The following is a 165,476-nucleotide window of genomic DNA, read 5'->3' as shown; positions in this document are numbered from 1 at the left end:
CAGCGGCGGTGCGACGGGCGGCAGCGGCGGACAGATCAACGCGCCGCCAATGTGTCAGGACGGGACCGAGAACGGCGACGAGACCGGCGTGGACTGCGGCGGCTCTTGCCCGAACCAGGACTGCTGCACGAACGGCTATGCCGACGTGGACGCTGGAGAGACCGGCGTGGACTGCGGCGGCGGGAGCTGCGGAGCGTGCAGCGGTGCGAAGACCTATTTCGTCGCGAGTGACGGTAACGACAGCGCCACGGGCACACTGCCGACGACGCCGTGGAAGACGATCGGGAAGGTGAACGGCGCGGCTCTGAAGCCGGGGGACCACGTGCTGTTCCGCCGCGGCGATACCTGGCGCGAAGAGCTTTCGATCACCTGGTCCGGCAGCGACGGCTCGCCCATCACCTTTGGCAGCTACGGCCAGGGAGCGAAGCCCCGTATCCTCGGCTCTGCCCAAGCAACGGACTTCACCGCCGTGAGCGGCGCGGCCAACGTGTGGCAATCCGGCAGCGTCGTGAACGAGCCCAACGTGGGCAAGGCCAGCAGCATCTTCTTCGGTGAGAAGAGCGGCGGCACCACCTGGGGGCGTGTGCAGCAGACGGACGCGGTGCCGACCTGCGGCTCGAGCTACTCCCAGCTCACACAGGAGTACGACTGGTGCTGGCAGAACGACCACGTGTACGTGTACGCCCCCGAAGATCCGGACGACCGCTACGCGTTCGTGGAGGTGCCGCAGCGGCGCGCGGCGGTGAGCATGGAGAGCAACCAGCCCCAGCAGTACGTCACGCTGGACGGCCTTCAGCTGATGTACACCACCATGTACGGCTACGACGACGGCTGGCCCATGGACTACGAGGTCCGCGGCCTCACCATCCAGAACTGCCACGTGGGCTACGTCGGCATCCAGGGTGGTAGCGCCGCCATGGGGCTACAGGTGTGGCACTCCGACATGCTGGTGCGGAACAACGAGATCCACGACAGCGGTCGTCGCAACATTTCCTACAACGTCTATCTCGACAATGGCCGTTCTCATCCGAACCTCACGTTCGAGAACGTCACCATCGAGAACAACGTGCTCTACCACGGCTTCCACACCACGGGACTGGACATCTCCTGCGAGCCGGGCTCCGCCGGCAGCACGCTGAACGACACGCTGAAGAACTTCACCATCCGGAACAACTTCATCTGGGACGACCCGGCGGACGACCCGCAAGCCGCGCCCAACGACTTCACCAGCATGGGCATCTACCTGTGGGGCGAAGCCGCGACGTTCACGGATTTTCGCGTCTACAACAACGTGGTGAAGCACATCAAACAGAAGCTCTTGATCTTGCACAACGTGCAGAACACCGCCGTCTTCAACAACACCTTCTACGGCATGAACGAGAAGGCCGGCCAGCTGGGCACCAGCTCCGGCTACCGCGGCATGGTGAACGTGTCCGGCTCGCCCACGAACCTGTCCTTCGACAACAACATCGTGTACGGCAACGTCGCCTCGAGTCAGTTTCATCTGCAGTGCGTCACCTTCTCGGGCAACTCCGAGAGCGGCATCAGCAGCATGAACCACAACCTGTACTACCAGGAGCACCCGGACCAGACGCTGGTGAGCGCGTCTCCCGGAAGTTGGGACATGACGGAGTGGAGCGCGTACCAGGGGAGCGGGCTCGGCTTCGATCAACAGAGCCCCGCGCCGGCGGACCCGGCCTTCGTCAACGCGCTGCAGAACGACTTCCACCTCACGGCGACGAGCCCGGCGGTGGACCAGGGCATGGACGTGACGGGACGCACAACGGACTTCTACGGCAACCCGATCTCGGGAACGCCGGACATCGGCGCCGTCGAGTATTCGCCGTAACGCGCCGGGGCTCGCGGCGGACCAACAATCAAACGATCACACGGTCTCGAAGGGATCTCGATCTCGGGACGAGAGGATCACTTTCAAGGCGCCTCCGGACGCTTCCACGATGCGCTGCGCGTAGAGCGGCAAGTAGCCGCGTTCCGTGTTGGTGTGCTCGCACAGGATCACGGTGTGCCCGGCGGCTACGCGGGCGCGCACGTCGTGGTGACGCATCTCGCCGGTGAGGTACAGGTCTGCCGGCGGCGCCTTCTCGAACAGCGAGCCACCGGCGCCGGCGCACACGGCGGCGGTGCGGAGCGGCAGGCCTTCGCGGTGGCGGCGACTGGCGGCCACGCGCACGTGAGCGAGACCCAGGCCGCGCTTCACGCGATCGACCAGCGCGGAGAGCGGCGCGGGCTCGTCCAAGGTGAGCAGACGGCCCATGCCGAAGCCGGGAGGCGCCGTGGGTTCGAGGGGATACGCCTCCCACGCCGGCTCTTCATAGGGGTGCACGCGGTGGATGACCTCCGCCACACGCGGTAGCGCCTTGCGATCGCAGACCATTTCCATGCGCAGCTCGTCCACGCTTTCCAGGTGACCACGCTGACCCACCTGCGGATTGGCCTGGTCGTTTCCCCAGAAGGTGCCACGGCCGAGCAGGTTGAAGCTGCAGTGGGAGTAGTTGCCGATGACGCCGGCGCCGGCTTCCTCACTGAGGGCATTTCGGAGCGCGTCGGCGCGATCCGCCGGCACGAACACCACGAGCTTGAGCTCTGCAGCCCCGACGGCGGAGCGCAGCAGCGGCTCTACGCGCCCACGACCCAAGACGGACGCCAGCCAGTCGTTCACGCCCCCCGGCGCGGCGTCCAGCGCGGTGTGCGGCGAATACACCGGGAGCTCCGCGCGAATCGCTTGCAGCACCACGCGCTCTTCCGGGTTTCGCTGACGCAGGCGCTTGAGCCCCGAGAAGATGGGCGGGTGATAGGCGATGATCAGCTCCGCGCGGCGCTCCACGGCTTCCCCCAGCACGTCGTCCGACAGCTCGATGGTGAGGAACGCACGCGACACGCCCAGCGTGCTGCTGGAGGTCGGGTCCACCAGCAAGCCGACGTTGTCCCAGGGCTCGGCGAAGCGGAGGGGTGCGATGCGATCCAAGAGCGTGAGGACGTCGGCGAGGCGTACGGCCATGGCGCGCTACCATAGCGCCGGAGCGCTCCGTTGGGGGGATGGGCAAGCGGGTCCTCGGACCGTATGCTCCCGCCGCCATGCCCTTCTTTTCGCGCATCGTGTTCGCCTTCGGCTGCTTCTTTCGGGTGCTCTTCGACGGCGCCTTCGCGGAGCGGGCCCACGCCGTGCGAGACGGCATGCCGGAGCTGCCACCACCGGTGGAGGAGAAGAAGAAGGCACCCGAGGTCACGCCCGCGTTGCAGCTGCTCTCGCTCCTGCAACGAGAAGGACGCTTGGTGGACTTCCTGCAGCAGGACGTGGCCGGCTTCTCCGATGCGGACATCGGAGCCGCAGCGCGGGTGGTGCACGAAGGCTGTCGCAAGGCCTTGGCCAAGCACGCGAAGATTGCCGCCATCCGCAGCGAGGACGAGGGCGACAAGGTAACTGTTCCGGAGGGGTACGATCCCGCGAGCGTGAAGCTGGTGGGCAACGTCTCCGGCTCGGGGCCGTTCACCGGCGTGCTGCGGCACAAGGGCTGGCGCTTGGAGAAGCTCGAGCTGCCGTCCCTGGTGGGTGACGGCAGCGCCGAGGTGCTGGCGCCGGCGGAGGTCGAGCTGTGAAGCAGGTCGTCGGTATCGATCTGGGAACCACGCACACGGCGGCGGCCACACTGGACGGTGAAGAGCCCGTCGTCTTGAAGGTGCCTCAGCTGGTGGCCCGCGGTCAGCTGGACGCGCGAGCGCTGTTGCCGTCGTTCTTGTACTTCGCTCACGAGAGCGAGGGCGCGCTGCCCTTGCCGTGGGACGAGCGGCGGCGGTTCGCCGTGGGAGAGCTGGCCCGCGAGCGCGCGCTGGAAGCTCCGGCGCGCGTGGTGTCGAGCGCGAAGAGCTGGCTGTGTCACGACGGCGTAGATCGCCGCGGCGCGATCCTCCCGCCGGGAGCGCCGGAGGACGTGGAGAAGATCTCGCCGGTGGAGGCGTCGTTCCGCTACCTCGACCACCTGGGCGAGGCGTGGCAGGCGGAGCACGGCGCGCCCCTCGGAGAGCAGGAAGTGATCCTCACCGTGCCTGCGTCCTTCGACGCGGCGGCGCGGGACCTCACGGTGGAAGCCGCTTACGCCGCGGGCCTCGACGACGTGGCGTTGCTCGAGGAGCCGCAGGCGGCGCTGTACGCTTGGATCGCGAGCGTTGGGGACGGATGGCGGCAGCACCTCTCCCCCGGGGACGTGGTGTTGGTGATCGACATCGGCGGCGGCACCACGGATTTTTCCGCGATCGCCGTGGAGGAGAGTGACGGCGTGCTGTCGCTACGCCGCATTGCCGTCGGAGATCACATCTTGCTCGGCGGCGACAACATGGATCTCACGCTCTCGCACGTGCTCGCCCAGAAGCTCGGCAAGCTGGACCGCTGGCAGATGGCAGCGCTTTCCCACGCCTGTCGCGGCGCGAAGGAGCGATTGCTCTCGGACGACAGCGTCCACACCGTGCCCATCGCGATCGCCGGCAAGGGCTCGAGCCTGCTCGGCTCCACCCTTTCCACGGAGCTCACCCGGGGCGAGGTGGAAACCGTGCTGGTAAAGGGCTTCTTCCCGGAGAGCGCGGTCACGGAGCTGCCGGCGAAGCGCGCTCGCGCGGGGCTCACGCAGCTGGGTCTGCCGTACGCGGCGGATCCCGCGATCACGAAGCACCTGGCGGCGTTCCTCACGCGGCAGGCGCGCGCGGTGGAGGGCGGCGGTGCGCTCTTGCGACCCACGGCGGTGCTGTTCAACGGCGGCGTGGTGAAGTCGAAGACGCTACGACAGCGGCTGCTCGGCGTGTTGAACGGGTGGCTCGCCGCCGACGGCGCGCCCGCCGCGCGAGTACTGCCGGGGGACGATCCGGAGCTCGCCGTGGCTCGCGGCGCCGCCTACTTCGGCATGGTGAAGAAGGGCCGCGGGCTCCGCATCCGCGGCGGTACCGCGCGCGCCTACTACGTCGGCATCGAGAGCCCGGCGCCCGCCATCCCTGGTTTCGAGCCGCCGGTGGTCGCGCTGTGCGTGGCGCCCTTCGGCATGGAAGAGGGCACCCATGCGGAGCTTCCGCCCCACGAGCTGGGGCTCATCGTGGGCGAGCCAGTGCGCTTCCGCTTCTTCGGCTCCAGCGTGCGACGCGACGACGCGGCGGGCGCGGAGCTCGACGACCCCTCCGAGCTCGACGAGCTGTCCCCCATCGAGGTGACGCTCCCCGCGGAAGGGCGAACCGAGGGCGACGTGGTGCCCGTGCGGCTCTCGGCACAGGTCACCGCCGTGGGCACGCTGTTGCTGGAAGCCGTGCCCTTCGAGCCACTGAACGCCGACGAGCGCTGGAAGATCGAGCTCAGCGTGCGGGGCTGATCCCTGTTGGTCCGGCGCGGAAACGGAGGTCTCAGTTCAACCTCGCGTTTTCCGCTCCTCGAGCACCCCGACGAAGCCCACTGGGATGAGCTCTTCGCTGCAGCCACGGCGACCTATCCGTTCGGCCCCGGCGACGGGTGTCACGCCGTCGCGGCCCTCGGCGGCCACGGGGCGCCCGGCTCGGGGTGCACCTCCGGGATAGGCTTCCTAGATTCTCTCGCCGGAGCGGCAAAGGTGCTCGAAGCGCTTCGTCGCGAGCTCACCAGCGACGACTCATTTCGCTTTCGCTGAGCTCTGGCATCGCGGCGCGCAAACGCGACGCCTCCCGCGAGCGCATCGGGGGAACGCGACGCCGTTCTGAAGCATTGACGCCCCGCGCTCTCAGTCGGAAAGCTGGGGCATGGAGTATCGCTTCTTGGGGCGCACCGGCGTGCGCGTCTCCAAGCTCGCCTTCGGCACCATGTCTTTCGGCGGGGACGCCGACGAGGCCACGAGCAAGGCGCTGTTCTGGCGCTGTAGGGACGCGGGCATCAACGTGTTCGACTGCGCCGACGTCTACGTGCACGGTCGTTCCGAAGAGATCCTCGGCCAGCTCGTTTCCGCCTGTCGCGACGAAGTCGTGCTCACCACCAAGGCGTACTTCCCCACCTCCGGGGACGTGAACGCTCGCGGTGCCACGCGCTATCACCTGGTGCGCGCCGTGGAAGCGAGCCTCAAGCGCTTGGGCACGGATCGCATCGACGTCTTCTTCCTGCATCGCTTCGACGACGTCACGCCGCTGGAAGACACCCTGCGCTCGGTGGAGCTCTTGGTGCAGCAGGGCAAGATCTTGTACCCGGCGGTGAGCAACTTCTCCGCGTGGCAAGCGGCCCGCGCCGTGGGCGTTGCCGAACGCCATGGCTTCGCGCCCATCGTGGCGATGCAGCCGATGTACAACCTGCTCAAGCGCCAGGCGGAGGTGGAGATCTTGCCACTGGCCCAGGCGGAAGGGCTGGGCGTGTTCAGCTACAGCCCGCTCGCGGGGGGACTGCTCAGCGGCAAGTACGGTGTGGCGGTGCGCCCGTCCGAGGGCCGCATCATCGACAACGCGATGTACCAGACACGCTACGGCGATGCGTCCAACTTCGAGATCGCCGAGCGCTTCCGCAGCATCGCCCAGCGCCACGGCCACCACCCGGCCAGCCTCGCCATCGCTTGGGTGGCCGCCAACCCCGCCATCACCGCACCGCTGCTGGGCGCTCGCAATCTCGACCAGCTCGAGCCCTGCCTCCGTGCGGCGGACATCGTGCTTTCCGAGGAGCTGATGCGGGAGATCTCGCGACTGTCGCCCACCCCGCCACCCGCCACGGATCGCAACGAAGAGACCAGCAGCCACAACTACGGCGCCCGCTGAGGACCCTCTTCCGCTCACCTTTCATTTTTATTGTTGGCTCGTCGCGGTGTCCTCGCGGCCCACGATGCCGTAATCTCCCGGCCGGAGGTTTTGGGATGCGGAAGCTTGGGCGCTTGGTGACGTTGACGGCAGTGTTCGCGGTGACGCCGATTCTGGCGATCGCTTGTGGTGGCAGCTCGGATTCCGGCGGCAGCGGTGGCTCGAGCGCCACCGGTGGCGCGGACTCGGGCCTGGGCGGCACGGCCGCGGGCGGCGGTGGCGGCATTGCCGCGGGCGGCAGCGGTGGAACGGCCGCAACCGGCGGCGCAGGAACCGGCGGTACCGGCGCGACCGGCGGCGGTGGCACCGGCGGCGTCGCGAATGAATGCTCGCCCGCACCTTCCGATCCCGGCGGTGCCGGCGGACAGGCGCAAGATGGCGGCGCCTCGGACGCGGGCACTCCCGACAGCGGTCCTGCCACGGAAGCCGGCGCGGGTTCCATCGCCTGTGGCAGCGCGACCTGCAACAGCCTCAGCATTCAGGGCGTGATCACGCTTCAGCCCTGCTGCGCAGTCACTGGCTGCGGCTTGGTGGTGGACTCCACGGTGTCCGGCTTCATCGGTGTCGACCCGGGCTGCTACGGCTTGGATCAGCCGGGTAGCGCGGACAGCACCTGTCCTCAGTTCTCCATCGCGAATCCGCTGGGCGGCGGCAACATCGACTTCCCCGGCTGCTGCCATCCCGACGGCACCTGCGGCTTCGCCATGGACCTGACCAGCTTCGGGCAGGGCGCGCCGAACCTCGGTTGCGTCCAGCAGACGTGCACCGGCGGCGCCGCGAAGACCTGCACGCCGTGACGTGACGATGCGGGCGCGTCAGTGTGACGCGCCCGCGCTCCGCGACGGGGCTCGCGCCGGACCGACATAATCCCGGAAAGCTCGGCTCGGGAGGCGTGTTAGATCCCCAGCGTGGCCCTCGTCGTCGGCATCGATCTGGGAACCACCCATACGGTGGTGGCCTCTGCGCCGCTGCGCGCGGGGGCCGAGGCGGAGGTCTTCGCGATCCCGCAGCTGGTGAGCAGCGGAGAGCTCGCGGCGCGACCGCTTTTGTCGTCCTTCTTGTTTGCCCCGGTGGCGGGGGAAGCCGCGGCGGATCCGTGGGGCGATGCGCCCTGGGTGATCGGCGAGCTCGCGCGCCGGCGCGGACAGGAAGTGCCGGGGCGGTTGGTGTCGAGCGCCAAGAGCTGGCTGTGTCACTCGCGGGTGGATCGCACGGCGGCGATCTTGCCTTGGGGCAGCGAGGACGAAGACCTGCCGCGGCTGTCTCCGGTGGAGGCGAGCGCGCGCATCCTCGCGCACGTGCGGAGCGCTTGGGATGCCGCCCATCCCGACGCGCCCCTCGCGGAGCAGCAGGTCGTGCTCACGGTGCCCGCGTCCTTCGACGAGGTCGCGCGGGAGCTCACGCTGCGAGCGGCGCGGGCGGCAGGGCTCACGGTGCGCCTGCTCGAAGAGCCGCAGGCGGCGTTCTACGATGCGCTGGCGCGACTGGGGACCGACGCCCTGACGCCACTGCTCGAGGAGCGGGACCACGCGCTGGCCCTGGTGGTGGACGTCGGGGGCGGCACCACGGACCTGACGTTGATCCGCATCGAGCGGAGCGACGGCGGCTTCGCTCTCACGCGCGTGGCGGTGGGTCGCCATCTGCTCTTGGGCGGCGACAACATGGACCTCGCGCTCGCCCACTTGGCGGAATCGCGCCTGGGCGACAAAAAGCTCGATCCCCAGCGCTTCGGCCAGCTGGTACTGGCGTGTCGCGGGGCCAAGGAGGCACTGCTCGGCGCTGCGCCCCCGCACGACGCACCGGTGACGGTGCTCGGCCACGGCTCCGCCCTGGTCGGCGGCACTTTGAGCACGCGCCTCACTCGCGCGGAAGTGGAGCGCGTCGTGCTCGACGGCTTCTTGCCGACGGTGGCACAGGGCGCCGCAGCGGGGCGCGGCCGCGCGGGCCTGGTCGCCTTCGGTCTGCCCTACGAGCACGATCCGGCGATCACGCGGCACATTGCGCAGTTCTTTCAGCGGCACGCAGAAGGCGAGAACGGTCCCCACGCGGTGCTGCTCAACGGCGGTCTGTTCCGCGCGGAACGCATCGCTCATCGCGTCACGAGCATGCTCGCGTCGTGGAGCAGCAGCGGCCTGACACGGCTGCCGGAGTCGGATCCGGATCTCGCCGTCGCCCGCGGCGCGGTGGCCTACGGCCTCGCCCTCGGCGGCCATGGCATCGTCATCGGTGGCGGCAGCGCGCACGGGTACTACCTGGGCATCGAGGGAGGCCGCGCGGTGTGCGTCGTTCCGCGTGGCGCGAAGGAAGGCGAGCGGCACGTCGCCTCGGGGCGGCGCCTCGCGCTGCGCATCGGTCGCCCGGTGCGCTTCGAGCTGTACGCCTCGGACGATGCCCGGGTGGACGCGGCCGGCGAGGTGGTGACCCTCGACGAAGAGCGACACCAACGCCTACCGCCGCTCGCCACCAGCTTCAGCGCGGAGCAGACCAGCGGCGCGGAAGTCACCGTGGCGCTGGAGGGCGAGCTGTCGCCGGTGGGCACGCTCGAGCTTTCCTGCGTGGAGCTCGATGCGAAGGAGCCGCGCCACTTCGCGCTGGCGTTCGAGCTCCGAGGGGACACTCCCAGCGAAGCTCCGGAAGACGTCGCCAAGAAGTCGCTGCGCCCTGGGCGCGTGAGCGTACGACCCGAGGGCCCACGCTTCGACGAAGCGCAGGAGCTCGTGCTCCGGGTGTTCGGCAAGAGCAAGAGCGACGTGAAGGAACGCGCCGTGAAGGATCTGTGGCGCGACCTGGAAAAGACGCTGGGCGAGCGCGGCTCTTGGAGCGGCGAGCTCGCGCGGGCCTTGTTCGACGTCCTGGGGCCGCTGCACGCCGCGCGGCGCCGGAGCGCGGATCACGAGCGCGTGTGGTGGATGCTCGCGGGCTACACCTCCCGGCCGGGCTACGGACACCCGCTGGACCCACAGCGCATCCGCACCCTGTCGCCCTTGTTCGAGCAGGGGCTCTCGTTTCCAAACGAGGCGCGCGGCTGGCAGCAGTTCTGGATCGCTTGGCGCCGCGTCGCGGGCGGCCTGGCCGAAGACCTCCAGGTGCGCATTCGCGATCGCATCGATCCGTTCCTGGCGCCGCCCGGAGAGGGCGGCAAGAAGCCGAAGGGCTTCAAGCCCCAGGCCCACGACGAGATGCTGGAGCTGTCCGCGGCGCTGGAGCAGGTGCCCGCACGGCGGCGCGCCCAGCTCGGCAATTGGCTCATCGAGCGGACCTGGAACGATCGCAACCCGCGGCTGTGGTCCGCCATCGGCCGCCTGGGTGCCCGCGTGCCCATCTACGGCAGCGCCCACAACGTGGTGCCCGCCAAGGAAGCCGAGCGGTGGGTCGACCACCTCCTGCGCGAGAAGTGGGACGAGGTGCGCGCGGCGCCCCGGGCGGCGCGGGACCTGGCCCGCGTGAGCGGGGATCGCGCGCGGGATCTCTCGGCCCCGGTGCGGGAGCGCGTGGCCGCGGAGCTCGAGCGCCAGGGCGCGGACCCCGAGTGGGTGCGCATGGTGCGGGAGCTGGTCGCCATCGCCGACAGCGATCGCGCGGAGTTCTTCGGGGACGAGCTACCCGTCGGGCTTCGTCTGGTGGAATGACGAAATCCATTTCGGCGGCTGGGCACGCAGCTTACCGTCCGCTGTCATGACCCGATCTGTCGCCCTCGTGCTGGTCTTCCTCGCGCTCATCGCCTGCAAACAAGGCTCCGCGGACACCGCGCCTTCCACAACGCCTCCGGCGCCCACGCCCAGCGCCACCGAGCCCGCGCCCGCACCCAGCGCCGCCACGCTGGACCCGGAGATCGAAAAGATCGCCAAGGAGATCGTGCCGCAGGGCATCCCGACGGAGCGCAGCAAGCCGCCCACCGTCGCGGAGTGGAACGCCGCTTCCGAGATCACCGTTCGGCACTCCGGTCCGCTTGGCTGCGAGACGAAGCGCGTGCGGGAGTGGCTGCGCGTCAGCTGCCGAACGTCGGGGAGCAGCGGACCGCAGATCCAAACCGTGAGCATCCGCGAGCCCACCAAGAAGGATCCGGAGTACTTCACCTACGAGAACAAGGGCGTGGCCTCCATCGTGCTGCCCTTGCGGCAAGGCATGAACGCCAAGATCGCGTTCACCTGGACTCAGCGGGGCAGCCGCATGCTCACCGCCACCTGGCCCAAGGGCGCGCCGGCTCCCGGCATCTACTTCGATCAATCGGCGAACGACGGAACCGCGGCCAAGGACGGCAAGCCCAAGTGCCGGGACGTGTGCGGCGGCGATCGCGGATTCCCGATGGCGTGCGAAACCTCCGGGCCGTGCCCGAAGAACTTCAAGTGCCTCGACAATCACATCTGCATCTGCACCATCCCGTGTGACGATTGATGTTGGCTCGCCGCGGAATCAGCCCTGACGCTGGCACTCGCGCTCCGTCGCTTCGTCCAGCGGGAAGTAGCTCTCGATACGGAGCTCGTCCAAGGTCACGTTCTGCGGCGCGCTGAACACCGTCAACGTCGTCAGAAAGCCCATGGCCAGGTCGCCGCGCCGGACGCGAAACGCCAGGGTTGCCTCGCTGGGCCGGGAAAAGTCCGGGTGGCGCAGGCTCTCCGGCACGTCCGGGTGACGAAACGCTGACTCCAACAGGGCGGACAAGTCCGCGTCCGCCGGGTTGGCCAAGGACTCGCGATGCAGGCGACCCAGCACGTCCCGCGCCACGTGCTCCCAGTCTTGGATGAAGGGTCGACACAGCCGCGGATCGAGCACCATGTCGAGCACGTTGACCGGGGGCGCCAGTGCAGCGGGTTCGGCCACGAAGCGCGCGAGCAGCTTCTCCGCGGCCCCGTTCAAGCGCAGCACCCGGTACAGCCGATTCATCACCACCATGGGATACGGCTCTTGCTGCGCGAGCATGCGCGAGAGGGCGCGCTCGATGGCGGGGGGCAGGCCCTCGGCTTCGGAGAACTCCTCGGCGAAACCCGCCGCCACGAGCATGGCGTTCTGCTCACGGAGAGGAACACCGAGGGTGGCGCCCAGGCGCAGGACCATTTCGCGGCTGGGCGACGCGCGCCCCGTCTCCAGGAAGCTCACGTGGCGCGAAGAGACGTCCGCGCTCAGCGCCAGATCGAGCTGACTCATTCCGCGTGAGGAGCGCCAGTGCTTGAGCAGAGCCGGGAACAATTTGGACTTGGTCACGCCGTCACCGTAACCCCAGCGCCGCGGGGTGTCGCTTACCCGGTCGGGTAATTGATGACCGAGCGGACGGGCTGCAGGTTGTCGTCATGAACGAAACACGCTTCATCGACGTCGGTCACAGCCAACTCGCCTATCGCCGCGTGGGGAGCGGCCCGGACGTGGTCTTCATCCACGGCTGGCCGCTGCACTCCGCCACGTTTCGCCACATCGTGCCGGAGCTCTCGGCGGACTTCACCTGCCACCTGTTCGATCTACCGGGCACCGGCGAGAGCACCTGGACCGAACCGCGGCGCATCTGCATGCGAGAGCACGCAAAGACGGTGCGCTCCGCCATCGACGCCATCGGCCTCGAACGCTACGCGATGATCGCCCACGACAGCGGCGGGCTGATCGCCCGGCTCGTCGCCGCCGGTGATCCCGACCGTGTCAGTGCGTTGGTGCTGGGCAACACCGAGGTTCCGGCCCACGTTCCCTGGCAGGTGAAGGTGTACGTGGCGCTGGCGAACGTGCCCCTTGGCAGCGCCGCGCTGCTGTCCATGTTGCGGATCGGCGCCGTGCGCCGTTCCGCGCTCGGCTTCGGCGGCTGCTTTCGCGATCCCCACTTCGTGGACGGCGAGTTCTTCGACTTGTTCGTGCGTCCGCTGCTCGAGTCCAAGCGTGTGGCACAGGGCCAGATGCTGCTCGCCAAGAACATCGAGCTCGACATGGCCGAGGCCATGCCGGCGTTGCACGCGAAGATCCCTGCACCCGTGCGTTTGATCTGGGGTCCGGAAGATCCCTTCTTTCCCATCGACAACGCACGGCAGATGTTGAAGCAGCTCGCGGGACCCGCGGACCTGGTCGAGATCGAAGGGGCCAAGCTGTTCGCCCACGAGGAGTTCCCCAAGCGCTTCGCGCAGGAGTGCCGACAGTTCCTCTGCGACAATTTGCCCAATCGCAGGAGCTGCACCGAAGCGGGAACACCCTCGCAAGCCTTGCGGGAATCCGACGCCGTCGAGTGAGGATTTCCCGGTACGATCATTGCTCCGCTCGGAGGCATGACGTCGTTCCTCCGCCCCAGTGCTTTGTTCTCCGTCGCCTTGTTCGCTTTCGGCTGTGCCGCTCAGGAACAACCGAAGACCACGGCCAACGACCCGGCGCCCGCAGCTCCCCAAGCGGCTGCGCCGTGTCCCTGCCAACAGCAGAATGCGACGGCCAATTGCGGCAACTGTCCTGGCCGCGGAATGGGCCTGAGACAGGGCATGGGTCCGCGGGGCGGCGGCCGAGGCATGGGTCGCGGTCTCGGCGGCGGCATGGGTGCCGGCGCTTGTGGCATGGGACAAGGCATGGGGCCCCAGGGCGGCATGGGCATGGGTCCCCAAGGCGGCATGGGCATGGGGCCCGGGATGGGCATGGGTCGCGGGCCGGGCGGCGGTGGCGGCATCGGCCCGGGCATCGCCGCGTGCAACGTGGGCAGCACGCCGCTGGACGCGGCGACGGAGAAGGCCGTCGTCCGCGCCTTGCAAGACGAATGGCAAGCGCAGGCCACCTACCAAGCGGCAAGGACTCAATTGATGTCGGTGCGTCTCGCGAACGTGGTGCGCATGGAAGAGCGCCACGCCCAAGCGCTGACCTACGTGCTCGAGACCCACGGCAACGCGGTGCCCGCGCGGCCGAGCTTCACGCCGCCCAAGCTCGGGGACGCCAAGGCCGTGTGCAAGCTGGGCGTGGACGCCGAGAAGAAGAACATCGCCCTGTACGACGAGCTCATGAAGCAGTCGCTACCGGACGACGTGAAGTGCGTCTTCTTGCACCTGCAGCAGGTGTCGAAAGAACGCCACCTGCCGGCCTTCGAGCAGTGCTCGAGCTGAAGCCTCAGGTCTTGCCGTAGTGATCCGGAACGAACGTCTGGTCCGAGATGGGCGGGCGTACGTAGCCGAGCTCCGGAGAAATGGTGTCGCGGACGTGCAACCGAGGCTTCAGCTTGGGTAGCTCCGGCGTCAAATCCTCGTACGGGATCATGGAGAGCAGGTGGCTGATGCAGTTCAGCCGAGCCCGCTTCTTGTCGTCCGCATCCACCACGTACCAGGGCGCTTGCTTGATGTCCGTGTAGGCGAACATCTCGTCCTTGGCCTTGGAGTACTCCACCCACCGCTCGCGGGACGCGAGGTCCATGGGCGACAGCTTCCAGCGTTTGGTGGTGTCCTTGAGACGACTCTGGAAGCGGCGCTCCTGTTCCTCGGGGTTCACCGAGAACCAGTACTTGATGAGGGTGATACCGGAGCGGATCAACATGCGCTCGAACTCCGGGCACGAGCGCAAGAACTCCCGGTACTCGTCGTCGCTGCAGAAGCCCATCACGCGTTCGACGCCCGAGCGGTTGTACCAGCTGCGATCCAAGATCACCATTTCGCCCGCCGCGGGCAGGTGTGCCACGTAGCGCTGGAAGTACCATTGGGTCTTCTCGCGTTCCGTCGGCGCCGGCAGCGCAACCACGTGACACACGCGCGGGTTCAAGCACTCCGTGATGCGCTTGATGGCGCCGCCCTTACCGGCGGCATCACGCCCTTCGAAAATCACGACGACCTTCAGGCCTTCGTGCTTGATCCACTCCTGGAGCTTGACCAGCTCGATCTGCAAGCGGCGAAGCTCTTTCTCGTAGCGCTTGGTTTTGAGCTTCTTGGAGCCGTCGCCCTGTTCGCCATCCTGCTTCTCGACGTCCGCTTCCTTGTCTCGGTTCTTCTTCCCCATCGGCTCCTCCAAAAGCCATGATGCCCGAAGGATCGGCTCGAATCACCGACCCCTGAGGGCGCAGGATGACGACGGACAGCCGAGCCGAAGAATCCGGGGTCCCGTCGCACATTCCTGAGCGACCTTTCTGGCTCTCCTCACACATTCGTGGGTGCTCGAATGCGAGCCTCTCCGGCGGCGCCGGGCGCTTCGACCACGTGATGATCGATCCAAAAAACGTGTTCGTGCTGATGGGGGAGTGAGCCCGACGGTTGCGGCCGGGGATTTCGGCCATACATGTTGGAGTATGCCGGGTTCCGCCTTTGGTAGTCGCGCCGCGGGCCTGCGCCTCGAGCGCATGAGCGCCAGCGCCCAGTGGCACGAGACCGGCTTTCGCAACACCGCCGCCGTGTCCCCGGGGCTCCGCCCCGGCACCACCTGGTCGACCATCGGCGAGTATCTCACCGGTGGGCAGCGGCGCTCTCCGCCCGCGCCGCTCCCCAGTGTGGATCCCCGCGGCGTGTGGGCGCGCCCCGCGGAGACGGGCCTGCGCGCAACTTGGCTCGGCCACTCCACCGTGCTGCTCGAGATCGACGGCGTCCGCGTGCTCACCGATCCGGTGTGGGGCCCCCGCGCGTCGCCGTTCTCCTTCTCCGGACCCAAGCGCTTTCAACCCGCGCCCGTGCCCGTCTCCGCACTGCCGCCGTTGGACGCCGTCGTGATCTCCCACGACCACTACGATCACCTCGACTACCCCAGCATCTGTCAGCTGGCGGAGCTCGGCGTGCCCTTCTACACGTCCCTCGGTGTGGGCGCACACCTGGAAGCCTGGGGCGTCCCTGCGGAACGCATCGTTGAGCTGGACTGGTGGGAGCAGGTCCGACTACCGCAGGCGGAGCTCTGGATCACCGCCACTCCATCGCAGCACTTCTCGGGACGTGGCCTGCGCGATCGCAACCTCACGCTGTGGTCCGGAATGGCGCTCCGCACGGCGCGCCATTCGGTGTTCTTCAGCGGAGACACCGGGCTCACCGAGGAATACGCCCTCATTCGCCGCCGTCTCGGCCCCTTCGATCTGGTGCTGCTCGAGATCGGCGCCTTTCACGAGGCCTGGGGGCAGATCCACCTGGGGCCCGACAACGCCCTCGCCGCGCACGCGTTGCTCGGCGGCGGCACCCTGATGCCCGTGCACTGGGGGACGTTCAATCTCGCGCTCCACGCCTGGGACGAGCCGGTCGAAACGCTCCTTGCCCGCGCCGAGCCAACAAACACTTCTCTATTCATCCCCCGGCTCGGGGCAGCCCTCGAGCCCGCCCGAAGCCACGGCGTCGAGCCCTGGTGGCGCGGCGTGGGTGCTCGCGAGCCGGTCATCTTGCCCGCCGCCGCTGGATAGCGATTTTCCCGCCGCTTCCGCCCTGATCTACACTTCGCGACTTGGACGACGCCAAGCGCGGAGCACGTGTGGGTGGCAGGACCATCGAAGCGCTGCTGACTGCGGGCACGCTCACGACCACCTACGCCGCCGTGAACGATGCCGGCGACAAGCAGGTGCTTCGCGTGCTGCACCCGGAGCTTTCGGAGAGCATGGCAGAGCGCTTTGCCGAGCTCTTGGCGCAGGCACCGGACGTGGCGCCGGAGGACACCGCGCCGCCACTGGAAGTCGGCAGCGAGGGCGACCGCCACTTCGCCGTCGGCCCGCTGTTGTCCGGTGAGAGCGTGGCCGCACTGGTGGCGCGCCGGCCGGGCAAGCTCGCGCCCCGGGAGTGCCTTCGCATTTGCCACGCCATCGCGGAGGTGCTGGCTCGCGCCCACGCTCAGGGCACGCTGCACGGTGCGCTGCATCCGGGTCACGTCTTTTTGATGGACGACGGGAGCGTCAAGCTCCTGGATTTTGGTTTTGTCGGTCTCCGCGCGGAAGCAGCGCGCGTGCGACGCCTCGGCTGGCCGCGGTGGGTTGCCTTCGCGGCGCCGGAAACCGAGCTGGGTACGGCCCTGGTGGACGCCGCGGCGGACGTCTGGTCGCTCGGCGCCCTGGCCTTCTTTCTGCTCACCGGGCTGCCCCCATACGACGGACGAACGGAGCTCGAGCTGGCAGCCAGTGCCCGCGCGCGGCGCCCGATCTCTCTCGCGGAGATCGCACCGCGCGCGCCGCTGGTGCTCACCGAGCTCGTCGATCGCTTCTTGCTCGTCGCGTCCCACGAGCGCTACTCCGACGCGCGCACGGCGCTGGCGGCGCTGTCCAGCGTGGCGGAGCACGCCGAGGTAGCTACTCTTTTGCCGCTGGCGGCGGAGCTGTCCACCATCAGCCGTGCGAGCCCGCTGGCAGCGACGGTGCCGGCGGCGGCCGCCTCGGAAGCGCCGCCGCTGATCCGACTCCCGAACAGCGTGAAGCCCCCCTCGGAACGCGGACTGTTCAGCGCGGAGGGCGCGCCCCCGGTCAGCGCGCGGCCGTCGAAGTGGTGGGATGCGGCGGCGCCGGAGCTGAGCGCGCTGATCCGCGAGGAGCTTTCGCGGGTGAGCGCCTTGGCGCGGTTCGACACCAGCTTTCAGCTGGAGGACTGCTGGGCGGCGGCCCAGGGCGCGGAGACGGATCCCCTCGGCACCGCGGCCGACGTGCTGGATCCGAACGTCCCGATGCTCTCGCTCCTGGGCCGCGAGCTGGCTCAACCGGTGGAGCCGGCGCGGCTTTCGTGTGTGGCGGCGGCCGCGCTCTCGGACGAGACCACGCGCGGCGACCTCGAGCTCACGGCTGCTCCCATGCGTCGTACGGTGGGTGAGCTGAGCGGGACGGATCCGGAGCGGGCGTTGGACGTGACGGCGTTGCTCCTGCGCTCGCTGGTGGGCACGGACGAAGAGCTGCCCGAGCTCGAGCGCATCGCGGCCAACGCGGTGGTGTCGGCCCGGGCCCTGAGCTCTCTGCTCGCCGCGAGCATCCGCAGTCGGTGGAGCGAGGCAGCTCTGGAGCAGCTCACGCGATTGGTGGAGCTGCTCGACGCCGAGCACGCCGCGGCGCTGGCCACCGCGCTGCCGGAGCTCACGGATCCGGCGCTGCAAGCCCGGGTAGTTCACCAGCTGGAGTTCGGCATGTCGGGCCACGAGGCAGCACTCGGCGCCTTGGTGGCGCAGAACGAGCCTCGCTCCGCGCTGGTCATGCTGCGACTCTTGTCCCGCATCGATACTCTGGCGGCGCAAGAAGCGGTCGCGCGCGGTTTCGAGAACCCACACGTGGTGGTTCGCATCGAAGCCTTGGGACAGCTCGAAGGGCTCTCGGGCGAGCGCTTGCGCAAGGAGCTCGCGGCCGTGCTCGACGGCGAGCCCAGCAGCGTCGCGCGGATCCGCACGCTGCGCGAGATCCAAGGGCACGAGGTTCGCGCGGCCGGGCCCTTCATCGCGCTGCGCATCAAGTCTGCAGGGTTCTCGAACTTGAGCTTCGAGGAGCGGCGGCAGTCGCTGAACACCCTGGGCACCCTCATGCCCGCCCGAGCCGAAACCCTGGCCCTCGAGATCCTGCGCAAAGACAAGCTCATCACCCTCGGCTCCCACCAGGAGACGCGCATGCTGGCTGCGGATCTCCTCGGGCGCATCGCCACGTCGGACGAAGCCCTCGAGGTCCTGGAACAGCTCAGTCGCAAGCGCTGGGGCTCGAATCAAGAGCTGCGCGACGCCGCTCGTCGCGCCGTCGAGCAGTTCCATCGCCGTCGGGAGAGCGAATGACTCCCGAGGAGCAGCTCGAGATCTACGCCTGCGCGTTGGTGCTGCTGCGTTCTTCGCATCACGCCCTCGACGAGGTGGCGCAACGCATCGCGGAGCACTCCGGAGAGCTCCTACCGCTCCTCACGCTGGCGGGCACCCAGGACGACGACGCCGCGCGCAGCGTGCTCACCGCCATCGTGGCGGCGGCCACGGCGCGCGCGGCGGGTGCCGACGAGGCAGCGCAGGGAACGATCACGCGGGCTGCGTTGGGTCTGGACGCGGGGCGGGCTCGCCTGGCGAGGGCAGCGGGCATCGATTTGAGTGCCTTCCACCAGCTGCCGGATGCCCTCGACGCGTTGGTCCCGGCGGCCAACGCCGCGGCGGGCTTCGCCGCGCCGCGAGTGGACGGCTCGGTGCTCGCGACCCTGAGCTACGAGGCAGCGTGGCTGGAGCGGGCCGCACGCCTCGGCGATCTGCATCAGGGCGCGTTGATGCCGCTGGTCGCCTCCCAGCTGCTGTTCCTCGCTCACACCTTCGTCGACCGCATCGCGCCCCGCACTGGTGAGCGGCGCTCTCCCGCCGAAGCGTTGGGGGAGCTGTTGATGCTACCGGACACCGACGAGGCACTGCTGGTGGCGATGGTGCGCGCTCTAGGCCCCCTGCCGGTGGGGACCGTGGTGGAGCTGGAAGACGGCAGCTGGGCGGTGGTGAGCCAGCCGGCGAGCTGGGAGCGGGCGCTGTCGCCGGAAGTGCGGGTGGTGGCGAGCCCCGACGGCCACGCGCTCCCGACCCCGGAGCTCCGCACCGGGGTCACAGTGCGCCGAGCGCTGGCTCCCGCCCAAGCGCGGTTCAACCCAGCCCGAGCATTTTTCGCCGTGGTTTCCGACACTTGAGATCCGTGAAATAAGACCCTCACGGCCATCGAAAGGTGGGGTGAGGATGCTTTCGCTCGGAATGGCCCTGCCTCCCGCTCCAGCGCCGCTCGCGGCGCCAGCGCCCCCCCACGAGCTCGAGGAGCTGACGGGGGCGGTGCGTGCCGCCGTCGCCGCAGTGCTGCGACGGGGTCGCTTCGACCCCGACGTGGACGACTGCACCAGCGAGACGCTGCGACGCGCGATGGAAGGCCGTCACCGGCTGCGCTCCGGAGAACCGCTCCGGCCTTGGGTCGTGGGCATCGCGCGCCACGTGGCGCTCGACGCTCTGCGCGCGCGACGCCGCGCCGTCACTCGTCACCACGACGACGACTCGGCGATGGACCGCGTGCCGGACTCCGCGCCGGGAGCCGACGTGAAGCTCGAGCGCGCCGAGCGCGCTCGTCGCGTGCGGCGCGCCCTGGACACCTTGCCCGACGATCAGCGCCGCGTCCTCGAGATGTTTCACCTCGAGGGGTTGGCCTACAAGGAAATCGCACAACGCCTCGACGTGCCCATCGGCACGGTATGCACTTGGGTGTCGCGGGGACGTCGCGCCATGGCGGCGGCCCTCGACGATGGAGTCAGCTCATGACGTATTTGGAACCCGAGCTCGTCTGGCAAGACGACGGGCATCTCGCCGAGACGGCGCTCACGGCCATCGCCGACGGCGAGACGTCCATCATTCCGCCGGACGCGCTTTCGCACCTCGACGCCTGTGACCCATGCCACTCGCGGCTGGGGGACTGCTTGCTGCTCGCGGCCGCGACGCAGCAGGCCTTCGCCGAGGTGCGGGCCGAGCTGCGCTTGCCGTGGGCGGCCATGGCCGGCGCGCTGGTGCTTGCCGCGCTCGGCGCGCTGCCGCTGCTTCTCGAGCTGCCGCTGTGGCTCAGGACCTTGCCGTCCTTCGCGTTGCGCGCCGTGCCCATGGCAGTGCACGGCGTCGCTTCCGCGTTCGGCAGTGATTCCATGGTCATTGCGGCGGGATGGTGCGGCGCAGCGGTGGTGCTGATGGTCGTCGGACTGGCGGTCGCCAAGCTGGCCCCGCGAGAGCTTGCCTGGGAAGGAGGACAGCGATGATGCGCATTGTGATCGCCGGGCTCTTGGCGTTGGCCTGCGCTTGGCCTGCGTCGGCGCTGGCTGAAGTGGAGCGCACGGGAGACTGGAAGGGTGACGTTCCCAAGGTCAGCCTCTCCTTCGACGGAGTACCTCGCAGCGATGCCCTGAAGAAGCTGGCCGACGAAGCCGGCTGGAGCATCGTGGTAGAGGGCGCGAGCAAGGAGCCGGTGGAGGTCCACGTGAAGGATCAGCCCGCCGACAAGGTGCTCGAGCTGCTGCTGTCGGATCGCCGCTACGTGGTGCACCGTGACGGCACGCTGCTGTCCATCAAGCCGGCGCCGGACGAGCCCGCAGCGCCGGTGGCCTCCGCGGCGAAGCCCGCCGAGGAGGCGGGCGGCGTGCTGAAGAAGCAAGGCGAAGATCGCACCGTCACCGGAGGCAACATCCGAGTGGAGAAGAACGAGGTGGTGCGCGACCTCACCGTGATGGGTGGCAACGCGGACGTGCTGGGCACCGTCACCGGCGACCTCAGCGTGATGGGCGGCAGCGCGGTGGTGCGCAACGGTGCCCGCGTGAAGGGCGACGCCACCGTGTTGGGCGGGGCGCTGGAAGTGGAGGACGGCGCTCGCGTGGACGGCGACGTGGGCGTTCTCGGTGGTCGACTACGGCGTGGCAAGTCCGCGAAGATCGGCGGCGACGTGAGCTCCCGCGAGGACGGCGGCTTCTCGCTCACCCGCACCCTGCGCGACGTCGGCAGCGCCATCACTCGCACCGCGCTCTTGTTCGTGTTCGGCGCGGTGCTCCTGGCGCTGGCCACGCGGCGCATGGAATCGATGCAGAAGGAGATCGCCGCACGCCCGATGCGGACCTTCGCGCTCGGAGTCGTCGGCGTCATCGTCTTCGGCGTGCTCGTCGTCGTGCTGTGCGTGACCATCATCGGCATCCCGCTGGCGGTCATCGCAGCGCTGTTGGGCGCCTTCGGAACGTATGCAGGTATCGCAGCGGTGCTGGCCACGGCCGGCGGCGCCCTGGCACACCACAAAACACCCAACGCCTACGTGCACCTCGCCATCGGCTGTTTCGGCTATCTGGTGCTCTCTTCGCTGCCCTGGATCGGTGGGCTGGTCACCGCGGTGGTGGTGCTGATCGGCATTGGCGCCTTGGTCGCGACGCGCGCGGCGGGTTTTGTCCCGTCGCGGCGCCGTCGTGACGACGGCCCCTATCGCACGGCGGAGGCTTGAGGCAGTCTCCCCGCCATGAGACCCGTGGTTCTCGTCGGCGTCGGTGAGCTGGGCGGCTATTTCGCCCAGGGGTTCTTGCGCACCGGCTACCGCGTCATCCCGGTACGCCGCCAGGATTCCATGGCCACGGTGGCCAAGAACAACCCCGAGCCCGAGGTCGTGATCGTCGCCGTGGGCGAGGCGGATCTGGACGACGTGCTGGCGGAGGTGCCGCCGGTGTGGAGCGCGCGCGTGGTGCTGATGCAGAACGAGCTCGTGCCCGGCAGCTGGCAACGCCACGAGATCCAATCGCCCACCGTGGCGGTGGTGTGGTTCGAAAAGAAGCCGAAGCAGCCCGTGAAGGAGCTCTTACCCACCGCCGTGTTCGGCCCCCACGCCATCCCCGTGGAGGCGGCGCTAGGAGCCATGGGCATCGTGACCACGCGCATCTTGAACTACGAGTCCTTGGTGCACGCGCTGGTGGAGAAGAACCTCTACATCTTGACCACCAACATCGCCGGGCTGGAGGTGGGCGGCACCACGAGCAACCTGTGGTCGCGCCATCGGCGCTTGGCGCTGACGGTGGCGCGAGAGGTACTGCGGATCCAAGGCCACCTGGTGGGAGAAGCGCTGCCGGAAGAGAAGCTCCTCGCCAGCTTGGAGCGCGCGCTGCTGGCGGATCCGGAGCACCAGTGCACCGGACGCAGCGCCCCCGGGCGCCTGGCCCGCGCCCTCGGAATCGCCCAAACCGCGGAGATCGACGTGCCCGAGCTCACTCGAATTTCGGAGCTTCCGCGGTGAGCGTTCGCGCGTGGTTGGTCGATCTCGACGGCACTCTGTACCACGCACGCTGGGTGAAGCTGGCGATGGCCGCCGAGCTCGGTCTCTCGGGTTGGACCTCCGTGGCCACGCTGCGTCGCTTCCGGCACGAGCACGAAGTGCTGCGAGCCGAGATGCAATCCGACGTGCCGGATCCATTTCGTTTGCAGGTCGAGCGCACGGCGCAGGCCCTCGGCCGCGATCCCGAGGACGTGGAACGCCGCGTGCGCGAGTGGATGGTGCGACGCCCGTGCAAGTGGATCCGCCGCTTCAAGAACGAAGTCCTGCTCGGAGAGATCCGCGAGTTTCGCGAGGGTGGCGGCCACGTGGCGCTGGTCAGCGACTATCCCGCCCGAGACAAGCTCGCGGCCCTGGGTGACGCTTCCTTGTTCGAGGTCGTCGTCGCCAGCGGCGAGCCGGAAGGTCCCCCGCGCCTCAAGCCGCACCCCGGTGGCTACCTTGCGGCCGCAAAGCGCCTGGGCGTCCCGCCGGAAGAGTGCCTGGTGATCGGAGATCGCGACGACGCCGACGGCGCCGCGGCCCGCGCCGCGGGAATGAGCTTCCGCCTCGTATGACCTAGACTAGGCGCCCGGCGCTTGCCGCCCGCGCGGGACTCTGCGACCACTGCCCCGTGACGTCGCGAGGCGCGCTCGCGCTGCTGCTCTTGGTGTCGGGGTGCTACGCCCATGGCTTCCCCTTCGACGACAAGGTCATGTGCGGCAAGGCGTATCCCATATCGCGCGCCGAATGCGCCGCACTCCAAGCCCGAACCGGCGCCTCGGTGATGGACGCCGGCGTGGTCGACGCAGCGCCGTCCGTCGTCGACGCAGCACCTTCCGCGGACGCAGAGCTCGGCGACACCGGCGCCGCGGCGAGCGTCGTTCCTTGCAAGCGCAAGGGCGGCCGTTCGCCGGACGCGCCCGACGACATCGAGATCGGCTGCACCACGGCCGAGGTCATCGCCGCGGAAGGGCAGCCGAGCAAGCGCGAGAGCGACGCCGTGTGGCTGTACCTCTTTCCGCGCCGCTGCTCCGACTTCCGCGTGCACGTGACGGTTCAGTTCGCCCAAGGACGCGTCGTCAAGGTGACGCGCAAGCGCAAGTACACCGGCGAGCTGTGCGAGCCCGTGGAGTGACGCTCCACGACGGGGCTCGCGCCGCACCGACAAAACCCAGGGACTGCTGGGTGCATTTGGGTGTTGGTGCGGCGCGGAACCTCACGCTCCGCCAAAGCCGCATGTCGCGGAAATCATTCGCAACGCTTTGCGGAGGCTGGCTTTGGGCCGGCCAGCGCGTACACTGCCGCGCCATGCGCTTCGCCCAGCTGTTCAGCCTCGCTTCCGCTTTCGCTTTGTTGGCCTGCAGCTCCAGTGGCGGCGGCGGCGGTGCCGCGTCCTGCGCGGATGGCGGCACGTGCCCGTCCGGCCAGGTGTGCGGGAGCAACGGCGTCTGCGTGTCGCAGGGCACCGGGGGCGGCGGCGGCTTCGGCAACAGCGGCGGCACGGGTGGCGGCTCCGGGGGCTCCGGCGGTGGCAGCAGCGCCATCTGCGGCCAGTCCTGCGACAGCCTGGCGGCGGCGAACTGCCCGGCGGACCCGGGCCACGCCGCGTGCGTCTCGCAGTGCGAGGCGCAGCGTCAAGGAGCACCGCAGTGCATCGCTCAGTACGACGCGTTCCTCGGCTGTCTGCTCGGCGGGCAGGCCACGTGTGACACCAACGGCACTCCCACGGTGAACGTCACGCCGGGGCTCTGCGACGCGCAGAACCAAGCGTACAACACCTGTGTCAGCGGCAGTGGTGGCAGTGGCGGCATCGGTGGCGGCAGCGGTGGCATCGGCGGTGGCTCGGGTGGCATCGGTGGTTCCACCGGCGGGTTTGGCGGCACGGGAGCCACGGGCGGTAGCGGCGGCACCACCAACGGCTGCCAGAACGACTACTTTGGCAAGAACTGCTTCGATCTCACGACCGGCAACGCCACCTGCGACAGCTGCGCGCAGGAGAGCTGCTGCACGGACTTGAACACGTGCCTGCAGGACACCGTGTGCGCGCAGGCCGTGTACTGCTTCATGAACTTCTGCGTGGGCTCGTCGGATCCCATTGGCTGTCTGACCACGACCTGTGCGGCGTGCTCGGGCTCGGCCCAGGGCATCACCACGCTCTCCTGCCTGCAGTCGAGCTGCACCAGCGTGTGCCCGTTCTGATCAGGCGGCACAGCCGGACAGGCGCGGGGCCCACACGGTCACGCGATTGCGGCCACCCCGCTTGGAGGCGTACAGCGCCTCGTCCGTGGCCTTGAACAGGGAATCCCAGTCCGTGCCGGCTTGGGGCGCCGTGGCCACGCCCACGGAGCAGGTGACGCGCAGCGCCCCCGCATCGGAGTGGAACGTGGTGCTCTCGATCTCGCTGCGGATGCGCTCGGCGAGCAGCGCGGCGCCGTCGGAGTCCGTCTCCTCGCACACGATCACGAACTCTTCTCCGCCGAAGCGACCGACCACGTCGGTGTCGCGCTTGGTTCGCTTGAGCACCTCGCCGAAGCCGCGGATCACGACGTCTCCCACGTCGTGGCCGTAGGTGTCGTTCACCTTCTTGAAGTGATCGATGTCGCACACCAAGACGCTGAGGGCCTTCTTGAAGCGCGCGGCGCTCTTCAGCTTCTGCGTCGCGGCTTCGAGCAGCGCGCGCTTGTTGAAGAGGCCCGTGAGGCCGTCCGTGGTGGCCATCTCTTCCAGCCGCTTGACCATGCGGGCGTTGGCCAAAGACACCGCCACGTGGCTGGCCAGCACCTCCAGGGTCGGGCGCACGGCGTCACCAAAGGCCGAACGGCGGCGTGAGCCGAGCACCAGCGTGCCCAGGGCGCGGTCGTGAACCGTGAGGGGCAAAACCAAGAGCGACGGCATGGCCGGGGGCTTCAGCCGGCGCGTGAACACCAACTGCCGCGCGGGATCGTAGTCGCCGCGGTAGGGCAGCGGATGGCGGTTGGCGACCACCATGCTCACGAGGCCCGAGTTGTGGCGGAAGCGCTGACCCAGGAGCTCGTCGCCACCGTCGCCGCTCACGGCGCAGATCTCGTGCTCGCCGGTCTGGCGATCGAAGAGCGTGACCACCGCAAAGTCGAAGCTGGCGAACTCCCGCGCGCTGCTGACGCAGGCTTCCACCACCGCCGCCTCGGTGCTGGCAGCGGCCAGAGCGTCCACGGCGCGGTACAACTTGCCCTGTTCGATCTTGGCGCGCTCGAGCTGGGCGAACACGCGCTCGTTCTCGATGGCGCGCAGGGCAAAGTGCGTGGCCGCGGTGAGCAGCTCCTCCTCGACGCTGGTGAAGGGGTCGCGCTCCTGGCGGTCGACGACCAGCACGCCACGCGCGTGGCCGTTCTCCAAGATCGGCGCCGCGCTGACGGCGCCGATCGCGGGAGGCGCGCCGTAATAGGGCGTGTGGTGCGCGAGCTTGTGGCCGTGCACGCTCACCGTCTCACCCTGGGAGAGCGCGGCAGCGATGATGCCATCCCGCGCGGAGAACGGCCCCGGCATGATGGTGTCGTCAGAGGTGGACAGCTCCCGGATGTGGAGCTTTTCCTTGCTGCCGTCGAGCCACAAGAGCACGGCGCTGCTCAGACCCAAGGAGCGACGCAGGAGATCGAGCGCGAAGGACAGTGCTTGGTGGATCTCCTCCACGCTGGAGCGAAGCAGGCGTTCTTCGTCGTCCGGTGGCGGCAGGGAGGTGCGGTCCAACGCCGAGCTGGGAGCGCCGAGCAGCCGGTAGGAGCGCGCGGCCTCCTTCATGCGCTCGATCTCGCTGGCGATGCGTACCTTCGAGAGGCGACGCACGCGGGCGATCTCCGCGCGGAAGACGACCATGTTCATGAACGCGAACAGACCGATGAGCGCGGCATGAGGCCAGCCCCGTTCCAGCTCGTGGCCGAGGGCCAGCATCTGGATGGCGGCTTCCAGCAATACGGTGAAGGCCACCGTGGCCACCGCTGCGGCGGGTCGCGCGAAGGCCGCGGCCAGCATCATCAGCGCATACACCATGGGATAGAACGGACCCTCGAGCTTTCCCGGCGACGCCAAGATCGCGGCAAAGGCCAGCACGACGAGATGACTGAACACCTCGAAGTCGAGGCGGGCCGTGGAAGCCGGGTTCAGCTTGCCGAGACGGCGCGCCACCCTGAGGCCGAGCGAGGCGATGAGCACGCCCCCCGCGGCAACGCCCATCCATTCCGCCCGCGGCTCCATGGTCCACCAGACCAGGAACGCACCCGCGCCCACACTGACCACCGCGCCGGACGCCCGGGCGCCGGTTCTCTGGAGTGCGATGGAAGCACGAACGAGGGGATCCATTCGTGCTCGCGGTAGCAGCTCCCCGCGCTTTGGGCCCACTTTCCAGCGGGTCCGGCGGGAACTTTCCCGGCGGCTCGCGGGCGCGAAATGATCGCGCCCATGCACGAGCGACGACGCCACCGAAGCGAGATCAAGGGCCAGGCCGCGGAGCTGTATCTGCAGCACGCACAGCGGAGCTTTCGCCTCCAGCAGTTCGTGCTGGCCAACGAGGACGGGCTGGTCATCGCGGCCTCCGAGCCGGGAGAAGACGCCGAGCTATTGGCGGGCACTGCGGAGATTGCGACAGCGAGCCCGGCGATCCACGTCCAGGGCGTGGAGCTCCTCGGCCAGCGCTGCGTGCTCGCTGCGCGCGGTCAGCGTGCGCCGGACATGGGTGCAGCCGCCGCGGCCATGGGACGTATCTTTTCGTCCTGACCGCGCGGTTTCCGCGGCGGACCAACAAATGAGATATCGTCGGTTGGTCCCGTGAAGCCCGGCCTCAGGTTGCAGATCCTGCTCTTGCTGGGCGGGCTGATGCTGCTGGCGTTCGTGCCGCTGTTCTTCGCCGTCGCGACCTACACCAGCCTCACCCTGCAGCAGCTGCGCGACACGAGCGCGCGCTCCCTGGGGCGCGCGGTGGCCGGCCACGTGCTGGAAGCGCGGGCGCGACGCTCGCCGTCGGAGCTGATGGGGCTCTTGGACGCGGAGATCGGCGCCCACGGCGTGGACGCGGTGGGCGTGTACGGGCCGGACGGCAAGCCCGTGGCTCGCGTGGGGGATCCGAAGCTGTGCGACGCGCTGGCCGCGCCGGTGGAGCCGAACCGGGAGGCGACCTTCGAGCTTCAAGGTTCCCACGGTCGCGCCCTGGCGGTGGCGATCCCCGATGCGCGGGGCGTGGTGGTCGCCGTGGTGCGCACGGACGACGACTCGAACCGCGCGGCGCCCTTGGTGCGCTTGGTCGGGCTCTACACCGGCGTGGTGGCGCTGGCGCTTCTGGTGTTGGCCTACTTCGCGCTGACCCGGCTCATCGTGCGGCCGTTGGATCAACTGAGCCGCGCGGCGGAGCGGGTCGCCGGCGGTGCTCGGCGGCTGGAGGTGCCGAGCAGCGGCGCGCGCGAGCTTTCGGAGCTGGGCATCAGCCTCAAGACCATGACCGAAAAGCTCATGGCGGAGGAAGACGCGCTGCGAAACAAGGTCGCCGAAGTGGAGCGGGCGACCCAGCGGCTGGCGGAAGCGCAGGAACGTTTGGTGCGCTCGGAACGCCTCGCCTCCGTGGGGCGCTTGGCCGCGGGGCTCGCCCACGAGATCGGCAATCCGATCGCCGCGCTGATCGGCATGCAAGATCTGCTGCTGGAAGGCGGACTGGAAGACGCCGAGCAGAAGGACTTCTTGCAGCGCATGCAGAAGGAGACGGAGCGCATCAACCGCATCTTGAGGGATCTGCTGCAGTTCGCGCGGCCCGCGGCGGGCAGCAGCGCGGGCGCGGAGCCGAGCCCCGGTGACGTGGAGACGGCCGTGTACGACGTGGCGGCCCTGGTCGCGCCGCAGAAGGCGATGCGCGAAGTGGACCTCGCGGTGGACGTGTTTCCGGAGCTTCCGGAGGTGGCGCTGAGCCGCGAGCAGCTGACGCAAGTGTTGCTCAATCTGGTGCTCAACGCCGCTGACGCCTGCGGACCGGGAGGCCACGTGAGCCTCGCGGCGCGGCCCAAGGACAAGGGCGTGGAGCTCACGGTGTCGGACGACGGCCCGGGGGTGGCGGAGGCCATCCGGGACCGCTTGTTCGAGCCCTTCGTCACCACCAAGGACGTGGGCAAGGGCACCGGCCTGGGCCTGGCGGTGTGCCGCGGCCTGGTGGAAGCCGCGGGCGGTACCATCAATCTGGACACTACGGTGGAGCGCGGCGCGCGCTTCGTGATCGAGCTGCCGCCACCGACCCCCAAGTCCAGCCAGCGAGGACGATCATGAAAGACACCCGCCGATGTCCCAAGTGCGCGTCCCGCCGGATCTTGTTCGTGCGCGACGTGGCCGACGCCAGCCACGGCTACGAAACGCGCGTCGAGCTGTGGCAGCTGGTCCGGTCCGAGGACGCCGCCGGGAACGTCACCCGCTCGGGCTTCGTGCAGGCCTGCGTGTGCCAGGGTTGCGGCTTCACCGAGCTGTACGTGTGGAAGCCCGAGACCCTCGTGGCCAACGGCAAGGACGTGATCCTGCTCGGCGCCGCCGAGGACACACCGTACCGCTGATGCGCACCACCCACCGTTGCCCCAAGTGCGACTACCGTCAGGTGCTCCACATTCCTCGGCTGGTCGACCTGGTGGCGATGCCCCTGGGCAGCGAGCTACCCGCGGTGCGGGAGCTGGCCCGCGTCGAGAACCCAGGGAAGGGCAAGGCGCGGGTGATCCGCATGGGGGTGCTGGAGGCCTACGTGTGCGCCAGCTGCGGCTTTACCGAGCTGTACACCCAGAACCCGGAGCACATCGTGGTGGACGGGAACGTGGTGCGGCGCCTGTAGTCGTTGCGGCAAATGCAACGAGCCGATTCAATCATTCTAATGGCGGCGAGAGTTTTCCGTCGTCATGCTGAGACCATGAAGCTTTCTTGGAGATGGGGAGCCCTCGCCGTCGTGGCGCTGGGAGCTTCGGCCTGTGGCGGCAGCTCGACCTCCGACGGCTCCGCGGGGGCCGGCGGCTCGGCGGGGTTCAGCCAGGGTACGGGTGGCAGCGGCAACACGGGAGGCACCGCTGGGACGGGCGGCAGCGCGGGGATGGGTGGCACCGCGGGCGCAGCCGGGGCAGCCGGCAGCGCAGGCGCAGCGGGGGCCGGCGGCACGTGCGTGCCCAATCCGGATCCGCCGCCCTTCGCGCAGCCCACCTGCGCGGATCTCGATCACCTCACGGTGACGAACGCCTACGTGGAGAGCGACCTCGCCCCCGGAACCCAGGTGCTGCTTCACGTCACCCTGAACGAGGTCATCGGCGAGGCCTTCAACTACTACCCCGGTGTGGTGGTGGAATCCGACGACCCCGGCGTGACGGCGAGCGACGGCAACTGGCTGTTCGCGATCCTCGCCTGCCAGAGCACCGACGTGCCCATTCAGCTCACGGTCGCCAAGAGCCTGACGCCCGGCACCGTAGTGACCCTCACCGCCAAGGTCGCCATGCTGAACCAGGACTGCCCCGGCACGGATTCCACCAAGCTGACGCTCACGGTGAAGTGACGGTCGACAGGAAGTCGATGCGTTCGAGCCGATCTCGAATGGCGCCGAGACGCTGCTCGATCAGGTGCTCATCCACCACTGGCACGCTCCAGTAGTCGCGAACGCGCTTCCGCCCCTTCGACCACTGCGCGCGCGCGAATCGCCGCGCCGATCTTGGCGAGCTGCGGCGCAAGCTCGGTGTACGCCCGAATGGCGTCGACCTCGAGCTGCTGCATGGCGCCCGGAACACGCTCGAACAATGGTCGACCGAAGGCTGCCACTTCGCGCCTCAAGATGACAGAGGTGGACGGTGACTCCAGGCACGGGCTGCTTCGATGATGGTGTCTTCGACTACCGACACACGACTAGTCTAGCAGGCTCTCGCTGAGGGACGGTAGCAGGTCTCGCGAACGTTCGAGATGAGCGGACGCCAACAGCGCGGACGCTTTGTCGCTGAGCGGCGTCGGGATCCCGTGTCGCGCGCCGAGCCGCGCGATCACGCCGTTGCGCGCGTCCCACTCCAGCGGCTCACCACGCATGCGATCGCGGTAGATGGACGGCTCGCCGCCCCGGGTGACGTTCACGGTCCGCTCCGCGATCTCCGTCGCCGCGTCGTCGCTCAGGGCCACGCCCTCGGCGCGGGCCACGCGTGCACACTCCCGCGCGAGGCCGCGGGCGAGGTCGAGCTTCTGCGGGTGCGCGATCTGCGGCAGCGGCTTGCCGGCCAGGGCCGCCAGGGCGCCGCTCACCACGTTGAGACACAGCTTTTCCCAGGCGGCGCGGCCGAAGTCCGCCGTCACTTCGGCGCCCACGAGCTCGGCGAAGCTCCGCCCCTTGGCGTCGTCCGCCACCGTGAAGCGCGCCGGCCCGCGCTGCACGACGTGCCCCGGCGCCACGCGCTCCGCCGGGCAGCTCACGACCACGGCCACCACGCGCTCCGGCGGCACCCAGCGCGCGACGCGCTCCGCGTGCTCCACGCCGTTCTGCAACACCGCGACGCGGGTGTGCTGCGCGACCAACGCGCTGAGCCATGCCCCCGCGCCCTCTACTTGATGGGCCTTCGTGGCGAGCAGCACCCACGCTGCAGGCTCCACGTTGCGCGGGTCCGTCACCACCCCGAGCGCGAGGCGCCGCGATCCCTCCGGCGAGTCCCACTGAAGCTCGCGAAATCCTTGGCGCACGCATGCGACCACGTCATGTCCGCGCTCGATCGCGCGCCCCGCGGCCACGCCGCCGATCGCCCCCGCGCCCACCACGACGATGCCACTCACGCTTCCCCCTCGAGGTTCCGTCGCTTACCCTCCGCGCGCATGAACGTGATGTACCTGCTCCCCGTGGTCGTGATCGTCGGCATGCTCGTGTACGTCTTCTGGTACCGCTCGCAGCTCGCGAAAGCCGTGGCCGCCGGGCACGGCCCCATCATGTTCCACAACACCTTCGCCGGGTACTTCAAGGGCCTGGCTCCGGAAGAGTACATCGTGGCGCTGTGGCAAGGCCTGGCCTACACCGGCAACCAGAGCACCGCGGGGCAGGTGGCCGGCGCCGTGCTCAACGAGATCAGCTCCAAGGCCGTCGGCTTCTCCAAGTACACGCCGCAGGTGTTCGTGACCCTCACGTCCCATGGCCGCGTGCTGGTCGCCGAGGAGTACAGCGACATGGGGCAGCGCGGGAACTACAAGGACGTTTGCGTGTGGACGCCCGGAGCGCAGGCCGTCACCGGGCAGGCCGCCGTGCCCGAGCACCAAGGCCCGCCGCCCAAGAATCCGTTCAATCCGTCCGTGACCCTCGAGCTCGCCGCCGTCAGCGGTCCCGACGGCGCGCGCTACCCGTGTTGGCTCTCGCCCCAGAGCCTGGAAGTGACGGGCGCCCAGCGCTCCATCTCCGCGGTGCTGCCCGTGGCTCCGGAGATCGCCGCGCAGACTTGGGCGAACGCCGTGCAACAAGCGAAGCCGCAGGCGGCGTAGCTCACGGCGTGCAGCTCAAGTCGACTTCCTGATAGTAGTTGGCGTTCACGCTGACGTAGCTCGCCTCTACGTAGGTATTGTCCGTATCCAGGGAGATGACGTCGTTCGCCTTGTAGCTGATGCCGCCGTAGTCTCCGATCGTCGAGCCCGCGCCGAAGGTTCCGCTGCACACATCGACCTTGCCAACGCCTCCGCCGCCGAAGGAGGTGAACAGGATGTCGGAGCCGCCCGTCCAGCTGCAGCCATTGAACTGGACGTTCTCGGTGTCGAACACGATCACTCGGCCGTCGTACCCCGCCTGATTGAAGCTGCAGCCTTCGAAGATCTGGTTGTCCGCGCCCGTTGCGCCGCTGCCGGCGCCCACCACCACCATTCCGGACTTGTTGCTGGAGTAGAGATCCGGATCGCTGGGGTTCGGATCCGTGAAGCTACAGTTCTTGAAGGTGTTGTTGGCCGCGAAGCACTTGATCGAGCGGCGCTCCCAGTCCAAAAACTTCACGTTGGTCCACTGGGTTCCACTGTTCGTGGCACTGATGTCGTAGCCGGTCGAGAATATCGCGACGTTCTGCGCATCCTCTCCCCAGCAATCACGGATCGTCGCGTTCTTCACGTCCAAGGTGATGGTGCTGGTAGGAACGGCCTTCCAGTAGATCAAGTACCCGTTCGCAGCTCCCAAGGAGTCGGTGGTCACGCCGTTGGATGCCCCGATCACGTCGTCGGCGTCGCAGCCGTCGAAGGTCCAGGTCCCGTAGGCGTCGTCGTCATCGTAGAAGTTGATGTAGAAGGCCGCCGGGCTGTTCGAGTTGGGCTGACGAAAGCCAGTGGCGTCCACGTTGATGAAGCTCACCCGCGAGTCTGCCTCCACCCCGCGACCCGCAGTCTTCTTTCCATCGACCTTCAGATTGGACATCGCCGTGAGACCGCCGTTGCTGGCGCGCTTGTCCACCAAGATCATGGGCAAGAGCGCGGTCTGCGTCATGACGGTCGCCCCATTCCAGTAGATCGCATGGGCGAACGCCTGATCGAGCTTCAAGGTCTCGCTGATCAGGAACGTGGCACTGGAATCGGCCACCAACTCAGCCTCAGCATCCAGCGCGGCTTGCAGGGCCGCCGTGTCGTCCGTGACGCCATCCCCCACGGCTCCGTACTTGCTGAAATTGACGGCGGTGGCCGGGGGAGCATCGACGCTCGGTCCGTCGTCTGCCGCGGCGAGCGTGCTGCCGTCCGCCACACCGCCGTCCGTCGTCGCTCCATCGTCCGAGGGAGTGGCATCCGTCAGTGCGCCGTCCTTCGCCCCAGCATCGACCGCCGAGCCGGGGCCGGCCGATTCGTCCCCCGAGCAAGCGCCCGCAGCCAAGAGCAACGCCCCAATCAATGCCCCGAAAGAAACCCGCCTCCACATGCGTTCCAGATTAACGGTGGTTCCGCGGCGCACCAACAAACTCTTGCATCTGGATGTTGGCTCGGCGCGGTACCGTTGCGGACGGCATCGTGGACGTCGGATCGTATGAAGTAACGGAACTGCTCGGCCGCGGCGGGATGGGCGAGGTGTACCGCGGCGTGCACCGGCCCTCCGGCGCGCCCGTCGCTCTCAAGACACTGCGCGCGTCGCGCACGGGGGCGGACGCGCATCGGCTGTTGATCCGCGAGGCGGCGGCGGCAGCGCAGCTCTCGCATCCGAACATCGTGTACCTCATCGACGTGGTGAGCGCGGCGTCGCAGCCGTTCTTGGTGCTGGAGCTGGTGGAGGGCGGGGACGTCGAGAGCTGGATCGACCAGTGGCCGGGGTGGCCGGCGGTGGCCGATGCGCTCGATCAGACGCTGAGCGGGCTTGCGGCCGCGCACGCCGCGGGCATCGTGCACCGCGATCTCAAGCCGGGCAACCTGCTGCGGACGTCGTCCGGGCAGATCAAGATCGCCGACTTCGGCATTGCGGAGGTGGTGGACCCGCTGCGCGAGGTGAAGGACCCGGTGTTCGGCGGCACGCCGCTGTACATGGCTCCGGAGCAGCTGGAGCCCGATGGCCAGCAGGGACCGTGGACGGATCTGTATGCCGTGGGCGTGATCTTGTTCGTGCTGCTCTCCGGTCAGGGTCCCATCGATCCCACGAGCTCGGGTTGGCGCGCCGCCAAGAAGCGGCCGAGTCAGCTGGTCCCACGCGAGGGACTGGTGTTGCCGACGGCGCTGACGGATCTCGTCGCGCGCTTGCTCGCCGTCGATCCCCGCGAGCGCCCGCGTTTCGCGGAGGAAGTGCGGCAGGCGCTGCGCGAGGTCTCCGTTCGGGATGAGGTGATCCGCACACCGGTGACCACCACGGATCGCGCAGCGGCAACGCTGCTCTCGGAGAGTCGCGCTGGGCGCACGGCGCTGTCGTCTGCGCCGACGGCCAAGGCCAGCTCGTCCCTGGAGAGCGCGCCCACCGCGGCGGTGACGGCAGTGTCGCTGGTTCCGCCGGAGCTTCGCACGCTGCCCTTCGAGCTGCCGGCGCCGTTGGATCCCTTCACCGCGTCGTCGGTGCTTCGGCTGCGCGCGCCCGCTCTGGTGGCGCGCAGCGCCGAGCGCGAGGAGCTGCTCGCCGCGATGCACGCTCCCGAGGGCCCGCGCACGTTGCTGTTCATCGGGGAAGCGGGCGTCGGCAAGAGCCGCATCGCCCGCTGGGGCCTTTCGGAAGCCGAGCGCAACGGCTGGATGGAAAGCGCGGCCGTGGGCTACGACGTGGCCGGCACCACGGACGGCTTGCGGCGCGTGCTGCGCCGGCTCTTGGGCAAGGACGGCGCGGCGTGGCGGCAGCTAGACGACGCCGACGCGCTGCGCGATTGGCTCGCGCCGGGAAGCGGCGTCGCGCTGCCCGAAGCCGCGGCCGTCGCGCTGGCCTGCGAAGCGCTCACGGCCCTGTCACGGGTTCGGCCCTTGTACCTGTGGCTCGACGACGTCGGCTGGGCGCGGGATGGAGCCCTCGCGTTGGTGGAGCGGCTGCAGCGGGAGCAACGAGCGCGGATGACGTGCGTGCTCACCGCTCGCAGCGGCACCACGGAGCACCCCTTGGTGCGCGAGCGCCTTGCCACGCTCGCACAGCTGCCCGGAGTCGTGCGCCGAGAGCTCGATCGCCTGGACGCGGAAGAACGCATGGCGCTGCTCACGGCCGTCGCGCCGCTCTCGCCCGACACCGCCCGAGAGCTCGCGCAGATCGACGAGACGTCCCTGGTACTCGCGCAGCTGGTGCACGACTGGATCGGCAACCAAGAGCTGATACCCACGGAGCAGGGGCTGGCCCCGGCTTCGGGTCGAAGCATCAGCACGCTGATGGCGGAGCGCCCGCTCGATCGTCTACTGGCCAGCCGCATCGCGGAGCTGATCCACGCCTTCACCGATCAGCAAGACGAAGCCGAAGGTCTCGTGATCCGCGCCGCGCTGCTCGGTGCGCGCTTCGAGGAAGACGACTTGGCTCGCTCGGCCGCAAACGTCCCGAGCGAGCTCCTGCGCGACTTCATCGGGCGCGCGCTGCTCCACGGCATTCTGCGCGCCGACACTCCCGGTAGCTATCGCTTCGAGCATGGTCTGTTGTGCGATGCCGCGCGCGCTCGCCTCGAGAGCCGGCCGGATCGCCGCGAGCTCCTGAGCCAGGTGGCGTGGGCGTTGGCGCCGAACCAGGGCACCCAGCGGCCCGAGGTGCGCATCCACGCCGCGCGCTTGCTACGAGAAGCCGGCGACTACGAGGGCGCCATTCGCCAGGTGTACGTGGCCACCAGCGAGCTCGGGTTGATGGGCTGGTTCGACGCGGCGGAGGAGCACTTGACCCGCGCCGTAGGTTGGCTCGAGGACGACGGCGTCGACACGCGCCAGCTCCAAGCGATGCTGGCGCTCACTCGCGGCGCCCTCGACTACTACGCCATGCGTTACGAATCCTCGCTGAAGCACGCCGCCGAAGGCATTGCGCTCGGCCGCGAGCTCGAAGACGAAGGCTTCGTGCAGCGCTGCCACTGCCTCGAGGCGAGCGTGCTCTTCTACCAACGCAAGATCGAAGCGGCGGAAGCCTTGTCCCGAGCGGCGCTGGCGGCGGATCTCGGCGGCAGCCCGCTGCGCCCGGAGGTGCAGCTACTGGCGCAACACCGTCTCTCCGAGGTCGCCGTGCTCCGCGGAGATTTCGACGAGGCTTCGGAGCTCTTGCGCAAGGTGCTGGCGCTCGCCGACGCGTCCTCTGCCCTGTCGCGCTCCTACGAGTTCTTGCCGCTGGAGCTCGCGGAGCTCGAAATGGCCCGCGGCAACCTGAGCGAGGCCGAGCGCTTGATCGAAGAAGTGGAAGCCATCGCGGCGGATCGGCGGCGCCAGAACTGGAGCACCTTGACCAACGACACGCGGATGCGTCTGGAAGTGACGCGTGGCGGTGGCACGCGAGATCGAATCGAGGCGCGGGCCGCGGAGCTCCGCGAGCGCGGCGACTTGTGGCGCTACACTGCCCTGTGCCTGCTCGCCGCCCTGGCCGAGCCCACGGACGCCGGCGCCGTGCAGCGTTTCTTCGAAGCCTTCGACGCGTGCCCCAACGAAAAGGCCTTCACCCTGTTCGCCCTCGCGCGCTTGGCGGAGCGCCTCGACGCCCTGGGGCAGCCGATTCTCGCCGCCGGCGTGCGCGAGCGCCGCGCGCGCGTCGTCGTGGAGTGAGTCAGTCGTCGACCACGCGGGGAAGCACGCCACCGGGTCGCCCGAAGTGGGGCCTCGCGTCGGGCACGGCCGCCGGATTGCCCACGAACGCTCCGCGCGACTTCGAGTAGTAGAGGCAACCCAGCTCGTCCGGCGGCCGGGAGCGAACGAACGCATCGGCTTCGTCCAACGCCGTGAGCCACTCCCGCTTCAGCTCTGCGAGGTCTGGCGCTCCCGTGAGGTGCAGGCGCTTCAGGTCCTCCGTACGTACGGTGCCTCGACGGCGTAGCAGGTCCAATAGCAGGGCTGGAGTGAAACCCGGATCCTTCCCGCTCGCGGCCCAGCACAGTGCGCCCAGCGGCAAAACGCGACGATGGACCTCCATGATGTCCAAGAAGTCGCGAGGCTCGTTCCTGCCGGCGAGCGCCAAGAGCTTGTTGATGGCGAGATCCATCGGATGCAGCTGGTATCCGGCCACTTCGTGTTGGATGGTTGGCAAGAATCTCCAGGCGCTATCTTGTGCCCAGTCCACTTTCGTGGCGTCTGGGTCCTGCTTCACGATGGCGCGGATGAAACCCGGCTGCTCGATCAGCACATCCAGCTCGAGGCCGGCGGCCTCCAAGGTCTCGCGATCTTGCGCAAAGGCGGAAGCGACACGCGCCTCGGAGTCTTGGAAGAAGTCCAGGTCGTTGCTGTAGCGCTTGGACTGCGGCTCCAAGTGCAGCGCCGCGCCGCCCGCCAGATAGCTGTCTGGCGGGCGATTCGCGCAGAGCAGCTTCAACACGAAAGCTTGAAACGACGTCAGCGGCATAACTTTGCCCCACGCTCCCAGCCCTCGTGACCTCCGTAGCGCATGAGCCGCTCCGCGACCCAGGGCACGTCTTCCAGCGTGATGCGGTAGTTGGGGTCCTCGGACCAGAAACACTGCGTGTACAGCTCGCGAAACGCCCTCCGAGCCTCTCGCACGCGCACCATGTCGCGCGCGGCCTCCGCGCTCAGACGCCGCCGGCTGGCGCGCCCGCCCCGCCGACCAATCTCCGCGAGGTAGCTCTTCACCTTGGGGTCCATCAACATAGTCAGCTTACGATATTACTTTTTCAATTTCAAGCTCCTAGCTCGACGCGGGATCGTGATGCGGGATGCCGCGCGAGCACCAGCTCGAGCGCCTCCCGCACCCCGCTACGCCCCAACTTCTGCAGCGCCTGGGCGCGCTCGTATCAGCCTACGGAGACGTACCTCAGTTGACACACGGGTCAGGCACCGGCGGCACCGGCGCGGCCACGCTGCCGACGTTGGCCGCGATGCTCTCGAAGCCGAACCCTACGCTGATGCCGTCGCAGGTCAGGCTCGGATCGCCGTTGCTGCCGTCCTTCATGATGTCGCTCGCCGCGCGGAACTGTTGCGCGATGCTGTCGAAGGTGGCGCCGTTGCACAGGTTCGGATCAAAGGCGCCGGCGACCTTCTTCAACGCCTGGATCAGCTCCTCCGTATCCAGCACGCCGGCGATGATGCCATTGGTCCCCACCATGGCCGTCCCGGACCCGGAGATGTCGGCGGTGATCAGGCCCTGATGGATGGTGAGCGGCCAGCTCGATCCGAACACTTGGAGATCCGCTGCAATGGGGCCGGACGCGTGGCCCACCCAAGTGCCGCCCGAGACGTAGGACGCGAGCGTGACCTTGGGCTGTGCCGCACTGCCGTTGACCGACTCTGCGGTGATGGGCCACGCGTCGCTGCCGTTCCAAGCCGGAGTGCCGGAGAACGGTGCCGCGTTCAAGAATCCCGCCGTGAGCGGGCTCTGATTCGGCCCCGTCGCGAGGCCGACGAAACGGAACAGCATCGTACCATTGCCGTCTTGGATGCTACTGATGATGTCCGCCGTGGGGCTGGAGGTGAACGACTTCAAGATGGGGACGATGTTGGCGCCGAAGGAGTTGTCGACGCCGCCGTTGCCGTCGGTCTTCACGGAAGCAGGGTTCGCCCCCTTCTGAGGCGTGCAGTGCGCCGTCGAATTCTTGTTGCTGAAGTGTCCGTCCAGGTCGTAGCCGTACGTCTTCCAGGCATTGGGATCGGACAAGAGCTGCCGGTCCGTGTCTCCCAAGAACAGCTTCTGGACCACCAGTGCCGACACCTGTGTGCCACCCGCCGGAGGACCACCGGGATCCGGCGGGGGATGTGCCGTGGGAGGCTGCTCCGTGCTGCCGCCAGTGCCACCCGCACCACCGACACCACCAGCGCCACCAGCGCCACCAAGCCCAGCGGTACCGCCAACCCCACCGAAGCCGCCCGTTGCCCCCGTGCCGCCGGTTGCCCCCGTGCCGCCCGTTGCCCCCACGCCACCGGTCGCCCCCGTGCCACCAAACGCACCGAATCCACCCGTTCCAGCTCCGCCATCGGGATTGCCGCCACTCCCCGTGGAGTTTCCGCCACACGCCATCGTCATCGCAGCGGCCGCCGCTACCGCACCCCAAGCTCTAAGCATGTTCATCCTCCCGCGCCGAGCGTAGCACGGCCGAACGTCGACGCCGCCGGAGCAGCAACAACGCGCCCAAGAGTGTCGCCGCCCCGAAGCCACCCGGATCACCCGCACGCCGCACGCTGCACCCCCCGTCGCTGGTCGTCATCACCGGCGGCCCGGCGTCCGGCACGCCTCCGTCGATGCACTCGCCGTCGTAGGCGTACTCGTCCTTGGTGCACTGCTCCAGCACCGCTTTGCACCAATAGCTCGTTCCGGACTTGCCGCACACCGGCACGTCGTCGCTGGCGCACAAGCCCTCGTTGCAATAGCCCGGCTGGATCCGCGTGCACTCCTGCACCGTAAGCCCGTTGTCCTTGGCCCACTCCGCCACCCCCAGCGTCTGGATGTCGGGCACCCGAGCGTTGTTCTCGCGTCGCGAGATCTGCTGCGCCAGCTCCTTGGCCCCCGATTCAATCATGAGCGCGCCCACCGCACAGGCCCGGCCGTCCTTGTCGATGAAGTACGGCACGCGCGCGTCCTTGAAGTCCGTGTTGTGGGGAAACACGCCGCGCGCGCGGTAGTCACGCAGGCGCTGGATGGCGAGCTGCCGCTTCGCCTTCTGCTCGGGCGTGAGCCCGGAGACATCCGCTGCAAGCAGCTCCTTCTCCACCTCCGCAAAGTGCGCCCGCAAGCGCACGCGATCGGCCTCCACCGGACCCAGAGGTTCCGCCCATGCCCACGAGCTCGCCGTGAGTCCCAGCCCCAAGCCCACCACCCAGCTCCATACTGACGCCATCTAGCGATCCCTTTCCATCGGTTGCCACTTCACTTGCCCGAGGTCCCGCAGGTTGGAGTACGGGCCGTGGAGGAGAATCGGCGCTTTGTTCGAAGCAAAGCCGAGATACAACGCCGCCCCCACCTCGAAGGAGTAGCGCTGGGGCGCCACCCACTGGAGCGCACCGATGCCGTTCTTGCTTTCGAACACCGTGTGACTCGACATGGACTCGAAGTCGACGCGCAGCAGACGCGAGCGTGTCTCGTTCGCCAGCGCGAGCAGCGCGCGGCGGCCGTCCGGAGACAGCGCCGACTCGTCCATCCGCTCCCCCGACGACCCGAAGTAGGACACCGGTCCGCCGTGGGTTGTCACGTGCCGCGCGTACTTGGGATGCTGCTGAGATATGACCAGCGCGTTCTGGCCAGCGATCAGGACTTCTGCCGCATCCCCGATCGGGGCAGTCGAAAGCATCGTGATTCGACCTGCCGAGAGAGATGCGAAGGTCAATCCCTTCGGCGTGGCGTACGCGAGCACGGAGCCATCGCGGGAAATCCAGAACCCGTACAGGGCGTCGGAGATCACCGTCGTCTCGATCGGGCTCCGACTCGCGTCGACTGCAGACAGGACCTTGCCGTGCCTCAAGATGAGCGACCCGCGGCCCCACGTCATCTGACCGTTGCTGGCACCCACGGGCTGTGGAGGCAGCGCGGGCTGGCGCGTGTCGACGACCCACGCGCTCTCACCATCGTCGTCCTTGCCTTCGAACGCCAACCAACGGCCATCCAAGGACCACTGAAAGCGCAGATACTTCAGCGCCGCCATCGGCACCGCGTGCTCTTCACCGTCTGACTCCAGGATGGAGAGCGTGGACAGTTGACTACCCTCGATGTCACGCACGAACGCCAGGCGGTCCTCGGCCGGCGACCACGCGTAGTCTCTGGGGTAGAGCCAACCGGCAACGGGGATGGCGGCAAGGGTGACACCGCTATTGGCGTCGAGCATCCGGAGTGCGTCATCTGCGCTGTCGATGCACGCGGCAAGCCGTATTGACACGGACCACACAGGTGCCGCGCTGCAGGAGCCACGCCACGCCTCGACGAAGTCGTTGTCCGCATCTGCGACTATGTATCCCTCGTCATTGCTGTACGCGAGCCACCGTCCATCGGGCGACCAGGCCAGGTCGACGTAGTCGTTCTTTTCCCCTGGTGCCCCCAACCGCCGCGGCGTCAGATCCGCTTCGTTCATCACGTCCACGACGTACGGCGCAAACTGCGTGAGCGCGTCGCGATCTGCCACGAAGGCCAGGTACCGCGACGGCACCGGCTCATCGAGCGGAGTGCGACCGCACCCCACCGAGAGCACGCCACACACAAGGAACCACCCCCGAAACCACGACATCAGCCGCGACAGCATAGCGCAAAGGCGCGCGAGCGCGAATCGCTGCGCGTGGTTCCGCGGCGTTCCGACAATATTTGGCATCTGCATGTCGGTCCGCCGCGAGGCCTCGCGTCGAGCCGATTTTCTCCGCCCCGGCGCGGCGAAGGTATGGCATGAAGCGCGGCGCGGGCAGACGGAGCACCACGGCGGTGTTCGGCCTGGAGGAGTATTCGATGACGAAGACGCTGTGTGGGGTGATCGCTCTCGGTGTGTGTGCGGCTTTGGCGACGACGATGAACGAGCCGCAGGCGTTCGCGGTTCCGCCCATCAAGAAGGCCATTTCCAAGACCACCAAGATCAAGCTCCAGTACAAGGGGTCGAAGGCGCTCAGCGTGGCGCAGAAGCTCGCGTTCTTGAAGGACTCCGCCAAGGACGAAGGCGTCGCGCCGCCCACCGGCTTGGACGCACCCGTCAAGCTCTCCGCGCGAAGCATGTTCGTCGCTGGCAAGGCGGACCTCAACGCACACTGCGCTCGCTCCGTGGATGCCCTCGCCGACGAGATCATCCCGATTCCATGGGTGAATCCCTACGCCGGCGGCACGAAGCCCTGCAACTGGGGCGGCAGTCAAGGGATCGACGTCCGATTCGGTGTGACTCAGGTGAACAAGCCCGTGCTGCTCGACGTCGTCCTGTCGGCGACGGTGATGAGCTCGGTCCTCATGTGGGACCCGACGGGAACGGGCACGCGGCTCAACCTGATCCTTGCTGGCGGGGAAACCGGCCACTTCATGTTCATGGCCGTGCCCAAGAAGACGGGTTGGTTCACGGCGCAGCTGCAGCTCGTGAATGGGGACGTCAAGATCAAGAGCGTGGAAATTTCTCAAACGCACTGATCGTAGAACGCCCGCGGCATCTCGTGGAAAGGGTGGCGGCGCCGGTCCCTCGAAATCGGCGTCGCGCGCCATTTTGCAGGACTTCTTGCCAATCTCGTGGCAAGAGCTGGTGCTGCGGCAGACGGCGTACCACGTGGGTGCGCGGCCTTGGAGGAGCGTAGTGATGAAGAAGAAGCTGTACGGGGTGATTGCTCTTGGTGCGTGCGCGGTAGCGGCAACGGTGATTGCCGTGCCCAAGGCGCAGGCCATTCCGCCGATCAAGAAGCCGGTCACCAAGACGGTGAACGTTCCCAGCCTCAACACCGATCGCCAGCTGAGCCCCGCCGAGACCCTCGCCCTCAAGCAAGCGCAGTTCCAGGCCGCCAATCTCCCCACGCCGCCCGGTTTGTGGGGCACCGTCCAGCTTTCCGCGCGCAACATGTACGCCGCCAATTCGGCGGACCTGACCCCGCACTGCCCCCAGAGCATCGATCCCGTCAAGAACGAGATCGTCCCCAGCCTGTGGCAGTTGAACACCACCGGCCAAGCGCCCTGCGCAGCCGCGCACAAGCAAGGCCTCACCCTGCGCCTCAACTTCACCCGCCCCAACGAGGGCGCCATCGTCGCCGTCGCCATCGACGCCAAGACCAGCGGCCACTTCGAGTGGGCGGCGCCGGCCCATCGCGGCCAGTCTCCCGCCAGGACCTTCGGCCCGGGCTTTCACGTCTACCACTCCATGTTCATTCCCAAGTCGCCCGGCTGGTTCACGGCGGAGCTCCACGTCCGTCAGGGCGACGCGGTGATCAAGGGCATTCAGATCAACTGACGCGAGGGCGCGTCGTTCATCTGCGCCTCCGTTTCCCGATCTCAGAGCTCGACGATCTCGCAGTCGAGGGCCTTGGCGCACCGTTCCACGAGCGGCCAGGCCTCGAGCTCGTCTTCGTCCCCCTGCCGCGAATGTAGGGCAACTATTTGCTCAGATCCGTGATCATTCGGAGCGCATGGTCGACCATGTCGCCAAAATGATCATCGTACTGAGCATTTTTCGGAGGCGGTGCGCGCCAGCGCTGCGCACTGAACGGCGACGCTTCCATGCCGTCGCAGCCGCATGCCTTGAGCTACCCTCGCCCCATGCGTATCAACACCATCGTGGGCTCGTTGGTCGGGGCATTTGCGGTGTACGGCGTGCTGGCCGCATGCAGCTCGGGGGCGGGCTCCGCCTTCCTGGCGGACGCCGGCCTGGACAGCGGCAGCGACGCACACTTCGACAGTCCCGTGCGCCGGGCCGAAGCGGCGCCCGCAGACTGCACGCAGTGGGAGTTCAAGGTCATCGAGGCGCCCGCCCTGAACACGCCCTTCAACACCGGCGACTGGGAGCCGGTGGGCGGCAATCTCACCAACAGCACGACGGGCAACACCGAGATCTACCTCCGCCGCTGCGTACCTTGATCTTCAGGCCTGCTCCCGGATCCGCAGGCTTGCTCCCGGATCCCCAGGCTTGCTCCTGGTCCCCAGGCTTGCTCCCGGATCCTCAGGCTTGCTCCCGGATCCTCAGGCCTGCTCCCGGATCCTCAGGCCTGCTCCCTGATCCCCAGGCTTGTCGATCCGGCGCGGAACCTCGCGGGCGTGTGGTTCCGCGCCGGACCGACATGCTTGCGGAGGAGAGCGGAACACTACGAGGAACCCTCCCGTGGCCACCACGGCCCGAACGCCCATTGGCGAACGTGTCGTCGGCTCAGTTGCAGACGGGGATCCCTGGGTCGACGCCGCCGCCTTGGATGCTCGAGCTACCGCAATAGCCCTTCTGCCCAAGCGTCGCTTCGAAGTTGGGATCGTTGAATGCTCGGCACACGAAGCTCGGGTTCTTGCAGTCGGCATTGCACGAGCACAACTGCGCACACGAGCCCTGATCGCCGATGCCGGGGGTGGAGATCAGCGTGGAGCTGAAGAGGCAGAACCCAGGCGCCTGAGAGGTTCCGTCCCAGCCGCACTGCGCCGGCGCTCCCAATGTGCAGCGCTCAGTGCAGGTGTACGTGAAGGGCACGCTGCTGCCCGGGTTCACGATGCCGGTACAGTTGCCCTTACACTCACCAGGACCGCCGTCCTGCTGCACGCACTCGGCACCGAGATCCTTGCCGGTGGCCGGGGTGGCCCGGCACAGACCGCTCTTCGGGTCGCAGTGCAGGGTGCCGCAATCGGCGTCGCTGTTGCATTGGGGCAAGCACGCCTGGCCCACCAGGGACACGCCGTCGCTCAGCGGGCTGCATGCCATTTCCGGGCGGCCGTGGCACTTGCTCGGGAGAAAGGTGTTGCCCGGATTGCCGAAGCTGCAGCCTTCGAAGCAGAACCCCACACCCGTCGAGTACTCGAGACACACGGCGTTCGAGCCGAGACCTTGACAGTCGAAGTCGGAGGCGCACGCCGCGGTGCACAGGCCCTTCGCCGGGCCGCCGCCGTCCAGCGCGCCTGAGCTCGGGGTCAAACACGTGAGACCACCGCATTGCACTGCGCTGGCGCAGGCGCTGCCGAACATCAGGCTGCTTCCGCCCCCCGTTCCGCCCGTTGCGCCGAAGCCCCCCGTTGCGCCAAAGCCCCCCGTTGCGCCCGTTGCGCCCGTTGCGCCGAAGCCGCCCACTGCGCCGGTTCCGCCCGTTGCGCCGAAGCCGCCCGTCCCGCCCAGCGCGCCACTATCTCCGCCGGTTGCTCCGAAGGCTCCAAACCCACCGGCGCCGCCACCGTCAAAGCCGCCACCGCCGCCGCCGCCTCCCGCAGACGAGCAAGCAACGAATCCTGCGCCCACCACCACCATCCCCAGGAGCTTCTTCAGCATCGGTCGATCCTCGTTCCTTCGCCGTTGCGTCGTCCAAGGCCTATCGACTAGCGCGTGCCACGCATTACATCGACTTACATCTCGTGAGACGCGGTGGTTCGCTGAGCGTTTGAAACGTACGCTGGTCTGCATGTGGAAGTTCGCTGCGTTGGGTGTGGTGTGCGCACTGACCGTGGTCACGACCGCGTGTAGCGGCGGGGATGACGACGCCAAGACGTCGTCGCAGCCCGATGGCGGCGCGGGTAGCGGCGTGGGCGGCAGTGGCGGCGCGGCGGGCAACGCGGGCGGCAGTGGCGGCGCGGCAGGGAGCGGCGGCGCAGCGGGCGGCGGCGCTGCAGGAGCGCGGGCGGCAGTGGCGGCGCGGGCGGCAGTGGCGGCGCGGCGGGGAGCGGCGGGCTCCAATTCGGCTACCCCGTGTACACGCAAGCGGAGATCGACGCTTGGTCCACGAGCTCCAAGGAGTACACGCGGCTCGCCAGCAGCTGGGCCGGCAACGTGAACAAGACCTATGCGCCGTACGGCACCGAGATCAGCAGCGTGGAGCGCGACGTGCTGCGCGACGAGTCCGTTTACATCAAGGTGCAGGCGGTGCTGTGGGCGGCGGACGGCAAGCCGGAGCGGCGCACCAAAGTCGTCGCTCTGCTCGACGAGCTGCGCGGCGTGACGTCCTGGCAGACCGACACCGCGATGCAGTACCGGCTGGTGGCGGGTTGGACGTGCACGAACCTGGCTCAGGCGGCGGCGATCGTGCACTACCAGGACAAGGACTTCACGAGCTTCTTGGTGAACGTGAGCTATCCGATCTTGGACTGGACCAACGGGCCCAATTGGCACGCGAGCTTCGCGGACTCCAAGCTGGCCATCGCGGCCTACGTTGGAGACATTGCGTTGTGGAGCGACGCGAAGCAGTACTTCTACCAGCGCATCGCGCAGTCCATCTATCACTCCAAGTACGACGGCAACGCGGTGGTACCGCTGCTCAACGACAAGAACCAGCCCCACGTCGCGCTCACCAAGCAACATTGGGGCGGCGGCGTGGGCGCGGCGCAGATCAACGACGACTTCACGCCGGTGAACCCCGGGCAGTTTCCGGATGGCGTGAACGCGGAGCGCATGCGCGATCTGGGCCACGTTTCGATGGGGCTCGGCGCCTTCATGCATGCGGCCCGCACGGTGCTCGCGCAGGGCGACTCGCTGGAGCCCCATGCCTACGACCGACTGCGCGATGCCTACGCGCACCATGGCTACCGCGTGCTCACTTACATGCAGACCGGCACGGTGCCGGATCCGAAGCCCATTCAAGGCATTGGTGGGGGCGCGATCAACCAGGCGTGGCTGGGGGCGAAGCGACTGTTCAAGAACGACACGCCCGCGGACGTCGTCACGCTGTGCAGCCGACCCGAGGTGACCAGTTTTCCCGCCGCGGGGGCCAATCACTTGAGCGCGGAGGCATTCACGGACGAGTAGGAACAAGGCCGCGCTGCGGGTGTCATAGCTCGCATGCCCGCGAATCGTCGGCTCATTGCGCTGGATTGGGGGGACTTCGCGGTTTGCCGCCGGGTGCTCGCGCCGGGGGAGCGAATGCGGGTGCCGGGCACGGCGCACGTGCTGGAGATGGACGCGGCCGGCGCGCTGCGATTGGACGGCAGTGCGGAGGTTCCGGAGCAGGTCGGCGCGCTCACGGTCACCACGTCGGACGTCGTGGTCGGGCGCTTCGGGAGCCGTCAGTGGCTTCGTGATCTGGCGGGCGCCAGCGCGCTGTTCGCGTACTTCGGCGTGTTGCTCTCCGTCGCACTGTCCGGGCCGTCGCTCGGCGTCGGGCCCGAGCTCACCGTGGATCGCGACGCGCGGACCCAGGCGGCGCTCCGCAAACAGGCGCACGCGCCGCGGCTCAGCTTCGAGGTCTCGCCGGACTTCCACGCGCGCCTCGCACCGGCCGCGCCGCCAGCGGACACCGGCGGGCACATGCTGTTGCCGGAACGACCCGCGCCAGAGCGCGGAGAGCGCGTCGTCGCAACGCGCACGTCGAAGCCGGATCGCCGCCGCGGCGGCACGGGTGCGCGCGCGCTCTTGGAACGCGGGCCCGCGGGCAGCCCCCGCGCACCGAAAGCCCTCGGCCATTGGGCGCAGCTATCGCTGCACATGCGCGGACGGGAACACCTCGCGAAAGAGTCGCGTCTCACGGACGCCGAGCTCCTGTTGTACGCCATCGGCATGGAGTCGAGGTCGTACGCCGACCGCTGGGGGATCGACGCGGAGCCGCCCACCGGGGACGTGATCGTGGCGTCCTTCGGAGAGCGCACGTACCAGGGCAACGACGAGTGGGACACCACGGGCAACATGTACGGGCCCGAGCCCGCGGATCCGCGCGGCACAGGGCTGGCCGTATCCGGGGTCGGACCGGGTGGCAGCGGCACCGCGCCGGGAGCCGGAATGGGCGCCGCGGGCCTACTGGGGCACGGCGCCGGTCATGGGCAGGACCAGGGGCGCGGCGCGGCGGATGCGTCGCCCTTCGCGCGGGCCGCCGCCCTTGGTTCCCACGCGCCGAGCGCGCCGTCCCTCACCTACGTCGCGACGTCCCCTGCCGCCGAGCGCACGCTCCAGCGCGAGGCGCGCCGCCTGCGCGCCTGCACCCGCGGCTCGCCGCTCATCGACTTCACCATCACGCCCGAGGGCCGCGCCGAGAACATCGCCGTCACCGACGCCACCGCGACCGCGACGGCGTGCCTGACCCGCGTCGTGTCCTCGCTGCACTTCGCCGCGAGCCCCCGCGCCGTCCACGTCGCACATCGCATCCGCTGACCGCCGCCGCGCGGCGCGCGAAGCGCACCGTCCGCGCCGCACATCGCATCTGCTGACCGCCGTCACGCGCCACGCCTGCGCGCCTGCACCCGCGGCTCGCCGCTCATCGACTTCACCATCACGCCCGAGGGCCGCGCCGAGGACATCGCCGTCACCGACGCCACCGCGACCGCGACGGCGTGCCTGACCCGCGTCGTGTCCTCGCCGCACTTCGCCGCGAGCCTCCGCGCCGTCCGCGTCGCACATCGCATCCGCCGAACAGCGGACGCTCTCACGGGGGTTGCTCGCGCCCGAACTACTTCGCATATCAACCGATTTCCGCGCACCACATCCCCCATGAATCCCCACAAATTCCGCCCCCGCAGCACTTCCCCATGCACGCCACGCCGGCTCTGACCGACTTCGACCCTCACGACCCCGAAACCAACAACTCCACCCCGCCCCAACTCGCCGCCGTGCCCGCCAACAGCTCTGACCGACTTCGCCCCAACTCGCCGCCGTGCCCGCCAACAGCTCTGACCGACTTCGCTCCCGCGCGCCGCCCAAACTACTTCGCATATCAACCGATTTCCGCGCACCACATCCCCCATGAATCCCCACAAATTCCGCCCCCGCAACACTTCCCACCGCGGCTGCGTCGCTGACCGCCGTCGCACGCCTGCGCGCTGCACCCGCGGCTCGCCGCTCATCGACTTCACCATCACGCCCGAGGGCCGCGCCGAGACATCGCCGTCACCGACGCCACCGCGACCGCGACGGCGTGCCTGACCCGCGTCGTGTCCTCGCCGCACTTCGCCGCGAGCCTCCGCGCCGTCCGCGTCGCACATCGCATCCGCTGACCGCCGCCGCGCGCGCGAAGCGCACCGTCCGCGCCGCACATCGCATCTGCTGACCGCCGTCACGCGCACGCCTGCGCGCTGCACCCGCGGCTCGCCGCTCATCGACTTCACCATCACGCCTGAGGGCCGCGCCGAGACATCGCCGTCACCGACGCCACCGCGACCGCGACGGCGTGCCTGACCCGCGTCGTGTCCTCGCCGCACTTCGCCGCGAGCCTCCGCGCCGTCCGCGTCGCACATCGCATCCGCCGAACAGCGGACGCTCACGGGGTTGCTCGCGCCCGAACTACTTCGCATATCAACCGATTTCCGCGCACCACATCCCCCATGAATCCCCACAAATTCCGCCCCGCAGCACTTCCCCATGCACGCCACGCCGGCTCTGACCGACTTCGACCTCACGACCCCGAAACCAACAACTCCACCCCGCCCCAACTCGCCGCCGTGCCCGCCAACAGCTCTGACCGACTTCGCCCCAACTCGCCGCCGTGCCCGCCAACAGCTCTGACCGACTTCGCTCCCGCGCGCCGCCCAAACTACTTCGCATATCAACCGATTTCCGCGCACCACATCCCCCATGAATCCCCACAAATTCCGCCCCCGCAACACTTCCCCATGCACGCCCGCCGGCTCTGACCGACTTCGACCCTCACGACCCCGAAAACCACTTCGCATATCAACCGATTTCCGCGCGACCCAACCCCCATGAATCCCGACAAATTCCGCCCCCGCAGCACTTCCCAATGCACGCCACACCCCCCTTTCACCTTCGCCCGCGCGCGGTTAGAACCACTTCGCATATCAACCGATTTCCGCGCGACCCACCCCCGTCGATCGCGCCGTGCCCCCGCGACCGGGCCCCCGGCGATCGCGGCACGCCGAACGCGGTGGATCGCCGCGCGGCCGAACGCGGTGGATCGTCACCCGCCCGCGGTGTCCGCTGAGTGCGGTTCCGCGGCGGCCCGACAACCAGATTTCAGGCTTCTTGTTTGCTGCGGCGCGGAACCTCGGGCTCCGCGGCGCCCAGGAGCTCGGACAGCGTCACGGCGCGCAGGCCCTTGGCGTCGATGTCAGCGAGGATGTCCGGCAGTGCCGCGATCGTCGCGGGAACGAAGTCGTCGTGCTCCGCCGCATCGTGCAGGAGCACGATGGCACCGTCGTCGATCTTCTTGGTCACGCGCTCGGCCACACGCTCCGGATCCGTTTCGCCGATGCCGTCCACGCCTCGGGCCGACCATGCCACGAGGCGCGCGCCCGCCCGCTTCGCGCCCGCGGCGGTGCGCGTGCTCACGTAGCCCACCGGCGGTCGGAACCACTCGGGGCGTTCGCCAATGGCACTCTCGATCACGCCACGCGTTCGCTCGATGTCCTCCGCCACGTAGCGCGGCGTCTTCAACGCGAATAGTCGGTCGTGCTGGTAACCGTGCAGCGCAATCTCGTGACCGGCTGCCCGCATGTCCTCGAGCAGCTTTGGATACAGCCGCGCTTTGCGCCCGACGACGAAGAACGTCGCTTTGTGCCCGCCGCGCTCCAGGATCTCGAGCACCTGGCGCGTGGTCTCCGGAAAGGGACCGTCGTCGAAGGTGAGCGCCACGGCGCGGCCCCCCGGCTCGGCCCGGGAAATCACGTCCCCGTACATCTCGAGCTGCGGCATCAGCACGCCGACGGTGCACAGCGTGGCGTAGGCAATGAACGCCGTCACGGCGAACCACATCGGCACGGGTCCCATCACCAAGGACCGCGCGAGCAGCGCCAGCCCGCCAATGCTCGTCACCCACAGGACGATGCGTGCCGGCGGCATCTAACGTCGAGCGGAGCGCCGCTCTTCCGCGGCCGGCTCTTCCAGCACTTCTTCCAGCCCACCCTCGGACAACTCTTCCACGCGCTTCTTCCCTTGCGCCTTGTCCGCGTCCCCACTCTTGGGCTCTTCACCGGTGTTGTCGATCTCGTACAGCATCGCGAGCCCCGTCGCGATCACCGGTAGGCTCGCGATGGGCAGCTCCCCGAGGACACCGTTGCCAAAGGCACCGAGATCCAGATGCACGGGTGCCCACTTGCGCAGCACGAACATCGCGCCGGCACCCACCAGGGCGCCCACGAAGGCCTTGAGCCCCGCTTCGATGCGCGCGCCCTCCGCCCAAATCGGCTTGCCCGCCACGAGCCCCGTCAAGACCCCCGTGACCACTGCAGCCAAGTACGCCAGCACTGCTCCAAACGCCGTCAGCCCCAGCGCCTTCACGAACAAAAGGCCCAGGATGCCTCCCACGAGGATCCCTTTGACCACGCCGAAGAGCAGCCGTTTGAGCATCGCCGCTAGCCTTTGCCTCCGAGGGCCCGCCGTCAACTGGAAGACTGCGGATCCCAGAGCGGATTTTTGGCAGATTGGGCGCTTCCTGCTCGACGCGGCCCCCAAGATTTCCTAACCCGGGTGGCCCGCCGTGCTGTTCAACACCCTCGCCTACGCGAAGTTCTTCGCGATCGTGTTCTTGGTCGCGTGGACGCTGGCCAATCGGCGCTGGGTGGCGTTGCTCCCGTGGTTCGCCGTGGGCGCCTTTACAGTGTTCGGCGAGCGCACGCCGTCAAGCCTCGGCATCGCGGCCATCGCGCTGCTCCTGAGCCTCACGCTGTGCCGAAAGACTCCAACGGACGCGCCCCCGCCCCCGCAGATCGCCCTGGCGAGCTTGCTCGTCAACGGCGCGGCCCTCGGCTTTCTTACGTTCACCACCGCGCATCGGGATCCGCTCACCCTCGGCCTCGTCGGCATCGGCTTGCCGCTCGGCAAGGGCGCCGCGTGGACCATCGCCGGCGGTGGGGTCGGGCTCGCCCTCGGCTACCTTCTGCTGCGCGCCCGCAAGGTGCGGCTGCTCTTCATCCTGGGCGCCAGCTACGTCTTCTACGCCCACTGGGACTGGCGCTTCCTGCCGCTGATCTGGGCGTCGTCCACCATCGATTGGCTGCTGGGTCACGCCATCTTCAAGGCCAAGAACGAGCGCAGCCGCAAGCTCTGGCTCGCCGGCACGGTGGTGGTGAACCTCACCATCCTCGGCATCTTCAAGTACTACAACTTCGGCGTGGACAGCGCCGTGGCCGCGCTCCACGGCCTGGGCATCGACGTGCCCCACCGCACGCTGAACGTCGCTCTGCCCGTCGGCATCAGCTTCTTCACGTTCGAGTCGATGAGCTACGTCATCGACGTGTATCGCGGCGACATCAAGCCGCAGAAGAGCTACTTCGAGTACCTCGCCTTCGTCGCGTTCTTCCCCCACCTGGTCGCCGGCCCCATCGTCCGCCCGCGGGATCTGCTCCCGCAGCTGGCCGGCCCTCCGCGCTGGAATTCCGCGGAAGGCAGCGAGGCCCTGTTCCTCATCGCCACCGGCCTGATGAAGAAGATCGCCATCGGCGACTACCTCGCCCTCAACCTGGTGGACCGCGTGTTCGACGCGCCCATCCAGTACTCCGCGCTCGAAAACTACGCCGCCGTCCTCGGCTACGCCGTGCAGATCTACTGCGACTTCTCCGGCTACACGGACATCGCCATCGGCTCCGCCCTGCTGCTCGGCGTGCGCTTCCCCTTGAACTTCGACTCTCCCTACAAGGCGCCCAACATCCAGGACTTCTGGCGCCGCTGGCACATCTCGCTGTCCACCTGGCTGCGCGATTACCTGTACATCCCGCTGGGCGGCAATCGCAAAGGGCCCGTACGCACGTACATCAACCTGATGCTCACGATGCTCCTCGGTGGCCTGTGGCACGGTGCCAACTGGACCTTCGTGGTGTGGGGCGGCATCCACGGCGCCGCCCTCGCCGTCACCCGCGCCTACCAACAGCGCAAACCGCGCAGACGTAAGCCCATCTCACCGCTCACCCACGCGGCCGCGGTCCTCTTCACGTTCCACCTGGTGTGCGCCGCGTGGATCTTTTTCCGCTCGGAGACGTTCCAGAAGGCGGCCATCGTCTTCGCGCAGCTCGGCACCCTCACCACGTATCACCCGAACCTGCCGTGGCAGGTCGTCGGCATGCTCGCCCTCGGCCTGCTGTCCCACTGGACGCCGGAACGCGTGTACCAGGGCATCCAGCGCGCCTTCATCCAAATGCCGGCCCCCGCGCAGGGTGCGTTCCTGTTCTGCGTCGCGCTCGTCCTCCGCGAGATGGCCACCGCCGACGCCGTCCCCTTCGTCTATTTCCAGTTCTGACCCCGCGCGCCGTCCGGAAATGGCCACGGCCGCTCATTTCCGGAGCGCCCCCCCGCTGTTCATTTCCATGTCGGTCCGCCGCGGAACCTCGCGCCCCGACGCCCTGCCCGTCACAGCTCCTCGCGCCCCCGACGCCCTGCCCGTCACAGCTCCTCGCGCCCCGACGCTCTCCCCGTCGCGCCGCCCCTGGTCGCCCTGCGTCAATTCCCGTCGCATGTCCGAAAAGCGGACATTTCACCCCGCTCACTCGGGAGCCCCCCCCTTCCACGTCCGCTTTTCGGACATCCCGCCGCGTCGATGCTACCTCCTCCAGAAGCGAGCCATGGATCCCCTAGTCAATCGAGCCCGTGATCTCCTGCGAGCGGAAGACGCCGGGGCGTACGCAGATGCCGTCGCCGAGCTTCACGAGCGACCGACGAAGACGGTGTTCGACGATTGCGTGGCTCTATCGTCCAGCCCGCGCCATGAAGACCGCCGCCTGTCGGCAGACGTGCTCGGGCAACTCGGCTACGCGGACGGATTTCCGTTCCGCGACGCGACGCTGCCGTTGCTCACCCAGCTGCTCTCGGATCCGGAAGCGGCTGTCGTGCAAGCGGCCGTGCTCGCCTTTGGACATCTGGACGCGGACGCCTCGGCCGTTGCATCACTTGCGGGACACCCAGACCCCAACGTCCGCGGCGCGGTCGCGTTCGCGCTGCTCGGCCTGGAATCGACGCTGGCAATCGACACGTTGATCGCTCTGTCCGACGACGACGCATCCGAGGTTCGCGATTGGGCGACCTTTGGCCTCGGCTCGCAGATCGACACCGACACCCCGGAGATCCGCGACGCGCTCCTCGCCCGCGTCGAGGATCCCGATCCCGACACGCGCGCGGAAGCCATCGCCGGCCTCGTCACCCGTCACGACTCGCGTGCCGTCGATGCGCTCATCGGAGCGCTCAGCAGCCACACGGTCGGCTCCCTCGAGGTCGAAGCGGCGCGCGACCTCGGCACGCCCGAGCTCGCACTTCCCTTGGAGCAGCTCCGAACGTGGTGGGACGTCGATCCGCTGTTGCTCGAGCTCGCCATCTCTCGCTGCAAGAAGCCCACGGACTTGAAGCCCTTTCGCTTGCTGGAGCCCGAAGTCGACGGTGGTCAGTGGACCTTGTACCTGAGGTCCGCGGACTCGCTCGACCTGCACCAGGTCTTCCAGAAGGCGAATCACCGCGCGGGTGGGTACGGATGGGAAGCCGTGGCCAGCTATCTACTCGAAGAACACCTGGAGGAAGCCGTCGCGCGACGGATCGGGCTCGACTGCGAGAACGACACGTTCGTGGCGCGCTCCGCTGACAAGAACGCGCTCCGGCAGCTCGCCGAGCTCATGGTGCCACTGGCCCGCGACAGCGCGTTGCTCGCGCAGCTTCTCCAACGGACTCTTGACCAAGAGTAGCCCCGTGACATCGAACCTCGAGGATTCCGCCTGGGCGCACATCGAAGCAGAACGCTTCGCGGAAGCAGAAGTGCTCCTGCGCCAGGCCATCGCGCAATCCGACGAAGCCCACGAGCTGTGGCATCTGTTCGCAATGCTTGCCGGCGTGCTCAACGAGCTGGGTCGACCCGCCGACGGCACCGCGGCGTACCGACAGGCTCTGGCAGAAGCCCGAAGCATCGGACCCGATCGGCTCGAGGTGGGCGCGTGCCGCTACATGCTCGCCAACCAATGCTTGATCTACGGCGACCCGGCCGAAGCGCTCGCGGAGGCGCTTCCCGTTTCGAAGGGCGGCGGTCATGTGCAGTGCTTGTTGCACGCGGTGGCGGCCCACGCCCTTTGGAAGCAGGGACAGCGCTCCGAAGCTCAGAGCGCAGCGCGCAGGGCCCTCGACGCCTGTCCCACCGAGGCGCGCACGACGGAGATCGGCGAGCAGCTGGCGTACGTCTTGGAAGCGCAGCACTAGTCGACGTCAGAGCCGCGCCTCTTGGGCGAAGAGCAAGGTGCGCAAGTCCACACCCACACGCTCCTCGATCGCGGCGTAGTCCGCGGCCGTCAGCGCCCGCTTGGGAATGACGAGTCGGTAGCGGCCATCTGCGCCCCAGAGCAGGAACGTGCTCCCCTGGTTCACGAACCCGCGCCACCACGCGTTCACTGGCTCGCCACCGTTGAAAGACACGAAGATTGCCCCATCCTCGCGCAGGGTGAGCTCGAAACGTTCACGACCGAGAGCGAGAAACGACACGATGCCTGCAGCCTTGCGACCGCCCACGAGCCACCACAACGGCAGCAACGCAAGCCACCAGAGAGAGCGCTGTATCGCAAGCGCGAGGGGCGCCAGCAGGGCGCCGGCCCAACCACACCAAAGAACGACGGCGGGCCATTCGGTGCGCAGCCACTCGCGACGACGCAGCGTCCACCGAATCCGGTGCTCCAACACGCGCGCAGCTTCCCACGGCACACCGCGCCACGCCACGCTGGCACGTCGCGACAACCCCTTGGCACCTCCAGACAAGCAGCAATTTTGCGGAGCGACGTATCTCGATCGGAGCTGACGGCTCCTTTCAATCTCAACAAAGAGGAGAGAGGTATGTCTCTACGTTTGTCATCCGCGGCGATGTTCGTCGCGGCCGGTGTGGCACTGTTTGGTTGTGGGTCGAGCGCGCCCGACGAAGTGAACGCCCAGCGGCGTTTCGAACAGCGCGTTCAAGCGTGCCAAAGCGGCGACGCAGAAGTCCACGACGCGGTGCTCGGAAGCGAACGCGGCATCGAGCACTGGAACGTGTACAGCGCCCCGAAGGGCAGCTGCACCACGGGCGTGGATGCCACCGGCGCCCCCCTCGTCGTGATCTGGAACGAAGGGGAGGCCAGCGAGTCCCAGCAGACGAGCTTCACCCGCGTCACCACGCCCACCGCCGAGGCGTACTGGGCGGAGCAAGCCGACGGTCTAGAGCAACACATCTACAAGGACGGCGCCCCGGACTTGATCCGCGGCGACCTGTACACCGCACAACGCATGGACGTCGGCGTTGGTGAGTACAGCAGCAGCTGTGCTGGTGCCGTAATGGGCTTCGTCCTCGACGTGTTGGACACCGCAATCAGCTGCACACCGGAGGGGGCGCCGTTGCACGCAATCCAGATAGCCGCAGAGATCACGAGTGCGGCAATCTCGGCGCAAGCCAGTGGCGCTCCCGAGAGCGCCATCGAAGGCCTGGTGCGCGACATGATCATCGGCGCACTGAGCTCGGCGGGAGTCGACTGCGTGTACAGCATGACCAAGTTGATGACCGTCGATCTCAGCGCTTGTGCACCAACGACGGGCCCCACCTGCTCCTACGTCAACCCCGCCGATCGCGCCGCCTGCTTGTCTTCTGGGCGCATGTGCTGTGACGAGTCTCGCCTCAACGCCGACGGCTCGCGCAACTGCATGTGCGGGCTCTTTGGCTGTTACCGGTACATGCCCGCCGGCGACTGGGTCGACTGTGGGGCTGGAAAGTACGATCCCAAAAAGACCTGCACGATAGCGGACGACCCCGGCAACGAAGGCTTCATCGACGAGGGGGACTACACCTGCTCGAAGGGGGGCGGCGGCACCCACAGCGGCGGCGGAGCCGGCACCGTCTGCACTCACTGCACCTGCGACAACGGCTTCACGAAGTTCTCCGGTGAGGTCTGCGGCGAGACCACGGGCGACCTCATCGACGCTTGCTTCAACTCATGCTGAACCCCCGCCCGCTGGCGCTGCTGCTGCTTCTCACGGCCTGCAGCGCGAACACCACCGGGGAGCGCGACGATCACGTCGCGCTCCCCCTCTACGACTCCGCCGCGGCCCACGTGCAGAACGGCGTGGCGCTCTTCTCTCGAGGCTCGCTCACCTGCTCCGGTAGCCTGGTCGCCCCGAACGTCGTGCTCACCGCGGCGCACTGCGTCGAGCCCGAGCTCTTCGCCTTCGTCGAGTCCGGCGCCTACCGCGAAGTGCGCCTCGGCACTGCGCACCCGGATTTCGATCCCGCGACGGGCGAGCACGACATCGCCGTGCTGCTGCTCTCCGAGCCAGTGTCGGAGGTCGCGCCGGTCAGCGTCGGCCCCGCCGAAAAGCTCCAGGTCGGAGATCCACTGTGGGTGCTGGGCTACGGCACCGGGGACGACTTCGGCAGCCAGCGGATCGGCCGCGTCGCCATCAGCGACCTCGCGCCTGCGCTCATCACCACGGTCCCCGATCCCTCCCGACCCTGCCGCGGTGACTCGGGCGGACCGGCGTTCGGCCCCAAGGGGCAGCTCGTCGCGGTGGTTTCCCGCGGCGACACGGCGTGTGAGAGCTACGCCAAGCTCGCCCGCCTCGACGACAGCGCCCTGAGCTTCATCCGCGGCTTCGTGGACGAGTACCGGGAACACACGCGCCAAGGAGGGGAGCCCTGCAAGCTCGACTCCCAGTGCGCGGCGGGCAGCTGCGTCGCGCCAGGTGACGCACCGTCCCACGCCTACTGCGCCACCCCGTGCACACACGCGACGGACTGCCCCTCCGACATGCGCTGCACCGCAGGCCAGTGTCTTTGGCCAACGCCGAGCCCCGGGGCGGAGGGCGCAGTTTGCGCCAGCAATGCGGAGTGCGAGAGCGGCGTGTGCGCCGGTTATCCGCGTGCGTGTCGCGCGCGCTGTCTGCCCGAGCAATCGGCATGCGGTCCCGCTCAGGAATGCCGGCGTCTCGACGACTCGGTCTGGGGCGCGTGCCTCGACACGGCCGACCTGACCGGCAGCTGCTCCCTCGGCCCGAGCTCCCCAACTCCTGGCGCCCTCTTCGTCCTTGCGTTCCTCGCCGTCGTCATTCGTCGTGGCGCTCCCAGATCAGCGTTTGGCACGCGCCGGAAAGCGAAGGCCCGCCTGCCCGACTAATCCCCCGGGCATGTTCGATCTGTTCATCGCGCTCGACGGATTCGGCCTCAACGGCTTCGAAGGACTGGCAGGCATCGCCCGCCTACGCTGCGCGCCCGAGCGAGATGATTACGAGATCGACGTCCGCTTCTACCCGGGCCTCTCGGGCGCCCACGCCACCCAGATCAACCCCAGTGGCACGTTGGGCTTTCTGGGAAACCTGGCCCAGTGCCTGTTCTTCTACGACCCGCGCACGCTGAAGGAAGTGCGCCGCGAGTCCACCTTGCGCTGGGCCGTACCGGACGTGCCGTACAGCAGTCAGACCCACGTGGTGTGGCTCGACGACGATCGCTTCGTCACTGTTCTGGGTCCCGACTTCCATCTGTTCCACATGTCCGATCTGAGCCACCCGGAACGCTTGGGCGCCCACGGGGTGACGCTCCCGCACGCCATCAAGCATTCCCCGTCGGGCCGATACTTGTTCTACGGCGCGATGGATCACGACCAGCATGGCTACGCCAACCAGGTCGGCATCTTCGATCTACAGACCCGCGAGCACCGGGTCGTCCGTCTCCCCGCCACGGTTTGGCACCTGGGCGTGCACCCCACACGAGACGTGTTCTACGCGCCCACTCAGCGCTGCACGCCGCAGAGCAACATGGAGTTCTCCGAGTACACCATCGCTCACTTCAAGAACTACCTGTTCGAGATCGACGGCCCCAGCGCCACCGTCCTGCGCCACCTCTCCATCCCGAAGGATCTGCCCGGCGCCCTCACCTCGGACGTGGTCGTCACCGAAGACACGGTGCTCTACAACTGTTGCGCCAGCAACGTGATCGCCGCGGTCGATCTGCAGACGCTGTCCCAAGTTCGCTACGTGGACGAGCGCGTCGGCCCCCTCGGCTCCGTGCTCCACATCCGCGCGGGCGTCTCCAACCTGGTGGAGGCCCTGAGCCGCGCGAACGTTCTTCGCGAAGCCCACTCCTTCGTCAAGGCCCTGCGCATCGCCCGCGGCTCCACGCTGGACGGCAGCTACGGCCTGCAGCTCAGCCCCTGCGGTCGCTACTTGCTGTCGGCGCACCGCGGACAGAACCAGGTCATCGTCTACAGCTACCCGGAGCTTCGCGTCCTCCGGCGGATCCCGTTCCCGCCGGTACGCCGTTTCTTCCCCGAGCACCTGGGTTGGCTCGATGACCCGCGCCTCGGCTTCCACCACAGCGCGCTGTCCACGGCCACGCTCTAGGTCGCTCGCTTGTGGCTCTCCCGCCATGCGCTCGGAGACTCACCCGTGTGTCGCCGAAACAGCGCGCTGAAGTGCTGCAGCGAAGCGCAGCCAACTTCCATCGCGATGGTGGTCAGCGGCTCTTCGCTGTCCAGCATCAAGCGCTGCGCCTCGGCCAGGCGCGCCAAGCCCAGCTGCTCCTGAAACGTCGTCTCCGCCTCGCTCAGCCGCCGCTGCAGCGTGCGCAGAGAGAGGTGCAATGCCCGCGCCGCATCCCCGACGTTCGCGTTCGTCAGGTGTGACGCGAAGTACGTCGCCAGCGCCGTCACGATGGGCGCGGCGTCCGCGCATTCCGCCACCACGTCGTCCAACACGCGCGCCAGCCCCTCGCAGGAAAGCTCCTCTTCGTGCTCGGAAAGCCAGCCGAGCGCGGGCGTGAGCGACGCGAACACGCGCACCGGATAGGGCTGCGGCATCACCGCGAACATGCCCGCCACCACGGCTCCGGGCAGCCCGTCCGGCCGAACCAACGCCAGCCGGGTGACCCCGCGCGCCAGCGCCTCCGCATTTTCCTCCACGTAGCTCCGCAGCTCCTCGAAGGCCGCCATGTCCACGCCGGTCATGCGGCTCGCGTCCACCACGGAAACGTGCGGCAAGGTATCCGCTGCGATCTCCTCCAAGAGCGATCGCCGCAGCGCCACCACGTCTTCATGACTCGGTCGACCCCACAGCACGATGCCCCACAGCTCGGGGCTCGCGCAGAAGTGAGCGAAGGTCGGCCCCGCAACGTAGCGGGCGCCAGGGCTCAGCTCCCCGGGGCTCGACCTCTGCATGGCGCCGAGCTTACGACGGCCCGCGCATTCGGACGAGGCTTCGGCGCGGAGAGATCACCAGTTGGCAGCTCCGTGAAAGTGATCCACCGCTCGCCGTCGTAGCGTCTCGCCCCACGATGCAGTTCTCCACCCTCCAGCCGCTCCCCACCTGGCGAAAGATCGCCCTCTCCAGCTGGCGCGCCAGCGACAGTCCCACCATCTACGGCTGGATGGACATCGACGTCACCGCGCTCCAAGCTCATCTCGCGCGGCTTCGCAAGACCACCGGCGCCCGGGTCACCCTCACCCACGCCGTCGGCAAGGCCGCCGCCACGGCCTTCGCGGCTCATCCCGAGTGCAACGCCATCGTCTCCCTCGGCCGTCTGCTCCAGCGCCGCTCCGTGGACGTCTTTTTCTCCGTCGCCGTGGGTGACGGCAAGAACCTGTCCGGCAGCAAGCTCTCGAACGTCGATCGCCTGACCCTCCCCGAGATCGCCACGGGCCTCGACGAGCAGGTCGCGCACATCCGGAAGCGCAAAGACACTCCGCTCCAGCGCTCGCAGAGCAAGCTCGAGCGCTTCCCCGGCTTCACCTTGGGCCCGATCATGCGCGCCACCGCCGCGCTCAGCTTCGATCTCGGCATGAACCTCGAGCCCATCGGCGTGCCACGCGATCCCTTTGGCACGGTCATCGTCACCAACGTCGGCGTGCTGGGCGTCGAGCAAGGCTTTGCGCCCCTCATCCCCGCCGGCCGCACTCCCGCGCTCCTCACCCTCGGCGCCGTGCGCGAAAAGGTCATCGCCGTCGACGGTCGCCCCCAGGTCCGCCCGGTGCTCACGCTCTGCGGCACCTTCGACCACCGCGTCGTCGACGGCGCCCATCTCGGAAAGATCAGCACCACCCTCCGCCGCCTCCTCGAAAATCCCGACGCCACCCCCAATCCCCAAGCCAACCTCGACCCCCAATCCACCCCCAACCCCCAAGCCACCCTCGACGCCCAAGCCACCCCCAACCCCCAAGCCACCCTCGACGCCCAAGCCACCCAGCACTCTAGCTAGCTCGCTCCCCGTCGAACCACGTCCCCTCCCAGCAACCTCCTCTTCTTCTCCCTCCAAGAGCTTGCCGGTCCGCCGCGGAACCACGCGCCCCCGACGCCCTGCCCGTGGCAAACCCTCGCGCCCCCGACGCTCTCCCCGTCGCGCCGCCCCTGGTCGCCCTGCGTCAATTCCCGTCGCATGTCCGAAAAGCGGACATTTCACCCCGCTCACTCGCGAGACCCCCCTTCCACGTCCGCTTTTCGGACATCCCGCCGCGTCGCGCGTCCGGCCATGGCACACAATGACGCAGCGCGGGTCGGCACACAAAATGCAGTCTCGAAACGCAATGGCACACTGGCCGTCCGCCACCTTGCCCGCCATCATGTTGGCGTATGGCTGCGGCCTCGCCTGCAGCTCCACCGACGACGCGATGGCTCCGGACGGCGCTGCGCCCGACGGCACCGCGAGCGCCGCGTGCGCCGTGTGCGGCCGGGCCTGGTTCACGTGTTCCACGCCGGGCTGGGAGTCGGTGGACTTCCAGGTGGAAGAGCAGACGGCCGTGGGCTGCAAGGGCCACATCATCCAGTTCAGCGGACCGACGACCGAGTACACGATCGACTGCCCGGCAAGTCAGATCTGCGACGCGACTGGCTGCAAGACTGCAACCCTGACGCCCACCAGTTTCAGCTGGGGCAACGCCACCTGTACGTCCAACGGCAAGTGACGCCCCTCTGCCCCCTCGCCGTGCTTCGAGCCCTCACGAGATGTACGCTTCGTCGTGCCAAGCCACAGGGATCCCCTGACGATTCACCCGGCCGAATCGATTCACGATCGCATCGTCGGCTGCATCGTCGGGGGCGCGATCGGCGATGCCTGGGGCAGCGAATACGAGGCACGTTCGGCCCCGCTCGACTTCACAGTCCCCAAGGCGTCACGCATCTCCGACGACACGCAGCTCACTCTCGCCACGTGTGAGGCGTACGTCTCGCACCGCGAGCTCCGCCCCGAGCATGTGGCCTCTCACCTCCTCGACTGGTTCACTTCAGGACGGGTCACCGGCCTTGGCTCGAGCACTCTCAAGGCCCTGCGCGATCTCGCTGCCGGCGCCCACTGGGCGCTATCGGGTGCGCGCGGCGAGTTTCCCGCCGGCAACGGCGTCGCGATGCGCGTCGCGCCGTTGGCCTTCCTCATCGATCCATCCCGCTCGAAGGATCGCATGGCCTTGCGGGACATTGCCCGCATCACGCACCACAGCGACGAGGCCTACGTCGGCGGCTTGCTCGTGATCGGTGCCGTTCGCTCCGCCGTCGCCGGCAACCGTTCACCCGCTGGCTTTCGCGCTGCGGCGGAGGACCTTCCCGAGTACTCACACGTGCGTGAGCGCTGCGACACCCTGATCGAGCGAGGCTTCTCCCTCGCGGAGGCCGCTACCGAGCTCGGCGTCTCCGGATGGGTCGTCGAGTCCGTTCCCTTCGCGGTGTACGCCGCGACCCACCTCAAAAGCCAGTCCCTCGAACACGTTCTGACGCATGTGATTTCCGTCGGCGGAGACACCGACACGACGGCCTCAATCGCCGGTCAGATCGTGGGAGCGAACGTCGGCCGCTCGAACATCCCGGACTCCTTGCTCGCAGGAATCGCAGATATCGATCGCGTGACCGAGCTCGCCACCAGATTCGCCGACGCCGTCATTGCGGCGGGCTAGCCATGCACGACGACCATTCGAAACGCACGAAACCGCCGAGTGAACGACTGCGTCCAGCCGCAGGCTCTGCGCGCAGTCTCGTGGAGCCAGCCTCGTTGGGTGACGACTCGCTGGATTGGACCGTGCAAGACTGGAAGGTCATTCGTGACCGAAGCGCGCCCATCGAATTCGACTGGTTCGCCGCGGATTTGCACGGCAACGTCGCCGTGTTGACATCGTATGGTGTCGGTCCCTCCCCCGCGCGGGTTCGAAGCTCACGCACGCGCTTCAACGCTCTGTTGAAGTTCGTCGTCCGCCTGCCACACACCACCAACGCATTCCTGGACCCGGCCGCCGCACGAGGCGACTACAGTGATTGGCGAGAGTACGCACGCCAAGGCTTGTTTGCGTATGACAATGGCGACGTGCACGCTCCACATCTCCAAAGCTATGAAAGGATCGCCCGCCCCGTCGTCCCAGTCTCGCTTGCGGCCCTGAACCTCCCTAAACATCTGCGGAGCCTCGTTCCTGTTCTTCCGATGCTGTTCCCGAGCACCCTTTCCCTGGCATTCGACCTCATCCCACCTTAGGCGGTCACACCCGAGCTGCGTTTGGCTATCCTGGACGCCCCATGGGCGTCTTGTTGGCAGACATCGTCCTCGCATCGAGAACGGACGGTGCTGCGCTCGCACGCACGGCAGTGCCCGCACACGCGTGGCCCTTCATCAATGCCAAGTGCACGAGCATCGCGACGTTCTCGAAGCCCACGCCGATCTCGAGCAAGACCGACTTCGAGCCGAGCTCGGTGAGCGATTGCGCGGTCCGCGAGGACAAGACGCTCTTCGTCTGGACGTCGCCATGAGTCGACGCTCCGATCCGTTCTGGCCCTGCAAGCTCGTGAAGCTCGACGGCGGGCGCCACAGCATCATCTTCACGGCCTTCGATCTGGTCGAGCATCACTTGAAGGGGCGCGAGCCAACCGGCTACGCCATCGAGGCGCTCGTGAAGCGCAAGCTCCGGGCGAGCGACCCCGCCGCACTTCGTGCAGTGCGCTTCGACCCAGAGAGCTCGATGTTCAGCGCCTACGGCAAAGACCGCGGTGCGCTCGAAGCGACGGCCCGCGTGCTGCGGGCGCTCTCCGACGTCAGCGAAGAATCAGCACGGGTCAAGGCAACGGCACGCGACCGCGCCACCGTCGAGGACCTACTGCTCCGCGGCTTCGTGACCGGCCTCGACGTCCGCGCCCAGAAGGCGTTCTACGCGTTGATGCCAAAGCCGCCCATCTCCAGCGCGCAGCGCGAGCGGCTCGCAGCATTGCGCAAAGGGAAGCGCAACGACCGCATCGCGGCGGCCCGCCGCATCAACTCCGAAGCCCGCCAACACACGCGCCACCTCGATCACTATCTTTCGGATCCGCGCACGACGGCCGCCATTGTCGACGCCATCGCCAACGAGCCCGACGACAAGGTTCGCGAAGAAGCGCTGTGGGCCCTCGCCTTCATCGTCCAACGCCACCTGCCGGATCTCCGAACCCGCCCGCTCTTCGAGCAAGCGCTCACTCACCCCCGCGCCAACGTGCGCTGGATCGGTGTGCTGGGCGCCTCCGAGCTCTTCGAGGTGAGCTGGGACAAGCTCCTCGTCCTCCGAAACGACCGCTCCAAGAAGGTCCGCGACGGCGTCGCCCTGGCCATCCGACGCTTCGGCCCGTTCCCATCGTGGATGTTCGAGGACGAAGTCCCCCGCGGCACCCCACCACCCTGAGATCGACACATGGGTTAGGGGTTAGATCAACACACGGATCGAGGGGATGTTGGTCCGCCGCGAGCCCCATCCCATTCCGTCTCTCCCGCGCCGCGCAGTTTCGTCGCGGGCCCGCGCTTCGCCACTGCGGCACCTCCAGCACCAGTACCAGCACACGGCGCGATCCCTCGCACAGTGTCAGTCGTACCCACGGCGCGCCTCGCGTCACTTCCACCCGCTCGCACCGCGCGCCTCGCGTCACTTCCCCCCGCTCGCACGGCGCGCCTCGCGTCACTTCCACCCGCTCGCACGGCGCGCCTCGCGTCACTTCCACCCGCTCGCACGGCGCCCCTCGCGCCACTTCCACCCGCTCGCACGGCGCGCCTCGCGTCACTTCCACCCGCTCGCACGGCGCGCCTCGCGTCACTTCCACCCGCTCGCACGGCGCGCCTCGCGTCAGTTCCAGCCGTAGGCGCGCGCCTTCGCCTCGCAGGTCTCACAGCGACACAGTGAGAGCGGGGCGTCGATGACGGTCCAACGCTCGTGGTCGTAATGTCCGGGGATCAGTCCCTGTTGCGGCACGGCGGGGACCACTTGCACGAACCCCATGTCGTCGATCTCGATGAGATCATTGACGAGGACCGGACGCTCCGGGTTCAGCATGTAGTCGGCCACGTCGTTCAAGAGCCGGCCGGCGAGCATGCCTAGAAATCGGGGCACGTCGCGGATCTCCAGCTCTGCCAGGCCGAAGTCCTGCAGGCCGTGGGTGTGCACCCACGCCGTGTCCGCCTGCACCACGTGGATCTCGATCAGGTCCCGCGCACGCAATATGTCTCCGGTGCCAGGGAAATCGATAACGTCCCGCGCGCGCGGTTTCGAGCCGACAGCGCGCTTGGGCATCCCGACGAGATCCCGCACAGGCGACGGCGCGCCGACGACGCGCTTGGGCGTCCCGACGAGATCCCGCACAGGCGACGGCGCGCCGACGACGCGCTTGGGCATCCCGACGAGCTGCTCGCGGGGTTTCGAACTGACGGAGCGATTGGGCTTCTTGATTCGTTTCATGCCCGACGCCGTTGCGATCCGCGTGCCAACCCTCCACGACCAAGATCCTCGACAATTCCAGCGAGCCGCCCCTGGCGAACTGGCGACTTCGCCAGGCGGTTCGCCACTTCGGGGCAACGCATCACCCACCGAGTGCGTTTCTAAAGTCCGATTGCGCGGCGGGAAAGGAGTGAGGCCCCGCACGACCCGGAACCCAAACGATAGGAGTCGAATGTCGCCACCTCCCGCAGTGGAGCTGACACCGTCCACTTGCCCTGGCCACCGTCCCAGTACACTTGGCGCGAAGCAGCGACGCAGTGCCCGCAGCCACGCAGTGCCGCAGCGACGCAGCGCCGCAGCGACGCACAATGCCCGCAGCCACGCAGTGCCCGCAGCGACGCAGTGCCCGCAGCCACGCAGTGCCCACAGCCACGCAGTGCCCACAGCCACGCAGTGCCCACAGCGACGCAGCGCCGCAGCGACGTACAATGCCCGCAGCCACGCAGTGCCCGCAGCCACGCAGTGCCCGCAGCCACGCAATGCCCACAGCCACGCAATGCCCGCAGCACGCAACGCCCGCAGCACGCAACGCCGGCAGCCGAGCTGCCGAACATCGATGGGTGTGATTAGCCCAGGTAGTTGCTATGTCAACCGCTTTTGGCGCGACCCAACCCCCATGATCAGCCCGAACCACAACGCGCCCTGTGCGAACCACAACGCGCCCTGTGCGAACCTCATCGCACTCAGCCCGAACCACAACGCGCCCTGTGCGAACCACGCCCACGCTCAGCGCTCCCCCCTCCGAGCACCGCGGGTAGTTGCTATGTCAACCGCTTTCGGCGCGACCCAACCCCCATGATCGGCCCGATCCCCCGCTCTGCGCGAACCGCAACGCGCCCTGGGCGACCCTCATCGCGCTCAGCCCGAACCACGCCCGTGCTCAGCGCTCCGCCATCCAAGCGCCGCGGGTAGTTGCTATGTCAACCGCTTTCGGCGCGACCTAACCCCAGTGCTCACCTGAGTCGGTCCTCTCTCACAAGCTGCGGCCCAGCGTCCGTTCGGCGCGGAATCAGCCCGCGCGCATCGCGCTTACCGCGGAACGAGCAATGCCAGTGCACGACGGAGCAGCTCTTCCAGCGAGAGGCTGCGGGCTTCGGCAGCGAGCTTTTCCGTCGCCTTCGTGGCTTCGGCCTTCTTGAAGCCTTGGCTCGTCAGCGCCAAGAGGAGCTTGTCTTGCTTCTCCCGCGCCTCCGCATCCGCAGCGTCCTCGGTGTCTGAACGCCTTCGCTGACGAAGGCGAATCTTCTCTTCGACGTACTCGCGGCCGAAGGTCTTCTTGGCCGCATTCAAATTGTGGCTCCTGCAGTACACCCGACCATTGGAGGCGCCATCGCTACCACCGATGCCGGTGGCTTCGATGTGGTCGTACTGGAGATACGCCTTCGCCGTGCAACGCACGCCGGACTCCGACACGAAGCAGCACTGGGCACCGTCGCGCTCGTACACCTCGCGCCGGGCTGCACGGCCGGGCTCGCCCGGCTTCGTTCCGCGGGAGTGGCGCGGCTTGTCCGTCTTGCCCCAGCGCTTCTTCTCCAGCTCGCGAATCAGCGCGTCGAGCGCCCGTTCGACCACGACCTCGAGCTCTCGGCTCACGTGGCTCATCAGATTCTGGGCGTGCTCGAGCTTCGCTTTCAGGCTCTCGCCAGCGCTGAAATGCACCTCGAAGCGCCCTTCCGAGAGCGGCTCCACGCCGGGCGCCGGACCTTTTCCGCCAGTGCGCAGCGGCTTCACCTGGTCCAGAACGTCCGGCTTGGGGAACCAGCGCGCGAGCACGACGCGAATCCCCGCGCTGGTCTTGCCGGCGGCTTCTTCCAGGAGCGCACTGTGATTTTCCTGCGTGAGCCGCGGAGCCAAGAGCGAAAGCCCGGAAAGGTGCAGATCTCCGCTCGCGAGCAGCGTGAGCACGACCGGAAACGAGCGCGCTGCCCGCGCCCCGGCGATGCTCCGATACGCCGTGCCCTCGCTCATCCCGAGGCCACGCACGCAGAAGTCGAACATGGACGAGTATCCCTCGTCGAACACGAGCTCGCGCCGGTCGATTTCGGCGAGGTGGGCGACCAAGTGCGCGGTGGCTTTGCGCCGACCGGCGTTGGCCACGACCGCGCTGGACCAGAGATCGCGATTGGAGAGGTCTTGAAGTGCGGAGAGCGCAGTGCGCTCGGTGGCAGACGGTTCTACGGAAATGGCTTTGGACGATGACATGACAAACCCCCGTGGTTTCCTCCGGCATACCATGGGAAATTTCGCCTTCTTCAGCGCCCTCTCGAGACGCTTTCGCAGACGGGGACAGCTCGAAGAGCGATTTGCTTTCGAACGCGCGCCCAGTGGGCGCACGTGTGCTGCGCAGGCACTGTGCGAACGAGAGCGACGAAATGAGAGCGCGGAGCGTCCGAAATCTCGTCAACTGAAATCGTCTTCGCGGCGTCGAATTCTGTCGTCCGCTTCGCACTCGTCTCGGATCGCCATCGTTGCAGACATTCCGGCCGCTTGGTCCGCCCTCGAACGACGCGCGGCAGCGGCGGCACCTGTCCGTCGCTCTCGCCGGAGTGGCACCGATGGTGGTCAACCCAGGTGAACAGTGGGCCTAACCCCCATGATCGGCCCGATCCACGCGCTCTGCGCGAACCACAACGCGCGCCAGCCGCCCTCCAAGCGCCGCGGGTAGTTGCTATGTCAACCGCTTTCGGCGCGACCCAACCCCCACCATCGGCCCGATCCGCGCGCTGGCGCGACGCACCCCCCGGATCACCGCGGTAATGCGCCGCGGCCCCGCGCCATCCTGACGGGACTGCCCCCGGCGACGCGCGACGAATCCGCCACAGGGGCGGCTTTTGGGGTACCTTTCGGCGCCCATGGCCGAGGACGAGACCACGACGCCCCGAGGTTCCCCTCCTCCGAGGGTTCCCAAGGGGCTCGCGCCGGCCCGACAAAAGAAAAAGAAGAAGAAGGCGAGCGCGCTCAGGCCGGACGGCGCGGAGCGACCGCGATTTCTCCTGAAGTTCCCGCGGCATCCAGAGCTGGATCGACTGGTGGCGGCGTTCGAAGCGGGGGATTACGCCACCGTGCGGCGGGACGCCCCCAAGCTCGTGGACAGCGACGAAGACGCCGCCGTGCGGAATGCGGCCCTCGAGCTCGAACGTCGCATCGAGCCCGATCCACTGATGAAGTATCTTCTGCTCGCATCGGTGGTGCTGCTCGTGTTCCTGATCCTCCAATCGTACTTCGGACATGCTCACTAAACTCGGCGCGTTGGCCCTGGCCCTGGCCCTGGCCACCGCCTGCGGCGGGGAGCCTCCACCACCCGCACAGACGGGCGGGACGCCGGGACCCGTGGTCAACGAGGTCGAGCCGTACATGCCGCTGGTGACGGACACGGTGCTCGCCTACGACACCAAGAACGAGAACAGCGGGGAACGCGGCGTGCTGATGATGCGTATCCGCCGGGCGCGGGCGGATCTCGCGGAGCTCACCGTGGGCGGCCGCGTGCAACGCCTGGAGCTCACGCCAGAGGGCATTCGTCAGACCGAAGGTGGCTGGCTGCTCAAAGCCCCGCTCACGGAAGGCGCGCACTTCAAGGGCTCCTTCGGCGACGTGACCGTCACCGCCGTGGGCAAGCCCATGAACGTGCCCGCCGGCAACTTCGGCGATTGCGTGGAAACGGTGGAAGAAGCGCCCACCAAGCAGAAGAAGGTGACCACCACCTTCTGCCGAGATGTGGGCATCGTGCGGCTGGACGTGGAGGGCGCCGTAGGAGACGACTACCAGCGCGAGAGCGCCGTGCTCCGCTCCCACGGCCCGGCAGTGGACATCGGTGCGGATCTGCCGCCGCCTCCGCCCAAGCACTGAGCTACATCGCGGAAACGCGCACTTCCACCGGCGCCGCTGCGCGGGCTTCGGAATGCGTGACCTCGCCGTAGGACAGCGCGCCGTGAACGATGGTGGGTGAAAGCCCCGGCGCAATGGGCGACGGCGTGACCTCGCTGGACGGAAACATCTGCACGAACCCCGGTGCGCGATTCACGCGATCCACCAGCGTGCGTTCGAGGATCATGGACGTGTACTGGGTAGCGCCGAGCTCCGGCGTGTTGGCGTTGAGCACCACGTCTAGGTCCTGCCGACGGCACAGGGCCGCCAGCCCCTTGATGCGGCTCTCGAGCGGGCTCCAGTTGTCCGCCGCGGTGCCGTTCTCGCTGCAGCCCCACACCCCGTCGCTGGTATTCACGAACAGCGTCTGATTGCCGGACGTGTGCCCCGGCGTCGATAGCAGAAGCACACCGTCTCCGAGCTGCAAGTCGCCATCCGTGAGCACCACGTTCTCGGTGCGCACCCGCCGCTTGCCGTCCGCCACGAACCACGCGCGCTGCATCGGGTGCAGGTCGTCCCAGTCGTCCCACTCCGCGCGCGGCGCCAGGAGCTTCGCGTTGGGAAAGCGCGCGGCGTACTCGCCGTCCGTGGTCCCGAGCAGCGATCGCAAGTCCTGGGTATGGAAATGGTCGAACGCCACGTAATCGATGCACTCCGGCGTGATGCCGAGCTGCGCCAGCTGGTGCTCGAGGCTATCGAACTTCTTCGCCAACAAGCTGAACGCGATGGTGTCCCCCACCTGGCGGATCATGCGCGCGAAGAATGGCGTCGCCCGCGATGCGACGTCGTCCGTCGGATTGAACAGCAAGGTCTTGATGGCGCCGCGCAGCAGGAACTGCACCAACAGCGCTCGGTGCGTCATCACCACATAGGGCGCCGGAGACAGCGGCGCCGCCCAGAACGCGTATTTCGTGGGGTACGCCAGCGTCGTGATCGGCAACGTGCGCACGCTCACCACGCGCCCACCCACGACGAACCCCTCCCGCAGCTCTTCCGCCGCTCGCCGCACGGCGCGCAGCTTCGGCCCGTGCCCCGACACCTGCCACGCCTCCGTCAGCCCGCCCACCGCGGACAGCTCGTCCGCGCGTCCGAACCCCTCGCGCGCGACCATCACGTCCCGTGTCCCTTGCGCCATCTCATTCCCTCCAGCCGCCCCCATACCGCCGCCACCCCTCGTCGTCGAATGCCCCCGTTTCGCGCTGTCCCCCTGCATGAATTCTGCCATGGCCGAGATCATGTTGGTCCGGCGCGATACCCGTCGCGCCGCGACCTCACTTCGCGTCCCTCCGCCCATCGCGTCCGTGGCGCGAGGTTCCGCGCCTCACCAACATCCCCTCGTCCCCTACCCTCACCCGAGATTGCGCAGCTCACCCCCTCCCTGGGCGGCGCGCGTCAGGGGCCGCCGTCGCCGGCGTCGAGGGTGAGCGTCACGTCCACGGTCTCGATGCAGCGGTTCTTGCCCTTCGCTTCCAGCGTCTTCTCGAGATCCGGATAACCCGACGCTTCCACGGAGATGTCCGCGGCGCCCTGGGTCCACAGCACGCAGGAAAGCTCGTTGACCGATGCGCCGGCTTCCACCGGACCACCGTCCACGTCGCGGTGCTGGCAGAAGACGTTCTCCTGTGAGTGCACTGCCTCGTCCAACCGGTACTCCTCGACCCCGCCCCCGTACTTCACCCGCAGCACGGTGTCGGAGGGGAGCGGCTTGGCTCCAGCGGTGACCAGCCGGAGCTGGAACGCCGGCCGCAGTGGACAGTCTTCTTCCTGCGGCGAAGAGCACCCCGCCAAGAGCAGCAAGAAAGGGAGGTGTTTGACGCTGATCATCGGCCCCGCGGCCCCTGTACTACCCAGATTTCGCGCACGGTGCCACTTGCGTGAACGCTGTCGGGAAGCCTCGCATCTAGTGTGCTGCATTCGGGCGGCTCGCGGGGCCGCCGAGGGAACAATCTAAGAGCGCGCCGGACGCGAGTCCGAGCCTGCGCACGGGTGCGTCATGCTGCAAAAGTTCGCGCGAGTCGTCGGGGTGTGTTTGTCGATCGGGATCGCCGGCTGTGGGGGCGGCGACGCAGAAGGCGGCCAGCACCCGGACGGCGGCGCGGGCAGCGGCGGCTTCGGCAATTCCGGTGGCTTTGGAAACGCGGGGGGCTTCGGCAACAGCGGAGGCACGGGTAACGTCGGCAACTCTGGCGGCACCGGCAACTCCGGCGGCACCGGCAACGCGGGGGGCAGCGCGGGACACGGCGCCGGCGGCAGCGGCGGCACCGGCAACGTCGGCAACTTCGGCGGCACCGGCAACTTCGGCGGCACCGGCGGCAGCACGGCGACCTGCGATCACGGCGTGTGCGATCTGGGCGGTCCGCTGAAGTCCAACTGCGACTCGTGCACGACCAGCGTGTGCGCCGCGGACAGCTACTGCTGCGCGAGCGCGTGGGACAGCTTGTGCATCCAAGAAGCCTCGCAGTACTGCGGCGGCGTCTGTGGCGGAACCGGCGGCAGCGGCGGCACCGGTGGCGGCGGCGGCGCGTGCAGCCAGGCAAACTGTTACCAAGGCTGTTGCGACGCGACCGGCAAATGCGTCAAGCCACCGACCAGCACCGCCTGCGGCTACCAGGGCGCGAAATGCGTGGACTGCACCACGAGCGGCAGCGTGTGCAACGGCTCCGCGTGTTCGGAGTGCAAGCCGAGCTGCGACGGCAAGGCCTGCGGCGACTCCGACGGCTGCGGCGGAGTGTGCAAGGGCGATTGCGCCGCCGGTGAGTTCTGCGCGGTGGGCTTCCCGAACCTGCCCGCCAAGTGCACCAAGTGCGGCCCCAGCACCTGCAGCGGCTGCTGCACGGCCACGGGGGAATGCCTGAGCGGCGGCAAGCGCGACGCCTGCGGCAGCGGCGGCCAAGCCTGCACCGACTGTGGCGCGCAAGCCTGCGTCAGCCAGGGCTTCGGCTATCCGCCGAAGTACGCCTGCGGCGCCTGCGGCTCCGGCTGCGACCCATTCCCTGATCCGCAGTACCCGGTGTGCCAGTCCGACGGCTGCGGCAAGCCCTGCCCGGGCTCCGGCTGTGACCAGACCTACGGCCCCGCCGAGTGCATGATCGGCAAGGACGGCTACGGCCAATGCAACCCGACGGACTTCTGCGATCCGTTCATGTGCGACAGCGGCTGCTGCGACTATTCATCCGGCTGGGGCGGCAAGTGCGTCACCGGCAACCTGCCCAGCGCCTGCGGCACCGGCGGCATCCAGTGCATCGACTGCGTGGCCAAGGGCGGCAGCTGCAACGTGAGCACGCAGACCTGCACCAACTGTACCCCGGATTGCTCCAACACCTACTCCTGTGGCCAGGGCGACGGCTGCGGCGGCATCTGCACCGGCACCAAGGGCGGCAAGTGCGGCTCCTACCCCGGTACCAGCTGCAACGACGAAGGCCAATGCAAGTGCCAGAACGACGGCGAGCTCACGTGCTACGACCAGACGACCAAGAAGTACGAGTGCCGCGACACGCTCTCCGACGCCAACAATTGCGGCGGGTGCGACATCACCTGCCCCACCGGCAAGGCCTGCGTGAACGGCACCTGTCAGTGTCCGGCGGGCTCCCTGTTCTGCAAGAGCGGCACCGCGGGTGACCCCGGCGTGTGCACCAACCTGGGCAACGATCAGAACAACTGCGGTCTGTGCAACAACAAGTGCCCCGGCACCACCTGTACCGACGGCAAGTGCGCCGCGTGCCCCTCCGGCACCCAGAAGTGCGGTTACCAAAATCCGGTGTGCGCCGATCTCCAGACCGACACCGACAACTGCGGCCAGTGCCTGAACAAGTGCCCGACGGGCATCGCCTGCGTCGCCGGCAAGTGCCAGTGCCCCACGGGGCAGACCTCCTGCAACGCCACCTGCACCGACACCAACACCGACACCAAGAACTGCGGCAGCTGCGGCGCAAAATGTCCGACGGGCGTCGCCTGCAGCGGCGGCAAGTGTCAGTGCCCGGCCGGCACCACGTACTGCGGCGGCGTGTGCACCAACACCGACGTGGATCCGAACAACTGCGGCGGCTGCAACGTCATCTGCCCGAGCTTCTTCTGCCAGAACGGTACGTGTCTCTGAAGACGACTCCTCCGCTCCTCTTTACATTTTGGTGTTGGTCCGGCGCGGCCACGTCACGACGACCGCCCGCAGCGTGCGTCGCGCCGGACCACACCGTCCTTGACGGCGGCGTCACTTCGGCGCGTCGCACAGCGCGGGACCCAGGTTGCGGATCTTCACGACGCTCTTGCCGCCAGTCTGCTCGATCCATACCGCCGCAATGGCCGTCGCGCTCGCGTCCATGTCGCCCACCAGCTCCGGCAAGGCGTTCGTCGAGTACGCAGAGCTCGTGAGCTTCACGGCCTGGATGCGCTTGCAGTCTTTCCCTGCCGTCGCGATCGAGAAGCTCAGCGCCCCCCCGGCCGGTCCCTCGGAGTACGCCACGGCGCTGCCCAGCGGCAAAGGCGCCACCGCCGCAGGGCCCAACGAGCTCGAGCCCGTCGCCACGGGTTCGCTGCAGTCTTTGGCGCCCGCCCCGGACAGCCGCGCCATCTTCATGTTACGTGCCGCGGGAGAGCCGCTCTGCCAGGCCCCCAGCCACACGCCGTCCGACGCCGCGGCAACTTGAACGAAACCATCTTGCGGAGCGACGGTGTCGCTCCAGGTGCCCGACGACGTGGACGCCAACTGCCCGTCCAGCAGACGATACTTCACGCTCCCGGTGGGCGAGCCCTCGGTCCACGCCACCACCGCTTGGTTTGGCCCCGCCGCAATCCGCGCGGCGCCGAAACCCGTGAAGCTCGGCACGAGCTCCACGGGAGTGCCGGTCGCCAGCGAGCCATCGGCCTCGAGCGCTTGTGCCTGCAGCGCGTACGTGGTCGGGCTCAACACCCGCTGCCAAGTGACGAGCCAGTATTTGCCGGCCGCGGCGACGGACGGGATGATCTCGTCGTCCGCGGTCTTGGCAACGGGGACGACCGCCGAGGGACTGTTCGTCGTGCCGTTGACCGCCACGAAGAAGACGTCCGAGCTTCCACTGCTGGTGTCTTCCCAAACGACGCCAAAGGACGAGCCATTCCAGGCGATGCGAGCCACGCCCGCCTTGGACGGCAGGGACCCAAGAACGATGTACGGCCCGATGCTGGTCCCTGTCGGCGACACCACCTGCAGGGCAACGAACTGGTTCGTACCGTCGTCCACCGTGAAGACCACGCCAAAGCTCTGGATCTCCGGCGCCCACACGATGGCCGGCCACGACACCGTCAACGTGCCCGTCGACGTGAGCAGCGTCTTGTTCTCGCCGTAGGCCGTCAGGCCGTCTTCCACGTCGGCCTTGCCGTTGCAGTCGTTGTCGATGCCGTCGCACACTTCCTGGGCACCCGGGTACGCCGTGTCGTGGGCGTCGTCGCAGTCGTCGCCCGGATCCTCCTTGCACAGCGCGTCCTTGTAGCCGTCGTCGTCGGCGTCGCGACCTTGCACGCCGCACACTGGCCCGCCGCTGCTCTCCTTGCAGGTGGCCTCGCAATGATTGGGGTCCGACACGCTGCAGGCCGGCGTCCCGGCCGCACACTTCTTGGCCGTGCACAGCTCCAGACCGTTGCAGGCACGGTGATCGTCGCACTCGGCGGCCGTCTCGCACGCCTTGCCGATGGTGCTGGCGCTGCTACCGCCCCCGCACGTGCGCGTGTCCGCGCAATCCGACGACGAGCACCCCACGTGGCTCAGCGTCACGCCGAGTGCAAGCAACCAAGCTATCTGTCTTTTCACTGAGAACCCCCGAAAGGCAAGTCAGAGGCCTCAATCATTGGCGCCAATCTTGGCGTCTGTCGAGCCTCAGCGCACTTTGGGGTGTTTCGCCATGGCGCAGCCCCACACGTCGCCGCCCTTGCACGACACCTCGAAGGTCTTCTTGGCCAGTGGCTTGTTGCCCAGTGCCAGCACTGCCACGCCCAGCTGAGCGCAGTCGCGCATGTCGCCGCTCTGGCAGCTCGCCTGCCACACCTTCACGGCCTGCTGCAGGAAGTTCATGTCCATGGGCTGCTTGTCGCCCAGCAGCGTGGTCACCAACCCGCAGGCGATGAGCTGCCCGGAAGAGGTCGCGCCCGCCGCCTTGGAGGCGTCGCAGGTGCGGCGCCACTCCGTGGCGGCGCGCTTCATGTCCACCTTGCCCACCAATCCGGTTTGATGCGCGACGCCCCACCACAGGCACTCCGCCGTGTTCTCGCGGCAAGCCTTCTCGTAGATGGCCGCCGCCAAGCGTGCGTCCTGCTTCACGCCCTTGCCCACCTCCACCAGGTAGCCCAAGTTGCTGCAGCCGATGGACGCGCCGCCATCGCACGCCATCTTGAACAGGCCCGCGGCGATGCGATCGTCTTGCTTCATGCCCTGTCCCGCGTGCGCCATCACGCCCAGCTCGCTGCAAGAGCTCTTGTCGCCACCCTTGCACGCCTGCAAGTACAGCTTGGCGGCATTGGTCAGATCTTCCGGCACGCCGTCGCCAAAGTGATACTGGCGCGCCGCCATGCCACACGCTTGCGCGTGGCCGTCCAGGCACGCCTTCCGCGCCAGCACGTGCGCCTTGTCCTTGGCGACCGGCAGCCCGCTGCCGTTGTAGAGCGCGATGGCCAGGTTGTAACAGCCGTTGGACTCGCCACCCTTGCACGCCTTCACGAACAGCTTGGCGGCCTCCACCGCGTTCGCACTGACGTTCTTGCCCTGTGCGAACATCACGCCCAGCGCATCACAGCTCCCGGTGTTGCCCTTGTCGCACTGGACGCTGCAGTCTTGAACGTCGCCGAACTTGCACACGTGAGACTCGGCCATCTCCGGCTTGGTGCACTTGCCCCCGGAGAACACGAAGCCCGGCGGGCACGCTTCCGACTCCTCGTTCTTCACCACCGTGGGTCCGTCCGCCTTGGGCTTCTGCTGCGTATCGCCATCGTCCAGCGCGACGAGCTCGAGACGGATCAGGGACCCGCACTGTTGCGGCGGCGTGTTCGAGTCCGGCATCGCCTTGCGGCACGCGTCGATGAGCCCGTCCTTGTTCGCCAAGTCGCTGGACTTGGACGCAGCCGCACTGGCACCCGCGCCGAAGATCTCCGCCACCGTGCTGGCCCTGCCCTTGGCGGCGCTGCGCATTGCAAAGGCTCCGATGGTCGCGCCCCGCACGAAGTGCGTCGCTCCCGCGCACTGCCCCTTCAAGTCCTTCTTGGAGGCCGTCGCCCAGGTCGTCTTCTTCTTGCCCACCATCACAATGGCGATCTCGAGCGCTTGGCTCTGCCCCAGCTCGCCGCCGATCTTGGCCAAGATGCCGAGCCCCGCCCCGGGCAGGTTCGCCTTCACCTCTTCCGCCGTGAGCAGCCGTACCACCTGCTCCTTGGTGTTCACTCCGATGAAGCCGTACTCGCCGTCGATGTGACAATCCTTCAGCAGCCGCAGGCCCTTCTCGCTGAAGCCCACCACGGCCACGCCTTCCTTCATGGCCACCTCGAGGTCGCCCCGCGCCTCGGGTTGCCAGTCCACGATCAGCGGCTGCCCCTTGGCCTCGATCACGTACACGCTCTCGGAGCCGCGCACGTCTGCAGCCTTGGGGTTTTCGGGAGCCACCTTGTCAGCCACCACCATCTTCTTGGGGCAGGCCGTGAGCAGGAGAGGAGCCAGCGCAAACGCGCACACTCGAGACGCAGAACGCAGCAAATCCATAACCTCACACCGTAGACCACCCGCGCATCCCCCGTCACTCCAAAATCCGCGCAACCCGTGCACAGCCAGGCCGAAGGGGAGGGCATGCACATTTCCGCACAGGCTCTCAGGGCTCTCATCGGTTCGACTTCTTTGGTTTTGCTCGGCGCCACGGCCGCCTGCTCCAGCGATAGCTTCGACGGCCACCCCGGCGGCTCGGGCGCAGCCTCTGCGTCGGGCACCGGCGGCGAGGGCAGCGGCGGCGCGAGCGGCATGGGCGGCGCGTCCACCGGCAGCGGCGGAAGCAGCACCGGCGGCGGAAGCAGCACGGGTGGCGGAAGCAACACCGGCGGCGCGGCGGGCAGCCCGCCGCAGTGCACGCCCACCGGCACGGAAGATCGCCCGGACGACGACTTCACCGACGAGAACTGCGACGGCATCGACGGCACGGCGGCACAGGCCGTCTTCGTGGCGCCCAGCGGCTCGGACAGCGCGGACGGCAGCATGGCCACTCCGGTCCACACGCTGAAGAAGGCCATCGCGCTCGCGAAGGCCAACGCCAAGGACGTCTACGTGTGCAACGGCACCTACACCGAGAACGTCGTCATCGACGCTGACGACGTCGCCCTGTTCGGCGGGTACGACTGCGACAACGGCTGGTCCCGCAGTCACGAGCGCGCGGTCGTCGCGCCGGCCCAGGGCGTCCCGCTGCGCATCGACAACGTCAACGGCGCCTTCGTCGATCACCTCGAGCTCGTCGCGCCGCCCGGCGTCGCCCCGGGGGAGAGCTCGATCGCCGGCGCCATCGTCGACTCCACGGACATCGTCTTGAACCGCTCGGCGTTCATCGCCGCCAACGGCGCCAACGGCAAGGCCGGCGCCGCCGCGGCCGCCGTGACCACCCCCGCAATGGCCGGCGCGCAAGGCACTTCAATCGGGGGTCCCTACTGCTCCATTGAGCCCTTCCAGGGCGAATGCACGTCAATGGCGATGGGTGGCCAGAACGCAGCTCTCACCTCCTGCGCTGGCGGCGCAAAGTACCGTGGCGGCTACGGCGGCACCGGCGCCAACTACTTCAAGAAGGCGCTGGCCAAGCCGGGTGTGCACGGCTACCCACTCGGCGGAAGTGGCGGTGCCCTGGGCAGTGTTGGCGGCGACGGCAGCGCTGGCAGCGTGGGAGCTCCTGGAGAACCCGGCGGCGCCTTCGGTAGCATCGTCAACGGCGCCTACATCTCCGACAACGACGGCACGGATGGCGGGCCGGGCACCAGCGGCCTGCCCGGCGGGGGTGGCGCTGGCGGCCTGAGCGACTGCACCAACGACATCTGCATGTTCTTCTACCTTGGTGGCGGCGGCGGCCAGGGTGGCTACCCCGGTTGCGGTGGCGATGGCGGCCTCGCGGGCGAAGGCGGCGGCGCATCGATCGCGCTCATCGTCGAGCACAGTCTGGTGTCCGCCAGCGAAACCCGCTTCGAGACCGCGTCCGGCGGCAACGGCGGCAACGGCAGCGCGGGCGCTGCGGGTCAGCCCGGCGGCAGCGGCGGCAAGGGCGGCAGTGGCCACGGCAGCTACCAGAGCGGCAAGAACGGCGGCAAGGGTGGCAACGGCGGCAACGGCGGCGCGGGTGGCCCCGGTGGCGGCGGTCCGTCGATCGCGGTGCTGACCGTCGCCAGCGCGCCCACGCTCACCGCCGTCACCTTCCAGGTCGGCACTCCCGGCACCGGCGGCAAGAGCGGCGTCATCACCGGCTCCACGGGCAAGTCCGGCACGGTGGTGGAGGCGCAGTAACGTTCAGCCCGGCGGGATGGTCAGCTCCTGGCCGGGCTGGAGCGGATCCTCCGGGGAGATCTTGCTGGCTTCGCAGATGTCGGACACCGAGACGCCGTACTTCTTCGCGATGCCCCACAAGGACTCCCCGGACTCCACCACGTGCGTGCGTGTCTTTCCGTTGGCCGGTTTCTTCTTGGGCGCTTGCTTCTTCACCTGTGCATCCCCCGCGCCGCCGGAGCAACAGCGAAAGCCGATCGAGTAGTCGTGGTACTTCGTGTTGTGGCCGGTCGTCAGGTAGCTGCAACCACGCCCGTGCAGCTCGTTGTCCAGGTAGTACCCACCGCGGAACACCCCGGTGGGGTTCGCCGTCCATTCGTGCAGGTTGCCCACCATGTCGTAGGCGCCAAAGCTGTTTCGACAACGACGAAACTGTCCGGTGCGCGCCAAGCTACCGGGCACCTTGTTGAGCCGCGGATCGTTCATCGCTTCGATGCCGAACACGTCCAGGCCATCCCCGGCGCCGTGCAGCTTGCGGAGCGGTGACACGCCCTTGTCGTTGCAGCGTCCGTCCTGGTGCTCGTCGCCATAGGGATACAGCGTGGGCGAGCGCCCTTTGCAGGCTTCCACCCACTCGTCGTCCGTGCACAAACGCTTGCCCGCCGCCTCGCACGCCGCCTCGGCTTGTTCCTGGCTGATGTACGCCTGCGGCACCACGCCCCGCCGGCTCCGCGCACGGATGCGCTCCCCCTCGTTCGGCATGTGATACGGCGACTGCCGCCGCCGCGTGCGACCGCGCGCATCCACCACGTCCACGCTCGCTTCGTACGCGTCGATACAGAACTTGCCGTGCACGCTCACCATGCCCGCCGGGCACCCGCGCCGCTTCGCTTCCGCCCGCGGCACGAGCCCGAGCGGCAGCGCGCACAGCACCAGCGCCGCGAGCAGCGCACCCCGCCCGCGTGCCCCAGCAGGCAGCTGGATCTCCGGCAGCGAACGCAGGGCGGCAAGCGTCAGAGCGCCGAGCAGTTTGACGGATCGAAGGGTTCGAGGCTTCGGGGTGCAGCAGAAGGCGCGACGACGAGGAATACTGGAGTATTGCGAGGAGGAGCAACGCCGCGATGCGCCCCGCAGCCGTGGAAGACCGACGGGAGTCAAACTGTTCGGCGCTCTAGCACGTTGATTCTGCCGGGCCAGATTTCTTGGGCGCGGCGACTCGAGGGGACCTGCAGATCTTGGGTTTTGTTGGTCCGCCGCGGAAACGGGAACACACCCGGCACGACGCTGTCGTACCCGCGATGCTACTCTCGTCGGCCGTGCGCTTTCGTCTGATCGCCGTCGCCCTCGCCGCCACTGGATGCAGCGGTCCCACGCGGCCCGCGCCGAAGCCGCCCGCGCCGCCGCAGAAGGTCGCGGCCACGCCGGCCGCGCCGGCGCCCAGCGCGGAGCCTGCGCCGGATCCCGCGGTCGCCGGCACGCCGTGCGGCGCCCTCGAGTGCCGCTCCTTCGACGACCCCGTGCAGGCGTTCCGCGCGGTGCTCGCGGCGGACCAACCCCAAGCTCTTGGAGTGGGTGAAGCCCACGCCCAAAAGGGAACGGAGGACATTCCGTCTTCCACCAAGCGCTTCACGGAGCAACTCTTGCCGGAGCTCCGGGGACAGGCCAGCGATCTGATCGTGGAGCTGCTGCTCCCGGACGGCACCTGCAAGAAGACCGCGCAGAAGGTCGAGAAACAACAGAAGCCGGTGACGGAGCCGCAGGCGAAGTCGAACCAGAACGAGTTCGTGACGCTGGGCAAGGCCGCGCGCGCGTTGGGCGTGATCCCGGACGTGCTGCGACCCACGTGCGACGAGCTTCAGCGCATCACGGAAGCGGGCGCCGGGGACATCGGCATCATGCTCCAGACCATCGCGCGGCTCACGCAAAAGAAGGTGAGCACGCTCCTGGCGCAGAACGCAAAGGACGGCAAGCCGGCGATGGTCGTGGCCTACGGCGGTGCGCTGCACAACGACCTGCACCCGAAGGAAGAGCGCGCGGCGTGGAGCTACGGACCGGCCCTCGCGGAAGCGACGCACGGGCGCTACACGGAGCTCGACGTGATCGTGCCGGAGTACATCAAGGACACGGAGGCTTGGACGTCCTTGCCCTGGGTCAAGTACTACGACCGCGCCAAGCTCGGAGATCGCGCGGTGCTGTTCCAGGTGAGCCCGCGCTCCTGGGTGCTCGTGTTCCCGGAGACGAAGCAGCCCTGATCCACGCGCGGTGCTAAGCTTTCGGCATGCTTAGACCGATCTACGCCGCGGCGGCGGCGTGCGCGTTGATTGTCGTTGGATGCGGGGGCAGTGAGTTCACGGCGGGCTCGGGCGGCGCGGCGGGCACAGGCACCGGCGGGCAAGACGGCGGCAGCACCGGCGGCAGCGGCAATGTCGGCGGCGGCGGCACGGGCAACGTCGGCGGCGGGGGCGCCGCGGGCGCGGCCGGCAGCGCTGGCACCGGCGGCGTCCCGGTGACCTGCGCGGGCGACACCACCTGCGTCGCGCCGGCTCCCAGCGGCTGGACGGGCCCCGTGACGTTGCGACAAGCCGACGCCTGCGCGGCACCCTTCGCCGTGGCGGCGTTCACCGGGGGGGACACTCCCGTCGGCGCGCCCCCCACCTGCGACTGCGCCTGCGATCCCACGCCGGTGCACTGCACGGCCACGCTTCGAGCGACGGGCGAGGTCTGCGTCGGCGCCGCCAACTGCGGCACCAAGGACCTCGCGAATGGGCAGTGCACCATTCTCGGCGGTTGGCTGGACAGCTGCATCGCGCCCGGCGCGGAGGTCACCGTCTCGGCATCGAGCAGCTGCGCCGCCATCGCCGTCAAGGCGACCGCCGCACCCGAACCCACCTGGAACAAAGCGTACACGGCCTGCGCGGCCCAGAACGCTCCCACTTGTGCTGGCGGCGGCACCTGCCTACCCACCACCGCCACGCTATGCATCGCCACGAATGGCGACCAGGACTGTCCCGGAGCGCCCTACGTGAACAAGACCCTGGTGTTCACCACCATCAACGACACGCGCGGCTGCCAGAAGGGCTCGTGCTCCTGCGGCACCCCGAGCTGCGCAGGGCAGGTGAACCTCTACGGCGCCAATAGCTGCAGCGGTGGCGGCTCCACGGTAGGCGTGCCTTCCAGCTGCGCCGCGGTTCAGGGCCTCACGGGCGCCAGCACCGCGGAGTACACGCAGACGGTATCCTGCACGAAGTCCGGCGCCCCCATGCTCACGGGCGAGCTCGGCCCCACGGATCCAAAGACGGTCTGCTGCATGTAGCGCTCAGAACGCGCCGCTGACCGACAAGAACGCGCCGCCGCCGGCCATGGGCGATGGCGCCACGCGCAGCGTACGAGCCACGGACTTCTCTTTCGGCTGCCACAGGATGAACGTCGCCGCCGTGGCCGCCGCACCCACCCCCGCGCCGATGAAGCCGATGGTGCTCAAGGTCTTGGAGCGATCCCGCTGGTCGCTCAAGCTCGAGAGCTGGTCGCAGTAGTCCTTCAGATCCGTGTCCGTCGGATTGCTGCAGGCCGCGTCCGTGTTGGTCGCCCCGGGGTTCAGGGTCTTGTATTGCTTGTCGACGGCCGCGCTGGCTTCGTCCACCTGGTCCTGCGCCTTGCCCTTGTCGATGGCGAAGTACACGCCCGTCCCCAGCGCCACCGCGGTGAACGCCCCTTCGCCGATCAGCACCCAGGTGCGCGTCGACCAGCCGCTGCTGCTCGTGCTCACGGTTCCCGTATCGCCCTCGGGACCCGGGCCGGCGCCCCCCTTGGGATCGTCCATACTGGTCTTGGCGAGCAACGGAAGAGTTAGCGGTATGCCTCGAGTCTCGCCTTCGGCGAAGGGTACGACCTGTTCATATGTTTGTCGGCCCGGCGCGGAAACGACGATCTTGTGCTTGCCCGGATTGACCGGCACGCGTTGATGCGTGAGCGCGGGCGCCACTTTCTCGCCGTCCACCTCGAGGGTCACGTCCTTCACGCCGTCGGGCAGCACCAGGTTGAAGCCCGGCACCCGCTTGCGCAGGGAATCCCGCGCGGGCCCTACCAGCTCCGCCACGTCCGCAGCGGCGGCGCCGTGCTGGATCATCTCGTCCGCGCGGTCGTAGTCCACCAGCGCTTCCACCAGCTTGCCCTGCTGCTCTTGGCAGTAAGCGACGTGATAGCGCAGCCCAGGGGTCTCTTTGATGGCGAGGGCCTCCCGGAGCTTGGCCTCCGCCTGGTCCCACTTCTTGTCGCCTTCCAGCTGCGTCGCCTCGCGGAACAGACGCCGCGCCACGGCGATCTCCGCCGGCGAGGGTTCCGCCGCGTGCGCGACGCTCGAGAAAGAGATCCCACCCAGGCTGACCATGGTGGCCAGAAGCAAGCACCGTACGAACTTCATCGGGCAGCGCATTGTGTCAGTCGCTGTCCGTCTTGCCAAAGGTCCCGTCACCCAAACGCCCACCGGTCCGTCCCCGCCCCAAGGGCCGCCCTTCCCTCGGCGCCTCCACCTCCAACACCCGGGCGATCTCGACCCCCGCCGCTCTCCCCGCTCTCCTCGTCATGGCGGGGGACTTCGGAGCGCGCTCGTTCCCAGTTGCGCACCCCAGCTGCGCACGGGTCCTCCGACTTTCCGGCCCGTTGCGCCCACGGACCTGCCCCGGACACCGATCTGCGACAGATCCGGTCGTAGGTTCGCCTCCCCGTTGGCCGTCACCGAGGGAAGTCTCCGATATCCCTGCGCTTTCCGAGGTAGAATGCCGCGTTGCGGCAAGCGCTCCCTCTCATCCCACCGGCTTCAGGGTCGGCTCACCTGTCCGGCCCCCGAACCAAAAAGCCGGTGTGGCCGCACAGTGCACGCAACCGCGGCCCGTCCCCGCCGAAGGGTGTAGGCTTCTCTCCGCGGCGGATCTGCCCGGCTCGGAGGGGAACTTGCCTGGAGCGCCCCGAATGAGCGAATCAACGGACCGGTTCCGCCACCCGGCACACAGGTCGAGGCCGCACCCCGCGTCAGTCATGAAGGAGCAGAAAACGCCCCCGATGCCCATGCTCGCGGATACCCCGCGGGAGGGCACTCCGTCCTTTGACGATCTGGACTCCGCCATGGCGGAAGACGCGCCCCCGGTTCCCGAGGTCGGCCCCACTCCGGACTACGCGAAGGAGTACGTCGGCCCACGTCCCCTCGCCAAGCGCACGGATCACAAGACGACGGAGCTCCAAGCCGTCAAGGTCGCGCCCGAGGCGGACCCCCGCCGCGCGCCCACGCAAAAGAACCTGCGCACGCTGCAAAGGGAAGGCGCCGGCGCCGCCCCTGTGGCGGCCACGGCCACCACGGACACTGCAGCGGCAACCGGCACCGCGGACGCAACCACCGCCGGCGCCTCCAACGCCGCCACGCCCAATACGACGCCAAGCGCCGACACGACGATTCCCGACGCGGGCCCGCTGCCCTCAACACCTGACGCGACGAGCACCGGCGGCGCCGTCGCCGCCGGCGCCGCCATTGCCGCCGCGGCACCCGCGCCCGAGTCGAGCCCTTCGCCCACGGTCGTGCCCAGCGGTCACGCGGACATCGAGCCCGGCCCTGAATCTCAACGCCCGTCCCGCGGCGCGATGCTCTTCGCGCTGTTCGGTCTCGGTGCGTTCATCATTGCGCTCATCGTCTGGGTCGCGACGCGGGGACCTTCCACGCCCTCCGAGCCCAGCGCGGCAACGGAGCCCACGGGAGCTTCCGCGCCCGCACCAACACCCACTCCCAACCCAACGGCTGCGGCCACCCCCGCCCCCGGCACCCCCGCCACTGCTGGCACGGCGGCAAGTGCGGAAGAGCCTTCGCCCTCCGCAACGGAAGCACCCGAGCCCAGCGCGGCCCCGGCGGAAACGGCCGCGGCCGAGCCCACGGCCCCCGAGCCCACGGCCAAGCCTGCTGCACCGAAAGCCACGGCCAAGCCCGTCACGACGTCCAGCAAGCCGATCACCAACACTCCGCCGAGCAAGCCCACGGCAAAGCCCAACTCCACGGGCCCCGAAACCCCCGGGCTCCCTCCGGCCAAACCCATCAACGAGTAGCGCAAACACCCGACTCCGAGACATCGACGAGTAGCGCAGACAATCGTCTCCGAGACATCGACGAGTCGCGCAGACATTCGACTTCGAGACATCGACCTCGCAAAGCCAAACGCTCGCAATGATCTTCCTTCGCACTGGCATTCGGACGCAGGCGCGCCTTCTCACGTCGGCGCTGTTGCTGGCCGCTTCCACAGCGGCCCCCACCACCTCCGCCCAGCCCGCCCCCCAAGCCCTCTCCCCCGCCGACTCCGACAAAGCCGATACCCTCTTCAAGAGGGGCAACGAGCTTTACAAGGAGAGGAAGTGGAAAGAGGCGTACGAAAAATACGTCGAAGCCTTCAAGCTGAAGCAGAGCTACGACATCGCGGGAAACCTCGGTGATGTCGAGCTGACGCTCGGCAAGCCGCGCGATGCAGCGGAGCACCTCGAGTACTCGTACCGCAACTGGCCCACGGGCAAACAAGAGGCGCGCCAGCGCACGCTCGAGCGCCTCAGCCAAGCGAAGAAGCTCGTCGGCGCTCTCGAGATCTCCGTCAATGTCGACGGCGCAGAGATCACCGTCAACGACGCCGCAGCCGGCCGCGCACCGCTCAACCACGACGTGTTCGTCGAAGCCGGCGCCGTCAGCATCTCCGTCACGGCTCCCGGCTACGCCACGGAAACCAAGACCGTCCCCGTCGCCAAGGGCGAGTCGCGCAAAGTCGCCATCGAGCTAACGGCCGACGGCAGTGCTGGCGCTGCCACTGGCGGCAACGGCGGCAACGGCGGCTCTGGCGGCGCGGGTAACAACGGTTCCGGCGGAGACAGCGGCGCCGCCGGTTCCGGCGGCACCTCCGTCTCCACCGACGGCATGTCCACGAAAACGGTGGTGATGATTGCAGAGGGCGGTCTTGCTGCGATCGGCCTCGGAGTTGGCGTTGGATTCGCTCTCGCGTCATCCTCTGCCAAGGATGATCGGGATTCGTTGAAGGACCAATCCGTCCAAGAGCTCGGAAAGAATGGGTGCGCGGCTCAACCCGACGCACAAGTCTGCGTCGACCTCATGGATGCGGCGAACCGTGCGAAGGACGATTCGACGATCAGCACAGTCGGCTTCATTGGAATGGGCGTTTCTGCCGTTGCTCTGGGCGCCACTTGGCTTCTTTGGGACGAGAAGAAGCCAAGTGAGAACCAGACTCGAGTGTACGTCGATCCTTGGACCAAGTCCGTTTCCGTTGCCGGCCGCTTCTAACTGGAACTGCTTGGAGACTTTGAAATGGGGATGAAGGGAAGCACGACCATGACGCATCGCGCACTTGTATCCATCTCGGCACTCTTGTTCGCGGCGTCTGTGAGTGCCTGCGGTTCGGATTTCACATGTGACGACACCAACAACTGCTCGGGCACGGGTGGTTCTGGCGCAACGGACGGGGGAGGAGCGACTTCGGGCACCGGAGGGTCAGGAAACACGAGCGGAACGTCCGGCACAGGTGGTGCCGCAGGTGATGGCGGGTCCTGTGACACCACGAAGTCACCCAGCGAAGAAGGCTGCTTGATTGACAGCCAGTACGGTGTCTTTGTGAGTCCAGACGGGGACGACACGTCCGGTGACGGCACCAAGGACAAGCCGTTCAAGACCCTGTCAAAGGCGTTGGACTCTGCCGCCTCTGGACAGAAGCGAGTCTTTGCATGCGCAACCGCGGGTTCCTATTCCGGCGCGGTCAACGTGAGTAGCGCTCACGATGGCGTGTCGCTCTACGGCGGCTTTGATTGCTCTACCTGGGCCTACAGTGCTTCGACTCATTCCGTCATCGACGGCGGAGAGACGAGTCTTTTGAAGATCGACGGTGCTACCGGTTTCGACATCGAGGACTTCGACGTAGTTGCGTCGGATGCGGCCGCGGGCTCCAGCATCGCTGTTTGGATCAATGCTTCAACCGGTGTGACCCTCCGTCGCGTGAAGGCAGAAGCAGGCAAGGGAGCGAAGGGGGCGGACGCCACGCCGTTTACCGTGGCTGCCAAGGCTGGCACACAGGGTAACAAGGGGAGCGACGCTTGTTCTGATCCCACGAACGGCGGCGCCGCGGCCACGACAAGTTGCTCACCTGGAACGAGCACTGGTGGAAAGGGCGGAACCGGCGCGAGCGGCGTGGATCCAGGAGGGAACGGGAGCTCGGGCCAAACCGGCACCGCCGGCGAGCCTGGGTTTGGCGAAACGCTTGCTGGCTGGTCATGTGCCGTCGGCGGTACCAACGGCGGCGGAAACGCAGGAGCTTCAGGCGGCGCAGGCGGCCCGGGCGACGGCGGCTCCGGTGCAGGGGCGCTTAGTAGTTCAGGGTTTGCGCCAGCCGATGGAAACGCTGGAACGGCGGGAGGCGCGGGACAAGGTGGTGGCGGAGGTGGTGGTGCGAAGGCGCCTGCTGTGTGCACCGGAGGACCGGTGGTTCCAACCGGCGCAAGCGGCGGTTCCGGAGGGGGCGGTGGTTGCGGCGGGGAAGGGGGGCCTGGCGGCAAGGGCGGAGGCGCGAGCATCGCACTGGTAAGTGTCAATTCGACCATCACGTTCGACTCCGTCGAACTGGTCGCAAAGGAAGGTGGCGGTGGGGGCAATGGCGCAAACGGGCAAGCCGGAGGCAATGGGGGCGGCGCAGGACCAGCCGGAACCAAGAACGGAACCACCGCGAAGAATGCGTGCCCTGGCGGGATTGGCGGAGAAGGCGGGGCCGGTGGACCCGGTGGCGGTGGCGCCGGCGGGCCGAGCATCGGGCTGGCCTATGTCGGAACGAAGCCCTCAGGCGCGCCAGCAGTGACCACGGCAACGACACCAACGACCGGTGGGCTTGATGGCCTTGGCCAGTCCACCCACGCAGGCAGCGACGGCTTGGTAGAGAACGAACACGCATTCTAGCCACATCGCGGAGCGGAGGGTCAGTCATGCAACGGCTCACATCAGCCACGCGCCCCCAACGCTTGGCGGATGCGAGCGACAGCTTCCGGCAGCCGATGCACGACGAGGCCTGCTTCCAACCGCAGCACGCGCCAGCCAAGCCGGGCCAGGTCCCGGTCTCGGCGCTTGTCGGCGGCCTTTCGCGCGACGTGATAGCCGCCATCCACTTCAACGACCAAGCGCATGCTGGGGGCAGCGAAATCTGCAATGTAGCGGCCGATGGCCACTTGCCGCCGGAAGGCCACGCCCAGCTTGGAGCCACGGAGCTCTTGCCACAGCTTCTGCTCGCTGAACGTGAGTTGTTGCCGCAGCGCATGGGCACGAGCGCGAGCAACTGGCTGAGCGGACTGACGATGGGGGCGACGCATGTTGACCTCCTGTCCCGGCTCGCGGCCGGGCTTCGCCCTTCCTGGCGCAGGCTCCATGACGCGCCCTCGGGCCGAGGCACGCATGCACACGCCTAGCCTCACCGTCACTGCACGACTCACGCCGGGGCGCGGCAGGGAGCGTGCGCCTCTCGGCGGAGCCCGGTCGCGAGCCGGGACAGAGCGGAAGGCGCGGCGCCCCCAGCGTCGGTCCCGAAGCCTCGCGAGCGCGAGCACCTTCCTGTGGCGAGCGCAGCCAACACCACAGGCGCACACAGCATTCATCGCGACCCTTCACGCGCCCACGACGAATCCCGTCGCCCCTGTCTCCCCGGAACCACCTCCCCCGTCACCTTCACCCATCAGCCCGGAACCACCTCACCGGCGCAGCCCCTCCCATGTGCGCGCAGGCCCCGAAGGGGCCGAGCACACATTTGGGAGGGGCAAGCCGCGCGCAGGGCCCGAAGGGCCCGAGCACGGCGGGGGTGGGCATCAAAAGCAAAGCTACGACATCGCCGGCAATCTCGGTGATGTCGAGCTCACGCTCGGCAAGCCGCGCGATGCAGCGGAGCACCTCGAGTACTCGTACCGCAATTGGCCCACGGGCAAACAAGAGGCGCGCCAGCGCACGCTCGAGCGCCTCAGCCAAGCGAAGAAGCTCGTCGGCGCTCTCGAGATCTCCGTCAATGTCGACGGCGCAGAGATCACCGTCAACGACGCCGCAGCCGGCCGCGCACCGCTCAACCACGACGTGTTCGTCGAAGCCGGCGCCGTCAGCATCTCCGTCACGGCTCCCGGCTACGCCACGGAAACCAAGACCGTCCCCGTCGCCAAGGGCGAGTCGCGCAAAGTCGCCATCGAGCTAACGGCCGACGGCAGTGCCGGCGCTGCCACTGGCGGCAACGGCGGCAACGGCGGCGCGGGCAACAACGGCTCCGGCGGAGACAGCGGCGCCGCCGGTTCCGGCGGCACCTCCGTCTCCACCGACGGCATGTCCGGCAAGACCGTCGCTCTCATCGCCGGCGGCGCTCTGACCGTCGCAAGCGCAGCGACGTGGATCGGGTTCTACTTCGCACAGAAGTCAACGAAGGACGACGCAAACGGATTGCTGGACCAGATCGGCGGGGAACTTGGGCCGAATGGTTGCAGCAGTCAGCCGGACCATTCGCTGTGCACCCAGCTGGCAGACAAGAATGATACCGGCAAGACACAAAAGACCCTCTCCACCATAGGAGGCATCGGGTTCGCGGCCTTTGGGGCAGCGACGGCCGCTGTCTGGTTCTTGTGGCCGGATGAGAAGCAGGATTCCGCGGTGACGCCCCAACTCGCGCCGACCATTGCGAAGGATGAGATTGGGGTCACGGTTAGAGGAAGCTTTTAGGCGAGGGATGGTCATGGTGCGCAACTGGATTGGTTTCTTTGCGGTTCTGTGCGGTTCGGTCGTTGTGACGACGGCGGGCTGCGCAAATGAAGACTTCTGTAGTGGTTCAGCGAATTTTCGCGGTTATTTCTGACTGATTTTCCGCGCGCAGGACACACGCCAGTAGTACTCGTTCAACGCGTTCCCGAGCTGCGGGTACACGTTCGCCTTCGGCAACGCGTACTCAGCTCCGCAGGGCGCGGGTCTCAAGCGGCTTTGCGCAACTCGATGACGGGGAGATGGGGGAGACCCGGCGCGTGGCCGAGCACGAGTCGCAGTTTCTCATCGCGTTGTCCCCGCGGCATTCGCGACGCTGCAGCTATTGAGGGGTCCGGAGATCGTGCACGCGGACGGTCACACGGCCTCTGGTGCGGCGGACGCCTGCCGTCGAAGACTTCACTCGGGGTTGCGCCATCAAGCCCTTGGTGCGGCCGAATGTCGTTGTACCAATCGACGTAGCGCGAGCAGAGCTCCGCCATGGCGCCAAGGTTGATCACCACGCCGCGCCGTTCGGGCCCGAACGCTTCCTCTTTCAAGCTGCGCCAGAATCGTTCCACGATGGCGATGGAGCCATGCTTGCCCACCGCTCCGTAGCGGGGCTTCACGCTCCACCGCTCACACCACCGACGGTACTTCTCCCGAAACTGCGCGCCTTGGTCCGTCACCGTGTACTTCGGCGCGCCGCCGGCACGGCGGCGCGCCCTGTCCAGCAACCGACACACCTGCTGCCCTGACGGCTCTCTCGTGTACACCCCGATGGCGAGTATCCGGCGCGAGAAGTGATCCATCACCACCGACAGCCAGAAGCAGAAGGGCCAGACCTGAAGCATCGCTCCCGGAAACCACGGCACCCAGAAGCCCACCGCCGTCGGCACTACGGTGTGGTCCAGCCCCCACACGTGGCTCTCGTACTTCGCGATCACCGTCCTTCCCGACGCGGGACTCGCGCTCTGGGGCTCCGGCGCGGGCGGCGGGGGACGCTTCGAATCCGGCTTCTCTTTCAGCTTCCTCGCGACGGTGCTTTCCGCGAGCCGCAGGCCTGCACGCGCAAGAATCTGCGCGATCCGCTTCTTACCCATCTGCGGACAGTGCTTGCCCACCTCTCGGACCATCTCCCCCACGAGGTCATCGAGTCGATTGACCGGGCGGCGCATCGCCAGCAGCGCCTTCTCCCCGCCTTCGTCCAACCGCGACAGCCACCGCTCGACCGTAGCCACGGTCACCAGGAAGCGCCTCGCCACTTCCTCCGTGCGGAGGCCTCGTCGCGTCTTCTCTTCCAAGATCTCCAGCCGCTCCTTCGGCTTGTAGTGCGGCCGCTGCGCAGCGGGCATCCGTGCGAAACGCGCCCGCAGTAGGCGCGCCTCGCGTTCGGAGCTCCCGCCGATGAGCGCGATCGCCTGCTCCCCACCTGTCGCCGCGGCGAGGGTCACGATCCCGCGATACGCCAGTCCAAGCGCGCACAGCCACCCGCGCTGCACGACCTCCGGCCAGCTTCCCGGCACGGGGATCTCCTCGGGCCTCATGTCGCAGTCCCAGCTCGTCCATTCGCTGTCGTCCTCGACGACCTCAACCTCGCCTTGCATGTTCGTGACTTTCCGTCGTCTTCTTCCAAAGCCACAACTTCCGGCAGAGGCCGAGTGCAGTAGTCCCGCGTTTCGGCGCGCTCTCAACGCGCCGACACCTCCAGCTACGGAAGGCGGTGCACTACCAACGCAGCATCCACGAGCGCCACCAACACAGCATCCTCGAGCGCCACCAACACAGCATCCTCGAGCGCTACCAACACAGCATCCTCGAACGCATCCCCGAGCGGTTCCGGGGCGCCCGCGAACAGCCCCGCGCAGTCCGGCGCGGTGTACGATGCGCCCATGGACAACCCGCACGATCGCTTCTTCCGTCACGTGTTCTCCGATCCCGAGAACGCCGCTGGCGAGCTCAAGACGATCCTTCCCGCCGAGCTGTCCGCTCACATCGCCTGGTCCTCGCTCCGGCTCGTACCCGGAAGCTATGTCGATGCTGAGCTCAGCGACTTGCGCTCCGACGTCTTGTTCGAGACCAGCCTCGACGGCCGGCCGCTCCTCATCTACTTCTTGCTCGAGCACCAGAGCAGCTTCGACCGATGGATGCCGCTCAAGATGCTCGGCTACATGCTCCGCATCTGGGAGGACTTCCACAAGAAGCACCCCGACGCTCAGTTGCTCCCTCCCATCGTTCCGGGCGTCGTCTACCACGGCGACCGCGCGTGGCCGCCTCGGATGCTCTTCATGGACCTGCTCGACGTCGACCAGGCCCTGCACAAGCTCCTCGCACCCCACGTCCCGGAGTTCGAATTTCACGTCGATGATCTCTCCGGCGCTCAAGCCGAGTCTCTTCGCGCCCGCGCCATGACCGCCATCGCCCAGCTGTCGCTCTTCTGCCTCAGCCGTGCCCGCAAGAGCGGCGACGTCGCCGCAGAGCTGGCTCAGTCCTGGCAAGATCGCATGCGGGAGGTGGCCGATGCTCCCAACGGCGTGGCGGCACTCGGCACCGTTTTGCGCTATCTTCTCGAGGCCAGCGAAACTCCCCCCGAGCGAGTCAGAAACCTCGTCCGGCAGCTGGGACCCAGAGCCGAGGAAGCTTTCATGACCGGTGCACAGATTCTCAGAGCTGAAGGCGAAGCCAAGGGCAAGGCCGAGGGCAAGGCCGAGGGCAAGGCCGAGGGCAAGGCCGATACTCTCCTGAAGCTGCTGGAGTTGAAGTTCGGAGAGCTGCCGGACGCCACCACTCACCGTGTGCGTGGCGCGACCCTGGAGCAGCTCGACTCCTGGGTCGAGCGCATCCTCTCGGCAACTTCGCTCGAGGACGTGTTCGCGAGCTGAGCGCGCTGCACACGACGAGCGCGCTCCTTCAGCTCACGCCAACGCCCGACGCACCAACTCCAACGCCTGCGGCAGATGATGCGCGACCAACGTGGCTTCCAACCGCAGCACGCGCCAGCCAAGCCGGGCCAGGTCCCGGTCCCGGCGCTTGTCGGCGGCCTTTCGCGCGACGTGATAGCCACCATCCACTTCAACGACCAAGCGCATGCTGGGGGCAGCGAAATCTGCAATGTGGCGGCCGATGGCCACTTGCCGCCGGAAGGCCACACCCAGCTTGGAGCCACGGAGCTCTTGCCACAGCTTCTGCTCACTGAACGTGAGTTGTTGCCGCAGCGCATGGGCACGAGCGCGAGCAACTGGCTGAGCGGACTGACGATGGGGGCGACGCATGTTGACCTCCTGTCCCGGCTCGCGGCCGGGCTTCGCCCTTCCTGGCGCAGGCTCCATGACGCGCCCTCGGGCCGAGGCACGCATGCACACGCCTAGCCTCACCGTCACTGCACGACTCACGCCGGGGCGCGGCAGGGAGCGTGCGCCTCTCGGCGGAGCCCGGTCGCGAGCCGGGACAGAGCGGAAGGCGCGGCGCCCCCAGCGTCGGTCCCGAAGCCTCGCGAGCGCGAGCACCTTCCTGTGGCGAGCGCAGCCAACACCACAGGCGCACACAGCATTCATCGCGACCCTTCACGCGCCCACGACGAATCCCGTCGCCCCTGTCTCCCCGGAACCACCTCCCCCGTCACCTTCACCCATCAGCCCGGAACCACCTCACCGGCGCAGCCCCTCCCATGTGCGCGCAGGCCCCGAAGGGGCCGAGCACACATTTGGGAGGGGCAAGCCGCGCGCAGGGCCCGAAGGGCCCGAGCACGGCGGGGGTGGGCATCAAAAGCAAAGCTACGACATCGCCGGCAATCTCGGTGATGTCGAGCTCACGCTCGGCAAGCCGCGCGATGCAGCGGAGCACCTCGAGTACTCGTACCGCAATTGGCCCACGGGCAAACAAGAGGCGCGCCAGCGCACGCTCGAGCGCCTCAGCCAAGCGAAGAAGCTCGTCGGCGCTCTCGAGATCTCCGTCAATGTCGACGGCGCAGAGATCACCGTCAACGACGCCGCAGCCGGCCGCGCACCGCTCAACCACGACGTGTTCGTCGAAGCCGGCGCCGTCAGCATCTCCGTCACGGCTCCCGGCTACGCCACGGAAACCAAGACCGTCCCCGTCGCCAAGGGCGAGTCGCGCAAAGTCGCCATCGAGCTAACGGCCGACGGCAGTGCCGGCGCTGCCACTGGCGGCAACGGCGGCAACGGCGGCGCGGGCAACAACGGCAACGGCGGAGACAGCGGCGCCGCCGGTTCCGGCGCTGCAAGTACTGATGGCGAGCGAAGCATGTTGCCCGTGTGGATCGCGGGTGGCATTGGCGTTGCAGGTGTTGCGACCGGCACCGTGTTCATGCTCACAGCACATGGGGCACGAAGCGACCGCGACGACAAACTGAACACGTTGCCGGGAACTCAGCCCTGTGCAGCGGGCACGCCGTTTGCGGACCAGTGCGCAGAGATTGACGACCTTGATTCTAAGGCAAGCCGAAACCAGACGATTGGTGTGGTCGGATTGGCGGTTGGTGGGGCGGCTCTCGCAGGCGCCGCCATCTACTATTTTTGGCCGAGCGAGAAGCCTCCGAACGCGACTTTGGTGCCTGAAGTTGCCGGGCACTCCGCAGCTATCAAACTGCAGGGAAGTTTCTAGCCTTTCCAGGGGAGACGAGCATGAGAAGTGTATCGCGTGACTTCGTGGCCTTGCTTGCCGTTGTCGGCTTGGGTGTCTTGCTGAGCGGGTGCGGCTCTGATGATTGCTCGAATACGGGCTCCTGCGGATCATACACAGGTGGCGCAGGAGGCAACGGCGGCGACTCAGGTAGTGGAGCGACTGGTGGGGGTGGCACTGGCAATACGAGCGGAACTAGCGGAACCGGCGGCACAGCCGGCGACAGCGGCACCTGTGACACCAGCAAGTCTCCTGGTGACGAGTCCTGTCTCATCGACGAGCAGTACGGTGTGTTCGTCGATGCCGGCAGCACGGCCGGTAGCCCTGACGGCACGCGCACCGCACCGTACAAAACCATCGCCGACGCCCTGACCAATGCGGGCGGCAAGAAGATCTACGTCTGCAACACCGACGGCGACTATGCCGAGGACGTTGCGCTGACCGCCTCCTTGGACGGCACTACGCTTCACGGCGGTTTCAATTGCGCAGATTGGACGTACGACACCGCAACCAAGGCTGTCGTCAAAGGCTCCGCCACACCATGGATCATCGACAACCTCGCGGTCGGCACCACCATCGAAGACTTCGACATTCAGGCCGCCAATGCCACCGGTGACGGCGCTTCCAGCATCGCGGTCGCCGTCACCAGCTCGGCAAACGTCGTGCTCCGCCGACTCAAGATCACCGCCGGGAACGGCGCCAAGGGCAAAGACGGAACGGACGGCGCGAAGGGTACGGATGGTGCGGATCCCGGAACCAGCCAAGACGGAAAGCCCGCCTGCACCGGATCGGGCGGGCAGCTAGCTGGCGGGGAATGGTCGGCTCCGAGCGGATGTGGGTCCAACGGCGGACTCGGTGGTCTGGCCAAAAAGGACGCGCTTGCGGATGGGGGCAGCGGCGACGACGGCACACCAAAGACTTCGGTCACGCCCCCCAACTTCAGCAACGGAGGCGCGGGCGCGACTCTCGCAGGGGCGAGCGGAAGCGCGGGCCAGTCTGGGGCGAACGGCGACGCTGGCAACCTCGGACAGGCAGCCTCTGCAATTGGGATGTTCGCGGTGGGCTCATACTCGACGGCTGACGGCGACCACGGACTTGACGGTCACACGGGACAGGGCGGTGGTGGAGGTGGAGCGAGCAAGGGCACGGGAACGTGCAATGGCGCGTCCGGCGCCGCGGGCGGCATGGGAGGCTGCGGCGGCAAGCCAGGCACGGGTGGTCAAGGCGGTGGTGCGAGCGTCGCGCTGCTGTCGTGGCAAAGCTCCATCACCCTCGATTCCTGTGACCTGAACGCTGCGACGGGTGGCGTTGGTGGAAAGGGCGGAAAGGGTGGCGACGGCGGTGCCGGCAAGTCTGGGGGTACTGGCGGGCCAGGTACAGGTGGAATCGGCGGCGGCGGAGATGGCGGGAAGGGCGGTACGGGTGGCCCTGGTGGTTCCGGCTCAGGCGGTTCCGGTGGCCCATCGTACGCGCTCGTGTGGAATGGCACCGCCCCACTCCAGAACGGCGCCGTGAATCTCAACAAGGGAGCCGGCGGCGCAAAGGGTGTTGGCGGCCAAGTCGTTGGCCTCCCCAAGGCACCGGACGGTTCGGACGGCGACTCCGCCGAGAGCTACGAGCAGAAGTAGGCGGAGGCTCAGTCATGCAACGGCTCGCATCAGCCACGCGCCCCCAACGCTTGGCGGATGCGAGCAACAGCTTCCGGCAGCCGATGCACGACGAGGCCTGCTTCCAACCGCAGCACGCGCCAGCCAAGCCGGGCCAGGTCCCGGTCTCGGCGCTTGTCGGCGGCCTTTCGCGCGACGTGATAGCCGCCATCCACTTCAACGACCAAGCGCATGCTGGGGGCAGCGAAATCTGCAATGTAGCGACCGATGGCCACTTGCCGCCGGAAGGCCACACCCAGCTTGGAGCCACGGAGCTCTTGCCACAGCTTCTGCTCACTGAACGTGAGCTGTTGCAGCAGCGCATGGGCACGAGCGCGAGCAACTGGCTGAGCGGACTGACGATGGGGGCGACGCATGTTGACCTCCTGTCCCGGCTCGCGGCCGGGCTTCGCCCTTCCTGGCGCAGGCTCCATGACGCGCCCTCGGGCCGAGGCACGCATGCACACGCCTAGCCTCACCGTCACTGCACGACTCACGCCGGGGCGCGGCAGGGAGCGTGCGCCTCTCGGCGGAGCCCGGTCGCGAGCCGGGACAGAGCGGAAGGCGCGGCGCCCCCAGCGTCGGTCCCGAAGCCTCGCGAGCGCGAGCACCTTCCTGTGGCGAGCGCAGCCAACACGACAGGCGCACACAGCATTCAGCGCGACCCTTCACGCGACCACGACGAATCCCGTCGCCCCTGTCTCCCCGGAACCACCTCCCCCGTCACCTTCACCCATCAGCCCGGAACCACCTCACCGGCGCAGCCCCTCCCATGTGCGCGCAGGCCCCGAAGGGGCCGAGCACATTTGGGAGGCAAGCCGCGCGCAGGGCCCGAAGGGCCCGAGCACGGCGAAGTGGGCATCAAAAGCAAAGCTACGACATCGCCGGCAATCTCGGTGATGTAGAGCTCACGCTCGGCAAGCCGCGCGATGCAGCGGAACACCTCGAGTACTCGTACCGCAATTGGCCCACGGGCAAACAAGAGGCGCGCCAGCGCACGCTCGAGCGCCTCAGCCAAGCGAAGAAGCTCGTCGGCGCTCTCGAGATCTCCGTCAATGTCGACGGCGCAGAGATCACCGTCAACGACACCTCCGCGGGCCGCGCACCGCTCAACCACGACGTGTTCGTCGAAGCCGGCGCCGTCAGCATCTCCGTCACGGCTCCCGGCTACGCCACGGAAACCAAGACCGTCCCCGTCGCCAAGGGCGAGTCGCGCAAAGTCGCCATCGAGCTAACGGCCGACGGCAGTGCCGGCGCTGCTGCCACTGGCGGCAACGGCGGCAACGGCGGCGCGGGCAACAACGGCAACGGCGGAGACAGCGGCGCCGCCGGTTCCGGCGGCACCACTGTCTCCACCGACGGCATGTCCGGCAAGACCGTCGCTCTCATCGCCGGCGGCGCTCTGACCGTCGCAAGCGCAGCGACGTGGATCGGGTTCTACTTCGCACAGAAGTCAACGAAGGACGACGCAAACGGATTGCTGGACCAGATCGGCGGGGAACTTGGGCCGAATGGTTGCAGCAGTCAGCCGGACCATTCGCTGTGCACCCAGCTGGCAGACAAGAATGATACCGGCAAGACACAAAAGACCCTCTCCACTATAGGAGGCATCGGGTTCGCGGCCTTTGGGGCAGCGACGGCCGCTGTCTGGTTCTTGTGGCCGGATGAGAAGCAGGATTCCGCGGTGACGCCCCAACTCGCGCCGACCATTGCGAAGGATGAGATTGGGGTCACGGTTAGAGGAAGCTTTTAGGCGAGGGATGGTCATGGTGCGCAACTGGATTGGTTTCTTTGCGGTTCTGTGCGGTTCGGTCGTTGTGACGACGGCGGGCTGTTCAAGTGAGGACTTCAGCTCGTGTGAAGCCAACGCGAACTGCGCGGGCGGAGGCGGGACTGACGGCGGCACGGGTGGTAGCTCTGGCACCGGCGCAACAGGCGGAGGCGGCACCGGCAACACCAGCGGCACTTCCGGCTCCGGTGGCGACGGTGGCGGTTGCGACACCTCTGCTGACCCCAGCACCGAGAGCTGTCTCGTCGCGGATGACTACGCCATCTTCGTCGACGGCACCGCCTCCACCACTGGCGACGGCTCCAAGGCCAGCCCCTTCAAGACCATCGGCGAAGGGCTCGCCGCAGCAAAGTCGGCAGGCAAGCTCGTCCTCGTTTGCGACACCAACTACGACGAGCAGCTCAACATCGACGCTGGTGTTCGTCTCTACGGCGGCTTCAAGTGCACCGATTGGACCTACGAGTCAGGACAGAAGGCCGTCGTCAAACCCGCCGCCAAGGGCTACGCCCTCGAGGTCTCGGCGGTCACCAATCCCGTCGTCATCCAAGACATGGAGTTCGACGCTCAAGACGGTACTGACCCGGGCGAGTCCAGCATCGCAGCGTTTGTTCACGACTCCACCGGCGTCGCCTTCGATCGCGTCGCTTTCGTCGCAGGCAAGGGCGTCAAGGGCAAGGACGGCGTGGTCGTGCCTGTAGCGTTCGAGACCGACCAAGCCAAGCTCAATGGGCTGGACGCCGACCAGGACAAGAGCGGCGGCGGGCAGACTTGTCCATGTCAAGCTGGTGGCCAATCGAAGGGCGGGGATGGGGGCGGACTTGCGCAGGGTGGAGGCAACGGCTTGCCAGCTCTCGGTGGGGGGCAAGGTAGCACTGCCACCGAGTGTACGAACAATGGTCTGAATGGCCAGAAGGGCACTGACTCCACACCCAAACCTGCCGCCGGCGGTGCGACCACTGTCGGAACGCTCGCGTCCGCCGGATTCACTGGCTCGGATGGCGGTACTGGTGCGAACGGCGACCCTGGCCAAGGCGGCGGTGGTGGCGGTGGCTCGGAGAGCACCTCGCCTGGTGGCGGTAGTGGTGGTGGCTGCGGTGGCTGTGGTGGCAGTGGTGGTCCGGGTGGGGGAGCAGGCGGTTCGAGTATCGCGCTCATGACATTCGCGTCGACAGTGCAGACGAACAACTGCTCGTTCACCGCAACTGCTGCTGGTGATGGCGGCAAGGGCGCGGCGGGACAAGCAGGCGCGACACAGGTTGGCGGGGGCGGCAATCCAGCTACGTTCGGCTGCAAGGGTGGCCAGGGCGGCAAAGGCGGCGCTGGCGGCGCTGGCGGCGGAGCGGCCGGCGGCATCTCAGCCGGCATCCTGTCCGACACCACCTCCGCCATCACTGACAACGGCGGCACGTTCACGCACGGCGCGGCCGGCCAAGCCGGTGCAGGCGGCGTTGCAACCAACGGCGGCGTGCCGGGCATAGCGGACGACAAGGTCCAGCTCTGACGCACAAGCAGCACTGAGGTTGCCAGTCATGCAACGGCTCGCATCAGCCACGCGCCCCCAACGCTTGGCGGATGCGAGCAACAGCTTCCGGCAGCCGATGCACGACGAGGCCTGCCTCCAACCGCAGCACGCGCCAGCCAAGCCGGGCCAGGTCCCGGTCTCGGCGCTTGTCGGCGGCCTTTCGCGCGACGTGATAGCCGCCATCCACTTCAACGACCAAGCGCATGCTGGGGGCAGCGAAATCTGCAATGTGGCGGCCGATGGCCACTTGCCGCCGGAAGGCCACGCCCAGCTTGGAGCCACGGAGCTCTTGCCACAGCTTCTGCTCGCTGAACGTGAGTTGTTGCCGCAGCGCATGGGCACGAGCGCGAGCAACTGGCTGAGCGGACTGACGATGGGGGCGACGCATGTTGACCTCCTGTCCTGGCTCGCGGCCGGGCTTCGCCCTTCCTGGCGCAGGCTCCATGACGCGCCCTCGGGCCGAGGCACGCATGCACACGCCTAGCCTCACCGTCACTGCACGACTCACGCCGGGGCGCGGCAGGGAGCGTGCGCCTCTCGGCGGAGCCCGGTCGCGAGCTGGGACAGAGCGGAAGGCGCGGCGCCCCAGCGTCGGTCCCGAAGCCTCGCGAGCGCGAGCACCTTCCTGTGGCGAGCGCAGCCAACACCACAGGCGCACACAGCATTCATCGCGACCCTTCACGCGCCCACGACGAATCCCGTCGCCCCTGTCTCCCCGGAACCACCTCCCCGTCACCTTCACCCATCAGCCCGGAACCACCTCACCGGCGCAGCCCCCCCATGTGCGCGCAGGCCCCGAAGGCCGAGCACACATTGGGAGGGGCAAGCCGCGCGCAGGGCCCGAAGGGCCAGAGCACGGCGGGTGGGCATCAAAAGCAAAGCTACGACATCGCCGGAAACCTCGGTGATGTAGAGCTGACGCTCGGCAAGCCGCGCGATGCAGCGGAGCACCTCGAGTACTCGTACCGCAACTGGCCCACAGGCAAACAAGAGGCGCGCCAGCGCACGCTCGAGCGCCTCAGCCAAGCGAAGAAGCTCGTCGGCGCTCTCGAGATCTCCGTCAATGTCGACGGCGCAGAGATCACCGTCAACGACGCCGCAGCCGGCCGCGCACCGCTCAACCACGACGTGTTCGTCGAAGCCGGCGCCGTCAGCATCTCCGTCACGGCTCCCGGCTACGCCACGGAAACCAAGACCGTCCCCGTCGCTAAGGGCGAGTCGCGCAAAGTCGCCATCGAGCTAACGCCCGACGGCAGTGCCGGCGCTGCCACTGCCGGCAACGGCGGCAACGGCGGCGCGGGCAACAACGGCTCCGGCGGAGACAGCGGCGCCGCCGGTTCCGGCGGCACCTCCGTCTCCACCGACGGCATGTCCGGCAAGACCGTCGCTCTCATCGCCGGCGGCGCTCTGACGGCCGTCGGCATTGGCGTTGGCGTGTACGGCGTGCTCAAGAAGGGCAAGGCAAAGGACGACGCCGACTCACTACGCTCGGATCTGGAGCAGCAGGGTGGCGCGTCCGCTTGTTCTGGTGCTTCTCCGCCTAGCGGATGCGCGGATCTTCAGGACGCGCTCGACAGGCAGGATTCCGGAAGCACACTAACCACGGTGGGATTCATTGGCGCAGGCGTGTTCGCGGCCGGCACCGCCGCGGTCTTCTTCCTATGGCCGGACGAGCCAACCAATGACTCGGCACGTGCTGGCGGCTGGCGCCCCTACGCCACGACGCCTTCACGCGGTCGCGGTGCTTTCTTGGGTGTAACGGGATCTTTCTAGGAGGGCAGAGATGTCGCTTTTCGTGAGGCGCCTTGCTGGCGTTGGTGTTTCGACCGCGTTCGTGATTGCGATGGGAGGGCTCACAGGTTGCGGGAGCAGCGACTCTGGCTGTGAAGACTCCCTGACCTGCGGCTCAGGCGGAACTGGTGCGACTGATGGCGGGACAGGCGGCAGCTCGGCCACTGGTGGCACCGGCAACACGAGCGGAACTAGCGGGACCGGCGGCACAGCCGGCGACGGTGGCACCTGTGACACCAGCAAGTCTCCTGCTGACGAGTCCTGTCTCGTTGACGAGCAGTACGGTGTCTTCGTCGATGCCGGCAGCACGGCCGGCAGCCCTGACGGCACTCGCACCGCACCGTACAAGACCATCGCCGACGCCCTGACCAATGCGGGCGGCAAGAAGATCTACGTCTGCAACACCGACGGCGACTATGCCGAGGACGTTGCGCTGACTGCCACCTTGGATGGCACTACGCTTCACGGCGGTTTCAATTGCGCAGATTGGACGTACGACACGGCAACCAAGGCCGTCGTCAAAGGCTCCGCCACGCCGTGGAGCATCGACAACCTCGCAGTCGGTACCACCGTCGAAGACTTCGACATTCAGGCCGCCAATGCCACCGGCGACGGCGCTTCGAGCATCGCGGTCGCCATCACCAGCTCGGCAAACGTCGTGCTCCGCCGACTCAAGATCACCGCCGGGAACGGCGCCAAGGGCAAAGACGGAACAGACGGCGCGAAAGGGTACGGATGGTGCGGATCCCACGAGTGCGCAGAACGGAGCCGCCTGCTCAGTGCTCGGTGACTGGCGGGACGAAGGACCCTGGCAAGTGGGATAGTGCTAGTAGCTGCGGTTCAACCGGCGGACTCCGGGGGGAACAGGTGGGGTTCGAACTTGCGGCACGGCAGCGGCTCGGATGGAACCCCACTACCAATCTTACTCCACGCTGGCAAGGGTAAGGGTGGCGCAGCAGGTGTCGGCGCTAACCCCGGTGATGTCGGCCAGCCGGGCATCACCAGGCAATCCAGGCTCCAACCTGGGTGCTGCGGAGGCGGTCAGCGCGTTGCATTGGGATGTTCGCCTCTGGCTACTCTTCTGCGGATGGCCAACCCGGAACTGACGGTTTCACACGGTCAAGGAGGCGGTGGTGGAGGGGCAAGCAGTACCACCACCACTGGATGCATTGGTGCGTCCGGCGCCGCGGGGCGGCATGGGAGGCTGCGGGGGCAAGCCAGGCACGGGTGGTCAAGGCGGTGGTGCGAGCGTCGCACTGCTGTCGTGGCAAAGCTCCATCACCCTCGATTCCTGTGACCTGAACGCCGCGACGGGTGGCGTTGGCGGAAAGGGCGGCGCTGGCGTGGCGCTGGTGGCTGCCGGCAAGACTGGCGGCACCGGGGGATGGATCAGGAGTTGGGCTTGGCGGCGGTGGGAACGGCGGGGAACGGTGGGAACGGTGGGCCTGGTGGTTCCGGCTCAGGCGGTTCCGGTGGCCCATCGTACGCGCTCGTATGGAATGGCACCGCCCCACTTCAGAACGGCACCGTGAACTCCTCACCAAGGGCACAGGCGGGGTTAAGGGCGTCGGCGGACAGTTCGGCGCACTCCCCAAGGCACCGGACGGTTCGGACGGGGACTCCGCCGAGAGCTACGAGCAAAAGTAGCCGGAGGCTCAGTCATGCAACGGCTCGCATCAGCCACGCGCCCCCAACGCTTGGCGGATGCGAGCAACAGCTTCCGGCAGCCGATGCACGACGAGGCCTGCCTCCAACCGCAGCACGCGCCAGCCAAGCCGGGCCAGGTCCCGGTCTCGGCGCTTGTCGGCGGCCTTTCGCGCGACGTGATAGCCGCCATCCACTTCAACGACCAAGCGCACGCTGGGGGCAGCGAAATCTGCAATGTAACGGCCGATGGCCACTTGCCGCCGGAAGGCCACACCCAGCTTGGAGCCACGGAGCTCTTGCCACAGCTTCTGCTCACTGAACGTGAGTTGTTGCCGCAGCGCATGGGCACGAGCGCGAGCAACTGGCTGAGCGGACTGACGATGGGGGCGACGCATGTTGACCTCCTGTCCCGGCTCGCGGCCGGGCTTCGCCCTTCCTGGCGCAGGCTCCATGACGCGCCCTCGGGCCGAGGCACGCATGCACACGCCTAGCCTCACCGTCACTGCACGACTCACGCCGGGGCGCGGCAGGGAGCGTGCGCTCTCGGCGGAGCCCGGTCGCGAGCCGGGACAGAGCGGAAGGCGCGGCGCCCCAGCGTCGGTCCCGAAGCCTCGCGAGCGCGAGCACCTTCCTGTGGCGAGCGCAGCCAACACCACAGGCGCACACAGCATTCGGCGCGACCCTTCACGCGCCCACGACGAATCCCGTCGCCCCTGTCTCCCCGGAACCACCTCCCGGTCACCTTCACCCATCAGCCCGGAACCACCTCACCGGCGCAGCCCCTCCCATGCGCGCGCAGGCCCCGAAGGGCCGAGCACACATTTGGGGGGCAAGTTGCGCGCAGGGCCCGAAGAAGGCCTGAGCACGGCGGGTGGGCATCAAAAGCAAAGCTACGACATCGCCGGAAACCTCGGTGATGTCGAGCTCACGCTCGGCAAGCCGCGCGACGCAGCGGAGCACCTCGAGTACTCGTACCGCAATTGGCCCACGGGCAAACAAGAGGCGCGCCAGCGCACGCTCGAGCGCCTCAGCCAAGCGAAGAAGCTCGTCGGCGCTCTCGAGATCTCCGTCAATGTCGACGGCGCAGAGATCACCGTCAACGACACCTCCGCGGGCCGCGCACCGCTCAACCACGACGTGTTCGTCGAAGCCGGCGCCGTCAGCATCTCCGTCACGGCTCCCGGCTACGCCACGGAAACCAAGACCGTCCCCGTCGCCAAGGGCGAGTCGCGCAAGGTCGCCATCGAGCTAACGGCCGACGGCAGTGCCGGCGCTGCCACTGGCGGCAACGGCGGCAACGGCGGCGCGGGCAACAACGGCAACGGCGGAGATAGCGGCGCCGCCGGTTCCGGGCGCTCTCCACCGACGGATGGCGAGCAAGCATGTTGCCCGTGTGGATCGCGGGTGGCATTGGCGTTGCAGGTGTTCGCACAGAACCGGCACCGTGTTCATGCTCACTTGGGCTGAATGGGGCACAGAAGCGACCGCTGTGCGACAACTGGAACACGTTGCCGGGAACTCAGCCCTGTGCAGCGGGCACGCCGTTTGCGGACCAGTGCGCAGAGATTGACGACCTTGATTCCGCGGCACGCCGAAACCAGACGATTGGTGAAGGATGAGATTGGGGTCACGATTAGAGGAAGCGGCGAGGATAGTCATGGCGATTGGCTGGCGGCTCGCAGGCGCCGACCACGGCGGGCTATTTGAGGCGCAGCTCGAGCGAGAAGAACCTCCGGAGCGCGACTTTGGTGCCGGGTGGAAGTTGCCGGGCACTCCGCAGCACCGGCAAACTGCAGGGAAGTTTCTAGAGCCGTCTCGTCGCGGATGACTACGCCATTCCAGGGGAGACGAGCGCTCGAGAAGTGTATCGCGTGACTTCGTGGCCTTGCTTGCCGTTGTTGGTTTGGGTGGCTTGCTGAGCTCGGTTTGGTGCGGCTCTGATGATTGCTCAACATCGATACGGGCTCCTGCGGATCATACACAGGTGGCGCGGGAGGCGTCAAAAGGCGGCGACTCAGGTAGTGGAGCGACTCATCCCAGACGGGGGTGGAACAAGACGGCAACACGAGCGGAACCAGAGGGACCATCGGCACAGCCGGCGACGGTGGCACGCTGTGACACCAGCAAGTCTCCTGCTGACGAGTCCTGTCTCGTTGACGAGCAGTACGGTGTCTTCGTCGACGCGACCAGGCAGCACGGCCGGCAGGTGGCCCTGACGGCGGGGATCGCACCGCAGCGTACAAGACGATCGCCGACGCCCTGACCAATGCGCATGGGGCGGCAAGAAGATCTCACGTCTGCAACACCGACGGCGACTGGTGCGAACGAGGACGCTGCGCTGACTGCACCTCGCCTGGTTGATGGCACTACGCTCACGGCGGCTTTCAATTGGCGCAGATTGGACGTACGACACGGCAACCAAGGCCGTCGTCAACTGGCTGATGGCGGCCACGCCGTGGAGCATCGACAACCTCGCAGTCGGTACCAGCTACGTCGAAGACTTCGCCATTCAAGGCTGCCAATGCCACCGGCGACGGCGCTTCGAGCATCAGCGGCATCGCCGTCACCAGCCATCGGCAACGGCGTCGTCCACTCCGCGGCGCGGCTGCAAGATCACGGCGTTGGGAACGGCGGCGTGCCGGGCAAAGACGACAAACAGACGGCGCGAAGGGTAGGTTGGATGGTGCGGATCCCACGAGCCCCCAACGCAGAACGGAGCCGCTGCTCAGTGCTCGGTGACTGGCGGGACGAAAGCAGCCTGGAGTGCCTGTCTCGGCGCTTGTCGGCACCTGCGGCTCTGCTGGCGTAAGTGGTGGGATCGAAACTTTGAAGCTGCTGGTTCAGCCTGGCAATCCACGGGGCTTCCTGAATACGAATCTCCTGCAGCAGTGGCGAGCAACTGGCGGGCGGGCCGGCTGCCACTGACAGTTCGTTGCCAGGCGATGCTGGCGAAGCGGGCTTCGCCCGGCAAGCCTGGCTCGGGCCGAGCACGCATGTCACGCCTAGCGTCTGAGGTTGACCATTCACGAGTAGGGGTGGCTACTCGTCGGAGCAGACGGCACAACAGGTAGGCGATGGCCCCCAGGACGAGGTCCTGGTGGCGGCGCGGAGGTGGCGCCGCCAACACCTGTGGCGCACCGACGCGAGCTCCCGCGGTTGTACGAGTCGCCCCTGGCGCCGCGGGGTGGCATGGGCGGGTGCTGGCGTGGCGGTAAGCCGGGCACGGGTGGTCAAGGCGGTGGCCCGAAGCGAGCGCGCTGCTGTCAAAAGCAAAGCTCCATCGCCGGCCTCGATTCCTGTGACCTGAACGCTGCGACGGGTGGCGTTGGCGGAAAGGGCCACGGCGGCGCTGGTGGCGCCAGGCAAGCTCGGCGGCACCGGCGGAATCGGCTCCGGAGTCGGTCTGGGCGATGGCGGCGATCACGGTGGCAAGGGCCGGGCAGGTGGGCCGGTGGTTCCGGCTCAGGCGGTTCCGGTGGCCCATCGTACGCGCTTTCGTGTGGAATCGGCACCGCCCCACTTCAGAACGGCACCGTGAACCTCAACCAAGGGCACAGGCGGGGTCAAGCGGCGTCGCCGGCGGACAGTCACCTCGGCGCACTCCCCAAGGCACCGGACTACCGGCGACGGCGACGGCCGCCGAGAGCGTGTACGTGCTCAAGAAGCAGGAAGTAGCGCGGAGGCTCAGTACGCTCGACGGCTCGCATCAGCCACGCGCGCCCTTCAGGACGCTCGACAGGCAGGATTCCGGAAGCACACTAACCACGGTGGGATTCATTGGCGCAGGCGTGAATTTTTGCGGCACCGCCGCGGTCTTCTTTTTCGGCCGGACGAGCCAACCAATGACTCGGCACGTGCTGGCGGCTGGCGCCACGCACTGCTCGCCTTCACGCGGTCGCGGTGCTCTTGGGTACACGTTCGGCTAGGAGGGCAGAGATGTCGCTTTTCGTGAGGCGCCTTGCTGGCGTTGGTGTTTCGACCGCGTTCGTGATTGCGATGGGAGGGCTCACAGGTTGCGGGTGTAGTGGTTCAGCGAATTTTCGCGGTTATTTCTGACTGATTTCCCGCGCGCACGACGCTCGGCAGCACTGCTCGTTCAACGCGTTCTCGAGCTGCGGGTACACGTTCGCCTTCGGCAACGCGTACTCAGCTCCGCAGGGCGCGGATCTCAAGCGGCTTTGCGCAGCTCGATGACGGGGAGATGATGCAGGCCCGGCGCGTGGCCGAGCACGAGTCGCAGTTTCTCGTCGCGTTGTCCCCGCGGCATTCGCGACGCTGCAGCTATTGAGGGGTCCGGAGATCGTGCACGCGGACGGTCACACGGCCTCTGGTGCGGCGGACGCCTGCCGTCGAAGACTTCACTCGGGGTTGCGCCATCAAGCCCTTGGTGCGGCCGAATGTCGTTGTACCAATCGACGTAGCGCGAGCAGAGCTCCGCCATGGCGCCAAGGTTGATCACCACGCCGCGCCGTTCGGGCCCGAACGCTTCCTCTTTCAAGCTGCGCCAGAATCGTTCCACGATGGCGATGGAGCCATGCTTGCCCACCGCTCCGTAGCGGGGCTTCACGCTCCACCGCTCACACCACCGACGGTACTTCTCCCGAAACTGCGCGCCTTGGTCCGTCACCGTGTACTTCGGCGCGCCGCCGGCACGGCGGCGCGCCCTGTCCAGCAACCGACACACCTGCTGCCCTGACGGCTCTCTCGTGTACACCCCGATGGCGAGTATCCGGCGCGAGAAGTGATCCATCACCACCGACAGCCAGAAGCAGAAGGGCCAGACCTGAAGCATCGCTCCCGGAAACCACGGCACCCAGAAGCCCACCGCCGTCGGCACTACGGTGTGGTCCAGCCCCCACACGTGGCTCTCGTACTTCGCAATCACCGTCCTTCCCGACGCGGGACTCGCGCTCTGGGGCTCCGGCGCGGGCGGCGGGGACGCTTCGAATCCGGCTTCTCTTTCAGCTTCCTCGCGACGGTGCTTTCCGCGAGCCGCAGGCCTGCACGCGCAAGAATCTGCGCGATCCGCTTCTTACCCATCTGCGGACAGTGCTTGCCCACCTCTCGGACCATCTCCCCACGAGGTCATCGAGTCGATTGACCGGGCGGCGCATCGCCAGCAGCGCCTTCTCCCCGCCTTCGTCCAACCGCGACAGCCACCGCTCGACCGTAGCCACGGTCACCAGGAAGCGCCTCGCCACTTCCTCCGTGCGGAGGCCTCGTCGCGTCTTCTCTTCCAAGATCTCCAGCCGCTCCTTCGGCTTGTAGTGCGGCCGCTGCGCAGCGGGCATCCGTGCGAAACGCGCCCGCAGTAGGCGCGCCTCGCGTTCGGAGCTCCCGCCGATGAGCGCGATGGCCTGCTCCCCACCTGTCGCCGCCGCCAAGCTCACGATCCCGCGATACGCCAGCCCCAGCGCGCATAGCCACCCGCGCTGCACGACCTCCGGCCAGCTGCGTGGCACGGGGATCTCCGCGAGTCTCATGTCACAGTCCCAGGTCATCCGTTCGCTGTCGTCCTCGCCGACCTCAACCTCGCCTTGCATGTTCGTGACTTTCCGTCGTCTTCTTCCAAAGCCACAACTTCCGGCAGAGGCCGAGTGCAGTAGTCCCGCGTTTCGGCGCGCTCTCAACGCCGACACCTCCAGCTACGGAAGGCGGTGCACTACCAACGCAGCATCCACGAGCGCCACCAACACAGCATCCTCGAGCGCCACCAACGCAGCATCCACGAGCGCCACCAACACAGCATCCTCGAGCGCTACCAACACAGCATCCTCGAACGCATCCCCGAGCGGTTCCGGGACGCCCGCGAACAGCGCCGCGCAGTCCGGCGCGGTGTACGATGCGCCCATGGACAACCCGCACGATCGCTTCTTCCGTCACGTGTTCTCCGATCCCGAGAACGCCGCTGGCGAGCTCAAGACGATCCTTCCCGCCGAGCTGTCCGCTCACATCGCCTGGTCCTCGCTCCGGCTCGTACCCGGAAGCTATGTCGATGCTGAGCTCAGCGACTTGCGCTCCGACGTCTTGTTCGAGACCAGCCTCGACGGCCGACCGCTGCTCATCTACTTCTTGCTCGAGCACCAGAGCAGCTTCGACCGATGGATGCCGCTCAAGATGCTCGGCTACATGCTCCGCATCTGGGAGGACTTCCACAAGAAGCACCTTGACACTCAGTTGCTTCCTCCAATCGTTCCGGGCGTCGTCTACCACGGCGACCGCGCGTGGCCGCCTCGGATGCTCTTCATGGACCTGCTCGACGTCGACCAGGCCCTGCACAAGCTCCTCGCACCCCACGTCCCGGAGTTCGAATTTCACGTCGATGATCTCTCCGGCGCTCAAGCCGAGTCTCTTCGCGCCCGCGCCATGACCGCCATCGCCCAGCTGTCGCTCTTCTGCCTCAGCCGTGCCCGCAAGAGCGGCGACGTCGCCGCAGAGCTGGCTCAGTCCTGGCAAGATCGCATGCGGAGGTGGCCGATGCTCCCAACGGCGTGGCGGCACTCGGCACCGTTTTGCGCTATCTTCTCGAGGCCAGCGAAACTCCCCCCGAGCGAGTCAGAAACCTCGTCCGGCAGCTGGGACCCAGAGCCGAGGAAGCTTTCATGACCGGTGCACAGATTCTCAGAGCTGAAGGCGAAGCCAAGGGCAAGGCCGAGGGCAAGGCCGAGGGCAAGGCCGAGGGCAAGGCCGATACTCTCCTGAAGCTGCTGGAGTTGAAGTTCGGAGAGCTGCCGGACGCCACCACTCACCGTGTGCGTGGCGCGACCCTGGAGCAGCTCGACTCCTGGATCGAGCGCATCTTCCAAGCCACTTCGCTCGAAGACGTGTTCGCGAGCTGAGCGCGCTGCACACGACGAGTGCGCTCCTTCAGCTCACGCCAACGCCCGACGCACCAACTCCAACGCCTGCGGCAGCCGATGCACGACCAACGTGGCTTCCAACCGCAGCACGCGCCAGCCAAGCCGGGCCAGGTCCCGGTCTCGGCGCTTGTCGGCGGCCTTTCGGGTGACGTGATAGCCGCCATCCACTTCAACGACCAACCGCACGCTGGGGGCAGCAAAATCTGCAATGTAGCGGCCGATGGCCACTTGCCGCCGGAAGGCCACACCCAGCTTGGAGCCACGGAGCTCTTGCCACAGCTTCTGCTCACTGAACGTGAGTTGTTGCCGCAGCGCATGGGCACGAGCGCGAGCAACTGGCTGAGCGGACTGACGATGGGGGCGACGCATGCTGACCTCCTGTCCCGGCTCGCGGCCGGGCTTCGCCCTTCCTGGCGCAGGCTCCATGACGCGCCCTCGGGCCGAGGCACGCATGCACACGTCTAGCCTCACCGTCACTGCACGACTCACGTCGGGGCGCGGCAGGGAGCGTGCGCCTCTCGGCGGAGCCCGGTCGCGAGCCGGGACAGAGCGGAAGGCGCGGCGCCCCCAGCGTCGGTCCCGAAGCCTCGCGAGCGCGAGCACCTTCCTGTGGCGAGCGCAGCCAACACCACAGGCGCACACAGCATTCATCGCGACCCTTCACGCGCCCACGACGAATCCCGTCGCCCCTGTCTCCCCGGAACCACCTCCCCAGTCACCTTCACCCATCAGCCCGGAACCACCTCACCGGCGCAGCCCCTCCCATGTGCGCGCAGGCCCCGAAGGGGCCGAGCACACATTTGGGAGGGGCAAGTTGCGCGCAGGGCCCGAAGGGCCTGAGCACGGCGGGGTGGGCATCAAAAGCAAAGCTACGACATCGCCGGCAATCTCGGTGATGTCGAGCTCACGCTCGGCAAGCCGCGCGATGCAGCGGAGCACCTCGAGTACTCGTACCGCAATTGGCCCACGGGCAAACAAGAGGCGCGCCAGCGCACGCTCGAGCGCCTCAGCCAAGCGAAGAAGCTCGTCGGCGCTCTCGAGATCTCCGTCAATGTCGACGGCGCAGAGATCACCGTCAACGACGCCGCAGCCGGCCGCGCACCGCTCAACCACGACGTGTTCGTCGAAGCCGGCGCCGTCAGCATCTCCGTCACGGCTCCCGGCTACGCCACGGAAACCAAGACCGTCCCCGTCGCCAAGGGCGAGTCGCGCAAGGTCGCCATCGAGCTAACGGCCGACGGCAGTGCCGGCGCTGCCACTGGCGGCAACGGCGGCAACGGCGGCGCGGGCAACAACGGCTCCGGCGGAGACAGCGGCGCCGCCGGTTCCGGCGGCACCACCGTCTCCACCGACGGCATGTCCGGCAAGACCGTCGCTCTCATCGCCGGCGGCGCTCTGACCGTCGCAAGCGCAGCGACGTGGATCGGGTTCTACTTCGCACAGAAGTCTACTGCCGACGACACCAGCAGCTTGCGAGATCAGATCCGCTCAGACCTGGGCCCAGGTGCATGTGGTCGTGATCCTAAAGCTAAGCTCTGCGTCGATCTTGCTGACAAGAACGACACGGGCAAGACCCAGAAGACCCTCTCCACCATAGGAGGCATCGGGTTTGCGGCCTTTGGCGCGGCGACTGTCGCCGTTTGGTTTCTGTGGCCGGATGAGAAGAAGACGTCTGCGACGACACCTCATCTGGCGCCGTCCATTGCGAAAGATGAGATCGGCGTCACGGTTAGAGGAAGCTTCTAAGCGAGGGATAGTCATGGTGCGCAACTGGATTGGTTTCTTTGCGGTTCTGTGCGGTTCTGTCGTTGTTCTGACGGCGGGTTGCGCAAACGAAGACTTCAGCTCTTGTGAAGCGAATGAGAGCTGCCCGGGAGTCGGCGGAAGCGATGGCGGCGTCGGTGGCACTGCTGGCACCTCCGGAACTTCTGGCACCGGGGGCACGGGCGCCACTGGCGGACAAGGCGGTCAAGCCGGAGATGGTGGCGGCTGCGACACTTCCGCCGACCCCAGCACCGAGAGCTGTCTCGTCGCGGATGACTACGCCGTCTTCGTCGACGGCACCGCCTCCACCACGGGCGACGGCTCCAAGGCCAGCCCCTTCAAGACCATCGGCGAAGGGCTTGCCGCAGCAAAGTCGGCAGGCAAGCTCGTCCTCGTTTGCGACACCAACTACGACGAGCAGCTCAACATCGACGCTGGTGTTCGTCTCTACGGCGGCTTCAAGTGCACCGATTGGACCTACGAGTCAGGACAGAAGGCCGTCGTCAAACCCGCCGCCAAGGGCTACGCCCTCGAGGTCTCGGCGGTCACCAATCCCGTCGTCATCCAAGACATGGAGTTCGACGCCCAGGACGGCACCGACCCGGGCGAGTCCAGCATCGCAGCCTTTGTTCACGACTCCACCGGCGTCGCGTTCGATCGCGTCGCTTTCGTCGCCGGGAAGGGCGTTAAGGGCAAGGACGGCGTGCTCGTTCCCGTGGTCCATGAGAGCGACCCTGCGAAACTAGACGGAAATGACGCGGCCAGTGACACCGGTGGCCCTGAGAAGAAGTGCGCGTGTCCCGCTGGCGGCGACACGACTGGAGGGGCGGGAGGCAACAAGGGGCAACCAGGCGGGAAGGGCTTTCCCGATCTGGGAGCCGGGAAGGGCGGGCAGCTGGGCACATGCAACCTTACAGAGCAGAAGGGTGCGAATGCGTCGCCCCAAGGCGCCGCCAGCGGTGCGACGATAGTTGGCACGCTAAGCGTAGCCGGATTCGTTGGCACAGCTGGTGGCGATGGGCTCAGTGGCAGTCCAGGACAAGGCGGAGGCGGAGGCGCGGGAGCGGACGGTTCAAACAGCGGCGCGGGAGGCGGTGGGGGATGTGGTAGTTGTGGTGGTGCAGGTGGCGCCGGCGGTGGCGCAGGTGGGTCAAGCATCGGCTTAGTGGCTTTCTCTTCGAACGTAACTACGGATAGCTGTACCTTCACAAGCTTGAGTGCCGGTGACGGCGGGAAGGGTGTGGCCGGCCAGGCCGGTGGAACGCTCGTTGGTTCCGGTGGGGGCAAGACCTCTTCCGGATGCTACGGAGGAGATGGCGGCAAAGGCGGCGCTGGCGGCGCTGGCGGCGGAGCGGCCGGCGGCATCTCAGCCGGCATCCTGTCCGACACCACCTCCGCCATCACTGACAGCGGCGGCACGTTCACGCACGGCGCGGCCGGCCAAGCCGGTGCAGGCGGCGTTGCAACCAACGGCGGCGTGCCGGGCATAGCGGACGACAAGGTCCAGCTCTGACGCACAAGCAGCGCTGTAGTGGTTCAGCGAATTTTCGCGGTTATTTCTGACTGATTTCCCGTGTAGTGTAGTGGTTCAGCGAATTTTCGCGGTTATTTCTGACTAATTTTCCGCGCGCACGACACACGCCAGTAGTACTCGTTCAACGCGTTCTCGAGCTGCGGGTACACGTTCGCCTTCGGCAACGCGTGCTCAGCTCCGCAGGGCGCGGGTCTCAAGCGGCTTTGCGCAACTCGATGACGGGGAGATGGGGGAGACCCGGCGCGTGGCCGAGCACGAGTCGCAGTTTCTCATCGCGTTGTCCCCGCGGCATTCGCGACGCTGCAGCTATTGAGGGGTCCGGAGATCGTGCACGCGGACGGTCACACGGCCTCTGGTGCGGCGGACGCCTGCCGTCGAAGACTTCACTCGGGGTTGCGCCATCAAGCCCTTGGTGCGGCCGAATGTCGTTGTACCAATCGACGTAGCGCGAGCAGAGCTCCGCCATGGCGCCAATGTTGATCACCACGCCGCGCCGTTCGGGCCCGAACGCTTCCTCTTTCAAGCTGCGCCAGAATCGTTCCACGATGGCGATGGATCCGTGCTTCCCCACTGCGCCGTAGCGGGGCTTCACGCCCCACCGCTCACACCATCGTCGGTACTTGTCTCGAAACTGCGCGCCTTGGTCCGTCACCGTGTACTTCGGCGCGCCGCCGGCACGGCGGCGCGCCCTGTCCAGCAACCGACACACCTGCTGCCCTGACGGCTCTCTCGTGTACACCCCGATGGCGAGTATCCGGCGCGAGAAGTGATCCATCACCACCGACAGCCAGAAGCAGAAGGGCCAGACCTGAAGCATCGCTCCCGGAAACCACGGCACCCAGAAGCCCACCGCCGTTGGCACTACGGTGTGGTCCAGCCCCCACACGTGGCTCTCGTACTTCGCGATCACCGCCCTTCCCGACGCGGGACTCGCGCTCTGGGGCTCCGGCGCGGGCGGCGGGGGACGCTTCGAATCCGGCTTCTCTTTCAGCTTCCTCGCGACGGTGCTTTCCGCGAGCCGCAGGCCTGCACGCGCAAGAATCTGCGCGATCCGCTTCTTACCCATCTGCGGACAGTGCTTGCCCACCTCTCGCACCATCTCCCCCACGAGGTCATCGAGTCGATTGACCGGACGGCGCATCGCCAGCAGCGCCTTCTCCCCGCCTTCGTCCAACCGCGACAGCCACCGCTCGACCGTAGCTACGGTCACCAGGAAGCGCCTCGCCACTTCCTCCGTGCGGAGGCCTCGTCGCGTCTTCTCTTCCAAGATCTCCAACCGCTCCTTCGGCTTGTAGTGCGGCCGCTGTGCCGGTGGCATCCGACCAAACCGCGCGCGCAGCAAGCGCGCCTCGCATTCCGAACTCCCCGCGACGATCGCGACAGCCTGCTCCCCACCTGTCGCCGCCGCCAAGCTCACGATCCCGCGATACGCCAGCCCCAGCGCGCATAGCCACCCGCGCTGCACGACCTCCGGCCAGCTGCGTGGCACGGGGATCTCCGCGAGTCTCATGTCACAGTCCCAGGTCATCCGTTCGCTGTCGTCCTCGACGACCCCAATCTCGCTTGTCATGTTCGTGACTTTCCGTCGTCTTCTTCCAAAGCCACAACTTCCGGCAGAGGCCGAGTGCAGTAGTCCCGCGTTTCGGCGCGCTCTCAACGCGCCGACACCTCCAGCTACGGAAGGCGGTGCACTACCAACGCAGCATCCTCGAGCGCCACCAACACAGCATCCTCGAGCGCCACCAACACAGCATCCTCGAGCGCTACCAACACAGCATCCTCGAACGCATCCCCGAGCGGTTCCGGGACGCCCGCGAACAGCCCCGCGCAGTCCGGCGCGGTGTACGATGCGCCCATGGACAACCCGCACGATCGCTTCTTCCGCCACGTGTTCTCCGATCCCGAGAACGCCGCTGGCGAGCTCAAGACGATCCTTCCCGCCGAGCTGTCCGCTCACATCGCCTGGTCCTCGCTCCGGCTCGTACCCGGAAGCTATGTCGATGCTGAGCTCAGCGACTTGCGCTCCGACGTCTTGTTCGAGACCAACCTCGACGGCCGCCCGCTCCTCATCTACTTCTTGCTCGAGCACCAGAGCAGCTTCGACCGATGGATGCCGCTCAAGATGCTCGGCTACATGCTCCGCATCTGGGAGGACTTCCACAAGAAGCACCTTGACACTCAGTTGCTTCCTCCAATCGTTCCGGGCGTCGTCTACCACGGCGACCGCGCGTGGCCGCCTCGGATGCTCTTCATGGACCTGCTCGACGTCGACCAGGCCCTGCACAAGCTCCTCGCACCCCACGTCCCGGAGTTCGAATTTCACGTCGATGATCTCTCCGGCGCTCAAGCCGAGTCTCTTCGCGCCCGCGCCATGACCGCCATCGCCCAGCTGTCGCTCTTCTGCCTCAGCCGTGCCCGCAAGAGCGGCGACGTCGCCGCAGAGCTGGCTCAGTCCTGGCAAGATCGCATGCGGGAGGTGGCCGATGCTCCCAACGGCGTGGCGGCACTCGGCACCGTTTTGCGCTATCTTCTCGAGGCCAGCGAAACTCCACCCGAGCGAGTCAGAAACCTCGTCCGGCAGCTGGGACCCAGAGCCGAGGAAGCTTTCATGACCGGTGCACAAATTCTCAGAGCCGAAGGCAAGGCCGAGGGCGAAGCCAAGGGCAAGGCCGAGGGCGAGGCCAAGGGCAAGGCCGATACTTTGCTGAAGCTGCTGGAGTTGAAGTTCGGAGCGCTGCCGGACTCCACCACTCGGAATGTGCGTGGCGCGACCCTGGAGCAGCTCGACTCCTGGATCGAGCGCATCCTCCAAGCGACTTCGCTCGAAGACGTGTTCGCGAGCTGAGCGCGCTGCACCCGACGAGTGCGCTCCTTCAGCTCACGCCAACGCCCGACGCACCAACTCCAACGCCTGCGGCAGATGATGCGTGTAGTGGTCCAGCGAGTTTTCAACGCGATGCTTGCCTGATCTTCACTCGCGCACCCGCGCGCCAACGCGTTTCAGGCGTTCGCGAGCAGCGCACACACATCGCCCTCCACAACCGCCCATCGGGATCCCCAGCGACGGGCTACTCTGCGCAGCTCAACACCCGAAAAAGCGGCAACCCGGCGCGTAGCCGAGCACGAGTCGCAGTGGTCTTCGCCTTGTCCTCGTACTGCAGGGCCAGAACAGCTGGCTCAGTCGCACAGGTTCGGTCCAAACACGCGTCCGTGGATTTCCTTGTTTCCCGTCGGACCTTCGCCCCAGACCATGGCGTAGCCGCTTTCCCCCGCCGCGAATGCTCCCGTGTGCTGATCGATCGTGTCGACCATGAAGGTGGCTGCTTGCGGCTGATCGATCAACTTGCAATCCTTCGTCCTCACCAGCGCCGCCGAAACATTTGTGCCGCTCGTAGCATCCAAGACAGCCACGAGCGGACCGCTCGCATGGTTCACGACGCCGATGGGCCACGGATTGGTGAAGGTTCCGAGCTTTGCAATCGAGCAACCGGCGCCACCATCCGACCCACGCTCCTTGTACTCGAGTGCTCCTGGCAGATGCCACGCGAAGCCAAACCCCGTCGGAATGGCGCCGACCACCGGACTCTTCGCCCCCGCCGCCGAGGATAGCGGCTCGGACGCGCTGGCACCGAACGAGGAGTCCACGTGCACCCACTCGATCACGCCGTTCAGCTCCCAGAGCTGGGCAACATGAGTGGCCGTCGCCGCAACCTCGGCATCGTTGCGCAGGCCGTTCCCGGTCGAGACGAACTGCGTGCTCGTCTTGGGCGTGCCGTTCGGGGCAAGCACACGGAAGGCGGCCGGAAGCCCGGTAGCATCCTTCTCCAGGAAGCCCACGTACCAGTCACCATTGAACGACGCGACGGAGGCACGACCATTGGCCGCGCCCGCGGTTTCACTGACGTTCACCGCAGTACCCTGCGGCTTGCCGTCGCAGTCGACACGTTGAACGTACACGTCGTAGCTCGACGAGGTCTGCCTCCAGACCACGGCACACTCGCTGCCCGAGCACGCTACTCGCGGGTCATGACTATCGCCGGCGGTAGCAGAAGAGATCTTGCCCTGCACTCCAAGGGCGCCAGCCTGACTCAGCGAGGCTCCCCAGATCGCATCGTACCCGTCACGGTTGTCCGTCCACACCAGGACGTACTTCTTGCCCCCCGGACACCACGCAATGTGTGGGTCACGGTGTAGCTTGCCTACAATCCCTACAAGCTTCTTGGCAGTGCCCCCCAGCGGTTTGCCCTCTTGCAGATCGTCCAGGCCGTTGCAGTTGTTGTCCTTGCCGTCGCAGATCTCCGGCGCACCCGGGTAGGTGTTCGCATCCGAGTCATCGCAATCGTCCCCCGGATCCGCAGGGCAAGCCGCCGTGTGGTTGTCGGAATCCTCATCCTTGGCGGCAACGACACATGTGCCCGTGGGCTCCTGGCACTCGGCCGTGCAGGTGTTCGGATCTGGATTCGCGCAATCGACGGGGGCCCCAGCCTGGCATTTGCCATTGGCGCACGTCTCCGTTCCGTTGCACGCCTTGCCGTCGTCACAATCAGCAGGCTTGGTGCAGTCGGCTCCGATGGTGCCACCGCTGCCACTCGCACCGCCGCTATCCCCGCCGGTCCCGCCACCGTCCGTGCTGCCGCCGTCCGTTCCGCCCGATCCGGCCGTTCCCCCTGCACCACCAGTACTGGGTGCGGCGTTGAACTCCTCGCCGCCACAAGCGGACGTCGCCACTGCACAGAGCACACTCACGACCACTGTTGCTACGCGCATCGTCTTCACCACCGCGGAACCCTCCTGGGACCGAACAGGCTAGCATCGACGCCTGGGCGCGGCCGCTCAAACTGGCGCACGAACTTTCCACGCAACCCGCTCCGCCTCGCGCCGAACGGCCTCAGTACGACGGAAATCGAGCTGGCCCTGGGCCGGGCTTCGACGGCGTGCGCGTGGTTCCGCGACGTGCAAACCCCAATCTCCCAAGCCAACAACGTGCATCGTTGAGACTCCTCTCGCGACACGATCGGGGACGTTCAAACCACCGCTCCGGCGAAGCTCGGCCCAGGGCCAGCGCGCTTTGGAGGATTCGGCGATGCGACGACGCGGCTTCTGGCTCGGTGCGACTTTCTTGGTGATGGCCTGTGGGCTTTTCGCGTGTACCAGCGAGCAGTTCGAGGCAAGGGAGACCGTAGACGGCGCGGCGGGCTCGTCGGGCGCCGCGGGCGCTGGCGGCATGAGCGAAGGTGGCGCAGGCGATGCGGGTGTGGATGCCCCTGGCGATGCCTACGTGCCCGTGCTGGAGACCGTCGTCGTGACGAATGGGGAGGGCAGCATCATTGCCAATGCGGACGTGTTCTCCAGCTCGGCGGATGGCTCGCTGTTCGCGACGGCCAAGACCGATGCAACCGGGACCGCCAGCATCGACGTGCCGCCAGGAGGCTCCGTGAGCAGCATTCTGACGCGCGTGGATCCGGGTGGGAACGGCACCGCGCTCAAGCTCCACATCTTGTACTCCATTGCGGAGGTGGAGCAGGGCAGCACCGTCCAGCTGGTGTCCTTCAAGCTCCAAGCCCCGCCAACGCCCCCCACCATGGCAGACATCACGCTCACCCTGGCGAGCGTTCCCTCGGGCACCGCCAGCGTGAAGGTGTTCATGCCCTGCGCCGCACCTGCGGAGTATCCCGAGAGCACCATCGTGGTGAAGGACTACGCGGCGTGCCCGGGGGAGAGCACGTACGACGTGGTCGCCCTTGCGTTGAATGCCGCGGGCGTGACTCTTGGCAGTGCTTTCGTTCTCGAGAAGGCGTTCACTGCCGGGCAGACGGCCAGCCACACGTTGAGCTTTTCCTCGGCCGCGGTACAAACCACTGCCAGTATTGAAGGTCTGCCGACCAACGCGGACTACGCCTTGCTGAGCCTTTCAGGGTGGCGCCCGCAACGTCCGAGCTTGCGCCTCAGCGTGGAGCAGGGGCACACCGAACCGCCCGACACGTCGGTCAGCAGTGACCTGATGCTACCCGGCGGACTGCCGCTCGCTTTCGCGATCCGCGAAGAGGTGCAGTGGCACGAAGGGGACCTCACCTTCTCGGCCATCCGAAACACCCCCACTTCCACGCTACCTGCCGCCTCCACTTGGAGCCTTCCGTCCAGCTTGGCTGCCGTCAGCGGAGTGGGCGCGCCGGATCTTTCCGACATCGCCCGACCGAAGTTCGCGTGGCAGCTCTCGGACGGCGACGTCGGCGCTTGCGCGGTGCTCTCGGCGCAAGCCAAGCGCAGCGACAACGAAATCATGATGTGGGTGGCCGTGACCAAGGCCGCGAAAGACGGCAGCTGGCAAATCCCCGAGCTCCCCCCGGGCTATGAAGACGGCGTCCTTGCCCTCGGCGACACCGTGACGAGCTCACAGGTCTCTCACGTCGACGCTCCCAGCGCCGTCGCCCTCGACCATTGCGTCGATGCCCTCTCGTCGAACTTCCCCGGAGAGGCATCACGCGTCACCTCCACTACCTGGGGTTCGCCGAAGTAGCTCGGTTTTGTCGCAACTCGCACGTTGCCCAGCCGAAAGGCTCCTCGCGGTTTTTTGACAACACCGCAGGGAGAGTCCAATGACGGCATATACAAAGTTGGTACGCGCAGGCAGCGCTGCGGTCGTCTTCGCGATCGCGTGCGCCGGAAGCCTGGCGGCGTGCTCGAGTGATAGCTTCGATTCGACCCCGAATGGCACCGGAGGGGCGGACCAAGATGGAGGCGGAGGCGCCGCCGGAAACGCCTCGGGCGGTGCTTCTGGATCTGGGGGTTTGGCCGGCGCGGAAACGGGCGGCACGGCCGGCCAGGGCGGCGCAGCCGGCACCAAGGGCAGCGCGGACAACGGCACCACGTGCGGCGACGGAAGCGAGTGCAAGAGCGGCTTCTGCGTCGACAGCGTGTGTTGCGACGGCGCCTGCGACAAGGACTGCGAGAGCTGCGCCGTGACCGGGTCGGAAGGAACGTGCACGCCCTTCGACAAGGGCACGGATCCCGACGCGGAGTGCCTGGGCTCGGCGCAGGCCGGCGACACGTGCGCGGGCAGCTGTGATGGCGCGTCGGCGTGTGAGTTTCCAGGTGCCACTACGAGCTGCGGCAACCCTGTCTGCACGGGAAGCCAATCGACGGGGTTTGCCTGCGACGGCACGGGCGAGTGCAAGATGGCGACCGCGGATTGTGCGCCGTACATGTGCGGAGCAAGTGCCTGCAAGACCAGCTGCACCGGCGACACCGACTGCGTCAGCGGGAACTACTGCTCGGCAGGCAAGTGCGTGACCAAGAAGGCAAACGGCCAGGCATGCAACGGAAACAACCAGTGCAGCAGCAGCAACTGCGTCAGCGGGACCTGCTGCAACGTATCGAGCTGCGGGTCTCCGTTCAGCTGCAGTGATGGCACGTGCAAGTGCGGCGGTTCCGTGTGCGCAGCCGGCGACAGCTGCGTGCTCTGGTACAAGGACGCCGACGGCGACAAGTTTGGTGATCCCAATCCGAACCTGAGCATCTACGGTTGCGCAACCAAGCCTCCCCCGGGATACGCCGCGAACAATGCGGACTGCTACGACGCGAATGCGAACGCTCACCCAGGGCAAACAGGCTTCTTTCCCGATCACCGGGGGGATCTGAGCTTCGACTACGACTGCGATGGCAAAGTAACGAAGAAGATCCCAAAGGTCGACATCAACGCATGTCGCGACTGCGGAACCTTCATTCCAGGCACATGCTGGAATTGCGGGAATGGACCCATCCCGGGCGGATTGAATACCTATGGCTTTGGCTGCAACGGCAACAGCAACTGCTCGTCGAGCGGACCGGCGACGGGCTTCGCGAGCGACGTAGCTTGCGGCACCGCCGCTAAGCTGTCCAAGTGCGGCCCCGACTCCACAACTTCGTGCTCCTTCGGCAAGGTCACGGAGGACCCGCTCCTGACAAAGCAGACGTGCCGCTAGGATGACTCCAAATGCCCGAGCCCGACCGTCGTGTCGGGCTCGGGCATTTTGTTTCCGCGGCGGACCAACAGCAATTGGAGGAATTGTAGGAATCGGGTGTGGGCGAGACTGTCATGCAGGCCAGGTGGCGTGCGGCTGACGCGACGCTGAGCGAGTGCTAACCTCGGGGCTTCCTTGCGTGACGTTCGGGCGTCGCGCGATTCTCGAAACGGGCGGTGGAGCAGTGAAGGCACGTGCATTCGCGACGGTTTCGACTCTGGTGGCGCTGGCGCTGGTGACCGCAACGGGGTGTTCCAGCGACAAGTTCGATCCGCACTCCAGCACGAAGGATGGCGGGGGCGCAGCGGCGGGAGCGGCGGGAAGTGACGGCGGCGTTTCGGGGTCGGGCGGCGGCTCCGGCGCGTCGGGCAGTGGAGGGAGCGCGGGTACTGCAGGAACCGCAGGGACGGGTGGCACCGGCGGCGGGGGCGGCACGGCGGGCAACCCGAACGGAGATCCCAACGGCACCGCGTGCGCGAACGGAAGCACGTGCAAGAGCGGTCTGTGTGTGGACGACGTGTGTTGCGACACCGGCTGCGACAAGGAATGCGAAGCGTGCAACGTGACGGGCTCGGAGGGAACGTGCACGCCGTACGGGCAGGGCACGGATCCTGACTCGGAGTGCCTAGGGGGCAGCGCGAGTGGACCTTGCAGCGGCAGCTGCGACGGAGCGTCGGCGTGCGAGTATCCGACCTCGAGCTGCGGGTCGCCCACTTGCTCGGGCTCCACGCAGACGAACCCCACCTGCGACGGCACAGGGACCTGCGGCTCGGCAACGGTGTCGTGCGCGCCCTACGTGTGCGGAACGTCGACGTGCAAGACCAGCTGCGGCGGCGATGCGGACTGCGTGACCGGCAACTGGTGCAACGGCACCAAGTGCGAAGCCAAGAAGACCAACGGACAGAGCTGCGGGGGAAACAACCAGTGTCAGAGTGCGCACTGCGTGAGCGGGGTGTGCTGCAACGTCTCGAGTTGCGCATCACCCGCCAGTTGCAGCACAGGGACTTGCCTGTGTGGGGGTGCTGAGTGCGCCTCCGGCCAGTCCTGTGTTTACTGGTATCAGGACTCGGATAACGACACGTACGGCAATGCGGCTAGCAAGAAACCCGCGTGTTCCGGGACCAAGCCCGCCGGCTACGTGTCGAACTCCTCGGACTGCTACGACGGTAGCGCGAACGCGAAGCCCGGCCAGACTCAGTACTTCATCGTTGATCGCGGAGACGGGAGCTTCGACTACAACTGCGACCAAGCTGCTTCGGTGCAATATCCGAAGATCGCAAACACCGCTTGTGGCGAATGCAAACCTCCTGCCCCAGGCGGTTGCGTCGTTGGCCTGTGCCTGGGCGGCTTCGGCTGCTACGGAGCGTGCCCGGGCAGTGGTCCCGGGCTCGGCTTCGATACGGACGTGAACTGCGGACAAAGCTCTGATCTGAAAAAGTGCGCCGATACGACGATCACGCCTGACTGTGCGCCTTTGAAGCAGTCAGCCGGCACGACTACGCAGGGCTGCCGCTAAAACCCGCAGCCCCCCACGACGCCGGCCAAATACGTTCCGGGCTGTGACGGCGCGCAAGTCTTCACGCCGTCGCACTCGTCTTGGGTCCGGCACAGCGTGATCTCGTTGGTGAAGAAGCAGTCTTGAGGCGCGCGGCATTCGGTGCCGCCGCCCAGATCGTCGAGCAGGCAGCACACTTGGCCGGGCGCGCAGTCTTCGGCGCCATCGCACTGCATGGCGAGATCGGCGCAGTCCGTGAGGGCACCGCAAGTTCCGGTGGCCGCCTTGCCGCCCACGAGGCTCACGCAACACACCTGCCCCGTGCTGCACGAGCAACCCGGTGCGCCGGGGCAGACGATGGTGCCGTCGCTGGGCTTGCGCCAGTTGAAGTCGCCGCAGGCGTCGGCGCTGTTGCCGCCCAGGCTGGCGTCGTCGTTGCTGCTGCACGCGCTCACGGCGGCCGCCACGACCAGGGCCGAGAGCAGGTAGCGGAAGATTCGAAGCGAGGTGCTCATCATCCTGAAGTGCTGGAAGCCGTGCTCTTTGATCACGGATTCTGCGTCGCGCTGTCAATTCGCGCCCGCAGCGTGCGGGCTTCAGGCGCCAAGATCCCGTTGGGGAACGCGGCGTCATAGGCGTTCAGCTCGCGCCGGGCCCGCGCCGGATCCCCGGCCGCGAGCGCCGCTCGGGCGCGAGCCAGCGCTTGAACCTCGCGGGCCAACTGGCTCGCATTCGTGACGTTCGTCCCACTGGCGGTGGCTTGGGGCGTTGTATTTTTGGGCTGGCGCGGCGCGGAAGCTCGCGGCCGCGCCGCCGTGGGCACAGCGCTCGTCGCAGGCGGCGCGGCAGAAGGCGTCGGTGCGGGCGCGGGCGCGACGCTGACGGCGGGCGCCACGGCGGCGGGCGCGCTCGTGGCCAAGGCCGCGGGGACGGCGTGGGCGGCGCGCCGCGGAGGGCGACGGCGCCCCAGATCACGGCGCCCACCACGGCAGCACCCGCCGCGGCCTTGGCCACGAGCGCACTCGTCGTCTGCGTCGCGCCGCTCGCCGCATTCCCCGTCGCGCTGCCGCTTCCCGTCGCGCTCCCTCCGCCCTCCGCACTGCCACCGCCCCCCGGAGGCACAGGTCCGCCGAGCCCCAGCGCGACGATCAAACGGTCCGCGCGCTGCGCCTCCCTCGGGTCGTCCGCTGCGGCACTGAGCAGCTCGCGCTCGAAGGCGTCGCATTCCGTATCGAGCAGTCGTTCGAGCTCGCTCATGCCACACCTCCTTGTTCTCGGGCGCGCACTCGTCGCGCGGCAGCCTGGAACAGCTCGCGGCCGCGCCGCAGTCGCGATGCCACCGTCCCCGGCGCGACGTCGAGGGCCGCCGCGATGTCCTTCATGGTCAGGCCCTCCACCTCGAACAGCACGAACACCGTGCGCGCGTCCTCGGGCAAAGACTCGAGGATCTCGTCCAGCAGCTCCCGCGCGCGCTTCTTGCCGAGCAGCTCGTCGGGCCGCGGCTCGCTGTCCACCAAGCTGTCCGCCGCGCCCGCGTCGTCCGCCGGCGGCGTGCGCTGCTCCGCCCGGCGCGCAGCTTTGGCCGTGCGGCTGGCCACCGTGAACAGGAACGAGCGCTCGTCCCGCAGCTCGTCCAGTTGGCGGAGCGCAACGATGAACACCTGTTGCGCCGCGTCGTCGATGGCCGCCCGCGGCACTCCCTGGCTCCAGAGCACGCGGCTCACGAAGCTGCTATGGCGCTGCACGAAGGCGCGCTGCCGCGCGCGAACGTCCGCGCCGCTGTCGGCTCGGGGCATCGGCGGCGTCTCCAGCGCCAGGGGCTGAGCCAGCATATCAGCCAGGAGTGTCGCGAGCGGCGGGGTTTGATCGACAAATCCGCCAGTTGTCGCGAATCCCGGTCAGTGGCAATAAGGGCGGAGGATGCGAGCTTTCTTCTGGGGTGGGTGCGTGGCGCTGGGCGTGCTCGTGAGCTGCAACGCGATTCTCGGGAACGAGGACGGGCGGCTCGGGGCTGATGCGGGGAGTGGGGGGGTTGCGGCTTCGGATGCTGGGGGGAATGGGGGAACGGCTGCTTCTGGTGCCGGTGGGACGGGCGGTGGCCTGTCGGGAGCTGGCGGGACGAGTGGCGGCGGGACCGGCGGCGCCGGCGGCTCCGGCGGCTCCGACGGCGGCGAACCGACGCTGGGACGCGCCTGCACCGCAGACGCGGACTGCGGCGGCCTCACGTGCCTGACGGCCAGCTCCGGAACGCTGGATGGTGGCGGCCCAGCGAAGGGGCTGTGCACCACGTCGTGCGCCTCGGACCTAGGTTGCCAAGGCCTCGGCACGAACGCCACGTGCCTGGAGTACACGGCAGGCGCGGGGTACTGCTTCGAGAATTGCACCTTGGGCAATCCGGGCCCCAACTTCTTGAAGAGCAAATGTCAGGGACGACCGGAAATGGCGTGCAGCCCGCAGTCGAACGATGGCGTGACGCTGTCGGGCAGTGTTTGCGTGCCACAGTGCAATGGCGACGAGGACTGCGGCGACCTGCTGCATTGCGATCCGAAGAGCGGACTGTGCCGCACGACTGCACCCGCAGGTAAGAGCCTTGGTGAGAAGTGCACGGACGGCGGTTCTAGCGAGTGCACGGGCAACTGCGCCCCTTCCGTGAACCCAGGAAGCAGCGTTCCTTTCACGTACACGTGCACTCAGAACTGCACGATTGGAGCCCTGCCCCAGTGCGGCTGGGACGGCGCAGGCAAGGCTCCCGGGTTCTGTCTCATCACTTCCTTGCTGAACTCCTCGCCCGGTGTCGGCGATCAAGGTTTGTGTGTCCAGCTGTGTTCGTGCAACAGCGATTGCGGTAACCCCGACCTCGTGTGCCGTGCTTTGAACTCTTCCGGCCTTGAAACAGCGCTCGGACAGCACGGCTATTGCCACACCCCGGTCAATGAGGACGGTGGTACCGACCCAGGGATCACCGCATGTAACTGAGGCGCGGTGACCGAGCGCGATGTCTTGGTGAGCTGGCCCTGAAGTAAGTCCACCACGACTAGCGACTTTGTCCTTCACATGAAGTAGCCCGCGCTATACTGACTCGCTTCCCGGGGCGTGGACGACACGGACATGGAACAGAGCTCTCCCGTCAAAGCTGGCGACGTGCTGGCGGGCAAATACCGGGTCGATCGCGTGCTCGGTGCCGGCGGCATGGGGGTCGTGGTCGCGGCGCACCACATGCAGCTCGATATTCCCGTCGCGCTCAAGTTCCTGTTGCCGGGGTCGCTGGGGGACGGCACCGCGGTCGCGCGCTTCCTGAAAGAGGGGCGTGCCGCAGCGCGCGTGCGGAGCGAGCACATCGTGCGTGTGCACGACGTGGGAACGCTGGAGAGCGGCTCCCCCTACCTGGTCATGGAGTACCTGGAGGGGAACGATCTCGCGGAGGAGCTGAAGAAGAACAAGCGCCTTCGTGCCGAGCTGGCCGTGAGCTACGTGCTGCAGGCATGTGACGCCATCGCGGAAGCGCACGCCATCGGCATCGTCCACCGCGACCTGAAACCGCAGAACCTATTCCTCACGCGCCGCAACGACGGGTCCGCGTGCGTCAAGGTGTTGGACTTCGGCATCGCGAAGCTGAACTTATCCACCGCCGATCAACTCACCCGCACCACCGCGGTGATGGGATCGCCGCTGTACATGTCGCCGGAGGTGATGCAGTCCGCGCGCAATGCAGATCACCGCACCGACATCTGGTCCCTGGGCGTGATCTTGTATCAGCTGGTGACGGGCGAGCTGCCGTTCAACGGGGAGACGCTCCCCGCCGTGTGTCTCAAGATCGTGAACGAGGCGCCTTCCCCGCCGAGCAGCTTGGCGACGCTCCCGGCCGAGCTGGAACGGATCATCCTCCGCTGCTTGGCGAAAAGGCCGTCCGAGCGGTTTCAGAGCGTGAAAGAGCTGTCCGATGCCCTGAGTGACTGGGCAGAAGAGGGCGACAAACCGCGAGCGTCGCGTGTTTCCCGCGTGCTGGAAGAGCGCGCCAGCGCGGACGTGGAAGAGGTTCCGCCGACGCGGGCGGCGGGCGTCAGCTCCGGCGCGCCGGCCATCACCGGCCCCGCAGAAGGGCAGCAAACCGTCGGGGGCTGGGGCGCGACGCAGCCGCCGCGGCACAAGCGCGCCCTCCGGGCCCTGGTGTTGGTGGCCGCACTGTTTGCGGTCGTTACTCTGAGTGCCATCGTGGTGCGACTCACCGCGCGCTCCGGCGCCGCGACGGGCGCGAGCGCAGCGAGCGCCGAAGCCATCGTCGCCTCCGCGCCGACCGCGAGCGCGACGGTGAGCGCGGAGCCGACGCCCATCGTCGCCGCGTCGTCCGAGGCCGGCGCGGCGACCCCAGACGCGCCGGCCGAGCCCGACGTTTCCGCGGCGAACCAACATGCAGCGACAAAGATCGTCGCGGCTCCCGTTGCCGCGAGCAAGCCGAAGCCCGCCGTTGCTGCGAGCAAGCCGAAGCCCGCCGCTCCCAAGGCCAGCGCCTCGCCGCCGACCAAAACGCCGTTGCCCCCGACGACGGGCGGTGTCATTCCCCTTCCGGACGATCGCAAATGAACCGAACCAGCTTCTCCGTGCTCCTGTTGGCTGCCGTGGGCAGCGTCTCCACCCTCGCCCGCGCGAATGATCCGGTCGCGGCGCAAGCGTTGTTCGACGAGGGCAAGCGCCTGGTGGCCGCGGGGGACTACGACAAAGCCTGTCCCAAGCTCAAGGAGAGCCAGCGGCTGGACCCCGCGGGCGGCACGCTCTTGCACCTGGCCAACTGCTACGAGCTCGCAGGCAAGACCGCCAGCGCTTGGGCGGCCTACAACGAGGCGCTCAGCTGGGCGCGCAAAGACAGGCGCAAGGACCGCGAGAAGGCCGCCCTCGCGCGAGTGAGCGCGCTGGAGAAGAAGCTCTCCCGCGTGGAAGTGCGCGTGAGCAGCGCCGCGCGCGTCGACGGCCTGAGCGTGAGTCGCGATGGTGAGACCCTCAGCCCAAGCCAGCTCGGCGTCGCCATTCCGGTCGATCCCGGCAATCACGTCATTCGGGCAGAAGCGCCGGGCAAACAGCCGTGGGAGCAGACCATCGCGGTGTCCAAGCCGGGCACGAGCAGCGTAGAGGTTCCCGCGTTGAAGGACGAGGCGGCGGAGCCTGCCGTTGCGCCCGCTCCCACCGAAGCTCCCGAATCCGCTCCGGTGCAGCAACCTGCTGCCGAGCCAGCGCCCGCGCCGAGCTCGTCGGCAGACGCGTCGGCAGACACCTCGGGCATGAGCGGCCAGAAGAAGATCGCGCTCGTCGTCGGAGCGGTGGGCGTCGTCGGTGTCGGCGTTGGCAGCTACTTCGGGCTGCGATCGATGGCGAAAAAGAGCGACGCCGACGACCACTGTGATGGCTCGGCGTGCCGCGATCAGGCCGGCGTGGATCTACGACAAGACGCCATCGACGCTGGCAACATCTCGACCATCGCCTTCGCCGTCGGCGGCGTCGGCGTCGCCGCAGGCATCGCCCTGTGGCTCACGGCGCCATCTTCCGAAAGCGCCGTGCGCGTGCACCCGGCCGTCGCCAGCGACTTCGGCGGAGTCGGCGTGAGCGGGCGATGGTAGCTCGCCGGCTGTTCCTCGTCGTTGGACTCACGCTCGTTGGCTGCAATGGCCTGCTGGGCAACGAGGAAGGGGAGCTTGTCGCAGCGGGTGGAAGCGCGGGTGTTGCGGGGGCGGGCGGCGCTGCGGGTACAGGTGGTTCGAAGCCGGAAACGTGTTGGCAGCTACTCGAGTCGAGTACGGCAAGCGTGCTGGATGGCGTGGACCACGTCGGCGGCGCGCTTACGATTGGAAGCACGGGCAACGGAGCTCTCGAGAGCGCTGCGAGGCTGTCGCAGTCGCTCTTCGCCATCGAAGGTTTTGCGTCAGGCATTGACGCGCAGTCAGGAGTCAGCAACGGACCGTTTGTCGGCGTCTTCGATCTTCAGAAGCAGCTGATCGAGCAAGTAAGAGGCGTTCCGGGCGACACATTGGTCCCCGTGGTCCCACTCGGCAAGACCGGTGACTTCGCCTACATCACGCCGTTCACGAGCTCGATCACCATCGACGCCCAGACCGTGACGGGCAGCAACCCGAACTACTTCGCCGTGTTTCGGATGAAGGGAAGCTCGCTCTTTGCGAGCGCTTCCCGCACCATCGATTCGGGCGACATCAATCGCCCACAGGTTGCGGGGGATCCGATGGGGGGCTTCGTCGTCGCACCGAGCGGCTGGTACGGAGAGGCTCTCATCGCGTACGACGACGACCTCAAGGAGCGGGCTTCAGCGACCTTCGGCAACCAGAACGTGACCGCAAAAGCTGTGACCGTGGGTCCAGAGGGCAGCGTCTACGCACTGTTTGCTCCCCAGAACCCGACCCTGGTGATGGCGCCCAACGCGACCGAATCGCTTTCCTCCGTCGACGGAGTCGCGGTCCTCGTCAAGCTCGACCACGACCTGAGCTATGAGTGGCACCAGGTACTGACCGCAGAGAATCCACTGTTTCCACACTACATCTCCGCGGGAAGTGCCGGTGTCGCCATTGCGTGGAGCACGAAGGGGGAAACAGCCCGCGTTGGAAGCCAAGAGCTACCACCGTGCAAAACCGTATCAGGTCAGTACCTGTTGACGTTGTTTTCCACGACCGGCCAGCGCATGTGGACGCGGAGCTACGGAGGCAATACGGCCGCAGTCGCCCTGGGCTCCAACGGCGTAACGGTTTGGACCGTGGACCAGCTCGCGATCGAGGGAAGTACCGTCAAGAAGCAGAGCGGAGCCGTGCCGTTCCATGTATCGCTCGCTGGGAGCTTGGACTGGGTGCAAACCATCGGCAGCACGATAGGGCCAATTCAAGCTTCATCGGCCGCCGCCAGCTCCACTGGTGAAGCGCTGTTTGGGGGCACCTACTTTGGCACCCTACAGATACCCAGTCCCATTGGCAGCGGCGGCAGCCAGCGCGGCTTCCTCCTCTGGCTCCAGTAGTCACTCGATCACGCCCGCGACGCCGATCCCCGCGTGCACGCCCGCCGCGGGCACCTGAAACAGCCGTTCGCCCGTGTCGAACGAAAAGGTCGGGCGCGTGAGGGGGAAGCTCGCGCCGAGGTTCGCTTCCAGGCGCAGCAGAGGCGTGATGCGCCACGCGCCGCGGGCGAGGAGCGCGGGGGCGAGCCACAAGCGCGTGGGGCTGCGCGGCAGCGTGACGTTCCGCCCCTCGGCGTGCAGGCCGCCCACCTCGAAGGCCGCACAGGGGCGTACGCTCCACACGCCGTGATCCGGCGCGCGCAGCGGGCACGCTTCCAGTGCGACCGCCGTCCACGAGAACTCACCAGTGCCTTCCAAGCCGCGCTGCTCTCCGCTCACGTGCGCGAGACTCAGCCGAAAGCTCGGCGCGATACCATCGCCCGAGTGCTCCGAGTCCGCTTCCGCAAACGCGAACAACGCCGGGCCGGGGTTCGGCACCGCGCCACCGCGAACACCAACGCCCCCGCCGAGCGCCGCGCGCCATTGCAGACCGGGCGCGGGCGCGGGCTTTGGGGCGGGAGGGGGCTCGGGTTTTGGAGCATCAGGTTGTCGGTCCGCCGCGGAAACATCGCTGCCCGCGTCGGGGTCCAGGTTGAGCGCGACGATCAACGTCAGCGCGTCGGCGACCTCCTCACACGTGGCGCCGTCCAGGCTGCGCACTCGCACTCCGTCGGGCAGCGCCACTCGCGATCGCCCTTCGTAGCGCGTCCCCGCATGCGTGAGGGAGATGCTCACCGGTATCCCCCCGCGTCGCGTTTCCACCAGCCGGCGCGAACGGCTGCCGAGCTGCTCGACGATGGCCTCCCGAGACGGACATCCATCCTCCGCCCGGTAATCCAAGGTGTACGCCTTCTCGTCCGCGGCGCGGGCCGCCGGCGCGGCGCTCAGCGCCATCAGCGCGACGGCGGCGCGGACAGCCGGCGCCGTCGCGCATGCACTCCGAGCTCTGGGCCGACGCCACTTGTCGCGATCGCGCTCCACCGCTGGAAAGCAGACCCCGAGCGCTCGCGGCGCGCAAGCTATCTGAGGAGTCCGACGCCCGGTCCGGGCGTGTGGTCCGTCAGCACTGCCTTGGGGTTGGACACGCCGAGCTGCTTGTCGAGCACCTCCGCGAACACGTCGCGATAGTCCGTGGTGACCGCGAGGTCGCGCCCTTCGTAGCGCTGCGCGGCCGCGAGTCCGGGCCACTTGCCGAGCACCTTGTTGCCGTTCACGCCGCCGCCGAGGGCGAGCATCACACTGCCGTGACCGTGATCCGTGCCGCCCGTTCCGTTCTCCTTCACGGTACGACCGAACTCCGTCATCACCAGCACCAACGTGCTCTCGAGACGATCGCCCAGATCTTCGCGGAACGCGGCGAGGCCTTTGCCCAAGAGCTCCAAGTTCCGATTCAGGCGACCGGCTTGCCCCGTGTGGGTGTCCCAGCCCGTGGTGTCGATCCAGGCCACCTCGAGCCCGACGTTCGCACGAATGAGCGTCGCGATGTCCGCGAGCCCCTTGACGGGAGCGGGGTACTTGCCGTCGTTGCCCTTCGCGTCCAGCTGACGCAGCCGCTTCGCGACGGCGAGCGCGTCCGTTCCCGCACGACCGATCGCGTCGCCCTCGGTGCCGTACATCTTCGCGAAAGCGGATTCCAAGCGATCGCGCACCGCGGGCGGTCCTTTGAGCCCGACCTGACTCAGCCGCTGGGCCGCGACCACGCCGGGCTCGCCGCGAAATGCCAGCGGCGTGGTGCGCGCCAGGGCAACGCTCGACAGGTTCGACGCGCTCTTGCCCCGCGACTTCTGGGCCCGCGCGAGCCAACCGCCGCCGCTGCCCGACATGCCGCCCCACTCGAAGTGGTCCTGCGCCTCGAAGTGCGAGCGCGTCGGGTGGGGCGAGCCCACGGCCACGATGGGCGCGAGCTGCCCCGCCTTCCACGCGGGCATCAGCGGCGCCAGGGCGGGATGGAAGCCGAAGCGATCGTCGAGCTTCATGAGCTTGTTCTCGGCGATGGCGATGGCCTTGCGGTCCCGGTAGTAGCTGTCCTCGGCGTAGGGCACCACGGCAGAGAGGCCGTCCATGGCGCCGCGCAGGAAGACGCACACGAGCGTCTTCGCGCGTGGAGCAGATTCGGCCCAGGCAAAGCGATGCGCCAAGAGCGCCGCCGGCGTGATCCCTGCAGCGAATAGCAGATTGCGTCTCGAGATCTTCATCATCGCCTCACTGTCGTTGAAAGCTCGGGCCACCGAGAAGAAGAGCAAGGGCGAGCGCGCGGCGCCGTTCTTCGTTCGCCACGCCGGATGTCTCTTGCTCGAGGGCCGCGCGCATCGCTTTGCCGAGCTGCCCATCGAACAGCAACTGGGACGCGCGCTCGACCACCGTGTCGCTCGGCTCCACCGGAAGCACGGCGTCGAGATCCACCCGCGCGCCGAGCTTCTTCTTGGCCGCCAGCGCCGTGGCGAAGGTCATGCGCGCGAGCATGGCGCTGCTCCCGAGCCAGGCGTCCCGCGTCTCCGCGTAGCCCGTGGGAGCCGACTCGAGCAACAGCGGCTGCCCCATGCGGGCGAGCACCAACGCCAAGCGCAGCGTGCCATCGGGAGCCGCGTTCACTGCGCGCAGACTGCTGGCCACGGCTTCCAGCGGGCTCTTGAGCTTGGTGCCGCGGCTCTGCTCCGCGAAGAACGCGGGGTGCGCCACGATGGCGCGAATCATCGCCGGAATGTCGCCGCCGGATTGACTGAACGCGGCCGCAGCCTGCTCCACGCAGTCCGCCGGGGGTTCGTCCGCGACGAAGCGCCGACACAGCTTGGTGGCGAGGTGCTTCGCCGTGGCGCGGTGCGCGGCCAGCATGTGCAAGAGCTTGTCCCCTTCTTCTTCACCGCCGCCGGCGGGGAACGTGACGCCCAGCACGCGCTTTTCGTCCGCGTCGTGCGCGCGCCGTCTAAACAAAAATGAAAGACTGCCCTCTCGTGGGCGCGTCACGCTCCAGCCGGTCAGTATGCGAGCCGTGCCGATGACGTCGTCTTGCGTGTAGCCGCCATGCACACCGAGGGTGTGGAGCTCGAGGAGCTCGCGAGCGTAGTTCTCGTTGAGGCCGCGGCGACCCTTGCCGCGGCTGGCCACGCTGCGCGCGTTGTCGAGATACAGGAGCATGGCCGGGTGCCGCGCGGTGGACAACAGGAGCTCGGAGAACTTACCCAGGGCGTGAGGGCGAATCGCGCGTTCGATGTAGTCCCCCGCGAACAGCCGCACGGCGCCCTTGCGAGCGAAAACGTTGAAGTGATCCGTCCAGAAGTCGACCATCACCTCCTCCAGCTGCCGCTCCGACAGAACGTGTCGCGTCAGCTTGGCCATCGCGATGTTGCCGAGGTGCTCGCGCAGGCTCTTGCCCTTGAACAGCTGCTTGATCTTGCCCTCGGGCACGGCCATCCAGTCGTCCCCCAGCATCTCCGCCACCAGCTGGTCCGGTGGCATCAGGCCCGACGCATAGGGCTCGAGGGCGCTCTTCACGTTCGCGGGCTCCTCTTTGGGCGCCGCCAGCTGCTCGGCGAGCCACGCCGAAAGTCCCTGCCCCGCCAGCGCCTTGGCCTGCCCCGGCCGCGGCCCGAAGCTCAGCCGATTGAGCGCGTGCCGCGCATCCGCAACGCTCATCGTCGCGGTCTTTGCTGGCGGCGATGCCGCTGGGGGCGGCGCAGCGTCCGCCACCTCCTGCCGTTTGCTACACGCCCCCGCCGCCAGCGCTCCCACAACAGCCCATCTCGCTCTCATGACGCGAGAAAACACCGCCTGGCGGGGATGCGTTAAATCAAGCCGAGCTCCCGCCCACTCTGCACCTGCTCCCGCAGTGGCTCGAGAGACCTCGGGTCGAAGGGCGCGAAGCCGTCGGCCCCGAGCACCCGCTGCAGTGGTTCCACGGCATCGCGATTGTGATGGAGCTGCCCGAGGATGTCTGCCAGATCCGTTTTTGTTTTTGGGTCTAGCCCGGCGCGAGCCACGATGAGGTCCGCCGGAATCGCCGGGGTCGCAAACAGGATGCGCCCGCGCTCACCCTTCACGGCATCCATGAACGGAGCTCGCACCAGCGGTCGCATCGGGTTGCCGTCCTGAAACATCGCGTACACGCCGCCCGCGTCGGCCTGCCCCGTGAGCACCGCCCGCGCCACGTTGCCGTGGGAGCCGTGAAACGTTTCGGATCCGAACAAGCTCCGCGGGTCCAAACCGTAGCTCGCGAGGGCGAGACGGGCGAAGATGTAGCCGGACGCGCTGGTCTCGCTCACCCACGCGGCGTGGGCGCCCTTCAAGTCCACGGTGCTCTTGTAGGGCGAGCTTTCCCGCACGAAGACGACGCCATGATAGAGCGTCATGCCGCCACGGACGGAGCACACCAATGGCGTGGCAGCGCGCAGCTCGTTCGAAGTGAGCAGCAGCGTCGGCGAGGTCCACGCTACGTCCACCTGGCCGGCGGCCAGCTCTTCCGCGAGGGCCTGCGGCGAGGCGGCCACGCGCGGCTCGACGCTCAGGCCCACGGCGGCGCCCAGGATGGAGCACAGCTTCTGGAGTAGGCCGCGGGTGACGTCGTCGTCCGTGTCCGGAACGCAGCCAAAGACGACGCGGGTCATACTTCAGGCTACGCGACGCACGGGATCCGCGAAAGTCTCTTCACGTCCGCGCGACATGTCGAGGCGCAACTGCACGCGGTACAACCGAGCCACCTCGGCCAGCTCCGGCGTCACCTCCGCCGAGGTCGCCAGCAACACGGGACCGCGCTCGGAAAGCTCCAGAATCAGCGCCGAGCGCACTGCCGTTCGCTCTCGCCCGCCCTCTGGGCCACACACCAAGATGGTTCGGCTCACCTGCCCGGCGTACGCCAGAGCCCGAGATTCGAGCTCCACCGGGTGGTCGCCAGGGCGCTCCGCCAACACCATCACGTTGCTCTCCGGACCGGCTTCATGGTCCACCCAAGACGGCAGTCGAGTCGTCGCTTCTAGAAGTACCAGCGTTTCCATGAGGCCTCCGGCGTGGAAGCGGATCGTGGCACGCGCGGCGGTGACCGGACCAAATTCGAGGCTAGAACGCCGGGCCTGGGCGGACCACGCCCTTGGTGGGCTTGCCGCTGATCTCGTTCTTCGCTGGCGCAAGCTGGATTGGGTCGATGCACACGCCGCGGTCGGCGAAGGTCGTCTTCGCGGTCTTCTTCTGCCGATACACCATCCAGGGTTTGCCGGCGCCATCCTCCACGATGGACGCGGCCCCCGGAGCGATCACCGTCTTGGACAGGCTCTTGGCGCCAATGGGATCCGAGGCGAACAGCGTGCCGCGCTGTACGAAAGGACCGGTGGGGGTCGAGGAGGTCGCGTAGGCAATCCGGTAGGAAGGCTGATCGCCCTCGCCGAACGAGTACAGCAGAAAGTACTTGTTGCCCGCCTTGTACATCATCGGGTGCTCGAGCTGCCCACTGCCGCTCACGTCACTCGAGTCGAGCAACACCGTTTGTGCTCCAGAGAAGGTCCGCGGATCGCTCATCGGACGGATCACCAGTCGCGTGCCCGTGCCCGGGGCGTTGCGGCGCTTGTACAGCAGGTACAGCTTATTGCCGTCGATGAACGGGCTCGGGTCGATGAACGCGTAGTCGTTGTCGAGCAGCACCTTGCGGTGGGTGCCGGAGTGGAAATCCTCCGGCGTATCGCTTTCTATGACGACAATGTCCTTGTTCCCGACGTTCGCGTCCGCCCCGCCGCTCATGACGTTGACGTAGTAGAGGTAGTACTTGCCGCCATGAGCCAGCACTTCCGGCGCCCACAGGCCGCGCGTGCTGTCGCCGCCATAGGCCTCGTCCACGTTGTCGAACACGGCCCCCAAAGCCTTCCAGTGAACGAGATCCTTGGAGCGATAGCCCATCACGCGGCCGCCTACGGCGGCGCCGTTCTGGTGGATCTGGTCCGGCAGATACAGGTAGTACGCACCATTCATGAAGGAGCAGTCCGGGTCTCCGTTCGCATCCAGGACGACGTTCTCGTAGGTGAGCGGGGCGGGCGGCGCGGCGTCCGCGGGTTCGGCGTCTGGCGCGCTCGCGTCGGATTCGGCGTCCTTCATCGAGCTTGCGTCCTTCATCGAGCTCGCGTCCGCCACCATCGCGTCCCCCTTCGAGCTCGCGTCTGTCATCCCGACGTCGCCGCCAGCGTCGGCACTTCTGGCGGGTGCCTCGTCGGCCGACGTGCTCCCGCAACCGGCACACGCGCCGAGGGCGAGCACGTGGCCAACGAATCGCATCAATGATCGCGTCACGATGTCATGGTAGCGCGCCCATTTTGCATTGCGCACGCGCACTTTCTGCCGTCGAGTCGACTCGACACGCGTCGACTCGACTCGACAAGCATCGACTCGACGCGACAATCTACGTCAGCGGCAACCTTCGACGTTCATCCACAGCTCGGCGCCCTTCTCCAAGCGGAGGCCCATCGAGAGCAGTCGCAAGTGCCCTTGGACGCCATCGCGTGCGTCCAGTTGGAACTGCGTTCCCGGCGCCATGCGACCCACCCTCCACTCGCGACCGTCCATACGCAGCGTGATGGAGCGTTCGTCCGGGCACGTGAGTCGCTTCGAGGAGATGATGCCGTAGCCCGTTCCGTAGCCCCGCCCCGCTCCGGCCAGGCCGAGCCCGTTGTTCCCCTTCGCGGACAACAGCGCACTGTCCACCCAACCGACGAGCACGAGGGTGAGCTCCGGGATCCAGATACGCGTGCGCTTGCCTTTCTTGCCCAGTACGTACACCTCGACGTCAGACCCCGTCCGGAGCTCCACGGCGCCCGCGCCCGCGGCGTCCTGGCTCATGGTGAACGGATCGGTGGTGGTGATGAACTTGCGCACACTCCTGTGGAGCCGGAGGGCCTTCACGGGATCGTACTTCTCCGCGACGAGAGATAGCGCCCCGCAGTCGTCTGCCCACTCGAAGCGCCCGCCGGCTGCAGGCTGCACCGCGCCAGACGCTGGCGTTCCAACCCGCGGCCGGCTCCCGTCCATGCCCACCCACGTGAGGGCGACGTCCGCATTGGGAACGATCACGCCGTCCTTGCGCGGCGCTCCGCGAAACAAGATGAAATCGTCGGCGTCCACCACGCCATACAGCTCGACGCCGCCGAGCTTCCCCACCGCGCGCCCATCCTTGGCGCCGCTCGGCGGCAGCTCGACGAACACGTCGTCCAGCCCTTGGAAGTATCCCCAGCGTTTGCCGCCGCTCGTCACCCGCACGCGAACACGCTCACCGAGCCCCTTGCCGTTCAAGCCCACGCGACACGCCACCGTCCCCAGCGGCTCGATGCTCGCCACCTCCTGCACGACCGGTTCCTCGACGACGGGCCCGGCATCCGCATTGGGCCGGTCCTCTTCCGGGACGGCCGGCGCGACGTTCACCTCCGCCGGCGCCGTCGCGCTCGTCGACGCCATGTCCGTCGGCGCCGCGCTGCCCGCCCCTGAGCTCCGCGCCCCGCCGCAGCCCACGACCACCGCCGCCGCACCGCACGCCACGGCCACCGCCGCCGCCGCCGCCCAACGAAAGCTACCGCGCATCATCTCCACCCAGTGCATGCTGCGCATCATCTACCCAACGCACGCGACCACCCATCTCCACCCAGCGCATACCGCGCATCATCTCCACCCAGTGCATACCGCGCATCATCTCCACCCAGTGCATACCGCGCATCATCTACCCAACGCACGCGACCACCCATCTCCACCCAGCGCATACCGCGCATCATCGCTGCGCATCGTTGCCCTCCACCGACCCCGGCGCAAGCCACCAACGACGCCCCCCACGCGGTTGGCAGGAGTGAGCAGAGGGCAGGGGGTGGGTTACGGGTTACGGGTGATGGGTGACGGGTGACGGGTGATGGGTGACGGCTGATGGGTGATGGCTGATGGCTGACGGCTGACGGCTGATGGGTGACGGCTGATGGGTGACGGCTGATGGGTGACGGCTGATGGGTGTTGAGCATTGGGGGGAGAGGGTGTGTTGGTGAGGATCCCTCGTTCTTGTTGACACCTCATCGGAGGAGTCATGAGACGACAGCATCGAACGTACACGGCCGAATTTCGGGAGAACGCCGTCCGCCTGGTCGAAAGCAGCGACAGGACGATGGCGGAGATCGCAGCAAGTCTTGGAGTGAATGTCTGGACGCTCCGTGGGTGGTACCGTGAAGCGATGGCTCGAAAGAGGGTCAAGAAGTCGCCAGTGCGGGCCCAGGCGCCCACGGACGAGACGGTTGAGCAACGCGCCAACCGGCTCGAAGAAGAGAATCGGAAGCTCCGCAAGAGAGTCGAAGACCTCGAAACGGATCGGGCCATTCTAAAAAAAGCAGCAGCCTTCTTCGCGAAGGAAAGCGACTGAGATTCGCTTTCATCGGCGCGGAGAAGGCAAACTTCCCGATTGCAAGATTGTGTCGTGTGCTCGGCGTAAGCCGGCAGGGCTACTACGCCTTCGCCAAGCGTAGTCAGAGCCGTCGCGCTCGCGAGGACCAACGTCTCGAACGCGAGGTGCAGGCAAGCTTCGAACGCAGCTCCCGACGGTACGGCAGTCCTCGTGTGCTCCACGACCTGCGCAACCGAGGACTGCGCGTGAGCAAACGTCGCATCGAACGCGCCATGCGGAATCTCGGCATTTCAGCCCGCCCCCGTCGTGGTTTTCGCGTGACGACACGCGTCGACGCAGAGCATCCGAAAGCGCCCAACATCGTCAACCGCAACTTCGAAGCGGAGCACCCGGACCAGGTTTGGGTCGGAGATATCACGTATATTCGGACGCGCGCCGGCTGGTGCTATCTCGCGGTACTGCTCGACCTGTGCAGCAGAGCGGTCGTTGGGTGGGCCCTGGGCACCGAGGCGTCGACAGAGCTGTCGCTACGAGCCCTCGAAATGGCGATAACGCATCGACGACCAAAACGTTGGTTGTTGCATCACACCGACCAGGGTTGCCAGTACACCAGTGGCGCGTATCGCGTAGCGCTATCCCAAGCCGGAATCGAAGCCAGTATGAGCCGCCGGGGAAACTGCTGGGACAACGCCGTTGCCGAGTCGTTCTTCGCCACGCTCAAGACGGAACTCATCCATCGCCAGAGCTGGGCCGACGCCTCACAGCTCCGGCACGCGCTATTCGAGTACATCGAAGTATTTTACAATCGGCAGCGACTACACTCGACTCTGGGCTACAGAACACCAGCCCAAGTCCAATTCGAACTCAATGCGGCGAGTGCCGCCTAGCTGGTGTCAACGGAATCGAGGGAATTCCATTGGTGCGGCGCGGAAGCTCGCGACGCCCCCCGCGCGTTCGGCAAGGGGGGTCGAGAAAATGCTCACCAGAGTGATCATTCGACGGGGATGGTCGACCATGCCCCCTCGACTGATCACGATTCTGAGCAAATATCCGAGGCTCTCCCGCGGCGCACCGATCGACGACGCCACTCGCCGCGACGCACGCCACTCGCCGCGACGCCGCGCCACTCGCCGCGACGCACGCCACTCGCCGCGACGCACGCCACTCGCCGCGACGCCGCCCGCGACAGTCGTCGAGGCGACGTCACCCGGGCGAGCGCGCGCGCCACTCGCTGCGCCGAAGCGCCTTGCCGCGGCGCTACGCGCTGCGCCCCGCCGCGGCGCTGCGCGCTGCGCCCCGCCGCTACGCGCTGCGCTCCACCAAGCGCACGAGCGTACCAATGACGCGATTGAAGTCCGCGCGCAGTTCCGGGCTGAGCGGCGCGATGTACCCGAGCGCGGCGGCCATTTCGAAGCAGGCCATCATCTCGCGCGCCGACCCGAGCGCGGTGTGATACCGCGCCGACCGATTCTTGCCCCGACTGTACTGGCCCTCGCAGAGGTTGAGACCGACGCTGACGGTACAGCGCCGGAGCTGGCGCCCCAGATCGCGATCCTTGCGCTCGATCACGCCGATGACGGTGCGCAGCCGTGCCGTGAGCTCCAGAACGAACGAGTAGATCTTCAACATGGTGGCTCTTCCTTTCTGATCTGAAAGCCACCCCTCACCCCGTTGCGCGCGCAGCCCGGGTCAAGGCTGCGCGGGAGCGCAGCGACCGCGCACCGGGCGAAGCCCGGCTTGGCCTTGAGGCGGGCGAGCACGCAGCTACGATCAAAAGGCTCAGCAGAAGCTCGCTCTCTCGCTCTCCCTCTCTCCTCTGCTCCTGCTCCCTGCTCCCGACTCCCTGCTCCCGCTCCCTGCTCCCGCTCCCGGCTCCCCGCTCCCTGCTCCCGACTCCGCGCGGCCGAGCGGATCTGGCGCCCCAGGTCGCGATCGTTGCGTTCGATCTTCAACATCAGATCGCGCCGCGAGCTGCCGCGACGCGCAACACACTCCGCGACGCGCCACGTCCGAATTCCGGACATTTCACGCTGCTCACTCGCGATCCCCCCGTCCGATGTCCGCTTTTCGGACACCAGCACCCCCCTCGACCCCCAACACTCGACCCCCGGCACTCACCCTCTGCCCCCTGCTCACTCCAGATCGAGCTCCTCTGCCCCACCCTCTGCTCCCAAATACGAAAAGGCGGACCCCGCATGGGGATCCGCCTCTTCGCGTGCTCGTGAGAGCCGTTCGGATCAGAAGTCGTGCGAGTGGCCGTGGCCACCAGCAGCGGGCTTCTCTTCCTTGGGCTTCTCGGCAACGAGCGCCTCGGTGGTGAGCATGAGGCCCGCAACGCTGGAAGCGTTCTGCAGCGCCGAGCGCACCACCTTGACCGGATCGATCACGCCCTCGGAGACGAGGTCGGTGTACTCACCGGTCGCGGCGTTGAAGCCGTAGTTGCCCTTACCATCGCGGACCTTCTGCACCACGATCGAGCCTTCCTCACCGGCGTTGGCAACGATCTGACGCAGGGGCTCCTCGATGGAGCGACGGATGATCTGCACGCCGAAGCGCTGCTCGTCACCCACCTCGAGCTTGTCGAGGGACTTCTGGGCGCGGAGCAGAGCCACGCCGCCGCCGGGGACGATGCCCTCTTCCACCGCAGCACGGGTGGCATGCAGGGCGTCTTCCACGCGCGCCTTCTTCTCCTTCATCTCGGTCTCGGTGGCAGCACCGACCTTGATGACGGCAACGCCGCCCACGAGCTTGGCCAGGCGCTCCTGGAGCTTCTCGCGGTCGTAGTCGCTGGTGGTGTTCTCGATCTGCTGACGGATCTCCTGCTGGCGGGCCTTGATCTTGTCCTTCTTGCCGGCGCCGTCGACGATCGTGGTGTTGTCCTTGTCGATCTTCACGGTCTTGGCCTGGCCCAGATCGGTGATCGTGACGTTCTCGAGCTTGAGGCCGAGCTCCTCCGCGATGACCTGACCGCCGGTCAGGGTCGCGATGTCCTTCAGCATCTCCTTGCGGCGGTCACCAAAGCCCGGGGCCTTGACGGCGCAGGCGCTCAGGGTGCCACGCAGCTTGTTGACCACCAGGGTGGCCAGGGCCTCGCCCTCCACGTCCTCGGCGATGATGAGCAACGGCTTCTGCTGACGAGCAATCGCCTCGAGGACCGGCAGCAGGTCCTTCATGTTGCTGATCTTCTTCTCGCTCAGGAGGATGTAGCAATCCTCGAGAGTGGCCTCCATGCGCTCCGGATCGGTCACGAAGTAGGGAGACAGGTAGCCGCGGTCGAACTGCATGCCTTCCACGACCTCGAGGGTGGTCTCGGCGCTCTTGGCCTCTTCCACCGTGATCACGCCTTCCTTGCCCACCTTTTCCATGGCCTCGCTGAGCAGCTTGCCGATGGTGGTGTCGCCGTTGGCGCTGACGGTGCCGACCTGCGCGATCTCGCTCGCGTCCTTGGTCGACTTCGCCATCTTCTTGAGCTCTTCCGTCAGGGTCTCGACGGCCTTGTCGATGCCGCGCTTGATCTCCATCGGGTTGTGGCCCGCCGCGACGAGCTTGGAGCCCTCACGGAAGATCGCCTGAGCGAGAACCGTCGCGGTGGTGGTGCCGTCGCCGGCCACGTCGGAGGTCTTGGAAGCGACCTCGCGCACCATCTGGGCGCCCATGTTCTCGAACTTGTTCTCGAGCTCGATCTCCTTGGCGACGGTGACGCCGTCCTTGGTGACCGTGGGGGAGCCGAAGCTCTTCTCGAGCACGACATTGCGGCCCTTGGGGCCGAGGGTGACCTTCACCGCGTCGGCGAGGGCGTTGACGCCAGCCAGGATCAGGTTGCGGGCCTGCTCCTGATACATGATCTCTTTTGCAGCCATTCTACTTTCCTCCGCTCACTTCTCGATGACGCCGAGGATGTCGTCCTCGCGCAGAATGAGGTGCTCTTCGCCCTCGATCTTCACCTCGGTGCCGGCGTACTTGCCGAACAGCACCCGGTCGCCCTGCTTGACGTCCAGCTTGCGAACGCTGCCGTCCTCGTTGACCTTGCCGTTGCCCACGGCGATGACCTCGCCCTCGATGGGCTTCTCCTTGGCGGAGTCCGGGATGATGATCCCGCCCTTGGTCTTCTCTTCTTCCTTCACGCGCTTCACGATCACGCGGTCCTGCAACGGTCGGATCTTCATGTCTTTTCCTCCCAAACGGGTCGTTACCGCGGCCCCCTCAGGCCACGGGGCGCCGGAACTATCCGGCTGAAATCATTGAAGTTTGCCGCGTTGTTAGCACTCGACCAGGGTGAGTGCTAAGCGGCTGCAGGCGCGGAATGTAGTCAGCGTTGGGAGTGAGTCAAGGCCTGGCGGAACAACTTCTGCGCCGCCTGAGCAACAGCTCGTAACCCGCTGACATTCCTTTTGTTTTTGTTTGTCGCTGCAGCGCGGTCACGCCCCGCGCGCGCTGTGTGTCCGTGTAGGGCGCACGTCGCCCTTTTGGCAGCGAGACCCCGAGGTGGCTAAGAAAATCCATCCAGGGCGCCTCACAATTTGCCGAAATGTGTCGTCTTTTACATATTGAAGGCAGTTGAGAGCGCGATCGAAGACCCCACCCCGAACCCTGCGTCCCGTGTGCCCCTCGGGCTCACTTAGCCGCAGCTTCGGATGGCTTCGAGCCCTCGACGGCACTGCACAGGAGAGTTGCCATGAGCGCTAGGGAGCCGGCCATCGATCTGACCGGAAACGTCACGGATTTTTTTGGGAATGTCGTCGCCGACGCGATTCGGGCTCGCGGCTACGAGACCACCGAAGCGGCGGAGACCTACCTCGTTGCACTGTTGGCGGACTACACCCGCCCGGATGAGCTCTCCGACGAAACGCTCTCTCGTCCCCTGACGCTCCTTCTGGAAGAGGCGCTTCATGCGCAAGGTCACGAGCGCTTCGAGCGCCTGCGCAGCGTGGGAGACGGCGTCTTGTACGTGAGCGGCTTCTTCGCCGACCATCTCGACAACCGTGGCATCCAGCGCACCTACGTGAGCACCCTGGGTGCTCGCGCGTACGAGAACGCGGCGGCCATGCTCCGCAGCGGAGACCCCGAGGCAAGCGCTCCGGATCTATTCGCCGAGCTGTCAGAGAAGTTCCGGATGTTCGCAGACCTGTTGGCGGACGTCGCGGAAACGTTGCACGCCAACGCGCCACGCACGGACCGCGCCACGGTGCGACTGTACGAACGCTGGCTGCGCACGGGCTCGAGCTCGTTGGCGGAAGCGCTCTCCGCACGCGGTCTCACGCCGATGCGCGGGCGCGGATTGGTCCACTGAAGCATGAGTGCGCCGCGCGAGCGAAACCTCCGAAAGCTTCAGCGTCTGCTCGAGCGCTTCTACGAGCTCGAGCAAACTCCCGACGTTCTCGACTTCGTGCGGTCTGGTAGCCCCGACACCCGCGAGACGCTGGTGCTACGGCAGCAGGACGACGAGCTAGAGATCGCCCTGGTGCTGCCTCCCCTCTCCTCTTTGATGCACGACGACATCCCGCCCGCTCCCTGCGACGGCTGGCTTCAAGTGGTGGAGGGCGTGAGCCACTTCGTGTACGTGGCGGAGCGGGCGCGGACCAACCTGCCCGCCACCCTGCTGGAGCTCGAGCTCCAGGCGGAGGTGGACAAATACGTGGTGATCGCCCTGCGCCGGGGCTCCTTGGAGTCGGGGGAATGGGGCGAAATGGAGCGCACCCTCCACGCCCAGCTGTACGGCAACGTGCGTTACCTGCATGCCGCAGGCACCGAAGACGGCGACCGCTACCGCATGGCGAACGATCTCGCCGCGCGATTCATCGCTCGCTTGGTGCAACGCAAGGAGCCGACGAGCTCGCTGCGATTGCTGCGCCGCTTCTACCGCGCTGGTCAGGCTGAAAAGATCCACTTGGCGCGCGCAGCCTGACGCGATGCGCCGCGCACCTTTGCGTACTTGGATCCGCCGCCGTCGCGGGATGACGCGCAAGTGTGCCGAAAGATGCTGCTACTCTCTTCCATGGGACGCCCTCAATCGGAAGGTGGGAAGCGATGACCAGCAAACGTCTTGGTGCATGGCTCGCTATCGCGAGCTCTACGTTCTTGATCGGCTCCATGCTGAGCGCATGCGGCAGCGACTCTTCGGATGCGGGGCTCGGCGGCAGCGGCGGCTCGGGGAACACTGACGGCGGAGGCGCCACGGGCGGGACCGGTGGGGCGGCCGGCCAAGCCGGCATGGGTGGCCAAGGCGGAGCCGATCAGACCTGCGGCAACGGCAAGGTGGAAGGCACCGAGAAGTGCGACGACGGCAACCTCGACAGCGGAGACGGTTGCGAGAACACCTGCGATTTCACCTGTAGTGCGGGGGACACCAAGTGCGACGACGGCAATCCCTGCAACGGTGACGAGAGCTGCGGTGGGGATCACAAGTGCGTGGCGGGGACTCCCCTCTCGGATGGCACCAGCTGCGGCACCGACAGCTTCTGTGTGAACGGCAACTGCGTGCCGGCGACCTGCGGCGACGGGCAGACCCAGAGCGGCGAGGAATGCGACGACGGCGACACCGACGACACCAACGGCTGTACCACCGCCTGCAAGTTCAGCTGTCTCTCGACGGATCCGACCCGGGATTGCACGGCAACCGGCGACGAATGCGCGGGCAGCAACAAGTGCGACGACACGGCGCACACCTGCACCGGCGGCACACCGAAGGCGGACAACGACCCCTGCAACGGCGGCGCGGGCTACTGCGCCTCCGGCGTGTGCACCACCGCCCAGTGCGGCAACAGCAAGACCGAACCGGGTGAGGACTGCGACGACGGCAACACCGACGACACCGACGGCTGCACCCAGCAGTGCAAGTTCACCTGCACCGCGGGCACCCAGTGCTCCGATGGCAACACCTGCACTCAAGACGTGTGCTCGAACGCTCACGTGTGCTCGAACCCGGCGGACACCTCGAAGAACGGCCAGGCCTGCACGGGCGGAAGCGGCGCGGGCACGTGCCAGAACGGAAGCTGCGTCCCGGCCAGCTGCGGCGACGGCAACGTGACCGGCAGTGAGCAGTGCGACAAGGGCAACCAAAACGGCGTACCCGGCAGCGGCTGCACTTCCGGCTGCACCTACGAGTGCAATGGCAACACGGATTGCACCGACAACAACCCCTGCACCGGCACCGAGACCTGCGCCACCGTCACCGGCGGCAAGACCTGCAAGGCCGGCACGCCGCTGGCCAAGGGCGCCGTGTGCCAGGCCAACCCGCGGAGCATCTGCGACGCCAACGGCGGCCAGTGCAAGCTCAGCATCTGTGGTGACACCATCGTGGACACCGGCGGCGGGGAGCAATGTGAGCCGCCCAACACCGCCACCTGCGACGCCAACTGCAAGACCATCGCCGCGGCCGTGTGTGGCAACGGCACGCTGGAGACCGGCGAGCAGTGCGACGACGGCAACACCAAGAACCTCGATGGCTGCGACTCCAAGTGCAAGTACGAGGTCGTTCACCGCTTGCACCAAGCCTCCATCATGGGTGGCACCGGCCCGAGCTTCTGCTCTCACACCAAGAACCAGCTGGGCAACGTGGCGCTCACCAACACCGCCCTGGGCCAGCTCAACCCACAACTTCAGAGCGGCATCGACGACGGCAGCACCAACGTGCTGATTCAGTCGCTGAACCTGGACGACCTCACCGGCACCTCGGACTCGTCCATGCAGCTCGGTATCATGACGGGCATCTTGGATCCCGCGAAGGGCACCTGGCCGGCGACGGGCAATCCCATCGACTGGTGGTTCAAGGTGGATCAGTCCACCGTGGACGCGAACCTGCTCCCCACCGGCATCATGACCAACGGCAGCATCGCGGCGAAGCTCTTGACCGCCGGGCCCAGCGACGTGTTCTTGACGCTGCTCCTGGGCGGTAGCCCGGCGGTGCTCCAGATGCGCAACGCGAAGGTGCGCGGCAACATCACCGGCACGCCGAACAAGCCCGCGCCGCCGCCCACGAATCTGACCAGCGGTTTGGTGGTGTTCCCCGAGGTCTGGGCCGATGGCTCGAACCAGGGGCTGTGTGGCGACATCACCGTCGACTCCCTGTCCAAGATCCCGATCCCCGAAGCACTGACCACGGGCGTCGGCGCCTGCTCCAACAACTGCAGCGGCTCCCACAGCTACACGTACTGTGGGCAGGGCAACCCCGTAGGCCCGAACTGCAACTCGCTGTTGGATGCCCTGGTCGGCGGCTGCCGAGCGTTCCTGTGCATCACCGCCATCAACGCGACCCAGCCGGACGTGCCCTCGGGCAGCGCCGTGAAGTCCCTGAGCGTGCAAGGCTCACTGCACAAGGTGCCTCTGGCGGACACCAACGGAAACCTGGACGCCTACTCGTCCTACATCCGCTTCCGCGCACGCCGCGCCCACGCGACCGGCGTGAACTGAGAGCTCATCCGCCGGCGGGCTACGGCTCGCCGGCGGACGCGCATGCGCAGCCGCCGTTCTTGACGCGTTCGGTGGACTCCGCGACGCGCTCGCGCGCCCGCGTGCAGCGCGAGTCCGCCTCGCCCACGATCTCGCAAATGCGCTCCGCCGAGCGCTGCATGGACGCGAGGGCCTTGCACGCCGTCTCGCACGGCGACTCCTGACGCTCGCTCCCCGAGTAGTCCAGGTTCGAGGTCTCCTCCGTGGCCGGTTGGGGCGGCGGTGGGGCCTCGGGGGCTTCGGGCTGGGCGAGGGTGACGCTTTCCTTCTTGTCTCGCTCGACCTCGCCGGCTCGGCTCGGCACCAGCCGATCGATGCGCGCCTCGTCCGCGGCCATCAGCTGCTCCAGGCTCTCGACGTCGTCGGGCAGCTTGCCGGGCGCCGTGGCTCCCTGCTGCGCGCAGCCCACCGCCAGCGCTCCGCACAGGAGCAACACGACGCCACGGCCCTGGGAACGCAAAAGAGACACCGATTCCACCCGAGAAAACGCCGGCACGGCGCGGCAGCTTACACCTCATGTTGGAGCCATCGCCAGACGAGCAACGCGAGGGCTTTTTGGGTGCTCGATGGCAGCCCGCGCCGGCCGGGCGTCGGCGGGGACGTTTCCGCAGAAGCGCTTCAGTCCGTAGAAGCCGTTCATGCTCGCGGCAAGGAGCAGCGCTCCCGGCCGGAGCTGGCGGGCGCCTCGAGCCAGCCGCTCTGCGACGAAGCGCGGGGAGAAGGCGCGGCGCCACAGCGTTCGGTGCGCCGCTCTCAACGCTTCGGCCGTCATGCGCTTCGGCGAGTACGCGACGTTGTAGCCGTTGTAGCCGTTCCAACCCACGCCGGAGAGGAGGCGGTTGTCTGCCCGCATTTGCTCGTACAGCGGGGTGCCGCGAAAGGGCGTGAGCACGCTCAAGAACGGCACGTCGAACTCGAGCGCCTGGATCACGTCCGCCATGTGCACCACGTCCGCGGGCGTCTGGTCGTCGAAGCCGGCGATGAATCCCGCCATCACGCAGATGCCCTCGTCGTGCAGGCGTTTCACGGCGTCGCGATACTCCGCCACCTTGTTCTGCCGTTTGGAGGCCTGGCGGAGCGCGGCGGTCGTGAACGTCTCGATGCCCAAGAAGATGCCGATGCATCCCGAGTCCCGCATCAAGCGCATCAGCTCACGGTCCCGGACGATGTCGATGGACGCTTGCGTGAGCCACCAGCGTCCCCTGCCCCGGAGGCCGCGCAGCAGATCCTTGGCCCAGGCGCGACGCACCAGGAGATTGTCGTCCCAGAACCAAACGAGCTTCTCCTGTAGTGGGTTGCCGTCGCGCCCGCCCGGACCCACCGGCTTTTCGACGTCGCGGAGCACCTCGTCTACGGGACGCACGCGAAAGCCGGGGTTCAGCTCCGGCACCGAGCAGAAGCTGCAGCTGAAGGGACAGCCGCGGGTGGCCTGCACCACGCGGCGCACGGCGAAGCGATCTTCGAGCAGATCGTGCCGCGGTGAAGGTAGCCCCGCGAGGGGGCGCGCCTCACCGCGATAGGTCTTCCGCAGCCGTCCGCGCTCCGCATCGCGCAGCATCTCCAGCCACACGGACTCGGCCTCCCCCGTGACGACCGCGTCGGCGTGCCGCAGCGCTTCCGCGGGCCAGTAGCTCGCGTGGGGCCCGCCCAGCACGACACGCACGCCGCGCGCACGGTAGGCGTCCGCCAGCTCGTAGGCGCGATCGGCGAAGCCCGAGAAGAACGAGATGGCGACCACATCGACGTCGTCGTCCACCACGACGGGCCGCACCTGCTCGTGCACCACCTCCACTTCCCAGCTCGCCGGCGTCAACGCTGCAAGGTGGATGCCGGTGACCGGCGGCACCATGTGTCTGAGGTGCCCGCGGCGGTAGCGAGGGACGTAACTGACGACGATGCGGAGCTTCATGCTCCTCAAGAGAGCACGCGGGCGCGCACGGCCGATGCAGACCGCGTGGAGGGTCCGAGGACAATCGGTGCAATGCCCTCAGGCGTGTTCCCGCGGCGGCGGCATCAAGCAGGTGGCACTGATGAGCAGCCACGTGAGCGGCCACAGAGCCAGGGAAAGGACGCCCAGGCTGCTCCAAAAGGCGAACCGCACGACGTCCGCCGCGCCGGGCTCCGGATCCGGACCGATGCCGAGCTCGCGGCGGACCGACAAAACGGAACGGTCGAGGAGCTCGTGGCCATAGCGGCGGCGAAACAGGTTACGCCCGCGGCGACCCCGAGCGAACGCGACGAGGGTGCGCCGCGGCGCGAGCAAGAGGCCGAGGCCGGTACCCGCCACGTCGAAGCCGATGGCGGCGACGTACGCCCCCGAACCGCCGCCCAGCTCCCACGCGCTGATTTCGCATTCGCCGACGAGGCTGGTGCTGTAGCCCGTGAGCACGTGATGCAAGTCGTGAGCGCGCAGCGCCCGGCCGTGAGCCGGCGGATTCGGGATGCCCATCTCGATGCCGCCGATGGGAATGCGGATCCACCACGCGTCGTAGTCGATGCCCGAGGAACCAAGGGCGCGAAAGTACCGGGAGCGGGCGCTCTCGAGCGACTCCTCCGCTTCCACGTTCACCAGTGGAGCGTCGTCCAGGTATGCCGCAAGCGCCACGCCTCAGCGTAGCGCAAATTACTCTTCGCGGGGGGCGCGGCGGCGGCGGAGCTGCGCGCTGGCACCGCCCACGTTGGTGTAGATGAGCGCGCCCTCGGCGCCTTTGTTCAGCTCCGCGGCGTTGGCCTCGTCCGTGTCGATGTGCATCTCGAGCTTGTACTTGGGGCTCACCCGCACGAGCACGTCGCCGAAGACGAGATCCCGCGGGCCGCCATCGATGGCGACCTCTACCTCGTCGCCGTCTTGCACGCCGAAGTGATTGGCGTCGTCCGGCGTCATGTGGATGTGTCGCTTGGCGCAGATCAGGCCTTCGCCCAGGTTCACGGTGCCCGCGGGGCCCTCCACGATGATGGGCGCGGAGCCGGCGACCTTGCCGGAGTCGCGAATGGGCGCGTCCACGCCCAGCAAGAACTCGTCCGTGCGCGAGATCTCGACCTGATTCTTGGAGCGCAGAGGACCGAGGAGCCGCACGCCGTCGATGCGATTGCGGGGCCCGACGAGGTTCACCTTCTCTTCACAGGCGTACTGCCCGGGCTGCGAGATGTCCCGCAGCTTGGTGGGCTCTCTGTCGGCGCCGAAGAGCTTGCCGAAGGTGTCCGCGTCCAGGTGAATGTGCCGCGCGCTGATGGCAATGGGAATGGGACCGGGGTTTTCGACCTTGGTCTTGTTGCGCACGATGTTCGCCGTCTGCTGCGCAATGCTGAGCTCCTCGTTGGTCTTCACCACCAGCGTCTTCACTCGGCTCACGTCACTGCTGATGCGAGCCACCGGCGCTTCCGCCGACACCTTGGCGTCGGCATTCGCGTCGTCGTCCAGGAGCAGGCCCAGAAACTCCAGTCGCTGCAGGATGCGCTGGCGCATGCTCACGCTGTTCTCGCCGATGCCTCCGGTGAACACCACGGCGTCCAACCCGCCCATCGCCGCGGCGTAGGCGCCCACGTACTTGCGCACTCGATGCGCGAACACGCTGATGGCCAAGCGACAGTGATCGTCGCCCTCCGCCGCACGCTTCTCGATGTCGCGCAGGTCGTTGCCCACCTTCGAAAGCCCGGCGAGACCGCTCTGGCGGTTCAACAGGTGGTCCACGCCGTCCACGTCAAGCTCGCCGCTGCGCAAGAGCGCCAGCACCACGCCCGGGTCGAGGTCCCCGGAGCGCGTGCCCATCACCAGCCCCTCCAGCGGCGTCATGCCCATGCTCGTCTCCGTGGAATGCCCCAGCTCCACCGCGCAGGCGCTGGCGCCGTTGCCGAGGTGCAGCGTGACCAGCCGCAGCTCGTTCAGCGGGCGCGCCAGGTGCTTGGCTGCGAGCTCCGCGACGTACGCGTGGGACGTGCCGTGAAACCCGTAGCGCCGCACCCCGTGCCTTTCTGCCACGTCGGGATCGATGGCGTAGGTGCGGGCGCGCCGCGGCATGCGCGCATGAAACGCGGTATCGAACACCGCCACCTGCGGCACGCCCGGCAGCGCCGCCCGTGCCGCGCGAATGCCCGCCAGGTTCGGCGGGTTGTGCAGCGGCGCCAGCGTGATGCACGCCTCGATCTGCGCCACCACGTCGTCGTCGATCACCACCGCGTCGAAGAACTTGTCACCGCCGTGCACCACGCGGTGCCCCACCGCGGCGATGTCATGCTGCTTCACTCGTTCGAACACCTGAGCCAGCGCTTGCTCGTGAGTGAGCGCCTCTCCCACGCGCTCCACCTTGTCGTGCACCAGCACCTTCGCCTGGTCCGGATCGATGACCTGGTACTTCACGCTGGAGGATCCGGAATTGATGACGAGAACGTGCATGCCTGCTCCCCTGTTTCTTTTGTGTTGGTGCGCCGCGGAAACCCCGCGGCCCGGCAGCATACGTTTTCTTTTGCACGCTGGCGCGCGTCGATTGCACGACGTCTCTGTTCCATCCGGGAGAAACGCTGTAAGTTCCAGCGATGCACCCCAGCGCCTTCCGCACCGTGCCCCGCACCGGCGTCATCTACGTCATGGCCGAGGCGGGCCGGCACGGCTACCGGCAGAGCGACCCGGCCTGGAGCAACTTGGGGCAAGGCATGCCCGAGGCAGGAGCGTTGCCCGGAGCGCCCCCTCGGGTGGAGAGCGTGAGCATCGACGTCGAGGATCAGGAGTACGCACCGGTCGCGGGCCTGTGGGAGCTCCGGGAGGCCGTGGCCGACCTCTACAACGACCTGTTTCGTCGCGGGATGCCGTCGCAGTACAGCGCGGAGAACGTGGCCATCGCCGGTGGTGGGCGGGTGTCCATCATGCGCGCCTGCGCGGCCATCGGTCCCGTGAACTTGGGGCACTTCTTGCCGGACTACACGGCGTACGAAGAGCTCTTGGACGTGTTCCGTCGCTTCACCCCCATCCCCATCTCGCTGGATCCGGAGCGTGGCTACGAGTTCACGGAGCAGGAGCTGCGGCGCGAGATCTTGGGTCGCGGCCTGGGCGCCGTGTTGCTCTCGAATCCATGCAACCCCACCGGCAAGCTGGTGCGCGGAGAGCGGCTCGCGGGTTGGGTCGGCGCTGCGCGGGAGCTCGACTGCACCCTGCTGGTGGACGAGTTCTACTCGCACTACATCTGGGACGAGCAGCCCGCGATCGTGAGCGCGGCGGAGTACGTGGAAGACGTGGACAAGGATCCCGTCGTGCTGTTCGACGGCCTCACCAAGAACTGGCGTTACCCGGGCTGGCGGACCACCTGGATCGTCGGCCCCAAGAAGGTGATCGACGCGGCGGCCAGCGCCGGCTCGTTCCTGGATGGGGGCGGCACGCGGCCGCTGCAACGCGCAGCGGTGCAGGTGGTACGCGCCGAGCATGCGCGCGCGGAGAACGCCGCGATTCATCGCGTGTTCGGAGAGAAGCGCCAGCGGCTGCTCTCGGGCCTGCGCGAGATGGGCGTCAAGCTCGACATCGAGCCCGAAGGGACGTTCTACGTGTGGGGCGACCTCTCCGAGCTGCCGCATTCTCTCCGTCTGTGCGACGACTTCTTCCGCGCCGCCCTGGAGCGAAAGGTGATCGTGGTGCCCGGTAAGTTCTTCGACGTGGACCCCGGACAGCGCCGCCACGGCCGCCCATCGCGCTTCCGGCACCACGTGCGTTTCTCCTTCGGACCTTCACTGCCGTCCATCGAGCGCGCTCTGGGCGAGCTCAAAGAGATGGTGAACGACGCGCGGTGAGCACGGCATCGCGCCGCGTGGGTCGGCTACTGCCTTCGCATGCTCGATGAGGGTCGCATGGCGACCGTGTTCCCCATTTGTGGCCTGGCGCCCGCGCCCCCCTAGCGTACGCGCGGATCCGTGGCATACTGGCGTTCCTGGGAGGGCGACATGTTTCGTCATTGGCTGCATCTGCTTCCGCTGCTCGCGGCGGGCTCCATCGTAGTTTCCTGCGGCGGCTCCACCGACAATGGTGGGAGCTCCGGCGGCGCCAACTCCGGCGGCGCCAGCTCCGGCGGCGCCAGCTCCGGCGGCGCCAGCTCCGGCGGCGCCAGCTCCGGTGGCACCAGCTCCGGCGGCGCCAGCTCCGGCGGCACCAGCTCCGGCGGAGTGGGCGCCACTGGCGGCGGGGGAAGTGCTCCCGTGTTCTGTGGCGGAGTAACCTGCGCCGTCGGGGAAGACTGCTGCGTTGCGGACGGCACCTGCTTCGATCCCGTGGCCGCCCCCGGTGCCTGCGCGCCGCCCAGCGGTGGCCCCAACCCACAGGGCCAAGCGCCGTGCACGGCCAGCTCTCAGTGCGGGCCGGACGAGTACTGCCTCCCCGACAAGCTGTGCCTGGGTCCGGGCCACTGCGCGTCCAAGAGCAACTGCCCGACGTCGTCCGGCGCGAGCTTCTGTGGTTGCGATGGCGTGACCTATCCGGATGCGCAGACCGCCTGCCATGCGGGTGCAACCGTCATCGGAATGGGCAAGTGCGGCGAGCCGCAGACCGTCGGCGCCGGGGGTGGCAGCGCCGGCAAGTCCGTCATCTACTGCGCGTCGAACGCCACGTGCCCCGCGGGGCAGGAGTGCTGCAACATCACCGGGCAGTGCTACGACAGCACCCAGCCCGCGCTGTGCGACTTCCCTCCGCCCGGCACGAACCTTCCATGCCTGGATGACACGCAGTGTTTCGACGGCTTCGAGTACTGCAAGAAGGACGGCTGCGACGGCCCGGGGGGCTGCGTCGCCGCGCCGGGCACGGGGAGCTGCACGGGAGAGCTCACGCCCGTGTGCGGCTGCAACGGCAAGTCCTACACCAACGCGGCCTGCGCCGCAGTGGACGGCACGAACGTGGCCCACGCGGGCCAGTGCACTCCCTGACTACAGCCCCGCCATCTTGACCGGGACCAGGAGTCCGCTGCCTTCGAGCTTGTCGATGGAGCTCTTCACGCCCCGCCGGATCTCCGCGTCCTCGATGGGCTTGCCCTGAGCGTTCTCCAGGTGGCCCCCCACGTGCTTTCGGAAAGTGGCGATTGCCGTGAGCATGCGTTCGGCGACCAGGTCCGGCAGCGGCACTTCGTCGATGTCGAAGCCGAAGGACAGGGCGGCGTAGCTTCCGCTGGAACGCTCGAAGTCGAACTGGAACGGCGCCGACGCCGGCCTCAAGGTGATGAGTCGGTCGCTGCCGACGCCCGTCGTGTTGCTCCACGCAAAGCTGCCGAAGTCGCTCCGCAAAAAGCCGAGCGCCTCGGCGATGCGATACACGTCTTGAGCGCGAAACGCCTTGGCTTCCGACACCAGCTGGACGTCCACCACGGCGCCGGCTTCCTTGCGTAGGGAAGAGAGCTTCTCCACCCGGCCTTTCACCACGTTCTCGTTGAGCGCTCCCGCGGGTTTCGCCCCCAGACGAAAGCCGAGGTTCTTGCAGCCGGCGATGAGCTTCTCCAGAGCGATCGTCGGATCGTCCTCGAGCTGGGCGGCACGCACCAGGTCCATGGTGCAGGCGACGCGGGTGACCTTTTCCGTCGGGCTCTCGAGCACCGGTTGAAAGCCCGACTTGCCGTCGATCAGTACCGCCCAAGCGCCGGAGTAGGTCCGCCAGGTGGCGGAGTACGCTTGGGTGACGACCACCAGCGGCTTCTCTCGGAAGCCGAGGAAGAGCGCAGGGCGAAGTCGCGAGCCCACCTTCGGAACTTGCTTGGGGATGCGATCGATGGGGGGCAAGGGCGAGAGCTTTGCGATCTCCGCCGAGCTCGCCGTCTCGCGCTCCGTGGGCAGCGGCGCCGGCGGCGCGGTATCGACCGTGATGGGCGGTGGCGCTTCCGGCGCGCTCGGCTCCGTCTCGGAGGACGAAAGCCGCCAGATTGCCACCGCGCCGACGACGGCCAGTGCTGCGAGCCACCCCACGCTCCGTGTCTTCACGCGGGGGCGAGCTTACGCGAAGTGCGGAGCGCCGGGAAAGAGGGTCCGAACCGCGAGGTTCCGCGGTCTGCCGACATCAGGAAGCGTGGAAGAACGTGATGCGATCCTCGACTGGAGCCGAGTCCGCCGTGAGCCAAGGCTCGGCCGCAAGGGCAGGCGTGCAGGGACCGAAGCTGGCCAGGCGAATGGGGCGGCGGCGGGCTTCGCCTCGCAGGCGCGCGAGCACCGCTTGCAGCGTGGCGCCCCGGAACGGCGTGTAGAGGTAGAACAGCGTGCCCCGGGAGAAGTCGGCAGCGCGAGCGTCGCCAAGGCGGAAGTGAGCGCGCTCGAGCTGCAAGGCGCGCGCGGAGCGTCGAGCGGAGTCCACGAAGGCGGGCTCGATCTCGATGCCCACCGCCGTTGCGGAAGTGAGCAGCGCGACAAGGAGCACCACGTGTCCGAGGCCCGCACCGAGATCGACCACGACGTCCGTCTCCCGCAGCTCGCCGCGGCGAATCAGCTCGAGCGCGTGCCGCGCGGGAGTCGGCTGGTAGAACACCCGCTCCGGGTGCTGGGCGCGCTGCTCGGGACCCGGCTCGCACAGCCGCAACAGGCCCGCGATCAGATCGTCGAGGTGATCGTAGCCGTCCCCGATGGCGTCCTTCGGGTCGGTGAAGGAGAGTATGCGACGGCGGCGATCCGGATCCTCGAGGATGTTCTGGCACAGCGCGTCGTTGTCTCGCAGCAGCGCCTGCGCGACGCGCGCATCGCCTTCGAGCTCGAGCCGCAGCAGCAGTCGACAACGCTCGCGAAACGACTCCGCCTCCGTCACGGTGCGACTATGAAACGCCGAGTTGATCCCGGTCAATTGCGGGCGTTGCCCCGCATTGTGCGGGTGCTTAACTGATCAGGGCGGACACACAAAAAAAGGAGGAGGCCATGGCCGAGAGCACACGCGTCTCCGCGATCGAGGTGATGAAGAGCTCGATCGAGGCATTGGAGGCCCGCGTCGTCGAGATGAAGAAGGCGACGGATCTGCTGGCCGTGTCGCAGGGGCTCACTCCGCCCTACGGCACCGTCACCATGACTGCGAAAGCAAGGGAGGCGTCCTTCACCCGTGAGGAGCTGCCTTCCGCGAACTTCCGCATCGAAAACGGTCCCAGCTTCAGCTCGGATACCCAAGACTGACTCAGCGCTGCACGGGTACCTCGAGCTGAACACGGGCGGCATCTTTCGGGTCCACGCGAAAGATCAACGTGGACCCGACGGCAAAGTTCGACTGCATTCGAGCAACGATCATGGTCTGCGTACGGTAGCGATGAGCCGGAGCGTCGTCGGGCGTGACCAATAGCTCGATGTCGATGGGGATGCTGCCTTCCACCGGCCGTTCCATCTGTGTGCAGCTCAGCACGTGAGCCACGTGGGAAGTGCCGCGCAGGCGCAGCGTGTGCTCCCGTTTGTTCAGCCGCCACACGTTGATCCCAAACGGCAGGGTCATGAGCCCCACCAGGCCTCCGCACACCACGGCAATGCCCCAACCCAGCCCATCAGAATCGAAGCCCAACGCCACGCCCGCAAGGGGCAGCACCACTCCGCCCGCCGCCCACACCAAGCAGTAGACCCCCATCAAGGTGAGCAGCAGCCCCGCGACCTGTCCGCCGTGCATGGGCATCGGCTCCATGGCTTCTGCCCGGCGCTGCGCCTCCGCCAGACTCCGCGGGCACAGTTGCCACGCCGCGTGAGCCTGGATGAAGCGAATCACTCGACGGTGCGCTAGAGGTCCCAGGTCTCGACGCACCATGACCAGGACCTCCGCCGCGATCTCGAGCTCACCCATGCGCTCCCAAGCGTTCGCACAAAGCACCGCGCATTCGGGTCCGTAGGCGTCCGAGAGCGGCACGTCCCCTGCTCCCAGGACCAACAGCACGCGTGACAGCGCTCCACTCGCCGTGTCCAAGTAGGCACGGGCAAAGCGATAGGCGGTGTCCGCCAGCAGATCCTCGGAGCGCGGGTTGCACAGAGCGATCCACGCTTCCGCAGCCTGCGCGTCCCCTGCCCTGAGCGCGCTCCGAGCGAGCAGCGCATGCAGCACTTGGCGTTGGCTCGGGTCCGTCAACACAGCGAGGGCGCTCTCCGTGAGCGCACGTTGGCGCAGCAGGTCTTGCCGCTCGAACAGCGTCTCGGCCAAGCTCAGGGTGAGCAGGAACAACCGACGCGCTGCTTCTTCTTCGCCGGCCTGCCTGCGCAGCTCCGTCCAGGTCGCCCAGGCTTGGTTTTCTTTTGCCGGGGCGACGCGATCCCCGGCGAGGAGCACTGCGACGTCCGGGGGCGGCACGAAACGTCGCTCCTGAGCCACGAGCAAGGCCAACCGCTCGGGCTCGGAGCCGGCCGTCGGAGGAGCGACTGCGGCTTCCGGCCGCATTCGCACTTCGAGCGGCGCCCGGCAATGTCCACACGTGGCGCTGCCCGCTCGAGGCTGTACCTCGACGGGTGCGCCGCAGTGCTCGCACAACAAGTAGCGTCGATTCCGGTCGTACGCGCTCACGTCAATCGAGCTCCATCTGCACCATGCGATGGTCCGCGGGGTCCATGCGCACCACGGCCAGGGAGCCCGGTCCGAAGCGCTCGCGCGTGGCGGCATCCGCGTGGAACACGGTGTGCGCCTCGAACGGCACGCCTGTGGGCGGGAGCACCAGCACGCGATACGACAGCTGCGGCAAGCCGTTGGTGGACTGCTTTGTGCCGCGCGCGTGGATGATCCGGGCGGCGGCCTGCACGCCCTGGGCTCGAATACGCTTCGCGCGCCGCGCTTTGCGGAAATCGACGATGGCGATGGCAAGGAACACCGTCGCCAACATGAACGCGAAGCCGGAAGCGGCGTAGGCCGCGGCGAGCTCGCCAAACAGCGCGATGCTCGCGAACAGGATCAGTCCCAGCAACACGTGACCCGCCGTGAGCGCCAACGCCAGCAACGGCGCGCCGGCTGCTTTGGCTGCGAGAGCCACCCCCCGATCGCGTTGCAGCCCATCCGCGCGCGGAAAGCTTTCGCTGCACAGCCCGAGATCTGCGTGCCGTTCCACGAACCGGGCGCAGGCGTAGCGCAGCAAGGATGACCCTCGTTGGTTCAGCTCGTCCAAGGCCTGAACGGCCATGTCCATGCGGCCCAGCCGTTCCCAGGCGTGTGCGCGGAGCGCCGCGCACTCCGCTTCGTGATCTTGGTGCAGCATCACGTCGCGCGATGTGCCTCCGATCGTTTGGAGCACGCGCTGGGGGTCCTGCCCCGAGAGGGTGTCGAGGTACGCGCGGGTGTGGCGATACGCCGTGTCGCTCGCCAAGCCGCGCGGCCGAGCGTCGCAACGTGCCAGCCACGCCTCCGCTGCACTCGGGTCTCCCGCGCGCGCCGCGCCTCGAGCCAGGGCTGCGTACAGAACGTGTCGATCCGCGGGCGCAGTGGCGACATCCAACGCCCCCTCGAGGATCGCGCGCTGACGCAGTGGGTCCTTTGCGTTCTCGAAGTGCTGGGCGAGGGCCAGGGTGAGCAAGCGGAGGCGCGCAGCGTCTCCGCTTGCTCGCGCCGCCCGCCACAGCGCCGATGCTTCCCGCGCTTTCCAGGGCAACAGGTCCACGCCGACGAACAGATGGTCGAGGGCTCGGCGAGCTTCCGTCTGGCGCATCAGCGTCTCGCCGTCCATGTCCTCGGTGACCTTGACGGCGTCTCGGGCGATGGCGAGCGCAGCCCCCCGCTGCCCACAGTACCGACACGCTTCTTGACCGCCGGCCGGGCCCACGGACAACGGAGCACCGCAACCCTCGCAGGCAACGACGCGAAGCTCGAAAGTGAAAGCCGCCACTCGCCTTCAGGGTACCCGGCGCCGGGCGGCCTCCGAAGAGTGAATTCCGTGACGCGGGCTCAGGCCGCGTCCACCAGCTTTTCCACCATTCGGCGCCACTTCGGGAGCTCGTCTCCGAAGCCTGCGTCCTTCAGGAACTGGACGTCCAGGCTTTCTTCGGGATCCCCGCAGGTCACGATGCCGATGAGGGCGTCCGCGGCGTGAACCGCGCACAGCACGCCACGGTCCTCGCCTCGAACCGAGCCCGGAGAGTGATGGTACGCCACCGCTTCCAGGATCGAGAACGGTAGTCCCCACATGCCCAACAGATAGGCCCCCACCGCCGCGTGCGTCGTGCCCAGGAGCTCGCTCTCCACCTCGATGACCGGAGTGCCGTCTTCCGCAGCGCGACGCAGCACCTCGTTCGACTCTTCGGGTTTGGCCACCGCGATCACCATCTGGCCGATGTCGTGCAGGAGCCCTGCGGTGAACGCTTCGTCGCCCTTTCCGCGGGGCGCCAGGAAGCGCTTGGCGAGGAGTCCGCTGCGCAAGGCGAAGCCCTGGAAGGCTTCCAAGGAGAAGCCACCGGGCCGGTCCTTGCGAAATGCCGTGAACACGTGGGCGCTCAACACCAAACCGCGCAGCATGTCCAGACCCAGGTAGCTCACGGCTTCCTGAATCGAACTCATCTTGCGGACGGTGCCGAAGAACGCGGAGTTGGCCAGCTGGAGCACCTTCACCGTCATCGCCGGGTCGCTCTGGATGATCTGCGCGACCTCCGCCATGCCGGCGTTCGACTTGGACATCAGGTCCGTCAACTGCAGGTAGATGGTGGGGACGGACGGGAGGCGGTCCAAGCGCCCGATCACGTCCTGGAGCTCCGAATGCGCGAACACCTCTTGCAGGCAGAAGGTGCGCTCGATCGCCTCCCGTAGCTGGTCGTCCGTCGAGCCGAAGCCAATGATCTGTTGAACCGCCGAGATCGACCGTGGGCCCTCTTTCGCGCCGCTCCGCACCAGGCCGATGCGCGCCACGCTCGGCGTCGAGTCCTTCACCTGGCCCAGGAATGCAGTGCCGTCCAGCTGTGGTGATTCGATGTCCGCAACGACGACTTCCACCGGGACCGACTCGAGGCGTGCCCGCGCCGTTTCGACAGAATCTGCCTGCAACACGTGCCAGGCCTGCTTGCTCGAGGCGAGGACGGTTTCCAGACGCCCGACCATTTCGGACGAGCTGCCAACCACCAAAACATGCTTGTGAGTCATGATGCCCCCGGGGCTACTTCGATGGGGTGTTTCGGTACCAGCGCGTGCTTGAGACGCTCCGCCATGGTGGAGGAGATGCGAGTACCCGCGCCGAGGAGAAGCATTCCTCGTGCGTTGAAGACGTCCTTCGCCAGGACCATTCCTTCGCGGAGGGTGTCTGCGGTGACTTTCACGTTCTGCTTGGAGCACAACCCAATGCGCACCACGATGCTGGCGCCTTGTGCCGACAGGACGAAGCTCTCCTGCCGCTGGCAGGTCGCCGAGTAGTGATACAGATGGTCCGGCGGCAGGGGCTCGGGGAGGCCGCCGGTGAAGGCGAACGCACCTTGGCTGAAGGCTTCCTTGAGCGCGCCCATGCCCATGTTCGCGAGCTCGCTCAGCATGTCACCTTCGAGCTCGGCGGAGTCCTCCCCGAAGACGTGGGCCGTGAGGCTCTGGGCGCTGTGGGCGTCCATGGCCACCGCCAGCCGGACTTCGAGCTGGTGCTCCGCATTCGAGAGCAGGATGCCCGATGCAATGGCAACGTCCGCGGTGTCGGGGGCCGGAGCATCCACGGCGACGTCCAGCATCAAGAAGGTGTCCACGACGCCCTTGAGCTCTTTCTGCATCGACTGCCAGGCGTCGGACGCTGCGACGGCATCCAAGGGGGTGGCCGGCTCGTCCCCCGCGCTGCTGGGCACGCGGGTGGACTCGGCAGGCAAGTCGACGCCCGCGCGGCGCAGCAGCTCCGCCTCCAGCTCGAGAATTCTGTGCGGCGCGACCAAACGCGCCGCCAGCTGCCCGGCGGACAAGGGCTTGTGCAGCTCGCCGTCACATCCGGCTTCGTACGCCGCCCTGAGGTGCGTCTCCGCGAGCCCTTGCGTCATCAGGAACACGTACACATAGTGCGGCAGCACGCGGGAACGCAGCTCGCGGATGAACCGAATCGCGTCCGCCGGCGGCAGCTGCGCGTCCACCAACACCACGTCCGGCACCTTGGCGGCGATCCGGCGATTGGCCTCCAGCTCCGTCTTGGCCGAAACCACCTCGTGGCCCAGCTCTCTGAGGGCGGCGCTGGTTCGAGCCGTGTCCCCCAGGTCTCGATCGACGACGAGTACGCGCATCACTCCGCTTCCGTGTTGTGAGTCAGCCCGCTCTCGAGCACCGTGACTCGCAGAACGTCCGCACCCAACTTGAAGTGCAGGCAATGGATCGGCTTGGTTCCGGCGATGCTGATGGATTGGTCACCGACGATGGGCAGCGACAGGTGGCACGGGCCCTTCTCGTAGGATGCGAACAACGACTTCAAGTTCCCACCCACCACGTTTACGATTTCGCCCATCGCATCCCGCGCTTGCTCGTCCGTGAGCTGCTCGAGGGAGCAGCCGAACATCTGAGCTGCCGTGCGATAGGCAAGAATCCTGGAGCAAGCGATGACCACGGCGCCGCGCCAGGGGCCATCTATGGTGACGCAACCAGCGAGAACGTCTCGTGGTTCGAAAGCGCAGTGGCCCTTCTCGGCGTGGGCCAACGCGGCCTCGGTGCCCAAGAGGGCGGTGGAAACCGCTTGAACGACGTCGACGATCTCCTCCGTCCACGCGATCATCTGGTCTCCGGACCGACCTGGTAGTAGCCGGCTTTGTCGCATCCGACCCGCGTCCACTGCGGGTCGACGTTGAGTGTGGTCTCCGAAGCGCCCAGAAACAGTCCGCCGTCCCCATTCATCTCCCGGGCGACCCGCTCGAGGATCTTCCGCTTGGTGGGGACGTCGAAGTAGATGAGCACGTTGCGCAGGAACACGATGTCCGGACGCCGCGAGAGCTTCCATTCGCCAATCAGGTTGAGGTTCGAGAACTCCACTCGCTTTCTGACGTGCTCCACGACCTCCCACTGTGTGCCGGAGCGAGTGAAGTACTTGATGAGCATGGTCGCGGGTAGGCCGCGGTTCACCTCGAGCTGGCGGTAACGGCCGCTCCGAGCGCGCTCCAGCACCTGGTCCGAGATGTCCGTACCAAAGATCCTCACGTTCCAGTCCGTGAGGTTCGGGAAGTGCTCGTGAAGCAGCATGGAGATGCTGTACGGCTCTTGACCCGTAGAGCACGCCGCACACCAGATGGTGAGCGAACGCGAGGTCTGCCGCTTCTCCAACACCTTGGGCAGCAGGTTCTTCTTCAGGCACTCGAAGGGCGCGACGTCGCGGAAAAAGGACGTTTCGTTGGTGGTGAGAGCTTCCACCACCTTCGACTCCAGACCTACCGTTCCTCGCCGGGTCTCCCCCAAGAGGGCATCGATGGACTCGTGCCCCGTCTCCAAGGCCAGAGACTCGAGCCGAGACTTGATGAGGTACTCCTTGCTCTCGTCCAAGACGATCGCAGAACGGTCGTAGACGAGCTTGCGGACGAAGTCGGCCTCGGTGGGGCTAAGCGACATTGGGCTCCTGAACGGTTCTTCGACGGAACGCATCGACTCTGCGCGTTACTTCCGCCCCCAAGTCCGAAATGGGCAGCACCGCCTGGGCCAGCCCTGCCTTGGCGATGTAGCCCGGCATCCCCCAAACGACGGAGCTGAGCTCGTCTTGAACGACGGCCTGCCCTCCGGCTTCGCGAATGAGCTTGGCTCCCACGAGACCGTCTTGCCCCATACCTGTGAGCACCACCGCCAGGGAGCTCGCGCCAAAGGTCGCCGCCACCGAACGGAACAGCACGTCCGCTGCCGGCCGGCAGGAGTTCTCCTGTGGGCCCTGGTTCAGCACCAACTTGAGCCCGCTCGGCCCCCGCGCCACGGTGAGGTGGTAGTCACCGGGTGCGATGTACGCGTGACCGGGCTCCGGGGTCTCGCCGTCCACTGCCTCTGACACCCGTACGTCGCAGCTCGCGTCCAAGCGTTCTGCGAACAGCTTGGTGAACAGCGGTGGCATGTGTTGGACGATCAGGATGGGCACCGGGAAGCGCTGCGGCAGCTTCGCGAACAATGTCGTGAGAGCGTTCGGCCCGCCCGTCGACGCGCCGATGGCCACGACGTCGATGCGCGAAGGTGCCGTTTCGGGAATGATGACGCGTGCACCTGGCCTGGAGACCGAACGCGGAGGCGCGCTCGCGCGAGCGCGGGCCTTCAAGGCTCGCGCGCCCAGCGACTTCACGATCGGCACCAACTGCTGGCGCACGTGCTCGATCGCCTGCTCGCGATTCGTCATGCCGCTGGGCTTGGTGACGACGTCGGTGCCGCCACGAGCCAGAGCTTCCAGCGTCTGTTTTGCCGAAGATCCGTCGACGGAGCTGAACATGACCACCGGAAGCTCCGGATGGGTCTTGCGCAGCTCCGTCAACGTTTCCAAGCCGTTCATTTGCGGCATCTCGACGTCCAGGGTCAGTACGTCGGGATGCGTGAACGGGAGCTTGGCAAGTGCAATGCGACCACTCGCGGCGGTCGCCACGACCTCGATCCCCGGCTCGGCGGACAGGATGTCGCTCAACATCCGCCGAATCACGACGGAGTCGTCGACCACGAGGACGCGAATGTTCTCCATGACTCACTGAGCTTCGGCGAGGCCCAAGAGCAAGAGCTTTTCGCGCAGAGCTTCCTCCGTGAACGGCTTCATTACGTACTCGTTTGCACCGGCCTCGAGCGCCCGCTGCACCTGAGACATCTCCGTTTCGGTGGTGACCATCATGATGGGCATGGGGTCGAACTCGCGCTTCGCGCGGATCTGCTGAAGGAACTCGTAGCCCGTCATCACGGGCATGTTCCAATCGACGAGAGCAAGGTCCAGGGGACCGCTCTGTTGCAGCTGGTCGAGCGCTTCCGCACCTTGCCCAGCTTCCACCACGTCGAAGCCGACCTTGGTGAGAACCCTTCGGAGGATCGTCCGCATCGCGCGGGAGTCATCCACGACTATTGCCTTCACGACGTTCTCCTTTGACTAGTACTGGAACCGGGAAACCAGCTGCTGGAGCCCAGAGGCCATCTCCGCCAGCGCGCGAGCGGCGTCGTTCGACTTCGTGGCGCCGATCGACGTGTCTTGAGCGGCCTTGGCGACCTCGCCGATGTTCTGCGCGATGTCTCCGCCGCCCTTGGCACCCTCGGCCAGATTTCGCGCCATCTCGCTGGTGGTGGCGGTCTGCTCCTCCACGGCGCTAGCGATGGTGCTCTGGATGTCGTTGATCTGATTGATCACCGCGCCGATCTCGGCGAGAGCGTTCACCGCATTCTGCGTGTCGGACTGAATCGTCTCGATCTTCTGGCCGATGTCTTCCGTCGCCTTGGCCGTCTCCTTCGCCAGCTCTTTGACCTCGTTGGCGACGACGGCGAAACCCTTGCCCGCTTCTCCGGCGCGCGCCGCTTCGATGGTTGCGTTCAGGGCGAGGAGGTTCGTCTGCTGGGCAATGGAGGTGATGACCTTGATGACCTTGCCAATCTCAGCGCTGCTGTCCCCCAGCTTGCCGATGATCTGGTTGGTGGCCGCAGCCTTCCCCACTGCCGCGGTGGCGACGCGCGCCGCTTCCGTGGCGTTGCTCGCGATCTCGCGAATGCTGGCGGACATCTGCTCCGTCGCGGCCGCGACGGTTTGCACGGTGACGCTCATCTCCTCGGCCGCGGCCGACACGGAGTTGGCCTGGGCCACCGTCTCTTCCGAGTTGGCGCTCATCTGCTGACTGACCTCGGAGAGCTCGTCGGACGCGTTCCCCAGGGATCCGGCGCTGGTGGCAATCTGGCCGATGCTCTTGCGCAGATCCGCCAAGAAGGTCTCGAGGCCGCCTGCAAGCTGTCCGATGGCGTCGTCACCCCGCACGGGGATCTCGCGGGTGAGATCGCCCTTCGCCGCGGAGGACACCACTTCCAGAATCGCGTCGACCTTGGAGTTGAGCTCCTCCACCGCGCGACGTTCCCGCTCTTGCTGCTCCTTCAGCGCGCGTTCGGTCGCGATTCTCTCGGTCACGACCTCCCAGGTGAGCATCGCTCCGACGTAGTTTCCTCCGCGGTCGTAGATCGCGGACACCAACAGCTGGAGCTTCTCCGGTCCGAGACCAATCAACGCCTTGTGCGGAAGGTTCTTCGGATCCGCGATGATGCGCCGAGGCCCGGCGGGGTTTCGGTGGAAGATGTCGAAGCTCTTCCCCACCAGCTCATCGGCCTTCACGGGCAGATACTGCTCTAGCTTGCGCAGAGTGTTGATCGAGGTCTGGTTCACGAACTGGATGTCTCCATCCACCGTGGTGAACATGATGTTGACCGGCGCTCCGTTCACCATCTGCTGCAGTCGTTCGACCTCAGCCAGTGCTTCCCGCAAACGGTTGTCTTCGGCTCCATTTCGCTTGGACGCCGTGGGCGCTTCAATCGGCGCGGGCACCACGCTGTGTCCGTTACTCTTGTCCATGATCCCTTCCTTCGGTGGAGCGGAGCGTTTCGCCTCGTGTGGAGAGCTCCGTATCCAGCAGCAGCAGCAGCTGCCGGTTCAGCTTGTAGACCCCGACGATCAAGGCCTTCGTGCTGGCGCTCAGCGTCTCGGGCGGACGCTCGAAGTCCGATGCATGCACGTCCACGACGTCACCGATTTCGTCCGCCAGCAGACTCACGGCGCCGTCTTCCGTGCGCACCACCACGTTCATCGGAGGCTCCTCGGACTCGCGAGGAGGAAGCTGCAGCAACGCTCGGAGGTCGATCGCGGTCACGATTTGGCCGCGCAAGTTGATGAGACCGCTGACCACCGGCGACGCAAGCGGGACGCGCGTCATCTCCTGGAATCGGATGACTTCCTGCACGCGTGTCACCTCGATCCCGAAGAACAACCCGCCCACGTAGAACGTGCAGAGCTGCGTGGTGTCGGCGACCGGCGCGGTCATGCGGCGCTCCTCTCGAAGAAGGTCGGATCCTGTTCCGTGATGAGCGAGTGCGCGTCGATCAGCTCCGTCACGCGACCTTGCAGGACCATGGTGCCGAGAATGCCGTGGCGGGAGACGGCGTTTCTCTTCGCGCTGGACTCCTCGACGATGTCGAGGATCTCGTCCACGACCAAGCCGATGCTGCGACCGTTGTCGGAGTAGACGACGACATACAGCGTCTCCCCGAGCTCCGGAGCTTCATCGCACACCGCTTGGGAAACCTCGATCAGCGGCAGAACGTCGCCGCGGTACTGCACCACGGACCGGGGTCCGGCCTTCTCGACCTGGCTGCTGGGGAACTCCTCGAGTCGCGCCACGGTAGACAGCGGAATCGCCATCCGCCCGCCGCTTCCCACGCGCACCAAGAGCAGCCGCTCGATGTCACCGTTCACCTCTGCCCGCGCGCTCGGGCCGGCTTCTGCCTCGAGCAGGTTCTTCTCGCGTGGCGGAGAGGCGGCGCCGGCACTCTGGGCGACGCCGAGCACGTCCAGAATCAACGCTACCTTGCCGTCACCCATGATCGTCGCACCGGCAAATGCCGACACCGACTTGAGCTCCTTGCCCAACGGCTTGACGACGATCTCTTCCGTGTCTCGCACCTCGTCCACGGTGAGACCGAAGGTCTGGTCTCCCGCCTGCACCACCACGATGTTGACGACGTCTTCTTCTCCGTGAGCCTCCTCGGTATCCAACCCGAGGACGTGGTCCAGATGGACGATGGGCAGGAGGTTGCCGCGGAGGCGATAGACGGGCGTTCCGTGGATGAACTCGATGCCCTCGCGGGCCTGCTCGCCTTCCAGCCGCACCAGCTCCAGGAGGCTTACCTGGGGAATGGCGAAGCGGTGACCCCGGCTGGTCACTACCA

At 67.4% G+C, this 165,476-nt stretch carries 150 protein-coding genes and 2 pseudogenes (1 of these 152 cut by a window edge); 84 read left to right on the top strand and 68 right to left on the bottom strand.

Features of this window, described 5'->3' with window-relative positions:
• Positions 1 to 1,849, top strand: a 1,849-nt coding sequence (locus tag H6717_38080; GenBank protein MCB9582910.1) for a right-handed parallel beta-helix repeat-containing protein, incomplete at its 5' end; no start/stop codon positions are given.
• A gap of 36 nt (positions 1,850 to 1,885) precedes the next feature.
• On the opposite strand, the gene H6717_38075 is transcribed toward H6717_38080, so the two are convergent.
• Positions 1,886 to 3,019: a Nif3-like dinuclear metal center hexameric protein gene (locus tag H6717_38075; GenBank protein ID MCB9582909.1), complete on the bottom strand. Its 1,134-nt coding sequence runs from the start codon at positions 3,017 to 3,019 to the stop codon at positions 1,886 to 1,888.
• Between the two features lie 38 nt (positions 3,020 to 3,057).
• Between H6717_38075 and H6717_38070 the strand changes: the two genes are divergently transcribed.
• From H6717_38070 to H6717_38045, 6 genes and pseudogenes are all read left to right on the top strand, one after another.
• Positions 3,058 to 3,618, top strand: coding sequence for a DUF2760 domain-containing protein (locus H6717_38070; GenBank protein MCB9582908.1), 561 nt, complete (start codon positions 3,058 to 3,060; stop codon positions 3,616 to 3,618).
• Positions 3,615 to 5,369: an Hsp70 family protein gene (locus H6717_38065; protein ID MCB9582907.1), complete on the top strand. Its 1,755-nt coding sequence runs from the start codon at positions 3,615 to 3,617 to the stop codon at positions 5,367 to 5,369. The genes H6717_38070 and H6717_38065 overlap by 4 nt, the downstream gene beginning before the upstream one ends.
• Before the next feature lie 400 nt (positions 5,370 to 5,769).
• On the top strand, positions 5,770 to 6,762 hold the full coding sequence (locus H6717_38060) for an aldo/keto reductase (protein MCB9582906.1): 993 nt from the start codon (positions 5,770 to 5,772) through the stop codon (positions 6,760 to 6,762).
• A 236-nt stretch (positions 6,763 to 6,998) separates the two neighbouring features.
• Positions 6,999 to 7,199: pseudogene (locus tag H6717_38055) on the top strand (hypothetical protein).
• A gap of 501 nt (positions 7,200 to 7,700) precedes the next feature.
• Positions 7,701 to 10,430 (top strand): hsp70 family protein, encoded by a 2,730-nt coding sequence (locus H6717_38050; GenBank protein MCB9582905.1) that lies wholly within the window; start codon positions 7,701 to 7,703, stop codon positions 10,428 to 10,430.
• A 46-nt stretch (positions 10,431 to 10,476) separates the two neighbouring features.
• Positions 10,477 to 11,196, top strand: a complete 720-nt coding sequence (locus H6717_38045; GenBank protein ID MCB9582904.1) for a hypothetical protein — start codon at positions 10,477 to 10,479, stop codon at positions 11,194 to 11,196.
• A gap of 18 nt (positions 11,197 to 11,214) precedes the next feature.
• Here the strand turns inward: H6717_38045 and H6717_38040 are convergent, their stop codons facing one another.
• Positions 11,215 to 12,003, bottom strand: coding sequence for a helix-turn-helix transcriptional regulator (locus tag H6717_38040; protein MCB9582903.1), 789 nt, complete (start codon positions 12,001 to 12,003; stop codon positions 11,215 to 11,217).
• Positions 12,004 to 12,089: 86 nt separating this feature from the next.
• On the opposite strand from H6717_38040, the gene H6717_38035 reads away from it, so the two are divergent.
• Complete coding sequence (locus H6717_38035) at positions 12,090 to 13,004, top strand: alpha/beta hydrolase (protein ID MCB9582902.1); 915 nt, start codon at positions 12,090 to 12,092, stop codon at positions 13,002 to 13,004.
• A gap of 36 nt (positions 13,005 to 13,040) precedes the next feature.
• Positions 13,041 to 13,853: a hypothetical protein gene (locus H6717_38030; GenBank protein ID MCB9582901.1), complete on the top strand. Its 813-nt coding sequence runs from the start codon at positions 13,041 to 13,043 to the stop codon at positions 13,851 to 13,853.
• A 4-nt stretch (positions 13,854 to 13,857) separates the two neighbouring features.
• Here H6717_38030 and ppk2 read toward each other — a convergent pair whose 3' ends face one another.
• Positions 13,858 to 14,733: a polyphosphate kinase 2 gene (ppk2, locus tag H6717_38025; GenBank protein ID MCB9582900.1), complete on the bottom strand. Its 876-nt coding sequence runs from the start codon at positions 14,731 to 14,733 to the stop codon at positions 13,858 to 13,860.
• A 337-nt stretch (positions 14,734 to 15,070) separates the two neighbouring features.
• On the opposite strand from ppk2, the gene H6717_38020 reads away from it, so the two are divergent.
• The 10 genes from H6717_38020 (at position 15,071) to H6717_37975 (ending at position 24,613) form a co-directional block, all read left to right on the top strand.
• Entirely contained in the window at positions 15,071 to 16,105 is a 1,035-nt protein-coding gene (locus H6717_38020) for an MBL fold metallo-hydrolase (protein MCB9582899.1), read from the top strand.
• A gap of 41 nt (positions 16,106 to 16,146) precedes the next feature.
• A complete protein-coding gene (locus H6717_38015) occupies positions 16,147 to 18,426 on the top strand; it encodes a protein kinase (protein MCB9582898.1) in 2,280 nt (759 codons plus the stop codon).
• A complete protein-coding gene (locus H6717_38010) occupies positions 18,423 to 19,298 on the top strand; it encodes a hypothetical protein (protein ID MCB9582897.1) in 876 nt (291 codons plus the stop codon). Before H6717_38015 ends, H6717_38010 begins: the two co-directional genes overlap by 4 nt.
• A gap of 46 nt (positions 19,299 to 19,344) precedes the next feature.
• Positions 19,345 to 19,911: an RNA polymerase sigma factor gene (locus tag H6717_38005; protein MCB9582896.1), complete on the top strand. Its 567-nt coding sequence runs from the start codon at positions 19,345 to 19,347 to the stop codon at positions 19,909 to 19,911.
• Positions 19,908 to 20,396: a hypothetical protein gene (locus H6717_38000; protein MCB9582895.1), complete on the top strand. Its 489-nt coding sequence runs from the start codon at positions 19,908 to 19,910 to the stop codon at positions 20,394 to 20,396. Before H6717_38005 ends, H6717_38000 begins: the two co-directional genes overlap by 4 nt.
• A complete protein-coding gene (locus H6717_37995; GenBank protein ID MCB9582894.1) occupies positions 20,393 to 21,616 on the top strand; it encodes a hypothetical protein in 1,224 nt (407 codons plus the stop codon). The genes H6717_38000 and H6717_37995 overlap by 4 nt, the downstream gene beginning before the upstream one ends.
• A 15-nt stretch (positions 21,617 to 21,631) precedes the next feature.
• Complete coding sequence (locus tag H6717_37990) at positions 21,632 to 22,396, top strand: hypothetical protein (protein MCB9582893.1); 765 nt, start codon at positions 21,632 to 21,634, stop codon at positions 22,394 to 22,396.
• Positions 22,393 to 22,989 (top strand): HAD family phosphatase, encoded by a 597-nt coding sequence (locus tag H6717_37985; protein ID MCB9582892.1) that lies wholly within the window; start codon positions 22,393 to 22,395, stop codon positions 22,987 to 22,989. Before H6717_37990 ends, H6717_37985 begins: the two co-directional genes overlap by 4 nt.
• A 56-nt stretch (positions 22,990 to 23,045) precedes the next feature.
• A complete protein-coding gene (locus H6717_37980; GenBank protein ID MCB9582891.1) occupies positions 23,046 to 23,549 on the top strand; it encodes a hypothetical protein in 504 nt (167 codons plus the stop codon).
• A 173-nt stretch (positions 23,550 to 23,722) separates the two neighbouring features.
• Entirely contained in the window at positions 23,723 to 24,613 is an 891-nt protein-coding gene (locus tag H6717_37975; protein MCB9582890.1) for a hypothetical protein, read from the top strand.
• Here H6717_37975 and H6717_37970 read toward each other — a convergent pair whose 3' ends face one another.
• Positions 24,614 to 26,749 carry a diguanylate cyclase gene (locus H6717_37970; GenBank protein ID MCB9582889.1) on the bottom strand — a complete coding sequence of 712 codons (2,136 nt, stop codon included), beginning with the start codon at positions 26,747 to 26,749 and terminating at the stop codon, positions 24,614 to 24,616.
• Positions 26,750 to 26,848: 99 nt separating this feature from the next.
• Between H6717_37970 and H6717_37965 the strand changes: the two genes are divergently transcribed.
• The 5 genes from H6717_37965 (at position 26,849) to H6717_37945 (ending at position 29,945) form a co-directional block, all read left to right on the top strand.
• Entirely contained in the window at positions 26,849 to 27,163 is a 315-nt protein-coding gene (locus H6717_37965) for a hypothetical protein (GenBank protein ID MCB9582888.1), read from the top strand.
• Positions 27,164 to 27,262: 99 nt separating this feature from the next.
• Positions 27,263 to 28,693, top strand: coding sequence for a HAMP domain-containing histidine kinase (locus H6717_37960; GenBank protein MCB9582887.1), 1,431 nt, complete (start codon positions 27,263 to 27,265; stop codon positions 28,691 to 28,693).
• Positions 28,690 to 28,971 (top strand): hypothetical protein, encoded by a 282-nt coding sequence (locus H6717_37955; protein ID MCB9582886.1) that lies wholly within the window; start codon positions 28,690 to 28,692, stop codon positions 28,969 to 28,971. The genes H6717_37960 and H6717_37955 overlap by 4 nt, the downstream gene beginning before the upstream one ends.
• Positions 28,971 to 29,240, top strand: coding sequence for a hypothetical protein (locus H6717_37950; protein ID MCB9582885.1), 270 nt, complete (start codon positions 28,971 to 28,973; stop codon positions 29,238 to 29,240). Before H6717_37955 ends, H6717_37950 begins: the two co-directional genes overlap by 1 nt.
• Before the next feature lie 75 nt (positions 29,241 to 29,315).
• A complete protein-coding gene (locus H6717_37945; protein MCB9582884.1) occupies positions 29,316 to 29,945 on the top strand; it encodes a hypothetical protein in 630 nt (209 codons plus the stop codon).
• Between the two features lie 68 nt (positions 29,946 to 30,013).
• Here the strand turns inward: H6717_37945 and H6717_37940 are convergent, their stop codons facing one another.
• On the bottom strand, positions 30,014 to 30,217 hold the full coding sequence (locus H6717_37940; protein ID MCB9582883.1) for a hypothetical protein: 204 nt from the start codon (positions 30,215 to 30,217) through the stop codon (positions 30,014 to 30,016).
• A 72-nt stretch (positions 30,218 to 30,289) separates the two neighbouring features.
• Entirely contained in the window at positions 30,290 to 31,195 is a 906-nt protein-coding gene (locus H6717_37935) for a 2-dehydropantoate 2-reductase (protein ID MCB9582882.1), read from the bottom strand.
• A gap of 39 nt (positions 31,196 to 31,234) precedes the next feature.
• Here H6717_37935 and H6717_37930 point away from each other — a divergent pair, with 39 nt between their 5' ends.
• Positions 31,235 to 31,888, top strand: a complete 654-nt coding sequence (locus H6717_37930) for a hypothetical protein (protein MCB9582881.1) — start codon at positions 31,235 to 31,237, stop codon at positions 31,886 to 31,888.
• A gap of 1 nt (position 31,889) precedes the next feature.
• Here the strand turns inward: H6717_37930 and H6717_37925 are convergent, their stop codons facing one another.
• Positions 31,890 to 33,290 carry a hypothetical protein gene (locus tag H6717_37925; GenBank protein MCB9582880.1) on the bottom strand — a complete coding sequence of 467 codons (1,401 nt, stop codon included), beginning with the start codon at positions 33,288 to 33,290 and terminating at the stop codon, positions 31,890 to 31,892.
• 53 nt (positions 33,291 to 33,343) lie between these two features.
• Here H6717_37925 and H6717_37920 point away from each other — a divergent pair, with 53 nt between their 5' ends.
• The gene (locus H6717_37920; protein MCB9582879.1) at positions 33,344 to 36,547 is read left to right on the top strand and encodes a protein kinase; all 3,204 of its coding nucleotides are present in this window, start codon (positions 33,344 to 33,346) and stop codon (positions 36,545 to 36,547) included.
• Position 36,548: 1 nt separating this feature from the next.
• Here the strand turns inward: H6717_37920 and H6717_37915 are convergent, their stop codons facing one another.
• From H6717_37915 to H6717_37895, 5 genes are all read right to left on the bottom strand, one after another.
• On the bottom strand, positions 36,549 to 37,310 hold the full coding sequence (locus H6717_37915) for a nucleotidyl transferase AbiEii/AbiGii toxin family protein (protein ID MCB9582878.1): 762 nt from the start codon (positions 37,308 to 37,310) through the stop codon (positions 36,549 to 36,551).
• 17 nt (positions 37,311 to 37,327) lie between these two features.
• Positions 37,328 to 37,600 (bottom strand): hypothetical protein, encoded by a 273-nt coding sequence (locus H6717_37910; protein MCB9582877.1) that lies wholly within the window; start codon positions 37,598 to 37,600, stop codon positions 37,328 to 37,330.
• A 163-nt stretch (positions 37,601 to 37,763) separates the two neighbouring features.
• A complete protein-coding gene (locus H6717_37905; GenBank protein ID MCB9582876.1) occupies positions 37,764 to 39,008 on the bottom strand; it encodes a hypothetical protein in 1,245 nt (414 codons plus the stop codon).
• Positions 39,001 to 39,780 (bottom strand): hypothetical protein, encoded by a 780-nt coding sequence (locus tag H6717_37900; GenBank protein MCB9582875.1) that lies wholly within the window; start codon positions 39,778 to 39,780, stop codon positions 39,001 to 39,003. The genes H6717_37905 and H6717_37900 overlap by 8 nt, the downstream gene beginning before the upstream one ends.
• A complete protein-coding gene (locus H6717_37895) occupies positions 39,781 to 41,055 on the bottom strand; it encodes a WD40 repeat domain-containing protein (GenBank protein MCB9582874.1) in 1,275 nt (424 codons plus the stop codon).
• A 254-nt stretch (positions 41,056 to 41,309) separates the two neighbouring features.
• Here H6717_37895 and H6717_37890 point away from each other — a divergent pair, with 254 nt between their 5' ends.
• From H6717_37890 to H6717_37880, 3 genes are all read left to right on the top strand, one after another.
• Positions 41,310 to 42,029 carry a hypothetical protein gene (locus H6717_37890; protein MCB9582873.1) on the top strand — a complete coding sequence of 240 codons (720 nt, stop codon included), beginning with the start codon at positions 41,310 to 41,312 and terminating at the stop codon, positions 42,027 to 42,029.
• Between the two features lie 163 nt (positions 42,030 to 42,192).
• Positions 42,193 to 42,834: a hypothetical protein gene (locus tag H6717_37885; GenBank protein ID MCB9582872.1), complete on the top strand. Its 642-nt coding sequence runs from the start codon at positions 42,193 to 42,195 to the stop codon at positions 42,832 to 42,834.
• A gap of 305 nt (positions 42,835 to 43,139) precedes the next feature.
• Positions 43,140 to 43,457 (top strand): hypothetical protein, encoded by a 318-nt coding sequence (locus tag H6717_37880; protein ID MCB9582871.1) that lies wholly within the window; start codon positions 43,140 to 43,142, stop codon positions 43,455 to 43,457.
• A 286-nt stretch (positions 43,458 to 43,743) separates the two neighbouring features.
• On the opposite strand, the gene H6717_37875 is transcribed toward H6717_37880, so the two are convergent.
• Complete coding sequence (locus H6717_37875) at positions 43,744 to 44,838, bottom strand: hypothetical protein (GenBank protein ID MCB9582870.1); 1,095 nt, start codon at positions 44,836 to 44,838, stop codon at positions 43,744 to 43,746.
• A gap of 414 nt (positions 44,839 to 45,252) precedes the next feature.
• Between H6717_37875 and H6717_37870 the strand changes: the two genes are divergently transcribed.
• On the top strand, positions 45,253 to 46,305 hold the full coding sequence (locus H6717_37870; GenBank protein MCB9582869.1) for a hypothetical protein: 1,053 nt from the start codon (positions 45,253 to 45,255) through the stop codon (positions 46,303 to 46,305).
• A gap of 33 nt (positions 46,306 to 46,338) precedes the next feature.
• The gene (locus tag H6717_37865) at positions 46,339 to 47,640 is read left to right on the top strand and encodes a hypothetical protein (GenBank protein MCB9582868.1); all 1,302 of its coding nucleotides are present in this window, start codon (positions 46,339 to 46,341) and stop codon (positions 47,638 to 47,640) included.
• Positions 47,641 to 49,455: 1,815 nt separating this feature from the next.
• Here the strand turns inward: H6717_37865 and H6717_37860 are convergent.
• Both H6717_37860 and H6717_37855 read right to left on the bottom strand, forming a co-directional pair.
• Positions 49,456 to 50,280: a polysaccharide deacetylase family protein gene (locus H6717_37860; GenBank protein ID MCB9582867.1), complete on the bottom strand. Its 825-nt coding sequence runs from the start codon at positions 50,278 to 50,280 to the stop codon at positions 49,456 to 49,458.
• Positions 50,281 to 50,787: a hypothetical protein gene (locus tag H6717_37855; protein ID MCB9582866.1), complete on the bottom strand. Its 507-nt coding sequence runs from the start codon at positions 50,785 to 50,787 to the stop codon at positions 50,281 to 50,283.
• 460 nt (positions 50,788 to 51,247) lie between these two features.
• Between H6717_37855 and H6717_37850 the strand changes: the two genes are divergently transcribed.
• The 3 genes from H6717_37850 to H6717_37840 all read left to right on the top strand — a co-directional run bounded on the left by H6717_37850 (position 51,248) and on the right by H6717_37840 (position 54,606).
• Entirely contained in the window at positions 51,248 to 52,672 is a 1,425-nt protein-coding gene (locus tag H6717_37850) for an MBOAT family protein (GenBank protein ID MCB9582865.1), read from the top strand.
• Between the two features lie 322 nt (positions 52,673 to 52,994).
• A complete protein-coding gene (locus H6717_37845) occupies positions 52,995 to 54,101 on the top strand; it encodes a HEAT repeat domain-containing protein (protein ID MCB9582864.1) in 1,107 nt (368 codons plus the stop codon).
• Positions 54,102 to 54,105: 4 nt separating this feature from the next.
• Complete coding sequence (locus tag H6717_37840; protein MCB9582863.1) at positions 54,106 to 54,606, top strand: hypothetical protein; 501 nt, start codon at positions 54,106 to 54,108, stop codon at positions 54,604 to 54,606.
• Between the two features lie 6 nt (positions 54,607 to 54,612).
• Here H6717_37840 and H6717_37835 read toward each other — a convergent pair whose 3' ends face one another.
• Positions 54,613 to 55,080 carry a hypothetical protein gene (locus H6717_37835; protein MCB9582862.1) on the bottom strand — a complete coding sequence of 156 codons (468 nt, stop codon included), beginning with the start codon at positions 55,078 to 55,080 and terminating at the stop codon, positions 54,613 to 54,615.
• 150 nt (positions 55,081 to 55,230) lie between these two features.
• On the opposite strand from H6717_37835, the gene H6717_37830 reads away from it, so the two are divergent.
• Genes H6717_37830 through H6717_37820 form a run of 3 tightly spaced genes read left to right on the top strand, consistent with a single transcriptional unit; the run spans position 55,231 to position 58,755 of the window.
• Complete coding sequence (locus H6717_37830; protein MCB9582861.1) at positions 55,231 to 56,364, top strand: hypothetical protein; 1,134 nt, start codon at positions 55,231 to 55,233, stop codon at positions 56,362 to 56,364.
• On the top strand, positions 56,358 to 57,533 hold the full coding sequence (locus H6717_37825) for a S1 family peptidase (protein MCB9582860.1): 1,176 nt from the start codon (positions 56,358 to 56,360) through the stop codon (positions 57,531 to 57,533). Before H6717_37830 ends, H6717_37825 begins: the two co-directional genes overlap by 7 nt.
• Positions 57,534 to 57,543: 10 nt before the next feature.
• The gene (locus H6717_37820; protein MCB9582859.1) at positions 57,544 to 58,755 is read left to right on the top strand and encodes a hypothetical protein; all 1,212 of its coding nucleotides are present in this window, start codon (positions 57,544 to 57,546) and stop codon (positions 58,753 to 58,755) included.
• Here H6717_37820 and H6717_37815 read toward each other — a convergent pair.
• Positions 58,752 to 59,567, bottom strand: a complete 816-nt coding sequence (locus tag H6717_37815) for a helix-turn-helix transcriptional regulator (GenBank protein MCB9582858.1) — start codon at positions 59,565 to 59,567, stop codon at positions 58,752 to 58,754. The two genes, H6717_37820 and H6717_37815, sit on opposite strands and share 4 nt — an antisense overlap.
• Positions 59,568 to 59,683: 116 nt before the next feature.
• On the opposite strand from H6717_37815, the gene H6717_37810 reads away from it, so the two are divergent.
• The 6 genes from H6717_37810 to H6717_37785 all read left to right on the top strand — a co-directional run bounded on the left by H6717_37810 (position 59,684) and on the right by H6717_37785 (position 64,028).
• Positions 59,684 to 60,604 (top strand): 2-oxo acid dehydrogenase subunit E2, encoded by a 921-nt coding sequence (locus tag H6717_37810; protein MCB9582857.1) that lies wholly within the window; start codon positions 59,684 to 59,686, stop codon positions 60,602 to 60,604.
• A gap of 325 nt (positions 60,605 to 60,929) precedes the next feature.
• Entirely contained in the window at positions 60,930 to 61,307 is a 378-nt protein-coding gene (locus H6717_37805) for a hypothetical protein (protein ID MCB9582856.1), read from the top strand.
• 54 nt (positions 61,308 to 61,361) lie between these two features.
• On the top strand, positions 61,362 to 62,288 hold the full coding sequence (locus tag H6717_37800; protein ID MCB9582855.1) for an ADP-ribosylglycohydrolase family protein: 927 nt from the start codon (positions 61,362 to 61,364) through the stop codon (positions 62,286 to 62,288).
• Between the two features lie 122 nt (positions 62,289 to 62,410).
• The gene (locus H6717_37795) at positions 62,411 to 62,857 is read left to right on the top strand and encodes a hypothetical protein (GenBank protein MCB9582854.1); all 447 of its coding nucleotides are present in this window, start codon (positions 62,411 to 62,413) and stop codon (positions 62,855 to 62,857) included.
• A 41-nt stretch (positions 62,858 to 62,898) separates the two neighbouring features.
• Positions 62,899 to 63,129: a hypothetical protein gene (locus H6717_37790; GenBank protein ID MCB9582853.1), complete on the top strand. Its 231-nt coding sequence runs from the start codon at positions 62,899 to 62,901 to the stop codon at positions 63,127 to 63,129.
• Complete coding sequence (locus H6717_37785) at positions 63,126 to 64,028, top strand: hypothetical protein (protein MCB9582852.1); 903 nt, start codon at positions 63,126 to 63,128, stop codon at positions 64,026 to 64,028. Before H6717_37790 ends, H6717_37785 begins: the two co-directional genes overlap by 4 nt.
• Positions 64,029 to 64,463: 435 nt before the next feature.
• Here the strand turns inward: H6717_37785 and H6717_37780 are convergent, their stop codons facing one another.
• Complete coding sequence (locus tag H6717_37780) at positions 64,464 to 65,072, bottom strand: hypothetical protein (protein MCB9582851.1); 609 nt, start codon at positions 65,070 to 65,072, stop codon at positions 64,464 to 64,466.
• A gap of 1,068 nt (positions 65,073 to 66,140) precedes the next feature.
• Positions 66,141 to 67,313 (bottom strand): hypothetical protein, encoded by a 1,173-nt coding sequence (locus H6717_37775; GenBank protein MCB9582850.1) that lies wholly within the window; start codon positions 67,311 to 67,313, stop codon positions 66,141 to 66,143.
• Positions 67,314 to 67,963: 650 nt separating this feature from the next.
• Here H6717_37775 and H6717_37770 point away from each other — a divergent pair.
• Both H6717_37770 and H6717_37765 read left to right on the top strand, forming a co-directional pair.
• Positions 67,964 to 68,350 (top strand): hypothetical protein, encoded by a 387-nt coding sequence (locus H6717_37770; GenBank protein MCB9582849.1) that lies wholly within the window; start codon positions 67,964 to 67,966, stop codon positions 68,348 to 68,350.
• On the top strand, positions 68,340 to 68,957 hold the full coding sequence (locus H6717_37765; protein ID MCB9582848.1) for a hypothetical protein: 618 nt from the start codon (positions 68,340 to 68,342) through the stop codon (positions 68,955 to 68,957). Before H6717_37770 ends, H6717_37765 begins: the two co-directional genes overlap by 11 nt.
• A gap of 1 nt (position 68,958) precedes the next feature.
• Here H6717_37765 and H6717_37760 read toward each other — a convergent pair whose 3' ends face one another.
• Both H6717_37760 and H6717_37755 read right to left on the bottom strand, forming a co-directional pair.
• Positions 68,959 to 70,110: a hypothetical protein gene (locus H6717_37760; protein MCB9582847.1), complete on the bottom strand. Its 1,152-nt coding sequence runs from the start codon at positions 70,108 to 70,110 to the stop codon at positions 68,959 to 68,961.
• Positions 70,111 to 70,367: 257 nt separating this feature from the next.
• On the bottom strand, positions 70,368 to 70,799 hold the full coding sequence (locus H6717_37755; GenBank protein MCB9582846.1) for a hypothetical protein: 432 nt from the start codon (positions 70,797 to 70,799) through the stop codon (positions 70,368 to 70,370).
• 169 nt (positions 70,800 to 70,968) lie between these two features.
• Here H6717_37755 and H6717_37750 point away from each other — a divergent pair, with 169 nt between their 5' ends.
• On the top strand, positions 70,969 to 73,071 hold the full coding sequence (locus H6717_37750) for a hypothetical protein (protein ID MCB9582845.1): 2,103 nt from the start codon (positions 70,969 to 70,971) through the stop codon (positions 73,069 to 73,071).
• A 111-nt stretch (positions 73,072 to 73,182) separates the two neighbouring features.
• On the opposite strand, the gene H6717_37745 is transcribed toward H6717_37750, so the two are convergent.
• Positions 73,183 to 74,721: a putative metal-binding motif-containing protein gene (locus H6717_37745; GenBank protein MCB9582844.1), complete on the bottom strand. Its 1,539-nt coding sequence runs from the start codon at positions 74,719 to 74,721 to the stop codon at positions 73,183 to 73,185.
• Positions 74,722 to 74,823: 102 nt separating this feature from the next.
• The gene (locus H6717_37740; protein ID MCB9582843.1) at positions 74,824 to 76,692 is read right to left on the bottom strand and encodes a sel1 repeat family protein; all 1,869 of its coding nucleotides are present in this window, start codon (positions 76,690 to 76,692) and stop codon (positions 74,824 to 74,826) included.
• Positions 76,693 to 76,776: 84 nt separating this feature from the next.
• On the opposite strand from H6717_37740, the gene H6717_37735 reads away from it, so the two are divergent.
• Positions 76,777 to 78,459, top strand: a complete 1,683-nt coding sequence (locus H6717_37735) for a hypothetical protein (GenBank protein MCB9582842.1) — start codon at positions 76,777 to 76,779, stop codon at positions 78,457 to 78,459.
• A 3-nt stretch (positions 78,460 to 78,462) separates the two neighbouring features.
• On the opposite strand, the gene H6717_37730 is transcribed toward H6717_37735, so the two are convergent.
• Positions 78,463 to 79,371: an SUMF1/EgtB/PvdO family nonheme iron enzyme gene (locus H6717_37730; protein ID MCB9582841.1), complete on the bottom strand. Its 909-nt coding sequence runs from the start codon at positions 79,369 to 79,371 to the stop codon at positions 78,463 to 78,465.
• A gap of 584 nt (positions 79,372 to 79,955) precedes the next feature.
• Between H6717_37730 and H6717_37725 the strand changes: the two genes are divergently transcribed.
• Entirely contained in the window at positions 79,956 to 80,690 is a 735-nt protein-coding gene (locus H6717_37725) for a hypothetical protein (protein ID MCB9582840.1), read from the top strand.
• 26 nt (positions 80,691 to 80,716) lie between these two features.
• Positions 80,717 to 81,751, top strand: coding sequence for a hypothetical protein (locus tag H6717_37720; GenBank protein MCB9582839.1), 1,035 nt, complete (start codon positions 80,717 to 80,719; stop codon positions 81,749 to 81,751).
• A gap of 3 nt (positions 81,752 to 81,754) precedes the next feature.
• Here H6717_37720 and H6717_37715 read toward each other — a convergent pair whose 3' ends face one another.
• Both H6717_37715 and H6717_37710 read right to left on the bottom strand, forming a co-directional pair.
• Entirely contained in the window at positions 81,755 to 82,858 is a 1,104-nt protein-coding gene (locus tag H6717_37715) for a hypothetical protein (GenBank protein MCB9582838.1), read from the bottom strand.
• A 16-nt stretch (positions 82,859 to 82,874) separates the two neighbouring features.
• The gene (locus H6717_37710) at positions 82,875 to 83,021 is read right to left on the bottom strand and encodes a hypothetical protein (protein ID MCB9582837.1); all 147 of its coding nucleotides are present in this window, start codon (positions 83,019 to 83,021) and stop codon (positions 82,875 to 82,877) included.
• Positions 83,022 to 83,472: 451 nt separating this feature from the next.
• On the opposite strand from H6717_37710, the gene H6717_37705 reads away from it, so the two are divergent.
• From H6717_37705 to H6717_37695, 3 genes are all read left to right on the top strand, one after another.
• Complete coding sequence (locus H6717_37705; protein ID MCB9582836.1) at positions 83,473 to 84,525, top strand: hypothetical protein; 1,053 nt, start codon at positions 83,473 to 83,475, stop codon at positions 84,523 to 84,525.
• A 118-nt stretch (positions 84,526 to 84,643) separates the two neighbouring features.
• Positions 84,644 to 85,756 (top strand): PEGA domain-containing protein, encoded by a 1,113-nt coding sequence (locus H6717_37700; GenBank protein ID MCB9582835.1) that lies wholly within the window; start codon positions 84,644 to 84,646, stop codon positions 85,754 to 85,756.
• A 967-nt stretch (positions 85,757 to 86,723) separates the two neighbouring features.
• Positions 86,724 to 87,047 (top strand): hypothetical protein, encoded by a 324-nt coding sequence (locus H6717_37695; protein MCB9582834.1) that lies wholly within the window; start codon positions 86,724 to 86,726, stop codon positions 87,045 to 87,047.
• A 406-nt stretch (positions 87,048 to 87,453) separates the two neighbouring features.
• Here the strand turns inward: H6717_37695 and H6717_37690 are convergent, their stop codons facing one another.
• Positions 87,454 to 87,819: a DUF559 domain-containing protein gene (locus H6717_37690; GenBank protein ID MCB9582833.1), complete on the bottom strand. Its 366-nt coding sequence runs from the start codon at positions 87,817 to 87,819 to the stop codon at positions 87,454 to 87,456.
• A 397-nt stretch (positions 87,820 to 88,216) separates the two neighbouring features.
• Between H6717_37690 and H6717_37685 the strand changes: the two genes are divergently transcribed.
• Positions 88,217 to 89,197: a PEGA domain-containing protein gene (locus H6717_37685; GenBank protein ID MCB9582832.1), complete on the top strand. Its 981-nt coding sequence runs from the start codon at positions 88,217 to 88,219 to the stop codon at positions 89,195 to 89,197.
• A 245-nt stretch (positions 89,198 to 89,442) separates the two neighbouring features.
• Here H6717_37685 and H6717_37680 read toward each other — a convergent pair whose 3' ends face one another.
• Positions 89,443 to 90,819, bottom strand: a complete 1,377-nt coding sequence (locus tag H6717_37680; protein MCB9582831.1) for a DDE-type integrase/transposase/recombinase — start codon at positions 90,817 to 90,819, stop codon at positions 89,443 to 89,445.
• Positions 90,820 to 91,104: 285 nt separating this feature from the next.
• On the opposite strand from H6717_37680, the gene H6717_37675 reads away from it, so the two are divergent.
• Positions 91,105 to 92,094, top strand: coding sequence for an Rpn family recombination-promoting nuclease/putative transposase (locus H6717_37675; protein ID MCB9582830.1), 990 nt, complete (start codon positions 91,105 to 91,107; stop codon positions 92,092 to 92,094).
• Between the two features lie 33 nt (positions 92,095 to 92,127).
• Here H6717_37675 and H6717_37670 read toward each other — a convergent pair whose 3' ends face one another.
• Positions 92,128 to 92,484: a DUF559 domain-containing protein gene (locus tag H6717_37670; GenBank protein ID MCB9582829.1), complete on the bottom strand. Its 357-nt coding sequence runs from the start codon at positions 92,482 to 92,484 to the stop codon at positions 92,128 to 92,130.
• Positions 92,485 to 92,881: 397 nt separating this feature from the next.
• Here H6717_37670 and H6717_37665 point away from each other — a divergent pair, with 397 nt between their 5' ends.
• Together H6717_37665 and H6717_37660 are read left to right on the top strand one after the other, a co-directional pair.
• Positions 92,882 to 93,835 (top strand): PEGA domain-containing protein, encoded by a 954-nt coding sequence (locus H6717_37665; GenBank protein ID MCB9582828.1) that lies wholly within the window; start codon positions 92,882 to 92,884, stop codon positions 93,833 to 93,835.
• A 308-nt stretch (positions 93,836 to 94,143) separates the two neighbouring features.
• A complete protein-coding gene (locus H6717_37660) occupies positions 94,144 to 95,481 on the top strand; it encodes a hypothetical protein (GenBank protein ID MCB9582827.1) in 1,338 nt (445 codons plus the stop codon).
• Positions 95,482 to 95,510: 29 nt separating this feature from the next.
• On the opposite strand, the gene H6717_37655 is transcribed toward H6717_37660, so the two are convergent.
• Entirely contained in the window at positions 95,511 to 95,876 is a 366-nt protein-coding gene (locus H6717_37655; GenBank protein ID MCB9582826.1) for a DUF559 domain-containing protein, read from the bottom strand.
• A gap of 395 nt (positions 95,877 to 96,271) precedes the next feature.
• Here H6717_37655 and H6717_37650 point away from each other — a divergent pair, with 395 nt between their 5' ends.
• A complete protein-coding gene (locus tag H6717_37650; GenBank protein MCB9582825.1) occupies positions 96,272 to 97,252 on the top strand; it encodes a PEGA domain-containing protein in 981 nt (326 codons plus the stop codon).
• A 13-nt stretch (positions 97,253 to 97,265) separates the two neighbouring features.
• A complete protein-coding gene (locus H6717_37645; GenBank protein MCB9582824.1) occupies positions 97,266 to 98,789 on the top strand; it encodes a hypothetical protein in 1,524 nt (507 codons plus the stop codon).
• Positions 98,790 to 98,832: 43 nt separating this feature from the next.
• Here the strand turns inward: H6717_37645 and H6717_37640 are convergent, their stop codons facing one another.
• Positions 98,833 to 99,198, bottom strand: a complete 366-nt coding sequence (locus tag H6717_37640) for a DUF559 domain-containing protein (protein ID MCB9582823.1) — start codon at positions 99,196 to 99,198, stop codon at positions 98,833 to 98,835.
• Between the two features lie 392 nt (positions 99,199 to 99,590).
• Between H6717_37640 and H6717_37635 the strand changes: the two genes are divergently transcribed.
• The 3 genes from H6717_37635 (at position 99,591) to H6717_37625 (ending at position 102,133) form a co-directional block, all read left to right on the top strand.
• Positions 99,591 to 100,583, top strand: a complete 993-nt coding sequence (locus H6717_37635; protein MCB9582822.1) for a PEGA domain-containing protein — start codon at positions 99,591 to 99,593, stop codon at positions 100,581 to 100,583.
• Between the two features lie 10 nt (positions 100,584 to 100,593).
• The gene (locus tag H6717_37630; GenBank protein ID MCB9582821.1) at positions 100,594 to 101,391 is read left to right on the top strand and encodes a hypothetical protein; all 798 of its coding nucleotides are present in this window, start codon (positions 100,594 to 100,596) and stop codon (positions 101,389 to 101,391) included.
• A 343-nt stretch (positions 101,392 to 101,734) separates the two neighbouring features.
• A complete protein-coding gene (locus tag H6717_37625; protein MCB9582820.1) occupies positions 101,735 to 102,133 on the top strand; it encodes a hypothetical protein in 399 nt (132 codons plus the stop codon).
• Between the two features lie 144 nt (positions 102,134 to 102,277).
• Here H6717_37625 and H6717_37620 read toward each other — a convergent pair whose 3' ends face one another.
• Positions 102,278 to 102,643: a DUF559 domain-containing protein gene (locus H6717_37620; GenBank protein ID MCB9582819.1), complete on the bottom strand. Its 366-nt coding sequence runs from the start codon at positions 102,641 to 102,643 to the stop codon at positions 102,278 to 102,280.
• 439 nt (positions 102,644 to 103,082) lie between these two features.
• Between H6717_37620 and H6717_37615 the strand changes: the two genes are divergently transcribed.
• The 3 genes from H6717_37615 (at position 103,083) to H6717_37605 (ending at position 105,786) form a co-directional block, all read left to right on the top strand.
• Positions 103,083 to 103,715, top strand: a complete 633-nt coding sequence (locus tag H6717_37615; protein MCB9582818.1) for a PEGA domain-containing protein — start codon at positions 103,083 to 103,085, stop codon at positions 103,713 to 103,715.
• Between the two features lie 893 nt (positions 103,716 to 104,608).
• Positions 104,609 to 104,923, top strand: a complete 315-nt coding sequence (locus tag H6717_37610; protein ID MCB9582817.1) for a hypothetical protein — start codon at positions 104,609 to 104,611, stop codon at positions 104,921 to 104,923.
• Between the two features lie 644 nt (positions 104,924 to 105,567).
• Entirely contained in the window at positions 105,568 to 105,786 is a 219-nt protein-coding gene (locus H6717_37605; protein MCB9582816.1) for a hypothetical protein, read from the top strand.
• 630 nt (positions 105,787 to 106,416) lie between these two features.
• Here H6717_37605 and H6717_37600 read toward each other — a convergent pair.
• From H6717_37600 to H6717_37590, 3 genes are all read right to left on the bottom strand, one after another.
• Complete coding sequence (locus tag H6717_37600; GenBank protein MCB9582815.1) at positions 106,417 to 107,133, bottom strand: transposase; 717 nt, start codon at positions 107,131 to 107,133, stop codon at positions 106,417 to 106,419.
• 76 nt (positions 107,134 to 107,209) lie between these two features.
• A complete protein-coding gene (locus tag H6717_37595; protein MCB9582814.1) occupies positions 107,210 to 107,791 on the bottom strand; it encodes a helix-turn-helix domain-containing protein in 582 nt (193 codons plus the stop codon).
• A gap of 102 nt (positions 107,792 to 107,893) precedes the next feature.
• On the bottom strand, positions 107,894 to 108,100 hold the full coding sequence (locus H6717_37590; GenBank protein ID MCB9582813.1) for a hypothetical protein: 207 nt from the start codon (positions 108,098 to 108,100) through the stop codon (positions 107,894 to 107,896).
• Between H6717_37590 and H6717_37585 the strand changes: the two genes are divergently transcribed.
• Both H6717_37585 and H6717_37580 read left to right on the top strand, forming a co-directional pair.
• Positions 108,099 to 108,854 (top strand): Rpn family recombination-promoting nuclease/putative transposase, encoded by a 756-nt coding sequence (locus H6717_37585; GenBank protein ID MCB9582812.1) that lies wholly within the window; start codon positions 108,099 to 108,101, stop codon positions 108,852 to 108,854. The genes H6717_37590 and H6717_37585 overlap by 2 nt on opposite strands.
• Positions 108,851 to 109,087, top strand: a complete 237-nt coding sequence (locus H6717_37580; GenBank protein MCB9582811.1) for a DUF4351 domain-containing protein — start codon at positions 108,851 to 108,853, stop codon at positions 109,085 to 109,087. The genes H6717_37585 and H6717_37580 overlap by 4 nt, the downstream gene beginning before the upstream one ends.
• A gap of 33 nt (positions 109,088 to 109,120) precedes the next feature.
• On the opposite strand, the gene H6717_37575 is transcribed toward H6717_37580, so the two are convergent.
• Entirely contained in the window at positions 109,121 to 109,477 is a 357-nt protein-coding gene (locus tag H6717_37575) for a DUF559 domain-containing protein (GenBank protein MCB9582810.1), read from the bottom strand.
• Between the two features lie 507 nt (positions 109,478 to 109,984).
• On the opposite strand from H6717_37575, the pseudogene H6717_37570 reads away from it, so the two are divergent.
• Positions 109,985 to 110,341 (top strand): annotated as a pseudogene (locus H6717_37570) (PEGA domain-containing protein).
• 526 nt (positions 110,342 to 110,867) lie between these two features.
• A complete protein-coding gene (locus H6717_37565; GenBank protein MCB9582809.1) occupies positions 110,868 to 112,385 on the top strand; it encodes a hypothetical protein in 1,518 nt (505 codons plus the stop codon).
• A 214-nt stretch (positions 112,386 to 112,599) separates the two neighbouring features.
• Here the strand turns inward: H6717_37565 and H6717_37560 are convergent, their stop codons facing one another.
• Positions 112,600 to 113,976, bottom strand: coding sequence for a DDE-type integrase/transposase/recombinase (locus H6717_37560; GenBank protein MCB9582808.1), 1,377 nt, complete (start codon positions 113,974 to 113,976; stop codon positions 112,600 to 112,602).
• A gap of 285 nt (positions 113,977 to 114,261) precedes the next feature.
• Here H6717_37560 and H6717_37555 point away from each other — a divergent pair, with 285 nt between their 5' ends.
• Positions 114,262 to 115,251 (top strand): Rpn family recombination-promoting nuclease/putative transposase, encoded by a 990-nt coding sequence (locus H6717_37555; protein MCB9582807.1) that lies wholly within the window; start codon positions 114,262 to 114,264, stop codon positions 115,249 to 115,251.
• Between the two features lie 332 nt (positions 115,252 to 115,583).
• Here the strand turns inward: H6717_37555 and H6717_37550 are convergent, their stop codons facing one another.
• Positions 115,584 to 117,182 carry a hypothetical protein gene (locus H6717_37550; GenBank protein ID MCB9582806.1) on the bottom strand — a complete coding sequence of 533 codons (1,599 nt, stop codon included), beginning with the start codon at positions 117,180 to 117,182 and terminating at the stop codon, positions 115,584 to 115,586.
• A 307-nt stretch (positions 117,183 to 117,489) separates the two neighbouring features.
• On the opposite strand from H6717_37550, the gene H6717_37545 reads away from it, so the two are divergent.
• From H6717_37545 to H6717_37535, 3 genes are all read left to right on the top strand, one after another.
• Positions 117,490 to 118,923 (top strand): hypothetical protein, encoded by a 1,434-nt coding sequence (locus tag H6717_37545; GenBank protein ID MCB9582805.1) that lies wholly within the window; start codon positions 117,490 to 117,492, stop codon positions 118,921 to 118,923.
• Between the two features lie 79 nt (positions 118,924 to 119,002).
• Positions 119,003 to 120,367, top strand: coding sequence for a hypothetical protein (locus tag H6717_37540; GenBank protein MCB9582804.1), 1,365 nt, complete (start codon positions 119,003 to 119,005; stop codon positions 120,365 to 120,367).
• Between the two features lie 223 nt (positions 120,368 to 120,590).
• Entirely contained in the window at positions 120,591 to 121,922 is a 1,332-nt protein-coding gene (locus H6717_37535) for a hypothetical protein (GenBank protein ID MCB9582803.1), read from the top strand.
• On the opposite strand, the gene H6717_37530 is transcribed toward H6717_37535, so the two are convergent.
• From H6717_37530 to H6717_37520, 3 genes are all read right to left on the bottom strand, one after another.
• The gene (locus H6717_37530) at positions 121,919 to 122,452 is read right to left on the bottom strand and encodes a hypothetical protein (protein MCB9582802.1); all 534 of its coding nucleotides are present in this window, start codon (positions 122,450 to 122,452) and stop codon (positions 121,919 to 121,921) included. The two genes, H6717_37535 and H6717_37530, sit on opposite strands and share 4 nt — an antisense overlap.
• A gap of 88 nt (positions 122,453 to 122,540) precedes the next feature.
• The gene (locus tag H6717_37525; protein ID MCB9582801.1) at positions 122,541 to 123,158 is read right to left on the bottom strand and encodes a hypothetical protein; all 618 of its coding nucleotides are present in this window, start codon (positions 123,156 to 123,158) and stop codon (positions 122,541 to 122,543) included.
• The gene (locus H6717_37520; GenBank protein MCB9582800.1) at positions 123,155 to 123,733 is read right to left on the bottom strand and encodes a sigma-70 family RNA polymerase sigma factor; all 579 of its coding nucleotides are present in this window, start codon (positions 123,731 to 123,733) and stop codon (positions 123,155 to 123,157) included. The genes H6717_37525 and H6717_37520 overlap by 4 nt, the downstream gene beginning before the upstream one ends.
• 88 nt (positions 123,734 to 123,821) lie before the next feature.
• On the opposite strand from H6717_37520, the gene H6717_37515 reads away from it, so the two are divergent.
• The 4 genes from H6717_37515 (at position 123,822) to H6717_37500 (ending at position 128,907) form a co-directional block, all read left to right on the top strand.
• Positions 123,822 to 124,877, top strand: a complete 1,056-nt coding sequence (locus H6717_37515) for a hypothetical protein (GenBank protein ID MCB9582799.1) — start codon at positions 123,822 to 123,824, stop codon at positions 124,875 to 124,877.
• A gap of 117 nt (positions 124,878 to 124,994) precedes the next feature.
• Positions 124,995 to 126,482 carry a protein kinase gene (locus H6717_37510; GenBank protein MCB9582798.1) on the top strand — a complete coding sequence of 496 codons (1,488 nt, stop codon included), beginning with the start codon at positions 124,995 to 124,997 and terminating at the stop codon, positions 126,480 to 126,482.
• Positions 126,479 to 127,510 (top strand): tetratricopeptide repeat protein, encoded by a 1,032-nt coding sequence (locus tag H6717_37505; GenBank protein MCB9582797.1) that lies wholly within the window; start codon positions 126,479 to 126,481, stop codon positions 127,508 to 127,510. Before H6717_37510 ends, H6717_37505 begins: the two co-directional genes overlap by 4 nt.
• Positions 127,511 to 127,707: 197 nt before the next feature.
• Positions 127,708 to 128,907 (top strand): hypothetical protein, encoded by a 1,200-nt coding sequence (locus H6717_37500; GenBank protein MCB9582796.1) that lies wholly within the window; start codon positions 127,708 to 127,710, stop codon positions 128,905 to 128,907.
• On the opposite strand, the gene H6717_37495 is transcribed toward H6717_37500, so the two are convergent.
• The 7 genes from H6717_37495 to H6717_37465 all read right to left on the bottom strand — a co-directional run bounded on the left by H6717_37495 (position 128,908) and on the right by H6717_37465 (position 136,512).
• Entirely contained in the window at positions 128,908 to 129,840 is a 933-nt protein-coding gene (locus H6717_37495; GenBank protein MCB9582795.1) for a hypothetical protein, read from the bottom strand. It abuts the gene before it with no gap.
• Between the two features lie 125 nt (positions 129,841 to 129,965).
• Positions 129,966 to 131,141 carry a DUF1501 domain-containing protein gene (locus H6717_37490; GenBank protein MCB9582794.1) on the bottom strand — a complete coding sequence of 392 codons (1,176 nt, stop codon included), beginning with the start codon at positions 131,139 to 131,141 and terminating at the stop codon, positions 129,966 to 129,968.
• Positions 131,142 to 131,148: 7 nt separating this feature from the next.
• Positions 131,149 to 132,579, bottom strand: a complete 1,431-nt coding sequence (locus tag H6717_37485; GenBank protein ID MCB9582793.1) for a DUF1800 domain-containing protein — start codon at positions 132,577 to 132,579, stop codon at positions 131,149 to 131,151.
• Between the two features lie 149 nt (positions 132,580 to 132,728).
• Positions 132,729 to 133,547 carry a PhnD/SsuA/transferrin family substrate-binding protein gene (locus tag H6717_37480; GenBank protein ID MCB9582792.1) on the bottom strand — a complete coding sequence of 273 codons (819 nt, stop codon included), beginning with the start codon at positions 133,545 to 133,547 and terminating at the stop codon, positions 132,729 to 132,731.
• Between the two features lie 3 nt (positions 133,548 to 133,550).
• The gene (locus H6717_37475; protein MCB9582791.1) at positions 133,551 to 133,934 is read right to left on the bottom strand and encodes a hypothetical protein; all 384 of its coding nucleotides are present in this window, start codon (positions 133,932 to 133,934) and stop codon (positions 133,551 to 133,553) included.
• Between the two features lie 61 nt (positions 133,935 to 133,995).
• Positions 133,996 to 135,213, bottom strand: coding sequence for a family 43 glycosylhydrolase (locus H6717_37470; GenBank protein MCB9582790.1), 1,218 nt, complete (start codon positions 135,211 to 135,213; stop codon positions 133,996 to 133,998).
• Between the two features lie 114 nt (positions 135,214 to 135,327).
• Positions 135,328 to 136,512 (bottom strand): hypothetical protein, encoded by a 1,185-nt coding sequence (locus H6717_37465; protein MCB9582789.1) that lies wholly within the window; start codon positions 136,510 to 136,512, stop codon positions 135,328 to 135,330.
• 469 nt (positions 136,513 to 136,981) lie between these two features.
• Here H6717_37465 and H6717_37460 point away from each other — a divergent pair, with 469 nt between their 5' ends.
• Complete coding sequence (locus H6717_37460; GenBank protein MCB9582788.1) at positions 136,982 to 137,311, top strand: transposase; 330 nt, start codon at positions 136,982 to 136,984, stop codon at positions 137,309 to 137,311.
• Entirely contained in the window at positions 137,308 to 138,180 is an 873-nt protein-coding gene (locus tag H6717_37455; protein ID MCB9582787.1) for an IS3 family transposase, read from the top strand. Before H6717_37460 ends, H6717_37455 begins: the two co-directional genes overlap by 4 nt.
• Positions 138,181 to 138,595: 415 nt before the next feature.
• Here H6717_37455 and H6717_37450 read toward each other — a convergent pair whose 3' ends face one another.
• The 3 genes from H6717_37450 to groES form a co-directional block, all read right to left on the bottom strand.
• Positions 138,596 to 138,922, bottom strand: a complete 327-nt coding sequence (locus tag H6717_37450; protein ID MCB9582786.1) for a four helix bundle protein — start codon at positions 138,920 to 138,922, stop codon at positions 138,596 to 138,598.
• Positions 138,923 to 139,530: 608 nt separating this feature from the next.
• A complete protein-coding gene (gene groL / locus H6717_37445; GenBank protein MCB9582785.1) occupies positions 139,531 to 141,153 on the bottom strand; it encodes a chaperonin GroEL in 1,623 nt (540 codons plus the stop codon).
• 15 nt (positions 141,154 to 141,168) lie between these two features.
• Positions 141,169 to 141,459: a co-chaperone GroES gene (groES, locus tag H6717_37440; GenBank protein ID MCB9582784.1), complete on the bottom strand. Its 291-nt coding sequence runs from the start codon at positions 141,457 to 141,459 to the stop codon at positions 141,169 to 141,171.
• 509 nt (positions 141,460 to 141,968) lie between these two features.
• Between groES and H6717_37435 the strand changes: the two genes are divergently transcribed.
• The 3 genes from H6717_37435 to H6717_37425 all read left to right on the top strand — a co-directional run bounded on the left by H6717_37435 (position 141,969) and on the right by H6717_37425 (position 145,702).
• Positions 141,969 to 142,583, top strand: coding sequence for a hypothetical protein (locus H6717_37435; protein ID MCB9582783.1), 615 nt, complete (start codon positions 141,969 to 141,971; stop codon positions 142,581 to 142,583).
• 3 nt (positions 142,584 to 142,586) lie between these two features.
• Complete coding sequence (locus H6717_37430; protein ID MCB9582782.1) at positions 142,587 to 143,198, top strand: hypothetical protein; 612 nt, start codon at positions 142,587 to 142,589, stop codon at positions 143,196 to 143,198.
• 122 nt (positions 143,199 to 143,320) lie between these two features.
• Positions 143,321 to 145,702 (top strand): hypothetical protein, encoded by a 2,382-nt coding sequence (locus H6717_37425; protein ID MCB9582781.1) that lies wholly within the window; start codon positions 143,321 to 143,323, stop codon positions 145,700 to 145,702.
• Positions 145,703 to 145,721: 19 nt separating this feature from the next.
• Here the strand turns inward: H6717_37425 and H6717_37420 are convergent, their stop codons facing one another.
• The 4 genes from H6717_37420 to H6717_37405 form a co-directional block, all read right to left on the bottom strand.
• Positions 145,722 to 146,237 (bottom strand): hypothetical protein, encoded by a 516-nt coding sequence (locus H6717_37420; GenBank protein MCB9582780.1) that lies wholly within the window; start codon positions 146,235 to 146,237, stop codon positions 145,722 to 145,724.
• A gap of 18 nt (positions 146,238 to 146,255) precedes the next feature.
• Positions 146,256 to 147,650, bottom strand: a complete 1,395-nt coding sequence (locus tag H6717_37415; GenBank protein ID MCB9582779.1) for a B12-binding domain-containing radical SAM protein — start codon at positions 147,648 to 147,650, stop codon at positions 146,256 to 146,258.
• A 78-nt stretch (positions 147,651 to 147,728) separates the two neighbouring features.
• Positions 147,729 to 148,346, bottom strand: a complete 618-nt coding sequence (locus H6717_37410; protein ID MCB9582778.1) for a hypothetical protein — start codon at positions 148,344 to 148,346, stop codon at positions 147,729 to 147,731.
• An 18-nt stretch (positions 148,347 to 148,364) separates the two neighbouring features.
• Positions 148,365 to 150,134: an acetate/propionate family kinase gene (locus tag H6717_37405; GenBank protein MCB9582777.1), complete on the bottom strand. Its 1,770-nt coding sequence runs from the start codon at positions 150,132 to 150,134 to the stop codon at positions 148,365 to 148,367.
• 140 nt (positions 150,135 to 150,274) lie between these two features.
• Here H6717_37405 and H6717_37400 point away from each other — a divergent pair, with 140 nt between their 5' ends.
• Together H6717_37400 and H6717_37395 are read left to right on the top strand one after the other, a co-directional pair.
• Complete coding sequence (locus H6717_37400) at positions 150,275 to 151,516, top strand: pyridoxal phosphate-dependent aminotransferase (protein MCB9582776.1); 1,242 nt, start codon at positions 150,275 to 150,277, stop codon at positions 151,514 to 151,516.
• Positions 151,517 to 151,636: 120 nt separating this feature from the next.
• Positions 151,637 to 152,638, top strand: coding sequence for a hypothetical protein (locus tag H6717_37395; GenBank protein ID MCB9582775.1), 1,002 nt, complete (start codon positions 151,637 to 151,639; stop codon positions 152,636 to 152,638).
• Here H6717_37395 and H6717_37390 read toward each other — a convergent pair whose 3' ends face one another.
• Positions 152,639 to 153,679: a hypothetical protein gene (locus tag H6717_37390; protein ID MCB9582774.1), complete on the bottom strand. Its 1,041-nt coding sequence runs from the start codon at positions 153,677 to 153,679 to the stop codon at positions 152,639 to 152,641.
• Positions 153,680 to 153,755: 76 nt separating this feature from the next.
• Positions 153,756 to 154,490: a class I SAM-dependent methyltransferase gene (locus H6717_37385; GenBank protein ID MCB9582773.1), complete on the bottom strand. Its 735-nt coding sequence runs from the start codon at positions 154,488 to 154,490 to the stop codon at positions 153,756 to 153,758.
• A gap of 107 nt (positions 154,491 to 154,597) precedes the next feature.
• Here H6717_37385 and H6717_37380 point away from each other — a divergent pair, with 107 nt between their 5' ends.
• On the top strand, positions 154,598 to 154,846 hold the full coding sequence (locus tag H6717_37380) for a hypothetical protein (GenBank protein ID MCB9582772.1): 249 nt from the start codon (positions 154,598 to 154,600) through the stop codon (positions 154,844 to 154,846).
• Between the two features lies 1 nt (position 154,847).
• On the opposite strand, the gene H6717_37375 is transcribed toward H6717_37380, so the two are convergent.
• The 11 genes from H6717_37375 to H6717_37325 form a co-directional block, all read right to left on the bottom strand.
• Positions 154,848 to 156,080 (bottom strand): hypothetical protein, encoded by a 1,233-nt coding sequence (locus H6717_37375; GenBank protein ID MCB9582771.1) that lies wholly within the window; start codon positions 156,078 to 156,080, stop codon positions 154,848 to 154,850.
• Positions 156,081 to 156,204: 124 nt separating this feature from the next.
• Positions 156,205 to 157,509: a hypothetical protein gene (locus H6717_37370; protein MCB9582770.1), complete on the bottom strand. Its 1,305-nt coding sequence runs from the start codon at positions 157,507 to 157,509 to the stop codon at positions 156,205 to 156,207.
• Between the two features lie 59 nt (positions 157,510 to 157,568).
• The gene (locus H6717_37365; GenBank protein ID MCB9582769.1) at positions 157,569 to 158,753 is read right to left on the bottom strand and encodes an HDOD domain-containing protein; all 1,185 of its coding nucleotides are present in this window, start codon (positions 158,751 to 158,753) and stop codon (positions 157,569 to 157,571) included.
• Entirely contained in the window at positions 158,750 to 159,856 is a 1,107-nt protein-coding gene (locus H6717_37360) for a response regulator (GenBank protein MCB9582768.1), read from the bottom strand. Before H6717_37360 ends, H6717_37365 begins: the two co-directional genes overlap by 4 nt.
• The gene (locus H6717_37355) at positions 159,856 to 160,338 is read right to left on the bottom strand and encodes a chemotaxis protein CheX (GenBank protein MCB9582767.1); all 483 of its coding nucleotides are present in this window, start codon (positions 160,336 to 160,338) and stop codon (positions 159,856 to 159,858) included. The genes H6717_37360 and H6717_37355 overlap by 1 nt, the downstream gene beginning before the upstream one ends.
• On the bottom strand, positions 160,335 to 161,162 hold the full coding sequence (locus H6717_37350; protein MCB9582766.1) for a protein-glutamate O-methyltransferase CheR: 828 nt from the start codon (positions 161,160 to 161,162) through the stop codon (positions 160,335 to 160,337). Before H6717_37350 ends, H6717_37355 begins: the two co-directional genes overlap by 4 nt.
• A complete protein-coding gene (locus H6717_37345; GenBank protein ID MCB9582765.1) occupies positions 161,152 to 162,258 on the bottom strand; it encodes a chemotaxis response regulator protein-glutamate methylesterase in 1,107 nt (368 codons plus the stop codon). Before H6717_37345 ends, H6717_37350 begins: the two co-directional genes overlap by 11 nt.
• Positions 162,259 to 162,261: 3 nt before the next feature.
• Positions 162,262 to 162,636 carry a response regulator gene (locus tag H6717_37340; protein MCB9582764.1) on the bottom strand — a complete coding sequence of 125 codons (375 nt, stop codon included), beginning with the start codon at positions 162,634 to 162,636 and terminating at the stop codon, positions 162,262 to 162,264.
• Between the two features lie 15 nt (positions 162,637 to 162,651).
• A complete protein-coding gene (locus H6717_37335; protein ID MCB9582763.1) occupies positions 162,652 to 163,953 on the bottom strand; it encodes a methyl-accepting chemotaxis protein in 1,302 nt (433 codons plus the stop codon).
• A gap of 139 nt (positions 163,954 to 164,092) precedes the next feature.
• Complete coding sequence (locus tag H6717_37330) at positions 164,093 to 164,572, bottom strand: chemotaxis protein CheW (protein ID MCB9582762.1); 480 nt, start codon at positions 164,570 to 164,572, stop codon at positions 164,093 to 164,095.
• Positions 164,569 to 165,476: the final stretch of a chemotaxis protein CheW gene (locus tag H6717_37325; protein ID MCB9582761.1), read on the bottom strand. The gene runs 1,327 nt beyond the window's last position; 908 of the gene's 2,235 nt are visible here — the last part of the coding sequence; its start codon lies off the right edge, out of view — the gene reads right to left on this strand; its stop codon occupies positions 164,569 to 164,571. The genes H6717_37330 and H6717_37325 overlap by 4 nt, the downstream gene beginning before the upstream one ends.

The organism is Polyangiaceae bacterium (genome assembly GCA_020633235.1).
GTDB lineage: Bacteria > Myxococcota_A > Polyangia > Polyangiales > Polyangiaceae > JACKEA01.
Note: the sequence above shows the minus strand (reverse complement) of the source record. Positions and strands in the feature narration are given on the sequence as shown.

Coding starts and splice junctions, on each gene's coding strand:
- H6717_38075 (MCB9582909.1), bottom strand. CDS start 3,019: ATGGCCGTACGCCTCGCCGACGTCCTCACGCTCTTGGATCGCATCGCA.
- H6717_38070 (MCB9582908.1), top strand. CDS start 3,058: ATGGGCAAGCGGGTCCTCGGACCGTATGCTCCCGCCGCCATGCCCTTC.
- H6717_38060 (MCB9582906.1), top strand. CDS start 5,770: ATGGAGTATCGCTTCTTGGGGCGCACCGGCGTGCGCGTCTCCAAGCTC.
- H6717_38045 (MCB9582904.1), top strand. CDS start 10,477: ATGACCCGATCTGTCGCCCTCGTGCTGGTCTTCCTCGCGCTCATCGCC.
- H6717_38035 (MCB9582902.1), top strand. CDS start 12,090: ATGAACGAAACACGCTTCATCGACGTCGGTCACAGCCAACTCGCCTAT.
- H6717_38030 (MCB9582901.1), top strand. CDS start 13,041: ATGACGTCGTTCCTCCGCCCCAGTGCTTTGTTCTCCGTCGCCTTGTTC.
- ppk2 (MCB9582900.1), bottom strand. CDS start 14,733: ATGGGGAAGAAGAACCGAGACAAGGAAGCGGACGTCGAGAAGCAGGAT.
- H6717_38020 (MCB9582899.1), top strand. CDS start 15,071: ATGAGCGCCAGCGCCCAGTGGCACGAGACCGGCTTTCGCAACACCGCC.
- H6717_38010 (MCB9582897.1), top strand. CDS start 18,423: ATGACTCCCGAGGAGCAGCTCGAGATCTACGCCTGCGCGTTGGTGCTG.
- H6717_38005 (MCB9582896.1), top strand. CDS start 19,345: ATGCTTTCGCTCGGAATGGCCCTGCCTCCCGCTCCAGCGCCGCTCGCG.
- H6717_38000 (MCB9582895.1), top strand. CDS start 19,908: ATGACGTATTTGGAACCCGAGCTCGTCTGGCAAGACGACGGGCATCTC.
- H6717_37995 (MCB9582894.1), top strand. CDS start 20,393: ATGATGCGCATTGTGATCGCCGGGCTCTTGGCGTTGGCCTGCGCTTGG.
- H6717_37990 (MCB9582893.1), top strand. CDS start 21,632: ATGAGACCCGTGGTTCTCGTCGGCGTCGGTGAGCTGGGCGGCTATTTC.
- H6717_37975 (MCB9582890.1), top strand. CDS start 23,723: ATGCGCTTCGCCCAGCTGTTCAGCCTCGCTTCCGCTTTCGCTTTGTTG.
- H6717_37970 (MCB9582889.1), bottom strand. CDS start 26,749: ATGGATCCCCTCGTTCGTGCTTCCATCGCACTCCAGAGAACCGGCGCC.
- H6717_37965 (MCB9582888.1), top strand. CDS start 26,849: ATGCACGAGCGACGACGCCACCGAAGCGAGATCAAGGGCCAGGCCGCG.
- H6717_37960 (MCB9582887.1), top strand. CDS start 27,263: ATGCTGCTGGCGTTCGTGCCGCTGTTCTTCGCCGTCGCGACCTACACC.
- H6717_37955 (MCB9582886.1), top strand. CDS start 28,690: ATGAAAGACACCCGCCGATGTCCCAAGTGCGCGTCCCGCCGGATCTTG.
- H6717_37950 (MCB9582885.1), top strand. CDS start 28,971: ATGCGCACCACCCACCGTTGCCCCAAGTGCGACTACCGTCAGGTGCTC.
- H6717_37945 (MCB9582884.1), top strand. CDS start 29,316: ATGAAGCTTTCTTGGAGATGGGGAGCCCTCGCCGTCGTGGCGCTGGGA.
- H6717_37930 (MCB9582881.1), top strand. CDS start 31,235: ATGAACGTGATGTACCTGCTCCCCGTGGTCGTGATCGTCGGCATGCTC.
- H6717_37925 (MCB9582880.1), bottom strand. CDS start 33,290: ATGTGGAGGCGGGTTTCTTTCGGGGCATTGATTGGGGCGTTGCTCTTG.
- H6717_37920 (MCB9582879.1), top strand. CDS start 33,344: ATGTTGGCTCGGCGCGGTACCGTTGCGGACGGCATCGTGGACGTCGGA.
- H6717_37910 (MCB9582877.1), bottom strand. CDS start 37,600: ATGTTGATGGACCCCAAGGTGAAGAGCTACCTCGCGGAGATTGGTCGG.
- H6717_37905 (MCB9582876.1), bottom strand. CDS start 39,008: ATGCTTAGAGCTTGGGGTGCGGTAGCGGCGGCCGCTGCGATGACGATG.
- H6717_37900 (MCB9582875.1), bottom strand. CDS start 39,780: ATGGCGTCAGTATGGAGCTGGGTGGTGGGCTTGGGGCTGGGACTCACG.
- H6717_37890 (MCB9582873.1), top strand. CDS start 41,310: ATGAAGCGCGGCGCGGGCAGACGGAGCACCACGGCGGTGTTCGGCCTG.
- H6717_37885 (MCB9582872.1), top strand. CDS start 42,193: ATGAAGAAGAAGCTGTACGGGGTGATTGCTCTTGGTGCGTGCGCGGTA.
- H6717_37880 (MCB9582871.1), top strand. CDS start 43,140: ATGCGTATCAACACCATCGTGGGCTCGTTGGTCGGGGCATTTGCGGTG.
- H6717_37875 (MCB9582870.1), bottom strand. CDS start 44,838: ATGCTGAAGAAGCTCCTGGGGATGGTGGTGGTGGGCGCAGGATTCGTT.
- H6717_37865 (MCB9582868.1), top strand. CDS start 46,339: ATGCCCGCGAATCGTCGGCTCATTGCGCTGGATTGGGGGGACTTCGCG.
- H6717_37860 (MCB9582867.1), bottom strand. CDS start 50,280: ATGCCGCCGGCACGCATCGTCCTGTGGGTGACGAGCATTGGCGGGCTG.
- H6717_37855 (MCB9582866.1), bottom strand. CDS start 50,787: ATGCTCAAACGGCTGCTCTTCGGCGTGGTCAAAGGGATCCTCGTGGGA.
- H6717_37845 (MCB9582864.1), top strand. CDS start 52,995: ATGGATCCCCTAGTCAATCGAGCCCGTGATCTCCTGCGAGCGGAAGAC.
- H6717_37830 (MCB9582861.1), top strand. CDS start 55,231: ATGTCTCTACGTTTGTCATCCGCGGCGATGTTCGTCGCGGCCGGTGTG.
- H6717_37825 (MCB9582860.1), top strand. CDS start 56,358: ATGCTGAACCCCCGCCCGCTGGCGCTGCTGCTGCTTCTCACGGCCTGC.
- H6717_37820 (MCB9582859.1), top strand. CDS start 57,544: ATGTTCGATCTGTTCATCGCGCTCGACGGATTCGGCCTCAACGGCTTC.
- H6717_37815 (MCB9582858.1), bottom strand. CDS start 59,567: ATGCAGAGGTCGAGCCCCGGGGAGCTGAGCCCTGGCGCCCGCTACGTT.
- H6717_37810 (MCB9582857.1), top strand. CDS start 59,684: ATGCAGTTCTCCACCCTCCAGCCGCTCCCCACCTGGCGAAAGATCGCC.
- H6717_37805 (MCB9582856.1), top strand. CDS start 60,930: ATGGCACACTGGCCGTCCGCCACCTTGCCCGCCATCATGTTGGCGTAT.
- H6717_37790 (MCB9582853.1), top strand. CDS start 62,899: ATGGGCGTCTTGTTGGCAGACATCGTCCTCGCATCGAGAACGGACGGT.
- H6717_37785 (MCB9582852.1), top strand. CDS start 63,126: ATGAGTCGACGCTCCGATCCGTTCTGGCCCTGCAAGCTCGTGAAGCTC.
- H6717_37780 (MCB9582851.1), bottom strand. CDS start 65,072: ATGAAACGAATCAAGAAGCCCAATCGCTCCGTCAGTTCGAAACCCCGC.
- H6717_37775 (MCB9582850.1), bottom strand. CDS start 67,313: ATGTCATCGTCCAAAGCCATTTCCGTAGAACCGTCTGCCACCGAGCGC.
- H6717_37770 (MCB9582849.1), top strand. CDS start 67,964: ATGGCCGAGGACGAGACCACGACGCCCCGAGGTTCCCCTCCTCCGAGG.
- H6717_37765 (MCB9582848.1), top strand. CDS start 68,340: ATGCTCACTAAACTCGGCGCGTTGGCCCTGGCCCTGGCCCTGGCCACC.
- H6717_37760 (MCB9582847.1), bottom strand. CDS start 70,110: ATGGCGCAAGGGACACGGGACGTGATGGTCGCGCGCGAGGGGTTCGGA.
- H6717_37755 (MCB9582846.1), bottom strand. CDS start 70,799: ATGATCAGCGTCAAACACCTCCCTTTCTTGCTGCTCTTGGCGGGGTGC.
- H6717_37750 (MCB9582845.1), top strand. CDS start 70,969: ATGCTGCAAAAGTTCGCGCGAGTCGTCGGGGTGTGTTTGTCGATCGGG.
- H6717_37740 (MCB9582843.1), bottom strand. CDS start 76,692: ATGGATTTGCTGCGTTCTGCGTCTCGAGTGTGCGCGTTTGCGCTGGCT.
- H6717_37735 (MCB9582842.1), top strand. CDS start 76,777: ATGCACATTTCCGCACAGGCTCTCAGGGCTCTCATCGGTTCGACTTCT.
- H6717_37720 (MCB9582839.1), top strand. CDS start 80,717: ATGCTTAGACCGATCTACGCCGCGGCGGCGGCGTGCGCGTTGATTGTC.
- H6717_37715 (MCB9582838.1), bottom strand. CDS start 82,858: ATGAAGTTCGTACGGTGCTTGCTTCTGGCCACCATGGTCAGCCTGGGT.
- H6717_37710 (MCB9582837.1), bottom strand. CDS start 83,021: ATGACGAGGAGAGCGGGGAGAGCGGCGGGGGTCGAGATCGCCCGGGTG.
- H6717_37705 (MCB9582836.1), top strand. CDS start 83,473: ATGAAGGAGCAGAAAACGCCCCCGATGCCCATGCTCGCGGATACCCCG.
- H6717_37700 (MCB9582835.1), top strand. CDS start 84,644: ATGATCTTCCTTCGCACTGGCATTCGGACGCAGGCGCGCCTTCTCACG.
- H6717_37690 (MCB9582833.1), bottom strand. CDS start 87,819: ATGCGTCGCCCCCATCGTCAGTCCGCTCAGCCAGTTGCTCGCGCTCGT.
- H6717_37680 (MCB9582831.1), bottom strand. CDS start 90,819: ATGCAAGGCGAGGTTGAGGTCGTCGAGGACGACAGCGAATGGACGAGC.
- H6717_37675 (MCB9582830.1), top strand. CDS start 91,105: ATGGACAACCCGCACGATCGCTTCTTCCGTCACGTGTTCTCCGATCCC.
- H6717_37670 (MCB9582829.1), bottom strand. CDS start 92,484: ATGCGTCGCCCCCATCGTCAGTCCGCTCAGCCAGTTGCTCGCGCTCGT.
- H6717_37655 (MCB9582826.1), bottom strand. CDS start 95,876: ATGCGTCGCCCCCATCGTCAGTCCGCTCAGCCAGTTGCTCGCGCTCGT.
- H6717_37650 (MCB9582825.1), top strand. CDS start 96,272: ATGTGCGCGCAGGCCCCGAAGGGGCCGAGCACATTTGGGAGGCAAGCC.
- H6717_37645 (MCB9582824.1), top strand. CDS start 97,266: ATGGTGCGCAACTGGATTGGTTTCTTTGCGGTTCTGTGCGGTTCGGTC.
- H6717_37640 (MCB9582823.1), bottom strand. CDS start 99,198: ATGCGTCGCCCCCATCGTCAGTCCGCTCAGCCAGTTGCTCGCGCTCGT.
- H6717_37635 (MCB9582822.1), top strand. CDS start 99,591: ATGTGCGCGCAGGCCCCGAAGGCCGAGCACACATTGGGAGGGGCAAGC.
- H6717_37630 (MCB9582821.1), top strand. CDS start 100,594: ATGTCGCTTTTCGTGAGGCGCCTTGCTGGCGTTGGTGTTTCGACCGCG.
- H6717_37620 (MCB9582819.1), bottom strand. CDS start 102,643: ATGCGTCGCCCCCATCGTCAGTCCGCTCAGCCAGTTGCTCGCGCTCGT.
- H6717_37610 (MCB9582817.1), top strand. CDS start 104,609: ATGGCACTACGCTCACGGCGGCTTTCAATTGGCGCAGATTGGACGTAC.
- H6717_37595 (MCB9582814.1), bottom strand. CDS start 107,791: ATGCAAGGCGAGGTTGAGGTCGGCGAGGACGACAGCGAACGGATGACC.
- H6717_37585 (MCB9582812.1), top strand. CDS start 108,099: ATGGACAACCCGCACGATCGCTTCTTCCGTCACGTGTTCTCCGATCCC.
- H6717_37590 (MCB9582813.1), bottom strand. CDS start 108,100: ATGGGCGCATCGTACACCGCGCCGGACTGCGCGGCGCTGTTCGCGGGC.
- H6717_37580 (MCB9582811.1), top strand. CDS start 108,851: ATGACCGGTGCACAGATTCTCAGAGCTGAAGGCGAAGCCAAGGGCAAG.
- H6717_37575 (MCB9582810.1), bottom strand. CDS start 109,477: ATGCGTCGCCCCCATCGTCAGTCCGCTCAGCCAGTTGCTCGCGCTCGT.
- H6717_37565 (MCB9582809.1), top strand. CDS start 110,868: ATGGTGCGCAACTGGATTGGTTTCTTTGCGGTTCTGTGCGGTTCTGTC.
- H6717_37560 (MCB9582808.1), bottom strand. CDS start 113,976: ATGACAAGCGAGATTGGGGTCGTCGAGGACGACAGCGAACGGATGACC.
- H6717_37555 (MCB9582807.1), top strand. CDS start 114,262: ATGGACAACCCGCACGATCGCTTCTTCCGCCACGTGTTCTCCGATCCC.
- H6717_37545 (MCB9582805.1), top strand. CDS start 117,490: ATGCGACGACGCGGCTTCTGGCTCGGTGCGACTTTCTTGGTGATGGCC.
- H6717_37540 (MCB9582804.1), top strand. CDS start 119,003: ATGACGGCATATACAAAGTTGGTACGCGCAGGCAGCGCTGCGGTCGTC.
- H6717_37525 (MCB9582801.1), bottom strand. CDS start 123,158: ATGAGCGAGCTCGAACGACTGCTCGATACGGAATGCGACGCCTTCGAG.
- H6717_37520 (MCB9582800.1), bottom strand. CDS start 123,733: ATGCTGGCTCAGCCCCTGGCGCTGGAGACGCCGCCGATGCCCCGAGCC.
- H6717_37515 (MCB9582799.1), top strand. CDS start 123,822: ATGCGAGCTTTCTTCTGGGGTGGGTGCGTGGCGCTGGGCGTGCTCGTG.
- H6717_37505 (MCB9582797.1), top strand. CDS start 126,479: ATGAACCGAACCAGCTTCTCCGTGCTCCTGTTGGCTGCCGTGGGCAGC.
- H6717_37495 (MCB9582795.1), bottom strand. CDS start 129,840: ATGGCGCTGAGCGCCGCGCCGGCGGCCCGCGCCGCGGACGAGAAGGCG.
- H6717_37490 (MCB9582794.1), bottom strand. CDS start 131,141: ATGAAGATCTCGAGACGCAATCTGCTATTCGCTGCAGGGATCACGCCG.
- H6717_37485 (MCB9582793.1), bottom strand. CDS start 132,579: ATGAGCGTTGCGGATGCGCGGCACGCGCTCAATCGGCTGAGCTTCGGG.
- H6717_37480 (MCB9582792.1), bottom strand. CDS start 133,547: ATGACCCGCGTCGTCTTTGGCTGCGTTCCGGACACGGACGACGACGTC.
- H6717_37475 (MCB9582791.1), bottom strand. CDS start 133,934: ATGGAAACGCTGGTACTTCTAGAAGCGACGACTCGACTGCCGTCTTGG.
- H6717_37465 (MCB9582789.1), bottom strand. CDS start 136,512: ATGCACTGGGTGGAGATGATGCGCGGTAGCTTTCGTTGGGCGGCGGCG.
- H6717_37460 (MCB9582788.1), top strand. CDS start 136,982: ATGAGACGACAGCATCGAACGTACACGGCCGAATTTCGGGAGAACGCC.
- H6717_37450 (MCB9582786.1), bottom strand. CDS start 138,922: ATGTTGAAGATCTACTCGTTCGTTCTGGAGCTCACGGCACGGCTGCGC.
- groL (MCB9582785.1), bottom strand. CDS start 141,153: ATGGCTGCAAAAGAGATCATGTATCAGGAGCAGGCCCGCAACCTGATC.
- groES (MCB9582784.1), bottom strand. CDS start 141,459: ATGAAGATCCGACCGTTGCAGGACCGCGTGATCGTGAAGCGCGTGAAG.
- H6717_37435 (MCB9582783.1), top strand. CDS start 141,969: ATGAGCGCTAGGGAGCCGGCCATCGATCTGACCGGAAACGTCACGGAT.
- H6717_37430 (MCB9582782.1), top strand. CDS start 142,587: ATGAGTGCGCCGCGCGAGCGAAACCTCCGAAAGCTTCAGCGTCTGCTC.
- H6717_37425 (MCB9582781.1), top strand. CDS start 143,321: ATGACCAGCAAACGTCTTGGTGCATGGCTCGCTATCGCGAGCTCTACG.
- H6717_37415 (MCB9582779.1), bottom strand. CDS start 147,650: ATGAAGCTCCGCATCGTCGTCAGTTACGTCCCTCGCTACCGCCGCGGG.
- H6717_37405 (MCB9582777.1), bottom strand. CDS start 150,134: ATGCACGTTCTCGTCATCAATTCCGGATCCTCCAGCGTGAAGTACCAG.
- H6717_37400 (MCB9582776.1), top strand. CDS start 150,275: ATGCACCCCAGCGCCTTCCGCACCGTGCCCCGCACCGGCGTCATCTAC.
- H6717_37380 (MCB9582772.1), top strand. CDS start 154,598: ATGGCCGAGAGCACACGCGTCTCCGCGATCGAGGTGATGAAGAGCTCG.
- H6717_37375 (MCB9582771.1), bottom strand. CDS start 156,080: ATGCGGCCGGAAGCCGCAGTCGCTCCTCCGACGGCCGGCTCCGAGCCC.
- H6717_37365 (MCB9582769.1), bottom strand. CDS start 158,753: ATGACTCACAAGCATGTTTTGGTGGTTGGCAGCTCGTCCGAAATGGTC.
- H6717_37360 (MCB9582768.1), bottom strand. CDS start 159,856: ATGCGCGTACTCGTCGTCGATCGAGACCTGGGGGACACGGCTCGAACC.
- H6717_37355 (MCB9582767.1), bottom strand. CDS start 160,338: ATGATCGCGTGGACGGAGGAGATCGTCGACGTCGTTCAAGCGGTTTCC.
- H6717_37350 (MCB9582766.1), bottom strand. CDS start 161,162: ATGTCGCTTAGCCCCACCGAGGCCGACTTCGTCCGCAAGCTCGTCTAC.
- H6717_37345 (MCB9582765.1), bottom strand. CDS start 162,258: ATGGAGAACATTCGCGTCCTCGTGGTCGACGACTCCGTCGTGATTCGG.
- H6717_37335 (MCB9582763.1), bottom strand. CDS start 163,953: ATGTTCACCACGGTGGATGGAGACATCCAGTTCGTGAACCAGACCTCG.
- H6717_37330 (MCB9582762.1), bottom strand. CDS start 164,572: ATGACCGCGCCGGTCGCCGACACCACGCAGCTCTGCACGTTCTACGTG.